The organism is Streptomyces sp. DSM 41931 (assembly GCF_050271085.1).
GTDB lineage: Bacteria > Actinomycetota > Actinomycetes > Streptomycetales > Streptomycetaceae > Streptomyces > Streptomyces albogriseolus.
Genome location: NZ_CP189902.1, coordinates 6,307,363 through 6,533,363 on the forward strand (window position 1 = coordinate 6,307,363; position 226,001 = coordinate 6,533,363).

The 226,001-nt window shown below is 72.2% G+C and carries 202 protein-coding genes, 3 tRNA genes, 7 pseudogenes and 2 riboswitches (2 of these 214 only partly in view); of the genes and pseudogenes, 124 read left to right on the plus strand and 88 right to left on the minus strand.

Annotation, left to right across the window (positions count from 1 at the left end; translation table 11 throughout):
• From shc to ACP7TJ_RS28855, 8 genes are all read left to right on the plus strand, one after another.
• A protein-coding gene (shc, locus tag ACP7TJ_RS28820) for a squalene--hopene cyclase (protein WP_266550768.1) crosses the window boundary here: on the plus strand, positions 1-846 show its 3' portion. The gene continues 1,194 nt to the left of window position 1, outside the view; the window shows 846 of its 2,040 coding nt (coding positions 1,195-2,040); the start codon falls outside the window, past its left edge; the stop codon is at positions 844-846.
• Entirely contained in the window at positions 846-1,487 is a 642-nt protein-coding gene (locus ACP7TJ_RS28825; protein WP_093769045.1) for a 1-hydroxy-2-methyl-2-butenyl 4-diphosphate reductase, read from the plus strand. Before shc ends, ACP7TJ_RS28825 begins: the two co-directional genes overlap by 1 nt.
• A gap of 5 nt (positions 1,488-1,492) precedes the next feature.
• Complete coding sequence (gene hpnH, locus ACP7TJ_RS28830) at positions 1,493-2,515, plus strand: adenosyl-hopene transferase HpnH (RefSeq protein ID WP_167740871.1); 1,023 nt, start codon at positions 1,493-1,495, stop codon at positions 2,513-2,515.
• 5 nt (positions 2,516-2,520) lie between these two features.
• Entirely contained in the window at positions 2,521-3,675 is a 1,155-nt protein-coding gene (gene ispG, locus ACP7TJ_RS28835; protein ID WP_266550770.1) for a flavodoxin-dependent (E)-4-hydroxy-3-methylbut-2-enyl-diphosphate synthase, read from the plus strand.
• A gap of 28 nt (positions 3,676-3,703) precedes the next feature.
• Positions 3,704-5,617: a 1-deoxy-D-xylulose-5-phosphate synthase gene (dxs, locus tag ACP7TJ_RS28840; protein WP_167744437.1), complete on the plus strand. Its 1,914-nt coding sequence runs from the start codon at positions 3,704-3,706 to the stop codon at positions 5,615-5,617.
• Entirely contained in the window at positions 5,614-7,029 is a 1,416-nt protein-coding gene (locus ACP7TJ_RS28845; RefSeq protein ID WP_367448234.1) for an aspartate aminotransferase family protein, read from the plus strand. Before dxs ends, ACP7TJ_RS28845 begins: the two co-directional genes overlap by 4 nt.
• Positions 7,030-7,107: 78 nt before the next feature.
• Positions 7,108-7,731, plus strand: a complete 624-nt coding sequence (locus ACP7TJ_RS28850; protein WP_093767301.1) for a helix-turn-helix domain-containing protein — start codon at positions 7,108-7,110, stop codon at positions 7,729-7,731.
• Positions 7,728-7,856 (plus strand): DUF6126 family protein, encoded by a 129-nt coding sequence (locus tag ACP7TJ_RS28855; RefSeq protein WP_093767302.1) that lies wholly within the window; start codon positions 7,728-7,730, stop codon positions 7,854-7,856. Before ACP7TJ_RS28850 ends, ACP7TJ_RS28855 begins: the two co-directional genes overlap by 4 nt.
• A 33-nt stretch (positions 7,857-7,889) precedes the next feature.
• On the opposite strand, the gene ACP7TJ_RS28860 is transcribed toward ACP7TJ_RS28855, so the two are convergent.
• Positions 7,890-8,687 (minus strand): tyrosine-protein phosphatase, encoded by a 798-nt coding sequence (locus tag ACP7TJ_RS28860; protein WP_093767303.1) that lies wholly within the window; start codon positions 8,685-8,687, stop codon positions 7,890-7,892.
• 543 nt (positions 8,688-9,230) lie between these two features.
• Positions 9,231-9,395, plus strand: a riboswitch (cyclic di-AMP (ydaO/yuaA leader).
• 4 nt (positions 9,396-9,399) lie between these two features.
• On the opposite strand from ACP7TJ_RS28860, the gene ACP7TJ_RS28865 reads away from it, so the two are divergent.
• The 4 genes from ACP7TJ_RS28865 to ACP7TJ_RS28880 all read left to right on the plus strand — a co-directional run bounded on the left by ACP7TJ_RS28865 (position 9,400) and on the right by ACP7TJ_RS28880 (position 13,765).
• The gene (locus ACP7TJ_RS28865; protein WP_427766462.1) at positions 9,400-10,314 is read left to right on the plus strand and encodes a M23 family metallopeptidase; all 915 of its coding nucleotides are present in this window, start codon (positions 9,400-9,402) and stop codon (positions 10,312-10,314) included.
• A 227-nt stretch (positions 10,315-10,541) separates the two neighbouring features.
• Positions 10,542-11,327 carry an SGNH/GDSL hydrolase family protein gene (locus tag ACP7TJ_RS28870; protein ID WP_093767305.1) on the plus strand — a complete coding sequence of 262 codons (786 nt, stop codon included), beginning with the start codon at positions 10,542-10,544 and terminating at the stop codon, positions 11,325-11,327.
• Between the two features lie 90 nt (positions 11,328-11,417).
• Positions 11,418-12,608 carry an MBL fold metallo-hydrolase gene (locus tag ACP7TJ_RS28875; protein ID WP_427766466.1) on the plus strand — a complete coding sequence of 397 codons (1,191 nt, stop codon included), beginning with the start codon at positions 11,418-11,420 and terminating at the stop codon, positions 12,606-12,608.
• A 77-nt stretch (positions 12,609-12,685) separates the two neighbouring features.
• Positions 12,686-13,765: a DUF4241 domain-containing protein gene (locus tag ACP7TJ_RS28880; RefSeq protein ID WP_387790024.1), complete on the plus strand. Its 1,080-nt coding sequence runs from the start codon at positions 12,686-12,688 to the stop codon at positions 13,763-13,765.
• A gap of 34 nt (positions 13,766-13,799) precedes the next feature.
• Here the strand turns inward: ACP7TJ_RS28880 and ACP7TJ_RS28885 are convergent.
• Positions 13,800-14,087, minus strand: a pseudogene (locus ACP7TJ_RS28885) (MFS transporter); the annotation flags it as partial.
• Positions 14,088-14,714: 627 nt separating this feature from the next.
• On the opposite strand from ACP7TJ_RS28885, the gene ACP7TJ_RS28890 reads away from it, so the two are divergent.
• The 11 genes from ACP7TJ_RS28890 (at position 14,715) to ACP7TJ_RS28940 (ending at position 23,822) form a co-directional block, all read left to right on the plus strand.
• Positions 14,715-16,712, plus strand: coding sequence for an ATP-binding protein (locus ACP7TJ_RS28890; RefSeq protein WP_427766469.1), 1,998 nt, complete (start codon positions 14,715-14,717; stop codon positions 16,710-16,712).
• 56 nt (positions 16,713-16,768) lie between these two features.
• Complete coding sequence (locus ACP7TJ_RS28895; protein ID WP_093767309.1) at positions 16,769-17,203, plus strand: roadblock/LC7 domain-containing protein; 435 nt, start codon at positions 16,769-16,771, stop codon at positions 17,201-17,203.
• A gap of 2 nt (positions 17,204-17,205) precedes the next feature.
• Complete coding sequence (locus tag ACP7TJ_RS28900; RefSeq protein WP_093767310.1) at positions 17,206-17,577, plus strand: DUF742 domain-containing protein; 372 nt, start codon at positions 17,206-17,208, stop codon at positions 17,575-17,577.
• On the plus strand, positions 17,555-18,184 hold the full coding sequence (locus tag ACP7TJ_RS28905) for a GTP-binding protein (RefSeq protein WP_167744448.1): 630 nt from the start codon (positions 17,555-17,557) through the stop codon (positions 18,182-18,184). The genes ACP7TJ_RS28900 and ACP7TJ_RS28905 overlap by 23 nt, the downstream gene beginning before the upstream one ends.
• Positions 18,185-18,243: 59 nt before the next feature.
• The gene (locus ACP7TJ_RS28910; protein ID WP_093767312.1) at positions 18,244-18,819 is read left to right on the plus strand and encodes a GAF domain-containing protein; all 576 of its coding nucleotides are present in this window, start codon (positions 18,244-18,246) and stop codon (positions 18,817-18,819) included.
• Between the two features lie 183 nt (positions 18,820-19,002).
• Entirely contained in the window at positions 19,003-20,034 is a 1,032-nt protein-coding gene (gene tdh, locus ACP7TJ_RS28915) for an L-threonine 3-dehydrogenase (RefSeq protein WP_093767313.1), read from the plus strand.
• Positions 20,035-20,061: 27 nt separating this feature from the next.
• Complete coding sequence (locus ACP7TJ_RS28920; protein ID WP_266550790.1) at positions 20,062-21,261, plus strand: glycine C-acetyltransferase; 1,200 nt, start codon at positions 20,062-20,064, stop codon at positions 21,259-21,261.
• A 36-nt stretch (positions 21,262-21,297) separates the two neighbouring features.
• Positions 21,298-22,203: a LysR family transcriptional regulator gene (locus ACP7TJ_RS28925; protein WP_367494410.1), complete on the plus strand. Its 906-nt coding sequence runs from the start codon at positions 21,298-21,300 to the stop codon at positions 22,201-22,203.
• Between the two features lie 43 nt (positions 22,204-22,246).
• Positions 22,247-22,825: a helix-turn-helix domain-containing protein gene (locus ACP7TJ_RS28930; RefSeq protein WP_189909693.1), complete on the plus strand. Its 579-nt coding sequence runs from the start codon at positions 22,247-22,249 to the stop codon at positions 22,823-22,825.
• A 35-nt stretch (positions 22,826-22,860) separates the two neighbouring features.
• Positions 22,861-23,355, plus strand: coding sequence for a GNAT family N-acetyltransferase (locus tag ACP7TJ_RS28935; RefSeq protein WP_367472696.1), 495 nt, complete (start codon positions 22,861-22,863; stop codon positions 23,353-23,355).
• A gap of 107 nt (positions 23,356-23,462) precedes the next feature.
• Positions 23,463-23,822, plus strand: a complete 360-nt coding sequence (locus tag ACP7TJ_RS28940) for an MmcQ/YjbR family DNA-binding protein (protein WP_320587761.1) — start codon at positions 23,463-23,465, stop codon at positions 23,820-23,822.
• A gap of 131 nt (positions 23,823-23,953) precedes the next feature.
• Here ACP7TJ_RS28940 and ACP7TJ_RS28945 read toward each other — a convergent pair whose 3' ends face one another.
• Positions 23,954-24,871: a transketolase family protein gene (locus tag ACP7TJ_RS28945; RefSeq protein WP_093767317.1), complete on the minus strand. Its 918-nt coding sequence runs from the start codon at positions 24,869-24,871 to the stop codon at positions 23,954-23,956.
• 48 nt (positions 24,872-24,919) lie between these two features.
• Positions 24,920-25,645, minus strand: a complete 726-nt coding sequence (locus ACP7TJ_RS28950) for a hypothetical protein (protein WP_093767318.1) — start codon at positions 25,643-25,645, stop codon at positions 24,920-24,922.
• 149 nt (positions 25,646-25,794) lie between these two features.
• Between ACP7TJ_RS28950 and ACP7TJ_RS28955 the strand changes: the two genes are divergently transcribed.
• Positions 25,795-25,868 (plus strand) — tRNA-Pro (locus ACP7TJ_RS28955).
• An 86-nt stretch (positions 25,869-25,954) separates the two neighbouring features.
• Here the strand turns inward: ACP7TJ_RS28955 and ACP7TJ_RS28960 are convergent.
• Complete coding sequence (locus ACP7TJ_RS28960; protein ID WP_427766478.1) at positions 25,955-26,560, minus strand: dihydrofolate reductase family protein; 606 nt, start codon at positions 26,558-26,560, stop codon at positions 25,955-25,957.
• Between the two features lie 199 nt (positions 26,561-26,759).
• Here ACP7TJ_RS28960 and ACP7TJ_RS28965 point away from each other — a divergent pair, with 199 nt between their 5' ends.
• Genes ACP7TJ_RS28965 through ACP7TJ_RS28980 form a run of 4 tightly spaced genes read left to right on the plus strand, consistent with a single transcriptional unit; the run spans position 26,760 to position 31,015 of the window.
• Positions 26,760-28,052 (plus strand): ABC transporter substrate-binding protein, encoded by a 1,293-nt coding sequence (locus ACP7TJ_RS28965; RefSeq protein WP_313896851.1) that lies wholly within the window; start codon positions 26,760-26,762, stop codon positions 28,050-28,052.
• Positions 28,049-28,978 (plus strand): carbohydrate ABC transporter permease, encoded by a 930-nt coding sequence (locus tag ACP7TJ_RS28970; RefSeq protein WP_427766480.1) that lies wholly within the window; start codon positions 28,049-28,051, stop codon positions 28,976-28,978. The genes ACP7TJ_RS28965 and ACP7TJ_RS28970 overlap by 4 nt, the downstream gene beginning before the upstream one ends.
• Positions 28,978-29,811 (plus strand): carbohydrate ABC transporter permease, encoded by an 834-nt coding sequence (locus tag ACP7TJ_RS28975; protein ID WP_093767322.1) that lies wholly within the window; start codon positions 28,978-28,980, stop codon positions 29,809-29,811. Before ACP7TJ_RS28970 ends, ACP7TJ_RS28975 begins: the two co-directional genes overlap by 1 nt.
• Before the next feature lie 25 nt (positions 29,812-29,836).
• Positions 29,837-31,015: an ABC transporter ATP-binding protein gene (locus ACP7TJ_RS28980; RefSeq protein ID WP_189909513.1), complete on the plus strand. Its 1,179-nt coding sequence runs from the start codon at positions 29,837-29,839 to the stop codon at positions 31,013-31,015.
• Between the two features lie 53 nt (positions 31,016-31,068).
• On the opposite strand, the gene ACP7TJ_RS28985 is transcribed toward ACP7TJ_RS28980, so the two are convergent.
• The 5 genes and pseudogenes from ACP7TJ_RS28985 to ACP7TJ_RS29005 form a co-directional block, all read right to left on the minus strand.
• Positions 31,069-31,596, minus strand: coding sequence for an NUDIX hydrolase family protein (locus tag ACP7TJ_RS28985; RefSeq protein ID WP_006130344.1), 528 nt, complete (start codon positions 31,594-31,596; stop codon positions 31,069-31,071).
• Between the two features lie 31 nt (positions 31,597-31,627).
• Entirely contained in the window at positions 31,628-32,440 is an 813-nt protein-coding gene (locus ACP7TJ_RS28990) for an SAM-dependent methyltransferase (RefSeq protein WP_167744453.1), read from the minus strand.
• Between the two features lie 138 nt (positions 32,441-32,578).
• A pseudogene (locus tag ACP7TJ_RS28995) lies at positions 32,579-33,240 on the minus strand (endonuclease).
• Between the two features lie 2 nt (positions 33,241-33,242).
• Positions 33,243-33,575 (minus strand): DUF3140 domain-containing protein, encoded by a 333-nt coding sequence (locus ACP7TJ_RS29000; protein WP_167744454.1) that lies wholly within the window; start codon positions 33,573-33,575, stop codon positions 33,243-33,245.
• A 48-nt stretch (positions 33,576-33,623) separates the two neighbouring features.
• The gene (locus ACP7TJ_RS29005) at positions 33,624-34,106 is read right to left on the minus strand and encodes a Dps family protein (protein ID WP_093767325.1); all 483 of its coding nucleotides are present in this window, start codon (positions 34,104-34,106) and stop codon (positions 33,624-33,626) included.
• Between the two features lie 274 nt (positions 34,107-34,380).
• Between ACP7TJ_RS29005 and ACP7TJ_RS29010 the strand changes: the two genes are divergently transcribed.
• Both ACP7TJ_RS29010 and ACP7TJ_RS29015 read left to right on the plus strand, forming a co-directional pair.
• Positions 34,381-35,568 carry a thiolase family protein gene (locus ACP7TJ_RS29010; protein ID WP_093767326.1) on the plus strand — a complete coding sequence of 396 codons (1,188 nt, stop codon included), beginning with the start codon at positions 34,381-34,383 and terminating at the stop codon, positions 35,566-35,568.
• A gap of 78 nt (positions 35,569-35,646) precedes the next feature.
• The gene (locus ACP7TJ_RS29015; protein WP_167744455.1) at positions 35,647-36,420 is read left to right on the plus strand and encodes a sulfite exporter TauE/SafE family protein; all 774 of its coding nucleotides are present in this window, start codon (positions 35,647-35,649) and stop codon (positions 36,418-36,420) included.
• A 10-nt stretch (positions 36,421-36,430) separates the two neighbouring features.
• Here ACP7TJ_RS29015 and ACP7TJ_RS29020 read toward each other — a convergent pair whose 3' ends face one another.
• Positions 36,431-37,843: a diacylglycerol/lipid kinase family protein gene (locus tag ACP7TJ_RS29020; protein ID WP_189909509.1), complete on the minus strand. Its 1,413-nt coding sequence runs from the start codon at positions 37,841-37,843 to the stop codon at positions 36,431-36,433.
• 119 nt (positions 37,844-37,962) lie between these two features.
• Here ACP7TJ_RS29020 and ACP7TJ_RS29025 point away from each other — a divergent pair, with 119 nt between their 5' ends.
• The gene (locus ACP7TJ_RS29025; RefSeq protein WP_266550805.1) at positions 37,963-38,727 is read left to right on the plus strand and encodes a cobalt-precorrin-6A reductase; all 765 of its coding nucleotides are present in this window, start codon (positions 37,963-37,965) and stop codon (positions 38,725-38,727) included.
• Here the strand turns inward: ACP7TJ_RS29025 and cobF are convergent.
• Positions 38,724-39,500, minus strand: a complete 777-nt coding sequence (cobF, locus tag ACP7TJ_RS29030) for a precorrin-6A synthase (deacetylating) (protein WP_266402835.1) — start codon at positions 39,498-39,500, stop codon at positions 38,724-38,726. The genes ACP7TJ_RS29025 and cobF overlap by 4 nt on opposite strands.
• 56 nt (positions 39,501-39,556) lie before the next feature.
• Positions 39,557-40,081: a DUF309 domain-containing protein gene (locus tag ACP7TJ_RS29035; protein WP_175447574.1), complete on the minus strand. Its 525-nt coding sequence runs from the start codon at positions 40,079-40,081 to the stop codon at positions 39,557-39,559.
• Between the two features lie 99 nt (positions 40,082-40,180).
• Here ACP7TJ_RS29035 and ACP7TJ_RS29040 point away from each other — a divergent pair.
• Positions 40,181-40,254: transfer RNA gene (locus ACP7TJ_RS29040), tRNA-Pro, on the plus strand.
• A gap of 166 nt (positions 40,255-40,420) precedes the next feature.
• Here ACP7TJ_RS29040 and ACP7TJ_RS29045 read toward each other — a convergent pair.
• The 7 genes from ACP7TJ_RS29045 to iolC form a co-directional block, all read right to left on the minus strand.
• Complete coding sequence (locus tag ACP7TJ_RS29045) at positions 40,421-41,023, minus strand: SUKH-4 family immunity protein (protein ID WP_367548345.1); 603 nt, start codon at positions 41,021-41,023, stop codon at positions 40,421-40,423.
• A 289-nt stretch (positions 41,024-41,312) separates the two neighbouring features.
• A complete protein-coding gene (locus ACP7TJ_RS29050; protein ID WP_427766490.1) occupies positions 41,313-42,251 on the minus strand; it encodes an endonuclease/exonuclease/phosphatase family protein in 939 nt (312 codons plus the stop codon).
• Between the two features lie 100 nt (positions 42,252-42,351).
• On the minus strand, positions 42,352-43,137 hold the full coding sequence (locus ACP7TJ_RS29055; RefSeq protein WP_189909505.1) for a GntR family transcriptional regulator: 786 nt from the start codon (positions 43,135-43,137) through the stop codon (positions 42,352-42,354).
• Positions 43,138-43,185: 48 nt separating this feature from the next.
• Positions 43,186-45,057, minus strand: a complete 1,872-nt coding sequence (gene iolD / locus ACP7TJ_RS29060) for a 3D-(3,5/4)-trihydroxycyclohexane-1,2-dione acylhydrolase (decyclizing) (protein ID WP_427766493.1) — start codon at positions 45,055-45,057, stop codon at positions 43,186-43,188.
• Positions 45,054-45,947 carry a 5-deoxy-glucuronate isomerase gene (gene iolB, locus ACP7TJ_RS29065; protein WP_401626614.1) on the minus strand — a complete coding sequence of 298 codons (894 nt, stop codon included), beginning with the start codon at positions 45,945-45,947 and terminating at the stop codon, positions 45,054-45,056. The genes iolD and iolB overlap by 4 nt, the downstream gene beginning before the upstream one ends.
• Before the next feature lie 49 nt (positions 45,948-45,996).
• Positions 45,997-46,872, minus strand: coding sequence for a Cgl0159 family (beta/alpha)8-fold protein (locus ACP7TJ_RS29070; RefSeq protein WP_387621308.1), 876 nt, complete (start codon positions 46,870-46,872; stop codon positions 45,997-45,999).
• Positions 46,873-46,886: 14 nt separating this feature from the next.
• Positions 46,887-47,879 carry a 5-dehydro-2-deoxygluconokinase gene (iolC, locus tag ACP7TJ_RS29075; protein ID WP_093767338.1) on the minus strand — a complete coding sequence of 331 codons (993 nt, stop codon included), beginning with the start codon at positions 47,877-47,879 and terminating at the stop codon, positions 46,887-46,889.
• Between the two features lie 323 nt (positions 47,880-48,202).
• Here iolC and ACP7TJ_RS29080 point away from each other — a divergent pair, with 323 nt between their 5' ends.
• From ACP7TJ_RS29080 to ACP7TJ_RS29100, 5 genes are read left to right on the plus strand one after another with little or no spacing between them, the layout of a single operon-like run.
• Positions 48,203-49,222 carry a sugar ABC transporter substrate-binding protein gene (locus ACP7TJ_RS29080; RefSeq protein ID WP_093767339.1) on the plus strand — a complete coding sequence of 340 codons (1,020 nt, stop codon included), beginning with the start codon at positions 48,203-48,205 and terminating at the stop codon, positions 49,220-49,222.
• On the plus strand, positions 49,222-50,301 hold the full coding sequence (locus ACP7TJ_RS29085; protein ID WP_093767340.1) for an ABC transporter permease: 1,080 nt from the start codon (positions 49,222-49,224) through the stop codon (positions 50,299-50,301). Before ACP7TJ_RS29080 ends, ACP7TJ_RS29085 begins: the two co-directional genes overlap by 1 nt.
• A 5-nt stretch (positions 50,302-50,306) precedes the next feature.
• The gene (locus ACP7TJ_RS29090) at positions 50,307-51,218 is read left to right on the plus strand and encodes an ATP-binding cassette domain-containing protein (RefSeq protein WP_093767341.1); all 912 of its coding nucleotides are present in this window, start codon (positions 50,307-50,309) and stop codon (positions 51,216-51,218) included.
• Between the two features lies 1 nt (position 51,219).
• The gene (locus tag ACP7TJ_RS29095; protein ID WP_427766500.1) at positions 51,220-52,122 is read left to right on the plus strand and encodes a sugar phosphate isomerase/epimerase family protein; all 903 of its coding nucleotides are present in this window, start codon (positions 51,220-51,222) and stop codon (positions 52,120-52,122) included.
• A 31-nt stretch (positions 52,123-52,153) separates the two neighbouring features.
• Positions 52,154-53,173 (plus strand): Gfo/Idh/MocA family protein, encoded by a 1,020-nt coding sequence (locus ACP7TJ_RS29100; protein ID WP_427766503.1) that lies wholly within the window; start codon positions 52,154-52,156, stop codon positions 53,171-53,173.
• 18 nt (positions 53,174-53,191) lie between these two features.
• On the opposite strand, the gene ACP7TJ_RS29105 is transcribed toward ACP7TJ_RS29100, so the two are convergent.
• The 4 genes from ACP7TJ_RS29105 to ACP7TJ_RS29120 form a co-directional block, all read right to left on the minus strand.
• Complete coding sequence (locus ACP7TJ_RS29105) at positions 53,192-54,208, minus strand: Gfo/Idh/MocA family protein (RefSeq protein WP_427766506.1); 1,017 nt, start codon at positions 54,206-54,208, stop codon at positions 53,192-53,194.
• Entirely contained in the window at positions 54,205-55,209 is a 1,005-nt protein-coding gene (locus ACP7TJ_RS29110) for a Gfo/Idh/MocA family protein (RefSeq protein ID WP_320587785.1), read from the minus strand. The genes ACP7TJ_RS29105 and ACP7TJ_RS29110 overlap by 4 nt, the downstream gene beginning before the upstream one ends.
• Positions 55,210-55,289: 80 nt before the next feature.
• Positions 55,290-56,066 carry an SDR family oxidoreductase gene (locus tag ACP7TJ_RS29115; RefSeq protein ID WP_093767346.1) on the minus strand — a complete coding sequence of 259 codons (777 nt, stop codon included), beginning with the start codon at positions 56,064-56,066 and terminating at the stop codon, positions 55,290-55,292.
• A gap of 33 nt (positions 56,067-56,099) precedes the next feature.
• Complete coding sequence (locus ACP7TJ_RS29120) at positions 56,100-57,275, minus strand: phytanoyl-CoA dioxygenase family protein (protein WP_093767347.1); 1,176 nt, start codon at positions 57,273-57,275, stop codon at positions 56,100-56,102.
• Positions 57,276-57,384: 109 nt separating this feature from the next.
• On the opposite strand from ACP7TJ_RS29120, the gene ACP7TJ_RS29125 reads away from it, so the two are divergent.
• Together ACP7TJ_RS29125 and ACP7TJ_RS29130 are read left to right on the plus strand one after the other, a co-directional pair.
• The gene (locus ACP7TJ_RS29125) at positions 57,385-58,419 is read left to right on the plus strand and encodes a LacI family DNA-binding transcriptional regulator (RefSeq protein ID WP_427766511.1); all 1,035 of its coding nucleotides are present in this window, start codon (positions 57,385-57,387) and stop codon (positions 58,417-58,419) included.
• Positions 58,420-58,512: 93 nt separating this feature from the next.
• Positions 58,513-59,091 (plus strand): TMEM175 family protein, encoded by a 579-nt coding sequence (locus ACP7TJ_RS29130; RefSeq protein WP_093767349.1) that lies wholly within the window; start codon positions 58,513-58,515, stop codon positions 59,089-59,091.
• A 12-nt stretch (positions 59,092-59,103) separates the two neighbouring features.
• Here ACP7TJ_RS29130 and ACP7TJ_RS29135 read toward each other — a convergent pair whose 3' ends face one another.
• A complete protein-coding gene (locus ACP7TJ_RS29135; protein WP_390920334.1) occupies positions 59,104-60,267 on the minus strand; it encodes a Gfo/Idh/MocA family protein in 1,164 nt (387 codons plus the stop codon).
• A gap of 181 nt (positions 60,268-60,448) precedes the next feature.
• On the opposite strand from ACP7TJ_RS29135, the gene ACP7TJ_RS29140 reads away from it, so the two are divergent.
• From ACP7TJ_RS29140 to ACP7TJ_RS29150, 3 genes are all read left to right on the plus strand, one after another.
• Positions 60,449-60,522: transfer RNA gene (locus ACP7TJ_RS29140), tRNA-Pro, on the plus strand.
• 92 nt (positions 60,523-60,614) lie between these two features.
• Positions 60,615-61,094: a PPOX class F420-dependent oxidoreductase gene (locus ACP7TJ_RS29145; protein ID WP_189909499.1), complete on the plus strand. Its 480-nt coding sequence runs from the start codon at positions 60,615-60,617 to the stop codon at positions 61,092-61,094.
• 46 nt (positions 61,095-61,140) lie between these two features.
• Complete coding sequence (locus tag ACP7TJ_RS29150; protein ID WP_427766516.1) at positions 61,141-61,809, plus strand: MSMEG_1061 family FMN-dependent PPOX-type flavoprotein; 669 nt, start codon at positions 61,141-61,143, stop codon at positions 61,807-61,809.
• Positions 61,810-61,827: 18 nt separating this feature from the next.
• On the opposite strand, the gene ACP7TJ_RS29155 is transcribed toward ACP7TJ_RS29150, so the two are convergent.
• Positions 61,828-64,434 carry a CHAT domain-containing protein gene (locus tag ACP7TJ_RS29155; protein WP_255303908.1) on the minus strand — a complete coding sequence of 869 codons (2,607 nt, stop codon included), beginning with the start codon at positions 64,432-64,434 and terminating at the stop codon, positions 61,828-61,830.
• A 127-nt stretch (positions 64,435-64,561) separates the two neighbouring features.
• Between ACP7TJ_RS29155 and ACP7TJ_RS29160 the strand changes: the two genes are divergently transcribed.
• The 3 genes from ACP7TJ_RS29160 to ACP7TJ_RS29170 are packed head-to-tail and all read left to right on the plus strand — an operon-like array spanning position 64,562 to position 67,106.
• The gene (locus ACP7TJ_RS29160; protein ID WP_427766520.1) at positions 64,562-65,995 is read left to right on the plus strand and encodes a S8/S53 family peptidase; all 1,434 of its coding nucleotides are present in this window, start codon (positions 64,562-64,564) and stop codon (positions 65,993-65,995) included.
• 59 nt (positions 65,996-66,054) lie between these two features.
• Complete coding sequence (locus ACP7TJ_RS29165) at positions 66,055-66,630, plus strand: RNA polymerase sigma factor (RefSeq protein WP_093767354.1); 576 nt, start codon at positions 66,055-66,057, stop codon at positions 66,628-66,630.
• Positions 66,627-67,106, plus strand: coding sequence for a hypothetical protein (locus ACP7TJ_RS29170; protein WP_266403063.1), 480 nt, complete (start codon positions 66,627-66,629; stop codon positions 67,104-67,106). The genes ACP7TJ_RS29165 and ACP7TJ_RS29170 overlap by 4 nt, the downstream gene beginning before the upstream one ends.
• An 85-nt stretch (positions 67,107-67,191) precedes the next feature.
• Here ACP7TJ_RS29170 and ACP7TJ_RS29175 read toward each other — a convergent pair whose 3' ends face one another.
• Together ACP7TJ_RS29175 and ACP7TJ_RS29180 are read right to left on the minus strand one after the other, a co-directional pair.
• The gene (locus ACP7TJ_RS29175) at positions 67,192-67,983 is read right to left on the minus strand and encodes an N-formylglutamate amidohydrolase (RefSeq protein WP_427766523.1); all 792 of its coding nucleotides are present in this window, start codon (positions 67,981-67,983) and stop codon (positions 67,192-67,194) included.
• Between the two features lie 143 nt (positions 67,984-68,126).
• Entirely contained in the window at positions 68,127-70,346 is a 2,220-nt protein-coding gene (locus ACP7TJ_RS29180; protein ID WP_167744473.1) for an NADP-dependent isocitrate dehydrogenase, read from the minus strand.
• Between the two features lie 252 nt (positions 70,347-70,598).
• Between ACP7TJ_RS29180 and ACP7TJ_RS29185 the strand changes: the two genes are divergently transcribed.
• Together ACP7TJ_RS29185 and ACP7TJ_RS29190 are read left to right on the plus strand one after the other, a co-directional pair.
• Complete coding sequence (locus ACP7TJ_RS29185) at positions 70,599-70,805, plus strand: hypothetical protein (RefSeq protein ID WP_367448306.1); 207 nt, start codon at positions 70,599-70,601, stop codon at positions 70,803-70,805.
• Positions 70,806-70,808: 3 nt separating this feature from the next.
• Complete coding sequence (locus ACP7TJ_RS29190; RefSeq protein WP_376724340.1) at positions 70,809-74,429, plus strand: SpoIIE family protein phosphatase; 3,621 nt, start codon at positions 70,809-70,811, stop codon at positions 74,427-74,429.
• 74 nt (positions 74,430-74,503) lie between these two features.
• On the opposite strand, the gene ACP7TJ_RS29195 is transcribed toward ACP7TJ_RS29190, so the two are convergent.
• From ACP7TJ_RS29195 to ACP7TJ_RS29205, 3 genes are all read right to left on the minus strand, one after another.
• Entirely contained in the window at positions 74,504-75,601 is a 1,098-nt protein-coding gene (locus ACP7TJ_RS29195) for a mechanosensitive ion channel family protein (protein WP_093767359.1), read from the minus strand.
• A 251-nt stretch (positions 75,602-75,852) separates the two neighbouring features.
• The gene (locus ACP7TJ_RS29200) at positions 75,853-76,617 is read right to left on the minus strand and encodes a crotonase/enoyl-CoA hydratase family protein (RefSeq protein ID WP_093767360.1); all 765 of its coding nucleotides are present in this window, start codon (positions 76,615-76,617) and stop codon (positions 75,853-75,855) included.
• A 71-nt stretch (positions 76,618-76,688) separates the two neighbouring features.
• A complete protein-coding gene (locus tag ACP7TJ_RS29205; RefSeq protein ID WP_189909492.1) occupies positions 76,689-77,618 on the minus strand; it encodes a lysylphosphatidylglycerol synthase transmembrane domain-containing protein in 930 nt (309 codons plus the stop codon).
• A gap of 141 nt (positions 77,619-77,759) precedes the next feature.
• Here ACP7TJ_RS29205 and ACP7TJ_RS29210 point away from each other — a divergent pair, with 141 nt between their 5' ends.
• Positions 77,760-79,649 carry an ABC transporter ATP-binding protein gene (locus ACP7TJ_RS29210; RefSeq protein WP_427766530.1) on the plus strand — a complete coding sequence of 630 codons (1,890 nt, stop codon included), beginning with the start codon at positions 77,760-77,762 and terminating at the stop codon, positions 79,647-79,649.
• A gap of 77 nt (positions 79,650-79,726) precedes the next feature.
• Here the strand turns inward: ACP7TJ_RS29210 and ACP7TJ_RS29215 are convergent, their stop codons facing one another.
• The 5 genes from ACP7TJ_RS29215 to ACP7TJ_RS29235 all read right to left on the minus strand — a co-directional run bounded on the left by ACP7TJ_RS29215 (position 79,727) and on the right by ACP7TJ_RS29235 (position 85,773).
• Positions 79,727-80,980 (minus strand): DUF4157 domain-containing protein, encoded by a 1,254-nt coding sequence (locus ACP7TJ_RS29215; RefSeq protein WP_387621342.1) that lies wholly within the window; start codon positions 80,978-80,980, stop codon positions 79,727-79,729.
• A 372-nt stretch (positions 80,981-81,352) separates the two neighbouring features.
• A complete protein-coding gene (gene secD, locus ACP7TJ_RS29220; protein ID WP_427766535.1) occupies positions 81,353-83,653 on the minus strand; it encodes a protein translocase subunit SecD in 2,301 nt (766 codons plus the stop codon).
• Positions 83,654-83,717: 64 nt separating this feature from the next.
• Positions 83,718-84,128: a hypothetical protein gene (locus ACP7TJ_RS29225; protein WP_427766538.1), complete on the minus strand. Its 411-nt coding sequence runs from the start codon at positions 84,126-84,128 to the stop codon at positions 83,718-83,720.
• Complete coding sequence (locus tag ACP7TJ_RS29230) at positions 84,125-84,808, minus strand: response regulator (RefSeq protein ID WP_093767364.1); 684 nt, start codon at positions 84,806-84,808, stop codon at positions 84,125-84,127. The genes ACP7TJ_RS29225 and ACP7TJ_RS29230 overlap by 4 nt, the downstream gene beginning before the upstream one ends.
• Positions 84,805-85,773, minus strand: a complete 969-nt coding sequence (locus tag ACP7TJ_RS29235) for a HAMP domain-containing sensor histidine kinase (RefSeq protein WP_093767443.1) — start codon at positions 85,771-85,773, stop codon at positions 84,805-84,807. The genes ACP7TJ_RS29230 and ACP7TJ_RS29235 overlap by 4 nt, the downstream gene beginning before the upstream one ends.
• Positions 85,774-86,071: 298 nt before the next feature.
• On the opposite strand from ACP7TJ_RS29235, the gene ACP7TJ_RS29240 reads away from it, so the two are divergent.
• The 6 genes from ACP7TJ_RS29240 (at position 86,072) to ACP7TJ_RS29265 (ending at position 90,555) form a co-directional block, all read left to right on the plus strand.
• Complete coding sequence (locus ACP7TJ_RS29240) at positions 86,072-86,395, plus strand: TraR/DksA C4-type zinc finger protein (protein ID WP_093767444.1); 324 nt, start codon at positions 86,072-86,074, stop codon at positions 86,393-86,395.
• A 49-nt stretch (positions 86,396-86,444) separates the two neighbouring features.
• Complete coding sequence (locus ACP7TJ_RS29245; protein WP_093767365.1) at positions 86,445-86,813, plus strand: TraR/DksA family transcriptional regulator; 369 nt, start codon at positions 86,445-86,447, stop codon at positions 86,811-86,813.
• Complete coding sequence (locus tag ACP7TJ_RS29250) at positions 86,810-87,613, plus strand: rod shape-determining protein (RefSeq protein ID WP_427766542.1); 804 nt, start codon at positions 86,810-86,812, stop codon at positions 87,611-87,613. Before ACP7TJ_RS29245 ends, ACP7TJ_RS29250 begins: the two co-directional genes overlap by 4 nt.
• A gap of 40 nt (positions 87,614-87,653) precedes the next feature.
• Positions 87,654-88,277 carry an Rv1733c family protein gene (locus tag ACP7TJ_RS29255; protein WP_427766545.1) on the plus strand — a complete coding sequence of 208 codons (624 nt, stop codon included), beginning with the start codon at positions 87,654-87,656 and terminating at the stop codon, positions 88,275-88,277.
• A 239-nt stretch (positions 88,278-88,516) separates the two neighbouring features.
• Complete coding sequence (locus ACP7TJ_RS29260; RefSeq protein WP_427766548.1) at positions 88,517-89,524, plus strand: glycoside hydrolase family 11 protein; 1,008 nt, start codon at positions 88,517-88,519, stop codon at positions 89,522-89,524.
• A gap of 26 nt (positions 89,525-89,550) precedes the next feature.
• Positions 89,551-90,555: a polysaccharide deacetylase family protein gene (locus ACP7TJ_RS29265; protein ID WP_367494425.1), complete on the plus strand. Its 1,005-nt coding sequence runs from the start codon at positions 89,551-89,553 to the stop codon at positions 90,553-90,555.
• A 48-nt stretch (positions 90,556-90,603) separates the two neighbouring features.
• Here the strand turns inward: ACP7TJ_RS29265 and ACP7TJ_RS29270 are convergent, their stop codons facing one another.
• Together ACP7TJ_RS29270 and ACP7TJ_RS29275 are read right to left on the minus strand one after the other, a co-directional pair.
• Positions 90,604-91,248: a dienelactone hydrolase family protein gene (locus ACP7TJ_RS29270; RefSeq protein ID WP_266403088.1), complete on the minus strand. Its 645-nt coding sequence runs from the start codon at positions 91,246-91,248 to the stop codon at positions 90,604-90,606.
• Positions 91,249-91,366: 118 nt separating this feature from the next.
• Positions 91,367-92,386: a LacI family DNA-binding transcriptional regulator gene (locus tag ACP7TJ_RS29275; protein WP_167744484.1), complete on the minus strand. Its 1,020-nt coding sequence runs from the start codon at positions 92,384-92,386 to the stop codon at positions 91,367-91,369.
• Between the two features lie 138 nt (positions 92,387-92,524).
• Here ACP7TJ_RS29275 and ACP7TJ_RS29280 point away from each other — a divergent pair, with 138 nt between their 5' ends.
• The 4 genes from ACP7TJ_RS29280 to ACP7TJ_RS29295 are packed head-to-tail and all read left to right on the plus strand — an operon-like array spanning position 92,525 to position 97,977.
• Positions 92,525-93,829 carry an ABC transporter substrate-binding protein gene (locus tag ACP7TJ_RS29280; protein WP_167744485.1) on the plus strand — a complete coding sequence of 435 codons (1,305 nt, stop codon included), beginning with the start codon at positions 92,525-92,527 and terminating at the stop codon, positions 93,827-93,829.
• A 10-nt stretch (positions 93,830-93,839) separates the two neighbouring features.
• A complete protein-coding gene (locus ACP7TJ_RS29285) occupies positions 93,840-94,799 on the plus strand; it encodes a carbohydrate ABC transporter permease (RefSeq protein ID WP_167744486.1) in 960 nt (319 codons plus the stop codon).
• Positions 94,796-95,614 carry a carbohydrate ABC transporter permease gene (locus tag ACP7TJ_RS29290; RefSeq protein WP_093767373.1) on the plus strand — a complete coding sequence of 273 codons (819 nt, stop codon included), beginning with the start codon at positions 94,796-94,798 and terminating at the stop codon, positions 95,612-95,614. Before ACP7TJ_RS29285 ends, ACP7TJ_RS29290 begins: the two co-directional genes overlap by 4 nt.
• The gene (locus ACP7TJ_RS29295; protein ID WP_427766555.1) at positions 95,611-97,977 is read left to right on the plus strand and encodes a glycoside hydrolase family 3 N-terminal domain-containing protein; all 2,367 of its coding nucleotides are present in this window, start codon (positions 95,611-95,613) and stop codon (positions 97,975-97,977) included. The genes ACP7TJ_RS29290 and ACP7TJ_RS29295 overlap by 4 nt, the downstream gene beginning before the upstream one ends.
• 93 nt (positions 97,978-98,070) lie before the next feature.
• Here the strand turns inward: ACP7TJ_RS29295 and ACP7TJ_RS29300 are convergent, their stop codons facing one another.
• Complete coding sequence (locus ACP7TJ_RS29300) at positions 98,071-101,034, minus strand: carbohydrate binding domain-containing protein (RefSeq protein ID WP_427766558.1); 2,964 nt, start codon at positions 101,032-101,034, stop codon at positions 98,071-98,073.
• A gap of 272 nt (positions 101,035-101,306) precedes the next feature.
• Between ACP7TJ_RS29300 and ACP7TJ_RS29305 the strand changes: the two genes are divergently transcribed.
• Entirely contained in the window at positions 101,307-101,549 is a 243-nt protein-coding gene (locus tag ACP7TJ_RS29305) for a hypothetical protein (protein WP_093767446.1), read from the plus strand.
• Positions 101,550-101,556: 7 nt separating this feature from the next.
• Here ACP7TJ_RS29305 and ACP7TJ_RS29310 read toward each other — a convergent pair whose 3' ends face one another.
• The 3 genes from ACP7TJ_RS29310 to ACP7TJ_RS29320 all read right to left on the minus strand — a co-directional run bounded on the left by ACP7TJ_RS29310 (position 101,557) and on the right by ACP7TJ_RS29320 (position 103,461).
• Positions 101,557-101,739 carry a DUF397 domain-containing protein gene (locus tag ACP7TJ_RS29310; protein ID WP_427766561.1) on the minus strand — a complete coding sequence of 61 codons (183 nt, stop codon included), beginning with the start codon at positions 101,737-101,739 and terminating at the stop codon, positions 101,557-101,559.
• Positions 101,736-102,593, minus strand: a complete 858-nt coding sequence (locus ACP7TJ_RS29315; RefSeq protein ID WP_427766564.1) for a helix-turn-helix domain-containing protein — start codon at positions 102,591-102,593, stop codon at positions 101,736-101,738. Before ACP7TJ_RS29315 ends, ACP7TJ_RS29310 begins: the two co-directional genes overlap by 4 nt.
• Before the next feature lie 130 nt (positions 102,594-102,723).
• On the minus strand, positions 102,724-103,461 hold the full coding sequence (locus ACP7TJ_RS29320; protein WP_167744492.1) for a nitroreductase family protein: 738 nt from the start codon (positions 103,459-103,461) through the stop codon (positions 102,724-102,726).
• 134 nt (positions 103,462-103,595) lie between these two features.
• Here ACP7TJ_RS29320 and ACP7TJ_RS29325 point away from each other — a divergent pair, with 134 nt between their 5' ends.
• Positions 103,596-103,832, plus strand: a complete 237-nt coding sequence (locus ACP7TJ_RS29325) for a hypothetical protein (RefSeq protein ID WP_093767379.1) — start codon at positions 103,596-103,598, stop codon at positions 103,830-103,832.
• Positions 103,833-103,835: 3 nt separating this feature from the next.
• Here ACP7TJ_RS29325 and ACP7TJ_RS29330 read toward each other — a convergent pair whose 3' ends face one another.
• On the minus strand, positions 103,836-104,663 hold the full coding sequence (locus ACP7TJ_RS29330; protein WP_427766568.1) for an SDR family NAD(P)-dependent oxidoreductase: 828 nt from the start codon (positions 104,661-104,663) through the stop codon (positions 103,836-103,838).
• Positions 104,664-104,821: 158 nt separating this feature from the next.
• On the opposite strand from ACP7TJ_RS29330, the gene ACP7TJ_RS29335 reads away from it, so the two are divergent.
• From ACP7TJ_RS29335 to ACP7TJ_RS29345, 3 genes are all read left to right on the plus strand, one after another.
• Positions 104,822-105,169, plus strand: coding sequence for a deoxyxylulose-5-phosphate synthase (locus tag ACP7TJ_RS29335; protein ID WP_427766571.1), 348 nt, complete (start codon positions 104,822-104,824; stop codon positions 105,167-105,169).
• Positions 105,170-105,225: 56 nt separating this feature from the next.
• Positions 105,226-106,137 carry an oxygenase MpaB family protein gene (locus ACP7TJ_RS29340; protein ID WP_427766574.1) on the plus strand — a complete coding sequence of 304 codons (912 nt, stop codon included), beginning with the start codon at positions 105,226-105,228 and terminating at the stop codon, positions 106,135-106,137.
• 197 nt (positions 106,138-106,334) lie between these two features.
• On the plus strand, positions 106,335-107,573 hold the full coding sequence (locus ACP7TJ_RS29345; protein ID WP_093767382.1) for an oxygenase MpaB family protein: 1,239 nt from the start codon (positions 106,335-106,337) through the stop codon (positions 107,571-107,573).
• Between the two features lie 70 nt (positions 107,574-107,643).
• On the opposite strand, the gene ACP7TJ_RS29350 is transcribed toward ACP7TJ_RS29345, so the two are convergent.
• The 4 genes from ACP7TJ_RS29350 to ACP7TJ_RS29365 form a co-directional block, all read right to left on the minus strand.
• Positions 107,644-108,840 carry a TetR/AcrR family transcriptional regulator gene (locus tag ACP7TJ_RS29350; RefSeq protein ID WP_266403116.1) on the minus strand — a complete coding sequence of 399 codons (1,197 nt, stop codon included), beginning with the start codon at positions 108,838-108,840 and terminating at the stop codon, positions 107,644-107,646.
• 86 nt (positions 108,841-108,926) lie between these two features.
• A complete protein-coding gene (locus tag ACP7TJ_RS29355) occupies positions 108,927-110,018 on the minus strand; it encodes an NAD(P)-dependent alcohol dehydrogenase (RefSeq protein ID WP_427766578.1) in 1,092 nt (363 codons plus the stop codon).
• Positions 110,015-110,533: a DUF4334 domain-containing protein gene (locus tag ACP7TJ_RS29360; protein ID WP_427766581.1), complete on the minus strand. Its 519-nt coding sequence runs from the start codon at positions 110,531-110,533 to the stop codon at positions 110,015-110,017. The genes ACP7TJ_RS29355 and ACP7TJ_RS29360 overlap by 4 nt, the downstream gene beginning before the upstream one ends.
• A gap of 56 nt (positions 110,534-110,589) precedes the next feature.
• Positions 110,590-111,300: a TetR/AcrR family transcriptional regulator gene (locus ACP7TJ_RS29365; RefSeq protein WP_167744499.1), complete on the minus strand. Its 711-nt coding sequence runs from the start codon at positions 111,298-111,300 to the stop codon at positions 110,590-110,592.
• 259 nt (positions 111,301-111,559) lie between these two features.
• Between ACP7TJ_RS29365 and ACP7TJ_RS29370 the strand changes: the two genes are divergently transcribed.
• From ACP7TJ_RS29370 to ACP7TJ_RS29395, 6 genes are all read left to right on the plus strand, one after another.
• Positions 111,560-112,714, plus strand: a complete 1,155-nt coding sequence (locus ACP7TJ_RS29370) for a CaiB/BaiF CoA transferase family protein (RefSeq protein WP_427766584.1) — start codon at positions 111,560-111,562, stop codon at positions 112,712-112,714.
• Positions 112,714-113,739, plus strand: a complete 1,026-nt coding sequence (locus ACP7TJ_RS29375; RefSeq protein ID WP_427766586.1) for an LLM class F420-dependent oxidoreductase — start codon at positions 112,714-112,716, stop codon at positions 113,737-113,739. Before ACP7TJ_RS29370 ends, ACP7TJ_RS29375 begins: the two co-directional genes overlap by 1 nt.
• Positions 113,736-114,899, plus strand: a complete 1,164-nt coding sequence (locus ACP7TJ_RS29380; RefSeq protein ID WP_266403126.1) for an acyl-CoA dehydrogenase family protein — start codon at positions 113,736-113,738, stop codon at positions 114,897-114,899. Before ACP7TJ_RS29375 ends, ACP7TJ_RS29380 begins: the two co-directional genes overlap by 4 nt.
• A 53-nt stretch (positions 114,900-114,952) precedes the next feature.
• Complete coding sequence (locus tag ACP7TJ_RS29385) at positions 114,953-116,167, plus strand: acetyl-CoA C-acetyltransferase (protein ID WP_427766589.1); 1,215 nt, start codon at positions 114,953-114,955, stop codon at positions 116,165-116,167.
• A gap of 51 nt (positions 116,168-116,218) precedes the next feature.
• The gene (locus tag ACP7TJ_RS29390; RefSeq protein ID WP_427766592.1) at positions 116,219-118,417 is read left to right on the plus strand and encodes a 3-hydroxyacyl-CoA dehydrogenase NAD-binding domain-containing protein; all 2,199 of its coding nucleotides are present in this window, start codon (positions 116,219-116,221) and stop codon (positions 118,415-118,417) included.
• Positions 118,418-118,526: 109 nt separating this feature from the next.
• Positions 118,527-120,359 (plus strand): AMP-dependent synthetase/ligase, encoded by a 1,833-nt coding sequence (locus ACP7TJ_RS29395; RefSeq protein WP_427766595.1) that lies wholly within the window; start codon positions 118,527-118,529, stop codon positions 120,357-120,359.
• Positions 120,360-120,414: 55 nt separating this feature from the next.
• Here the strand turns inward: ACP7TJ_RS29395 and ACP7TJ_RS29400 are convergent, their stop codons facing one another.
• Positions 120,415-121,554 carry an acyl-CoA dehydrogenase family protein gene (locus ACP7TJ_RS29400; RefSeq protein ID WP_093767393.1) on the minus strand — a complete coding sequence of 380 codons (1,140 nt, stop codon included), beginning with the start codon at positions 121,552-121,554 and terminating at the stop codon, positions 120,415-120,417.
• A gap of 125 nt (positions 121,555-121,679) precedes the next feature.
• On the opposite strand from ACP7TJ_RS29400, the gene ACP7TJ_RS29405 reads away from it, so the two are divergent.
• Positions 121,680-122,306 (plus strand): TetR/AcrR family transcriptional regulator, encoded by a 627-nt coding sequence (locus ACP7TJ_RS29405; RefSeq protein WP_167744505.1) that lies wholly within the window; start codon positions 121,680-121,682, stop codon positions 122,304-122,306.
• Positions 122,307-122,343: 37 nt separating this feature from the next.
• On the opposite strand, the gene ACP7TJ_RS29410 is transcribed toward ACP7TJ_RS29405, so the two are convergent.
• Positions 122,344-123,855, minus strand: coding sequence for an aldehyde dehydrogenase family protein (locus ACP7TJ_RS29410; RefSeq protein ID WP_401626573.1), 1,512 nt, complete (start codon positions 123,853-123,855; stop codon positions 122,344-122,346).
• 356 nt (positions 123,856-124,211) lie between these two features.
• Positions 124,212-125,081, minus strand: a pseudogene (locus tag ACP7TJ_RS29415) (oxygenase MpaB family protein); the annotation flags it as partial.
• A 271-nt stretch (positions 125,082-125,352) separates the two neighbouring features.
• On the opposite strand from ACP7TJ_RS29415, the gene ACP7TJ_RS29420 reads away from it, so the two are divergent.
• Both ACP7TJ_RS29420 and ACP7TJ_RS29425 read left to right on the plus strand, forming a co-directional pair.
• Entirely contained in the window at positions 125,353-126,783 is a 1,431-nt protein-coding gene (locus ACP7TJ_RS29420) for a DEAD/DEAH box helicase (protein WP_167744507.1), read from the plus strand.
• A gap of 90 nt (positions 126,784-126,873) precedes the next feature.
• Positions 126,874-127,113: a DUF5302 domain-containing protein gene (locus tag ACP7TJ_RS29425; RefSeq protein ID WP_093767397.1), complete on the plus strand. Its 240-nt coding sequence runs from the start codon at positions 126,874-126,876 to the stop codon at positions 127,111-127,113.
• Between the two features lie 63 nt (positions 127,114-127,176).
• Here the strand turns inward: ACP7TJ_RS29425 and ACP7TJ_RS29430 are convergent, their stop codons facing one another.
• A complete protein-coding gene (locus tag ACP7TJ_RS29430) occupies positions 127,177-128,157 on the minus strand; it encodes a DUF2804 domain-containing protein (protein WP_367461824.1) in 981 nt (326 codons plus the stop codon).
• Between the two features lie 117 nt (positions 128,158-128,274).
• The gene (locus ACP7TJ_RS29435; protein WP_093767399.1) at positions 128,275-128,766 is read right to left on the minus strand and encodes a carboxymuconolactone decarboxylase family protein; all 492 of its coding nucleotides are present in this window, start codon (positions 128,764-128,766) and stop codon (positions 128,275-128,277) included.
• 173 nt (positions 128,767-128,939) lie between these two features.
• Between ACP7TJ_RS29435 and ACP7TJ_RS29440 the strand changes: the two genes are divergently transcribed.
• Entirely contained in the window at positions 128,940-129,866 is a 927-nt protein-coding gene (locus tag ACP7TJ_RS29440; RefSeq protein WP_266403148.1) for an RNA polymerase sigma-70 factor, read from the plus strand.
• A gap of 56 nt (positions 129,867-129,922) precedes the next feature.
• Here ACP7TJ_RS29440 and ACP7TJ_RS29445 read toward each other — a convergent pair whose 3' ends face one another.
• The 4 genes from ACP7TJ_RS29445 to ACP7TJ_RS29460 form a co-directional block, all read right to left on the minus strand.
• Positions 129,923-130,492 carry a DUF6328 family protein gene (locus ACP7TJ_RS29445; RefSeq protein ID WP_093767401.1) on the minus strand — a complete coding sequence of 190 codons (570 nt, stop codon included), beginning with the start codon at positions 130,490-130,492 and terminating at the stop codon, positions 129,923-129,925.
• Positions 130,493-130,583: 91 nt separating this feature from the next.
• The gene (locus ACP7TJ_RS29450; RefSeq protein WP_427766599.1) at positions 130,584-130,853 is read right to left on the minus strand and encodes a nitroreductase family protein; all 270 of its coding nucleotides are present in this window, start codon (positions 130,851-130,853) and stop codon (positions 130,584-130,586) included.
• A 19-nt stretch (positions 130,854-130,872) separates the two neighbouring features.
• A complete protein-coding gene (gene metX, locus ACP7TJ_RS29455; RefSeq protein WP_266404489.1) occupies positions 130,873-132,069 on the minus strand; it encodes a homoserine O-acetyltransferase MetX in 1,197 nt (398 codons plus the stop codon).
• On the minus strand, positions 132,066-133,430 hold the full coding sequence (locus tag ACP7TJ_RS29460) for a bifunctional o-acetylhomoserine/o-acetylserine sulfhydrylase (protein WP_266403154.1): 1,365 nt from the start codon (positions 133,428-133,430) through the stop codon (positions 132,066-132,068). Before ACP7TJ_RS29460 ends, metX begins: the two co-directional genes overlap by 4 nt.
• Positions 133,431-133,787: 357 nt before the next feature.
• Between ACP7TJ_RS29460 and ACP7TJ_RS29465 the strand changes: the two genes are divergently transcribed.
• From ACP7TJ_RS29465 to ACP7TJ_RS29480, 4 genes and pseudogenes are all read left to right on the plus strand, one after another.
• Positions 133,788-133,868, plus strand: a complete 81-nt coding sequence (locus tag ACP7TJ_RS29465) for a putative leader peptide (protein WP_353961707.1) — start codon at positions 133,788-133,790, stop codon at positions 133,866-133,868.
• 147 nt (positions 133,869-134,015) lie between these two features.
• Positions 134,016-134,117, plus strand: a pseudogene (locus ACP7TJ_RS29470) (NADPH-dependent FMN reductase); the annotation flags it as partial.
• 347 nt (positions 134,118-134,464) lie between these two features.
• A complete protein-coding gene (locus ACP7TJ_RS29475) occupies positions 134,465-135,511 on the plus strand; it encodes a DUF6215 domain-containing protein (RefSeq protein WP_427766601.1) in 1,047 nt (348 codons plus the stop codon).
• 69 nt (positions 135,512-135,580) lie between these two features.
• Entirely contained in the window at positions 135,581-136,327 is a 747-nt protein-coding gene (locus tag ACP7TJ_RS29480; RefSeq protein WP_313896858.1) for an SDR family oxidoreductase, read from the plus strand.
• 29 nt (positions 136,328-136,356) lie between these two features.
• On the opposite strand, the gene ACP7TJ_RS29485 is transcribed toward ACP7TJ_RS29480, so the two are convergent.
• The 8 genes from ACP7TJ_RS29485 to ACP7TJ_RS29520 all read right to left on the minus strand — a co-directional run bounded on the left by ACP7TJ_RS29485 (position 136,357) and on the right by ACP7TJ_RS29520 (position 144,076).
• Complete coding sequence (locus tag ACP7TJ_RS29485; RefSeq protein ID WP_167744513.1) at positions 136,357-137,040, minus strand: TetR/AcrR family transcriptional regulator; 684 nt, start codon at positions 137,038-137,040, stop codon at positions 136,357-136,359.
• Positions 137,041-137,197: 157 nt separating this feature from the next.
• On the minus strand, positions 137,198-138,811 hold the full coding sequence (locus ACP7TJ_RS29490; RefSeq protein WP_427766606.1) for a bifunctional 3-(3-hydroxy-phenyl)propionate/3-hydroxycinnamic acid hydroxylase: 1,614 nt from the start codon (positions 138,809-138,811) through the stop codon (positions 137,198-137,200).
• A complete protein-coding gene (locus tag ACP7TJ_RS29495; RefSeq protein ID WP_367453367.1) occupies positions 138,808-139,581 on the minus strand; it encodes an HpcH/HpaI aldolase family protein in 774 nt (257 codons plus the stop codon). Before ACP7TJ_RS29495 ends, ACP7TJ_RS29490 begins: the two co-directional genes overlap by 4 nt.
• A complete protein-coding gene (locus tag ACP7TJ_RS29500) occupies positions 139,578-140,048 on the minus strand; it encodes a nuclear transport factor 2 family protein (protein ID WP_266403185.1) in 471 nt (156 codons plus the stop codon). The genes ACP7TJ_RS29495 and ACP7TJ_RS29500 overlap by 4 nt, the downstream gene beginning before the upstream one ends.
• 2 nt (positions 140,049-140,050) lie before the next feature.
• Positions 140,051-140,845 carry a 2-keto-4-pentenoate hydratase gene (locus ACP7TJ_RS29505; protein ID WP_228914982.1) on the minus strand — a complete coding sequence of 265 codons (795 nt, stop codon included), beginning with the start codon at positions 140,843-140,845 and terminating at the stop codon, positions 140,051-140,053.
• Positions 140,846-140,858: 13 nt separating this feature from the next.
• On the minus strand, positions 140,859-141,734 hold the full coding sequence (locus ACP7TJ_RS29510; protein ID WP_427766611.1) for an alpha/beta fold hydrolase: 876 nt from the start codon (positions 141,732-141,734) through the stop codon (positions 140,859-140,861).
• A 5-nt stretch (positions 141,735-141,739) separates the two neighbouring features.
• Positions 141,740-142,675 (minus strand): 3-carboxyethylcatechol 2,3-dioxygenase, encoded by a 936-nt coding sequence (locus ACP7TJ_RS29515; protein WP_367494447.1) that lies wholly within the window; start codon positions 142,673-142,675, stop codon positions 141,740-141,742.
• 36 nt (positions 142,676-142,711) lie between these two features.
• Positions 142,712-144,076, minus strand: a complete 1,365-nt coding sequence (locus ACP7TJ_RS29520; RefSeq protein ID WP_367453364.1) for an MFS transporter — start codon at positions 144,074-144,076, stop codon at positions 142,712-142,714.
• Between the two features lie 322 nt (positions 144,077-144,398).
• On the opposite strand from ACP7TJ_RS29520, the gene ACP7TJ_RS29525 reads away from it, so the two are divergent.
• The 3 genes from ACP7TJ_RS29525 (at position 144,399) to ACP7TJ_RS29535 (ending at position 146,900) form a co-directional block, all read left to right on the plus strand.
• Positions 144,399-145,526 (plus strand): ABC transporter permease, encoded by a 1,128-nt coding sequence (locus ACP7TJ_RS29525; protein WP_401541305.1) that lies wholly within the window; start codon positions 144,399-144,401, stop codon positions 145,524-145,526.
• Positions 145,523-146,239 (plus strand): ABC transporter ATP-binding protein, encoded by a 717-nt coding sequence (locus tag ACP7TJ_RS29530; RefSeq protein ID WP_427766616.1) that lies wholly within the window; start codon positions 145,523-145,525, stop codon positions 146,237-146,239. The genes ACP7TJ_RS29525 and ACP7TJ_RS29530 overlap by 4 nt, the downstream gene beginning before the upstream one ends.
• Positions 146,240-146,300: 61 nt before the next feature.
• The gene (locus ACP7TJ_RS29535) at positions 146,301-146,900 is read left to right on the plus strand and encodes a TetR/AcrR family transcriptional regulator (RefSeq protein ID WP_320587847.1); all 600 of its coding nucleotides are present in this window, start codon (positions 146,301-146,303) and stop codon (positions 146,898-146,900) included.
• 43 nt (positions 146,901-146,943) lie between these two features.
• On the opposite strand, the gene ACP7TJ_RS29540 is transcribed toward ACP7TJ_RS29535, so the two are convergent.
• Positions 146,944-148,416, minus strand: a complete 1,473-nt coding sequence (locus tag ACP7TJ_RS29540; RefSeq protein ID WP_167744524.1) for a non-reducing end alpha-L-arabinofuranosidase family hydrolase — start codon at positions 148,414-148,416, stop codon at positions 146,944-146,946.
• 471 nt (positions 148,417-148,887) lie between these two features.
• Here ACP7TJ_RS29540 and ACP7TJ_RS29545 point away from each other — a divergent pair, with 471 nt between their 5' ends.
• Positions 148,888-150,336, plus strand: a complete 1,449-nt coding sequence (locus tag ACP7TJ_RS29545; RefSeq protein WP_093767410.1) for an endo-1,4-beta-xylanase — start codon at positions 148,888-148,890, stop codon at positions 150,334-150,336.
• Positions 150,337-150,391: 55 nt separating this feature from the next.
• On the opposite strand, the gene ACP7TJ_RS29550 is transcribed toward ACP7TJ_RS29545, so the two are convergent.
• Genes ACP7TJ_RS29550 through ACP7TJ_RS29560 form a run of 3 tightly spaced genes read right to left on the minus strand, consistent with a single transcriptional unit; the run spans position 150,392 to position 153,311 of the window.
• Entirely contained in the window at positions 150,392-151,177 is a 786-nt protein-coding gene (locus tag ACP7TJ_RS29550) for an ABC transporter ATP-binding protein (RefSeq protein ID WP_093767411.1), read from the minus strand.
• The gene (locus ACP7TJ_RS29555; RefSeq protein WP_370166999.1) at positions 151,174-152,268 is read right to left on the minus strand and encodes a FecCD family ABC transporter permease; all 1,095 of its coding nucleotides are present in this window, start codon (positions 152,266-152,268) and stop codon (positions 151,174-151,176) included. The genes ACP7TJ_RS29550 and ACP7TJ_RS29555 overlap by 4 nt, the downstream gene beginning before the upstream one ends.
• Before the next feature lie 17 nt (positions 152,269-152,285).
• On the minus strand, positions 152,286-153,311 hold the full coding sequence (locus ACP7TJ_RS29560) for an ABC transporter substrate-binding protein (protein WP_427766621.1): 1,026 nt from the start codon (positions 153,309-153,311) through the stop codon (positions 152,286-152,288).
• Between the two features lie 28 nt (positions 153,312-153,339).
• A riboswitch (cobalamin riboswitch) is annotated at positions 153,340-153,528 on the minus strand.
• A 147-nt stretch (positions 153,529-153,675) separates the two neighbouring features.
• Between ACP7TJ_RS29560 and ACP7TJ_RS29565 the strand changes: the two genes are divergently transcribed.
• The 7 genes from ACP7TJ_RS29565 (at position 153,676) to ACP7TJ_RS29595 (ending at position 161,147) form a co-directional block, all read left to right on the plus strand.
• The gene (locus ACP7TJ_RS29565) at positions 153,676-154,656 is read left to right on the plus strand and encodes a ferric reductase-like transmembrane domain-containing protein (protein ID WP_367534796.1); all 981 of its coding nucleotides are present in this window, start codon (positions 153,676-153,678) and stop codon (positions 154,654-154,656) included.
• A 161-nt stretch (positions 154,657-154,817) separates the two neighbouring features.
• Positions 154,818-156,410, plus strand: coding sequence for a DUF1254 domain-containing protein (locus ACP7TJ_RS29570; RefSeq protein ID WP_427766624.1), 1,593 nt, complete (start codon positions 154,818-154,820; stop codon positions 156,408-156,410).
• Positions 156,411-156,415: 5 nt separating this feature from the next.
• Positions 156,416-157,348: an HAD family hydrolase gene (locus ACP7TJ_RS29575; protein WP_427766627.1), complete on the plus strand. Its 933-nt coding sequence runs from the start codon at positions 156,416-156,418 to the stop codon at positions 157,346-157,348.
• Positions 157,332-158,765, plus strand: a complete 1,434-nt coding sequence (locus ACP7TJ_RS29580; protein ID WP_427766630.1) for a DUF1254 domain-containing protein — start codon at positions 157,332-157,334, stop codon at positions 158,763-158,765. The genes ACP7TJ_RS29575 and ACP7TJ_RS29580 overlap by 17 nt, the downstream gene beginning before the upstream one ends.
• Before the next feature lie 11 nt (positions 158,766-158,776).
• Positions 158,777-159,454 carry a GAP family protein gene (locus ACP7TJ_RS29585; RefSeq protein WP_266550923.1) on the plus strand — a complete coding sequence of 226 codons (678 nt, stop codon included), beginning with the start codon at positions 158,777-158,779 and terminating at the stop codon, positions 159,452-159,454.
• 11 nt (positions 159,455-159,465) lie between these two features.
• Positions 159,466-160,317, plus strand: coding sequence for a SulP family inorganic anion transporter (locus ACP7TJ_RS29590; protein ID WP_427766634.1), 852 nt, complete (start codon positions 159,466-159,468; stop codon positions 160,315-160,317).
• On the plus strand, positions 160,227-161,147 hold the full coding sequence (locus ACP7TJ_RS29595) for a SulP family inorganic anion transporter (RefSeq protein ID WP_427766636.1): 921 nt from the start codon (positions 160,227-160,229) through the stop codon (positions 161,145-161,147). The genes ACP7TJ_RS29590 and ACP7TJ_RS29595 overlap by 91 nt, the downstream gene beginning before the upstream one ends.
• 22 nt (positions 161,148-161,169) lie before the next feature.
• On the opposite strand, the gene ACP7TJ_RS29600 is transcribed toward ACP7TJ_RS29595, so the two are convergent.
• The 6 genes from ACP7TJ_RS29600 to ACP7TJ_RS29625 form a co-directional block, all read right to left on the minus strand.
• On the minus strand, positions 161,170-162,384 hold the full coding sequence (locus tag ACP7TJ_RS29600; protein WP_401626541.1) for a globin domain-containing protein: 1,215 nt from the start codon (positions 162,382-162,384) through the stop codon (positions 161,170-161,172).
• A 245-nt stretch (positions 162,385-162,629) separates the two neighbouring features.
• Complete coding sequence (locus ACP7TJ_RS29605) at positions 162,630-163,265, minus strand: vitamin K epoxide reductase family protein (protein WP_427766639.1); 636 nt, start codon at positions 163,263-163,265, stop codon at positions 162,630-162,632.
• Positions 163,262-164,050 (minus strand): respiratory nitrate reductase subunit gamma, encoded by a 789-nt coding sequence (gene narI / locus ACP7TJ_RS29610; RefSeq protein ID WP_403448591.1) that lies wholly within the window; start codon positions 164,048-164,050, stop codon positions 163,262-163,264. The genes ACP7TJ_RS29605 and narI (ACP7TJ_RS29610) overlap by 4 nt, the downstream gene beginning before the upstream one ends.
• On the minus strand, positions 164,047-164,868 hold the full coding sequence (gene narJ, locus ACP7TJ_RS29615; protein WP_427766642.1) for a nitrate reductase molybdenum cofactor assembly chaperone: 822 nt from the start codon (positions 164,866-164,868) through the stop codon (positions 164,047-164,049). Before narJ (ACP7TJ_RS29615) ends, narI (ACP7TJ_RS29610) begins: the two co-directional genes overlap by 4 nt.
• A complete protein-coding gene (narH, locus tag ACP7TJ_RS29620) occupies positions 164,865-166,391 on the minus strand; it encodes a nitrate reductase subunit beta (RefSeq protein ID WP_427766644.1) in 1,527 nt (508 codons plus the stop codon). Before narH (ACP7TJ_RS29620) ends, narJ (ACP7TJ_RS29615) begins: the two co-directional genes overlap by 4 nt.
• A gap of 1 nt (position 166,392) precedes the next feature.
• On the minus strand, positions 166,393-170,094 hold the full coding sequence (locus ACP7TJ_RS29625) for a nitrate reductase subunit alpha (RefSeq protein ID WP_427766647.1): 3,702 nt from the start codon (positions 170,092-170,094) through the stop codon (positions 166,393-166,395).
• A 678-nt stretch (positions 170,095-170,772) separates the two neighbouring features.
• Between ACP7TJ_RS29625 and ACP7TJ_RS29630 the strand changes: the two genes are divergently transcribed.
• Genes ACP7TJ_RS29630 through ACP7TJ_RS29645 form a run of 4 tightly spaced genes read left to right on the plus strand, consistent with a single transcriptional unit; the run spans position 170,773 to position 176,181 of the window.
• Complete coding sequence (locus ACP7TJ_RS29630) at positions 170,773-172,038, plus strand: TIGR04053 family radical SAM/SPASM domain-containing protein (RefSeq protein ID WP_266403236.1); 1,266 nt, start codon at positions 170,773-170,775, stop codon at positions 172,036-172,038.
• A complete protein-coding gene (locus tag ACP7TJ_RS29635) occupies positions 172,035-174,680 on the plus strand; it encodes a multicopper oxidase domain-containing protein (RefSeq protein ID WP_427766649.1) in 2,646 nt (881 codons plus the stop codon). Before ACP7TJ_RS29630 ends, ACP7TJ_RS29635 begins: the two co-directional genes overlap by 4 nt.
• Entirely contained in the window at positions 174,680-175,126 is a 447-nt protein-coding gene (locus ACP7TJ_RS29640) for a hypothetical protein (protein WP_093767422.1), read from the plus strand. The genes ACP7TJ_RS29635 and ACP7TJ_RS29640 overlap by 1 nt, the downstream gene beginning before the upstream one ends.
• Before the next feature lie 32 nt (positions 175,127-175,158).
• Positions 175,159-176,181 carry an Acg family FMN-binding oxidoreductase gene (locus ACP7TJ_RS29645; protein ID WP_425948541.1) on the plus strand — a complete coding sequence of 341 codons (1,023 nt, stop codon included), beginning with the start codon at positions 175,159-175,161 and terminating at the stop codon, positions 176,179-176,181.
• On the opposite strand, the gene ACP7TJ_RS29650 is transcribed toward ACP7TJ_RS29645, so the two are convergent.
• Entirely contained in the window at positions 176,156-176,578 is a 423-nt protein-coding gene (locus ACP7TJ_RS29650; protein WP_093767424.1) for a pyridoxamine 5'-phosphate oxidase family protein, read from the minus strand. The genes ACP7TJ_RS29645 and ACP7TJ_RS29650 overlap by 26 nt on opposite strands.
• A gap of 323 nt (positions 176,579-176,901) precedes the next feature.
• Between ACP7TJ_RS29650 and ACP7TJ_RS29655 the strand changes: the two genes are divergently transcribed.
• From ACP7TJ_RS29655 to ACP7TJ_RS29735, 17 genes and pseudogenes are all read left to right on the plus strand, one after another.
• Positions 176,902-178,170 carry an MFS transporter gene (locus ACP7TJ_RS29655; protein WP_427767519.1) on the plus strand — a complete coding sequence of 423 codons (1,269 nt, stop codon included), beginning with the start codon at positions 176,902-176,904 and terminating at the stop codon, positions 178,168-178,170.
• A 60-nt stretch (positions 178,171-178,230) separates the two neighbouring features.
• Positions 178,231-178,710 carry a hemerythrin domain-containing protein gene (locus ACP7TJ_RS29660; protein WP_093767425.1) on the plus strand — a complete coding sequence of 160 codons (480 nt, stop codon included), beginning with the start codon at positions 178,231-178,233 and terminating at the stop codon, positions 178,708-178,710.
• Between the two features lie 189 nt (positions 178,711-178,899).
• On the plus strand, positions 178,900-182,586 hold the full coding sequence (locus tag ACP7TJ_RS29665; protein WP_093767450.1) for a nitrate reductase subunit alpha: 3,687 nt from the start codon (positions 178,900-178,902) through the stop codon (positions 182,584-182,586).
• A 1-nt stretch (position 182,587) separates the two neighbouring features.
• Positions 182,588-184,318 (plus strand): nitrate reductase subunit beta, encoded by a 1,731-nt coding sequence (gene narH, locus ACP7TJ_RS29670; protein ID WP_266403249.1) that lies wholly within the window; start codon positions 182,588-182,590, stop codon positions 184,316-184,318.
• The gene (narJ, locus tag ACP7TJ_RS29675; protein WP_228914938.1) at positions 184,315-184,986 is read left to right on the plus strand and encodes a nitrate reductase molybdenum cofactor assembly chaperone; all 672 of its coding nucleotides are present in this window, start codon (positions 184,315-184,317) and stop codon (positions 184,984-184,986) included. Before narH (ACP7TJ_RS29670) ends, narJ (ACP7TJ_RS29675) begins: the two co-directional genes overlap by 4 nt.
• Positions 184,983-185,753, plus strand: coding sequence for a respiratory nitrate reductase subunit gamma (gene narI / locus ACP7TJ_RS29680; RefSeq protein ID WP_189911759.1), 771 nt, complete (start codon positions 184,983-184,985; stop codon positions 185,751-185,753). The genes narJ (ACP7TJ_RS29675) and narI (ACP7TJ_RS29680) overlap by 4 nt, the downstream gene beginning before the upstream one ends.
• 226 nt (positions 185,754-185,979) lie before the next feature.
• On the plus strand, positions 185,980-187,509 hold the full coding sequence (locus ACP7TJ_RS29685) for an APC family permease (protein WP_427766657.1): 1,530 nt from the start codon (positions 185,980-185,982) through the stop codon (positions 187,507-187,509).
• A gap of 45 nt (positions 187,510-187,554) precedes the next feature.
• Positions 187,555-188,784 (plus strand): arginine deiminase, encoded by a 1,230-nt coding sequence (locus ACP7TJ_RS29690; RefSeq protein ID WP_367561045.1) that lies wholly within the window; start codon positions 187,555-187,557, stop codon positions 188,782-188,784.
• A 22-nt stretch (positions 188,785-188,806) separates the two neighbouring features.
• Positions 188,807-189,808 (plus strand): ornithine carbamoyltransferase, encoded by a 1,002-nt coding sequence (gene argF, locus ACP7TJ_RS29695; RefSeq protein WP_427766660.1) that lies wholly within the window; start codon positions 188,807-188,809, stop codon positions 189,806-189,808.
• Between the two features lie 3 nt (positions 189,809-189,811).
• Positions 189,812-190,735: a carbamate kinase gene (locus ACP7TJ_RS29700; protein WP_387621439.1), complete on the plus strand. Its 924-nt coding sequence runs from the start codon at positions 189,812-189,814 to the stop codon at positions 190,733-190,735.
• A 125-nt stretch (positions 190,736-190,860) separates the two neighbouring features.
• Entirely contained in the window at positions 190,861-191,781 is a 921-nt protein-coding gene (locus ACP7TJ_RS29705; RefSeq protein WP_387621442.1) for a universal stress protein, read from the plus strand.
• 260 nt (positions 191,782-192,041) lie between these two features.
• Positions 192,042-192,671, plus strand: a complete 630-nt coding sequence (locus tag ACP7TJ_RS29710; RefSeq protein ID WP_427766664.1) for a hypothetical protein — start codon at positions 192,042-192,044, stop codon at positions 192,669-192,671.
• A 124-nt stretch (positions 192,672-192,795) separates the two neighbouring features.
• Complete coding sequence (gene adhP, locus ACP7TJ_RS29715; RefSeq protein WP_427766667.1) at positions 192,796-193,818, plus strand: alcohol dehydrogenase AdhP; 1,023 nt, start codon at positions 192,796-192,798, stop codon at positions 193,816-193,818.
• A gap of 5 nt (positions 193,819-193,823) precedes the next feature.
• Positions 193,824-193,982: pseudogene (locus ACP7TJ_RS29720) on the plus strand (universal stress protein); the annotation flags it as partial.
• 138 nt (positions 193,983-194,120) lie between these two features.
• Positions 194,121-194,849, plus strand: coding sequence for a CBS domain-containing protein (locus tag ACP7TJ_RS29725; protein WP_404715294.1), 729 nt, complete (start codon positions 194,121-194,123; stop codon positions 194,847-194,849).
• A 17-nt stretch (positions 194,850-194,866) separates the two neighbouring features.
• Positions 194,867-195,373 (plus strand): flavodoxin domain-containing protein, encoded by a 507-nt coding sequence (locus ACP7TJ_RS29730; RefSeq protein ID WP_167743947.1) that lies wholly within the window; start codon positions 194,867-194,869, stop codon positions 195,371-195,373.
• A 192-nt stretch (positions 195,374-195,565) separates the two neighbouring features.
• Positions 195,566-196,033 carry a TetR/AcrR family transcriptional regulator gene (locus ACP7TJ_RS29735; protein ID WP_404715295.1) on the plus strand — a complete coding sequence of 156 codons (468 nt, stop codon included), beginning with the start codon at positions 195,566-195,568 and terminating at the stop codon, positions 196,031-196,033.
• Positions 196,034-196,275: 242 nt separating this feature from the next.
• Here the strand turns inward: ACP7TJ_RS29735 and ACP7TJ_RS29740 are convergent, their stop codons facing one another.
• Positions 196,276-196,941, minus strand: coding sequence for a CBS domain-containing protein (locus ACP7TJ_RS29740; RefSeq protein WP_404715425.1), 666 nt, complete (start codon positions 196,939-196,941; stop codon positions 196,276-196,278).
• Positions 196,942-197,234: 293 nt separating this feature from the next.
• On the opposite strand from ACP7TJ_RS29740, the gene ACP7TJ_RS29745 reads away from it, so the two are divergent.
• The gene (locus ACP7TJ_RS29745; RefSeq protein WP_427766671.1) at positions 197,235-198,038 is read left to right on the plus strand and encodes a hypothetical protein; all 804 of its coding nucleotides are present in this window, start codon (positions 197,235-197,237) and stop codon (positions 198,036-198,038) included.
• On the opposite strand, the gene ACP7TJ_RS29750 is transcribed toward ACP7TJ_RS29745, so the two are convergent.
• From ACP7TJ_RS29750 to ACP7TJ_RS29780, 7 genes and pseudogenes are all read right to left on the minus strand, one after another.
• Entirely contained in the window at positions 197,927-198,322 is a 396-nt protein-coding gene (locus tag ACP7TJ_RS29750; protein WP_367463609.1) for a hypothetical protein, read from the minus strand. The two genes, ACP7TJ_RS29745 and ACP7TJ_RS29750, sit on opposite strands and share 112 nt — an antisense overlap.
• A 32-nt stretch (positions 198,323-198,354) precedes the next feature.
• Positions 198,355-198,795, minus strand: a complete 441-nt coding sequence (locus tag ACP7TJ_RS29755) for a hypothetical protein (protein ID WP_367463608.1) — start codon at positions 198,793-198,795, stop codon at positions 198,355-198,357.
• A 44-nt stretch (positions 198,796-198,839) separates the two neighbouring features.
• Entirely contained in the window at positions 198,840-199,916 is a 1,077-nt protein-coding gene (locus ACP7TJ_RS29760) for a hypothetical protein (RefSeq protein ID WP_401405824.1), read from the minus strand.
• Positions 199,913-201,928 (minus strand): hypothetical protein, encoded by a 2,016-nt coding sequence (locus tag ACP7TJ_RS29765; RefSeq protein WP_404715298.1) that lies wholly within the window; start codon positions 201,926-201,928, stop codon positions 199,913-199,915. Before ACP7TJ_RS29765 ends, ACP7TJ_RS29760 begins: the two co-directional genes overlap by 4 nt.
• Positions 201,925-202,683, minus strand: a complete 759-nt coding sequence (locus ACP7TJ_RS29770; protein ID WP_367463605.1) for a toll/interleukin-1 receptor domain-containing protein — start codon at positions 202,681-202,683, stop codon at positions 201,925-201,927. Before ACP7TJ_RS29770 ends, ACP7TJ_RS29765 begins: the two co-directional genes overlap by 4 nt.
• A gap of 13 nt (positions 202,684-202,696) precedes the next feature.
• Positions 202,697-203,989 carry a helix-turn-helix domain-containing protein gene (locus tag ACP7TJ_RS29775; protein WP_367463604.1) on the minus strand — a complete coding sequence of 431 codons (1,293 nt, stop codon included), beginning with the start codon at positions 203,987-203,989 and terminating at the stop codon, positions 202,697-202,699.
• Between the two features lie 170 nt (positions 203,990-204,159).
• A pseudogene (locus ACP7TJ_RS29780) lies at positions 204,160-204,366 on the minus strand (IS5/IS1182 family transposase); the annotation flags it as partial.
• A 317-nt stretch (positions 204,367-204,683) separates the two neighbouring features.
• Between ACP7TJ_RS29780 and ACP7TJ_RS29785 the strand changes: the two are divergent.
• Together ACP7TJ_RS29785 and ACP7TJ_RS29790 are read left to right on the plus strand one after the other, a co-directional pair.
• Positions 204,684-205,046 (plus strand): hypothetical protein, encoded by a 363-nt coding sequence (locus ACP7TJ_RS29785; RefSeq protein WP_367463603.1) that lies wholly within the window; start codon positions 204,684-204,686, stop codon positions 205,044-205,046.
• Positions 205,043-205,702, plus strand: a pseudogene (locus ACP7TJ_RS29790) (nucleotidyl transferase AbiEii/AbiGii toxin family protein). The gene ACP7TJ_RS29785 and the pseudogene ACP7TJ_RS29790 overlap by 4 nt, the downstream one beginning before the upstream one ends.
• A gap of 6 nt (positions 205,703-205,708) precedes the next feature.
• Here the strand turns inward: ACP7TJ_RS29790 and ACP7TJ_RS29795 are convergent.
• Positions 205,709-206,086 (minus strand): hypothetical protein, encoded by a 378-nt coding sequence (locus ACP7TJ_RS29795; protein WP_367463602.1) that lies wholly within the window; start codon positions 206,084-206,086, stop codon positions 205,709-205,711.
• A 135-nt stretch (positions 206,087-206,221) separates the two neighbouring features.
• A complete protein-coding gene (locus ACP7TJ_RS29800) occupies positions 206,222-206,425 on the minus strand; it encodes a hypothetical protein (protein ID WP_367463601.1) in 204 nt (67 codons plus the stop codon).
• A gap of 549 nt (positions 206,426-206,974) precedes the next feature.
• Here ACP7TJ_RS29800 and panD point away from each other — a divergent pair.
• Both panD and ACP7TJ_RS29810 read left to right on the plus strand, forming a co-directional pair.
• Positions 206,975-207,397: an aspartate 1-decarboxylase gene (gene panD / locus ACP7TJ_RS29805; protein WP_093765680.1), complete on the plus strand. Its 423-nt coding sequence runs from the start codon at positions 206,975-206,977 to the stop codon at positions 207,395-207,397.
• A gap of 42 nt (positions 207,398-207,439) precedes the next feature.
• Positions 207,440-207,784, plus strand: coding sequence for a GNAT family N-acetyltransferase (locus ACP7TJ_RS29810; protein WP_266550954.1), 345 nt, complete (start codon positions 207,440-207,442; stop codon positions 207,782-207,784).
• Between the two features lie 726 nt (positions 207,785-208,510).
• On the opposite strand, the gene gndA is transcribed toward ACP7TJ_RS29810, so the two are convergent.
• Entirely contained in the window at positions 208,511-209,950 is a 1,440-nt protein-coding gene (gene gndA / locus ACP7TJ_RS29815) for an NADP-dependent phosphogluconate dehydrogenase (RefSeq protein WP_189911770.1), read from the minus strand.
• A gap of 430 nt (positions 209,951-210,380) precedes the next feature.
• On the opposite strand from gndA, the gene ACP7TJ_RS29820 reads away from it, so the two are divergent.
• On the plus strand, positions 210,381-211,643 hold the full coding sequence (locus ACP7TJ_RS29820; protein WP_427766686.1) for a transglycosylase family protein: 1,263 nt from the start codon (positions 210,381-210,383) through the stop codon (positions 211,641-211,643).
• Here the strand turns inward: ACP7TJ_RS29820 and ACP7TJ_RS29825 are convergent.
• Positions 211,633-212,760: a DMT family transporter gene (locus tag ACP7TJ_RS29825; protein ID WP_380881381.1), complete on the minus strand. Its 1,128-nt coding sequence runs from the start codon at positions 212,758-212,760 to the stop codon at positions 211,633-211,635. The two genes, ACP7TJ_RS29820 and ACP7TJ_RS29825, sit on opposite strands and share 11 nt — an antisense overlap.
• A 210-nt stretch (positions 212,761-212,970) precedes the next feature.
• Here ACP7TJ_RS29825 and ACP7TJ_RS29830 point away from each other — a divergent pair, with 210 nt between their 5' ends.
• The 8 genes from ACP7TJ_RS29830 to ACP7TJ_RS29865 all read left to right on the plus strand — a co-directional run bounded on the left by ACP7TJ_RS29830 (position 212,971) and on the right by ACP7TJ_RS29865 (position 223,412).
• Positions 212,971-213,756, plus strand: a complete 786-nt coding sequence (locus tag ACP7TJ_RS29830; protein ID WP_370166338.1) for a (2Fe-2S)-binding protein — start codon at positions 212,971-212,973, stop codon at positions 213,754-213,756.
• 36 nt (positions 213,757-213,792) lie between these two features.
• On the plus strand, positions 213,793-214,944 hold the full coding sequence (glgA, locus tag ACP7TJ_RS29835) for a glycogen synthase (RefSeq protein WP_367534609.1): 1,152 nt from the start codon (positions 213,793-213,795) through the stop codon (positions 214,942-214,944).
• A 50-nt stretch (positions 214,945-214,994) separates the two neighbouring features.
• A complete protein-coding gene (gene glgC / locus ACP7TJ_RS29840; RefSeq protein WP_427766691.1) occupies positions 214,995-216,215 on the plus strand; it encodes a glucose-1-phosphate adenylyltransferase in 1,221 nt (406 codons plus the stop codon).
• Positions 216,216-216,403: 188 nt separating this feature from the next.
• A complete protein-coding gene (locus tag ACP7TJ_RS29845) occupies positions 216,404-219,022 on the plus strand; it encodes a PA14 domain-containing protein (RefSeq protein WP_427767523.1) in 2,619 nt (872 codons plus the stop codon).
• Positions 219,023-219,273: 251 nt separating this feature from the next.
• On the plus strand, positions 219,274-220,701 hold the full coding sequence (locus tag ACP7TJ_RS29850) for a wax ester/triacylglycerol synthase family O-acyltransferase (RefSeq protein WP_167743941.1): 1,428 nt from the start codon (positions 219,274-219,276) through the stop codon (positions 220,699-220,701).
• Positions 220,702-220,804: 103 nt separating this feature from the next.
• Entirely contained in the window at positions 220,805-222,298 is a 1,494-nt protein-coding gene (locus ACP7TJ_RS29855; RefSeq protein ID WP_376724379.1) for an SDR family NAD(P)-dependent oxidoreductase, read from the plus strand.
• 417 nt (positions 222,299-222,715) lie between these two features.
• Positions 222,716-222,889 carry a hypothetical protein gene (locus ACP7TJ_RS29860; protein WP_107308660.1) on the plus strand — a complete coding sequence of 58 codons (174 nt, stop codon included), beginning with the start codon at positions 222,716-222,718 and terminating at the stop codon, positions 222,887-222,889.
• Positions 222,890-222,932: 43 nt separating this feature from the next.
• Positions 222,933-223,412, plus strand: coding sequence for a GNAT family N-acetyltransferase (locus ACP7TJ_RS29865; RefSeq protein WP_093765689.1), 480 nt, complete (start codon positions 222,933-222,935; stop codon positions 223,410-223,412).
• 12 nt (positions 223,413-223,424) lie between these two features.
• Here ACP7TJ_RS29865 and ACP7TJ_RS29870 read toward each other — a convergent pair whose 3' ends face one another.
• Positions 223,425-223,820 (minus strand): VOC family protein, encoded by a 396-nt coding sequence (locus tag ACP7TJ_RS29870; protein ID WP_093765690.1) that lies wholly within the window; start codon positions 223,818-223,820, stop codon positions 223,425-223,427.
• Between the two features lie 360 nt (positions 223,821-224,180).
• Here ACP7TJ_RS29870 and ACP7TJ_RS29875 point away from each other — a divergent pair, with 360 nt between their 5' ends.
• A protein-coding gene (locus ACP7TJ_RS29875) for an alpha-mannosidase (protein WP_427766697.1) crosses the window boundary here: on the plus strand, positions 224,181-226,001 show its 5' portion. The gene runs 1,194 nt beyond the window's last position; 1,821 of the gene's 3,015 nt are visible here — the first part of the coding sequence; its start codon is at positions 224,181-224,183; the stop codon falls past the right edge of the window.

Consider the following 226,001-nt stretch of genomic DNA (forward strand, 5'->3'; position numbering starts at 1 on the left):
AACTACCCCGACATCGACGACACCGCCGAGGTGGTTCTCGCCCTGCGCCGGGTCAGACACCACGACCCGGAGCGGCTGGACAACGCCATCGGGCGCGGCGTGCGCTGGAACCTCGGCATGCAGTCGAGGAACGGCGCCTGGGGCGCCTTCGACGTCGACAACACCAGCCCGTTCCCCAACCGGCTGCCGTTCTGCGACTTCGGCGAGGTCATCGATCCGCCGTCCGCCGACGTCACCGCGCACGTCGTGGAGATGCTCGCCGTCGAGGGGCTCGCCCAGGACCCGCGCACCCGGCGCGGGGTGGAGTGGCTGCTCGCCGAACAGGAGCCGGACGGCTCCTGGTTCGGCCGCTGGGGCGTCAACTACATCTACGGCACCGGGTCCGTGGTCCCCGCCCTGACCGCGGCCGGCATCCCCACGACCCACCCGGCGATCCGGCGGGCCGTGGCCTGGCTGGAGAAGGTGCAGAACGAGGACGGCGGCTGGGGCGAGGACCTGCGCTCCTACCGCTACGCCAAGGAGTGGAGCGGCCGGGGCGCCTCCACCGCCTCGCAGACCGCCTGGGCGCTGATGGCACTGCTCGCGGCGGGGGAGCGGGACTCCGCCGCCGTCGAACGCGGCGTCGCCTGGCTGGCGGACACCCAGCGGGAGGACGGCTCCTGGGACGAGCCGTACTTCACCGGCACCGGCTTCCCCTGGGACTTCTCCATCAACTACCACCTCTACCGGCAGGTGTTCCCGCTCACCGCGCTCGGCCGGTACGTCCACGGAGAGCCGTTCGCCGCGAAACCGGCCGAGGCGACGGCCGGCTCAGGGCAGGCGCTCGCCGAGGCGAAAGGCAGCTGATGAGCGGCCGGCCCGCCCCCGCCCCGCTGCTGATCGCCTGCGCGCTCGGCATCGAACAGTTCGCGCTGCGCAGGCGGGAGCGCGCCACCCCGGGCGGGCCGGTCACCGTGCTGCGCACCGGCATGGGACCGGCGGCGGCCGAGCGGTCCGTCACCCGGGTGCTCGCCGACCCGGCGCTGCACGGTGCCGCCGTCCTCGCCACCGGTTTCTGCGCGGGCCTCGCCCCCGGTATGCACCCCGGCGACCTGGTCGTCGCCGAGGAGACCCGGGACCCGCGCGGCAGCGTGCCGTGCGTCGGCACCGAACTGCTGGTGAAGGAGCTGGTGCGCGCGGTGCCCGGACGCACTGTGCACACCGGCCCGCTCACCGGCTCCGACCATGTGGTCCGCGGCCACGAACGCTCCGACCTGCTCGCGACCGGCGCGATCGCGGTGGACATGGAGTCGGCGGCCACGCTCCTGAGCGCCGTCCGGGTGGCCGAGCGCCCGGTTGCGGCCGTCCGGGTGGTCGTGGACGCTCCTGAACACGAACTCGTCCGCATCGGCACGGTCCGCGGTGGAATATCGGCTTTCCGTGTCCTTCGTTCCGTACTCCCGGCTTTCTATGAATGGCACCGTTCCTTGCTGCTCCCCAGGAGGTGAGCCAGATGGCCATGCCGCTGCGTCAGTCCATCAAGGTCGCTACATACTTGGCCGAACAGAAGCTCCGCAGGCGGGACAAGTTCCCGCTCATCGTCGAACTGGAACCGCTCTTCGCCTGCAACCTCAAGTGCGAGGGATGCGGCAAGATCCAGCACCCGGCCGGTGTGCTCAAGCAGCGCATGCCCGTCGCGCAGGCGGTCGGCGCCGTCCTGGAGTCCGGGGCGCCGATGGTGTCGATCGCCGGCGGCGAGCCCCTGATGCACCCGCAGATCGACGAGATCGCGCGTCAGCTGGTGGCCCGCCGCAAGTACGTCTTCCTGTGCACCAACGCCATGCTGCTGCGCAAGAAGATGGACAAGTTCACTCCGTCGCCCTACTTCGCGTTCGCGGTGCACATCGACGGGCTGCGGGAGCGGCACGACGAGTCCGTCGCCAAGGAGGGCGTGTTCGACGAGGCCGTGGCGGCCATCAAGGAGGCCAAGCGGCGCGGCTTCCGGGTCACCACCAACTCGACGTTCTTCAACACCGACACCCCGCAGACCGTCGTCGAGGTGCTCAACTACCTCAACGACGACCTCAAGGTCGACGAGATGATGATCTCGCCCGCCTACGCCTACGAGAAGGCGCCCGACCAGGAGCACTTCCTGGGCGTGGAGCAGACCCGGGAGCTGTTCAAGAAGGCCTTCGCGGGCGGCAACCGGCGCCGCTGGCGGCTGAACCACTCGCCGCTGTTCCTCGACTTCCTCGAGGGCAAGGTGGACTTCCCCTGCACCGCCTGGGCGATCCCCAACTACTCCCTGTTCGGCTGGCAGCGCCCCTGCTACCTGATGAGCGACGGGTACGTGCCGACCTACCGGGAGCTCATCGAGGACACCGACTGGGACCAGTACGGCCGCGGCAAGGACCCGCGCTGCGCCAACTGCATGGCCCACTGCGGCTACGAGCCCACCGCCGTCCTCGCCACCATGGGCTCCCTGAAGGAGTCCCTGCGCGCCATGCGCGAGACCGTCTCGTCGAACAGGGAGTGACACAGATGACCGCAGTCTCCCTGGGCCTCCCCGAGGTTCCGGCCACGCTCGCGGTGCGCCGGAAGAGCCGGCAGATCCAGGTCGGATCCGTGGCGGTGGGCGGGAACGCCCCGGTGTCGGTGCAGTCGATGACGACCACGCGGACGTCGGACATCGGGGCGACGCTGCAGCAGATCGCGGAGCTGACCGCGTCGGGCTGCCAGATCGTGCGGGTGGCCTGCCCGACTCAGGACGACGCGGACGCGCTGGCGGTGATCGCGCGGAAGTCGCAGATCCCGGTGATCGCCGACATCCACTTCCAGCCCAAGTACGTGTTCGCCGCGATCGAGGCGGGCTGCGCGGCGGTGCGGGTGAACCCGGGCAACATCAAGAAGTTCGACGACCAGGTCAAGGAGATCGCCAAGGCGGCGAAGGACCACGGCACCCCGATCCGTATCGGGGTGAACGCGGGCTCGTTGGACCGGCGGCTGCTGCAGAAGTACGGCAAGGCGACTCCGGAGGCGCTGGTGGAGTCGGCGCTGTGGGAGGCGTCGCTGTTCGAGGAGCACGACTTCCGCGACATCAAGATCTCGGTGAAGCACAACGACCCGGTCGTCATGGTCGAGGCCTACCGTCAGCTCGCCGAGCAGTGCGACTACCCGCTCCACCTCGGCGTCACCGAGGCGGGTCCCGCCTTCCAGGGCACGATCAAGTCCGCGGTCGCCTTCGGCGCGCTGCTCTCCCAGGGCATCGGGGACACCATCCGCGTGTCCCTCTCGGCGCCGCCGGTGGAGGAGATCAAGGTCGGCATCCAGATCCTGGAGTCGCTGAACCTGCGTCAGCGGGGTCTGGAGATCGTGTCGTGTCCGTCGTGCGGGCGTGCGCAGGTGGATGTGTACAAGCTGGCGGAGGAGGTCACCGCGGGGCTGACGGGTATGGAGGTGCCGCTGCGGGTCGCGGTGATGGGCTGTGTGGTGAACGGTCCGGGCGAGGCGCGTGAGGCCGATCTGGGTGTTGCCTCCGGCAACGGCAAGGGGCAGATCTTCGTGAAGGGCGAGGTCATCAAGACGGTGCCGGAGTCGAAGATCGTCGAGACCCTGATCGAGGAGGCGATGAAGATCGCCGCACAGATGGAGAAGGACGGTACCGCGTCGGGGGAGCCGGCCGTCACCGTGAGCTGAGCAGCACGGAACCGAAGGGGGCCCGAGCGTGACGATTCTGGAGAGCATCCGGCAACCACGTGACCTGAAGGCGCTGACCGAGGCGGAACTCGGCGAACTGTCCGACGAGATCAGAGAGTTCCTGGTGCACGCGGTCGCCAGGACCGGGGGCCACCTCGGCCCCAACCTCGGGGTGGTGGAACTGACCATCGCCCTGCACCGGGTCTTCGAGTCGCCGGTCGACCGCATCCTGTGGGACACCGGCCACCAGAGCTATGTGCACAAGCTGCTGACCGGCCGTCAGGACTTCTCCAAGCTGCGCGGCAAGGGCGGCCTCTCCGGCTACCCCTCCCGGGAGGAGTCCGAGCACGACGTCATCGAGAACAGCCACGCCTCCACCGCACTCGGCTGGGCCGACGGGCTCGCCAAGGCCCGCCGGGTGCGCGGCGAGAAGGGACACGTGATCGCCGTCGTCGGCGACGGCGCGCTCACCGGCGGCATGGCCTGGGAGGCGCTGAACAACATCGCCGCCGCCAAGGACCGTCCGCTCATCGTCGTCGTCAACGACAACGAACGCTCCTACGCCCCCACCATCGGCGGCCTCGCCAACCACCTCGCCGCCCTGCGCACCACCGACGGCTACGAACGCGTCCTGGCCTGGGGCAAGGACGTCCTCCAGCGCACCCCCGTGGTCGGCCCGCCCGTCTACGAGGCGCTGCACGGCGCGAAGAAGGGCTTCAAGGACGCCTTCGCCCCCCAGGGCCTCTTCGAGGACCTGGGTCTGAAGTACGTCGGCCCGATCGACGGCCACGACATCCGCGCCGTGGAGTCCGCGCTGCGCCGCGCCAAGCGCTTCCACGGCCCCGTCCTCGTGCACTGCATCACCGAGAAGGGCCGCGGCTACGAACCCGCCGTCGCGCATGAGGAGGACCGCTTCCACACCGTCGGCGTGATGGACCCGCTCACCTGCGCTCCCCTCGCCCCCTCCGGCGGGCCGTCCTGGACCTCCGTCTTCGGCGAGGAGATCGTCAGGATCGGCGAGGAACGCGAGGACGTGGTGGCCGTCACTGCCGCCATGCTCCACCCGGTCGGCCTCGGCCCCTTCGCCGAGCGCTTCCCGGACCGGGTGTGGGACGTCGGCATCGCCGAGCAGCACGCCGCCGTGTCCGCCGCGGGCCTCGCCACCGGCGGACTGCACCCGGTCGTCGCCGTCTACGCCACCTTCCTCAACCGCGCCTTCGACCAGCTCCTGATGGACGTGGCCCTGCATCGCTGCGGCGTCACCTTCGTGCTGGACCGGGCCGGCGTCACCGGCACGGACGGCCCCTCCCACAACGGCATGTGGGACATGTCGGTGCTCCAGGCCGTCCCCGGCCTGCGCATCGCCGCGCCCCGCGACGCCGACCAGCTGCGCGCCCAGCTCCGCGAGGCCGTCGCGGTGGACGACGCGCCCACCCTGCTGCGCTTCCCGAAGGAGTCCGTCGGCCCGGCGATCCCGGCGGCGGACCGGATCGGCGGCATGGACGTGCTGCACCGCGCGGACGACCCCGAGGTGCTGCTGGTGGCCGTCGGGGTGATGGCGTCCGTCTGCCTCCAGGCCGCGGACCTGCTTCAGGCGCGCGGGATCGGCTGCACCGTCGTCGACCCCCGCTGGGTCAAGCCCGTCGACCCCGCTCTCCCGCCGCTGGCCGCACGGCACCGGCTGGTGGCCGTCGTGGAGGACAACAGCCGCGCCGCCGGGGTCGGTTCGGCGGTGGCGCTGGCGCTGGGCGACGCCGAGGTCGACGTGCCGGTACGGCGGTTCGGCATCCCAGAGCAGTTCCTCGCGCACGCCAAGCGCGGCGAGGTCCTCGCCGACATCGGTCTCACGCCCGTCGACGTCGCCGGGCGGATCAGTGCGAGCCTCGCCGCCGGGGAGCAACTCGCGAAACAGTCACCGGACGCACAGGAGCACCAGGCATGACCACCGCGGAGTCCGCGTCGGAGTCGTCACAGGCCGGGAAGTTCGACCTCGCCGCGCTGCTGGCCGAGCGCGGGGCCGAGCGCTACGAGCTGCACAACCGGTACCTCAACCCGCAGCTCCCGCGCATGCTGCACACCATCGGCTTCGACAAGGTCTACGAGCGCGCCGAGGGCGCCCACTTCTGGGACGCCGAAGGCCACGACCACCTGGACATGCTCGCCGGGTTCGGGGTGATGGGCCTCGGCCGCCACCACCCCGTGGTCCGCAAGGCGCTGCACGACGTCCTGGACCTGTCCCTGGCCGACCTCACCCGCTTCGACTGCCAGCCGCTGCCGGGCCTGCTCGCCGAGCGGCTCCTCGCCCACAGCCCGCATCTGGACCGGGTGTTCTTCGGCAACAGCGGCACGGAGGCCGTGGAGGGCGCCCTGAAGTTCGCCCGCTACGCCACCGGCCGGCCCAGGGTGCTGTACTGCGAGCACGCCTTCCATGGGCTGACCACCGGCGCCCTGTCGGTCAACGGCGAGTCCGGCTTCCGGGACGGGTTCGCCCCGCTGCTGCCCGACACGGCCGTGCCGCTCGGGGACCTCGACGCGCTGGAGCGTGAGCTGCGCAAGGGCGACGTGGCCGCGCTGATCGTGGAGCCGATCCAGGGCAAGGGCGTGCACGAGGCCCCGCCCGGCTATCTGCGGGCCGCGCAGGACCTGCTGCACCGGCACAAGGCGCTGCTGATCGCCGACGAGGTCCAGACCGGGCTCGGCCGCACCGGCGACTTCTACGCCTACCAGCACGAGGAGGGCGTGCAGCCGGACCTGGTGTGCGTGGCCAAGGCGCTGTCCGGCGGGTATGTGCCGGTGGGTGCCACGCTCGGCAAGGACTGGATCTTCAGGAAGGTCTTCTCGTCGATGGACCGGGTGCTGGTGCACTCCGCCAGCTTCGGCTCCAACGCGCAGGCCATGGCGGCGGGCCTCGCGGTGCTGTCGGTCATGGAGGACGAGCAGATCGTGGCGCACGTGCGCGCCGTCGGGGACCTGCTGCGCACCCGGCTGGCAGCCCTGACCGACCGCTACGAGCTGCTCGCCGACGTCCGCGGCCGGGGCCTGATGATCGGCATCGAGTTCGGCCGGCCCCGCTCGCTGAAGCTGCGCTCGCGCTGGGCCATGCTCCAGGCGGCCCGCAAGGGGCTGTTCGCGCAGATGGTGGTGGTCCCGCTGCTTCAGCGGCACCGTATTCTCACGCAGGTCTCCGGGGACCATCTGGAGGTGATCAAGCTGATCCCCCCGCTGATCATCGACGAGGGGGACGTGAACCGGTTCGTGGACGCCTTCACCGCGGTGATGGACGACGCCCACGAGGGCGGACTCATCTGGGACTTCGGCAGGACCCTGGTGAAGCAGGCGGTCGCCAACCGCTGACCGTGCGAAACCCCGACGGGCTTTGCCTCTGGGGCAAGAGAATTGCCCCAGGGGCAAGGTCTGGTGCTCAATGGGGGCATGAGCTCCTCCGAGACCGCGCCGCGGGACGAGCCTGCCGAGGCGCTTCCCGCGGTCGCTCCGCAGCTGCGGGCCCTGCGCCGGCGGGCCTCCCTGACGCTGGAGGCCGCCGCACGGCAGGCGGGCCTGTCGCCCGCCCACCTCTCCCGGCTGGAGACCGGACAGCGCCAGCCCTCGCTGCCAATGCTGCTCTCCCTCGCCCGGATCTACGGTACGACCGTCTCCGAGCTGCTCGGGGAGTCGGCCGCCGACCGGGACGCCGTGGTGCGCGCCGCCGACATGGACCCCACGGTGGCCGGCGGCTGGACGTACTGGCAGGCCGGAGCCGCCGGACGCGGCATGCAGGCGCTGCGGGTCCATGTGCCGCACGGCTCCCAGGGCGACATCGTGCGCGTCCACCCCGGAGAGGAGTGGCTGTACGTGCTCAAAGGGCGGCTGCGGCTGCGCCTCGGGGACGCCCTGCACCGGCTGGGCCCGGGCGACAGCGCGCACTTCGACTCGCTGACCCCGCACCGCATCGCAGCGCAGGACCCCGACGGGGTCGAGCTGCTGTTCGTCCACACCCTGTTGCAGAGTCCCACGGCCGCCCTGTGCCTGGGCCCGACCCCTGGAGAGACCCCATGAGCGGCAAGGACATGGAGGAGAAGTTCCCGCGGGCCCTGTGGGTCCGGCTGTTCGTCTACGTCGTGGTCGGGCACCTCTTCGCCGCCTTCATCTACTTCCTCTTCGAGATCGCGCCGAAGAAGTGACGGCCGCGGCGGCGGCGGACGCGGACGCGGACGTCAGTCGAGCAGACGCTCGCGCAGCCGCTCCCGGTGGGCCGGCGTGAGCCCGAGCCCCTGCTCCAGGTAGGTGTCCACGCCGCCCCACGTCTCCTCGACCGTCTCGAAGGCGGCCGCCAGATACTCCTCGCGCGCGTCGAAGAGCGGGCTGAGCAGCTCCATGACCTCGGGGGAGTAGGCGTCGGGGGAGCTGCCGCTGCGGCGCACCTTGTAGCGGCGGTGCTTGGCGTTGGACTTCAGGTAGTCCTCGACGATCGCGTCGCGCTCCACGCCCACGGCGAGCAGGGTCACCGCCACCGAGAGGCCCGCGCGGTCCTTGCCGGCCGCGCAGTGCATCAGCGCGGGCACGTTGTCCTCGGCGAGCGCGCGCAGCACCCGGGAGTGCTCGGCGGTGCGCTCCTTGACGATCATGCGGTACGAGGTGATCATCCGGTCGGCGCCCTGGCCGTCGGCGAGGATCGCGCGCAGCTGGTCCAGGTCGCCGTCGCGCACCATCTTCCAGAACTCCGCGCCGTCGGCCGGGTCGCTCAGCGGCAGGTTGACGTTGCGCACGCCCGGCAGCTCGACGTCCGGCCCCTCCAGCCTCTGGTCGGCCGCGTTGCGGAAGTCGAACACGGTGTGCAGGCCGAGCGAGGCCAGGAAGGCGGCGTCCTCGGCGGTGGCGTGGGCGAGGTGGCCGCTGCGGAACAGCACCCCCTGCCGCACCCGCCGGCCGTCCACCGTGGGCAGCCCGCCCACGTCGCGGAAGTTGCGCACCCCGGTCAGCTGGGGCTCGGTCGACGGGATCTCCTGCGTCACGGACGGCTCCTCCCACTCCGCGCCGTCGCCGCGGCTCGTCGACGGGCACCACTCGACGATACGACATGCCTGCCTGGGGCAATGAGTTGTCCACAGGGCGGTTCGACGGGGCTCGGCCACCGCGAGTGATGTTGGATTATGTGTGATCGCGTTGAATCGCGCGAGGCGCCCGTCTGGCGATCGTGGGCGAGATCGGGATGTCGCGAATGCACCGACCGCTCCGCCGGACTTCGGGTGATTAAAGCGTTCTGTCCGTTTAGGGCGCTTGGGGATAACGTGCCCTGTTAGAGCGGTGTTTGAGGAAGGGTCGCGTGAGCATCGTCATATCGGTGACCGTGTGCTGTCGCCATGTTCACGTAATTCCCCTCCGCGGCAAGGGAATTCACCGACGAGTCGCTGACGGGATCGACGCACGGTGACGTCATTTCCCCCTTTCGATCACGGAAAAAGAGGGTTCGCGGAAACCCGCGCTTGTTTCGCCGCGTCGAGGTCGCTTACGTTCCCAACCGATCCGGACGGACGCCTAATCCTGCCGCCGCCCGGAGCCCGCACACACTGACCCGACGTACGGCAGGAGCGGGGGACCCACAGGTACAACTGCCTGTTCCGGACCCCGGACACAGGCTTGGGGTTAAGCCGCGCAGCAACGCGGCCGGACATCTCCAGTCCGCACCCGACAGCTCACCTCGTAGGCGCCGGAGAGGAATTCGTCATGCCCGCGAAGGGTAAGCACCGCCGTACCAAGGCTCAGCGTCTCACCCGCTCCATCGCCGTCGCCGGAACCGGTGGCGCCGCTCTCGCCCTGCCGTTCCTCGGCGCCACCGGCGCGCACGCCGCCACGCCGCAGTCGGCCCCCGCGACGTCGGTCCAGTCGCTTTCCGTCACCGGCCAGCAGGCCAAGGCCGACAAGGGCGACGACACCCGCACCTACACCGTGAAGGCCGGCGACTACCTCGCCAAGATCGCCGAGGCCGAGCACGTCGACGGTGGCTGGAAGCAGCTCTACGCGGACAACCGCGAGGCCGTCGGTGACGACCCGTCGCTCATCCACCCGGGTCTGAAGCTCTCCGTCGACGGCAAGGCCGCCGCCAAGAGCGCGCCGAAGCAGTCCGCTTCGCCGCAGGCCGCCAAGCCCGCCGCGCCCAAGGCCGAGAAGCCCGTGCAGCAGGCGGCCGAGGAGTCCTCCTCCGACGAGGCGTCCGCCCAGACCGCCCCGTCCTCCGGCTTCACCTCCCCGGTGCCCGGCGGCGGCCTCGGCACCGCCTACAAGGTGGCCGGCAGCATGTGGTCCAGCGGCTACCACACCGGTGTCGACTTCAGCGTCCCGACCGGCACCTCCCTGAAGGCCGTCGGCGCCGGCACCGTCGTCTCCGCCGGCTGGGGCGGCGCGTACGGCAACCAGGTCGTCATCCAGCTGAACGACGGCCACTACGCCCAGTACGCCCACCTGTCCTCGCTGTCCGTCTCGGCGGGCCAGACGGTGAGCGCCGGCCAGCAGGTCGGTCTCTCCGGTGCGACCGGCAACGTGACCGGCCCGCACCTCCACTTCGAGATCCGCACCGGCCCGGACTACGGCTCGGACGTGGACCCGGTCTCGTACCTCCGCTCCAAGGGTGTCTCCATCTGACCCCTCGCGGCACCCTTCCTGACACGCGCGCCGAAGGCCGGACCCCGATCCACGGGGCCCGGCCTCCGGTGTGTCCGGGCCCGGGGCCGTACCTATTCCGGGCTTGGCCAAACCTTGACGTGGCTTATCTCACCGTGCGTCAACCCTCGCCTACGGTCGCGTAGGTCACATCCGAAGGTGAATCATGTCCGGCTGTGGCAGACGATTCGAAGAGTGACAAGGCAACAGTGATCGGGTCGTACGTGGCGGTGGGGGACAGCTTCACCGAGGGCGTCGGCGACCCCGGCCCCGACGGGGCGTTCGTCGGCTGGGCCGACCGGCTCGCCGTTCTGCTCGCGGACCGCAGACCCGAGGGCGACTTCCGGTACGTCAATCTCGCGGTGCGCGGCAAGCTGCTGGACCAGATCGTGGCCGACCAGGTCCCCCGGGCCGTCGAACTCGCCCCCGACCTGGTCTCCTTCTGCGCGGGCGGCAACGACATCCTGCGCCCGGGCACCGACCCGGACGAGGTGGCCGAGCGCTTCGAGAAGGCGATCGCCCAGCTCGCCGCGGCCGCGGGCACGGTCCTGGTGACCACCGGGTTCGACACCCGTGGCGTCCCGCTGCTCAAGCATCTGCGCGGCAAGATCGCCACGTACAACGGGCACGTCAGGGCCGTCGCGGACCGGTACGGCTGCCCGGTGCTGGACCTGTGGTCGCTGCGCAGCGTGCAGGACCGCAGGGCGTGGGACACCGACCGGCTGCACCTCTCGCCCGAGGGCCACACCCGCGTCGCGCTGCGCGCGGGCCTCGCCCTCGGCCTGAGGGTGCCCGCCGACCCGGAGCAGCCGTGGCCCCCGCTCCCGCCGCGCGGCACCCTGGACATCCGCCGGGACGACGTCCAATGGGCCCGCGAGTACCTGGTCCCGTGGATCGGCCGCCGCCTCCGCGGCGAGTCCTCGGGCGACCACGTGACGGCGAAGGGGACGCTGTCCCCGGAGGACATCCGCTCGCGGATCGCGGCGGTCGCCTGAGTCCGCGCCGGGGGCGGTTTCCACAACCGCCCCCGGCGCCGGAGCCGCCGCACATAATGGAATCCTCGATCGATTCCCACTGGAGGTACCGTGGCCGCTTCTTCCGCCCCCGGGGCGGGGCTGAGTGCCCTGCGGCCGCCGGCCTTCGGCGCGGAGCCGACCGGTGAGCGCATGGCGCGCATCCGCAGGTCCCCGCACTTCGCGAACGGCGTGTTCCAGAACCCGGGCGGGCCGGCCCGGCTGCGCCCCTCCGGGTCGGGACGGGACATCGCCAGGCAGTTCCTGGACAAGGACGCCCGCTCCCGCCGCGCCCCCAAGGGCGCGATCCCGGTCCACCCCACCACCCTCGCCGACCTGACCCGCCCGCCCGCGACCGGTCTGCGCCTGACGTGGATGGGCCACTCCAGCGTGCTCGCGGAGATCGACGGGCACCGGGTGCTGTTCGACCCCGTGTGGGGTGAGCGCTGCTCGCCGTTCCCCTTCGCCGGACCGAAGCGGCTGCACCCCGTGCCGCTGCCGCTGGCCGCGCTCGGCCCGGTGGACGTCGTGGTGATCTCCCACGACCACTACGACCACCTGGACATGCCGACGATCAAGGAACTGGCCGGCACGGACACCGTGTTCGCCGTGCCCCTCGGCGTGGGCGCCCATCTGGAGCGCTGGGGCGTCTCCGCGGACCGGCTGCGCGAGCTGGACTGGCAGGAGGCGACGCGGGTCGGCGGCCTCACCCTGACCGCGACCCCGGCCCGCCACTTCTGCGGGCGTGGCCTGCGCAACACCCAGCACACCCTGTGGGCCTCCTGGGCGGTCGCCGGCGAGCGGTACCGGATCTACCACAGCGGCGACACCGGCTACTTCGAGGGCTTCCGCGACATCGGCGCCGCCCACGGCCCGTTCGACGCGACGATGATCCAGGTCGGCGCCTACTCGGAGTTCTGGCCGGACATCCACATGACGCCCGAGGAAGGCGTGCGCTCCCATCTCGACCTCCAGGGCGGCGACCCGGGCGGTGTGCTGCTGCCCATCCACTGGGGCACCTTCAACCTCGCCCCGCACGCGTGGGCGGAGCCGGGGGAGTGGATGAAGGACGCGGCCGAGGAGGCGCGGCAGGCCGTCGCCTTCCCGCGGCCGGGCGCCCCCTTCGAGCCGGGCGGGGAGCTGCCCACCGAGCCCTGGTGGCGCCCGCTCACCCGGCCCGTCCCGCGCGTGTGGAACACCGGCGGCCCGTCGCGGAGCGAGGAGACCCACAGCGGCGACCTCGACCTCGCGGGCGACCGCTGACCCGTCGCCCGGGGACGAGCCCGGGGAGACGGAACAGGCCCTGATTGTCAGACCCCGGTGCCAGACTGCCGACCGTGATGATCGACAGTCTTGATGTGTCGTACGGCGACATGTGGGGTTCCCATGAGGGGCCGGACCACCCGGACCCGATACCGAGCGCGCTCGCGGCCCGCAGACATGCGGCCGGGATGCCGTACGCGGTGCTGCTGTCCTCGCGGGAGCGCCCGCTGGCCATGGCCGAGCGATGGCCGCGCGGAATGTGGCGCGTGTACCTGTTCGACGACGCGGCCCGGCGCGCGCGGATGATCGACTTCAAGCCGATCGGCACAGGGATGCTGCTGGCCCACCGGAACACCCGACTGACCGAGGGTGACGCAGAGCCCACGGCCGTCGAGAAGATCTCCTGCCCCGCACCGGAGTTCGGCGACTGGCAGGTGTTCGCCCCCGTCCTCGCCCAGCAGGGCCACGAGCCCGCCACGACCGTGGTCCTGAACGACGTGTCGGTGGACGAAGGGGCGGGGCCGCTGCGCGCCACCGACATCGAGCACCTGTTCAGACCCGGCGCGCGCGACACCCCGGACGGGCCGGCCGTCCTCGAGCTCGGCGACGCCGGTCTGCTGCGCATCACGTCGGGGCGGCTGGCGGTCTCGGACCCCGGCTGGGTCAGCGACCCGCGGACCGTCGCCGTGCCACCGGGCGAGTATCCGGTCACGCTGTCGCTCCTGCGCAGGACGCCCTGGCTCACGGTCGCCGCGGCCAAGGTGACGCTCCTGGACACCCCGCCCCACGCGTGGGAGATGGCCCTCCGCCCGGACGAGGACCCGGAGCTGCTCGGCGAGGGCCAGTTCTATGGGGTCGGCGTCGACACCGGCACCGTGGCCTTCATGGACGCGACCCGGACGGTGGACGAAGAAGGGCTGGACGAGGAGGTGTTCCTCCCCCTCTCCTTCGCCGACCGCCCCAGCGTCGAACTGCCCGGCACGCAGACCGGGCCGAACCTCATCGCCTTCAGCGCCGGCTGGGGCGACGGGTCCTACCCCGTCTGGATCGGCCGCACCGAGGACGGGCAGGCCGGCTGCGTCGTGGTCGACTTCCGGCTCTTTCCGTCCGACGAGGAGAAGCACCTCCCCGGCGGAACCGGACCCGCGCCCGCGTAGAAACCGCCCCGCCGCTCCTCTGTCACACCCGTGCTCAAGGCGTAGCCGTGACCGACTTCGCTCCGGTCCCGGCCGCCGCTGCCTCCGCGGCCAGCCGGCGCCGTCGCGTCGCCGGGCCGAACACCGCCAGGACCAGCGCGCCCAGCGTCCAGGTGCCGGCGATGACCATGAACACCGCCTGGTAGCCGACGCCGTTGTAGACGCCGGCGATCATCAGCGGGCCCACCGCGTTCGACAGCCGGCCCAGGCCGTAGGCGACGCTCGTGCCCAGCGAGCGGCCCTCCGTGCCGTACAGCTCGGGGGCGTAGGCGTACACGTCGGCGCCCCACTGCTCGCGCACCACCGGCGCCGTGATGGCGAAGGTGTTGATGTCCGCGAACTCGAAGAAGTAGGCGAACGCCACCGCGAGGATGGTCCGCTTTGCGTGCCGCTCCCCGCCGGCGCCTCGCGTCTGACGGGATCGCCGACCCCCCTCCGTTACTACGGAGCGTGATGTTCTGGCCGGAAGGGGAGGTCGTTCTTCAGGCCCTTCCAGGGCGGAAGGTGCCTGCGTGGGCGCACCCCGTCCGGCTCGCGCCCTCTTCGCACCCTCGCGCCCCGAACGCTCATGCGACCGCTTCTGACCGGCGTTGATCGCCTCGCGGTCACTTCTGTCGCATGCGGCCGGACGGTTATCGGTCTGTCGTACGACGTCTCATACCAGAGCGCGATGCTGTCCGCACGAGTTTGTCAACTGCCCACCGCACATGATGCGGTGACGACTACGGTGAGTGTCGGTCGTCCGGCGTGACGGCTCGCGACGGCTCATGTCGCAGGACGCCTCGCGCCGAGGGCCGCGTCGTAGGGATCGGGATCAGGGAGCGGGGACCGGTACGTGCAGCCACAAGGCGGACGAGGGAGCCGACGGGGCGAGGAGCCCCGACACCCGGGGACGGTCGGCGCCACGGTCGTGGCCCGTACCCCCCGGAGCGGCGCCGCCCCGACAGCCCCCGGCCCCGGCGCCCGCCGCGACGGCACCGCCTCCCGGCCGGAGCGGCGCGAGGGCGGACGGCACGGACGTCCGCCCGCCCGGACCGCGCCCCGCCTGCCCGAGTCGCCCCTACGGTCCCAGCTGCTCCGGCTCGCCGTGCTGCCGCCCGTCGCGGTGGCCCTGAGCGCCTGCGCCGCCGTGCTGTTCACCGTCCGCTCCAGCGGGACGCGGCCCACCGGTGCGCTGTGGACGGTGCTCGGCGGCGCCACCGTCGTGGCCCTCGCCGGCATCGTCATCGCCGCCGTGGCCGCCGAGCGCGCGGCCCGCTCCGTGCGCGACCGCGTGGACGTCCTGCGCCGTGGCACGGCACGGCGCGAGGCCGACCTGCACGCCCTCGTCGAGGCGCTGCGCAACGGCGAGCCGCCGCCCCCGTGCGGCCGGCGCACCGAACACGGCGGCGAAGGCGACGAGTTCGACCAGCTCTCCGCCGACCTCGCCCGCGCCCACGACGGCGCGGTCACCGCCGTGGTGCAGGCGGCGCGGCTCTCCAGCCAGGCGGGCAGCGAACAGAAGCTCGAGGTGTTCGTCAACCTCGCCCGGCGGCTGCAGTCCCTCGTCCACCGCGAGATCTCCATCCTCGACGAGCTGGAGAACGAGATGGAGGACCCCGACCTGCTCAAGGGGCTCTTCCACGTCGACCACCTCGCCACCCGCATCCGCCGCCACGCGGAGAACCTCGCCGTGCTCGGCGGGGCCGTCTCGCGCCGGCAGTGGAGCAACCCGGTGCCCATGACCGAGGTGCTGCGCTCGGCGGTCGCCGAGGTCGAGCAGTACTCGCGGGTCAAGCTCGTGCCGCCGGTCGACGGCACCCTGCGCGGGCACGCGGTCGCGGACGTCATCCACCTGCTCGCCGAACTCGTCGAGAACGCCACGGTGTTCTCCGCCCCGCACACCCAGGTCCTCCTCCGGGCGAACCTGGTCACCTCCGGACTGGCCGTCGAGGTCGAGGACCGCGGCCTCGGGATGCCCGTCGGCGAGCAGGACCGGATGAACGCGCTGCTCGCCGACCCCGACCAGGTGCAGGTCGCCAGCCTGCTGGCCGACGGCCGGATCGGCCTGTTCGTGGTCTCCCAGCTCGCCCGGCGGCACGGCATCCACGTCCGGCTCCAGACCAACATCTACGGCGGTGTGCAGGCCGTGCTGGTGGTGCCGCAGTCCCTGCTCGGCGGGGAACCGGCCGCGGTGACCGGGGCGCCGGGGACGGCCGCGGTGCTGCCCGTGGCGGGCACCGGCGCGGGGCCGACGGGGCGTCACACGCCGGCCCTCTCCGGCCCCGTGGACACGCGGGCGGACGCGCCGGCGCACGCCCCGACGAACACGGCCACGGACGCCTCCGCCGCGGGGAACACGGCCGCCGGGAGCACCGCCCCCGCGCACACCCCCGCCGACGGCACCCCCGCGTCCCCTCTGATCCCCGCCGCCCACCCCGCCCGGATCCCGGCCGCGTCCCCCGGCAACGGCGCCGTGCCCCCGCCGCTGCCCCTGCGCGGCACCCGTACCGCCCGTCCGACCCCCGCCGAGGCCGTACCCGGCGTCCACCACACAGGGCGCACCGGGCACGCCGCACACGGCGGACCCACCGCGCACGACGGGCAGGACGGGACCGCCGCGGCCGAGGACCCCCGGCCCACCCCGCTCGTCCCCCGCACCACCCCGGTGCGCGGCACCATGGGCAAGCCCGGACTGCCCCGCCGCCGCGCCCAGGAGCACATCGCGCCGCAGCTGCGCGACGGACCCGCGCCCCGGCAGGACAGCGAGCACGTCGCCGGCCACGACCCTCAGCTGATGGCCGCCTTCCAGCGGGGCATCAGCCTCGCGGAGTCCCAGCCGGAGTCCCCCGCGCCCGCGCGGCCGGCCGTGCCCGCACCCCGTACCGACCACACCGCCCGGCACGACGGGAGCGCGTCCGCCGGATGACCACCCCCACCCCCAGCGCTCCCGCAGACCTTCGTACCCCAAGGAGTCGATCCACCATGGCGAGCGACGCCCCGACCGCCCAGGTATCCGACCTCGACTGGCTGATGAGCGGCCTCGTGCAACGTGTGCCGCACACCCGGAGCGCCGTCCTGCTGTCCTGCGACGGACTGGTGAAGTCCGTCCACGGCCTCGACCCGGACGCCGCCGACCACATGGCCGCCCTCGCCTCCGGCCTGTACTCCCTCGGCCGCAGCGCCGGCATCCGCTTCGGCGACGGCGGCGACGTCCGGCAGGTCGTCGTCGAGCTCGACTCGACGCTGCTGTTCGTCACCACCGCCGGATCGGGCACCTGCCTCGCCGTGACGGCCGGCCGGGAGGCCGACGCGGCGGTGCTCGGTTACGAGATGGCGATGCTGGTCAAGTCCGTCCGGCCGTATCTGATGACCGCTCCCCGGCAGCAGGGCGTCGAGCCCCCGGCGATGAGGCCTTGAGCGTGCAGGCGGCCGGTGACGGACCGTGGCTCGACGACGCGGCCGGCCGGCTGGTGCGCCCCTTCACGGTCAGCAACGGCCGGACCCGGCCGACCGTCGCCCTCGACCTGATGTCGCAGGTGCGGGCCACCGGCGCCACCCCGCTCGGCTACCTCGGCCCCGAGCATGCGCAGGCCCTCGACCTGTGCCGCGCCCCCGTCCCGGTCGCCGAGGTCGCCGCCCATCTCGGGCTGCCGGTGGCCGTCACCAAGGTGCTGCTCGCGGACCTCGTCGACTGCGGGGCGCTGACCGACAAACCCCCCGCGTTCCACCACAACCCCACGGACCGGGCCCTTCTGGAGGCAGTGCTCGATGGACTACGACGACAGCTCTGACCGGGCCGACGGCGCCGGGCACGGCGACGACCTGTTCCCGACCGCCCTCAAGATCCTGGTGGCGGGCGGGTTCGGGGTCGGCAAGACCACCTTCGTCGGCGCCGTCAGCGAGATCGCGCCGCTCAGCACGGAGGAACTGCTGACCACCGTCAGCGCCGCCACCGACAGACTCGACGGCATCGAGAACAAGGTCGAGACCACCGTGGCCATGGACTTCGGCCGCATCACCCTCGACCGCGAACACGTGCTCTACCTGTTCGGCACACCCGGCCAGGAACGCTTCTGGTTCATGTGGGACGAGCTGTGCGAGGGCGCGCTCGGCGCGGTCATCCTCGCCGACACCCGGCGTCTGGAGGAGTGCTTCGCCGCGGTCGACTTCTTCGAGCAGCGCGGCCTCGGATTCATCGTGGCCGTCAACGAGTTCGACGGCGCGTACCGCTACGACCCCGAGGAGGTGCGGGCCGCCCTCGACCTCCCCGGCCACGTGCCCGTCGTCCACTGCGACGCCCGGATCTCCAGCTCCGGCGTGCAGACCCTGCTCACCCTCGTCCGCCACCTCCTCGCGCACACCCCCGCCACGCCCACGGGGTATGGCGCCCCCATGTGATCCCCGCACACCCCACGGAGCCCGTCCATGAACTTCGCCCACGCCCCGGGAGCTCGCCCATGAGCTACGACCCGCCCCGCCCGGCCGGTCGGCTGCTGCTCACCCCGGAGGACCGGCAGGCGCCGGAGCGCACCCGCAGGCTGCGCGGGCTGGGACTCGGGGAGCACCCCGATCCCGAGCTGGACGCCTTCGCCCGCGGCCTCGCCGAGCTCACCGCGGCGCCGTACGCCGTGGTCAACTTCCCCGGCGAGCACGGGCAGTTCTTCGCGGGTCTGCACACCCCGAGCGTCGCCCCCGTCCTCCGCGGCGACGGCACCGGCGCCCTGCTGGGCCGGGTGCTGCCCCGCGACCACGGCTTCTGCCCGCACGTGATCGCCCGCGGCAGGGCGCTGGTGCTGGAGGACGTGACCGACTACCCGCGCTTCGCGTGCAACGCGGTGGTGGACGAGTTCGGCGTGCGCTCCTACATGGGCGCGCCGCTCACCGACGGCACCGGCATGGTGCTCGGCACCGTCGCGGTCAGCGACGTACGGCCGCGCGGCTGGGGGCAGCCCGGCCTCGCCGCCATCAAGGCACAGGCCGCGGAGCTCGCCGCGCGGCTGGAGCGCAGGGAGAGGGACGGGCTGCCGCTGTGAGGAGAGGCGCGCGCCCGCGCCCGGACGGGTGACGCGTGAAGCAAAGCTGTGGCCGCGCTTAAGAAATCCTCGATGGACCGGTGAGGGTGTTGTACGGCAGATTGCAGTCGATTCCACTCCTCTTCCCGGACCGGGCCGCCTCGGCATGCCCGCACCCGGGACTCACCCTCAGGAGCCGTAGCGTTGAAGGCGCTGGTCAAGGAGAAGGCGGAGCCCGGGCTGTGGCTCATGGACGTCCCGGAGCCCGCCGTCGGACCCGGCGATGTGCTGATCAAGGTGGAGCGCACCGGTATCTGCGGCACCGACCTGCACATCCGTAACTGGGACGGCTGGGCGCAGCAGACCATCGACACCCCGCTGGTTCTCGGGCACGAGTTCGTCGGCGAGGTCGTGGAGACCGGCCGGGACGTCCCCGACGACATCAAGCCCGGTGACCGGGTCAGCGGCGAGGGCCACCTGGTGTGCGGCAAGTGCCGCAACTGCCTGGCCGGCCGCCGCCACCTGTGCCGTGCCACGATCGGCCTCGGCGTGGGACGCGACGGCGCGTTCGCCGAGTACGTCGTGCTCCCCGCGACGAACGTCTGGGTGCACCGCGTTCCCGTCGACCTGGACGTCGCCGCGATCTTCGACCCGTTCGGCAACGCCGTGCACACCGCGCTGTCCTTCCCGCTCGTCGGCGAGGACGTCCTGATCACCGGCGCCGGACCGATCGGCCTGATGGCCGCGGCGGTGGCCCGGCACGCCGGCGCGCGCAACGTCGTCATCACCGACGTCAGCGAGGAGCGCCTGGAGCTCGCCCGCAAGATCGGCGCGACCCTGGCGCTGAACGTGTCCGAGTCGACCATCGCCGACGGGCAGCACACCCTCGGACTGCGCGAGGGCTTCGACATCGGCCTGGAGATGTCCGGCCGCCCCGAGGCGATGCGCGACATGATCGCCAACATGACGCACGGCGGCCGCATCGCCATGCTGGGACTGCCCGCCGAGGAGTTCCCGGTCGACTGGGCCCGCGTCGTCACCTCGATGATCACCATCAAGGGCATCTACGGCCGCGAGATGTTCGAGACCTGGTACGCCATGTCGGTGCTGCTGGAGGGCGGTCTCGACCTCGCCCCGGTGATCACCGGCCGCTACTCCTACCGCGACTTCGAGGCCGCCTTCGAGGACGCCGCCGGCGGCAAGGGCGGCAAGGTCATCCTCGACTGGACCGCGTAAGTCATCTGCCTTCCAAGGAGCTTTGCGATGTTCGACTCCGTGCGCGACGACCTGCGCGCCACCCTCGACGAGATCCGCGCCGCCGGCCTGCACAAGCCCGAGCGCGTCATCGGCACCCCGCAGTCCGCCACCGTGAACGTCACCGCCGGCGGCCGCCCCGGTGAGGTCCTCAACTTCTGCGCCAACAACTACCTGGGCCTCGCCGACCACCCCGAGGTGATCGCCGCCGCCCACGAGGCGCTGGACCGCTGGGGCTACGGCATGGCGTCCGTCCGCTTCATCTGCGGCACCCAGGAGGTGCACAAGGAGCTGGAGGCGCGGCTGTCGGCGTTCCTCGGCCAGGAGGACACGATCCTCTACTCCTCCTGCTTCGACGCCAACGGCGGCGTGTTCGAGACGCTGCTCGGCCCGGAGGACGCGGTCATCTCCGACGCGCTGAACCACGCGTCGATCATCGACGGCATCCGGCTGTCCAAGGCCCGCCGCTTCCGCTACGCCAACCGCGACATGGCCGACCTGGAGCGCCAGCTGAAGGAGGCCGCCGAGGGCGGCGCCCGCCGCACGCTGATCGTCACCGACGGCGTCTTCTCCATGGACGGCTACGTCGCCCCGCTGGACGAGATCTGCGACCTCGCCGACCGGCACGGCGCCATGGTCATGGTCGACGACTCGCACGCCGTCGGCTTCGTCGGCCCCGGCGGCCGCGGCACCCCCGAACTGCACGGGGTGATGGACCGCGTCGACATCATCACCGGCACGCTCGGCAAGGCCCTCGGCGGCGCCTCCGGCGGCTACGTCGCCGCCCGCGCCGAGATCGTCGCGCTGCTGCGCCAGCGCTCCCGTCCGTACCTGTTCTCCAACACGCTCGCCCCGGTCATCGCCGCCGCCTCGCTGAAGGTCCTCGACCTGCTGGAGTCGGCCGACGACCTGCGTGTGCGCCTGGCCGGGAACACGGCCCTGTTCCGCCGCCGGATGACCGAGGAGGGCTTCGACATCCTCCCCGGCGACCATGCCATCGCCCCCGTGATGATCGGTGACGCGGCCCGCGCGGGCCGCATGGCGGAGCTGCTGCTGGAGCGCGGCGTCTACGTGATCGGGTTCTCCTACCCGGTGGTGCCGCAGGACCAGGCCCGCATCCGCGTGCAGCTCTCGGCGGCGCACTCCACGGACGACGTGAACCGCGCCGTCGACGCCTTCGTCGCGGCCCGTGCGGAGCTCGACGCCTGACCGTCGCGCACCGCTGCATTTGAGACAATCGATCCCATGATCGAAGCGCGGCGGCTCCACATCCTCCGTGCGGTGGCGGACCATCGCACGGTCACCGCGGCGGCCGCCGCGCTCTACCTCACCCCCTCGGCCGTCTCCCAGCAGCTCACCGCGCTGGAGCAGGAGACCGGCCACCGCCTGGTCGAGCGCGGCGCCAAGGGCGTACGGCTGACCCCGGCCGGGGAGATCCTTCTCAGCCACACCCACGCGGTCCTCGCCCAGCTCGAGCGGGCCGAGGCCGAGCTGGCCGCGTACGGGGCGGGGGAGGCCGGCACCGTCACGGTGGCCGCCTTCGCCACCGGCATCGCGCAGGTCGTGGCGCCGGCCGTGGCCCGGCTCGCCGCCTCGGCGCCCGGCATCCGCATCCGGGTGCAGGACGCCGAGGGCGACGCGAGCCTCCCGATGGTCCTGGACCGGCAGGTCGACGTCGCCGTGGCCGTCGAGTACCGCGGGGCGCCGCCCGCCGACGACCCGCGCCTCACCCATGTCCCGCTCTACGCCGAGCCGTTCGACGCGGTCGTCCCCGTCACCCACCGGCTGGCCGACGGCCCCGAGGTGCCGCTCGCGGAGCTGGCGAAGGACCCCTGGATCGGCCCGTACCCCGGCAACCCCTGCCATGACGTGGTGGTGCTGGCCTGTGAGAACGCCGGGTTCCAGCCACGTCTCGAGCACTCCTCGGACGACTTCCGCGCGGTCGTCGCCCTCGCCTCCGCCGACGTGGGTGTCGCCCTCGTGCCCCGGTCGGCCCTGCGGGGAATGGACCTCGCGGGCGTGGTGGTGCGCCCCGTGGACGGGGTGGCGCCCACACGGCGGGTGTTCGCCGCCGTGCGCCGGGGCGCGGAGGGGCATCCGCTGATCCGCCCGGTGCTGGACGCGCTCGGCGCGGCGGCCGAGGACGCCTGAGCACCCCTTCCGTGCCGCTCATATCCGGGATATCGTCCCGCATATGAAACAGCAGGAGGCGGCCCCCGATCCCGTCGACGTGCGCCTCGGCGCGCGGCTGGCCGAACTGCGGGCCGAACACGGCTGGTCCCTGGGGGAGCTGGCGGAGCGCAGCGGTGTCAGCCGGTCCACGCTGTCCCGGGCCGAGCGGGCCGAGACCAGCCCCACCGCCTCCCTGCTGAACCGCCTCTGCGCCGTCTACGGCCGCACCATGTCCCAGCTGCTCAGCGAGATCGAGGCGGAACCGGCGCCGGTCGTGCGCGCCGCCGACCAGCCGGTGTGGCAGGACAGGGCCTCCGGCTTCGTCCGCCGCTCCGTGTCCCCGCCGCACGCGGGACTGCGCGGCGAACTCGTCGAGGGCCGCCTCACCGCCGGCGCGGACATCCCCTACGACCGGCCGCCCGTCCCCGGTCTGGAGCAGCACATCTGGGTGCTCGACGGCGCCCTCGCCGTCACCGTCGGCGACACCGAGCACCGCCTCGACGAGGGCGACTGCCTCCGGCTGCGCGTCTGGGGCCCCACCCGCTTCCGCTGCCCCGGCCCCGACGACGTCCGCTACGTGCTGGCGGTGGTGCGCCCGTGAACGTCGAACGCCCCTCCGCCGCCCGGCTGGTGGAGATGACCGGCGCGCTGGCCGACCTGCTGACCGACACCGTGGACGGCGGCGCGTCCGTCGGCTTCCTCGCCCCGCTCGACCGCGCCGCCGCCGTCGCCTGGTGGACGGAGCGGTGCGCGGCCGTCGCCGCCGGCCGCCTCACGGTATGGACGGCGTACGAGGAACCCGGCCGGGTGCTGGGCACCGTGAGCCTCGCCCTGCCCGCCGACAAGCCGAACAGCGCGCACCGCGCCGAGCTGGTGAAGCTGATGGTGCGCCGCACGGCCCGCGGGAAGGGCCTCGGCCGCCGGCTGCTGGCGGTCGCGGAGGAGGCGGCGGCCGCGGACGGCATCACCCTGCTGCACCTGGACACCGAGACCGGCAGCCCCGCCGAGCACCTGTACCGCACGTCCGGCTGGACCGAGGTGGGCGCGATCCCCGACTACGCGGCGAACCCGGGCGGGGTGCTGCGGCCCACGACGATCTATTACAAGCGCCTGGCGGCAACGCGCCTTTAGGGGCGCGAGGAACTGCGCGAACGGGGGCCCGGGGGCGGAGCCCCCGAAAACGGGAGAGCAGGACACCGAACGTCCGATTGTCGGTGCCGGAGGCTACCGTGCCTGCCATGCCGGATGCCGAAGACGTACGACGGATCGCCCTGTCCCTGCCGGACACGACGGAGAAGACCGCCTGGAGCATGCCCACGTTCCGGGTCGCGGGGAAGATGTTCGCCACCCTGCCGGAGGACGAGACGTCGATCGCCGTGCGCTGCCCCAAGGAGGAGCGGGACGAACTGGCCCTCGCCGAGCCGGAGAAATTCTGGATCGCGGACCACGAGGCGCAGTTCGCGTGGGTGCGGGTCCGGCTCGCGGCGCTGGAGGACGAGGACGAACTGCGGGACATCCTCGCCGACTCCTGGCGTCAGGCCGCCCCGCCCCGGCTCCTCGAGGCGTACCCCCGGCTGGGGCTGCCGCCGGCGGGCTGACGGTGTCGGGGCCGTACGGCCCCCTCCCGTTGTCAGTGCCCCGTGGCATGATCCCGATCACGCGTGGCCGCCGGGTCCGGAGGGGGGTCCCGGCGGCCGCACCGCGCGTACCCGGTTCCACGGTGTGAGGCTCAGACGCCGGCGGGCACGGCCCCGGCGGTGAACCGGGTGATCCGCTCGCGCAGCGACCGCGCGTCCAGGCCGTGTGCCGCGAGATGCTCGTCGAACTGCCCGTAGCGGCGCAGTTCCGCCTTGCCCACGCCCAGCCCCAGCACCCGGTGCGGCACGTCGGCCAGCGCGTCGTTCGCCGCGGCCGTCGACGTCCCCGCCAGATACGGCTCCACCAGCACGACGTCCGTCCCCGCCGTCGCGGTGGCCCGGCGCAGCGCGTCCGCGTCGAAGGGGCGGACGGTGGTGGCGTACAGGACGGTGACGTCCAGGCCCTCCGTCGCCGCGAGCACGGCGTCCAGCATCGGCCCCACCGCGACCACCACCCCGGCGCGCCCCTCCCGCACCGTGAGGAACCGCTGCCCGTCCACGGGCCGCCCGGCCGCGTTGGACTGCAGGGACAGCCGCACGTACACCTTGTCGTCGCCGGCGGCCACCGCGTGCCGCAGCAGCGTCTCGGCCTCGTCCGGATGACCCGGCACATGCACCGTCCACCCGTCCAGGGTGTCGAGCAGCGCCACGTCGCCCGGCGCCATGTGGGTGTAGCCGCCGGCGGGCCAGTCGAAGGACGCGGCGGCGCTCACCAGCACCGCGCCCACGTCCTGGTGCCCCAGGTCCAGCTTGACCTGCTCGAACGGCCGCTCGACGAGGAAGCTGGCGAAGGTGTGCACCACGGGCCGCAGTCCGGCCAGCGCCATCCCGGACGCCGCGCCCACCAGCAGCTGCTCCCGGATGCCGACGTTGACCACCCGGTCCGGGTGGCGGCGCAGCGCCTCGCCGAAGCGGTCCGCGCCGACCTCCGCGAGGACCACGGCGACCCGCGGGTCCTCGTCCAGCAGCCGGGTGACGACGGGGGCGAATCGATCACGCATGCTGTCCACGGGGATCGTCCTTTCCTTGAGTGAGGTGACGGGAGGGGGAGGGGGCGCTCACGCGTTCTTGGGCTCGACCCGGGCCACGACCACGTGCGGCCTGCCCGGGTGCGGGGCGGTGAACGCGGCGTACAGCGCCTCGTGGTCACGGCCGTCGACCGTGCGGGCGGACCACCCGGCCGCCTCGAACCGCGCGGCGATCCCGCCCGGACGGGCGTACGACGCCGAGGAGTTGTCGACGACGACCGTGTGCAGCCGGTCCAGGCCCGCGGGGCCGGCGAAGGCGATCGCCTCGTGGTTGCTGCCCTCGTCCAGTTCGGCGTCCCCGATCAGTGTCCACACCGCCGGGTCGTGCAGCCCCTGGGCGCGCAGCCCGAGGGCCGTGCCCACCGCGATCGGCAGCCCGTGCCCCAGCGACCCGCTGCCGATCTCCGCGCCCGGCACCAGGGTCCGGTCCGGGTGGTGGCCGAGCGGGGAGTCGTAGGAGCCGAAGCCGGGCAGCCAGTCCACCGGCAGGAACCCCTTGGCGGCGAGGACGGCGTAGTACGCCATCGGCCCGTGCCCCTTCGACAGCAGGAACCGGTCCCGTCCGGGATCGTCGGCGCTCTCCGGCCCGACCCGGAGCACCCGGTCGTACAGGACCCACAGCACGTCCAGCGTGGACGTCGCGGCGGGTCCGTGCTTCTCGTCCCCGGTCATCAGCCCCATCAGGCCCGGGAGATCGGCGTATCCGTACGTCTGTGTGCTCTGTGCGCTCTGTGCGCGCTGCTCGGTGATCGTCATGTCATCGATCGTGCAACCTCAACCAAACTTGAGGTCAAGCGTCATCCGGAGGTGTCGTGCGCGGGAAACGGATGCGCGATCACCATCCCGAGTGCGGTATGGTTTCCGTGCGCGTTCGGCCGGGGGGAATCCCCAGGTCAGGCGGGCAACGGGACGTGGCGCAGCTTGGTAGCGCACTTGACTGGGGGTCAAGGGGTCGCAGGTTCAAATCCTGTCGTCCCGACGTGACGCACGTCGTGATCAGGGCCGGTTCCGGAGGCCATCCGGAACCGGCCCTGACGCATGTCCGTCCCGGCGGACGGGACGATGTCAGGCGGGGGCGCCGAGGGGCGGGTGCTCCAGCACGCGGGGCGTGTACTCGACCAGCTGGATACGGCCGTCGAAGGTACGGCTCCCGGTCATCTCGAGGGCCACGTCCGGATAGCCGTCGTAGATGCGTTCCGCGCCCGTGGCCCCGGTGATCACGGGGAACATCACGACCCGGAAGCGGTCGACGAGACCGGCCCGCAGCAGGGACCGGGACAGGCTGACGCTGCCGATCGTGCTCAGGAGCCCCGATCCGCCCGCCTTCATGGCGCGGACCGTCTCCACGGCGTCGTCGCGGACGAGCGTGCAGTTCGCCCACTTCGGCGGCTCCTCGAGCGAGGAGGAGAACACCACCTTGGGCGCCCGTGTGAGCTCGTCGACGGACTCCTGCTCCTCGGGCCTGAACTCGTTCTGGCCGGCCGGGACGTCGCCCGCGGCGAAGCCCGACATCAGACGGTAGGTGTTCGCTCCCATGAGGTAGGTGACCTCGGGCTGCTCGCCGAGCCAGGCGAGGTACTCCGGGCCTTCCAGGCCCCAGAACCCGGGCCATCCCTCCGCTGACGCATAACCGTCGAGGGAGGTGATGAAATCGACGAGAAGCTCCGACATGGCGTTGCCCTTTCCTGAGGTGTCACGAGTGCGGACCGGGTGGAGGCCGGGAACTCATCGGTCCGGGGAGAGATGAGATCCGGGAGAGATAAGAATCGTCCGCATATGTCCTTGATGTCGCTTTCATGGCTATCTAACGTTCCGGCGGGAGACACCGTCGCGGGTTCCGACGCCCGTGCCGCCGTCCCGGAAGCGAGGTGTGGAGCGATTGCACGCGAGGTGCGGACGTCACAGGAGGTCGCGGCGCGCGCGGGCGCTGCTCGCCCTGACCGTGCTCGCCTCGACGCTCGCCGCCTGCGGCGGTGACGACGACGGCTCCCGCCCCACCCTCAACTGGTACAACTTCCCCGACGACTCCGGCGCCCTCCAGGAGGCCGCCGACCGGTGCAGCCGGGAGTCCGGGGGGCGTTACCGGATCGAGTACAACAAGCTGCCCCGCGCGGCCGACGGCCAGCGGCAGCAGATGGTGCGCCGGCTCGCCGCCGAGGACGACTCCCTCGACATCCTGGGCCTGGACGTCACCTGGGCCGCCGAGTTCGCCGAGGCCCGCTGGATCAAGGAGTGGACCGGCGAGAACAAACGCCGGGCCACCGAGGGCACCCTCGACGTGCCACTCCAGACGGCGACCTGGAAGGGCAAGCTCTACGCCGTCCCGTACAACACCAACATCCAGCTGCTCTGGTACCGCAGGGACCTCGTGCCGAAGCCGCCCACGACCTGGGCGGAGATGCTGGACATGTCCCGCGACCTGGCCCGGCGGGGCAAACCGCACTACGTCGAGATCCAGGGCGCCCAGTACGAGGGCCTCACAGTCTGGTTCAACTCCCTGGTCAACAGCGCCGGCGGCTCCATTCTCAACCCGAGCGCCACCGAGCCGTCCCTCGGCCCGCCCGCCGTGCGGGCCGCCTCGATCATGCGGGACCTCGCCCGCTCCCCGGCCGCCGACCCCTCCCTGCCCAACCAGATGGAGGACCAGAACCGGCTCGCGATGGAGTCGGGGGTCGCCGCCTTCGAGATCAACTACCCGTTCGTCTATCCGTCGATGAGGAGCAACAACCCCACGCTCTTCAAGGACTTCCGCTGGGCGGTCTACCCCCGCGTGGACGCCGACCGTCCCTCCCGCCCCACCATCGGCGGCATCGACCTCGCCGTCAGCGCCTACTCCCGCCACCCCGACCTGGCCTTCGACGCGGCCCTGTGCCTGCGCGACCGGGAGAACCAGCTGGGCGCGGCGCTCAAGGGCGGACTGCCGCCCACCCTGCGCTCCCTGTACGACGAGCCGGAGTTCATGAAGGAGTACCCCTTCTCCAAGGAGGTCCTGGCCTCCCTGGAGTCGGCGAGCGTACGGCCGCTCACCCCCGCCTACCAGAACGTGTCGATCGCCGTCTCGCACACCCTGTCCCCGCCCTCCGGCATCCGGCCGGACAGCGACGTCTCCACCATCAGGGAACAGATCGACAAGGCCCTGCGATCCGAGGGTGTGATTCCGTGAGCACCATGGCAGAGCCGGCGAAGGACGAAGCGCGGGACACGAAGGCGCTGTCGGCCGGCGCCCGGCAGGAACGGCGGCTCGGCTGGCTGCTGTGCGCGCCGGCCGTGATCGTCATGCTCGCCGTGACCGCCTACCCCATCTGCTACGCGGTCTACCTGTCTCTCCAGCGCTACGACCTGCGCTTCCCCGACCGCGCCGAGTTCACCGGCCTCAGCAACTACGGGGCGGTGCTGACCTCCCCGTTCTGGTGGGACGCCTTCTGGGTGACGCTGTTCCTGACCGTGGTGTCCGTGGCGATCGAACTGGTCCTCGGCATGGGCCTCGCCCTGGTCATGCACCGCACGCTCTTCGCGCGCGGCACGGTCCGCACCGCCGTCCTCATCCCGTACGGCATCGTCACCGTCGTCGCCGCCTTCTCCTGGCAGTACGCCTGGACCCCCGAACTCGGCTATCTCGCCGGGCTGCTGCCCAGCGGGGAGGCCCCGCTCACCGAGCAGTGGCCCGCGCTGTGGCTGATCATCCTGGCCGAGGTGTGGAAGACCACCCCCTTCATGGCGCTGTTGCTGCTCGCCGGCCTCGCCCTGGTCCCCGAGGAGACGCTGAGAGCCGCGATGGTCGACGGAGCCACCCCCTGGCAGCGGTTCACCAAGGTGATGCTGCCGCTGATGAAACCGGCGATCCTGGTCGCCCTGCTCTTCCGCACCCTGGACGCCTTCCGGATCTTCGACAACATCTACGTCCTGACCGCCGGCGCCCACGGCACCGGATCGCTGTCCATCCTCGGCTACGACAACCTGTTCACCGCGCTGAACCTGGGCATCGGATCGGCGATCTCGGTCCTGATCTTCCTCTGCGTCGGGATCATCGCCTTCACCTTCGTCAAGCTGTTCGGCGCCGCCGCACCGGGCGCGGAGGTGAAGCGCTGATGGCCGCCGTCGGCAGGTCGCACGCGACGCGATGGGCCGTCGTCAACGTCGTGGTGGTGCTGTACGCCCTCTTCCCGGTGTGGTGGATCGTCGCCCTGTCGTTCAAGGACCCCAGCACCCTCACCGACGGCAGCTACATCCCCACCGACTGGACCTGGGAGAACTACAAGGGCATCTTCCGCACCTCCGAGTTCACCCGGGCCCTGATCAACTCCATCGGCATCGCGCTCATCGCCACGGTGATCGCCGTCCTCCTCGGCACCATGGCCGCCTACGCGGTCGCCCGGCTGCGGTTCCCCGGCAAGCAGGTGCTCATCGGGATGTCGCTGCTCATCGCCATGTTCCCGCCGATCTCCCTGGTGTCCCCGCTGTTCAACATCGAGCGGAGCATCGGCATCTTCGACACCTGGCCGGGGCTGATCATCCCGTACATGACCTTCTCGCTGCCGCTGGCGATCTACACGCTGTCGGCGTTCTTCCGGGAGATCCCCTGGGACCTGGAGAAGGCCGCCAAGGTGGACGGGGCGACGCCCGCGCAGGCGTTCCGGATGGTCATCGTGCCGCTCGCCGCGCCGGGCGTGTTCACCACCGCCATCCTCGTGTTCATCTTCTGCTGGAACGACTTCCTCTTCGCGATCTCGCTGACCTCCACCGAGTCCGCGCGCACGGTGCCCGCCGCGATCGCGTTCTTCACCGGCAGCTCGCAGTTCCAGCAGCCCACCGGATCGATCGCCGCGGCCGCCGTGGTGATCACCGTCCCGATCATCATCTTCGTCCTGCTCTTCCAGCGGCGGATCGTCGCGGGCCTGACCTCCGGCGCGGTCAAGGGATGAGCCCGAAGGCAAGGAGGCAGCACCCATGGCCGAGATCGTCCTCGAGGGAGTCACCAAGCGCTATCCCGACGGATCCCTCGCCGTGCGGGACGTGGACCTCGACATCGCCGACGGCGAGTTCGTGATCCTGGTCGGCCCGTCCGGGTGCGGCAAGTCGACCACCCTCAACATGATCGCGGGCCTGGAGGACATCACCGAGGGCACCCTGCGCATCGGCGGGCAGGTCGTCAACGACCTCGCGCCCAAGGAGCGGGACGTGGCCATGGTGTTCCAGAGCTACGCCCTCTACCCGCACATGAGCGTGCGGGAGAACATGGGCTTCCCGCTGCGGCTGGCCAAGGTCGACAAGGCCACCGTCGACCGCAAGGTGGAGGAGGCCGCCCGGGTGCTCGACCTCGTCGAGTTCCTGGACCGCAAGCCGGCCAACCTCTCCGGCGGTCAGCGCCAGCGGGTCGCGATGGGCCGGGCCATCGTCCGCGACCCCAAGGCGTTCCTCATGGACGAACCCCTGTCCAACCTGGACGCCAAGCTGCGCGTGCAGATGCGCACCCAGATCTCCCGCATCCAGCGCCGCCTGGGCACCACCACCGTGTACGTCACCCACGACCAGACCGAGGCCATGACCCTCGGCGACCGGGTCGTGGTGATGCGCCAGGGCGTGGTCCAGCAGGTCGGCACCCCCGCCGAGCTCTACGACATGCCGCGCAACCTGTTCGTCGCCGGCTTCATCGGCTCCCCGGCGATGAACTTCGTCCAGGCGTCCCTGACCCCGGACACCCTGCGCACCCCGCTCGGCGACCTGCCGCTGGACGACCGCATGCGCCGCGAGCTGGAGCGGCGGGACGCGCCCCGCGAGGTCATCGTGGGGCTGCGGCCCGAGGCGTTCGAGGACGCGAGCCTGGCCCGCGACACCGGCGGCCCGGCCGTCACCGTCACGGTGGACGTGCTGGAGTCGCTGGGCTCCGACGCCTACGTCCACTTCACCGCCGAGGGCGGCCCGGTGAGCACCGCCGAACTGGAGGAACTGGCCTCGGACTCGGGCCTGGCCGACACCGGCGCGGGCGGAGACCAGCAGATCGTGGCCCGGCTGGACGCGGCGACCCGCGCCCGTGAGGGGCAGCCGATCGAGCTGCGGGTCGACCTCGGCAAGGCGCACGTCTTCGACCCGTCGAACGGCACCAACCTCACCCACCCGGGGAGCTGACACCGAGCCGTCCGGACCGCGTTCTCACGCAGCGGTCCGGACGGCGTCCCGCGTCAGATCACGCAGCCCGCGTGCGCAAGCGCCTGCTTCAGCAGCACCCCGTGCCCGCCCGGCATCTCGCTCTGCACCGCCCGCGACACGGCCTCCTGCGGGGTGAACCACACCAGGTCCAACGCGTCCTGACGGGGCCGGCAGTCACCGGTCACCGGCACGATGTACGCCAGCGACACCGCATGCTGCCGGGGGTCGTGGAACGGGGTGATGCCCTGGGTGGGGAAGTACTCCGCGACCGTGAACGGCTGCAACGACGCCGGGACCCGGGGCAGGGCCACCGGGCCGAGGTCCTTCTCCAGATGACGCAGCAGCGCGTCGCGCACCCGCTCGTGGTGCAGCACCCGGCCGGAGACCAGGGTCCGGCTGACCGTCCCGTCGGGCCCGATGCGCAGCAGCAGACCGACACTGGTGACCTCACCACTGTCGTCCACACGCACGGGGACGGCCTCGACGTACAGGATCGGCATCTGGGCGCGTGCCTGCTCCAGGTCGTCGGAGGACAGCCAGCCCGGCGTGGTCTCGGTCATGTCAGACATTGCTTGATCATACTTTCGGGGGTCAGGGCTTGACGGCCACCGCGCCGTACTGCGGCACCACCTCGGTGGCGCCGGGTGCGGCATGCCACTGGGCGCAGGAGACCAGACCGGGCTCGACCAGCTCCAGTCCGTCGAAGAACGCGGTGATGTCCGCCGCGCTGCGGGCGGTGATCGGGGGAGTGGCGTTCGCGTTCCAGAACTCCATCGCCGGAACCTGGAGTTCCCCGCCCACCTCGGGGTCGAACGTGGGGTGGGTGAGCGCCAGGAAGCTGCCCGAGGGCACCTCCGCCATGATCCGGCGCACGATCTCCCGGGCCTTCTCCGTGTCCAGCACGAAGTTGAGGATGCCGAGCAGCATCACCGCGACCGGCCGGGAGAAGTCCAGCGTCGCGGACGCCCGCTCCACGATGGCGCCCGGGTCGTGCACATCGGCGTCGATGTAGTCGGTGGCGCCCTCGGGCGTGCCGGTCAGCAGGGTCCGGGCGTGGACGAGGACGATCGGGTCGTTGTCGACGTAGACGATCCGCGCGTCCGGCGCGATGCGCTGCGCGATCTCGTGGGTGTTGTCCGCCGTCGGCAGTCCCGTGCCGATGTCGAGGAACTGCCGCACCCCGCGCTCGCGGGTCAGATACGTCACCGCGCGGCCCAGGAAGTCCCGGTCCGCGCGGGCGATGTCCCGGATGACCGGGATGATCGACGCGACCTGGTCCCCGACCTGCTGGTCGACCTCGTAGTTGTCCTTGCCGCCGATCCAGTAGTTCCACACGCGCGCGTTGTGCGCCACACCGGTGTTCAGCCTCGCCGAGCCGCTCGTCGGGGTGTGGCTCTCACTCACGGTCTCTCCCTCTCCCTCGCCCGCGTCCTGCCCGCACGGGCCGACCCGGCCATTGTGCATCGCGGTGATCACCTTGTCCCGGGAACGGACCGGGTCGCCCCGTGAACAGGGGCGACCCGAAAGGAAGCTGAGCGAGGGTCAGCGGGACTCCGCTCTGCGCAGGGTGTCCTCGGCGACCTCCTTGTCGAGCGCCGCGCGCACCAGCGCGAGGACAGCACGGCCGGTTCCGTCCGGCCCGCGAGGCCGAGCAGCCGGTCCGGGTCCTCCGGCAGTCCGAGCCGCCGCGCGCCCTGGAGCGCCTTGGCGTCCACCAGCGGGGCCGCCTCGGGCCACACCGCCTGTACCTCACGCAGGAAGATGGCCGCGCCGGACGGACCCATGCCGGGGAACTCCTGGAGCAGACGGCGCAGTCGGTCCACGTCGCCGTCCGCCTCCGCGCGCAGCCGGCGCAGGTCGCCGCCCCAGCGGTCCAGCAACAGCTCGGCCGCCTGGCCGAGCTGGGTCGCGGTGCGCTCGTCGTAGCGCCGGTAGCCGCCCCGGCCGAGGGCGTCGACCCGCTCCTGCCAGTTCGAGTCGGCCATCCTGCGGGGGTCGCGCAGCCCCGCCTCGTGGAGGGCACGCGCGGTGGCCACGGCGACCGGGCCGCGGATGCGCGCGCTGAGCAGGTGGGCCAGCACCAGCAGCCGGTACAGCGGCTGCGGCGTGTTCCGCAGGGCGATGCCCGCCTCCTGCGCGTACGTCTCGCCGTGCGCGTCGACGAGGACGCGCACCACGGCCCGTTCGTCGACGCGGCCGGCCACGGTCACGCCTTGAGCGGGTCGTGGCCCAGGGTCATCAGACGGTGGCGGCGGGCGGTGTCCCCGGCCACCGGCTCGTTCTCCGGGTCCGTCTCCTCGGAGACGGCGTCCACGACCTCCTCCATGACGCGCAGGTCGGCCTCGGTGAGGTCGGTGCGGCGCTTCTGGAGGATGGCCAGGACGTGCTGTCCCGTCTCGCTGCCCGCCCGGTCCGGCAGCGGCTCCGTCGTCTCGCCGGAGTCACCGACCCGCAGCCAGGCGGCCAGCTCCGCCGACGTCATGTTCACCGCGCGGTGGAAGTCCTCCCACAGCGCGTCCATCTCGAGGGCGTCGGTCATCGTGTGCCCCTTCGTCCGTGTGCGTCGTGCGTCGTGCGTCCAGGGTCCTCAGGACTCCCGGGGGTGGTTCTCCGCCTCGAACATCCAGCGCTGCTTCTCCAGGTCGGCGGTGATGGAGATCAGCAGGTCCTGCGTGACCAGGTCGGCCTTCTCGGTGGCGTCGATGCGCTCGCGCAGCCGCGTGATCGCCGCGCCGAGGGCGTCGGTCATCACCTCGACGGCCTGCGCGTCGCGCAGCCAGCCCTCCGCGGGCGCCGGCAGGGAGAAGACCTTGGCGATCGTCTCCGGGCGGCCGTCCGGCGGCACGCCGATGGCCGCGGCGCGCTCCGCCACCGTGTCCGCGTGCGTGCGCGCGGCCGAGACCACCTCGTCCAGTTGCAGGTGGACCGAGCGGAACCGCGGCCCCACGACGTTCCAGTGCGCCTGCTTGCCGATCAGGGACAGTCCGAGCAGGTCGATCAGGGTCTCCTGGAGGGCCTCGCTGGAGATCCGGCGGGCCTCGTCCGGAAGCGTGCTCCTCACGACGGTCATGAAGTGGTGTTCCTCCCAGTCGATGCGCTCGTGGCGCGAGGGCGGGGCCCGCGGGCGATGCCGGCGCGGGCCGCGCTCCGCGACCACTCCGTGAAGGCGCGGGTGCCCCCGGCCCTTCGGGACAAACCCGGCCGGCGGTAGGGCGGGACCGGCCGTGACCTCCAGGATCTTCCCCGGGAGGGGTGGGGCGGTCTATAGTCCGAAACTAGCGGTGCTAATTAAGTGAGCCGCCGATCGGCAGCCCGGCCGTCGGCTTCCGGATCAGGAGTTTGCGTTGCGTCCCGTCCACTTCGCGGCCGCCCGCCGCACCCCCATCGGCAAACTGCGCGGAGCCCTCTCCGGCGTACGGCCCGACGACCTGGCCGCCGCGGTGATCCGCGGCCTGGTCGCCGATGTGCCCGCGCTGGACCCGGCCCGCGTCGACGACGTCTACTGGGGCGCCGCCAACCAGGCCGGCGAGGACAACCGCAATGTCGCCCGGATGGCCGCCCTGCTCGCCGGCCTCCCCGAGTCCGTCCCCGGCGCCACCGTCAACCGCCTCTGCGCCTCGGGCCTGGAGGCCGTCACCACCGCCGCCCGCACCATCGCGGCCGGCGAGGCCGACATCGTGATCGCCGGCGGCTCCGAGTCCATGAGCCGCGCCCCCTTCGTGCTGCCCCGCCCCGACGAGGCCCTCCCGCACCGCATCGAGACGTACGACACGCGGCTCGGCTGGCGGCTCGTCAACCCGGCGATGAAGGAGCTGCACGGCCTGCTGGCGATGGGCGAGACGGCGGAGGAGGTCGCCGGACGGTACGGCATCTCGCGCGAGCGTCAGGACGAGTTCGCCCTGCGCAGTCACCGGCGCGCCGCCGAGGCCCGCAAGAGCGGCCACTTCGACGACGAACTGCTGCCCGTGACCCGCCCGGACGGCGTGGTCGTCGACGCCGACGAGTGCGTCCGCGAGGACACCTCCCTGGAGAAGCTCGGCCGGCTCAAGCCGGTGTTCCGCGCGGGCGGCTCGGTCACCGCGGGCAACGCCTCCCCGATGAACGACGGCGCCGCCGGGCTCATCCTGGTCAGCGAGGAGGCCCTGAACGACCTGGGCCTGGAGTCGCTCGGCCGCTACGTCGCCGGCGGCTCGGCGGGCGTCCACCCGGACGTCATGGGCATCGGCCCCGTCCCGGCCACCCGCAAGGTGCTCGCCCGCGCCGGCTGGGACGTCGGCGACGTCCAGGAGGCCGAGTTCAACGAGGCGTTCGCCGCCCAGGCCCTGGCTTGCGTGGACCAGCTGGGCATCGACCCGGAGCGGGTGAACGCCGACGGCGGCGCCATCGCCCTCGGCCACCCGTTGGGCTGCTCCGGCGCCCGCATCCTCACCACCCTGCTGCACCGGATGCGCCGCACCGGCGCCGAAAGGGGCCTCGCCACCATGTGCGTGGGCGTGGGTCAGGGCAGCGCGGTGCTGGTCGAACGCCACTGACCGGCGGCCGCCCCGGCGGCCATCGGACGGGACGCGCCTTACCGGCGGCCGATGCCCGCACGTAGCATCGGTCGCCGCATGAACACCATGACCCTCTGGGACCTCACCGGCTGGGAATTCGCCGCGCTGGCCTTCGCGGCCCTGCTCGTCGGGTTCTCCAAGACCGCCGTCAGCGGCGCGAACACGGTGAGTCTCGCCGTGTTCGCCGCCGTCCTGCCCGCCCGCGCGTCCACGGGCGTCCTGCTGCCCATCCTGATCGCCGGGGACGTCCTCGCCGTGCTGACCTACCGGCGGCACGCCCACTGGCCCACCCTGTGGCGGCTGTTCCCCGCCGTCGCGGCGGGCGTGGCCGTCGGCACGGTCTTCCTCATGTGGGCGGACGACGGGATCGTACGGACCTCGATCGGGGCCATCCTGCTGCTCATGGCCGGGGTGACGGTGTGGCGCCGGCGCCGCGCCGACGCCGAGGAGGAGCCCGACGGGGTGGTCACCCGGGCCGGCCGCATCAAGGCCCGCTCCTACGGCGTCCTCGGCGGCTTCACCACCATGGTCGCCAACGCGGGCGGCCCGGTGATGTCGCTGTACCTGCTCTCCGCGGGCTTCCGGAAGCTGGGCTTCCTGGGCACGTCGGCGTTCTTCTTCCTCATCGTCAACACGTCCAAGCTGCCCTTCAGCGCGGGCCTCGGCCTGATCGACGCGGACTCCCTGCTGCTGGACGCGGCCCTGGTGCTGTTCGTGGTGCCGGGCGCGTTCCTCGGCAAGTGGGCGGTGACACGGATCGACCAACGGCTCTTCGAGCACCTGGTCATCGCGGCGACGGTGGCGGGGGGACTGCAGCTGCTGCTGCGCTGACCGTGCGGGCTCAGGGGCCGGGCGGGCCGCCCGGGGGTGTCGTCTCCCGGTGGTCGTCGAGCCGCCGCGGCTTGCGGTGGGGCAGGTGGAGGTGGCTGGGGGCCGCCGTGCGGCCCACCGTCGCGGCGAGTTTGCGGAGACGGCGCCAGTCCAGGCGGGGCGGGCCGGGGGCGACGCCGGGGCGTTTGCGCGGGACGCGGACGCGCAGGACGCCCGGTGCGATGCGGCAGCGGACCGGCGCGGGCAGCACCATCGCCTCGCCGTCGACGCCCGCCTCGATCTCGTCCCGGTCCGCCTCGATGACCACCTCCGGCGCGGTCAGCACCGTCAGCCCCGCCGGGTCCGGGTTCAGCAGCAGCGCGGCCGCGCTGAACGCGCCCTCCACCCTCACCCCGAGGACGCCCAGCGTCCCCGAGTCCAGCCGCTCGCGCCGCCCGAGCCCGAACGGGTCACCGGTGCGGTACGGGTTGTTGCTGACCAGCATCGCCTGCGGCGCGGTCAGCGTGGTGTCGCCGACGCGGGCGACCAGCCGGGGCCCCTGCTGCCCGGTGAGCAGGTCCGGCAGCATCTCCAGACTCGTGCCGATCTTGTCGTCGCGGTACGCGGGACTCTGCACGATCGCCGCGTACGCGCCGAACGACGCGTTGTTCACGAACGGCTGCTCCCCGGCGAAGCCCAGATCGACCCGGAGCTCCACCCCGTCCGTCAGCGCGTCCAGGCACGCCGCCGGATTCCCCCGGTCCAGGCCGAGGTCCAGCGCGAAGTGGTTGCGGGTGCCCGCGCTGATCACCAGGAACGGGACGTCGTGCTCGGCGGCCACGGCCGCGACCAGCGCCTGGGTGCCGTCGCCGCCCGCCGCGCCCAGCAGGTCCGCGCCGTCGGCGACGGCACGCCGGGCCAGCTCGGTCACGTCGTGCTGCTGTCCCGGCTCCAGCAGCACCACCCGCGCGCCCAGCCGCTCCGCCTTCTCCCGCAGCCGGAACCGGCCCACCTTGCCGCCGCCCGACCGCGGATTCATGATCAGCACCGGCTTCCGGGGCGGCGGCAGCCGCCGCTCCCGCATCGGGGCGTGCCCGCCCGTCCCGCGCAGCGCGTACCTGCCGGTCCACACCGCCAGGCCCCACAGCCCCAGCGACACCAGCAGCGCCCAGAACAGCGTCACCGCGAACAGCGCCAGCAGCCCCGCCGGCACGCACACGGCGACCAGCGCGGCGCCCCACCGCAGCGGCCCGCGCAAGGTCAGCGTCCACCACACGGCCGCCGCGCTGAGCCCCAGCCCGGCCACCCCCAGCACCAGGAGCAGCAGTCCGCGCAGCCCGCCGTAGACGAGGGGGGTCGCCACGGCGAGCGCCGCCGCGAGCAAGGCCCCCCGCGCCGCCCACCGCTGGGCGTGGTAGCCCCGCCTGCTCCAGTCCACGGCCATGACTCCTTAGGTCGCCCGGCGTCATCGTAGGGCGAACGGCACAGGTGTGCGGGCCGATGGTGATCAGCGGCGGACGGGCCGCCGCCGGACGCCATGCCCGCTCGCCGTACCCTCGGCGCATGTCCCCGCATGTGCTGATCCTCGGCGGCACCACCGAGGCGCGCCGGCTCGCCGCCGCGCTGGCCGCCCGCCCCGGGACCCGGGTGACGACCTCGCTCGCCGGACGGGTCACCCGGCCGGGCGCGCTCGAGGGCGAGGTGCGCGTCGGCGGCTTCGGCGGCCCGGACGGACTCGCGGCCTGGATCCGTGGCGAGAGGGTGCACGCCGTCGTCGACGCGACCCATCCCTTCGCCGCGACGATCACCGCGAACGCGGCCACCGCCACCGCCGGCGCACGGGTGCCCCTGCTGGTGCTGCGCCGCCCCGGCTGGCGGCCCGGCCCCGGTGACCACTGGCACCCGGTCCCCTCCCTGGAGGCGGCCGCCGCCCTGCTGCCCGGCCTCGGGCGCCGGGTGTTCCTGACCACCGGGCGTCTCGGCCTCGCGGCCTTCGCCGGGCTCACCGGGCTGAGCTTCGTCGTACGGTCGGTCGAGCCCCCCGAGCCGCCGCTGCCCCCGCACACCGACGTGCTGCTGGCGCGCGGGCCGTTCACCGTGGCCGACGAGACGGCCCTGCTGCGCGAGCACCGCGTCGACGTGCTGGTGACGAAGGACAGCGGCGGCGCGGCGACCTCCGCGAAACTCACCGCCGCCCGCGACCTCGGCCTCCCCGTCGTGGTCGTCCGCCGGCCGTCCCTGCCGGAGGGGATCAGCCCGCTCCCGGACGTGGCCGCGGTCCTGGACCGGCTGGATGAGGTCCTCGCCCGACCCGCCGGGCGGGCCTAACGCTCGCCGGGGGAGCGGCGCAGCAGATAGGTGTCCATGATCCAGCCCTTGCGCTCCCGCGCCTCGGCGCGCAGGCGCTCGATGCGCGGGGCGGCCTCGGCGACCGGACCGGAGACCAGGATCTCGTCCGGGGTGCCGATGTAGGCGCCCCAGTAGATGTCGACGTCCTCGTCGGCGAAGGCGCGGAAACGCTGATGCGCGTCCAGCATCACCACCACGTCGTCCACGCCCTCCGGGAATCCCTCCTCCGCGAGCCGTCGTCCCGTGGTGATCTGCACCGGGCGCGCGACACGGTTGAGCCCCGTCCGGTGCCGGGCCACCAGCGCGGACACACTGCTGACGCCCGGCACGACGTCGTACACGAAGGAGACGGTCCCGCGCTCCAGGACTTCCTCCAGGATGCCGAGCGTGCTGTCGTACAGCGACGGGTCGCCCCACACGAGAAACGCGCCGGTCCCGTCCTCGCCCAGCTCCTCCGTGATCATCCGCTCGTAGACGTCGGCACGGGCGCTGCGCCAGTCGCCGACGGCGGGGGAGTAGGCCGAGCCGCCCGCCGAGCGGTCCCGCTCGGGGTCACGCGCCTCGACGACGCGGTACGTCCGGTCCGACAGATGCGTCTCCAGCATGTCCCGGCGCAGCCGCGTCAGGTCCGCCTTCGCCTCGCCCTTGTCGAGCAGGAAGAACACGTCCGTGTCCCGCATGGCCCTGACCGCCTGCAGGGTGAGCTGGTCGGGGTCACCCGCGCCGATACCGATCACATGAAGAGTCCGCACACCCCGAGTCTGCCGCACGGTACTCGCCGCGTTGACACCGCACCCGGCCCCTGCGCTCAGGAGCCGCCCCGCAGCCGGGGCGCCCGCGTTCCCGCGTCCACCGGGACACCCCGCTCCACCTCCGTCGCCAGCTCCCGGGCCCAGGCGATCACACCGGGAAGATCGATCCCGTGCGGGCGAAGACCCGCCCCGGCTGCCCACTCCTCCGCCGCGCCGGCCCCGCGCCGCAGGAGCCGCGCCCCTCCGGTGGCGTTCCCCCGCGCGGCATGGGTGAGCCCCACGGCGAGCTGTGCCAGCCCTCGCCACAGCTCCCGTTCCTTCTCCGGCCCCGACTTCCAGGCGTCTTCGAACACTTCGTGCGCGTGGAACGGCTTGCCCTCGTCGAGCAGCCGCTGCGCCTCCGCCACGCTCTCCTCCGGCCGCCGCACGACCCCCTCGGGCTGCCGGGGCACCCCTTCCGCGCCGTACGGCAGGGGCCGCCCGAGCCCGTCACGGGGCCGTGCGTTGCGCGCCCGCCCCTCGTCGTCCCGATCCCGCGCGGCGGCTGTCCGGCCGGCGGACGTGCTGTCCATGCTGCCCATACGCCGATTGTCCCAAGTCCGGGCCCGCTTCGACGCGGCCCGGGGGGTGGGGTAAAGTACTGTCCGCGCGATCACGCGGTTCACCGCATGTGACCGCACCGGGACGTGGCGCAGCTTGGTAGCGCACTTGACTGGGGGTCAAGGGGTCGCAGGTTCAAATCCTGTCGTCCCGACGGTGCAGTGCGGGCTCGGAGCCCGGATCAGGGCCTTGTCCACATCACGTGGGACAGGGCCCTCGGTCGTTTCCGGAACTCCGTCCCGCCGGGCGGCGTGCTGAACGGACAGGGGCCCTGCCCGGATCCTCTCCGGGCAGGGCCCCTTCTCACTCAGCGGCGCCCGTCAGATGGCGTCGAGTTCCACCTCCTCGTAGACCCGGTCCCACCAGGTGTCCATCTCGAACGCCGGCGGGTCGAGCTCACGAAGCCGGTCCCTGATCTCCAGTCCGAAGGCGATCCGTGCCGCCTCCGACGGATCCATCGCGTCCTCGTCGTCCTCGTCCTCGTCCTCCTCGGACTCGAGATCGTCGAAGTCGTCGACGTGCTCGCACCGGTAGTCCCAGGCGGCGAGGGCGTCGAGGAACGCGATCAGTGACGAGTTCACGAACCGGGGCTTCGGCAGCGACGGGTCCAGCAGCAGCACCCTCCCGTCGCTGTCGAGCACGTACTCGGGGACGTGGTATCCGGGATTCAGCTGGGCGTCGTGCTGGCCCAGCCTCCAGTACCGGTGACCGGACGGATCGGAGACGACGGTGAAGGGAGCACCGTGCGTACTCGGGTAGAACATGGCGGCCTCCCGCGGCAGCCCGTACCGCTGGGCCGTGCCGAGTGCTTCGCGCACGGCCTCCGGCCAACTGTCCGAGCCGGAGAGCGCATCGGCGTCCAGTTCCAGGATGCCGTCCTCCTCCCACGACGATGCCGTCAGCCACCGAGGTGTGTACCCCACGAGAAGTCCCTTTCGTGACGCTCCGTCGCTCACAGCTTTCCTCGCCGGATCTGCGTCAGCATGCGCTTGAGCTCGTTGAGACCTTGTCGCCCCCGAAGGTACTCCTGAGCCAGTTGTCGCATCCGTTGTAGTCGCAGGGGGCGAGTCCGGTGTGCTCGACGGTCTGGCCGGCCGGGGCTGACGGTGCCGAGCCGTTGCGGCCGTACCGGTACGACTCGGTTGACGGACCGTCACCGGTCTTGTCGAGGACGAGGACATCGAGATCCTCGAGCGGGCCCGTTCGACGGGGTCAGCGCAGAGTGACGCGGGCCGCCACCGGCAGATGGTCGCTGCCGGTGGCGGGCAGGGCGCGGACGTGGTCGACGCGCGCCGAGCGGGCCATGACCTGGTCGATGCGGGCCACCGGCAGGGCGGCGGGATAGCTGAAGGCGAAGCCCCGTCGTGCCACGTCCATCCGTGAGGTCAGCGGGGCCAGCCCGCGGTCGTCGGCCGTGCCGTTGAGGTCTCCCATCAGGACCACCTGTTCCAGCCGCTCGGCGGCCACGGCGCGGCCCAGCAGGCCGGCGCTCTCGTCGCGCCGGGCGGACGCAAGGCCGCGCGTGCCGACCCGGACCGAGGGCAGGTGGGCGACGTACGCGGCGATCTCGCCGTACGGGGTGTGGACCACGGTCCGCAGCCCTCGGCTCCACGGCTCCGTGATGTCGGCGGGCTTGATGTCCAGCGGGCGGACCCCGGTGAGCGGATGCTTCGACCACAGCCCGACGGTGCCCCGGACCGCGTGGTACGGGTAGTCGGCGGCGAGCGTCCTCCGGTAGACCGACAGGGCCGGATCCACCAGCTCCTGCAGCGCGATGAGGTCGGGCCCGGCGCCGGCCAGGTCCCGGGCCGTGCCCGCCGGGTCGGTGTTCTCGTCGCTGACGTTGTGCTGCACCACCAGCAGGCCGTGCGGGCCGGACGCGGCCCCGGGCAGCAGCAGCCCGCCGAACAGGTGCGTCCAGGCCGCCATGGGCAGCAGCAGGGCCAGCAGCGCGACGGCCGAACGGCGCAGCAGGGCCAGCCCGAACAGCGGGACGGCCACCAGTGCGAGCCACGGCAGAAACGTCTCCAGCAGACTGCCCAGCCGCCCCGGCGAGTTGGGCACCACCCCGTGGAACGTCAGCAGCCCGGCCGTCAGCACCGCGCACACCACGAGCACCCGCCCCCGCTCCCACTCCCCGTAGCGCTCCACACGTCTCCCTGTTCACTCGTCCCGTCGATCAGGACGAAGGACGAGGCGGAACAGGTTCCGTCCGCCGCCCGCGGTGGCCGTGATCAAGGACCGCCTCGCCTCAGGACCTGACCAGCAGCTGGAAGTCGAAGGAGTACCGGGACGCGCGGTAGATATGGCTGCCGTACTCCACCGCACGGCCCGTGTCGTCGTACGCGGTGCGCTGCATGGTGAGCAGGGCCGCGCCCTCCTTCTCGTCCAGGCGGGACGCCTCCTCGGCGGTCGCCGAGCGGGCGCCGACCGTCTGGCGGGCGCTGTGCAGGGTGATGCCGGCCGCGCGCATCATCCGGTACAGGCCGGTCGCCTCCAGGCGGTCGCCGTCCAGGTCGAGCAGGCCCGCCGGGAGGTAGTTGCCCAGCAGGGCGACCGGCAGGCCGTGGGTGCGGCGCAGCCGCTCCAGGACGATCACCTCGGCGCCCTCGGGCAGCCCCAGGGCGGCGGCCACACCGGGCGGCGCCGGGACGGTCTCGTTGCGGACCACCTCCGTGGTCGGGGCCTGCCCGGCCGCCTCCAGATCGTCGTAGAGGCTGGTCAGCTCCAGGGAGCGGCGCACCTGGCTGTGCACCACCTGCGTGCCCACCCCGCGCCGCCGGACCAGCAGCCCCTTGTCCACCAGGGACTGGATGGCCTGGCGGACGGTCGGCCGGGACAGGCCGAGGCGCACCGAGAGGTCCACCTCGTTGCCCAGCAGGTCGCCGGGCGCGAGCACCCCGCTGGAGATCGCCGCCTCCAGCTGCTGGGCGAGCTGGTAGTACAGCGGCACCGGACTGCCCCGGTCCAGGGCGAAGTCCAGGGAGTGCGTCGCCGGTCCGGCCGCGGCGCGTGCGGGGTCACCGGTCTTCGCCATGGACGTGCCTTCCTGTCGGGGCTTCCGGTCGGAGCGTGGGGGACGGGTTCACAGGTGGCGGCGGCGCCCCGCGACCTGGGCCTCGTACCGTTCGCGGGCCCGGACGGCGGCCTCGCGGGTGGCGACCTCCGCCACCGGCACGTCCCACCACGCCTCGGCCGGGGGAGCGGTCGGCGCCGGGTCGGTCTCGACGTACACACAGGTCGGACGGTCGGAGGCGCGGGCCTCGGCGAGGGCGGTGCGCAGCTCCCGCACCGTCTTGGCGCGCAGCACGTCCATGCCGAGGCTGGCCGCGTTCGCCGCGAGGTCCACCGGCAGCGGGGCGCCGGTGAAGGAGCCGTCGGCGGCGCGGTGGCGGTAGGCGGTGCCGTAGCGCTCGCCGCCGGTCTCCTCCGACAGGCCGCCGATGGAGGCGTAGCCGTGGTTCTGGACGAGGACCACGTTGACGGGCAGGCCCTCCTGCACGGCGGTGACGATCTCCGTGGGCATCATCAGATATGTGCCGTCGCCGACCAGGGCCCAGACGGGCGTGCCGGGCGCGGCCTGCTGGACGCCGAGCGAGGCCGGGATCTCGTAGCCCATGCAGGAGTAGCCGTACTCCAGGTGGTACTGGCGGGGGCTGCGTGCGCGCCACAGCTTGTGCAGGTCGCCGGGGAGCGAACCGGCCGCGTTGATCACCACGTCGTCGTCGCCGACCACCGCGTCCAGCGCGCCCAGCACCTGTGTCTGGGTCGGCACGGCGGTGTCGTCGTCGGCGCGCAGGGCCGCTTCGACGACCTCGTCCCAGCGCTCCTTGCCGGTCCGGTACTCCGCCTCGTAGGCCGCGTCCACGCGGTACCCGGCGAGTCCGTCGGCGAGCCGCTCCAGGCCGGTGCGCGCGTCGCACACCAGGGGGCGGGCGGCGAGCTTGTGGGCGTCGAAGCCGGTGATGTTCAGGTTCACGAACGTCACGTCCGGGTTCCGGAACAGGGTGCCGGAGGCGGTGGTGAAGTCGGTGTAGCGGGTGCCGACGCCGATCACCACGTCGGCGTCGCGGGCCAGCGCGTCGCTCACCGCCGTACCGGTGTGGCCGATGCCGCCCAGGTCGGCGGGGTGGTCGTGGCTGAGCGAGCCCTTGCCGGCCTGGGTGGAGGCGACCGGGATGCCGGTGGCGTCCACCAGCGCGCGCAGCGCGTCCTCGGCCTCGCTGTGGTGCACCCCGCCGCCCGCGACGATCAGCGGCCGGCGCGCCGCCCGTACGGCTGCCACGGCCGTGTCCAGCTCCACCGGGTCGGGGGCGGGCCTGCGCACGGTCCAGACCCGTTCGGCGAGGAACTCCTCCGGCCAGTCGTACGCCTCCGCCTGCACGTCCTGCGGCAGCGCCAGGGTGACCGCGCCGGTCTCGGCCGGGTCGGCGAGCACCCGCATCGCGTTCAGCGCGGACGCGATCAGCGCTTCGGGGCGGGTGATCCGGTCGAAGTACCGGGACACCGGGCGGAGCGTGTCGTTGACCGACACGTCGGCCTCGACGGGGTGCTCCAGCTGCTGGAGCAGCGGGTCGGCGGCGCGGGAGGCGAAGTAGTCGCCGGGCAGCAGCAGCACCGGCAGCCGGTTGATCGTGGCGAGCGCGGCGCCGGTGACCAGGTTGGTCGCGCCAGGACCGATGGACGTGGTCACCGCTTGCGCGGAGAGGCGGTTGAGCTGGCGGGCGTACCCGACGGCCGCGTGCACCATCGCCTGCTCGTTGCGGCCCTGGTGGTACGGCATGGCGTCCCGGTACTCCACCAGGGCCTGGCCGAGCCCGGCGACGTTGCCGTGGCCGAAGATGCCCCAGGTGCCCGCGATCAGCCGGCGGCGCACGCCGTCCCGCTCGGTGTACTGCGCGGACAGGAACCGCACCAGGGCCTGGGCGGTGGTCAGTCGGCGGGTGGTGGCGCTCATGCGGACCTCTCCGGTGCGGTGTAGAGGGGGAGTCGGGGGTCGACGGGCTGCTCGGGCCAGGTGTCGCGGATCCAGGCGTGGTCGGGGTGGTCGCAGATCAGCCAGGCGCGCTCGGCCTCGGGTCCCGCCATGACGTTCAGGTAGTACATGTGGTGGCCGGGCACCGCCATGGACGGCCCGTGCCAGCCGTCAGGGATGAGGACGACGTCGCCGTCGCGCACCTCGGCCAGCACGTCCGTGTCGCGGCCCGGGCCGGACGGGGAGACCCGCTGGTAGCCGAGGCCCGGTGTCCCGTCGTGGGCGGCGAACTCGAAGTAGTAGATCTCCTCCAGCACCGACTCCTCGCCCGGCCGGTGCTCGTCGTGCTTGTGCGGCGGGAACGACGACCAGTTGCCGCCCGGGGTGAGCACCTCGACCGCGATCAGCTTGTCGCACTCCAGGACGCCCGCCGCGCCGAAGTTGTTGACCTGGCGGGAGCAGTTCCCGGTGCCGCGCAGCTCCACCGGCACGTCCGACGCGGGTCCGTACCGCGCGGGCAGCCGCCGCGTGCAGCGGGCGCCGGTCAGCGCGAACCGCCCGCCCTCCGCCGACGCCACGGTGACCCGGGCGTCGCGCGGCACATAGGCGAAGTCGGTGACCCCGTGGAACACGCTCGTCCGGCCGGTGAGCGCGAACTCCTCATGGCCGAAGTCGTCGTCCGAGGCGACCGTGCACGCGCCGGCCAGCGGCAGCACGATCCACTCGCTGTCCCCGGTGTCGAAGGTGTGCGAGCCGCCCGGCTCCAGCCGCAGCACGCGCAGCGAGGAGTACCCCCAGCCGGCGCTCCGCGGGCTCACGTCCACGGCGTAGGGGCCGGCGGCGGCCTTGCCCGCGGGAAGGTGATGGGTCATGGGTGCCTCCGTCTGCGTACGTCGTCGTACGGGCTGTCGTAGGGGCGTCTCACAGCAGGCCGACGGCCGTGTCCACCGCCGTCTCCACACTGCCCTCGGCCGGGTAGAGCAGGGAGCGGCCGACGACCATGCCCTGCACGGTGGGCAGCCGCAGCGCCTTGCCCCAGCGCTCGTAGGCCGCCTCCTGGTCGCCGACCTCGCCGCCGAGCAGCACCACCGGCAGCGTCGAGGTGCGCAGCACCTCCGCCATGTCGTCGACGTTCTCGGTGACCGGCAGCTTCAGCCAGGTGTAGGCGGAGGTGCCGCCGAGCCCGGAGGCGATGGCGATGGAGCGGGTCACGGCCTCGGCGGACAGGTCGTTGCGCACCCGTCCGTCCACCCGGCGGGAGAGGAACGGCTCCACGAACACCGGCAGCCGGCGCGCCGCCATCGCGTCCACGGCGCGGGCGGAGGACTCCAGCGTGGTCAGCGAGCCGGGGTCGTCGTAGTCGATGCGGACCAGCAGCTTGCCCGCGTCGAAGCCGAGCCGCTCGATGTCCTCGGCTCGGTGGCCGGTGAAGCGGTCGTCCATCTCGAAGGACGCCCCGGCCAGGCCGCCGCGGTTCATCGACCCCATGACGACCTTGTTCTCCAGCGCCCCCAGCAGGAGCAGGTCCTCCAGGATGTCGGCGGTGGCCAGCACCCCGTCCACGCCCGGCCGGGACAGCGCGACGCACAGGCGTTCCAGCAGGTCGGCGCGGTCCGCCATGGCCAGACGGCGGTCGCCTATGCCGAGCGCGCCCCGCGCGGGGTGGTCGGCGGCCACGATCATCAGCCGGCCGCTGTCGCCGATCAGCGGACGGCGGGCCCGGCGGGCGGCCGCCTCGGCGACGGCCTCGGGATGCCGGGCGCGGACCGTGGTGAGCTCGGGGATGCTGAGGTTCAAGGGAAGGGCTCCGTTCAGGACTGGTTCGGCCGGCCCGCCGCGTCCGGCTCCGCGGCCCGCGCGAGGAGGTCGGCGACCTCCGGCCCGGTCGGCATGGCGGACGAGCAGGCGAGGCGCGAGGCGACGAGGGCGCCGGCCGCGTTGGCGTGGCGCATGGTCCGCTCCAGGTCCCAGCCGGAGAGCAGACCGTGGCAGAGCGAGCCGCCGAAGGCGTCGCCGGCGCCCAGGCCGTTGACCACCTCGACCGGCACCGGGGGCACCTCGGCCCGGGTGCCGTCCCGGTGCACGGCCAGCACACCCCGGGGACCCTGCTTGACCACGGCCAGCTCCACGCCGGCCGCCAGCAGAGCCTCGGCGCAACGCTCGGGCTCGCGCACCCCGGTGGCGACCTCGCACTCGTCGAGGTTGCCGACCGCGACCGTGGCGTGGCGCAGCGCCTCGCGGTAGTACGGGCGCGCCTGGTCCGGGTCCCGCCAGAACATGGGACGCCAGTCCAGGTCGAAGACGGTGGTGCCGGCCTTGTCCCGGGCCTCAAGGGCGTGGAGGGTGGCGGTGCGGCTGGGCTCCTCGCTCAGGCCGGTGCCGGTGATCCAGAAGACGCCGGCCGCACGGATCGCCGGCAGGTCCAGCTCATGCGGGTGGATCTCCAGGTCGGGGGCCTTGGGGCGGCGGTAGAAGTAGAGGGGGAAGTCGTCCGGCGGGAAGATCTCGCAGAAGGTGACGGGGGTCGGGTAGGCGGCCACCGGGGTCACCCAGCGGTCGTCCACGCCGAAGTCCTTCAGCGCCTCGTGCAGATAGGCGCCGAAGGGGTCGTCCCCGGTGCGGGTGATCACCGCGGTGGAGCGGCCGAGCCGCGCCGCGGCGACCGCGACATTGGCGGCCGAGCCGCCCAGGAACTTCCCGAACGTCTCCACCTGCGACAACGGCACCCCGGTCTGCAGGGGATAAAGATCGACCCCGATGCGACCCATGGTGACGAGGTCGAAATACTGTGGTGTGTCGGCCATTGAGCGACGCTCCTCGAGGTGCTGGGGATGCGGGTCCCGGGACGCCCTGCCACGGTGGGACGTGCTTCCGGGGACCTGCCGCCTCCCAGGTGTAGGTCTCGAGGGGCGGCGGTGTCAATAGTTTGTACTTACATTCGGACGAGCGCGTGAAATGATGTCTTAACAAAGTATTGACAGCAGGCGGTTTTCGGGGATTGGATCGCGTCCCAGCACAACCGCCGTGTGTGATGGCACACACCCCGGACTCCCGAGGTTCCGGGCACCGGACTCTCGGACTCCTCGCCCCCTTTTTCCCCCGTGAAGCACAGTGAGGTGCAGGACTGATGGACCGCTCTTCCCACCCCCGCTCCCGCAGAGTCGCCCCCTTCGTCGCGGCCGCGGCGGCAGCCGCCCTGGCCCTCGCCGGCTGCTCCAGCGGTTCCGGCGGCAAGAAGTCCGAGGAAGGCGGAGCGGACGCCTCGGCCGGCAAGGCCTCGACGCCGCAGATGACGGTCGCCCTGGTCACCCACCAGGCGCCCGGCGACACCTTCTGGGACATCGTGCGCAAGGGCGCGCAGACCGCCGCCGACAAGGACAACGTCAAGCTGATCTACTCGGCCGACCCGAACGCGGGCAACCAGGCCAGCCTGGTGCAGAACGCCATCGACCAGAAGGTCGACGGCATCGCGGTCACCCTCGCCAAGCCGGACGCGCTCAAGGGCGTCATAGCCAAGGCCACCGCGGCCGGCATCCCGGTCGTCGGCCTGAACTCCGGACTGAGCGACTGGAAGGACCTCGGGCTGCTGGAGTTCTTCGGGCAGGACGAGACCGTCGCGGGCGAGGCGTTCGGCAAGAAGCTCAACGAGGTGGGCGCGAAGAACGCGGTCTGCGTCGTCCAGGAGCAGGGCAACATCGGCCTGACCCAGCGCTGCGCCGGCCTGGAGAAGACCTTCGAGGGCAAGACGCAGGTCCTCAACGTCAACGGCACCGACATGCCGTCGGTGAAGTCCACCATCACCGCCAAGCTGAAGCAGGACTCCTCCATCGACTACGTCGTCACCCTCGGCGCGCCCTTCGCGCCGACCGCGGTGCAGTCCGTCGAGGAGGCCGGCAGCAAGGCCAAGGTCGCCACGTTCGACCTGAACAAGGAGCTGACCGGCGCCATCAAGGACGGCGACATCCAGTTCGCGGTGGACCAGCAGCCCTACCTCCAGGGCTACCTCGCGATCGACGGCCTGTGGCTCTACAAGAACAACGGCAACTACAGCGGCGGCGGCGAGCAGCCCGTCCTGACCGGTCCGGCCTTCGTCGACAAGTCCAACGTCGACGCCGTCTCCGAGTTCGCCGCGAAGGGCACCCGGTGATGAGCATGGCCCAACAGGCGGAGCCGGCGGCGACCACGCCGCCGGCCCCCGGCCCCGAGAAGCAGAAGGACGGCCGCACCGCGCGGCGCCCGCTGGCACTGCGCCTGCTCGCCCGGCCCGAGGTCGGCGTGTTCCTCGGCGCCGTCGCCGTCCTGGTGTTCTTCCTGTTCGCCGCCCCGCCGGTGCGCGACGGCGGCTCGATGGCGAACATCCTGTACCAGTCGTCCACCATCGGGATCATGGCGCTGCCCGTGGCGCTGCTGATGATCGGCGGCGAGTTCGACCTCTCGGCCGGCGTCGCCGTCGTCACCTCGGCGCTCACCGCGAGCATGCTCAGCTACCAGCTCACCCTGAACGTGTGGGTGGGCGTGGTCGTCGCCCTCCTGGTGTCCCTCGCGGTCGGCTTCTTCAACGGCTGGATGCTGGTGAGGACCGGACTGCCCAGCTTCCTGGTCACCCTCGGCACCTTCCTGATCCTCCAGGGCGTCAACCTCGCGGTGACCAAACTCGTCACCGGTAACGTCGCCACCGACAGCATCAGCGACATGGACGGCTTCGACCAGGCCAAGGCGCTCTTCGCCTCCAGCTTCGAGGTCGGCGGCGTCCAGGTGAAGATCACGGTGATCTGGTGGCTCGTCTTCGCCGCCCTCGCCACGTGGGTCCTGCTGCGCACCAAGTACGGCAACTGGATCTTCGCGGTCGGCGGCAACAAGGAGAGCGCCCGCGCGGTCGGCGTCCCCGTCACCTTCACCAAGATCTCCCTGTTCATGCTGGTCGGTTTCGGCGCCTGGTTCGTCGGCATGCACAACCTGTTCTCCTTCAACACCGTGCAGTCCGGCGAGGGCGTGGGCCAGGAGCTCATCTACATCGCCGCGGCGGTCATCGGCGGCTGTCTGCTGACCGGCGGCTACGGCTCGGCGATCGGACCGGTCTTCGGCGCCTTCATGTTCGGCATGGTGCAGCAGGGCATCGTCTACGCCGGCTGGAACCCCGACTGGTTCAAGGCCTTCCTCGGCGTGATGCTGCTCGGCGCCGTCCTCATCAATCTGTGGGTCCAGCGCACGGCGACCCGGAGGTGACCGCAATGACCGACAAGACGACCGGCACCGACGGTGCCGTCCGCACGGACACCCCGGCCGGCGAGGACCGCCCCCTGGTCGAGCTCCGCGCCGCCGGCAAGTCCTACGGCAACATCCGCGCCCTGCACGGCGTGGACCTGACCGTCCACCCCTCCAAGGTGACCTGCGTCCTCGGCGACAACGGCGCAGGCAAGTCCACCCTCATCAAGATCATCTCGGGGCTGCACCAGCACACCGAGGGCGAGTTCCTCGTCGACGGCGAACCGGTGCGCTTCTCCACCCCGCGCGAGGCGCTCGACAAGGGCATCGCCACCGTCTACCAGGACCTCGCGGTCGTCCCGCTGATGCCGGTGTGGCGGAACTTCTTCCTCGGCTCCGAGATGACCAAGGGCCCCTGGCCGCTGCGCCGCCTCGACATCGACCGCATGAAGCGGACCGCCGACGAGGAACTGCGCAACATGGGCATCGTCCTGGACGACCTGGAGCAGCCCATCGGCACGCTCTCCGGCGGCCAGCGCCAGTGCGTCGCGATCGCCCGCGCCGTCTACTTCGGCGCCCGCGTCCTCATCCTCGACGAGCCCACCGCCGCCCTCGGCGTCAAGCAGTCCGGGGTCGTCCTGAAGTACATCGCCATGGCCCGCGACCGCGGTCTCGGCGTCATCTTCATCACCCACAACCCGCACCACGCCTACATGGTCGGCGACCACTTCAACGTGCTGCGCCTGGGCACCCTGGAGCTCAGCGCCGACCGCAGCGAGGTCAGCCTCGAGGAGCTGACCAACCACATGGCGGGCGGCGCGGAACTGGCCGCGCTCAAGCACGAGCTGGCGCAGGTCCGCGGCGTCGACACGGAGGAGCTCCCCGAAGACGGCGCCCTCCGCGCACCCACGGCCGCGACCCCGGAAGGGAAGTCCTGACATGGCAGTCGCCCTCGACCGCATCCGGGTCGGATCCGCCCCCGACTCCTGGGGCGTCTGGTTCCCCGACGACCCGCAGCAGGTGCCCTGGCAGCGCTTCCTCGACGAGGTCGCCGAGGCCGGCTACTCCTGGATCGAACTCGGCCCCTACGGCTACCTGCCCACCGACCCGGCCCGCCTCACCGACGAGGTGCGCAGCCGCGGACTCCAGGTGTCCGCCGGCACCATCTTCTGCGGGCTGCACCGCGGCCCGTCCGAGTGGGACGCCACCTGGGAGCAGGTCAGCCGCGTCGCCGCGCTCACCCAGGCGATGGGCGCCGCGCACCTGGTCGTCATCCCGTCGTTCTGGCGGGACGACAAGACCGCCGAGATCCTGGAGCCCCCGGAGCTCACCACCGAGCAGTGGGGCCACCTCACCCGGGGCATGGAACGCCTCGGCCGCGAGGTGAAGGAGACCTACGGGCTGGACATCGTCGTCCACCCGCACGCCGACACCCACATCGACACCGAGGAGCACGTCGAGCGCTTCCTCGACTCCACCGACGCGCGCATGGTCAACCTCTGCCTCGACACCGGTCACTACGCCTACTGCGGCGGCGACAGCGTCAAGCTGATCGAGACCTACGGCGAGCGCATCGGCTACCTGCACCTCAAGCAGGTGGACCCCGAGATCCTCGCCGACGTCGTCAAGAACCAGATCCCCTTCGGGCCCGCCGTCCAGCGCGGCGTGATGTGCGAACCGCCGGCCGGTGTTCCGGAGCTGGGCCCGGTGCTGACGGCCGCGCAGAAGCTGGGCGTGGACCTGTTCGCGATCGTCGAGCAGGACATGTACCCCTGCGAGCCGGACAAGCCGCTGCCCATCGCGGTGCGCACCCGCAAGTTCCTCCGTTCCTGCGGCGCCTGACCACCATCACCCGGACCGGGAGGCGACACACATGAACCGGCGCGAGCCCCTCGGCATCGCCGTCATCGGCACCGGCCGCATGGGCGCCGACCACGTGCGGCGGATCGACCGGGTGATCAGCGGGGCGCGGGTCGCCGCGGTCGTCGACCTCGACGGCCGACGGGCCGAGGCCGTCGCGGCCGGCGTCGACGGCTGCACCGCCCACACCGACGCGGCCGGGGCCCTGAAGTCGGCGGACGTCGACGCCGTGCTCATCGCCTCCTCGGGGCCCGCCCACGAGGAGGCGCTGCTCACCGCGTTCGCGCACGACCTGCCCGTCCTGTGCGAGAAGCCGCTCACCCCCGACGCGGCCTCCGCGCTGCGCGTCATGGAGGCCGAACAGGCCCTCGGCCACCGCCGGGTGCAGGTCGGCTTCATGCGCCGCTACGACACCGAGTACGTCCGCCTCAAGGCGCTGCTCGGAACCGGGCAGCTGGGCCGGCCGCTGATGCTGCACAACCGCCACCGCAACGTGGCCAGCCCGCCCTTCTTCACCAGCTCCATGCTGATCAGCGACTCCGTCGCCCACGAGGTCGACGTCACCCGCTGGCTGCTGGGCCACGAGATCACCGCCGTGACGGTGCTCCGCCCGGCCCCGTCCTCCGGCGCCCCGGAAGGACTGCGCGACCCGCAGTTCGTCGTCCTGGAGACCGACGGCGGGGCGCTCTCCGACGTCGAGATCTTCGTCAACTGCGGGTTCGGCTACCAGGTGCAGGCCGAGGCGGTCTGCGAACACGGCACCGCCCGCATCGGCGACGGCCACCAGCTGGTCACCAACATGGCCGGACGCTGGGGCGGCACCATCGCCCAGGACTGGACCGAACGCTTCGCCCAGGCCTACGACGACGAGGTCCAGGCCTGGGTCGACGCCACCCGCCGCGGCGAGGTCACCGGCCCGAGCACCTGGGACGGCTACGCCGCCGCGGCCGTCTGCGAGGCCGGCGTCCGGGCACTGGAACAGGGCGGCCGCATCGAGGTCGACCTCGTGCGGAAGCCCCCGCTGTACGCCTGAACCCAGCGGCGAGGTGAATCAGAGGGCGGTGCGAGGCCGCGGGGGCAGCCCCGCGGCCGCGTAGCACGCGTCGATCACCCGCATCGTCTCCAGCGCGTCGTCCGGGCCGAGAGGAAGAGACGTGCCCCCGCGCACCCGCTCGGCGAACGCCTCCAGCTGGTAGTGGTACGACGAGCGGGTGCCCAGGTGTTCCGTGCGCTCGCCGTCGGCGGTGCGCACCACGACCCGGTCGTCCAGCTGCGGCAGCACGAAGTTCGGCGCCGTCGCCTCGCCCCGGCTGCCGACGATCCGCAGGCTCATCTCCAGCCGGCCGTACGCCATGTGGCAGCGGGCCGTGCCCGTGGCGCCGCCCGGGAACGCGAGGTCGGCGTCCAGCCACTCGTCCACGCCCGGCGCGCCCGCCCGCTCACCCGCCCGCGCCGCGACCGGGCGGGGTGCGCCGCCCGCCCACGGGGCGAGCATCCGCAGCGCGTGCAGGCCGTAGCAGCCGAGGTCCATCAGGGCGCCGCCGGCCAGCGGCAGCGACCAGCGGGGGTCGCCGTCCTCCGGGGCCGGGATCGCCACCAGAGCCTCCGCGTGCCGCAGTTCGCCGAGTTCACCGGAGGCCAGCAGTTCGTGCAGCCGCCGGGTGACCGGGTGGAAGAGATAGTGGAACGCCTCCATGAAGACCGTGCCGGACGTCGTCGCCGCCTCCCGCACCTCCCGGGCCTCCGCGGCGTTGCTCGCCGACGGCTTCTCCGTCAGCACATGCTTGCCCGCCGCCAGCGCGGCCAGGTTCCACGGGCCGTGCAGCCCGTTGGCGAGCGGGTTGTAGACCACCTCGACCTCGGGGTCGGCGAGCAGCTCGGCGTACGAGCCGTGGGTCCGCTCCACACCGTGCGCGGCGGCGAAGTCCTCGGCGCGGGACCGGTCACGGGCGGCCACCGCGACCAGACGGTGCCCGCAGGACCGGGCCGGGGCGATGAGGGCGCGCTCGGTGATCCGCGCGGCCCCCAGGATTCCGATGCGCAGCGGCTGCGGAGCGGACTCGCTCATGCCTGCCGTACCTCCTCGAGGGTGACGGGACGGTGCTCGTGCAGCGACAGTGTGCACGCCTCGGCGATCCAGCCGGCCTCCAGGGCGTCCTCGATCGTGCACGGCGACGGGCGGGCACCCGCCACCACCTCGGTGAAGGCGAGGAGTTCGGCACGGTAGGCGTCGGTGAAGCGGTCCATGAAGAAGTCGTGCGGCACACCCGCGGGGAATGTGACGCCGGGTTCGACCGAGCGCAGCGGCAGCTTGTCCTCCAGGCCCACCGCGATGGAGTCGGTGAAGCCGTGGATCTCCATGCGTACGTCGTAACCCCGGGCGTTGTGGCGGCTGTTGGAGACCACCGCGAGGGTGCCGTCGTCCAGGGTGAGGATCGCTCCCGTGGTGTCGGCGTCGCCCGCCTCCTTGATGAAGTCGGCGCCCCGGTTGCCGCCGACCGCGTACACCTCGGTCACCTCCCGGCCGGTCACCCAGCGGATGATGTCGAAGTCGTGCACCGAACAGTCCCGGAAGATGCCCCCGGACGCGGCGATGTACGCGGCGGGCGGCGGCGCCGGGTCCAGCGTCGTCGACCGCACGGTGTGCAGCGTGCCCAGCTCGCCCGACCGGACGGCGGCGCGGGCGGCGACGAAGCCGGCGTCGAAGCGCCGGTTGTAGCCGATCTGCACGGGCACGTCACGGCCCGCGACGGCCTTCAGCACCTCGACGCCCTCGGCCATGGTGCGGGCCACGGGCTTCTCGCAGAACACGGGCACGCCCGCCTCCACGCACGCCGTGATCAGCCCCGGGTGGGCGTCGGTCGCGGCGGCGACGACCACGCCGTCCACACCGGCCGCGAGCACCGCCTCGGGGGAGTCCGCGACCTGCGCGCCGAAGCGCTCGGCGGCGGCCTTCGCCGCGTCCCCGAACGGGTCGGAGACGACGAGGGACTCGACGGCGTCGAGCCCGGACAGGGTCTCGGCGTGGAAGGCGCCGATGCGGCCGAGGCCGAGGATTCCGATGCGCATGAGGCGGTGCTCCTTGGGTGCGGGCGGTGCCGGTGGTGCCGGTGGTGCGGTCGGTCGGTGCGGGCGGGGACGGGGGAGGGTCAGTCGAGGCCGCCGAGGACGTTCTGGTCCCAGTCGATGACGGACCCGGTGACCACCCCGGACCGGTCGGAGAGCAGCAGGACCACGAAGTCGGCGATCTCGTCCGGCTGGCCGAGCTTGCCCATCGGTAGCCGCGCGGCGGCCTGCTCCCGCCAGTCGTCGCCGGCGCCGTGGAAGGCGCGCTGCGTGGCGTCCTCGCCCTCGGTGGCGGTCCAGCCGATGTTCAGGCCGTTGATCCGGATGCGGTCCCACCGGTGGGCGTGCGCCGCGTTGCGGGTCAGGCCCATGAGACCCGCCTTGGCGGCGACGTACGGGGCGAGGAACGGCTGTCCGCCGTGCGCCGACGACGTGATGACGTTGACGATCGTGCCGGGCTCGGCGCGCCGCACCATGTCCGCCACCGCCGCCTGCATGGCGAAGAACGGCGCCTTCAGATTGATCGCGATGTGCTGGTCGAACAGCTCGGGCGTGGTGTCCAGGAGCGTGCCGCGCGAGGTCAGTCCCGCGGAGTTCACCAGGCAGTCGATCCGCCCGTACGCCCGCACGACCTGGGCGACGGAGTCCTTGGCCTGGCCGGGGTCGGCCAGGTCGGCCCGTACGAACATGGCTTTGCCGCCCTGCCCGGCCAGTTCGGCGACCAGCGCCTCACCCGGCTCAGGGCGGCGGCCGCCGACCGCCACGACCGCGCCCTCGCGCACCGCGGCCCGTGCGACGGCGGCGCCCACACCCTGGCTGCCGCCGTTGACGAGGACGACCTTGTCGTCGAGAAGTCCCATGACGTCCTTCCGGATCCTTGTCGGGCTTTCGGTTCAGCTCGCGCGCCGGGCGGCGCCGGCCCGCAGCGCGTCGCGCAGGGCTCGCGGGGTCCATCCCTCGCGCAGCGCGCGGCGCACCACGTCGGCCTGGGAGGGCGGGGCGAGACCGTCGACCGGCGGGTCGTTGTCCAGGTTGGTGGGGAACGGATAGCCCTCCGCGCTCGCCGCGATCACGTTCTCCAGCCACTGCTCGGAGGCGCCCTCGGCCTTGCGGGCCAGCAGCACCGGGTAGACGGCGCCCACCACCGCCTCGCGGTCCACGGTCTCCATGGCCCGCCCGAACGCGGACGACACCTGGAGCAGGTTGGCCGCGCGCCGGATGTCCGCCGAACGGTTGGCCCCGGCGGCGTGGAACAGCGCCGGGTTGAAGAACACCGCGTCGCCCTTGCCCAGCGGCAGCTGGACGTGGTGCTCCTCGAAGTACGCCCGGAACTCCGGCAGTCGCCAGGCGAGGTAGCCCGCCTCGAACTTCTGCGAGTGCGGCAGATACATGGTCGGTCCGGACTCCACGGGCATGTCGCAGTGCGCCACGGCGCCCTGGAGGGTGAGCACGGGGGAGAGGCGGTGCACGTGCGCCGGGTAGCCGGCGGCCGTCTCGTCCGACAGGAAGCCCAGGTGGTAGTCGCGGTGCACGGTCTGCGCCGCGCCGCCCGGGTTGACCACGTTGACCTGGGAGGTCACCTGGTAGCCGGGGCCCAGCCAGGCCGTGGACACCAGGGCGACCATGTCGTTCGCGTAGTAGTCGGCGAACGCCTCCGGGTCGTGCAGCGCGGCCTTCTCCAGCGCGTTCCACACCCGGTCGTTGGCGCCCGGCGCGGCGAAGTGGTCGCCGGCGGTGGCGCCCGCGGCGCGCTGCTGGGCGATCAGGGCGTCGAACACCGCCGTGGTCCGGTCCACCACCGAGGGGTCGGAGAAGGCTCCGCGGATCACCACGATCCCCGGGCCGTCGGTGAGGGCGCGGACCAGCTCGGCCTGCGCGGTGCGGCGGTCCGCGAGCGCGAGCCGCTCGGCGTCGTAGAGCAGCACGTTCCGCTCGACGGCGGAGGCCAGCGGGTGGGCGGAGGCGTCGGTCGACTGCTCGACCAGGGCGCGGAAGGCGTCCAGGTCGCAGTCCCGCTCCGACAGCCAGGCGGCCGGCGCGGGGGTCTGCACGGAAGGCGATGCGGACATGGAGTCGTCCCTTCGGGTCACGGAGCGACGCGGGTGATGTCATTCTTGTCAGAACAAACCCCTCGCACCACCATCAGGAACCCATCAAAAACCCCTCAGGAGCAGGCGCATGGGGCACCCCTTCCCGATCCGCGAAATCGCACGTCAGGCCGGACTGAGCGAGGCCACCGTGGACCGGGTCCTCAACGGCCGCGGCGGGGTGCGGGAGAGCACCGCACGCGAGGTGCACCGGGCCATCGCCGACCTGGACCGGCAGCGCACCCAGGTCCGCCTGGTCGGCCGGACGTTCATGGTGGACATCGTCATGCAGTCCCCGGAGCGCTTCTCCACGGCCGTCCGCGCCGCCCTGGAGGCCGAACTGCCCTCCCTGCACCCGGCGGTGGTGCGCTCCCGCTTCCACTTCCGGGAGACCGGCCCGGCGGACGAACTGGTCGCCGTCCTCGACCGGATCGCCCGCCGCGGCTCGCAGGGCGTGCTCCTCAAGGCCCCCGACGTCCCGGAGATCACCGCCGCCGTCGGCCGGCTCGCCGCGGCCGGCATCCCGGTCGTGACCCTGGTGACGGACCTGCCGGTCAGCGCCCGGATCGGCCACGTCGGCAGCGACAACCGCGCGGCCGGCGCCACCGCCGCCTACCTCATGGGCCAGTGGCTCGGCGACCGTCCCGGCAACGTCCTCACCAGCCTCTCCAGCGGCTTCTTCCGCAACGAGGAGGAGCGCGAGATGGGCTTCCGCAGCACCATGCGCGCCCGCCACCCCGGGCGCACCCTCGTCGAGATCGCCGAGGGCCAGGGCCTGGACGCCACTCAGTACGACCTGGTCCGCGCCGCCCTGGAACGCGACCCGGAGATCCGCGCGGTCTACTCGATCGGCGGCGGCAACATCGCCACCCTGCGCGCCTTCGAGGACGCCGGACGCGAGTGCGCCGTGTTCATCGCCCACGACCTCGACCACGACAACACCCGGCTGCTGCGCGAGCACCGGCTGTCCGCCGTCCTCCACCACGACCTGCGCCACGACCTGCGCGAGGCCTGCCACACGGTGATGCGCGCGCACGGCGCGCTGCCGCCCGCCGGGCCCACCCTGCCGTCCGCGATCCAGGTGGTCACGCCCTACAACATGCCCGCCCCCGCCGTGGCCGGGTGAACCGCCTGGCGTGGAGCGCCCTGAACCGGGGCTGCCGTGCCTACCGTCGTGCGCATGAGGAAACCGACCACGGAAGGCGGGCCCGACCGGCTGGTGGCGCTGTCCGACGGCGTCTTCGCCATCGCCATCACCCTGCTGGTCCTCGACATCCAGGTACCGCAGGGGCTGGATTCCGAGGAGTTCCACGAAGCGCTCGGCGACGTGCTGCCCAACCTGGGCGCCTACGCGATCAGCCTCGCCGTGCTGGCCGGCTTCTGGCGCGACCACCGGGCGATCTTCCACCGGGTGCGGCTGGTGGACGCCGACGTGATCCGGCTGACCGTCCTCGGCCTGGGCCTCGCCGCGCTGCTGCCGTTCCCCACCGCCCTCGTGTCCGAGTACGGCGACGAGCGCACCGCCGTCGTCATCTACGCGGCGGCCGTGGCCTCCCTCGGCGCCGTCCACCTCGCCCTCGCCGTCGTCGTCGCCCGCCGGCCCTGGCTGCACGGCGACGCCGAACCCCTGCGGAACGAGTTCCTCTACGCCGTCGACCTCGCGGCCACGGTCGCGGTGTTCGTGGTGAGCATTCCCCTGGCCCTGCTGGTGGGGCCGGCCGCCACGTGGTCGTGGCTGGCACTGGTGCCGGTCAAGGTGTGGCTGGGGCGGAAGGAGCACGCGGCGGAGGCCGGGTGAGAGCACGGCGCGTCACGCGGGCGCGTCCACCGTCACCCACGCCCGGTCCCGCGCCGACCGCACCATCGCGTCCAGCACCGTCGCGCCGCGCACCGCGTCCGCGAGGGTGGCGCCGTACGGGACGCCCTCGGCGACCGACCGCAGGAAGCGGTACGCCTCGATCACCTTCAGGTCGTCGTAGCCCATGGCGTTGGCCGCGCCCGGCTGGAACGCGCCGAACTCGCCGTCGCCCGGCCCGACGTACACCGTGCTCACCGGCTGGTCCTGGTAGCCGGTGCCCCGGCTGACGCCCAGTTCGTTCATCCGGCGGAAGTCCCAGAACACCGCCCCCTGGGTGCCGTGCACCTCGAAGCCGTAGTTGTTCTGCTCGCCCACGGAGACCCGGCAGGCCTCCAGCACGCCTCGCGCGCCGGACGCGAACCGCAGCAGACAGCTCACGTAGTCCTCGTTCTCCACCGCGCCCAGTTCGCCGCCCGTGGCGCGGGAGTGGCCGGCCGTGGCGCCGGCCGGGCGGGTCCGTTCGGGCAGGAAGATGGCCGTGTCGGCGGTCAGCGAGGCGATGTCGCCCAGCAGGAAGCGGGCCAGGTCGGCGCCGTGCGAGGCCAGGTCGCCCAGCACGCCGCTGCCGCCGCGCTCCCGCTCGTAGCGCCAGGTCAGCGCGGACTCGGGATGGGCCGCGTAGTCGCTGAACAGCCGGACGCGGGCGTGCGTGACCCTGCCGATCCCGCCGGAGGCGATCAGCTCGCGGGCGGCCTCCACCGCGGGCGCGTTGCGGTAGTTGAAGCCGACGGCGCCCTGGACACCGGCCGTGGCGACCGCGTCCGCGACCGCCCGGGCGTCCTCCGCGGTCAGCCCGACCGGCTTCTCGATCCAGATGTGCTTGCCGGCCTCGGCCATGGCCACGCCGATCTCGCGGTGCAGGAAGTTCGGCGCGGTGATGCTGACCGCGCGCACCCGGGGATCGGCGGCCACGTCACGCCAGTCGCGGGTCGTCGAGGCGAACCCGAACTGCGCGGCGGCCTCCTCCGCCCGCCCCGGCACCTCCTCGGCGACGGTGACCAGCTCCGGGCGCAGCGGCAGCCCGGGGAAGTGGTGCGCCACCCGCGCGTAGGCCTGGGTGTGCACCCGCCCCATCCAGCCGAATCCGACGACGGCGACGCCCAGCGCATCCACCATGACTGCCTCTCTCCGGCCGGGTCCTGTCCTGCCCGCCCACCTTCGGGCCCGGTGCGGTGTCCTGTCAACCATTTGACAGGACAATTGCCAGGCTTCCCCGCCCGCGGACCCGGCTCACCCGCCTCTCCGCATGCGGTAGGGTTGACCTGCGAGATCACGCGGTTCGCCGCGGGAGCCGCATCGGGACGTGGCGCAGCTTGGTAGCGCACTTGACTGGGGGTCAAGGGGTCGCAGGTTCAAATCCTGTCGTCCCGACGATGCGAGAACAGGGGGCCCGCCGACCACCGGCGGGCCCCCTGACGCATCCGCGGGGAATCGAGCGGCGGGTGACGGGTGTTGCGCGGGACATGACCACACGACCGGGACCACGCCCCCTCCCCGACGAAGCCCTCTCGCACCTGCTCGCGGCCCAGCGGTTCGGCACGCTCGCCACCGTCAAGCGCAGCGGCCACCCCCACCTGAGCACGATGGCGTACGCCTGGGACGCCGACGCCCGCGTGCTGCGGTTCTCCACGACGGCCGACCGGGTCAAGGTCGCCCACCTGCGCCGCGACCCGCACGCGGCGCTGCACGTCCAGGGCAGTGACGTCTGGTCGTTCGCGGTCGCCGAGGGGGAGGCCGAGCTGTCGGACGTCACGACGGTCCCCGGCGACGCGGTCGGCCGGGAGCTGCTCGGCATCGCGTCCCGCTTCGCCCGCCCCGACGACGAAGCGGCGTTCCTGCGACAGCTCGTCGACGAACGGCGGTTGGTCGTCCGGCTGAAGGTGACCCGGCTGTACGGGACGGCGCTCGACGTCGGCGGTCCGGACGAGTCCGGGGCCGAGTGACGCACAGCCCTGCGCGGGACGGAGGTCGTCTTCTAGGGTCGTCCGCATGACGACCGACACCGGGACCACCCCCGGCCTGCTCTTCGACGACCTGCGGGCGGACGCCCTCACCAGCACGGAACAGCTGCGCGAGCTGTACCCGGAGCCGAACGGGAACGCGCGCCGCAAGGAGATCGACCACCTCACCGACGAGACCCGGGCGTTGATCGGCTGCGCCTCGCTGGTGTTCGTCGGCAGCGCGGACGCCGAGGGCCGGGCGGACGTGACTCCGCGCGGCGGCCCGCCCGGGTTCGTCGCGGTGCTGGACGACCGGACACTGGCGATCCCCGACGCGACGGGCAACAAGCGGCTCGACACGCTGCGGAACGTGGTGGAGACCGGGCGGGTCGGCCTGCTGTTCGTCATCCCCGGCCGCACGACCACGCTCCGCGTCAACGGCCGCGCCGTCGTCTCGGCCCGCCCGGAACTGCTCGGCCGGCTCACCCCGGTGGGTAAGCCGCCGGTCTCGGCGATCGTGGTGCGGGTCGAACAGGCCTACCCGCACTGCCCCAAGTCACTGTTGCGCGGCAACGCCTGGAAGCCGGAGAACTGGGTGCCCGCCGACGCCCAGCCGAGCAGCGCCCAGGTGACGCTGGCCCAGCTGAACCTGCCGGGCCTGACGGTCGAGCAGATCGTAGAGGCGGAGCGGGAGTCGCTGCGCTCGCGCTACGAGTGAGCGCGAGCGGGGCCGTCCTCACGCCGCCCCGAACGCGGTGAAGGACCAGCCCGTGGCCCGGTGCAGCGGATCGGCGGGGAGAGCCGCCCGGGCGTCCCGGAGCGCCTCCGGAAGAGGGAGGCCCGCGGCCAGGCCCTCGTGCAGGGCGAGCATCAGGGGGACCACCGCCGCGTCGTTGACCGGGGCGCTGCACGCCACCACTCCCGCTGTGCCCAGCGGCAGCAACGCCGTGACCAGGCCGAGGAGTTCGTCCGCGCCGACCGTGGCGAAGCGGGCCGTGTCGCAGCAGGACAGGATGATGCGGTACGGGCTGCGGCCGAGCCGCTCGAAGTCGTGCACGATCAGCGGGCCGTCGGCCATCCGCAGGGAGGAGAACATCGGGCCGTCCGTGCGGAACGTGCCGTGCGCCGCGATGTGCGCCAGCCCGGCCCCGTCCAGCTCCGCGAGCACCCGCGGCACCGACGCGTCCCCGTGCTCCAGCACCGTCGCGCCGCCGTGGCGTGCGGCCAGCCGGGTCACCTCCGCGCCCCCCGTGGCCAGACCCGGCCCGCGCACCAGCACCTTGCGTCCGCCCCGCGGCGGCCGCGTCTCCCGCGCGCGCAGCCAGCTGCTCGCCGACGGCGACACACTGACGACGCGTTCCCGCAGCGACGGCAGCAGCGCCCACGGCACCCGGTGCAGCCGCCCCGGCGGCACGATCACCACCGGCCCTTCGCCCAGGTGAGCCGCGGCGGGCCCCAGCAGCAGCTCCTCCAGACGGCGGCCCGCCGCCTCCACCACCGGCAGCCGCGCCTGCGCCCCCGGATGGGCCAGCCGCCGCAGCCCGGCCTGCACATGCTCGGCCTCCGTCTCGGCCGCCGCCAGCCACCCCGCCTCGAACCGGCGCACCCGGCCCTGCCCGCACAGCAGCACCTGCACCCGCCCGTCGACCACCGCCAGCTCCACCAGCCGTACGCGGTCGCCCAGTCGCTCCAGCAGGCGGTCCACGTCGAAGCGGGCGTCGTCGCCGTGCGCCTCGCCCCGCATGTGCAGGGTGCGGGAGCGGATCGCCCGTTCCAGGCGGCGCTGCTCACGCTCCAGGGCCGGCATCGGCCTGCCCTCCATCCGGGTCTCCTCGGCGCGGGCGGCGATCTCCCGGTAGGCGGTCATGTGGCTCAGCAGCTCCGGGTCGGCGGGCGGCCGGGTCGGCGGCGCGGACAGCACCGTGGCCCGCCAGCGCTCGCTCCACACCAGCAGCCGCCGCGGCCCGCCCGACCGCAGGGCGGCCCGCTGCGCCAGCGCCGCCAGTTCCGCGCCCTGCGCGGTGGCCCGCGCCCGCAGCTCGGACGCGCCCAGCGTCATCCGGTGGTCGTCCAGCACGTCGAGCCCGCGCCGGCAGGCCTCCAGCACGCCCCGCGTGGAACCGGCCGCCCGCGCGCGCAGCGCCTGCGCCGCCCAGCCCGTCATCCGCGCGAGCGGCGGCCCGTTGTGCCGGCTGCGCGCGGCCACCGCCAGATACGGCTCGGCGTCCGCCGTCCGGCCCAGGTCCAGCGCGATCCGCCCGGCCAGCAGGTACGCCTCCGGGGCGGCCGGCGCGCCGAGCTCCACCAGTCGCTCCGCCACCGCCGCGGCGTCCGCGACCAGCCGTCCCGAGCCCTTCCCCGCCGCGTGCCGGGCCCCGATCAGCACCAGCCGGGCGTGCGCCTCCCACCAGGTGCGCCGCTGGCCCGCGAACAGCCGCACGGCGAGTCCGGCCCGCGCCATGGCCGTCGCCGGGTCGTCGGCCTGCCGGGCGGCCCGCGCGGCCGCCAGCAGCAGCTCCGCCTTGCGCGTCGACTGCCCGCCGATGGAGTCCAGTTCGGCGATCGCCGTGTCCGTCTCGGCCAGCGCCTCCGCCGCCAGACCGGCGGCCATCAGCACCTCGCAGCGCCGGATGCTCAGCATGAACGTCGGCGTGCCCAGCTTGGCGTACCGCTCCTCCGCCTCGTCCAGCAGCCGCAGCGCCGCCGGGACGTCACCGGAGCGGAACGCGGCAAGACCGCGGCTCTCCACCGCGTCCGCCTTGTCGTGCTCCTGGTCCGTGACCGCCCACAGATCCTCCGCCGACGCGAAGTCCGCCTCCGCCCGCTCCACCGCGCCCAGCGCCAGATGCACCGTCGCCCGCAGCGTCAGCGCCCGCGCCGTCCAGATCACGTCCCCGGCCTGCCGCAGCACCGGAACGGCCCGCCGTACGTCCTCCAGGGCCTCCTTGTGATGGCCCAGCACCCACCACGCGTACGCCCGCCGGAACAGCACCCGGGCACGGGTGTGGCCGGCGCCGCGCCGCACGCCCCGGCCCAGGGCGTCCAGCCCCTGCCGCGTGCGCCCCGAATGCACCAACGCCACCCCGAGCGTGGCGAGGACGTCCGCCTCCCGGTCCGCCGAGCCCGCCCGCGCCGCCCAGTTCCGCGCCCGCCGCAGATGACGCAGGGCGAGCCGCATGTCCCCGAAGTCCCGCTGCCAGATGCCGATCACCTGGTGGGCGACGGAGGCGTGCAGGGGGGTGGGGCGGCGGCGCAGTACGGCCTCGGCCTTCGTCAGCGCCTCGTTCGGGGCGGCGAACACCAGCGGAAGGAGGTCCTGCACCGCGTTGCTTCCCGCTGTCACCTCCACGATGGTAGTGGTCCGCAACCACACCTCACAGGGACGGCGCTGTATCAGTGGACCGCCCCGGGACTCTTCTTCACGACAGCTCCGCGGCTCAGGCCCCCGTCGCCCCAGTGGAGGACACGCCATGCCACCTCAGCGCTTCCGTGAGCAGTTCGGGCAGATCCAGCGCTCCCTGCCCGACGTCCCGCTGGCCATGGGGCCCGACGACGCCGGGGAGTTCCTCTACGAGAAGGGTGTCGTCCTCGCCCGAGAGGGGGAGGAGGCGCAGGTCGTCGAGGACACCGTGCGCGGGCACTTCCGGACCTTCGCCGCCGGCGTCCCGGACCGTGTCCGCCGCCTCGGTCCCGCGGGCAGCCGCTCCGGCGTCGTCCGCATCCAGGTGTCCGACCCCGGCGAGGGCGACGCCGCGGGCGACCCGGCCGTCGCAGGCGCGTTGCGCGCGCTCGCCGCGGTGGAGGGCCGTGCCGGGCGGCGCGTGGTCAGCCGCAACCACGTGGTGCACATCGCCGTCAACGCCTGCCCCGGCGACGAGCCGGTGCCCGTTGCGCGGGACGCCCGGCCCAACCCGGCCGTCTCCGAGACCGACGGCGAACCCGGCGAGGACGCCGCGCGGGTCCTGGTCGTCGACACCGGTCTGATGCACGACTACCGCTCCTACCCGCCGCTCGCCCGCACCCAGGGGGACGCCCAGGTCGCCGAGTGCGACGACGACGGGATCCTCCGGCAGTACTGCGGACACGGCACGTTCATCGCCGGACTGGTCGCCGCCGTCGCCCCGCACACCGGCATCACCGTCAGCGGCACCCTCAACGACGCGGGGGCGGTGCTGGAGCACGAGTTCGGCGAGAAACTCTTCGACGCCGTCGACGCGGGCGGCTGGCCCGACGTCCTCAGTCTCTCCGCCGGCACGACGAACGGCCGCACCGACGGCCTCCTCGGCGTCGACGCCTTCATGCGCGAACTGCGCCGGCAGCGCACCCTGCTGGTCGCCGCCGCGGGCAACAACGGCAGTGCCACGCCCTTCTGGCCCGCCGCCTACGCCGACCTGCCCGGCTACGAGGACGCCGTGCTGTCGGTCGGCGCGCTGCGCGCGGACGGCGCGTCCGGCGCCTGCTTCAGCAACCACGGCGGCTGGGTGAAGGCGTACGCCCCCGGCGAGCGGCTGACCAGCGCCCTCACCGGGTTCCGGACGCCCGTGCCGTACGTGTACCAGCACTCCACCTACGACACCTGCCGCTACGGCTTCAGCTACGCCTGCACCTGCCACCACCCGCGTCACACCGGGCTGTTGAGCGAGGACGGAGGGTCCGCCAAGCCGGACCAGGTGATGTTCGAAGGGCTCGCCCAGTGGAGCGGCACCTCGTTCGCCGCCCCCGTCGCGGTCGGCATGATCGCCTCGCACATGGCGGCGCACGGTGAGCGCGACCCGCGCGCGGCCCGGCGGCAACTGCTCGACTCCGCCGACGCGTTCGTGGAGGTGCGCGGGGCGCACAAGCCCGCGCTGCTGCCGCCCACCTGGCGCCCCGTGCGCGTCCCGGCGCCCACCGCGCGGCCATGACGATCGGAACCATCCCCTCCGCGGCGTACCATGACGTGCCGTACACGAGGGGTGGCACCGTGGAGCGTTCGGAAGTCGGCGCATTGGTCCGGTCCGCTGTCGACGGCGACGCGGCGGCCTGGAAGGCGATCGTGGAGGGCCTGGGCCCGCTGGTCTGGTCCGTGGTGCGCGCGCACCGGCTGTCCGACGCCGACGCCCACGAGGTGTATCAGACCGTCTGGTTCCGCTTCACCCAGCACCTGGACCGCATCCGGGAGCCGGAGAAGGCGGGTTCCTGGCTGGCCAGCACCGCGCGCCACGAGTGCCTGAAGGTGCACCGCCAGGCGCGGCGGCTGGTCCTGACGGACGACCCGCAGCTGCTCGACACGGTCAGCGAGGACGGCGCGCCCGAACAGGCGCTGCTGGAGACGGAGGAGGCCGCCGCGCAGGGGGAGCGGGTGCGGAGACTGTGGCAGGAGTTCGAGGAACTGGGCGAGCGGTGCAGGCAGTTGCTGCGCGTGCTGATCGTTTCTCCACCGCCCAGTTATCAGGAGGTGTCCGCCGCGCTCGACATCGCGGTGGGCAGTATCGGGCCGATGCGCCAGCGCTGTCTGCGCCGGCTGCGGGCCCGGCTGGAGGGACGGGGGACGGCATGAGCGACGACATCAGCGACGGCACGGGTTTCGACGAGGGCCCCGGCGCCGACGAGGAACTGCTGGAGGAGGAGCTGCGACAGGCCGCGTCCCTCCTGGACCCGGTGCCCCCGGCGCTGCTCCAGAGCGCCGTCGACGCGTTCGCGCTGCGTGACCTGGAGGCGCGGGTCGCCGAGCTGACCTTCGACTCGCTCGTCGACGCGATCCCCGTGCGGGGCGCGGCGGCCGCCCCGCGCATGCTGACGTTCAGCGCGGGCGAGGTGACGCTGGACGTCGAGGTGACGGAGGAGGGCCTGATCGGCCAGGTCCTCCCCCCGGCCCCCGCCCGCGTCGAGATCCTCACGGGCCCCCGCCCGGCCGCCACGGCCACGACCGACGACATGGGCCGCTTCACGGCGGCGGTGACCCCGTCGGGCCCCTTCGCCCTGCGGCTGCACACACCCGACGAGGTGGTCATGACGGAGTGGCTCCGCACCTGACGGACTCGCCCGTCCGAGGCGGCCGGCGCGCGTCGCGGTGGGCCCGAAGGCGGGACGCCTCACCGGGAAGCGGCCCGTGGTGGCCTCACACCCCCTCGATCAGCTCCGCCAGCGCCGACGCCAGGCGGGTCACGCCCTCGTGGGCCGGGCCGCCCGGCTCGGTCATGTACGTGTCCCGGCGGATCTCCACCATCAGGGCCGTCACCTCCGCCCGCCTGCCGTAGTACGTCAGCGGTACGTACGTGCCGGCGAACGGGCTGTCCAGGCCCGTCTCCCCGCACGGGGCGAACGCCTCGCGGGCGGTGGTGAGCAGGGCGGGCGGGGTGTGGAAGGGGTCGGTGCCGAGGCACACCGCGGGGCGCGGGCCGTCCGCGTGGAGCTCGTAGGGCAGCGGGGCGGCCGGGTAGGAGTGCACGTCGACGATCACGCACCGGCCCGTCGCCGCGAGCCGGTCCGTCACCGCCTCCGTCATCGCCCGCGCGTACGGGTGGAAGTACCGCTCGATCAGCGGGCCCGCGTCGAAGCCGTCGGGGCGCAGCACGTCCCTGTGCGTGGTCCGCGTGTAGACCGCGCCCATCCCGACGGCCAGCATCTCCTCCCGCTCGTCCGGGAACCGCTCCGGGTCCACGACCAGCCGCGACAGCCGGTTCACGAACCGCCACGGCGTGACCCCGGCCGCCCGGGCCGCCTCCTCGGCGATCGCCGCGGTGTGCGCGTCGGTGATGTGGTCCAGCTCGCGCTCCAGCGCGGCGTCGTCCAGGACGATCGCGGACCGTACGTCCTGCGGTATCTCCCGTGCCGAGTGCGGCACATGGAGGATCACGGGGGAGGCGGGGTCGCCGGGGAGGAGGTCGAACGAGGGCGGCACGATAGCCATGCGCTGCTCCGAAGGTGCTGTCGGTGAAGTACGACGATCAAGGTGCCACACGCCACTGACAACGGTCCCTCGCCGGTCCCCGGATACGCCTCCGCCCCGGCCGGGCAGGTCGCCGGCCGGGGCGGAGCGCAGGGGCGTCCGGGTCAGCTCAGGGACGCCAGCAGCTCGTTCCACGTGGTGGACGGGCGCATGACCTCGGAGGCCTTCGCCGGGTCGGGCTGGTAGTAGCCGCCGATGTCGGCCGGCTTGCCCTGGACGGAGTTCAGCTCCTCGACGATCTTCGCCTCGTTGGCCGCGAGGGCCTCCGCGAGCGGCGCGAACGCCTTCGCCAGGTCCGCGTCCTCGGTCTGCGCGGCCAGCTCCTGCGCCCAGTACAGGGACAGGTAGAAGTGGCTGCCGCGGTTGTCGATGCCGCCGAGGCGACGGGTCGGGGACTTGTCCTCGTTGAGGAAGGTCGCCGTGGCGCGGTCGAGGGTGTCGGCGAGGACCTGGGCGCGGCCGTTGCCGGTGGTGGTCGCGTAGTGCTCCAGCGACGGCACCAGCGCGAAGAACTCACCGAGGGAGTCCCAGCGCAGGTAGTTCTCCTTGACCAGCTGCTGCACGTGCTTCGGCGCCGAGCCGCCCGCGCCCGTCTCGAAGAGGCCGCCGCCCGCCATCAGCGGAACGACCGACAGCATCTTGGCGCTGGTGCCCAGCTCCAGGATCGGGAACAGGTCGGTCAGGTAGTCGCGCAGCACGTTGCCGGTGACCGAGATGGTGTTCTCGCCGCGGCGGATGCGCTCCACCGACAGCTTCGTCGCCTCGACCGGGTTGAGGATCCGGATGTCCAGGCCCTCGGTGTCGTGCTCCGGCAGGTACTGCTCGACCTTGGCGATCAGGTTGGCGTCGTGCGCGCGGGTCTCGTCCAGCCAGAAGACGGCCGGGTCGCCGGTGGCGCGGGCGCGGGTGACGGCCAGCTTCACCCAGTCGCGGATCGGCGCGTCCTTGGTCTGGCAGGCGCGGAAGATGTCACCGGCGGACACGGCCTGCTCGATGACGGCGTCGCCGTTCTGGTCGACCAGGCGGACGGTGCCGGTGACCGGGATCTCGAAGGTCTTGTCGTGGCTGCCGTACTCCTCGGCCTTCTGCGCCATCAGACCGACGTTCGGGACCGAGCCCATGGTGGACGGGTCGTAGGCGCCGTTGGCGCGGCAGTCGTCGATCACGGCCTGGTAGACGCCGGCGTAGGAGGAGTCCGGGAGCACCGCGAGGGTGTCGGCCTCCTGGCCGTCGGGGCCCCACATGTGGCCGGAGGTGCGGATCATGGCCGGCATGGAGGCGTCCACGATGACGTCCGAGGGGACGTGCAGGTTGGTGATGCCCTTGTCGGAGTCGACCATCGCCAGGTCCGGGCCCTCGGCGAGCTCGGCGTCGAAGGACGCCTTGATCTCGGCGCCCTCGGGCAGGCTCTCCAGGCCCTTGTAGATGCCGCCCAGACCGTCGTTCGGGGTGAGGCCGGCGGCGGCGAGCTTGTCGCCGTACCGCGCGAACGTCTTCGGGAAGAAGCTGCGCACGACATGGCCGAAGATGATCGGGTCGGAGACCTTCATCATCGTGGCCTTGAGGTGCACGGAGAACAGCACGCCCTCCTGCTTGGCGCGGGCGACCTGCGCGGCGAGGAACTCGCGCAGCGCGGCGACGCGCATCACGGAGGCGTCGACGACCTCGCCCTTGAGGACGGGCACCGACTCGCGCAGCACGGTGGTGGAGCCGTCGTCGCCCTTGAGTTCGATGCGCAGCGCGCCGTCCTCGGCGATCACGACGGACTTCTCGGTGGAGCGGAAGTCGTCCTGGCCCATCGTGGCGACGTTGGTCCTGGACTCGGGGGTCCAGGCGCCCATGCGGTGCGGGTGGGCCTTGGCGTAGTTCTTCACCGAGGCGGGGGCGCGACGGTCGGAGTTGCCCTCGCGCAGGACCGGGTTCACGGCCGAGCCCTTGACCTTGTCGTAGCGGGCCTGGATCTCCCGCTCCTCGTCGGTCTTCGGGTCGTCCGGGTAGTCCGGCAGCGCGTAGCCCTTGCCCTGCAGCTCGGCGATCGCGGCCTTGAGCTGCGGGATCGACGCCGAGACGTTCGGCAGCTTGACGATGTTCGCCGCGGGCGTCTTCGCCAGATCACCGAGCTCGGCGAGGGCGTCCGGGATGCGCTGGTCCTCGGTGAGGTACTCCGGGAACACGGCGATGATGCGCCCGGCGAGCGAGATGTCCCGCGTCTCCACGGCGACACCCGCCTGCGAGGCGTACGCCTGGACCACCGGCAGGAAGGAATACGTCGCCAGGGCCGGGGCCTCGTCAGTGTGCGTATAGATGATGGTCGAGTCAGTCACCGGGTGCTCCGCTCCACGTCTGCAACATTGCTCGACATCAAGATATCTTGTGACGGCCCGCGGTTCGACAGGGGGCACGGGCCGCATGTGCTCGGGCGCCCGGTCCGGTTCAGCGAGGTCGCGGGCGTCCCGGTGCCGTGTTGAACTGAGCGGAGTGCGCGTCACCGCGGTGTCGGTCGAGGCTGCGGTGTGACATGACCAGCGTGTAGGCGTGCGTCACGGCGTGTGACATCGAGGATGTGGAGGCGGCTCATGGCGGAGTCGCGGGGCGACGAGCAGCTCGGTCTGCGCCTGGCGGCGGTAGCGGTGCTGGGGTTCGTGCTGACCATTCCGCCGTTCTTGGCGCGGTTCGATCGAGTGGGCCAGGTGTTCGGCGTCCCCGTTCTCGCGGCCTACCTGTTTCTCGTGTGGGCGATCATTATCGCCCTGATCGCCCTGATCGGCGGCAGATCGAGGTAGGCAGTGCTCCAGACCTGGTTCATCGTCGCCGTCTCGGCCGCGTACCTCGGCCTGCTCTTCGCCGTGGCCCACTACGGTGACCGGCGGGCGGACTCGGGCCGGAGCATCATCAACAATGCCACGGTCTACGCGCTGTCCTTCGGCGTGTACGCCACCTCGTGGACGTACTACGGCAGCGTGGGATGGGCCGCCAGGGCCGGAGTCGGCTTCCTGCCGATCTACCTGGGGCCGACGATCATGCTCGCGCTGGGCTGGCTGGTGCTGCGCAGGATCATCCGGATCAGCCGCCGGCACCGGGTCACCTCCCTGGCCGACTTCGTCTCCGCCCGCTACGGCAAGAGCACCGCGCTGGGCGCTCTGGTGACGATCATCGCTGTGGTGGGGGTCATTCCCTACATCTCACTGCAGCTCAAGGCGGTGTCCCTCACCTTCGCGACCCTGCGGCGCGACCCCGGGATCACCTCCGCCGCGGAACTGAGCCACATCCCGGTGCTGGAGGACACCGGGCTGTACGCGGCGCTGGTGCTGGCCGCGTTCACCATCCTCTTCGGCACCCGTCATCTGGACGCCACCGAACGCCACGAGGGCATGGTCGCCGCCATCGCCTTCGAGTCCGTGGTCAAACTCGCGGCGTTCCTCTCCGTCGGGATCTTCGTGGTCTTCTGGATGTTCAGGGGGTTCGGCGACCTGTTCTCCCGGGCCGCGGACGCCGGCCACACCACGCTGTTCACACTGCACGGGCAGGCCGGCTACGGGTCCTGGGTCTGGCTCATGGTGCTGTCCATGCTGGCGATCGTGCTGCTGCCCCGCCAGTGGCAGATCGGCGTGGTCGAGAACGTCGACGAGAGGCACCTCAAACGGGTGCTGTGGATGTTCCCGCTCTATCTGCTCGTGATCAGTGCCTTCGTCCTTCCGATCGCGGCCGGCGGGCTTCTGCGGTTCGGGCCGGGGGCCGACGCCGACACCTATGTGCTGACCCTGCCGATGGCCGGAGGCCAGGAGGCACTCGCGCTGTTCGTCTTCATCGGCGGCCTGAGCGCGGCCACCAGCATGGTCATCGTGGAGACGATCGCGCTCAGCACCATGGTGTCGAACTCACTTGTGATGCCGCTGCTGCTGCGCGGCAGGTCCCGGCTGGCGCGCCGGGACAACCTCGCCGGGCTGGTGCTGGGCATTCGCCGGGCCGCCATCGTGCTGATCCTGCTGCTCGGATACGGGTACCTCCGGGTCGCGGGCGGGGAGACGGCACTGGTGTCGATCGGCCTGGTGTCGTTCGCGGCGGTGGCACAGTTCGCGCCCGCCATCCTGGGCGGCCTGTTCTGGAAGGGCGGAACCCGCCGGGGCGTGCTGGTCGGCCTGGTGGCGGGGTTCGTCGTGTGGGCGTACACCCTGGTACTGCCGACCTTCGCCGATGCCGGGCTGCTGTCCGCTTCGTTCTTGCAGGAGGGCCCGTTCGGCGTCGGGCTGCTCCGGCCGGAGCGGCTGTTCGGCATGCCGGCGATGGACCCGGTCAGCCACGCGATGTTCTGGAGTGCGCTGGTGAACGTCGGCGGGTACGTCGTCGTCTCGCTCGCGGACCCACCGCGCGCCGCGGAGCGGGCACAGGCGGTGCAGTTCGTCGGCGTCGTCGAGGAACCCTTCGGGGAGCGACGCCGGCAGGTCCGTGCCACGGTCGGCGAGCTGCAGGCCCTGCTGGAGCGCTTCCTGGGACCGGAGGGCGCCCAGCGCGTGTTGCGCTCCTCCCCCGGAAGGAGACCCGACTCGCCGGCAGCCGAGGCGCCGCCGGAGCTGGTCCACCACGCGGAGGCCCAGCTCGCCGGTTCGGTGGGCGCCGCGTCCGCGCGGCTCGCGGTCGCCGCGGTCGCCGGAGAGGAGGAGATCGGCACCGAAGAAGTGATGCGGATGATCGGCGAGGCGTCGCAGAGGGTCGAGCTGGTCCGGTGGCGGCTGAAGCTGCTCTACGACGCGACCGGCGGCATCGGCACCACGTTGGACGTGACCCGTACCGCCGAAGAGCTGGCGCAGGTCGCGGTTCCGCGCTTCGCCGACTACGTCGCCGTCGACCTGGCCGAGTCCGTGCTGCGCGAGGAGGAACTGGGGCCGGACGGCACCGGCACCGGCATCAAACGGATGCAGCGCGCGGCCGTCAGCGGCATCCGCGACGACGCTCCCCTGTTCGCCGTCGGCGACCGGCTGACGTTCTCGCCGTCCTCCCCCCAGGCCCGCGCCGTCGAGAGCGGCGTGGCGGTCCTGGTGCCTCGTCTGCGTGAGTCCACGCAGTGGCGGGAAGTGGACCTGGACCCCGCGCGGGGCTCCCGCGTCATCGACTTCGGGATCCATTCGCTCATCACGGCGCCGCTGTCCGCCCGCGGCGTGCTGCTGGGCATGGTCCACTTCTGGCGTTCCGAGAAGCCCGAGCCCTTCGATCAGGACGATCTCTCCCTCGCGGCCGAACTGGCCACCCGGGCCTCCGTCTCCGTCGACAACGCGCGCCGCTACACCCGCGAGCACGGCTTGGCCGTCGCGCTGCAGCGCAGACTGCTGCCCCGCGGGCTGCCCGAACAGAACGCCGTCGAGGTCGCTTCCCGCTACCTCCCCGCCCAGGCGGTCGGCGGCGACTGGTTCGACGTCATCCCGCTGCCGGGCGCCAGGGTGGCGCTGGTCATGGGCGACATCGTCGGACACGGACTGCACGCCGCGGCCACCATGGGGCAGCTGCGTACCGCCGTGCACAACTTCTCCACACCACTGGACCTGCCGCCGGACGAACTCCTCAGCCATTTAGACGAGTTGGTCACCCTGATCGACCAGGACGCGATCACGGCCGGCGACGAGACCACCGTCACCGGCGCCACCTGCCTGTACGTGGTCTACGACTCCGTGTCCGGCACCTGTGTCATCGCCAGCGCCGGTCACCCGCCGCCCGCGCTCGTCCATCCCGACGGGAGGGTCGAGTTCCTGGACGTGGCGCCCTGCCTTCCCCTGGGCATCGGCGGGCTGCCGTTCGAGGCCACCGAATTGAGTCTGGCCGAGGGCAGCAGGCTCGTCCTGTTCACGGACGGCCTCGTCGAGCGCCGCGCCCTGGACATCGACGTCGGTCTCCGGCTGCTCCGCGAAACCCTGGCGCGCGCGGACCCGTCGCCCGAGGGGACCTGCGACGCCGTGCTCGACGCCCTGCTCCCCGAGTCCCGGAGCGACGACATCGCCCTGCTCGTCGCCCGTACGCGGGTGCTGGGGCCGGGACAGGTCGCCGAGTGGGACGTGGAGCGCGACCCCGCCGCCGTCCGCCGTGTACGCGCTGCCGTCTCCGGCCGGCTCATGGAGTGGGATCTGGAGGATCTCGTCTTCCCCACGGAGCTGATCTGCAGCGAACTCATCACCAACGCCGTGCGCCACGCCACAGGGCCGATCAAGGCGCGGTTGATCCGCGACGGTGCGCTCACCTTCGAGGTCTCCGACCACAGCAGCACCTCGCCGCATCTGCGCTACGCGGCGAGCACGGACGAGGGCGGACGGGGTCTCTTCCTCGTGGCCCAGTTCGCCGAGCGCTGGGGGACCCGCTACACCAAGGAGGGCAAGGTCATCTGGGCGGAGCAGACGACACCGGGGACCGCCGGAGGCTGACCGGCCCCGCCCGCGGGAAAGGCCGGTGATGAGCCCGTCGTCGAGGCGGCCCGCTCAGGGCCGCGCGCCCCGCCTCAGATCGGCCGGGTCGTCGTCATGTCGTCCGGCGCGGACTCCGCGCCTCGCTGCTGGGGGATCAGCACCGTCCCCTGCTGAAGCGCGACCGTCCGCGCGGGCGACGGAATGCGGATGCCCTCCTCGCGGTAGCGCCGGTGCAGCCGCTTGATGAACTCGTGCTTGATCCGGTACTGGTCGCTGAACTCCGCCACGCCCAGGATCACGGTGAACCCGATGCGCGAGTCGCCGAAGGTGTGGAACCGCACCGCCGGCTCGTGCTCCGGCACCGCCCCGGTGATCTCGGTCATGACATCCGCGACGACCTCCTTCGTCACCCGCTCCACGTGCTCCAGGTCGCTGTCGTACGACACGCCGACCTGGACCAGGATCGTCAGCTGCTGTTCGGGCCGCATGAAGTTGGTCATGTTCGTCTTGGCGAGCTGGCCGTTCGGGATGACCACCAGGTTGTTGGACAGCTCGCGGACGGTCGTCTGGCGCCAGTTGATGTCCTCGACGTAGCCCTCCTCGCCGCTGCTCAGACGGATGTAGTCGCCCGGCTGCACGGTCTTGGAGGCGAGGATGTGGATGCCCGCGAAGAGGTTCGCGAGCGTGTCCTGGAGCGCCAGCGCCACGGCCAGACCGCCCACGCCGAGTGCGGTGAGCAGCGGGGCGATGGAGATGCCCAGCGTCTGCAGCCCGACGAGGAAGCCGATCGCCAGGACCAGTATGCGGGTGATGTTCACGAAGATCGTCGCCGACCCGGCCACGCCGGACCGGGACTGGGTGACGGAGCGCACCAGGTCCGCCACCACCCGGGCGGTGGCCACGGTCGCGACGAAGATCACCAGCAGGGTCAGCACTTGGTTGGTCGTGTGCTGCACGCCCCGGGTCAGCGGCAGCGCCGCCGCCGCGGAGGCCGCCCCGCCCGAGACGGCCGCCCACGGGACGACCGTGCGCAACGCCTCCACCATGATGTCGTCGCCGCGCCAGGCGGTGCGTTCGGCGTGCCGCGCCAGCCAGCGCAGCAGCATCCGGAGCAGGAACGCCGCCAGCAGGCCCGCGGCGAGGGCGATTCCGGCGTGCACCAGGTCGTCCACGGTGAGGGAGCGGGTCACCGCGCACCTCCCGCGCAGCCCTGGGCCGACGGCCGCCTCTCCTGGGCCGAGAGCCGTATGTGAAGTCGTGTCACGTGAAGTCACCTGCTCGAGGTATACGGGATCCACCGGTGCCGCACCCGCGTTGACCTGCGGGGGCACCGCCGCTCATCCTGCCGTATTCCGAAGGGGAGTTCGTACCACGCGGGTACCGCGAGCGGTGCCGCCCGCCGTGACACGCGCCGGCCTGTGCGCGATTCCGCCGCCGTCTCTCACAGCCCGTCGAACGATCCGTGCCGGCCCGCCCCCGACGCGAACCGGGCTGCACCCTCCAGGCTCTCCGCCAACACGGCGGCTCCCTGCCGGAGTTCGGCCGCCAGCGCCTCCTCCTCGTCGAGCCCCTCCTGCTCCAGCACCGACGCGCGGTCGGAGCGCAGGCACGCCTGCGGGAACCGGGCGAGCGAGGCGGCCAGTTCCTCCGCCTCCGTGCGGGCCCGCCCCACCGGCACCACCCGGTTGGCCAGCCCCATCGCGTACGCCTCGGCGGCCGGCACCGGACGCCCGGTGAGGATCATGTCCATGGCCCTGCTCGTACCGATCAGCCGGGGCAGCCGTACCGTGCCGCCGTCGATCAGCGGCACGCCCCAGCGGCGGCAGAGCACGCCGAACACGGCGTCCTCCTCGGCCACCCGCAGGTCGCACCAGAGCGCCAGCTCCAGCCCGCCCGCCACGGCGTGCCCGGACACCGCCGCGATCACCGGCTTGGACAGCCGCAGCCGGGTCGGGCCCATCGGCCCGTCGCCGTCCTCCGCCACCCGGTTGGCGCGCTCCGTGCCCAGCGCCTTCAGGTCGGCACCCGCGCAGAACGTGCCGCCCTCGCCCCACAGCACCGCCGCCCGCGCCTCCTCGTCCGCCTCGAACGCACGGAAGGCGTCGGCGAGTTCGACGGCCGTCGGCCCGTCCACCGCGTTGCGCGCCTCGGGGCGGGAGAGCACCACCGTGGTGACGGCTCCCCGGCGTTCGATCCGTACCGGCATGACAAGGCCCCTTCCGTCGAATGGGACCCGGACCCTACCCGTCCCACGCCTCACCTCTCCCGTGCCGCGCGTCAGATCACCTTCATCCGCACCAGCGCCGCCAGCGTCAGCGCGCCCGGCAGCAGCGGCAGCCACACCGTGAGGAGCCGGAACACCACCACCACCGCGGTGGCCACCGCGGCCGCCCCGCCGGCCGCCACCAGCGCCACGACCAGCGCCGCCTCCACCGAGCCGATCCCGCCCGGGGTGGGCACCAGCGCCACCGCCACCGTCGCCGCGAGGTACGCCACCGCCAGGTGCGCGGAGGGAACCGCCAGCCCGAACGCCCGTGCCACCAGCACCAGTGCGCCCGCCTGGAGCGCCGGGAAGGCCAGCGCGCCGCCCCACAGGGCAAGCGCCCGCGCGGGCCGGGCGTGCACCGACCGCGCCTCGCCCAGTGCCGTCCGCAGGAACCCGGCCACCACCGTCCGCACCCGCCGCAGGGCCGCGAGTCCGCCCACCACCAGCACCAGCACCGCGCCCGCCGCGAGGAACGGCCCGGCCGGCGCCTCGTCCGGCAGCAGCGACCCGAACGGCAGCGCGTCGGGGAACGCCACCAGCAGCGCGGCCAGCAGCCCCACCCGCCCGATGCTCTCCGCCAGCAGATACAGGGCCAGCGCGGCCGAGGACCGGGCCGGGCTCAGCCCGCACACCGTCATGAACCGCAGATTGACCGCGCTCGCCCCCAGCCCCGTGGGCAGCAGATGGTTCGCCGCGCCCGCCGCGAACTGCGCGGCCACCAGACGCCGTCCGGGCAGCCGTTCGAGCACGGCGCCCTGCCGGGTGCACGCGGCGGCCGGCCAGGTCAGACACGTCAGTACGGCCGCGGCCAGCAGCCACGGCCACCGGGCGGTCGTCACCAGACCCAGCCCCTCCGCCAGCACCTCCCGCTGCCGTACGGCGACCACGGCCACGAGCAGCAGCGGCAGCACGCACAGCACCCGGCGGATCGTCACCGTCATGTCCACGAAGGATGAACGACGCGCGCGAACGGAGGGTTGCGGCAAGCAGGACACAGGGAGACGGCCCTCGTCCGCGGACCGGGGCGGCGGGACGCGAGCGTCCTTGACCTCAATCATGGTCGAGGTCCTAACGTCGCCGTCATGAGCATGGAGACCACCGCGTGGGCACAACTGCGCAGCGTCATGACCGCCGAGGACGAGCGCCGGCCCGTCACCCGGGACACCCTGCGCCGTATCGGCGCCTTCGCCCGCCCGCACCGCCGCAAGCTGATCCTGTTCCTGCTGCTCGGCACGGCGACCGCGGCGCTCGCCGTGGCCACCCCCGTGCTCGCCGGGGAGGTGGTGAACACCATCGTGTCCGGCGGCGACCCGGACACAGTGGTGCGTCTGGCGCTGCTCATCGCGCTCATCGCGGTGGCGGAGGCGGTCCTCGGCGTCCTGGGCCGCCGGCTGTCGGCGGCGCTCGGCGAGGATCTCATCCTGGGGCTGCGGACGACGGTCTTCGACCACGTGCAGCGCATGCCGGTCGCGTTCTTCACACGCACCCGTACGGGAGCGCTCGTCTCCCGTCTCAACAACGACGTCATCGGAGCCCAACGGGCGTTCAGCACCACCCTGTCCACCGTCGTCGCCAACATCGTCACGCTGGTGCTGACCCTTGGCGTGATGCTCACCCTGTCCTGGCAGATCACCCTGCTGGCGCTGGTCCTGCTGCCCGTGTTCGTCATCCCCGCCCGGCGCATGGGGCGCCGGATGGCCGGCCTCCAGCGTGAGGCCGCCACCCTCAACGCGGCCATGGGCACCCGGATGACGGAGCGGTTCTCGGCGCCCGGGGCGACCCTGGTGAAGCTGTTCGGGCGGCCCGAGGAGGAGTCCGAGGAGTTCGCGGTACGGGCGCGGCGGGTGCGGGACATCGGCGTGCGGACGGCCACCGCCCAGACGGTGTTCATCACCGCCCTCACCCTGGTCTCCGCCCTCGCCCTCGCGCTGGTCTACGGCCTCGGCGGCCGGCTGGCCCTGTCCGGCGCCCTCGACGCGGGCGCGGTGGTCGCGCTCGCCCTGCTGCTCACCCGCCTCTACGCGCCGCTCACCTCGCTGGCCGGCGCGCGGGTGGAGGTGATGAGCGCGCTGGTGAGCTTCGAGCGGGTCTTCGAGGTGCTGGACCTCGACCCGCTGATCCGGGAGAAGCCGGACGCCCGCGAGGTGCCCGAGGGGCCGGTCGCCGTGGAGTTCGACGACGTACGCTTCGGCTACCCGTCCGCCGACAAGGTCTCCCTCGCCTCCCTGGAGGAGGTCGCCGCCCTCGACACGCGCGGCGGGGAGGAGGTGCTGCACGGCATCTCCTTCCGCGCCGAACCCGGGCGGACCGTCGCCCTCGTCGGCTCCTCCGGCGCCGGCAAGTCGACCGTCGCCGCCCTGCTGCCGCGGCTGTACGACGTCGACGCGGGGGCGGTCCGGGTGGGCGGGGTCGACGTACGGGACCTGAGCGCGGCGTCGCTGCGGGCCACGGTCGGGATGGTGACGCAGGACGGTCACCTCTTCCACGACACGGTCCGCGCCAACCTGCTGCTGGCGCGGCCGGACGCGGGCGAGGAGGAACTGTGGGACGCGTTGCGCCGGGCGCGACTGGACACGCTGGTGCGGGCGCTGCCCGACGGGCTGGACACGGTGGTGGGGGAGCGGGGGTACCGGCTGTCGGGCGGGGAGCGGCAGCGGATGACGATCGCGCGGCTGCTGCTGGCCCGGCAGCGGGTCGTCGTCCTCGACGAGGCGACGGCTCACCTGGACAACACGTCCGAGGCGGCGGTGCAGGAGGCGCTGGGGGAGGCGCTGGAGGGCAGGACGGCGCTGGTGATCGCGCATCGCCTGTCCACCGTGCGGGCCGCCGACCTGATCCTCGTGGTCGAGGCGGGGCGCGTGGTCGAACGCGGGACGCACGAGGAGCTGTTGACCGCGGGCGGGCGGTACGCCGAGCTGTATCGGACGCAGTTCCAGGAGGAGGACGAAGCGCTCGCGCCGAGCAGCCTGTGACGGGTACGCCCCGCCCGCTCCGGCAGGACGGAACGGGCCGCCGGCGAGGCCGGCGGCCCGTCACGGAGCTTGCGAGGTCAGCGGATCTCCGGCGGGAATCCCTGGGGAGCCGCGACCGGGGTGATGGCATGGGTGGTTCTGTCCATCTGCACGTAGCTCGCCGTGTAGTCGACCCCGGCGGGCACGAGGTACTCGAGGTCGGCGGGGTTGGCCGACATCTGCCCGTAGGTGCGGACGGTGAAGGAGACCCCGTACCAGACCGGTGAACTGGCGTTCATTTGCGCGTGGTTCGCGCACGCCCACAGCATCCTCTTCAACGGCTCCTCGAACTGGCGGTTGAAGTTCTGGTTCGTGCTGTCGGTCATGGGCGTCAGGTTCTCCGACACGCCGTGGCCGCCCAGGTTGTCGTTCCAGAGGTGCCCCTTGATCCAGCCGCTGCCGTCCCTCGCGTTCAGCTCGTTGACGAGCGTGCACTCGGCGGCACCCGGGCGTGAACCCCCGTACGAGTTCGCGGGCGCCAGGACGCTCGGTCCGAGGGTCACCGCGACGCTGGTTCCGCCCATCCGCTTGAGGGGGCCGTTGTTCGCCGCCGGGCCGAAGACGGCGGGGACCCATACGGGTGGGTGCCGGTCCCAGGCCGGCAGCGGCAGGCTTCCCGTGGCCCCCCGCGTCGACACGCGCTGGAGCGGCACGTCCGTGCCCCTGCCCGCCCCGCTCCGGTGGTCCTCCACCGGAGCCTGGGACCTCGCGGGTCCGCTCATCGCGCGGGCGGCACTGGCCTCGGCCTCCCGCTCGAAGCGGTCGTCGGGGTCGGAGACCCTGAGACCGTCGCCGTGGTCGGTGCCGGCGACCGGGCCGCGGCGCTGCTGGATGACGTGGGTGAGTTCGTGGGCGAGGGTGTGCCGGTCACCGCCGCCCTGGCCGATCACGACGTGGTTGCCGCTGGTGTAGGCGCGGGCGCCCACCTCGGCCGCTGACGCCCGGGCGGCCGTGTCGTCATGGATGCGGACGTCGGAGAAGTCCGCGCCCAGCCGGTTCTCCATGTCGGTGCGCGTGGTGTCGTCCAGGGGCCGCCCGGGCGCGCGCAGCACGTCGTGGACGGCGGAACGCTGCACCGGGGCCGCCGCTTCGTGCTGCTGGTGCCCGCAGCCCGCGGTGTGCTGGTGCTGTTCCTGCGCCCAGGGGTGTCCGGCCCGGCGGAGCATCTGGACCACGGCGGCGTTGCCGGCGGCGGTCCGCAGGTCCCGCGGACCGGGCCGCGGTGCGGGCGACGGCGCGCGGACCGCGGCCCTGCCGGTTCCGGTGTGCCGGGTGTTCTCCTGATCACGCAAGGGGGCGTCTCCTCCGGTGTGTTTCCTCGACCCCTCGTGCATACGCCGTGGCGGGCCGCCGACGCCAGGTACGGAGGGGCAGCATCGGCCGCCCGGACGGACAACGCGGACGCCGGACCGGGTGGTACGGGAACCTCCCCCGCACCTGCCCCGCCAGGCAACCGCCGCCGCCGGCCCGCCCGTCGAACGCACCGCGCAGCCTCGCCGCCTCACCCGACAACCGCCGTACGCCTTGGCCGCCACCGGCCCGGGCCGTGCTCACCCGCGGCCGCCCGAACCGCACGCTCACCCGCGACCCGGACAGGACGCGCCCGGCTCCCGGAGAGGAAGCGCCGCCGTCGGCCCGGAAGCCGACGGCGGCGCTTCACGGCGTCACGAGCGCCGGCCGCTCGTCACCGGCCGCTCCTCCCGTCCGCCCGAGCCGGACGCCGGCCGGCGGGACGGGACAGGGCCGCGACGGCGGCCGCCCGCCCTCGCGTCCAGCTCGATCGCGAGGGGAGACGCGGTGAGAACCGAGGAGTACGTGCCGACGACCATGCCGATGAGCAGAGCCAGCGCGAAGTCCGTCAGGGAGTCCCCGCCGAGCAGGGCCAGTGCGGCCAGGATGAAGATCACGCCGATACCCGTGTTCACCGTCCGCGGGACCGTCTGAAGGATCGCCTGGTTGGTGACCTGCGCCAGCGGCGCCTTCGCGTCCTTGCGCCACAACTCGCGGATGCGGTCGAAGACCACCACCGAGTCGTTCACCGAGTAGCCGATCACCGTGAGCAGGGCCGCCAGGAACACGCCGTCGACCGGCTTGCCCAGCCAGGCGAAGATGCCGGTGAGGATCACCACGTCGTGAGCGAGCGCGGCCACCGCGCCCGTGCCGAACATCCACCGGAACCGCACGGCGAGATACAGCAGCTGGGCCACGAGGGCGAGGCCGAGCGCGATCAGCGCGTTGCGCCGCAGCTCGTCGCCGAGGCTCGGGCCGATCAGTTCGTCCCGGACCTTCTCCGCCCCGCCGCCGACCTCGGCGACGGTCTCGGCGACCTTGACCGCCTCCTCGTTGGTCAGCTCCTCGGTCCGCACCGTCAGGCCGTGGTCGCCGGAGGACTGCACGACGGCCTGCGGGAAACCGGCGTCGGCGAGGGCGGCGCGGGCCCGGTCCGGGTCGACGGTCTGCTCGGTCGAGTACTCGATCAGTCGGCCGCCGGTGAACTCCACGCCGAAGTTCAGCCCGCGCACCACGATGCCCGCGGCGGCGACGGCCAGCACCACGGCCGACACCGCCAGCCAGCGGCGGGGGCGGCGCATCAGCTGCGGGTCGCGGCGGGTGAGGTAGGCGCGGACCCGGCCCACGGAGGCCAGACCGGTGACCGCGGGACGCCGGTGCACCCAGCGGCGCGCCACCGCGAACTCGGCGAGCACCCGGGTGATCACCAGGGCGCTGATCATGGACGCCAGCACACCGATGCCCAGGGTGACGCCGAAGCCCTTCACGGGGCCGGACGCCAGCACGAACAGCAGCGCCGCCGCGATCAGCGTGGTCACGTTGGAGTCCGCGATCGCGCTGAACGCGCCCTTGAAACCGGCCGTCAGGGCGGAACGGCCGCTGGGCCGGTTGCGTTTGGCGTACTCCTCCCGGGCGCGTTCGAAGACCAGCACGTTCGCGTCCACGGCCATGCCGATGGCCAGCACGAAACCGGCGAGGCCGGGCAGCGTCAGGGTCGCGCCGAGGGCCGCGAGCCCCGCGTAGGAGATCAGGCCGTAGCAGAGGAGCGCCACGATGGCGAGGAGACCCATGAGCCGGTAGACGACGATGACGAACAGCGCCGTGAGGGAGGTGCCGACGACGGCGGCCCAGGCGCTGGCGCGGATGGCCTCGGCGCCGAGCGTCGGGCCCACGGTCCGCTGCTCCACCGTCTCCACCGGCACCGGCAGCGCGCCGCCGTGCACGAGCAGCGCGAGCTCCTTCGCCTCGTCGCTGGTGAACGAGCCGGTGATCTGGGTGGACCCGCCGGTGATGCCCGCACCGCACGCCACCGACGGGTCGACCTGCGGCGACGAGATGATCTTGCCGTCGAGGACGATGGCCACGCGGCGCTGCGGGTCGCCCGCCGGGTGGCAGGCGGCCTCACCGGTCAGCCGGGCCCAGCCCTTGCCGTCCTCGAAGTCGACGGTGACGTGCCAGCCGGCCCCGCTCTGCGGGTCGAAGCGGGACTCGGCGCTCTTGACGTCCTGGCCGCTGAGCGCGGCCTTGCCGAGGTGCAGCCGCTCGCCCGACTCGTCGGGCAGCACCCGCTCGCCCTGCGGCAGCTTGGCGGCGTCCCCCGTGCCCGGTGCCTTGACCGGGTGGACGGAGAGCTGCGCGGTGCGGCCGAGCACATCGGCGGCCTTCCGCGGGTCCTGCACGCCCGGCAGCTCGACGATGATCCGTTGGTCGCCGGAGCGGACGATGCTCGGTTCGGCCACGCCGAGGGCGTCGACCCGCCCACGCAGCACCTCCAGGGTGCGGTCGGTGGCCTCGGCGTCGGCCTCGAGGGTCTCGGTGGAACGGGTCTCCAGCACGATCTGCGTGCCGCCCCGCAGATCCAGTCCGAGACGGACCGGGACGGTGACGGCGACGAACACGGACACGGCGATGACGGCGAGCGCGAACAACGCCCTGATGCGGGCGGGACGTTTCACAGATGCCTCCAGCAAGGCACACGTGCCCGTCGGCGGACACGCGGAAGGTGGGAAAGAGGACGGCTCAGGTGCTGGAGGCGGCGGGCGGCGCCCGCCCCAGATCCGCCGGGACGTGCGCGGCGGCGGGCGGCGCGTGACCGGCCGCGGGCGCGGGACGCGCGGGCCGGGGCGGGACCCGCGGCGTGTACGCGGGCGTGAACAGCAGCGGACCGGCGGCCGCGTCCCGCTCGCCGGTGTCCCGCTCCGGCCGGGCGAGCACCGTACGGGCGGCGACGTACGCCTCGTCGCTGCGCGGCTGCGTCCCGGAGGAGTACGTCGTCGTGCCCGGGGACGCCGGGAAGTAGGCGGGGGCGGCCGGGCCCGCCGCGACGGCCGACGCGGGAGCCGCGCCGGAGGTGAAACCGAGGGTCAGCAGGACGGCCGCGGCGGCTCGGAGCGGAAGTCGGGCGGCACGGCCCGGGACGTGGCCGGTCAAGGCTCCACGAGCCCCGCACGGATGGCGTACCGGGTCAGCTCCAGGCGGTCCCGCAGCCCCAGTTTGTGCAGCAGGTTCTCCCGGTGCCGCTGCACCGTCTTGACGCTGATGAACAGCAGCTCCGCGATCTCCTTCGACGAGTGCCCCTCGGCGACCAGCTTCAGCACCTCCTCCTCGCGCGGGGTGAGCAGCTGCTCCGGCGCCTCCTCGCCGTGCCGCACCCGGTCCAGATAGTTGCGGATCAGCGCGGTCACCGCACCCGGATACAGGAACGGCTCGTCCCGCATCGCCGCCCGGCAGGCGGCGACCAGGTCACGGTCGGCGACGGACTTCAGCACATAGCCGCCCGCCCCTGCCTTCAGCGCCTGGAACAGGTACTGCTCGTTGTCGTGCATCGTCAGCATCAGGATGCGCAGCCCCGGCTTCAGCGCGGTCAGCTCCCGCGCCGCCTGGAGACCGGTCAGCCGCGGCATGGCGATGTCCAGCACCGCGAGGTCCACGTCGTGGGTGCGGGCCATGGCGATCGCCTCGGCCCCGTCGCCGGCCTCCGCGACCACCTCCAGGTCCGGCTCCCGGTCGAGGATGAGCCGGACGCCCCGCCGCACCAGCGCGTGGTCGTCGGCGAGAAGGATGCGGATCCTGTCCGCGGGGCGGTCGGCGTGGATGTCCTGGTCGTTCATGACTGCTTCCTGACGGCGGGCACGGTCAGCCGGATGCGGGTACCGGTTCCTGCGGCGGAGACCTGGTCCGGACTCCAGATGTCCAGGGTGGCCCCGATGAGCAGGGCCCGTTCACGCATTCCGCGAAGTCCCGCACCCTCACGCGCGGCCCCGATGCCGCGCCCGTCGTCCGCCACCTCCAGCACGACACCCCGGTCGGTGCCGCGCAGCGTCAGCTCCACCCGCCGCGCCTCGGCGTGCCGGGCGGCGTTGGTCAGGCCCTCCTGCGCCACCCGGTAGATCACCAGTTCCGTCTCGTGGTCGAGGGAGGGCAGGTCCGGGTCGAAGCGGCGCACCACGTGCAGCCCGGTGTGGGTGGAGAACTCCGTGGCCAGCGATGTCACCGCGCTCACCAGACCCAGGTCGTCCAGCACCCCGGGGCGCAGCCGGCGCACCAGCCGCCGTACCTCGTCCAGGCTGCCCCGGGTGATCTCCTGCGCCTGGTGCAGCTCCGCGCGCAGCGGCTCCTCCGCCTCGTCGGCCACCCGCTTCAGCGCCAGCAGCACGGCCGTCATGCTCTGCCCCACCTCGTCGTGCAACTCCTGGGCGATACGGCGCCGCTCACCCTCCTGGGCGAGGATCGCGCGGGCGCTGCTCGAGGCGCGTTCCCCCTCGAGACGCTCCAGCATCGCGTTGAAGGCGCTCACCAGCTCGGCCACCTCGCCGCCGCCACGCACGGGCAGCCGCTGGCCGGGGCGCAGCAGGTCCACGGTGGTCATCAGCCGGGTCACCCGGTCCAGCGGGGCCAGACCGATGCGCAGCAGCGCCGCGTTCGCGACGAGCATCACGGCGAGACCGCCGACGAGGATCACCGCCTCCGTCAGCAGCACCGGCACGGACACGGTCACCGGAGCCCACAGCAGCAGCGCCGTGGCGCTGCCGAGCACCACGGCGTTCAGACCGAAGATCCGCCAGTACAGGGACACGGAGGTCACGCCTTCCTCTTTCTCGTCTGCCTCTACTGTCGGTCACCGCGGCCCCCGATGCGGCAGCGACCCCCTGGTCCCGGCGGACACCGGCCAGCCTGCCCCGCCCGCCCCGGCCCGGTCGATGGGCCCCGCGCCCCATTTCCCGCCGACCGGCGGACCCATGCCGCTCGGGGTGGGTCCTCGGACCCGGCACAGATGGGTTCCGCGCCCAATGGGAAAGCAGAAGGGCGCGGGTCAGGGTGGAAGCGTCATCCCGTACGTCTCCCACACCCCCCACGTCTCCCAGGAGGAACACGTGTCGCTCGACCTGCCCCGCACCGACCCCCGTGCCGCGAACCTCGCCGCGGACGAGGTCCGCCGGCGTCTGGAGCACGCCCGGACGACCAGGCTCGCGCAGCTCAAGGCGCTGGACGAAACGGGGGCCAGCCCCGGCGACCACCTGATGTCGAACCAGAAGGACGCCATCAAGCGGGTCCTGCGGGAGATCGACGAGGCCTTCGCCCGCGTCGAGGACGGCACCTACGGCACCTGCCTGGGCTGCTCGAAGCCGGTACCGCCGGAGCGGCTGGAGATCCTGCCGCACACCCGGTACTGCGTCGGCTGCCAGCGCGCGGCCTAGGGACCGGCCGCCTTTCCGTCCGTCCGCCCCGCTCTGCCCGAGAGGTGCAGTGGTGACCCATCAGACCATCGGCGAGCACGACGAGGTCCTCAGCGCCGAGGACCTCGCCGCGCTCCGCGAGAACCTGCACGAACAGCTCCTGTTCCGCCGGGAGCAGCTGCGGCAGTTCGCCACGGCGAGCCGCGCCGACGACCGCCGCGTGCGCGAGGACGCCGCGCAGGTCGAGGTCGGCGTCAAGCTCGCCGCGTCGGCCCGCATGGTGCTCGCCGACGTCGAGGAGGCGCTGGCCCGGATGGACTCCGGGACCTACGGCGTCTGTCACCTCTGCCGCCGCCCGGTGGAGCGCCACCGCCTGCTGATCGTCCCCCAGGCCCGCTACTGCGGGCGCTGCCAGCAGGTGCGGGAGGCCGGCCGGTGACCGTGGTCCGCCGGCCCCGGACGGCTCCCGTACGGCACCGGCACTGGCCGCTGTGCAGACGCTGCTCAGGTCTCGCCCTCGACCTGGGCAGCGCCCGCACCCGCGCGTTCATCGCCGGGCGGGGCATGGTCCTGGACGTGCCCACGGTGACGTTCCCCGGCTGGGCCGCCGTCCACCCCATCCAGCGCGGCACCATCGTCGACACCCCCGGCACCGCCCGCATGCTGGAACGGCTGCTCGGCCACCGCATGCCGAGGACCGGCCGCCCGCTGGTCGTCGTCACCTCCCCGGTGCTCGACGGGCCGGCGTTCCGCGCCGCGGCCCGCACGGCCGTGGAGGTGCTCCGCCCGCGCGCCGTACTGACGGTCCCCGGCGCGCGGGCGGTCGCGCTGGCCGCCGGCGCCGATCATGTCCGGCCGCTGCTGGTGGCGGACATCGGCGCGCACCTCACCGAGGTGGTGCTGCTCGCCGACGGCGCGGTCACCGACGCCCGGCGCACCGCCCTGGGCACCGCCGACCTGTCCGACGGCACACCGCCGGAGCTGATCACCGACGCGGTGGTCGGCATGGTGACGGCGATGCTGCGGCAGGACCGCACCTCCCTCACCCGCGCCGCGCTGCGCCGCGGCGTGCTGCTGGCCGGCGGGGGAGCGCTGCGCCCCGACATCACCGGCGGGCTTCCGGACGGCCTGAACTGCGCGGTGCAGCCCGTGCCCTCCCCGCACACCGCCGCCGTCCGCGGCGCCGCGGGACTGCTGGCCGCCGCGCACCACCACCCGTCCGCCGACGGCGTCCTCTGACCGACCGCTGCCTGCGACCGCTACCGGAAGGAGCCGTGACGTGGCGGGCACCGTACCTCCGGCGCAACCGCCCCCCGGTCCGCCGCCGCGCCCCTTGTTCTGGCGCTGGCGGCCCAACCCGCTGCGCCGCCGCACCGACACGGTGCGGGCCTGGCTGGGGCTCACGGTGCTGCTCGCCGTCCTCGCCGTGGCCCCCGTGGCCGCCGCACTGGTGGGCGACGCCGCGCACCGGCACTACCGGGACGTCGCGCGTCACCAGCAGCACACCCGTCACCTCACCGACGCGATTCTCGTCCACGACGCGCCCGGGCACCCGGAGCCCGGCTCGGACGAGGAGAAGAAGACCCGCTACCCGGTCGAGGTCCGGGTCGTCACCCGCGAGGGACGGACCCGCACCACCCGCGCGGAGGTTCACCCGGGGCTGACCGCCGACAGCACCGTCCGCATCTGGATCGACACCGCCGGCGAGGCGACCGACGCGCCGCTGACCGGCAAGGAGGTGCGCAGCCGCGCCGCGGGCTGGGCACTGCTCGCCGCGATCGGCGTCGCTCTCGCGGGCGCCGCCGTGCACGCCGTCAGCGGTCTCGTGCTGCACCGCCGCAACCTCGCCCGCTGGGACGCCGCGTGGGCGGAGACGGCCCCGCGGTGGACGACGCCGACGTGACGCGAAAGTTTCGCACGGGCTTGATCGATCTTCGATGCGAGCTCCAGAGGTCGCTAAGTCGCTGCGCTGCTTCAGTGACTCAACTGGGTTTTTGAACTGGGCACATGATGCCAGGTCACGCCCTTCAGTCCCTCGAACTTTTCGAAACTACCACCGAAACTGTTGACGGTTGACGCGCTCAGACCAACACTGTCACGGCATCGACCTCCCCCATCGAGCCGTAGCAGGAGGCGTCACCCATGCATGTGTCCGCACCGCCCGGCGGCCGCAGACGCGGCCGACTGATCATGAGCGTGAAGAGCGCCTGGACGATCGCTCTCGCCGCGCTCACCGCGCTGCTCCTCACCGGAACCGCGACCGCCGCCCCCGTCATCACCACCAACCAGACCGGCACCAACAACGGCTGGTGGTACTCCTTCTGGACCGACTCCCAGGGCACGGTCTCCATGGACCTGGGCTCCGGCGGCAGTTACAGCACCCGGTGGAGCAACACGGGCAACTTCGTGGCCGGCAAGGGCTGGAGCACCGGCGGCCGCAAGACCGTCAGCTACTCCGGCAGCTTCAACCCGTCCGGCAACGCCTACCTGACGCTGTACGGCTGGACCACCGGCCCGCTGATCGAGTACTACATCGTCGACAACTGGGGCACCTACCGGCCCACCGGCGAGTACAAGGGCACCGTCACCAGCGACGGCGGCACCTACGACATCTACAAGACCACCCGGTACAACGCCCCCTCCATCGAAGGCACCCGCACCTTCGACCAGTACTGGAGCGTCCGGCAGCAGAAGCGCACCGGCGGCACCATCACCAGCGGCAACCACTTCGACGCCTGGGCGAGCAAGGGCATGAACCTGGGCAACCACAACTACATGATCATGGCGACCGAGGGCTACCAGAGCAGCGGCAGCTCCAACATCACCGTGAGCGAGGGCTCCGGTGGTGGCGGAGGCGGCGGTGGCGGTGGCGGCGGCGGAGGCGGAGGCTGCACCGCGACCCTGTCGGCCGGCCAGCAGTGGGGCGACCGCTACAACCTCAACGTCTCGGTGAGCGGCTCCGACAACTGGACCGTGACCATGCGGGTCCCGTCCCCCGCCAAGGTGTCCGCCACCTGGAACGTGACCGCTTCCTACCCCGACAGCCAGACCCTCGTCGCGCGGCCCAACGGCAACGGCAACACCTGGGGCGCGACGATCCAGACCAACGGCAACTGGACATGGCCGTCGGTGTCCTGCAGCGCCGGCTGACCTTCGTACGAGGAGGACCCCCACACATGAGCACCGCAAAGCGACAGCCCGTCACCCGGTACCTGGTCCCGGGTGTGGCTGCCGCCGCACTGACCGTGGCAGCCACCGTGACCGCGGGCGCCGGCGCCGCACCCGCCCAGGCGGCCGCCTGCAACGGGTACGTCGCGCTCACCTTCGACGACGGCCCGTCGGCCGGCAGCACCATGAACCTGCTCAACGCGCTGAAGCAGAACGGCCTGCGGGCCACCATGTTCAACACGGGCCAGAACGCCGCCGCCAACCCCTCCCTGGTCAAGGCCCAGGTGGACGCGGGGATGTGGGTCGCCAACCACAGCTACACCCACCCGCACATGACCCAGCTGAGCCAGGCCCAGATGGAGTCGGAGATCTCCCGCACCCAGCAGGCGATCGCGAACGCCGGGGGCGGCACACCCAAGCTGTTCCGCCCGCCGTACGGCGAGACCAACTCCACCCTGCGCGCGGCGGAGGCCAAGTACGGTCTGACCGAGGTCATCTGGGACGTCGACTCGCAGGACTGGAACAACGCGAGCACCGACGCCATCGTGCAGGCCGCCTCCCGGCTGAACGGCGGGCAGGTCATGCTGATGCACGACTGGCCGGCGAACACCATCGCCGCCATCCCGCGGATCGCGCAGACCCTCGCCTCCCGAGGGCTGTGCTCCGGCATGATCTCCCCGCAGACCGGACGCGCGGTGGCCCCCGACGGCTCCGGCGGCGGGGGAGGAGACGGCGGTGGCGGCACCGGCTCCTGCACCGCCACGCTGTCCGCGGGCAGCAGCTGGGGCGACCGCTACAACCTCAACGTCGCGGTGAACGGCTCCAACAACTGGACCGTGACGATGAACGTGCCGTCCCCGGCGAAGGTGCTGAGCACCTGGAACGTCAGCGCCTCCTACCCCAACAGCCAGACGCTCGTCGCCAAGCCCAACGGCAGCGGGAACACCTGGGGGGTGACGATCCAGACCAACGGCAACTGGAACTGGCCGACGGTCTCCTGCAGCACGAGCTGAGCACACCGGGCGAGCCGCGGCACGTGTCGTCGCCGCGGCTCGCCGCCCTCATCCCAGATGCTCGCCGAACCATCCGGCGGCCAGCTCCGCCACCCGCTCCAGCGCGCCCGGCTCGCCGAACAGATGCGTGGCGCCGGGCACCACGTCCAGCCGGTGCGGCGCGGACAGCCGTCGCGCGGCCCGGCGGTTCAGGTCCAGCACCTCCGGATCCGCACCGCCCACCACGAGCAGCACCGGGCACGCCACCAGGCTCAGCGCGTCGCCCGCCAGGTCGGGCCGTCCGCCCCGCGAGACGACCGTCGACACCCGCCGGGGCCGCTCCGTCGCCGCGACCAGCGCCGCCGCCGCTCCCGTACTGGCCCCGAACAGCCCCACCGGCAGGTCCGCCGCGTCCGGCCGGTCCTCCAGCCAGTCCACGGCGTGCGCCAGCCGGCCCGCCAGCAGACCGATGTCGAAACGGTGCCGGCCCGTCGCCGCGTCCTCGTCCTCCTCGGCCGCGGTCAGCAGGTCCAGCAGCAGTGTGCCGAACCCCGCCCTCCGCAGCACCCCGGCGACGGCCCGGTTACGCGGGCTGAGCCGCGAACTGCCGCTGCCGTGCGCGAACAGCACCACACCGCGCGCCCCCGCGGGGATCTCCAGATCACCGCGCAGGGCCGCGGCTCCCGACGGAACCGTCACCGACGCGCTCACCATGCCCGGCCACCTCCTCCGGCCGCTCCGGTCCGGTGCACCGGGTACCCGTGCGGGGCGGGTCGAGACGGGGCCAGGCTGCTTCGGCCTCCCGCGGGCCGCGCACGCCCGGTGGGCCGCGTCAGGCCTCCAGTCGTGCCGTGCTCTGCCGGACCACCAGGTGGGTCGCCAGTTCGATGCGCTGGGCGGCCGCGCCGGGGTCGTCCGGGCGCAGGAGCATGCGGGACGCCTCCTCGGCCATGTGCCGCAGCGGCTGGCGGACCGTGGTGAGCGGCGGGCTGGACCACTGGGCGAGCGGCACGTCGTCGTAGCCGACCACCGACAGGTCCTCCGGCACCCGCAGCCCCTTGACGCGGGCCGCCTCCAGCACGCCCAGCGCCTGCAGATCGCTGCCCGCGAAGACCGCCGTGGGCCGGTCGGGGCCCTCCAGCAGCTCCATGGCCTGCTCGAAGCCGCCCTGGACGTGGAAGTCGCCGAAGCGGGTCAGCCGTGGGTCCACCTCCAGCCCCGCCATCGCCATGGCCGAGCGGTAGCCGTCGAGGCGCGCCAGCGAGCACAGCATGTCGCCGGGGCCGGTGATGATGGCGATGCGCCGGTGGCCGCGCTCGGTGAGGTGCCGGGTGGCGGCGAGACCTCCGGCCCAGTTGGCCGAGCCGACCGAGGGCACGTCCGGGTCGGGGTCGCCCGCCGGATCGATGACGACGAACGGGATGGCCGCCGCCCGCAGCTGGCGCTTGATGTCCTGCGGCAGGCTGGAGAAGACCAGCACCACTCCGAGCGGCCGGCGCTGCAGCACGCCCGGCAGCCAGTCCGGGCCGGGGGTGTGCCGGGTGCCGCTCTCGGTGAGCACCACCGTCGCGCGGTTCTCCTTCGCGACGTTCTCCACGCCCCGGATCAGCTCCATCGCCCACACGCTCTCCAGCTCGTGGAACACGATCTCGATGAGCGGGTAGCGGGCGGCGGGCTGCACGCGCCGGCGATAGCCGTGCAGGTCCAGCAGCTTCTCCACCTTGGCGCGCGTGGCGCGTGAGACATCCGAACGGCCGTTGAGCACCTTCGAAACTGTCGGCATCGAAACCCCGGCCTCTTTCGCTACCGCAGCCAGGGTGACACGCCCGTTCGCCTCGTCGTCTTCACGCATACCCGCAGGATAGAGCACCGCGTGTCGATAACGTTTCGGGCGAGTTGCGACCCGACCGTTGACCCCAACTCCCGTCTGACCTACTGTCCCTCGGCATGGACTTTCGGCGATGAAGCCGAAACTTTCGAAAGGCGAACGATGAAGACACGTGCGCGCTTGCCCAGACTGATCGCCACCGGTGCGACGCTCGCCCTGGCCCTGAGCCTGTCCGCCTGCGGTGACGGCAACGGCGGGGCGTCGGCGGACGACGGCAAGATTCATATCCTTGTCTACGGGGACGCCACCAACAAGATCGAGAAGCAGATCGTCGACAAGTTCAACGAGACGTCCGACGTCAAGGCGGTCCTCGACACCATCCCCGGTGCCGACTACCAGAAGAAGCTTCAGACGATCATCAGCACCCCGCAGGCCCCGGACGTCTTCTTCAACTGGGGCGGCGGCAGCATCAAGCCCTTCGTCAAGGCCGACCTGCTGCTCCCGCTGGACGACTTCATCAAGAAGAACCCGGAGCTGGAGAGCAAGTTCCTCCCGTCCGTCTTCAACAACGCCGTCGTCGACGGCAAGCCGTACGGCATCCCCATGCGCGGCACGCAGCCCGTCCTGCTGTTCCACAACAAGAACGTCCTCAAGAAGGCGGGCGTCCAGCCGCCGAAGACCTGGGACGAGCTGCTCAACGCCGTGGAGGCGCTGAAGGACGAGGGCGTCACCCCGATCGCGCTCGGCGGCGGCGACGTCTGGCCCACCCAGATGTGGTTCCAGTACCTCTTCGACCGCATAGCCGGTCCGGAGCTCTTCGCCAAGGCCCTCGACGGCGACAAGAGCGCCTGGGAGGCCCCGGAGAGCAAGAAGGCCCTGAAGATGATCAGGGAGCTCGTCGACGCGGGCGCCTTCGGGAAGAACTACGACTCCGTGAAGTACACCAACGGCGGCTCGGTCGCGCTGGTCGCCCAGGGCAAGGCCGGCTTCGAGCTGATGGGCTCCTGGTACTACTCCCAGCAGCTCACCGACCACCCGGACTTCGCGGAGAAGGGTCTCGGCTACTCCGCCTTCCCGACCGTCCAGGGCGGCAAGGGCGACCCGAAGAACGTCGCAGGCAACACCAACAACTACTACTCGGTGCTGAAGAAGACCAAGCACCCCGAGGCCGTCGCCAAGTTCCTCGAGCTCATGTACTCCGACGAGTTCGTCAAGGCGCAGCTCGACGTCGGCAACCTCACCACCACGACCAACACCGACGAGTTCATCGAGACGTCCGCGACGCCCGAGTACTCCCGCTTCCAGTACGACCTGGTGGCCAACGCGCCGTCGTTCCAGCTCTCCTGGGACCAGGCGTACCCGCAGTCGGCGGCCTCGGACATGCACAAGGCCATCCAGCAGTTCTTCAACGGACAGCTCGACGCGGACGGCTTCATCAAGGCCATGCAGGCCCTCCCGACCGAGTGACGAACGGCTCATGACCACAAAGATCACGAGCGCTCCGCCCGCCGCCGGGCTCCGCAAGGAGTCCCGGCGGCGGCCGGCCGCCTCCCCCTCCGTGTCCACGGTGGGCCGCCCGGGCTTCGCCTGGGCGCTGCCCGCCGCCGTGTTCTTCACGCTCTTCGCCATCGTCCCGCTCGTGATGGTCGCGGTGCTGTCCTTCATGAGCTGGAACGGGCTCGGCTCGCCCCAGTGGGTCGGCACCGACAACTGGTCACGCCTGTGGGACGACCCGGTGATGCTGAAGAGCGTCTGGCTCACCCTGCTGCTGACCGCGCTCGGCGTGGTCCTCCAGACCCCGCTGAGCATCCTGCTCGGCGTCTGGGCGGCCGGCTACGAGCGCAACCGCGCGGTGCTGTCCGTCATCTACTTCATCCCGCTGCTGCTGTCCGCCACCGCCGTCTCCGTGCTGTGGCGCGCGCTGCTCGACCCGAACTTCGGCATCCCCGCCGACGCCACCTGGCTGTTCGGCGACGGCAACCTGTTCGGCGAACAGGCCACCGCCATCGGCGTACTGGCGTTCGTGAGCACCTGGCAGTTCACCCCGTTCCACACGCTGATCTACCAGGGCGCCGCCCGCTCCATCCCGCAGGTGCTCTACCAGGCCGCGGAGATCGACGGCGCGGGCCGCTACCGGCAGTTCTTCCACATCACGCTGCCGCAGCTCCGCAACTCCATGATCACGTCGATGATCCTGATGATCGTCGGTGGCCTCACCACCTTCGAGACCGTCCTCATCCTCACCCAGGGCGGCCCCGGCACCGACACGACCATCAGCGCCTACTACATGTACGACAAGGCCTTCAAGGGCTTCGACTTCGGCGTCGGCTCCGCCATCGCCCTCGCCCTGGTCGTCGCCGCCACCATCATCTCCCTGGTCGTGGTGAAGGTCTCCGGCTACGACAAGATGCGCAGCTCCATGGAAGGTGTGTCATGAGGCGCCGCCCCAACTACCTGGCCGGCGCCGGCTCGATCGTCTGGCTGGTCCTGGTCGGCCTGCCGCTGTACGTGATGCTCGCGGCGACCCTGCGCACCCGCCAGGACTACGCCCAGAACGGCCCGGTGTCCTTCCCGGACACCTTCACCCTGGACAACTTCACCGGCGCCTTCGACTCGGGGTTCGGCCGCTACTTCTTCAACACGCTGGTCGTCACCGCCTGCGTCATCGGCATCGTGCTGCTGCTGGTACCGCCGCTCGCCTACGCCATCGTGCGCAGCCGGGGCAGGACCACGTCGGCGATCTTCCGGCTGTTCCTGCTCGGGCTGGCGATCCCGGCCCAGGCCGTGATCGTGCCGATGTTCTACCTGATCAGCGAGGCCGGGCTGTACGACAACCTGCTCGGCGTCATTCTGCCCACGGCCGCCTTCTGCCTGCCGATGTCCGCGCTCATCCTCAGCGGCGCCATGCGCGACATCTCCCCGGAGCTGTACGAGGCCATGGCCATGGACGGCGCCACCCCGCGCCGGCAGTTCTTCCAGCTCGTGCTGCCGCTGTCCCGGGGCGGACTGTCCACCATCGTGGTCTTCTCCGCGCTCCAGGCATGGAACGGCTTCCTGTTCCCGCTCGTGCTGACCCAGTCCGACTCCACCAAGGTCGTCACCCTGGGCCTGTACGACTTCCAGACCGAACACGGCATCGACATCCCCGGGCTGCTGGGAGCCGTGGTGCTGTCCATGGTGCCCATCCTGCTCGTCTACCTGTTCGCCCGTCGCGCCCTGGTCCAGGGGCTGATGGGTGTCGGAGGAAAGTGACCGCGAACGTGGCCGTAGAGACCACCCCCGAAATCCCCCTCTGGAACGATCCCTCCCACCCCGTCTCCGCCCGGGTCGACGCGCTGATCGGCGCCATGACCCTCCAGGAGAAGATCGCCCAGCTGTACGGCGTGTGGGTCGGCGCCTCCGCCAACGGCGGCGAGGTCGCCCCGCACCAGCACGACATGGAGGAGGCCGTCGACCTCGACGCGCTCCTGCCGTCCGGCCTGGGCCAGCTCACCCGCCCCTTCGGCACCGCCCCCGTCGACCCGGCGCTCGGCGCGCTCTCCCTGCTGCGCACCCAGACCCGCATCACCTCCGCGAACCGCTTCGGCATCCCCGCCGTCGCGCACGAGGAGTGCCTGGCCGGCTTCGCCGCCTGGGGCGCCACCGCCTATCCCGTGCCGCTGTCCTGGGGCGCCACCTTCGACCCGGACGTGATCCGCCGGATGGCCGCCGCCATCGGCCGCGACATGCGCGCCGTCGGCGTCCACCAGGGCCTCGCGCCCGTCCTCGACGTCGTCCGCGACGCCCGCTGGGGCCGCGTCGAGGAGACCATCGGCGAGGACCCGTACCTCGTCGGCACCATCGGCACCGCCTACGTCCAGGGCCTGGAGTCCGCCGGGATCGTCGCCACCCTCAAGCACTTCGTGGGCTACTCGGCCTCCCGCGCGGGACGCAACCTCGCCCCCTCCTCCGTGGGACCGCGCGAACGCGCCGACGTGCTGCTGCCGCCGTTCGAGATGGCGATCCGCGAGGGCGGCGCCCGCTCCGTCATGCACGCCTACACCGACATCGACGGCGTCCCCGCCGCGGCCGACGAGACCCTGCTCACCGGGCTGCTCCGCGACACCTGGGGCTTCGACGGCACGGTCGTCGCCGACTACTTCGGCATCGCCTTCCTCAAGACGCTGCACGGCGTCGCGGGCGACTTCGCCGACGCGGCCGGCGCCGCTCTCGAGGCGGGCGTCGACATCGAGCTCCCCACGGTCAAGACCTTCGGCGCCCCGCTCGCCGAGGCCGTCGCCGAGGGCCGGGTGCCGGAAGCCCTGATCGACCGCGCCCTGCGCCGCGTCCTCGCCCAGAAGGCGGAGCTCGGCCTGCTGGACCCCGACTGGAGCCCGGTGCCGCCGGCGTTCGACGGCGCCGACCTGGACGACCCGGAGGCCCTGCGCGGCAAGATCGACCTCGACGGGCCCGAGAACCGCGAACTGGCCCGGGAGATCGCCGAGAAGGCGGTCGTCCTGCTCAGCAACGACGGCACCCTGCCGCTCGGCCGTCCCCGCCGGATCGCGCTCGTCGGCCCCAACGCCACCGAGCCGTCGGCCGTCCTCGGCTGCTACTCCTTCCCGCAGCACGTGGGCGTGAAGTACCCGGACATCCCCGTGGGCATCGAACTGCCCGACCTGCGCGCAAGCCTGACGGCCGAGTTCCCGGACGCCGAGATCACCGTCGTCCGCGGCACCGGCGTCGACGACGGCGACCTCTCCGGCATCGCGGAGGCCGTGGACACGGCGCGTGACGCCGACATCGTCGTCGTGGCGCTCGGTGACCGCGCCGGCCTGTTCGGACGCGGCACCAGCGGCGAGGGATGCGACGCGGAGTCCCTCGCCCTGCCCGGCGCGCAGCAGCAACTCCTCGACGCGCTGCTCGACTCGGGCACGCCCGTGGTGACCGTCCTCCTCGCGGGCCGCCCCTACGCGCTCGGCCGGGCGGTGGAGGACTCCGCGGCGATCGTGCAGTCCTTCTTCCCGGGCGTCGCCGGCACGCGCGCCATCGCCGGCGTGCTCAGCGGCCGGACGAACCCGTCCGGACGCCTCCCGGTCAGCGTCCCGCGCACCCCCGGCTCCCAGCCGACCACGTACCTGGGCGCCCCGCTCGCCCAGGCCAGCGAGGTGTCCAACATCGACCCGACGCCGGCGTTCGGCTTCGGACACGGCCTGACGTACACGACGTTCGCGTGGAGCGACCTGACGGTGGACGCCGAAGAGGCGCCGACGGACGGCGAGTTCACGGCGTCCCTCACCGTGCGCAACACGGGGGAGCGGAGCGGCACCGAGGTCGTCCAGCTCTACCTCCACGACCCGGTCGCCTCCGTGGTCCAGCCGGTGCGGCGCCTGGTCGGCTACACCCGTCTGGACCTGGAGCCGGGCGAGGAGCGCAGGGTACGGGTCACGGTCCCGGCGGACGTGGCGTCCTTCACCGGCCGTGACGGCCACCGCATCGTCGAACCGGGCGACCTGGAACTCCGCCTGGCGGCGTCCAGCACGGACACCCGCCTGACGGCCACCGTCACCCTGACGGGGCCGGTGCGGGTGGTGGACCACACGCGGCGCTTCCACGCGGAGTTCTCGGTGGAGTGACCGCACGGTGCGGGGGGAGAAGGCGGTGCGGGTCCCGGAGCCGGGGCCCGCACCGCCGTCGTTCTGCTTCCTCCCGTTCCTCCCGTCACACCGCTACTTCAGATAGGGGCCGTCCACCCCGATCTTCCCGGGCCCGTCGAGGACGTAGACGCGCAGGTTGCCCTTGCCGGGGGCGGCGACGGTGAGGGTGCCGTCGGTGACGGTGCGGGTGTCGCCGGTGACCGCGTCGCGGTAGGCGCCGTTGGGGATGCCGGTGAAGGTGGCGCCGCCCGAGACGGTGACCAGGGCGAAGCTGTCGGTGCCGCCCGAGGTGTAGCGGCGCTTGAAGGCCATGTCGCCGCTGATGCCGGCCGTGGAGTACTGGCCCGACTGGAGGGCGGGCACGGCACGGCGGATCTGGTTGAGGCGCTGTACGTGCTTGACCAGCGGCTGCTGAAGCGTGGTGGCGACGGCGCCGGAGGCGGACTCGACCTGCGAGAAGCCGGACGCCTTCACCTCACCGGCGAGATGAGCGCCGTAGTACGCCCTGCCGGTCGTGGCCAGCGGGCAGCTCGGGCCGCAGTCGATCTTCTTGCCCTTCTGGAACTCGATCTCCGAGCCGTAGTAGAGCGTCGGGATGCCGCGGAAGGTCCACATCAGGGACATGTTCTCGGCCCAGGCGTCGGTGCCGCCGGTGTAGCGTTCGCTGCTCTTGTTGGGGCCGTAGTCGTGGCTGTCGACGTAGACCACGTTGTACGTGGCGTCGTGGTAACTGTCGTCGGAGTCCTTGCCGTTGTGGAAGGCGTTGCTCGCGTCCCCGAAGTTCATGTGCATCCGCATGTCGATGACGTTCATGCCGGAGAAGCGGCTGTGGTCGGGGGCGTGGTAGGTGTTGCCGTCGAGGAAGGCGTTGGTGGAGGTCGGCTGGTTGCCCGTGCCCTGCTGTTGCTCGTAGTCGTACATCTCCAGGGCCGCCTTCTCGTCGTCGGCGCTGTACTCCTTGCGCTCCTTCCACGTGTAGAACTGCGCGGAGTGGTTGACCGAGCCGCGGTTCCACTTGTCGTTGACGAAGGCGGCGACCTCGCCGAAGACGAAGAAGTTCTTCGCGGCCTCGGCGCCGTGCCGCTGGGTGACGCGTTCCTGGATGGCGGGCAGGAAACGGCGGTTCCAGGTGGTGCGCGGGATGTGCACGGCCGTGTCGACGCGGAAGCCGTCGACGCCCATGTCGATGTACTTGTTGTAGGCGCCGATCAGATAGTTCTGCACCTGCGCGTTCTCCGTGTTGAAGTCCGCGAGGTCCTCGTGCAGCCAGCAGGAACGCGAGTCCTCGCCCTCCCAGTTGCCGATCCAGCACTGGTGGTAGAGAGCCTTGGGGAACATGCCGGAGGTGGGGCTCGGCCACTGGCAGTTGTAGAGGGTGTAACCCTCGGGGCTTCTGCCGCCCGTGGGCACGCCCCAGTTGACGCAGGTGTTGCCGGAGGGCTCGGCGGTGGACCAGAGGTCGCCGTTGTAGTACGACTTGCCGCTCTTGGGCTCCACGGTGAGTCCGTCGTACTCGAACCCGGGCTGCTTCTCGTCGTAGTACCAGCTCCACTGCGCGTCGCGCACCCCGTGGACGGTCGGGGTGAACAGCCCCTTGGCGCCCCAGCGGGAGGAGTGGTTGTAGACGACGTCCTGGTAGATCTTCATGCCCTTGGCGTGGGCGGCGTCGATGAGGTCCTGGTAGGAGGCGCCGGCGGACTCCAGACGCGGGTCGACCTTGTAGAAGTCCCAGCCGTGGTAACCGTGGTAGTCGTAGTCGGAGCGGTTCAGGACCACCGGGGTGATCCAGACGGCGGAGAAGCCGAGCGCCTTGATGTAGTCGAGCTTCTCGACCAGTCCTTTGAAGTCGCCCCGGAACATGGGGTCGTCGTTGGCCGCGTTGCCGGACTTCTCGTGCTGGCTGCCGCCGCGGTTATTGGCGGGGTCGCCGTCATGGAAGCGGGCGGTGAGCACGAAGTAGATGGGGTCCTTGCGCGGGTCGGTGCCAAGGGGTCTACCCGCGGCGGGCGTTGACGGCTTGGTACCGGTGGTGGCGGTGGCGGAGGCCGAGGCGGGGGAGGCGTTGCCGGCGGCGTCGACGGCGCGGACGGTGTAGGTGTAGGCGGTGTTCTCCTCGAGACCGGTGTCCGAGAAGACGGTGGAGCCGACGTCGGAGACGACGTCCCCCTTGGTCCCGCCCGTACGGGTGACCTGGTACGCCGTGACGCCGGTGTCGTCGTCGGCGGGCTCCCAGGTGAGGACGACGGAGACGCCGTCGGCGCGTGCGGTCACGCCGGTGGGGGCGGTGGGCGCCTGGGTGTCGGGCGCCTGCCCGGCACAGGGGTCGTCCGCGTCGCGGGTGACCTCGCTGTCGGCGACGGTGGAGACACCGGCGGGGATGGTGTAGTCGCCGCCGCCGTTGTTGTCCCAGACACCGTTGCCGTTGTTGAAGGCGGCGGTGAGGGAGGTGGCGGCGCCGAGGTCGAGGTCCTGCTTCCACCACCCGGTGCAGACGGGCCGCATACCGATCCCCGGCACGGTGGTCCAGGCGCCGCCCGCGGGCCGGTAGTGGATGTTGGCGGTGGTCCAGCCGAGGGTGCGGGTCGAGTAGTAGACGGTGGCGCTGTTGCCTTCCCCGTCGGGGGCCGCGCAGGGGTCGGAGTGGGCGACGACGCCGTCCTTGACGGTGATGTCGCCCGTGCCGAGGGCGTAGTCGCGGCCGGAGTTGTTGTCCCAGGTGCCGGAGCCGTCGGTGAAGGTGGCCCGTAGGCCCTCGGCGGTGCCGAGGTCGACGGTCCTCTTCACCCAGCCGGTGCAGGCGGCCTCCATCTCGACCCCGGGCACGGTGGTCCACGGGCCGCCGTCGGGCGCGTAGTGGAGGTGATAGCGGTCCCAGTTCTTGGTCGTCGTGGAGTAGAAGACGGTCGCGGTGGCGCCGGCCGCGTCGGAGGTCGCGGTGGCGGTGGTGGAGGGGACGGTGAGCAGCCCGAGCAGGGTGACGGCGGCTGCGCCGGCGGCCAGCGGCCGCCCGAGGAGCCGCGTGCGGGTGCGTCTCATGCGTGTCTCCAGAGGGAGCGCGGGTGTGGGGAGTGGAGAGGGCGGAACGTGCAAGTCCGAACGGAAAATTGCTGAAAGCCCTTGCTTCAGCGGCAAGTTACCGTCGGGATACCGGAGTGTGAAGGGGGTGCGCTTCAACTTTCCGGCGTGCGGGAGCCAGGCTCCGGCCTGTATCAAGTGGGTGCTCGCAACAACTTGCAGGCACTTTGCAGCGCCTTGCAGGGCCGGAAAGCGGGGAGCGAACCGGTGGCGCGTCCGGGCATGCTGGTGTGATGACTCAGCGCGATGTGCGGGCCGACGTGGGGGAGTTGCTCTACGAACTCTGTGTCGACCTGGGATTCTGTCTGCCGCCGGACGACATGCGGCGGTTGCAGGAGGCGCCGCCCACCGACGCGGACGGCTTCACCGACGCCGTGTTCGAGGCGGAGGGCATGGACCCTGCCGAGCACGACGGACTACGGGAGCAGGTGCGGGCAGCGGTCGACCGGCACATGCGCGGGTGGGGCGGCGCCTGACTGCTGACTACTCGGCGGCGAGGGCCACGAAGGCCGCCCACGGGTCGCGGCCGACCCGCAGCACGGGGCCGGCCTCGACGGCCTTGGAGTCCCGCACGTACACGGTGTCCTCACGGACGGCCACCTCGACGCAGTCGCCACCGCTCGTTCCGCTGTAGCTGCTCTTGACCCACTCAAGGTCGATGCTCATAGCTCCCCTACCATGCGCTGGATGAGGCACGAGGACTCCTCGGTGTTGAGGGCCTGCGTTCGCAGCGTTCCATACCGAAGCCAGAACTCGCTCACCTCATGTCGGTCGGACCTCACACTCACGATGTCCTGGGCTTCAACATAGACGTGCTGTTTGCGGTCGGTCGACTCCAACAACACCATGGGACCGTTGAGCCCGCTGTGGGCACCTCGGGTCGTGGGCATGATCTGCAGCTCCACGTTGCGCATGGCCGAACACTCCAGCAGGCGTGCCAACTGCCGCCGCATCACGGTGGCGTTGCCGATCAGGCGTCGGATCGCGGACTCCTCCACGATGAACACGAAGACGATCGGCGGGTTCTTGCGGGTCAGCAGCGACTGCCGGGCCACACGCGCCGCGACCCGTTGCTCGACCGTCTCCCCGTCCAGAGGAGGGAAGTGCGCTTCAAGAAGCGACTGGGCGTACGCCTCCGTCTGCAACAACCCCGGCACCAGCATCGGGTCGTACGAGAAGCGGCTCACCGCCTCCGCCTCCAGGAGGGCGAAGTCCTGGAAGAACAGGGGGAGTTTCGCCCGGTCCACGTCCGGCTGGAGCACCCGCAGCGCCCCGCCCGCGTCCAGGACGCGTTCCGCCGCCTCCGTGAAGACGGCCTTCGCCGGGCGGCGGCCCTGCTCGACGGAGGCGACCTGCTCCATGGAGTAGCCGATGGCGTCCGCGAGGGCCTGCTGGGTGAGCCCCGCGCGTTCGCGGAAGAGCCGGACCAGCTTGCCGTAGGCGCTCCACGCCGCCGGACGCTCCTTGTCAGGCCCGCGCCGGCCGGCCGTACCGCACTCCCGCTGGGTCGTCCTGCCCATCGCGCCCCCTGCTCCACCGCACCGTGATCCGTCGTGGAGCACAACGAGCGAGCCGCCGTTCCGGCCACGCGGGCGGAGCCGTACGGCGGCCGTACAGCACGCGTACGTCCGCCGTACCGCGTCGTGCGTCCTACCAGCGGTCCCGGTGGACGACCTCCGCGACCGGCCGGCGCCGGACCGGCCCGAAGTTGCCCAGGGGCCACCCCACCGGGATCGCCGCGAACGTGTTCATGTCCTCGGGGATGCCGAGCGCCGCCTTCCACTCCGTCTCGAGGAACAGGTGCCAGATGGTGATGTTGGCCGCCAGGCCCAGTCCGCGCGCGGCGAGCAGCAGGTTCTGAACGCCCGGGTAGACGCAGGAGCCCTCCGCGAGGGCGGAGAACCGCTCCTGGATGCGGCCCATCCGCTCCGTCGCCTCCGCGCCCAGCGCCTCCGCGTAGATCCGCAGGCCCTCCTCCTCGATCCTCGGCGCGGGGAACTGGTAGCAGGGGATGATCAGCGCAGGCGTGTCGGCGAAGTGGTCGCGCTGGTACTCGATCGCGGCGACCATGCGCCCGTACGCGGCCTCGTCCATGCCCTCGGGGGCGTACTTGCCGGTCGTGGCCAGGTACGCGTCCACGCACCGCTTCCACAGCGGCGCCAGCTCGGCCATGACCGTCCGGTCGGTGACGACGACGTACTGGTAGCGCTGCATGTTGCCGCCGCTGGGGCCCCACACGGCGGCCTGTATCAGCTGGTCGAGCAGCTCCTCCGGCACCGGGTCGGGGCGCAGTCGGCGCATCGCCCGCATCGTGGACATGGTCGCGAAGAGGGACGGCTCGGCGGCGTCGTCGGCCACGGCCCCGGTGAGAGGCGTTTCAGTTGTCATGATCGGGAGTGTAGGGACTGTGAACTTCCTGTGTGACGGCTCTGCTTGAACGCGGGACCGTCGGTCCCGCATTTCCCGCGCATGACGTCGCGCCCGGCGCGGTACTCGGCCCGTACTGCGGAAGGGAGCGGATCATGGCGGTCTGTGAAGTGTGCGGGAACGACTACGCCCTCTCCTTCGAGGTGCACATGGTCGACGGTTCCGCCCATACGTTCGACAGCATCGAGTGCGCCGCCCACAAACTGGCGCCCATCTGCGACAACTGCGGGTGCAAGGTGCTCGGCCACGGCCATCAGGTCGGCGGCCAGTTCTTCTGCTGCGCCCACTGCGCCCGCGCGCAGGGACACGCCGAGCTGGCGGACAGCGCCTGACCGTCACTCTCCGTGAGAGTAGCGGGGAGCCATACGGCTGCCCGACCCGGCGCGCAGGCCCAGCTCCGCCTTCGCCAGCCGGGCCACGGCCTCCGCGTCCGTCAGACCGGGCACGCACACCACCTCACCGGCCTCCAGGCCAGCGAGGGACGCGGTCACCACGTCCGACGCGGGCATGCCGCCCTCGTCGTGGACGCGCCGCTCGCCGCGCACCGGGGCGTCCCCGTCGCCGAGGTGGAACTCGGTCGCCGTGAGCCCGGGGCACACGACCTGCACCCGCAGCGGAGTGCCGGCCAGCTCGGCGGCCAGCGTACGGGTGAACGTCACCGCGTACCCCTTGGACCCGGCGTAGACGGCCCGCCGGGGGAGCGGGTCCGGCGGCAGGTCGCCGGCGAAGGCCAGCAGCGACGCCACGTTGATCACGGCGCCCCGGCCGCGCGCCAGCATGCCGGGCACGGCGGCCCGGGTCAGCGCCGTGAGCGCCACGACGTTCACGTTCAGCACCCTGGTGAGCAGGTCGGCGTCCACCTCGGCGAACGGGCCGTAACCGTTGATCCCCGCGTTGTTGACCACCAGGTCGATGTCGTCCCCGGCCGCCCGCTCCACGACACGCGACAGGTCCTCCGGGCTGCCCAGATCCGCCACCAGCGTCTCGACGCCGGCCGCGCCCTCCTTGAGGGCCTCCTTCGCGAGGACGTCCAGCCGCTCGGCCCGCCGGGCGACCAGCACAAGCCCCCAGCCGCGCGCCGCCAGCCGGGTCGCGTACTCCCACCCGATACCGGACGAGGACCCCGTGACGACGGCCGTGCCGGGTGTGTCGTGCCAGCTCATGGGCGTGATCCCTCCGTCGCCGGGTGATGCGCGGCCGGACCGCCGTCCGACCTGCGCCGGGTGTCCCTGCGGGGCGCGAGCGAAACGCGGCGGCAGCCGTCCCGCCGGCGTCGAAAAGGCCTGGAGGCGGCGTCACGTCTCCCTCTACCCTCCTCCCCATGCCTCCCGCCAAGACCTCCTTCGTCTGCCTGCCGTGCCGGGCCTCCTACAAGCAGCCGCTTCCGGCGCGGACGCGGGACGGCGAGGTCGACCGGCGGGTCTGCCCGCACTGTGCCGGGACGCTGATCCACGTCGGCGCCGCCTTCGCCGCGCCGCCGCGCCGGGACACCGAGGGGTGGCGGGTGCTGTCCGTGCTGCTGCACGCCGGCGTCCGTTTCCACAAGAGCTGCTGCGGCGGGCCCGGGTACCGTCCGCGCACGCTGCGGGAGGTGCGCGAGCGGATGGCGTACGCCAGGCGCACGGGGGAGCCGATCGCGAGGGCGTTGGTCCGTCCCGAGCTGCCCTGACGACCCCGGCCGGACGCGCCCGGACCGCTACGGCAGGGGCGTGGGAGGCTGGAGGTATGGACACGGGACGGGCGGCGCAGTCCGCCGGCGAGGAGATACCGGCGCCGGTACCGGGCGGCGACCGCACGCTCAGCACCGAGCGCGCCGAACCCCTCCCGTTCACCCCCGGCACCCTCATCTGGGACATGACCGGCGACATCCGTGTCCTGCTGTACCTCCCCGCCGCCCTCGTCCTCCAGGTCGCGCACCCGGCCGTCGGGGCCGGCGTCGACGAGCACTCCGTCTTCCGCACCGACCCCTGGGGCCGCGCCCGCCGCTCGCTGGACTCGCTGCAGCTGTGGATCTACGGCGGTGACCGCGCCGTCGAGGAGGGGCGCCGGCTGCGCCGGCTGCACCGGGAGATCAAGGGCACCGACACCCGGGGGCGCCCGTACCACGCGCTGAGCCCCGCCCCCTACGCCTGGGTGCACGCCACCGGTTTCCCCGTCTTCCTGCGGGCCGCCGAGTATCTGTTCCGCCCGTTCGACGAGGCGGGGGAGCGGCGGCTGCACGCGGAGGCACGCCGGCTGGGGCGCATCCTCGGCATCCGGGAGCGCGACATGCCGGGATCCGTCGAGGAGTTCTGGACCTACTTCGACGCGGTCGTCCACGACGAGCTCGAACGGACCGTCGTCGTCGAGGAGTTGCTCGACCCGCGCCGGTCCGTGCCGCCGCCGGACGGGGCGGGGGCGGCACTGCGGCTGCTCTGGCCCGTACTGCGGCCCGCCCTGCTGCGGCTACAAGTCTTCGTCACCAAGGGGCTGTTGCCGCCCGTCGCCCGCGAGCGGCTGGACATTCCCTGGACGCCGCGGGACGAGCGGCGGCTGCGGCTGTTCGGCCGCGTCGTCCGCACCGTCGTGCCGCGCCTGCCGGAACGGCTCCGCTACCTGCCCGTCGCCTACGCCGCACGCCGCGCCGCCCGCGCCTGACGCCGCGGTCCCCGGCCCTCGGTCACCGACCTCGGTCGGCCACCTCCGTCATGCCCATTGCCCACCGCCGCGACCCTCGCTATGTTAATCGAAAATCACATCCGTGCGACGAGGTTCCACACGCATCTGTCGCGCAACTGGCAAGTCTGCGAAGGCATCCCGAACTGTCCCTCCCCCTCAGGGAAGCAGGTAAGTCAATGGAGAACCTCAGCAGGAGAAGGGCGCTGACCCTCGGTGTCGCCCTGGGCCTCGCCGGCGCCGCGGCGCCCGTGCCCGCCTGGGCGTCGGCCGGCCCGGCCGCCGGAACCGCCGGGACCGGAGCCCTCACCGAAGCCGGAGCCGGGGCCGCCGCAGGGCCCGGCCCCGAGTGGATCTGGGACGACGCGGCGGACCCGCTGATGGCCCGGATGATCGAGGGCGGCCACGTCCCGGCGATCAACCGGGCCTGGGAGTCCTGGGTGAACAACAACGACCCGATCCCCGGCGGCCTCCCCTCCGACTTCACCGCCTACCTGACGCAGGTCAACCGGCTGCCCTCCTGGGCGGACCAGACCAAGCTGGCCCGCGCCGCGGACTTCAACCGGCGCCGCGACACGTACCTGTTCATGCTGTACGGCCTCGGCAGCGGCATCATGAGCACCGTCATCCCCCGCGAGGCCAAAAGCGTCTACTGGTCGGCGGGCGGCGCCGACATGCAGGACCGCGCGGCCAAGACGTTCACCTTCGGCTACGACCTCTCCGAGCTCGGCGCGTTCAAGCCGACCGGGCAGTTCGTCGTCACCGCGAACAAGACCCGCGTGGTGCACGCCGCCGTGCGGCATCTGCTGCCGCAGTCGCCGCACTGGAAGGCCGTCGCCGACGAGTCCATTCCGATCAGCGCCGCCGACATCCTCGTCACCTTCCACAGCCTCGGCACCTACGTGCACCAGAAGCTGCTCGAGTGGAGGATCCCGTACCCGGCCGCCGACCAGGAGGCCTTCCTGCACATGTGGCAGGTCGCCGTCCATCTGCTCGGCGTGCCCTACGAGCACATCCCGAAGACCTGGGCGGAGGCCCTCGCGCAGTCGCGGCAGGTCCTCACCCCGGTCCTCAGCCCGTCGACCGAGGGCATCAGGCTCGCGGAGGACCTGCTCGGCCTGACCGCGCAGGTCGACCTCGGCGTCACCCGCGGCTTCCTCAACGAGTTCGTGCGCTACGTCCTCAGCGACCAGGTCGGCGACTGGCTCGGCCTGCGCCGCGACTACGCGGCCGCCGCCCTGGTCCGTACGGCCTGGCCGGCGTTCATCCTCTTCCGCGAGGGGCTGTCGCCCGTGATGCCCAGCACCTTCTACATGTTCGACCAGTTCATCCGGGCGCTGGCCATGCTGTTCCTCAACAAGGGCTCCTCCGGCACCACCACGCCCATCACCATCCCCACCGGCAACCGGCCGGGCTGAGCGTGCGGAGCCGCGCACGCGTGCGCCCGCCCCGCGGCCACCGGGCCCAGGGGCGGGACACCGGGCGCGGTCACACGCCCAGCGCGCCCAGGACCAGCGCGGTCACCGTCTCGCGGTGCTCCGGGGTGTCCCGCCAGCGCAGGGCCCGCCCCGCCTCGACCACCACCCCGAACCCCGCGTGCACCAGCACCCGGGTCTGCCGCGGGCCCAGCTCCGGACGGGCCTGCCGCAGCTGCTGCTCCCACACGGCGATGTGCTCCCGCTGCGCCAGCACCACCGGCCGCCGCAAGGCGTCGGGCAGCCCGCCGAGTTCGGCCTCGGCCACGCTGTTCAGCTCGGTGTGCTCGAAGCTGTACGCCACGTACGTCGAGGCCAGCGCGACGACCGCCGCACGCGGCCCGGCCACCCCCTGGAGGTTCCGCTCCACCCCCTGGGACAGCAGCGCCGCCGCCTGGAGGCAGGCCGCCGCCAGGATGTCGATCTTCCCGGGGTAGTGGCGGTACAGCGCGGACGGGGTCAGGCCCACCGCCTGCGCGATCTGCCCGTTGGTGACGCTGGCGAAGCCGTTGCGCGCGAACAGCGGCACGGACGCGGCGAGGATCTCCGCGCGCCGGGTGCGCGGGACGGGCCGGGCGGGCAGCTCCACCGGGTGCGCCTCGGGCGGCACCGCCGCGGGGTCGCTCGCCGCCACCCCGAGCGCGGCAGCCACCAGCAGTTCCTCCGCGCGGCGTTGGGCGATGGAGGTGTGGTGCATCGTGATCGATCCGATCGCGCCGAGCGCCGCCACCGCCCGCAGCCGTTCGTCCGGCAGCGGATGCTCGCGCCGCACCGCCTCCTCGACCCGCTCGACCAGACGCCCGAACTTTACCCGCAGCCGCCGGCGGTCCTCGCGGTTGAGGTAGCGCGCCTCCCAGCGGTACACACCCCCCGACGCGCGGTGCGCCACGGTGATCCGGGTGAGCGCCGTCAGCACGTCCGTGAGGCTCGCCCCCGGCGGCACCTCGTCGAGCGCCTCGACCAGCCCGTCCACCATGACGTCCGCGCACTCCGCGAACAGGGCGTACTTGTTGGGGAAGTGCCGGTACAGCGCCGCCGCCGAGATGCCGACCTGCGCGGCGACCTCCTCCATGGAGGCCGTGTGGTAGCCGCGCTCGCTGAACACCCGCCCGGCCGCCTCGACGATCAGCTGTCTGCGGTTACGGGGCCGCGTGGCCGGAACCGGCTCGGCGGGCGCGGCCGAGCGGGCGGACGAGGAGGCGGGAGCCATGGCGTTCAGTCAATCACACGGGGTGAGGCGGCCGGGTGCCCTCCGTTTCCGGTACGGTCCGGCGGCCGGACGCCCCTCCGGCCCCCTCAGTCGAACAGCAGCACCGGCTTCACCACCCCGCCCTCCTCCATCGCCCTCACCGCCGACCCGATCTCCTCGAACGGGAACGTCGTGACCAGCGTCTCCAGCGGGAACAGGCCACGACGCCACAGGCCCACCAGGTCCGGCAGGAAGCGGCCGGGATGCGAGTCGCCCTCGATCACCCCGTGCACCCGCACCCCCTTGGCCAGCAGCGGCATCACGTCGAACGTCACCTCGCCGCCCAGACCGAGCAGCGCCAGCTCGCCGCGCGGGCGCAGCACGGCGACGGCCTGGCGGGCCACCTCCGGGCGGCCCGTCGTCTCCACGACATGGTGCGCCCCGCCGCCCGTGAGGTCCCGCAGCGCCGCCACCAGACCGTCCCCCGGAGGCAGGGCCGCCTTCGCGCCCAGCTCGACGGCCAGGGCGCGGCGCGCGGGGACGGGGTCGACCGCCACCACCGGGTCGCAGCCCACCGCCACCGCCGCCATCACCGCGCTCAGCCCGACCCCGCCCGCCCCCGTCACGACCAGGGACGCTCCGGGTTCGGGCCGCAGCCGGTTGAGTACCGTGCCCGCGCCCGTCTGCCCGCTGCACCCGAGCGGCGCCGCGACCTCGTCGGGCAGGTCCGCCGGCACCGGGACCAGGCCCCGCTCCCGCACCACGGCGTGCGTGGCGAAGCTGGACTGGCCGAAGAAGCCGCCGTGCACGGGTGTGCCGTCGCGGGAGAGGGGAGTGGTGCCGTCGGCGCGCCCGCCGGAGAAGTTCAGGGTCCGCGCGTGGAGACAGTACGCGGGATGGCCCGCCGCGCACTGCTCGCACGCGCCGCAGCTCGCGAAGGTGAGGCAGACCCGGTCGCTCGGCGCCACACCCCTCACCTCCGCGCCGACCGCCTCGACCCGCCCCGCGTCCTCGTGACCGAAGACCATCGGGGTGAGCCGGCCGGGCCAGGTGTCCCGCATGCCCAGGTCGGTGTGGCAGATGCCGGCCGCGGTCATCCGCACCAGCACCTCGTCCGGACGTGGCTCGCCGAGGTCGAGGTCCCCCACGGTGAACGGGGCGCCCGGCGTCTCGGCGACCGCCGCGCGGATCCGTCTCACGCGCCCTCTCCGGCGCCGGGCCGGGACCGGACGCCGCTCCCGGACTCGGGAGCACGCTCCAGGTAGAAGTAGTAGTACGGACCCTCGGGCGGCACGTCCTTGCCGTTCATGATGCCCAGCAGCGTGCTGTCGTCCACCCACTTGAAGTGGTCGAACACCGGCCGCCCGTCGTACACCATCGTGGCCGTCGACTCCCCGCGGAACTCCACCGTCCACAGGCTCGCCTCGCCCTGCCCCAGCTCGGTGTCGGAGTACAGCTCGCCCGCCTCGTTCCGGCACATCAGCGGCTTGGCGTCGCGCAGGGAGTGGAACGTCTTGCCGTACCAGCCCGCCTTCTCCAGCACGCCGTTGAGCGGGTGTCTGGTGTCGAACTCGCCGCCCTTCCACGCCCCGAGGATCTCCTCGGGGCGGGCCGTCGGCAGCACGGCCCAGATCGCGTCGAGTTCGCCGGGGTCGACCCGGCCGTCCCGCTCCTGGAGCTCGCGGAACAGGGCTCGCGCCTCGTGCACGTCCATCACAGGTGTCCTCTCGTCGGTCGGTGCGGGCCGGCGCGGTCAGGACCCGGAGTGCCTCAGCCCGACGACCCGCGGGACGCCGCGCCCCGCCCCGGCGGGGTCCGCCGCGGGAACGGCAGGACGACGTCGCCGGCGACCGCGGCCGGGTGGCCCACGGTGCCCAGGCTCAGCAGCACATGCCGTTCCGCGACCTCCTCGGCGGTGAGCGGGCCGTCCTCGCGGAACCAGTTGGCGACGCCCTGGCACATCACGAGCACCGAGCGCACCGCGTCGGCCGGGATGGGGGTGGTGAACACACCCTGGGCGCGGCCCTCCTCGACCGTGTCCAGCAGCATGTGCTCCAGATAGTCGCGCAGGGCGACGTACCGGGCCCGGTTCTGCGGTTCCAGGCTGCGTATCTCCGTGTCCAGAAACGCCAGTTGGCGGCGGTGGGCCATGTACAGGACGATCGACTCGACCATGCCGCAGAAGCGGGCCAGCGGATCGTCCCCGGCCTCCCGGGCGGCCGCCCGGCAGCGGTCCAGGACGTCCTTGATGGACGTCTCCAGGAGCGTCGCCAGCAGCGCCTGCTTGTTCTCGTAGTGGTAGTACAGCGCGGGCACGGTGACCCCCACCCGGCCGGCTATGTCCCGGACCGATGTGCCGTGGTACCCGTGCTCGTTGAAGGCCCGCATGGCGTGCATCAGGATCGGGTGCAGGTCGAGCGGGCCGTAGGAGCGCCAGTGTCCCGCCGACGGGGTGGTCTCCTGGCTGGGCGCGGTGTTCAACGGCTCTCCTCCGGGGCTGCGGCGGTCGGCGTCATCGTACGGCGGTGCGGTCCGGCTCACCTCCCTGTTCGCACTTAGCGATCGTTCAGGAGAGCGTGGCCCACGACGGCCGACCCGGAGTCACTTTCCCCGTCATCTCCCGGAAAAACAAGTCCCGCACGGGGAGTTGACCGTCTCGCGTTCCGCTCCTACGTTGAGCGAACGCTCAGTAAGTCCCCGGTCGCGACGGCGGGTCCGTCGCGCACCGAGAGAGGAACCCATGAGCCCCACTTCCACCCACCCTCCCGGCCGCACCGTCGCGGGCCCGCTGGACGGTGTGCGCGTGGTCGAACTGGCCGGCATCGGACCGGGACCGTTCGCCGCGATGCTGCTCGCCGACCTGGGCGCCGACGTGGTGCGGGTGGACCGCCCGGGCCGTGCCCCGCTCGGCGGCGACCCCGCCCGCGACCTCACCAACCGCAACAAACGGTCCGTCGTCGTCGACCTCAAGGCGTCCGAAGGACCCACGACCGTCAGGGCGTTGGCGGCGCGCGCCGACATCCTGCTCGAGGGGTACCGGCCCGGCGTCGCGGAGCGGCTCGGCGTCGGACCGGAGGACTGCATGGCCGCCAACCCCGCGCTGGTGTACGGGCGGATGACCGGCTGGGGGCAGGACGGCCCGCTCGCCGCCCTGGCCGGGCACGACATCGGCTACATCGCCACCACCGGCGCCCTGTCCATGATCGGGACCTCGGACGGGCCGCCCGTCCTCCCCGCCAACCTGCTCGGCGACTACGCGGGCGGCTCCCTCTACCTCACGACCGGCGTCCTCGCCGCGCTGCTCACCGCCCGCGCCACCGGCCACGGCCAGGTGGTGGACGCCGCCATCGTGGACGGCACCGCCCACCTGACCAGCCTGTTCTGGGGCATGCTCGCCGAGGGCACCTGGCGGGACGCGCGCGGCCGCAACCTGCTCGACGGCGGCTGCCCCTACTACGCCGTCTACGAGACCTCCGACGGCGGCTGGATGGCGGTCGGCGCCCTGGAACCGCACTTCTACGCCGTGTTCGTCTCCCTGCTCGGCCTGGACGCGGACGAGCTGCCGGACCGCGCCGATCCCCGCAACTGGCCTGCCCTACGGGCCGAGTTCACCACCCGCTTCAGGTCCGCCCCCCGCGCCCGCTGGACGGCCGTCTTCGAAGGCACCGACGCCTGCGTCGCACCCGTGCTCTCCCTGCACGAGGCGGCCGGGCACAAGCATCTCACCGCGCGGGGCACGTACACCGAGGCGCACGGCGTCACCCAGCCCGCGCCCGCGCCCCGCTTCTCCGGCACGCCCGGCACCCTCCGGCGCCCGCCGGCCGTCCCCGGCGCCCACACCTGCGACGTGGCCCGCGACTGGGGCGTGCCCGACCTGCTGAAGGACCACTGCTGATGGAACTGTCCTCACCCCTGGCCTACGCGGAGGACCCACGCACCGCCGCCGACCGGGCCGCCGCCCTGGAGCGCGCCGGGCTCGACGCCGTGTGGGTCGCCGAGGCCTACGGCTTCGACTCCCCGACGGTCATGGGCTACCTCGCCGCGAGGACCGAGCGGATGCGCATCGGATCCGCCGTCCTCAACGTCTACTCCCGCACCCCCGCCCTCATCGCCCAGACCGCCGCGGGACTCGACGCGATCAGCGGCGGACGCGCCATCCTCGGCGTCGGCGCCTCAGGACCGCAGGTCGTCGAGGGCTGGCACGGCCGCGTCTACGACCGCCCGCTGGGCCGCGCCCGCGAGGTGATCCACCTGTCCCGGCGGATCTGGCGGCGCCAGGTGATCGAACACCACGGCATCACCGACCTGCCCGTCCCGCCCGAGAAGGGCGGCACCCTCGGCAAACCCCTCAAGCTGCTCAACCACCCCGTCCGCGACTCCATCCCCGTCTATCTCGCCGCCCTCGGCCCGGCCAGCGTCCGCACGGCCGCCGAGATCGCCGACGGCTGGCTGCCGTTCCTCTACGCCCCCGAACACGCGGCGAAGATCTGGGGCCCGTCCCTCGCCGAGGGCACCGCACAACGCGACCCCGCGCTCGGCCCGCTCCAGGTCGTCGCGGGCGGCCTGCTCGCCATCGGCGACGACGCCGCGGCCGTACGCGACCTGATGCGGCCCACCGTCGCCCTCTACGTCGGCGGCATGGGCGCCCCCGGCCGCAACTTCTACTTCGACCTCGTCTGCTCCTACGGCTACGAGGCCGCCGCGACCGCCGTCCAGGAGCACTACCTCGCCGGACGCAAGAAGGACGCGGAGGCCGCCGTACCGGCCGAGCTGCTGGAGCAGTTGTGCCTGGCCGGCCCCGAGGGCTACGTCCGCGACCGCGTGGAGGTGTTCCGCGAGGCGGGCGTGACCATGCTCAACGTCACCCCCGTCGGCCCCGACCCCGCCCGACTGATCGAGCATGTGAGGAGCTGGCTGTGACCACCCCGGAACGCACTCCGGACCGTCCCCTGTACGGCCCCGGACACGAGGCCTTCCGCGAGACGGTGCGGACCTTCCTGACGAAGGAGGTGCTCCCGCACCACGAACGCTGGGAGAAGGACGGCGTGGTGGACCGCGAGGTGTGGCGCAAGGCCGGCCGCCAGGGCCTGCTCGGCATGGCCGTCGACGAGGAGTACGGCGGCGGCGGGACCGACGACTTCCGCTACAGCGCCGTCCTCATCGAGGAGTTCGCCCGCGCCGGCGCCTCCGGTCTGGCGCTGAGCCTGCACAACGACATCGTCGGCCCCTACCTCACCCATCTCGCGAACGACGAGCAGAAGCGCCGCTGGCTGCCCGGCTTCACCTCCGGCGACCTGGTCACCGCCATCGCCATGACCGAACCCGGCGCCGGCTCCGACCTCCAGGGCATCCGCACCACCGCCGCCGACCAGGGCGACCACTACCTGCTCAACGGCGCCAAGACGTTCATCTCCAACGGCGTCCTCGCCGACCTCGTCGTCGTGGTCGCCCGCACCACCCCCGAGGGCGGCAGCGGCGGACAGAGCCTGCTCGTCGTCGAGCGCGGCATGGACGGCTTCGAACGCGGCCGCAACCTCGACAAGATCGGCCAGAAGGCGCAGGACACCGCCGAACTGTTCTTCACCGACGTACGCGTCCCCAAGGAGAACCTGCTGGGGGAGGAGCACCAGGCCTTCGCCCACCTCATGGGCAACCTCGCCCAGGAGCGGCTGGCCATCGCCGTCGGCGCCGCCGCCGCGGCCGAGGAGATCCTCGACGTCACCACCCGCTACGTGAAGGAACGCGAGGCGTTCGGCAAGCCGCTCGCGAGGCTCCAGCACATCCGTTTCGAGATCGCCGAGATGGCCACCGAGAACGCGGTCACCCGCGCCTTCCTGGACCGCTGCGTCGCCGACCACAGCGACGGCCGGCTCGACGCGGTGCACGCCTCGATGGCCAAGTGGTGGGCCACCGAACTCAACAAGCGCGTCGTCGACCGCTGCCTCCAACTCCACGGCGGCTACGGCTACATGAGCGAGTACAAGGTCGCCCGGGCGTTCCTCGACAGCCGCGTCCAGACCCTCTACGGCGGCACCACCGAAATCATGAAGGAGATCATCGGCCGCTCCCTGCTGCGCTGAGCACCGGCCCGCTCCCCACCCCCTGAGTGAACCGACCTGGAAGGGCAACCGAGGTGAGCACCGAAGCGTATGTGTACGACGCGATTCGCACCCCGCGCGGACGCGGCAAGGCGAACGGCGCCCTGCACGGCACCAAACCCGTCGACCTGGTCGTCGGGCTGATCCACGAGATCCGCGCCCGTTTCCCCGGCCTCGACCCGGCCGCCGTCGACGACATCGTCCTCGGCGTGGTCAGTCCGCTGGGCGACCAGGGCGCGGACATCGCCCGCACCGCCGCCGTCCTCGCCGGACTCCCCGACACGGTGGCCGGCGTCCAGGAGAACCGCTTCTGCGCCTCCGGTCTGGAAGCCGTCAACATGGCCGCGATGAAGGTCCGTTCGGGCTGGGAGGACCTGGTCCTCGCGGGCGGCGTGGAGTCCATGTCCCGGGTCCCGATGGGCAGCGACGGCGGCGCCTGGTCGGCGGACCCGCGCACCAACCACGACACCGGTTTCGTCCCCCAGGGCGTCGGCGCCGACCTCATCGCCACCCTGGAGGGCTTCTCCCGCCACGACGTGGACTCCTACGCGGCGCTCTCCCAGGAGCGGGCGGCCACGGCGTGGAAGGAGGGCCGCTTCGACCGGTCCGTGGTTCCCGTGCGGGACCGCAGCGGCCTCGTCGTCCTCGACCACGACGAGCACCTGCGCCCCGGCACCACCGCCGACTCCCTCGGCAAGCTCAAGCCGTCGTTCGCGGACATCGGCGAACTGGGCGGCTTCGACGCCGTCGCGCTGCAGAAGTACCACTGGGTGGAGAAGGTCGACCACGTCCATCACGCCGGGAACTCCTCCGGCATCGTCGACGGCGCCGCGCTGGTCGCGGTCGGTACGCGGGAGGCCGGTGAGCGGTACGGCCTCACCCCGCGCGCCCGGATCGTCTCCGCCGCCGTGTCCGGCTCCGACCCCACGATCATGCTGACGGGGCCGGCGCCGGCCTCCCGCAAGGCGCTCGCCAAGGCCGGGCTGACCGTCGACGACCTCGACCTGGTCGAGATCAACGAGGCGTTCGCGGCGGTCGTGCTGCGCTTCGTGAAGGACCTGGGCCTGTCGCTGGACAAGGTCAACGTCAACGGCGGCGCCATCGCGCTCGGCCACCCGCTCGGCGCGACCGGCGCGATGATCCTCGGCACCCTCGTCGACGAACTGGAGCGCCAGGACAAGCGCTACGGGCTGGCGACCCTGTGCGTGGGCGGCGGCATGGGCATCGCCACGGTCGTCGAACGCGTCTGAACCCTCTCCCCGGACCACATGGACCACCCGGATCACCAGGAGCGCATCCGTATGAGCACCGAGTCCACCACCATCCGCTGGGAGCAGGACGACACGGGTGTCGTCACCCTCGTCCTCGACGATCCCGGCCAGTCCGTGAACACCATGAACGCGGCGTTCATCGACTCGCTGGACGCCGTCACCGCGCGGCTGGCCGAGCAGCGCGACCGTGTGCGGGGCGTGATCGTCGCCTCCGCCAAGAAGAGCTTCTTCGCCGGCGGCGACCTGCACGACCTGATCTCCGTCACGCCCGGGACGGCCGGCGCCTCCTACGAGGCCGGTATGCGCGTCAAGCGGGCGCTGCGCGTCATGGAGACCCTGGGCAGGCCGGTCGTCGCCGCGATCAACGGCGCGGCCCTGGGCGGCGGTTACGAGATCGCCCTGGCCTGCCACCACCGCATCGCCCTGGACGCTCCCGGCACCAAGGTCGGCTGCCCGGAGGTCACCCTGGGCCTGCTCCCCGGAGGCGGTGGCGTCACCCGCACGGTCCGCATGTTCGGGGTGACGGAGGCCCTGCGGAAGGTGCTCCTGGAGGGCACCCAGTACGGTCCCGCCCGCGCCCTGGAGAACGGCCTGGTCGACGAACTCGTCTCCGATCCGGGCGAACTCCTGACCCGGGCACAGGCGTTCATCGACGCCCACCCCGAGTCCGCGCAGCTCTGGGACGCCCCCGGCCACCGCATCCCCGGCGGCACCCCGGCGACCCCCAAGCTCGCCGCCCAGCTCCCGGCCCTGCCTGCCCTGCTGCGGAAGAAGACCGGCGGCGCCCCGTACCCCGCCCCGCGCAACATCCTCGCGGCGGCCGTGGAGACCGCCCAGGTCGACGTGGACACAGCGTTCGAGATCGAGGCGCGGTACCTGACCGAGCTGGTCACCGGGCAGATCACCAAGAACATGATCCAGGGGTTCTTCTTCGACCTCCAGGCGGTCAACTCCGGCGCCAGGCGCCCGAAGGACGTCCCGGCCCGCAAGGTCACCAAGGTGGCGGTGCTCGGGGCGGGCATGATGGGCGCCGGCATCGCCTACTCCTGTGCCGCCGCCGGCATCGACGTCGTGCTCAAGGACGTCTCCGCCGACGCGGCCGTCCGCGGCAAGGGCTACTCCGAGAAGCTGTGCGCCAAGGCCGTCGCCCGCGGCCGTACGACACAGGAGAAGGCCGACGCGCTGCTCGCCCGCATCACCCCGACCGCGGACACCGGTGACCTGGCCGGCTGCGACGCGGTGGTCGAGGCCGTCTTCGAGGACACGGCCCTCAAGCACCGGGTGTTCCAGGAGATCCAGCACGTGGTCGCCCCGGACGCCCTGCTGTGCTCCAACACCTCCACCCTCCCCATCACCGTCCTGGCCAAGGGCGTCGAGCGGCCCCGCGACTTCATCGGCCTGCACTTCTTCTCGCCCGTCGACAAGATGCCGCTGGTCGAGATCGTCAAGGGCGAGAAGACCGGGGAGGAGGCGCTGGCCCGGGCGTTCGACCTGGTCCGGCAGATCCGCAAGACGCCCGTCGTGGTCAACGACTCCCGCGGCTTCTTCACCTCCCGCGTCATCGGCCGCTTCATCGACGAGGGCGTCGCCATGGTCGGCGAGGGGATCGAACCGGCCTCCGTCGAGCAGGCCGCCGCCCAGGCCGGCTACCCCGCCAAGGTCCTCGCCCTCATGGACGAACTCACCCTCACCCTCCCGCGCAGGATCCGTGAGGAGAACCGCCGCGCGGTCGAGGCGGACGGCGGCACCTGGCAGCCGCACCCCGCGGACGCGGTCGTCGACCGCATGATCGACGAGTTCGGCCGCCCCGGACGGTCCGGCGGCGCCGGCTTCTACGACTACGACGAGCAGGGCAGGCGCGCCGGTCTCTGGCCCGGACTGCGCGCGCACTTCACCGACCCCGCCGAGCAGCCCGCCGGCCTCACCGAGCTGAAGGAGCGGATGCTCTTCGTCGAGGCGCTGGACGCGGTGCGCTGCCTGGAGGAAGGCGTCCTGGAGTCGGTGGCCGACGCCAATGTCGGCTCGCTGCTCGGCATCGGCTTCCCGCCGTGGACCGGCGGCGTCCTGCAGTACGTCAACGGCTACGACGGCGGCGCCGGGGGAGGGGTCGGACTGCCCGGCTTCGTCGCCCGCGCCCGCGAGCTCGCCGCCCGGTACGGCGACCGCTTCACCCCGCCCGAGCTGCTGCTGAGCAAGGCCGAACGCGGCGAGACCTTCACCGACGCCTGAGCGCGGTCCGCCACCCTCACCGACACCGGGTACGCCCGCAGGGGCTCCCCCCCCACGCCCCGGTCTCCCCGGACGTTCTCTCCCCGACCCGCAACGCAAGGAGGCCCCGATGACGTCACCACCTCCCACCGCAGGCGATCCGCCCGACGACCCCGCCGCCCGCACCCTGCCCCAGCTCCTGGCCCGCAACGCGCACGCCCACCCCGGACTGCCGGGCCTGTCCTGGCAGTCGGAGGACCCGGACACCGACTGGACCACGCTCAGCTGGGGCGAGATCCACGAGCACACCCGCACCCTCGCCGCCGGCTACCGGGCCCTCGGCGTCGGCCGCGGGGACCATGTGCTGCTGATGATGGCCAACCGGCCCGAGCACTGGCTGTCGGACCTGGCGCTGGTCCGCCTCGGCGCGGTCCCGGTGAGCGTCTACGGCACCGCCGCCCCCGAGCAGATCACCCACATCGCCCGCAACTGCCGCGCGCGCCTCGCCGTCGTCGGCGGAGCCGGGCAACTCCCGGTGTGGGAACCGCTGCTGGCCGACGCCGGCACCCCGCTGGAACGGCTGGTGGTGGCCGACGCGGGAGCGGAGGCGACGCATGTGCCGTACGCGTCGCTGCTCCGCGAGCCGGCGCCGGAGGAGTTCGGCAAGGAACTCGACACCGCCCGGCCCGAGGACCCGCTGACCGTCGTCTACACCTCCGGCACCACCGGCGAGCCCAAGGGCGTCGTCCTCACCCACCGGGTGGTGCTCTCCAACGCGCTCGCGCTGGACGCCGTGGTGGAACTCCCGCCGCACGTCGAGCACATCTGCTACCTGCCGTTCGCGCACATCGCCGAACGGATGCTGGGCATCTACCTGCCGTGTCACCGCGCCTCGCACGTCTACCTGTGCGCCGACCCGACGAAGGTCGGCGAGGTGGTGCGCAAGGTGCGTCCCGCGCAGTTCTTCGGCGTGCCGAGGATCTGGGAGAAGCTGTCCGCCGCCGTGCGGGCCGTGCTCTCGCTGATGCCGGACGACCAACGGGCCGTCATCGACGAGGCGTTCGCGGTGGCCCGGGAGCACGTCGGCCACCGCGAGCGCGGCGAGACCCCGCCGCCCGAGCTGGAGGAGCGGTACACCCGCGTCCGCAAGGAGGTGCTGCTGCCCATGCTGGCGGCCGGCGGCCTGGACCGGGTGACCTGGTCGGCGAGCGCGTCCGCGCCGATGCCGGTCGACGTGGTGCACTTCTGGGCCGGGTTCGGCATCGTCATCATGGACGCCTGGGGGCTGACGGAGACCACCGGGGTCGCCACCAGCAACAGCCCGAAGCTCGGCTTCCGGCTCGGCTCGGTGGGTCGCCCCGTGGAGTCGGTGGAGATCCGCACCGCCGAGGACGGCGAGATCATGGTGCGAGGCACGTCGGTGTTCGACGGCTACCTCCAGCCGGACGGCTCCGTGCAATCCGCGCTGGACGCCGACGGCTGGCTCGCCACCGGCGACATCGGCCGGATCGACGAGGACGGCTATCTCTGGCTCACCGACCGCAAGAAGGAGATGATCATCACCTCGACCGGCAAGAACGTCTCGCCGGCGCTGGTGGAGAACGCCCTGAAGGAACACCCGCTGGTCGGGCAGGCGATGGTGCACGGCGACAACCGCTCCTACCTGGTCGCCCTGCTGGTCCTCGACCCGGAGTCCGCCCCCGCCTGGGCGGCGAAGCACGGAATCGACACGGACGGGGGCCTGGCCGGGCTGGTCCGGCACCCCGAGGTCCGGGCCGAGGTGGACCGCGCGGTCGCCGCCGCCAACACGCGCCTCAACCGCACCGAGCAGGTCAAGCGGTACGAGCTGCTCGCCGAGGAGTGGGGCCCGGCCACCGGTGAGCTGACACCGTCGCTGAAGATGCGGCGCCGCGTCATCCGCGACAAGTACGCCGACGCCCTGACCGCCCTCTACGGCGACTGAGCCGCACACCACGACGGACGCCCGCCCCCGTGCCCCGGAGGCGGGCGTCCGCGGCTCAGAGCCCGTACGTCTTGCCGATGACGTCCCGCTGGATCTCGCTCGTCCCGCCGTACACCGTGGAGACGACCGCGGCCCGCAGATGCCGCTCCATGTCGAACTCCGTGGTGTAGCCGTAGCCGCCCATCATCTGCATGCCCTCCAGCGTGACCCGCTTGGCGAGTTCGGTGGCCTTCAGCTTGGCCATCGACGCCTCGCGCGGGAACAGCTTCTCCGGGTACGCGTCGCAGTCCAGGGCCACCTCGCGCACCAGCAGCCGGGTGCACTCGATCTCGGTGGCGAGATCCGCGACCCGGTGCCGCAGCGCCTGGAACGAGCCGACGGGCCGCCCGAACTGCTCCCGCTCGCGGACGTAGGCGACCGCGTCGTCGAAGGCGCGGCGGGCCAGACCCAGCATGTTCGCCGCCAGGAACAGCCGCTCGTGGTTGAGGCCGGCCATCAACTGCCTCCACCCGCCGTCCACGTCACCCACCACGGAGTCCGCGGGCAGCCGTACGTCCGTCAGGTGGACGTCGTTGACCTCCCGGCCGCGCATCGTCTCGATGCCCCGGATCTCCACGCCGGGGGTGCCGGCGGGCAGATGGAACATGGTCAGCCCGCCGTGCTTGTCCTGGCCGGTGCGGGCCACCAGCAGGATGCTCTCGGCGCAGTGCGCGTTGGAGATCCACGTCTTCTGGCCGTCGATCACCCAGGTGCCGTCCCGCTCCTGCCGGGCCCGGCAGCGCAGCGCCCCCACGTCCGACCCCGCCCCGGGCTCGGACATCGCGACGGCCAGCACGTCCCCGCGCGCCACGCCGGACAGCACCTCCCGCCGCTGCCGCTCGGAGCCGAACCGCTCGTACGCCTTCGCCGTGATCACCGTCGTGACGAAGCCGCCGCACGGCACCATCCCGTACGACGTCTCCTCCAGGAACAGACAGGCGTCGGCCGTCCCGCCGCCGGAGCCGCCGTACTCCTCGGGCAGGCACACCCCCAGCCAGCCCAGGTCGGCGAGCCGGCGGTACAGCTCCGGACTGTGCGCCTCGCGGCCCCCGTCCGTCAGCGCGTCGCGCTGTTCACGGGTGCCGCACTCGCGCTTGGCGAAGTCGCGTACGGCCGCCGCGAACGCGGTCTGTTCCTCGGTGAGTCGACTGCCCATCAGGTCCTCCGGTATCCGGCGCCGGTCGGCGGCTCGGTCGGGTGGGGCGCATTCTGAGATACAAAGTTATGGTAGTTGTATCAGCGTCTCTCGGGGAGTCGTTCGCCGGTATCGTGAGGAGCACCATGAGAACTGACACGAACGACTCGTGGCTCGCCCGGGCCCTCGCCCGACCGGAGCCCGAGGACGACACGGCGCGGCGCATCCTCGACGCGGCACTGGAGCAGTTCACCCTCCTCGGCGTGCGCCGCTCCTCCGTGGACGACGTCGCCAAGCGGGCCGGCGTCTCCCGGGTGACCGTCTACCGGCGCTTCCAGACGAAGGACCGCCTGGTCGAGGAGACCCTGCTGCGGGAGCTGAGCCGCTTCTTCGCCCGGCTGGACGCCGCGGTGGCCGGCCTGCCGTCCATGAAGGAGCGCGTCGTCGAGGGCTTCGTGGTCGCCCTGCGCCACACCCGCGCCCATCCGCTGTTCGGCGGCATGCTGCGGCTCGAACCCGAGGTGGTGCTGCCCTACCTGACCGTGCAGGGCGGCTCCTCGCTGTCCGCCACCGTCGAGTACCTCACGGGTCATCTGCGCCGGGCGCAGCAGGTCGAGGGGAGGCCCGACGAGGACCCGCGTCCGGTCGCGGAGCTGATGGTGCGGGTCGCCGTGTCCTTCCTGCTCAACCCGTCCAGCTGCATCGAGATGGAGGACGCGGAGCAGGCCCGGGCCTTCGCCCGCCGCTACCTGGCCCCGCTGCTGGACGCCTGACCGCCCCGGGTGCGACGGTCCGGCGTCCCCGTGGCGTTCAGCGCCGCCGGTGCAGGGCACGCGCCAGCCGTACCGCGCGCTCGCGGGTGGCCGCCGGGACCGCGAAGGAGGTCAGCGCGACCGCCGGGGCGAACCGCTGCACCGTCACCGACTGCACGGAGGTGAACGCCCGCAGCCCCTCCTCGCCGTGGATCCGCCCGAAGCCGGAGTCCTTCGACCCGCCGAACGGCAGCGCGGGCACCGCCGCGAAGCCCAGCACCGAGTTCACCGACACCGCGCCCGCGCGCAGCCGCGCCGCGATCGCCGCACCCGTGCGCCCGCTCCCGCAGAACACCGCCGCGCCGAGGGCGTAGCGGGAGGCGTTGGCGCGTTCCACGGCCTCGTCCACGCCCGCCACCGCGTTGACCGTCACCACCGGTCCGAACGTCTCCTCCGTCATCGCCGGCGCGTCCTCCGGCACACCGGTCAGCACCACCGGGGCGACGTACGGCGCGCGCACCGCGTCGGGCCCGCCCAGCAGCGCCCGCCCGCCCGCCGCGACGGCGCCGCTCACATGCCGCTCGACCACGGCGACCTGGCCGGGCAGCGTCATCGGCCCGTACGCGGCGTCCGCGCCGGCGCCCGTGCGCAGCGCCGCGGCCTTCTCCACCACCCGCGCGCACAGCTCCTCGTGCACCTCGCGCATCGCGTAGACGCGCTCCACGCCCGCACACGTCTGCCCCGCGTTGCTCAGCGCGCCCCACACGATCGCGTCGGCGGCCGCGTCCAGGTCGGCGTCGGCGGTGACGATCACCGCGTCCTTGCCGCCGCACTCGGCGAGGAAGGGCGTCAGCGTCTCGGCGCAGACCGCCATCACCTTCCGCGCGGTCCCCGGCGACCCCGTGAACGCCACCTTGTCCACCCCGGAGCGGGCCAGCGCGTCCCCGGTCGCCGCCGCCCCCGTGACCGTGGCGAGCAGCCCCGCGTGCTCGGGCGCGGCGGAGTCGAACAGCTCCGCCAGCAGCACCCCCGTGCCCGGCGTCAGCTCCGACGGCTTGAACACCACCGCGTTCCCCGCCGCGAGGGCGTACCCGATGGAGCCCATCGGCGTGTAAAGGGGGTAGTTCCAGGGGCCGATCACACCGACCACGCCCAGCGGGCGGTGCACCAGCGAGGCCCGCTGGTGCACCGTGAACAGCCCCGTCCGCACTCTCCTGCGGCCCAGCACCCGGGGGGCGTTGCGCGCCGCCCACGCCAGGTGCTCCAGCGTGAGCACGACCTCCAGCGCGGCGTCACCGGCCGGCTTCCCGGTCTCCCGCGCGATGGTGCGGGCCACCGTGTCCAGGTCGTCGGCGAGCGCCTTCTTCCAGCGCAGCAGCAGCTCCCTGCGGCGGGACGCGGGCAGCGCCGCCCACCCCGCCTGCGTGGTGCGGGCGCGCGCGACGGCACGGGCGACGTCCTCCGGGCCGTGCGCCGGGTACTCGGCGAGGCGCTCGCCGGTCGCGGGGGAGTACGTGGTGAAAGTGGAGGCGGTGGCGCGCGGGGCGGCGGCCGGGGCGGTCTCGGTCATGGGGTCTCCTCACGGTGGGCTCGGACGACGGACGACCGCGGGTGCCCGGCAGCCCCCTTGGGGGGCCTCCCGTCGGACGCCTGATGCTCCGGGGCCTCGACGCCTGGCGGCCGGAGGCCCCTCGGCGGGTCCTCGCCCGATGGCTCTTGGTCCGGCGGTCCGGCGTCCGGCGGCCTCTCACCCGAGGGCTCGGCGTTCGGCGGCTCCTGGCCCGGCGGTTCGACGCCCGAAGGCTTCTCGCCCGGCGGTTCGGTGTGCGGCGGCTGGAGTCCCGGTGGGTCCTCGCCTGGCGGTTCGGCGTCCGGCGGCTGAAGGTCCGACGGGTCCTCGCCCCGCGGTTCGGCGTCCGGCGGCCTCTCGCCCGGCAGTGGCTGCACCGGGCGGGACTGGGCCCAGTGCGGGCCCAGGTCGTCCAGGGTCCAGCCGAAGGGATAGGTGCGGGGCTTCGGCCCGCGTGGGAACCGCTCGGGCCGGGCGGGCAGCAGCCGGATGCACGCGGCGCGCAGACGCAGCGCCCGGTGCACGACGGCCCGCAGCCAGGCCGGCTGCGGCTGGAATCCGAGCGCCGTCAGCAGCGGTTCGTCGAGCACGGCCAGCGACGCCCGTACGGCGATCCGGCGCAGCGGGGCCGGGTACCAGGCGGCCATGACGCGTAACGTGGCCGCGGCGACCCGGCGGTTGGCGGGGTCGTAGGCGAACATCTCCCGCTCGTAGGCGTCGTGCAGCCGCTCGAACTCGGCGTACGTACCGGGCACTTCGGAGATGCCCATCATCTCGCCCATCCGCCGGCCCACCAGCGCCAGGCTCTCGGTCTCCTGCGCGCACAGCGGCCGCCACCCGAACCGGTCGATCCACCGTTTCGGCCCGACCACCGTGGTGGCCAGCACGTACAGGAAATCCTCGTTGGGGATCCGGTACCGGCCGTGGATGCGGTTCAGGTGGCGGGCGGCGGCCCGGCCCTGCTCCGAGTCCAGCCCGTCGCGCACCATCTCGTACGCGATCAGCACCGTGTCGTCGTAGCGCTTCTGCCCGGCACGCTCGAACTCCTGGGTGCGGTCGAGCAGTCGGGAGATGCGAGGGACGCCGTAGTCGCGCAGGAAGGCCACGGACGTGCCGTGCAGATAGTCGCGGGGGAACTCGTACTGCGTGATCCACCGGTAGATCTGTTCAAAGTCCCGCTGCGGATCCATCTGCCGCATCCGGGTGAGCCGGCGGCAACGCCCCATCGCTGATCCCTCCTGTCGGCAACGCGGCCACCGGCTCGCCGAGCGAGGGACCGGAGGCGACGGAGTCGTGGAACACGGCCCTGGTGCAACGGTGATACTGAAACTATTGACTTGTAACATCGGCCGTCAAGAGACGCGACGGCCCGAGTCGTCCCGCACCCCGCCCGCCGCCGCGCTCCGGTCGCACCTCCGCCCGTGTTACCGTGGCGCTTTTGCGTGGTCGTCGCGGCGGGCCGTTCCCAGGACCACGTCTCCCTGCGGAAGGCTCCCCATGACCCACTCCGACGACTCCGGCGCCGTCCACGGCGCTCCCGCCCGGCCCGACGCCACGCCGTCCGTCCAGGCGCCGGACGGCTCCTTCGCCGCCCTGGGACTGCCGGAGGCCGTGCTGCGCACCCTGGACCGCCTCGGCGTGCGCGACCCCTTTCCCATCCAGGCGGCCACGCTGCCCGACGCCCTGCGCGGACGCCACGTCTTGGGGCGCGGGCGCACCGGCTCCGGCAAGACGCTCGCCTTCGGCCTGCCCCTGCTGGCCCGCACGGCGGGACGGCGCGCCGAGCCCAAGCAGCCCCTCGCGCTGGTCCTGGTGCCCACCAGGGAGCTGGCCCAGCAGGTCACCCAGGCGCTCGAGCCGTACGCCGAGGCGCTGCGGCTGCGGATGGCCACGGTCGTCGGCGGCCTGTCGATCAGCCGCCAGATCGCCGCGCTGCGCCAGGGGGCCGAGGTGGTCGTCGCCACCCCCGGACGCCTGCACGACCTCGTCGAACGCGACGCCTGCCGGCTGGGACGGGTGCGGATCACCGTCCTGGACGAGGCCGACCAGATGTGCGACCTGGGCTTCCTGCCGCAGGTCTCCGGGCTGCTCGCCCTGGTGCGCCCCGAGGGCCAGCGCATGCTGTTCTCGGCCACCCTGGACGGCGACGTGGGCCGGCTGGTCCGCGACCACCTGCACGACCCCGTCGTCCACTCGGTCGACCCGGCCGGCGCCGCGGTCGCCGGCATGGAGCACCACCTCCTGGTCGTCCACGGCCCCGACCGCTACGCCGTCACCACGGAGATCGCCGCCCGCGACGGCCGCGTGCTGCTGTTCCTCGAGACGAAGCACGCCGTCGACCGGCTCACCCGGCATCTGCGGGCGAGCGGCGTGCGCGCCGGGGCCCTGCACAGCGGCAAGTCCCAGCCGCAGCGCACCAAAACGCTGGCCCAGTTCAAGGAGGGCGGGATCACCGTGCTCGTGGCGACCGACGTCGCCGCCCGCGGCCTCCACGTCGACGACCTCGACCTCGTCGTCAACGTCGATCCGCCCGCCGACCCCAGGGACTACGTGCACCGGGCGGGCCGCACCGCCCGCGCCGGCGCGTCGGGCCGCGTGGTCACGCTGGTGGCGTCCGGCGGGCGCCGCGAGACGCTCCGCATGCTGGCCGAGGCCGGCATCAAGGCCACCGTCACCACCGTGCGCTCCGGCGAGGCCGAACTGACCCGCATCACCGGCGCCAAGGCCCCTTCCGGCGTCCCCCTCGACGGCGGACCCGCCGCGCCGCGTCCCAAGAACACCAACGCGCCCTTCCGCGGCCTCGGCACCAGCAAGGGCGCCCCGCGCGGCGGCGGTTCCGGCGGTTCCGGAGGCAGGAGCCGCAAGGCCGGCGAGGCACGCAAGCTCGCCGAGGCGCGCAGGGCCGCCCAGGTGCGCCGCGGCGGGTGAGCGACACCCCGTCCGGATATTCGCTGCCCGCACGGGGCCCGGCGTGACAAGCTGTGCTCGCCCGTCCGTCACCGAACCCAGGAGGTCACCATGACCGCAGAACCCCCCGCCACGGAAGGTTCGGAGCCGGCCGACGCCGCGACGCCCCCGGTCACCCCGGACGCCGACGGCACCTACGACCTCAAGCGCAAGTTCCGCGAGGCGCTGGAGCGCAAGCGCGGCGCGCAGGCCGAGGCGGCCGAGGCCGCAGGCAATCCGAACGCGTCCAAGGTGCGTGCCACGCACGGACCGGCGACGCACCAGCGGTCGTTCCGCCGCAAGAGCGGCTGAGCCGGTCCGCCCCGCCCCGCCCGTGACGCGCCGCGCTTCACGGGCGGGGCGGGCGCCCCGCTCTCACCACCGGTTGCGGGCCTCCTCCGCCCAGCCGGTGAGCCCGTCGAGATCCACCCAGGAGCCGTCGTCGGCGCGGGCGCGCCCCGTGAAGCTGCCGAAGCACTGGTGCGTGTCGTTGGACACCACCAACAGGCGCGTCCTGGCGGTCCGTACGTGGAAGGGGCGGAACTCCGCCTCCACCCGGGGCCCGGTGATCCGCCACGGCCGCAGCCAGTCCGTGCGGTCGTACTCCCAGACGAGATCGTCGCTGATCTTGTGCAGCCGGCCGTCGAGGAACAGGGCGTTCTCCGTCGAGCCGGTGCCGTCGGTCCACCGCCCTCCGAGCTGAAGCGCACGCCCGGGCGCGCAGCCCGCCGCCCAGTTCCAGGACACGGAGTACGGCCACTTGCCGCGTCCGTGGTCGAGGACGGCGAAGGAGTCGGCGGCGTCGAGGACGATGTCCCGCGAGCCGAGTCGAAGGCGGCCCCGGACGGGGCGGCCCAGGTCCTTCACCGTGTACTGGAACCGGCGCTCGCTCCACGGCACGACCACGCCCAGCGACTCGTGCCCCGGCACCAGCGGCGCCTCGGCCTCCAGCCGGACCCCGGGAGCGGTGGCCGTGACGGTGGTGCCCTCCGCGTGCTGGACGAACGTGACCGTCACCCCGCCGCCCCGCGCGGACGCCGTCCCCGTCCCGCTGCGGTCCGGCATGCGCACGCCCCGCCCCAGCGGCGTCACCGCGTCCTCGGCCAGTTCACGGCCCGTGGCCCGGTCCAGCACGTACACGCCGTGCGTGCCCGCGTAGTCGAGGGAGGAGGCGACCAGGCCGACGATGTGGGACGGGGTGACGATGCCCCAGTACTCCCAGCGCTTCACGCGCCCCCACCCGCGCAGGTTCGCCCGGTGCAGCGGCCGCCGGGTCCAGCCGACCGCCGCCGGGTCGAGCCGCCCGTCGGGGAGGCACAGGTCGACGGGGGAGGTGATCTCACGTTCGGCGGTCATCGCGGCTGCGGCCCCTTCACCAAGGCGGTTGCCTGTCGGCTCTCCGGCCCGAACGGTACCGGTCGGTGACGCGGACTCGGCCGCGGGGAGGCGGGCCGGTGGGCCCGCCTGTGCACCTCACCCCTGCGCGACCACCGCCGCGAACATCCCCGCCTCGTACGAGCCGCCCTTCTGGTGGGTGATGACCGCCAGCCGGTTGGCCGCGTTGATCATCCCGACCAGGCAGACCAGTGCGGCCGTCTGGTCGTCGTCGTAGTGCTTGCGCACCAGCGCCCACGTCTCGTCCGACACACCCTGGTGGGCGTCGGCGAGGCGGGTGCCCTCCTCGGCGAGCGCGAGGGCCGCCCGCTCGGCCTCGGTGAACACGGTGGTCTCGCGCCAGACGGCGACCAGGTGCAGCCGGACCGCGCTCTCCCCGGCCGCGGCGGCCTCCTTGACGTGCATGTCGACGCAGTGGCCGCAGCCGTTGATCTGGCTGGCCCGCAGCGACACCAGCTCCTGCACGGACCGCGGCAGCGGCGAGTCGTGGAGCACCAGGGCCGCGCCGGCGAACCGCTTGGCGAAACGGGCAGCGATCTCGTTCTCGAACAGGTGGAAACGGGCGTCCATCGTGTGGTCCTCACTCGTGGTCGTGTTCGGGACACCCACCAGATGCCGGGCGGCCGTACCGTGTGACCGGCGGCCGGCGTGAGGTGGACCACACGCCGCCGTTGTCACAGAACCCGGCCGGCCGGCGTCCTGTGCGTATGACTGTGATCGGGAGCCGGGACCGGGGAGCGGACGTGACCAGCGGCAGCGGTGGGTGCGGGGAGGACAGCGGCGGCCGGGGGACCGGAGCCGCCACCGAGGACTTCCTCGCGCACCGGAACCTGCTGTTCACCGTCGCCTACGAGATGCTCGGCTCGGCGGCCGACGCCGAGGACGTCCTCCAGGAGACCTGGCTGCGCTGGGCCGGCGTCGACCTCGCGGAGGTGCGGGACCGGCGCGCGTACCTGGTGCGCATCACCACGCGCCAGGCCCTGACCCGGCTGCGCGCGCTGGGCCGCCGCAAGGAGTCCTACGTCGGCTCCTGGCTGCCCGAGCCGCTGCTCACCTCGCCCGACGTCGCCGAGGACGTCGAACTGGCCGACAGCGTCTCGATGGCGATGATGCTGGTCATGGAGACCCTCGCGCCGACCGAGCGCGCGGTGTTCGTGCTGCGCGAGGTGTTCGACGTCGGCTACGACGAGATCGCGGAGGCCGTCGGCAAGTCCCCGTCGGCGGTGCGGCAGATCGCGCACCGGGCCCGCGCCCATGTGGCCTCCAGGCGCCCGCGCGGGGACGGTTCGCCGCAGCGCACGCGCGATGCCCTGGACGCGTTCCGGCGGGCCGTGGAGACCGGCGATCTTCAGGGCCTGCTGGACGTGCTGGCGCCGGACGTCGTCCTGCTCGGCGACGGCGGCGGGATCAAGCAGGCGGTGCTGCGGCCGGTCGTCGGCGCGGACAAGGTGGCCCGGCTGCTGCGGGGCGGGCTGCGGAAGGTCCCCGCCGAGGTGACGCTGCGGCCGGCCCTCGTCAACGGCGGTCCCGCGCTGGTGGTGCACCTGGACGGCGAACTCGACAGCGTGCTCGCGGTGCGCGTCGACGACGGGCTGGTCACCGGCCTGTACGCCGTGCGCAACCCGGAGAAGCTGTCGCACATGGCCCGGGAGACCGTGCTGCGCCGCTGAGGACGACCGCCCTCAGCGGCGCAGCACGGTCTCCCGGCGCCGGACCGTGTCCGAGGTCAGGCCTCCTCGCGCTGAGCCCGGCGGGCGGCGCGGCGGCGCAGCCGCAGGGGCAGCACGTACCAGCACAGTCCGAACCACAGCATGACCCCGGCCACCAGCACCTCGGCCAGCACGCCCGGCACCACGAACCGCAGGATCAGCAGCAGCGTGCAGCCGATGGTGAGCGCGAGCAGCACCATCCCGCACACCATCAGGCGTCCGGCCGCCTTCACCACCTCGTCCTTCATCCGCTGCCCGGACAGGAAGCGGTGGATGGACACCGGCGCGATCAGCGATCCGGTGGCGGCGGCGCCGAACACCACGGTCATCACGTAGATGACCTTGTCCGGCGTCTCCAGCTCACGGAACAGCGGGGTGAACGCGACGCTCAACAGGAATCCGAAGAGGATCTGGACACCTGTCTGGGTGACACGTGTCTCCTGAAGCAGCTCGTTCCAGCGGCGGTTGATGCGCTCGCGCGCCGGCTCAGGCGGCTCGGCGCCGGGCCGTCCGGCATGCTCGTCGTGGCGCGCGCAGCAGGCGCTCTCCTTCTCCGTCGGGCCGGCCGGCCGCTCCGTCATCGTCATGGTGTCCTCCCCAGTTCCAGGCGGACCGTTTGCCCCGATCAGCGGAGGTCATGCCGGGTCAGGGACGAACGAGGGCCGGCACACAGGCCGGTCAGGGGCGGCCGGTGCGTGGCGGCCGCCGGCGGGGCTGCGGCTCGGGATTCTCGACGCGCTCCTCCGCCACCACCGCCACCAGCAGCGAACCGGTCTGCGCCCACTCCTGGTTGAAGGGGATGAGTGCGTCGAGGATGCGCAGGTACGTGGTGTCGCCGCGCCGGCCGACCAGGAACCGCCACGGCTGGGCGTTGTAGGCGGAGGGCGCCCAGCGGTCGGCGAGCAGCGGACGGACGGCCGCGGCGGTGGTCGCGGTGGGGGGTGACATCGGGGGAAGTCCTCACTCGTCAGGGGTGTGGGCGGTGACGTACCGGCGTCCGCGCCGGGACCGGGGGAGCGGCGGGCAGGAGTTCGCGCACCAGCGCGGCGACCTGCTCCACCTCGATCAGGAAGCCGTCGTGGCCGTACGGCGACTCGACGACGCGCGGCGCGTCCGCCGAGGGGATGCCGGCCGCCAGCTCCGCCTGCTGGGCCGGCGGGTAGAGCCGGTCGGAGTCCACGCCGGCCACCAGCGTGGGGGCGGTCACCCGGCCGAGGGCGGCCCGCACCCCGCCCCGACCGCGGCCGACGTCGTGGCTGTTCATCGCCTCCGACAGCACGACGTAGCTGCCCGCGTCGAAACGGCGCACCAGCTTGTCCGCGTGATGGTCCAGGTAGGAGGCGACCTGGTAGCGGCCGCCGCGCCAGGGGTCCTCCGGCTCCTGGGGCATGCGCCCGAAGCGGCTCTGCAGTTCCGGCTCGCTGCGGTAGGTGATGTGGGCGATGCGCCGGGCCAGGCCGAGTCCGGCGTGCGGGCCGCGCTCGGCGTCGTGGTAGTGGCCGCCGTGCCAGTGCGGATCGGAGCGGATGGCGTGCACCTGCGTCCCGGCCCACGCGATCTGCTCCGCGCTCGCGGCCGCCGTGGTCGCCAGCAGCAGGAGCGCGCCGGTCCGCTCCGGGTACGACACGGCCCACTCCACGGCCCGCATCCCGCCCATCGAACCGCCGACGACCAGCGCCCAGCGGTCGACGCCCAGCGCGTCGGCGAGGGCGGCCTCGGCTGCGACCTGGTCCCGCTGGGTCAGGAACGGGAAGTCGCCGCCCCAGCGCCGCCCGGACGGGCCGCGGGAGGACGGGCCGGTGCTGCCCTGGCAGCCGCCGAGCACGTTCGGCGCCACCACGAACCAGCGGTCCGTGTCGAGCGCCCGCCCCGGTCCGACGAGTCCGTCCCACCACCCGGGCGTGGGATGCCCCGGCCCGGCCTCACCGGCGACATGGCTGTCGCCGGTGAGGGCGTGCAGCACCAGCACCGCGTTGGACCGGTCCGGCGCGAGCCGTCCCCACGTCTCGAACGCCAGCCGCACGCCCGGCAGTTCACCGCCCGCCTCCAGCACCAGCGGCCCAGGGTGCGCGGTCCACTGCCGCCGCCCGGGCGGGTCCCCCTCCCGCCAGGCCCCGGAGACCGGCGGGAGGGGGACCGGGGACGGCGTCGGAACGGTGTTCAGGACGCGCCCTTCGCCGCACGGAACCCGGCCTCCAGGTCGGCCTTGAGGTCGTCGAGGTTCTCGATGCCGACGGACAGCCGCACCAGCCCGGGGGACGTGCCGGTGGCCGCGAGCTGCCGCTGGTCGAGCTGGCTGTGGGTGGTGGACGCCGGGTGGATGATCAGGCTGCGGACGTCACCGATGTTGGCGAGGTGGCTGAACAGCCGTACGGCGTCCACGAACCGCTTGCCGGCCTCGACACCGTCCCGCAGCTCGAACGAGACGATGGCGCCCGCGCCGCGCGGCAGATACGTCCGCCCTGCCTCGTACCAGGGGCTGGACGGCAGGCCCGCGTAGTGCACGGCGGCGACCTCGTTGCGCTGCTCCAGCCACTCGGCGAGCGCCTGCGCGTTCGCGGAGTGCCGCTCGATGCGCAGGCTGAGCGTCTCCACCCCCTGCAGCAGCAGGAACGCCGAGTGCGGGGAGAGCGCGGGACCCAGGTCGCGCAGCAACTGCACCCGCAGCTTCACCGCGAACGCACCCGGGCCGAGCGCCGGCCAGTAGCGCAGGCCGTGGTAGCTCGGGTCGGGCTCGCTGAAGTCGGGGAACCGGTCGGCGTGCGCCCCGAAGTCGAAGGTCCCGCCGTCGACGACCACACCCGCGATGGCCGTGCCGTGACCGCCCAGGAACTTGGTCGCGGAGTGCACCACGACGTCCGCGCCGTGCTCCAGCGGCCGCAGCAGATACGGCGTCGGCACCGTGTTGTCCACGATCAGCGGCACCCCCGCCGCGTGCGCGACGTCCGCCACCGCCCGCACGTCGAGGACGTTGCCGCGCGGATTGCCCAGCGACTCCGCGAACAGCGCCTTGGTGCCGGGGCGGATCGCGGCCCGCCACGCCTCCGGGTCGTCGGGGTCGTCCACGAAGGACACCTCGATGCCGAACTTCGGCAGCGTGTGCCGGAACAGGTTGTACGTGCCGCCGTACAGCGAGGTGCTGGACACGATGTGGTCGCCGGCGCTCGCCACGGTCAGCAGCGCCAGCGTCTCCGCGGCCTGCCCCGAGGACAGCGCCACGGCCGCGACACCGCCCTCCAGCGCGGCGATCCGCTGCTCGAAGACGTCCTGGGTCGGGTTGTGGATGCGGGTGTAGATGTTGCCGGGCTCGGCCAGGGCGAACAGGTCGGCGGCGTGCTGGGTGTCGCGGAACACGAACGACGTCGTCTGGTAGATCGGCGTCGCCCGGGCCCCGGTCGTCGGGTCGGGCTCCGCGCCCGCGTGGACCTGCTTCGTCTCGAAGGACCAGGCGGGCGCGGTGTCCGCGGCGGACTCCTCGTCGGGGGTGTGACCTGCGGTGACGGAGTCGATGGGCTGGCTGCTCATGAGGATGCTCCCTGGGGAGGAAAGGAGGGGAAGAGGTCATGCCTGAGGACGCCACGGCGCCACGGACCACGACCCCGGAAAGGAGGGGGCGGCGGTCAGCGCGGTGCGGTGCGGAGAGAAGAAGAGAGAAGGCCGGTCGACGGCCGGCGCGCGGCGTCAGCTCGCGGCGGGACAGCCCGTGGTGGTGACACGCACGTAATCGACGTGGCGGCGGGTCACGAGCACGGTCATGCCGTCAGGTAACCACACGCCGGCGGCGCCGCGCCAGATCGACGGGCGCCGTCTCACTCGCCGGGACGGCGCCCCGGGCGTGGACCAGCGCGACCCGTGTCACCGACCGCTGCTTCGATCGACGGCATGAAGCGGCAGGACCTCACGCGGCGACGCCACGTCGATCTCGCGCGTGTCTCCAGCTCCTGCTGTCGCTGTCACCTCTGAGCGCACCCGAGGGAAACCTTCGCACCCTCGGCGTTCTTCCCGTCACGGCTTCCGTTCGTTCCGCCAGTGCTTTCCGCCGGCGATGCGCCGCCGTCGCCTGACGTCCACTCACCGCGTCCCTTCGACGCCCGGTCCAAGCAACGGACGCCGCCTGTCCGGCCGTTGCACGCCGACTTCCACCATCCGGCGATCGTCGAGACCACTGCCCTCTTCCGGCAGGCCGACGGCGTCGTCATCGGCACCCCCGTCAAGCGGGACAGGCGTGTGCCGGCGAACACCGCCGCGATGGCGCCCGCGATCGTCAGCACGCCGATGACGAGGTCCTGGACCTCCAAGATGCCGAACATCGTCCGCGTGCGGATGCGGTTGAGTCCGCCGGCGGCCACGAGGAAGCCGACGATCCGTGTCACGCACCCGATGCTGCACACGACATGCTAGTGACGGACCGTCAGCGGCGCGTGGCGGACCGTGATCCCGGGTCGGACCCCCGGATGACGGGACCCGGCGGCGGGCCCCTTCCATCACAGTTGAGTAGCGGCCCGGAATTATGGCTTCCGTCACAGCCGTCCCGATCTTGCCCCTGATGTGATCACCGGATGCTCGGTTACCTCGTCCGTCTCCTCCCCTTCTGGATCCGCGAGCCGCTGCTCATCCTCGTCGGGACGGTGTTCGGCGTACGCATCCTCTACATGGCTCTCGTTGACGGCGAGGGATGGGTGCCGGCGGTCATCGGCGCGGTGTTCCTGCTGGGGGCGGCGCTGCGTGTGCGCGTGGTCGTGCGTGCCCTGCGCACCCGCCGCCGCCCGGCTCCCTCCGCGGGCGACGCGGGCGACGCGGGCGACGCGAACGAAGCCGGTGTCGCGAAGGACGCGGAGGCTGCCGCGCCCGCAGCCCCGCGGCCGGCGGCCCCGGTGGTGCGGCGCCCCGCCGAGAAGGAGCCCAACGCCTGGGGTCAAGCGGCCCTGGCCGTGGGCCTGTGCGCGGTGATCGGGGCGGCCTTCTGGTTCCAGGACCGTCTCCCGGGCTCCGGCGACGACACCGCATCCCGCGCCGCCACGTGCCGGCACGACGAGGACGAGAAGCTGCCGAGCGCCTACCGGGCCACCCCCGAGGCCGTGACCGGCGAGGACCTGTGCCGGGCGCTCAACCTGCCCGGGCTGCCCGAGCTCCTCGGCACGCCCACGGAGACCGCGACCTACGCCTCCGGCACCGACAACACCGCCCCCCTGACGGACAGGAAGGTCGCCCAGCCCGAGGCGAGGGTCGAGTTCGACACATACACGGTGGAGCTGTCGGCCACGTACAACAAGCTGACGGTCGACCAGTACCGGGACCTGACCGCGTACGGGGACGAGATGTACGTCAAGGAGCTCACGGTCCTGGGGCGGCCCGCGCTGTTCACCTCGGACCACATGATGAAGATCCAGATCGACCTGGGAAGCGGCGGCGGCTCCGGCGGCCCCGTGGAGCAGGGGCCCCTGGCCCGGACGCTGACCGTGGCCTTCGACGCCGAGGACCGCGGCGGCTCGTACGACTTCACCGTGTGGAGCGAGTCCGGAGCCCTCCCGGACGACGACGCCCTCCTCGGCATCGCGGAGGCGGTCCTGCCGAGGATCACGCAGGGGGCGCGGGACCGGGGCTGACGTTGACGTGCGCGGCCGAGCGGACCTACATTCTTCTGGAATGCTGATTCTAGAAGAATCGTTCGCCCCGTGCATCGCACCCCCGTCACCCAGGAGCAGCGCACCATGACCGAAGCCCGGCCCACGGCCCTCGTCATCGCCGGCAGCAGCGGTATCGGCGCCGCGTCGGCGCGCGAACTGGCGGCGCGCGGCCACAGGGTGGCGGTGCTGGCGCGCGGTGAAGGGGCGGTCGCGCTGGCCCAGGAGCTCGGCGGCCTCGCCGTCCGTGGCGACTACACCGAGGCCGGTGTCATCGAGGAGGCCGTCGACCAGGTGGTCTCCGCCTGGGGCCGTCTCGACGTCCTGGTCAACAGCGCGGGCCACGGTCCCAAGGGGAAGCTCGAGGAACTGACCGACGAGGACTGGGCCACCGGCTTCGACCTGTACTTCTACAACGTGGTGCGCGCCTGCCGCGCGGCGCTCGCCCCGATGCGCGCGCAGGGCGGCGGCAGCATCGTCAACATCTCCTCGGCCAGCCCCGCCGAGCCCTCGCCCCGCTTCCCCACGTCCATGGTCGCCCGGGCCGCCATGACCACCTGGACCAAGCTGTGGGCGGACGAGGTCGCCGCGGACGGCATCCGGATCAACAACGTGCTCCCCGGGTACACCGTCGCCGACCCGGAGTCCGTGCCCGCCGCATGGACCTCGGCGATCCCGCTCGGCCGGGCCGCCGCCTGCGAAGAGGTCGCGCGGACCGTCGCCTTCATGGCGTGCGACGCCACCTACACCACCGGACAGAACCTGCGCGTGGACGGCGGACTCACCCGCGCCGTGTGACCGCGCACGGCGCGGGGACCGCGACCGGCCTACTGACCCTTCCCGGCCGCCCGGCGGGCATAGTCGTCCACCAGGCCTTCCAGGGCCCGGGCGGCCATGTCCGCGTACTCCGCGAAGTCCAGCTCCAGGTGCACGTCGGAGTTCGCGTGGACATAGAAGCCGTCGGTCAACGCCAGGCTCAGCACCGTGAGTTTGGTGGGCAGGTCCGGGAAACGCTCGACGACGTCGGCCGGGACGGACTCGGTGATGCGCTCGACGTCCACCTTGAACATCTCCACCCGCATCCGCAGATACGCCGCACGGACCTCGTTGTCCTCGCCCAGACCGCCCAGCTGCCTGCTCAGCGCCCACACCGCCGCGGCCTTGAGCAGGGCCTCCTCCTTCGTGTACTGCTCCGGGTCGGCCCCGGACAGGCCGGCGATGCCGCGGTGCAGCTTGCGGCGCAGCCCCTCCGGGCCGGAGTGGAGCTCCGTCCACGCCTTGTGGCAGTGCTCCAGCAGGGCGACGAAGAGCTGTTCCTTGCTCTTGAAGTGCCAGTAGACCGAGCCGATGGGCAGGCCGGACGACGCGCTGACCGCCGCCATGGTCGTGCCCTGGTAGCCGTGCTCCAGCGCCAGGTCCAGCGCCGCCAGCAGGATCTGTTCCCGGCTCCTGTCCGAGCGCGCCTGCCGCGTGCCCTTCGTGCCCTCGCCCTGCCGTGTGCTCCGCGTCATGCCGCCACCCTGTCGCCGTCCGTCATCCGTACCCGTGCCACCCGCAACGGTCATTCTAGAACCGCGCTACCAGCCACTGACCGGAGCGGGACCGAAGTGGGGCGTGCCGTACGGCCACTTCGGTCCCGCTGGGATCTCCGGCGTCCTCCGTCCCGCGTCACACGGCGCAGGCGGCCTCCAGGACGCGGGCCACGACCTCGTCGAGCTCCTGCGTCAGGCACTCGGCGGCGATCACATGGTCGGGACGCAGGATCACCGCGCCCACCGGCCTTGCGTCGAACCACGCCTGCAGGCTCGGCTCGCCCCCCAGATCGCCGACGACGGTGACGCCGGCCGCGGCCCGCTCACGGGCCCACGGCAGCTGTGCCGTCGGCACCACCTGCACCAGGCGGGCGCCGAGCCGGTCCAGCGCCGCGCGCCGCTCGGCGGAGAGGAACGCCGTCGGGTCGTTGTTCCAGGCGAGGATCCGCCAGCCCTGACCGGTCGCGTCGTCGAGCAGCATCTCGGCGCCGTCGGCGTCGGTGGCCCTGGGCTGCGGGAAGATCGTGCCCGCCAGCCGGGGCACGTCGCGGGCGGGCAGCGACTTGGACACCGGCAGCGGGGTGTGCACCACCACACCCCGGTCGAACCTCGGCTGGGGCTTGAACGCCTGCCGCTTCTGCGCTTCCCGTTCCTCGGGGGTGCGGGCGGCGGCGATCCGGTCACGCTCGGCGGCCTTCTCGGGGTCGTGGTCGGTCATCTCCTTCGCCATCCGGAGGGAGACGGCCACCATCTGCGTGACATGGCCGAGCCGTTCGGTCTCGTACGTGTCCAGCAGACCGTCGGCCGACAGTCCCTTGACGACGGCGGCGAGCTTCCAGCCGAGGTTGAAGGCGTCGCGGATCCCCGAGTTCCAGCCCTGCCCACCGACCACCGGCATGACGTGGGCGGCGTCACCGGCGAGGAAGATCCGCCCGTGCCGGAACCGGCCCGCGATCCGGGCGTGGTGGCGGTACACGCGGCGGCGGATGATGTCCAGTTTCGACGGGTCCGGCACGTGGGACGCGAGCAGGCCGAAGACGAACGCGTCGTCCTCGACGTCGGCCTCGCCCTCGTCCTCGAAGAGGGTGAACTCCCAGCGGCGGATGCCGTGCGGCAACGCGATGGAGGCGTAACTGCGGGCGGGGTCCCCGCCGAACACGGCGTGCGGCGTGCCGATCGGGTCGTTGGCGACGTCGATCACGATGCCGTCGGTCGGCCGGGTCTCGCCCTCGAACGAGATGCCCAGCCGCTTGCGGGTGGGGGAGGACCCGCCCTCGGCGGCGACGACGTACCGCGCGCGCACGGTCTCACCGTTGGCCAGGGCGGCCACCACGCCGTCCGCCTCCTCGGTCAGGTCCACCACCTCGGCGCCGAACCGCACGGCGGCGGAGGGGAAGCGGTCGAGGCCGGCGAGCAGCACGCGGTCCACCAGCGGCTGCACGAATCCGTTGCGGCGCGGCCAGCCGAACTCGCGCGTCGTCGGGTTCACTTCGGACAGGATCGCCCCGTCACCGTTGATCATGTAGATCTTCTGGTCGGGGATGGTGTGCGGAAGCACCTCGTCGACCAGCCCGGCGGTCTGCATCGCGCGCAGTGCCTCGTCGTCGATGCCCACGGCCCGCGGGTAGTCGATGAGTTCGTGCTCCCGTTCGACGACGAGGACGTCGACGCCCTGCTGTCCCAGCAGGTTGGCCAGGGTCAGACCGACCGGACCCGCCCCGACGACGAGGACGTCGCAGGCCTTGTTCATGTGGTGCTCCGTGCGGATCGGGCCGGGCCCAGCCCGGCGATGGTGTCGCCGAACACGCGGTTCAGCAGGACGAGATCGATGCCGAGGCCGACGTAGTCGACGAGGCCGTCGGCGAACAGGCCGGCCGCGTACTCGGGGCGGCCGGAGTAGATGCCGAGGGTGACGCCGTGCGCGCGTGTGACCTCCCGGATGTGGGAGATCGCCTCGCGCACCGGGCCCTCGTCCCAGTCGCCGCGTCCGGGCAGGCCGTAGGAGACGGCGAGGTCGGCCGGGCCGATGTACACCGAGTCCAGGCCCGGGGTCGCGACGATCTCCTCGGCGTGCTCGACGCCGGCCCGCGTCTCGATCTGGGCCACGGCGGACACCGCCCGGTTGCCGGCCTCGGTGTACGAGTCCCCCGGGTACAGCGCGGGCCGGGACGGGCCCAGACTGCGGTTCCCGGTGGGCGGGTACTTGGTGGCGGCGACCAGGGCCTCGGTCTGGGACCGGGACTCGACGGTGGGCGCGACGATCCCGCGGGCCCCGCTGTCGAGGAGCCGCAGGACCGGCGCGGGGTCCGGCGAGCCCACCCGGGCGTACGCGTAGGCGTTGTCCCGGGGGATCGAGCGCAGGATTCCGCAGGCGGCCTCCAGCCCCAGCTCCCCGTGCTGAAGGTCGAGGATCACGCCGTCGTAACCGGCGGCCACCGCCCACTCCGGCATCGAGAACGACGGGACCGTCTGGTGGTACAGCACCGGGTTCCGGCCGCCACCGAGAGCTTCCCGCTTCACCGCGCCGGCCCTTCTTGTCCGGCCACGCGCGCGGCGTGGGCCGCGGCGGCCCGGCCGCCGAAGACCGGCACGATCTCCCGGCGGGCGAACAGCCACCGGCCGTCCACCTTGCGGTAGCGCTCGCGGAACTCACCGACCGACGCGGGCGCAGTCTGCGGCTCGTTGGTGTCGCGGAAGGTCAGGTACTGCACGGTGCCCTCGATCTCGTCCCCGTCCGCGGCCCGCACCAGGCGGATCCCGCCGATGTGGTGACGGCCGACGACGTCCGTCTGCCGGGCCCGCCTGGCTCCCCACGCCTTCATGGCCTCGCGGTCCATGTCGCCCATCGGGCCGGCCGAGACGCCGTCCTCGGTGTAAAGCTCCCAGGTCGTGTCCGCCCGGTTGTGGTCGAGTCGGTAGAGCATCTCCGCGATGAGCTGCTCGATCTCGACGCGGGTGGCCGCGTCGACGGGACGGTAGTCACTCATGTTCAGCCTTTCGATTCCGCGGTCGCGACCACGCGGCCCAGCCCGGTGACGGTGGCGACGCACTCGACATCGGCGGGCCACGGCTCGATGTAGCCGATGGAGCCCGACAGCAGCACTTCTCCGGCGCGCAGCGGCTCGCCCGTGCGGATCGCGGTCTCCGCCAGCCAGACGACCGCGTTGACCGGGTCCCCCAGCACGTTGCTGCCGACACCCCGGGTGATCTCCTCGCCGCCCCCGGTGATGACCATCTCCACCTGGGTCAGGTCGGTCTCGCCGTAGGGGTGCCGCTCCTCGCCGAGGACGACCCCGCTGCAGCCCGCGTTGTCGGCGATGGTGTCGACGATCTGCCCGACGGAGCCGGCGTAGCGGAAGTCCACGACCTCGAACGCGGGCGTCACGTAGTCGATCGCGGCCTCCACACCTGCACGGGAGGGATCCATGACGTCGCTCTTCAGCACGAACGCGACCTCCGCCTCGATCAGCAGGCGGTTGTACGCGGACAGCGGCAGGCGCACGCCCGAGGCGTGCACCATGTCGTCGTGGATGATCCCGTAGTCCGGCTCGTCGATGCCGACGCGCCGTTGCACGAGGGGGTTGGTCAGGCCGACCTTGCGACCCACCCGCTGCACGCCCAGCTCGCGTTCGCGGAGGGCGGCGAACTCGGCGGAGATCGCGTAGGCGGAGTCGAGGTCGCGCTCGGGCAGCCGAGGGCTCACGTACGGCACGGTGTACACGCCGCGCTTGGCCTCGAACAGCTCGCGTGCGATCTCTCCGATGGTTTCCCGGGTGACGCTCACTCCGGTCCTTTCCTCAGGCATGCTTCTGGAGGAAGGCGACGGCCGCGGCGTTGAACTCGGCGGCCCCCTCCCACTGCGGCCAGTGCGCGGCGCCGCGGACCAGCAGGTACTCACCGTCCGGGATGAGCCCGCACAGACGCGCGCCCTCGGCCTCGTCGCCGGTCGGCTCGTTGTCGGTCCACACCATCAGGGCGGGGACCGGGACGGCCGCGAAGTCGTCGTCGGTCACGCGGTTGCGCCACCGCCGCTCCGGCTCCCGCAGGGCGGACACGTTCGCCATGCTGAACCCGTCCCGGGCGTAGATCGCGCGGCGCACCCGGACCAGCTCGTCGGTGACGTTCCGCGGGTCGTGGATCACCACCTGGAGGCGCTTCTTCACGTTCTCGAAGGTCGGCTCGCTCACCGCCTTGGCGCTCACCGACTGCGTCCGGTCCAGCTGCGGTTCGCCGATCACCCGGCCGCCCGGCGCGGAAAGGATCACCGTGCGCAGGCGCTCGGGGTGCTTCGGCGCGAACTTCAGCGCGAGCCAGCCGCCGAGCGACTCGCCGGCGAGATGCACGCGGTCGAGGTCCAGCGCGTCGAGCAGGGCGAGCAGGTGGTCCTCGTAGTCGCGGATCTCGAGCGGGTGGTCGGCCAGGGAGGTGTACCCGTGGCCCGGGTAGTCGTAGCCGACCACCCGGAAACCGGCCTCGGCGAACGCGCGGACGTTCTGCGTCCACGCCTCGATGTGACCGCTGGTGCCGCTGGCCAGGACGACCGTCTGCGCGTCCGGGACCGCCCCGGCGATGTCGAGGACCCGGGTGCGGTAGCCCCCCGCGTCCACGTACCGCAGCGTGTGCTCCAGGTCCGCGATCTCCTCCCACAGGGTCGCCAGGTGTGCCCTCGTCATCCCGCTCATGCCGTCACCGCCGTCTGCACGGCGAAGCCCGCGCCCCACTTCTCGACCGCCCAGTAGCGGTCGACGGCGAAGCGGTAGGGCCCGGCGGCCGACAGCGCCGCGTAGGCCGCGATCCAGCTGCGCATCTCGTGCGCGGCCGAGCCGCCCTCCGCGACGAACCAGCCGTTCTCCCACCCGTCGGCCGCGGTGAGGTCGCCGGATCGGAAGGTGTCGAGGACGAGCTTGTCCCACTCCTCGTTCAGCGGGTCGCTCGGAGCCTTGCCGTCCGCGATCGCCTGGATTCCCCTGACGATCATCTGCTCGCGCTCGTGCCGCTCCTCGGGGGAGGGCGCGTAGGCGATCAAACGTTCCTGCAGAGTGCCGGGGGCGCCGTCCCAGCGAGGGATCGGAGGGTTGTGGGAGATGCCGCCCGAGGCCAGGAACAGCACCTTCTTGTCCAGCGCGAGGGCGGCCCGGCCGAACGCCTCGCCCATCAGGCGCACCCGGCGCATGGGGGAGAGAGGCAGGCCGATCGCGTTCACGAACACCGGCACGATCGGCTGCGTGAAGTTCTTGCCGAACACGAAGTCGAGCGGCTGGACGATGCCGTGGTCGACCGTCATCCGCTCGCTGCGGCCGATGTCGATGCCCTCTGCCAGTACGGCGGCGTGCAGGTTCCGGGCGGCGTCGGCATCGACGGGGAGCGGTCCCGCGGTGGTGCCGTAGTCACCGACGCCCTCGGCGACCGCACCGATCGCCCATGGGGTGATCAGCGAGTACAGCTGGCCGTTGAAGTGGTCGGGACCGAAGACCACGACCAGGTCGGGGGCGTACCCGGAGACGAACTCCTTGACCTCGTCGATGGCGGTGTTGATCTCGGTGAACGTCTCCCCGCCCGGGTCGACGTTGCCGAAGGAGGGTGCGTGGGAGAGCGCTGCGACGGCCAGCGGCATGGAGCTGGTTCCTTTCTGGGAGGGTGCGGACGGCCGCTAGGCGGACGTACCGGAGAGCGCGGGCTCGGGGTGGTGGGGCTCGGCCGTGTCGGAGCGGCGCTGGGCCAGGTGGAGGGCGATGATGCTGACGCCGGCGACCAGCATCGGCAGCGAGAAGACGGTGAAGGCCGCGCCCATGCCCCAGCCGGCGTCGAAGGCCGCGCCGCCGATGACCGGGGCGGCGATGCCGCCGAACCGGCCGACGCCGATGACCACACCGAAGCCGGTCGAACGGGCCAGTGTCGGGTACAGCGTCGGAACGATCGCGTAGAAGGCCGCGGTGCCCGAGCAGACGAAGAAGGAGGCCGCGAACAGGGTCCACCAGGCGGTGGGCATCTGGGAGCCGACGATGCCGAACAGCGACAGGGTGACGGTGGCCAGGAGCAGGAAGACCGGGGCGAGGACGCGGACGTTGATCCTGCCGCCCAGGTAACCGAAGAGCACGTTGCCGAGGATGCCGCCGATGCTGAAGGCGGTGACGAGCTGCGGGGCCAGCGCGGGGTTGTCGTTGGCCGACGCCACGCTGCTGGGCGCCCAGTTCGTCATGAAGTAGAAGCTGAGCATGTAGGCGATGTAGCCGACGATCATCAGCAGTGTGTAGGCGCCGGTCCGGCCGGTGAAGACGGTGCGCAGCGACCCCTTCGCCCTGGCCCCCGCGGACTCCGGCTCGGGGAGCGCCGCGAGCGCGGGCCGGCGCATCTTCGCGAGCAGCGCGTTGAGCCGCTCCAGCGCGTCGGGGCGGCGGCCCTCGGACAGCCAGGCGAGCGACTCGGGCAGCAGTGCGTACGTGGCGACCGCGGCGACCGCGCTGAGGACGAAGCCGATCCACCAGCCGAACTGCCAGCCCCGGGTGTCGAGCATCGGGCCGACGATCATCGAGCCGAGCAGTCCGCCGATGTTGATGGCGGCGGCGTAGACGGCCATGACCAGGGCGTACACGCGCTTGCCCGTGTACTCGGCGAGGATGACGCCGACCACGGCCACCAGACAGCCGACCCCGACGCCGGTGACGATGCGGCTCAGGACCAGGGGCCAGGTACCGGTCTCCGGCGTGGCGAACGGGCCGATGAACATGCCCGCCGCGATCGTCGTGGTGGCGATGACGCCCATCTTGCGCCGGCCGATGCGGTCGGCGAGCGGCGCGACGATGATCGAGCCCACGAGCATGCCGATCAGCGCACCGGACATGACCAGTCCGAGCTCCGCCTTCGAGACGCCGAAGCCCCTCTCGATGTACGGCGCGGCGAACGACGTGAGGGAGACGTCGTAACCGTCGAGCACGACCAGGGTGATCGCGATGACGATGGCGCGTTTCTGCAGCCCGCTCATCTTCTCCTGCGGGATGTGGTCGGTGACCCTCATGCAAGTTCCCCTGTTCCGGGACAGAGCGGACGTGTGCCGTGGCAGTGGCCCGCAAAGGAGGAGGCGGAACGCTGACCAGCGGCGTTCCATCGACGAAAACTAGAAGTTACGTTCTAGAATCGTCATTACAGTGACGAGCGGCCGGGGGTGGTGTCAAGGGGTGGCGGGCGATCGGTCGAAAGGGCCGAGTCGGTGTGCGGAAACGTGCCGACACGCGTGTCGGCAACATCCGGTAAGATGCCGACGCTCGTGTCGTCAAGTGCGAGTAAAGGGCGTGCGTGCCCGGCGCCGCGCCCCCTCACCCCCGTCGCCCGGAGTTCCCGTGTTCCTTGCCCTACGCGATCTGCGCTTCGCCCGCGGCCGCTTCGTCCTGATGGGCGCCGTGGTCGCCCTCATCGCCGTCCTCGGCGTCCTCCTCTCGGGGCTCGCCTCCGGACTGGCGGACGCCGGTATCTCCGGCCTGCGCGCGCTGCCCGTGACCCACATGGCCTTCGACGAGAAGGCGACCAGTGAGCAGTTCTCCCGCTCCGCCGTCGAGCAGGAGGACTGGGAGGCCTGGTCCGCGGCCCCCGGCGTGGAGCGGGCCGAGCCGTTCGGCAACACCCTGGTCAACGCCCAGGTGACCCAGGGCGAGGAGAAGGGCGAGCAGGTCAACCTCGCCGTGTTCGGCATGGCTTCCGACTCGCCGCTGGCCCCGAGCCCGGACGACGGGAGGGGGCTGGAGGACGGCGGGGGCGGCATCGTGATCACCCAGGAGATCGCCGACCTCGGCGTGCGCGTCGGGGACGAGCTGACCGCCGACAAGAGCGAGGTCCGGCTGAAGGTCGTCGGCCTCGTCGACGACACCGTCTCCTACGGCCACATCGGCGTCGCCTACGCCGACCTCGACACCTGGCGGCACCTCCACTACGGCCTGCCCGGCGAGCTGCCCGAGGCCGCGCTCCGCCAGGCCACGGCCGTCGCCCTGACCGTGGAGGACGGCGCCGACGTCACCGCCGTCGAGAAGGCCACCGGCACCCGCGCCGACGACAAGGAGACCACCTACGGCGCGTCTCCCGGTTACACGGCCGAGTCGAGCACCATGGCGTTGATCAAGGGCTTCCTGTACGCCATCTCCGCCCTCGTCGTCGGCGCCTTCTTCACCGTCTGGACCGTGCAGCGCAAGCCGGAGATCGCCCTCCTCAAGGCGCTCGGCGCCCCCACCCGCTACATCCTGCGCGACGCGCTCGCCCAGGTCGTCGCCGTCCTCGTCGTCGCCACCGCCGCCGGCACCGCCGTGGGCCTCGCCCTGGGCAGCGCGATGATCGGCAAGGCGCCGTTCTCCCTGTCCGCCCCCGCCATCGCCACGTCCGCCGGCCTGCTCATCGGCCTGGGGACCGTGGGCGCCGCCGTCGCCGTCCGCCGCATCACCGCCGTCGACCCCCTGACCGCCCTGGGAGCCACCCGATGACCACGCCCTCTACCGACCACCGGGCCACCCCGGACGCGCCCGGCTCCGACGGACTGCGCCTGCACGAGCTCAGCCTGACCCTCGGTGACGGCGACACCGCCGTCACCGCCCTCGACCACGTCGAACTGACCGTCGCCCCGGGCGAGTTCGTCGCCGTCGTCGGCCCCTCGGGATCCGGCAAGTCCAGCCTGCTCGCCGTCGCCGGCGGGCTCCAGCGGCCCACCTCGGGCACCGTCCGCGTCGCCGGCGCCGAGCTGACCGCCCTGTCGGACAAGGAACGCACGGCGGCCCGCCGGCGCCACATCGGTTTCGTCTTCCAGCAGTCGAACCTGCTCGCGTCCCTGACCGTCCGGGAACAGCTCCTGCTGCCCCTGCACATCGACGGACGGCTGGACGCCGCGGCCCGGACCCGGGCCGACGCACTCATCGAGGCGGTCGGCCTCGCGCACCGCGCCGGCTCCCGCCCGCACCAGCTGTCCGGAGGCGAACGCCAGCGCGCCGGTCTGGCCCGCGCGCTGATGACCTCACCCGCCGTTCTGCTGGTGGACGAGCCCACCTCGGCGCTGGACCGCGAGCGTTCCGCGGAAGCGGTACGGCTGATCGCCGAGCAGACCCACCGGCACGGCACCGCCACCGTCATGGTCACCCACGACACGGCGATAATGGACGCCGCCGACCGGGTGCACGAGATGGTCGACGGCCGGCTGTCCTGAACCGGGCGGCGGCCGGCGCCGTGCCGCCCGGCCCCGTCCGTCTGCCAGGAGTCCCGCCCGCATGCCGAAGATCAACGCCGCCACCGTCGCCGAACACCGTGCGCATCAGCGTGAGGCGCTGATCGGCGCGGCGATCGACATCCTGGTGAACGAGGGCGCCGCCGCCGTCACCCCGGCGTCGGTCGGCGCCCGCGCGGGCCTGGCGCGCTCCAGCGTGTACCAGTACTTCGACTCCTCGGCGGCCCTGCTGGCCACCGTCACCGAGGAGGCCTTCCGGCGGTCCAACGAGGCACTCGCCCGCGCCATGGCCACCGCCAAGGGCCCGGTGGAGCGGGTCGAGGCGTTCTTCCGGGAGAGCCTGCGCCTGGGCGCCGAAGGCGCCCACCGGCCGGCCGCCGCGCTCATGAACGCCGGTCTGCCGCCTGCCTGCCAGGAGCGTCTGGTCGAGCTCCACCTGGAGCAGGTCGAGCCGTTCCGCGCGGCCGTCCGGGAGCTCGGCGTCCCCGAGCCCGCCCTCACCGCGGACCTGATCGCCGGGATGCTTCACACGGCCCTGGCCGCGGTGGACGGCGGCGCCCCGCTCGACACGGTCACCGGGCGCACGCTGGACCTGGTGCGCCGCTGCCTCGGTCCGCACAGCGGTGCGGCGGGTCCGGCATGACACCGGAACCCGCCGCACCGGCTCCCCCTCGGAACAGGGCTTCTCAGCGCTGCAGGGTCAGCAGGCCCGGGCGGTAGGGCAGCAGGCCGTAGTCACCTCCTGAGTTGGGGCTGCGGCCCTGGTACAGCAGCTGCAGGTTGCAGGGGTCGACGGTCATCGTCTGGTCGGCGCTGGTCCGCAGCAGCTCGCCGTGACTGATGTCGTTCGTCCAGGTGGCGCCGCTGTTGGCCTTGCCGGCGAAGGGGTTGCTCTCGGTCGCGGCCTGGGGCGTCCAGGTGCCGCCCAGGCTGGTCGCGGTGAACGAGCGGAAGTACCGGCCCTGCGAACCGATCGCTTCGACGATCATGAGGTAGCGGTTCTGGCCCTGCAGCTTGTACACCTGCGGGGCTTCGAACAGGTTGTTCGTCGTGTCGCTCATGACCACGGTCGAGGTCGAGCCGAAGCTGCCGGGGAAGTTCCCGATCGGCATGCTCGCCCGGTAGATCTTGCCGTTGTCGCCGGCGAAGAACAGGTACATGTTCGTGCCGTCACCGATGAGGGTCTGGTCGATGGGTCCCGTTCCGGAGCCGGAGATGCTCCCGGAGAACAGCACCTGCTCGGACGACCAGCCGTTGGGGTTGGTGGGGTCGGTCGACGTCCGGTAGGAGAAGGCGGTGCCTCCCCACTGGTAGGCCAGCACCCAGATGTTCTTCGGCGCGAAGTAGAAGAGGCTGGGCGCGACCGTCGAGTTGTTCATCGCGTTCTGGCTGGCGGAGGCCATCTCCGACCAGGCCCCGAACAGACCGAAGTTCATCGAACCCCAGCGCGTCCCGGTGTCGTGCGTGGTCGCGTAGACGAGCTGCTTGCCGTTGTAGGGGGCGACGGTGAAGTCCTTGAGCGACACCCATCCCTGCCGGGGCTGCGCCAGGGCGCCGGTGGAGCTCCAGCGGTAGCTCGACGGCAGGTCGCAGGAGCCCGGGTTCCCCGGGTCCGAGCCGACCTTGACGAGCTGCCACTGCTGGTTGGTCCCGCCCCAGTCGTCGTACTGGACGACGTTGGCGTTGTCGGCGGTGGAGGCGCCCTGCACCTCGAGGGCCTTGCCGCTGTGGCGGGAGATGAGGCGTACGTGGCCGTCCGGGCTGTCGGCCAGCCGCCACTGCTGGTTGGCGGCGTTCAGGTCGGACCACTGGACGATCGAACCGCCGTTCGCGGTGGACCAGTTGTAGACGTCCAGCACCTTGCCGGAGTGGACGGACTTGATGCGGTAGTAGCCGTTCCCGGAGTCGACGAACCGCCACTGCTGCTGGGCCTGGTCGTTCCTCGACCACTGGGTGATCCGGGCGCCGTCGCTCGTGGCCAGGTTGTACACGTCCAGCGCCTTGCCGCTGTTGCGGTTGACCAGCACGTACGAGGCGTTGGTGTCCACGGTCGCGGCCTCGGCGGGCTGGGCGCCGAGGAAGGTGGCGAGCAGCAGCAGGGGAGCGAGGACACCGAGTAAACGTCTGGAACGGACCGGAAGGGTGTGGCGAAGCCACATGGGAAGGCCTCCTTCGACGTGGGGGGAGATGACGCCGGTGCACGGCGGAGCGACGACCGCGCAGGGGCGGAAAGGGGTCCGAATGTTTCGAAGTGATTCCGGCTCTGTGACGCCACAAGGTAGAAAGCGGAGGGTGTCCGGTCAAGGCCTGTCGCCGATCTGGCCGCAAACAACCGCTAGTTCGAGGCCTGAACGGGCGCCCATCCCTGGCTGCGAAACTTTCGAAAGAGGAACGGAAACTATTTCTGCCGAGAGGGTTGACGGGTACTCAGCAACCCCCAATCATCTGTCTGGCACCCCGACCGCAGTTCGAAATGTCGAACTGGCTGTCCTGTGCAGACATGCCGCACCACAGAGCCGCTCACAGCCAGCTGCACGACGGATCCAGGCACCTCAGGCAGTCCTTCCGGGTTCCCCCGGACCCGCGCTGTCGGTCGGGTGATCCGTCATACCTACCTTGGAGGCACAGCAATGGGCTCCTATGCCCTCCCCAGAGCCGCCCTCCGGCGGAAGTTCCGCGTCCTGCTCCCCACGCTCCTCGTCGGCGCCCTCGGTGCGGCCGGCGCACTGGCCGCGCCGGCGCCGGCCGCCCAGGCCGCCGAGTCGACCCTCGGCGCCGCGGCGGCGCAGAGCGGCCGCTACTTCGGCGTCGCCATCGCGGCGAACCGCCTGAGCGACTCGACGTACGCGTCGATCGCGAACCGCGAGTTCAACTCGGTGACGGCCGAGAACGAGATGAAGATCGACGCGACCGAGCCGCAGCGGGGCCAGTTCAACTTCACCAACGCCGACCGCATCTACAACTGGGCGGTGCAGAACGGCAAGGAGGTGCGCGGCCACACCCTGGCCTGGCACTCCCAGCAGCCCGGCTGGATGCAGAGCCTCAGCGGCAGCGCCCTGCGCCAGGCGATGATCGACCACATCAACGGCGTGATGGCCCACTACAAGGGCAAGATCGCGCAGTGGGACGTGGTGAACGAGGCGTTCGCCGACGGCAGTTCGGGCGCCCGGCGCGACTCCAACCTGGAGCGCACCGGCAGCGACTGGATCGAGGTCGCCTTCCGCACCGCGCGCGCCGCCGACCCGTCGGCCAAGCTCTGCTACAACGACTACAACGTCGAGAACTGGACCTGGGCGAAGACCCAGGCCATGTACCGCATGGTGAAGGACTTCAAGCAGCGCGGCGTGCCGATCGACTGCGTCGGCTTCCAGTCGCACTTCAACAGCGGCAGCCCGTACAACAGCAACTTCCGCACCACCCTGCAGGAGTTCGCCGCGCTCGGCGTCGACGTGGCCATCACCGAGCTCGACATCCAGGGCGCCTCGCCGACCACCTACGCGGCCGTGGTCAACGACTGCCTGGCCGTCTCCCGCTGCCTCGGCGTCACCGTCTGGGGCGTGCGTGACATGGACTCGTGGCGTTCGGGGGACACCCCGCTGCTGTTCAACAACGACGGCAGCAAGAAGGCGGCGTACACCGCCGTGCTGAACGCCCTCAACGCCGGCCAGGGCGGCGGCGACCCGGACCCGGAGCCCGGTGACGGCACCGCGATCAAGGGCGTCGGCTCGGGCCGCTGCCTGGACGTGCCCAACGCCAGCACCACCGACGGCACGCAGGTCCAGCTGTACGACTGCAACGGCCGCACCAACCAGCAGTGGGAGCTCACCTCCTCCGGTGAGCTGCGGGTCTACGGCAACAAGTGCCTGGACGCCGCCGGCACCGCCAACGGCGCCAAGGTGCAGATCTACAGCTGCTGGGGTGGCGACAACCAGAAGTGGCGTTTCAACTCCGACGGCACCATCGTCGGCGTCCAGTCGGGCCGCTGCCTCGACGCGGTCGGCGCCGGCACCGCCAACGGGACGCAGATCCAGCTGTACGCCTGCGGCGGCGGGAGCAACCAGCGCTGGTCCCGCGCCTGATCCACCATCCCGACGAACGTGAGGGTCACCGCCCGTACCGGGCGGTGACCCTCCTTCACCCGCGTGGCTCCTCGGGGAGGAACGTCACCTGCGGGGCGCCCGTGCGCGGATGGGTGGTGACTTCCGCCGCAACCCCGTACACCTCGGCCAGCAACCCAGGGGTGAGGATCTCGGCGGGCGGGCCGCAGGCGGTCACCTCACCGTCGTGCAGGACGTAGAGCCGGTCGCAGTAGTAGGCGGCCAGGTTGAGGTCGTGCAGGGCGAGCAGCACGGTGGCGGGCAGGCGGCGCAGAGTGCCGAGCACGGACAGCTGGTGGCGGATGTCGAGGTGGTTGGTGGGTTCGTCGAGGACGAGGAGGGTGGGCTGCTGGGCGAGGGCGCGTGCGATGAGGACGCGCCGGCGTTCGCCCCCGGAGAGCCGGTCGAAGGGACGGTCGGCCAGGTGGACGGCGTCGACGGCGAGGAGTGCGGAGTCGATGAGTTCGGCGTCCTCGGGGGTGTCGCCGGCGAGGAGTCGTTTGTGCGGGGTGCGGCCCATGGCGACGACCTCGCGGACGGCGAGGTCGAAGTCGGCTGCCGATTCCTGCACCACCGCCGCCACGGTGCGGGCCAGTTGCCGCACCGGCAGTGCCCAGGCGTCCTCGCCGTCGACCCGGACCCGGCCGGCGTCGGGGCGCAGGACGCGGTAGACGGTGCGCAGAAGGCTGGACTTCCCGCTGCCGTTGGGGCCGACGAGTCCGATGGTCTCACCCGGGCGGGCGGTCAGGGAGACGTCGCGCACCAGGTGGCGTGCTCCGGCGGTGAGCGTGACACCGTCGACGCTCAGTTCGGTCGCGGTCATGCCCCTCCTCGGTCGGTGCCGCGCCGGGCGTCCCTGCGCATCAGCCACAGGAAGAACGGCCCGCCGCACAGGGCCGTGAGGACGCCGACGGGTATTTCCATCGGCGCGGCGATCGTCCGTGCGGCGATGTCGGCCCAGATCAGGAAGACCGCTCCGCCGAGTGCCGCCGTCGGCAGGACCCGGCGGTGGTCGCCACCGACGAACAGACGCACGATGTGCGGCATCATCAGGCCGACGAAGCCGATCGGCCCGGCCGCCGCGACCAGCACGCCCGTGACGAGGGAGAGCAGGACGAACAGCCGGGCGCGGAACCGGGCCACGTCCAGCCCCATCGTGGTCGCCGCCTCCTCGCCGGCCAGCAGCAGGTTCAGGCTGCGTGCCTGCGCCATGAGGACGCCGAGACCGAACACCAGGGCCGTGCTCGGCAGCCACAGCGTGCCCCAGCTGACGCCGCCGAGACCGCCGAGGGTCCAGGCGAGGACAGCGCGCGCCTCGTTGCCGCGGCCGGTGGTGAGCAGCAGCAGATCGAGGACCGCGGTGAGCACCGCCGCGACCGCCACCCCGGACAGCACCAGCCGCGACGAGGTGATGCGTCCGCCGGTGCGGGCGGTGGCGTACACGAGCAGAAGCGCGCCCAGGGCGCCCAGGAAGGCGGCCACCGACAGGGAGACCGGCCCGAAGAGGCTGACACCGAACACGATCACGGAGACCGCGCCGAGGGACGCCCCGGAGGAGACGCCCAGCAGGTAGGGCTCGGCGAGCGGGTTGCGCACCAGGGCCTGCAGGGCGGTGCCGATGACCGCGAGGCCGGCCCCGGTGACCGCGCCGAGCAGCACCCGAGGCGCCCGCACGTCCACCACGATGGTCTCCCGGGCCCGTGACCAGTCCGGCTCCCGCCAGCCGGCGCCCGCAGCATGCGTCACGATGCCCCACACCTGGCCGGGCGGCACGTGCACGGAGCCGATGGCGAGGCCCGCCGTGGCGGAGAGGACGAGCAACGCGGTGAGGAGCAGCAGCATGACGGCCGACAGCGTGCCTCGTGTTCCCGGCCCGGTGGCCTTGCGCCGTGGAACCGTCCGCCCGGTGGGCATGCCGGTGGCGGCCCGGTTCACCGGAAGCTCTCGGGGTGCAGCCCGCGGGCCAGGTCCTCGACCGCGTAGGCCGAGCGGATGCCGACCAGGGTGGCGGTCAAGGGCAGGACGACGAACCGCTTGTTCCTGACGGCGGGTACGTCGGCGAGGGCGGGCTGGGAGAGCAGGAACTCCTTCTTCTCCTTCACGCTCCCGGCGCCGGCGTAGTCGTAGATGGCGATGACTTCCGGCTTGCGCTCGACCACCTGCTCCCAGGAGACGTCGCCGAAGACGTCGTCGAGGTCGGCGAAGACGTTCTCGCCGCCGGCCAGCCGGATCAGCTCGGTGCCCAGGCTCTTGCCGCCCGCGGTGAAGGCGCTCTTGTCGCCGCTGTCGTAGACGAAGACGGACACCTCGGGCTCGCCCTCGACCTCGGCGGCGGCCTTGCCGACGCGGCCCTCGAGGTCCGCGACCAGCTCGTCGGCCCGGTCCGGGACACCGAAGACCGTGCCGATGGTGCGGATCTCCTCGTAGGTGTCCTTCATCGTCACCCGCTTCTCGCCGCAGTACTCACGGTTGAGGTAGGTGTCGATGCCGGCGTCGGCGAACGCCTTGCGGGAGCGGCCCTCGTTCTCGGCGAAGGCGCTGCCGTAGCCGCCGTAGACGAAGTCGGGTTCGGCGTCCAGGATCTTCTCGAACGACGGTTCCCTCTCCGCCAGTTCCGGGATCGCCTCGTAGTCCTTCCTCAGCTCGGGCAGGACGGCCGAGTCGGGGAAGGCGGTGCCGACCAGGCGGTCCTTCAGGCCGAGGGCGAGCAGGAGTTCCGCCGGGTGCTGGTGGATGGTGACCACCCTCGACGGCGGCTTGTCGTACGTCGTCCTCATGCCGCAGTTGTCGATGGTGACCGGGAAGCCCGAGGGCGCGGCAGTGGCGGCCTCCGCGTCCCCGCCGGCCCTGTCGGACGCACCGCACCCGGTGGTCAGCAGCACGGACGACAGAGTCACGGCAGCGGCCGTGGCACGAAGGAACCCGCACGTGCGGGCAGGGGTGAGCAATGGGAACACGTGAAGCCTCCTGGAGTCCGCGCTCCTTCGGACGGGCCCGCGACGGACCAGTGTCCTGACTCCCGGATCGACGTTTCCCACCGCCTTCCCGCGCGATGCGCAGTGGCATGTCGGAGGGGCGCTCCCCGGTCACAGTGGCGGGACCGTGCCGGATTCGCACCGGCTTCCTGTCTCCCGTCGCGGCGATGACCGGACGATCCTACGTTCCCCCAAACCGACGGCGAAACGGCGTGCGGAGCCGAGCACTTCTCATCGCTGCTCTGGCCGGATAACGGCTCCACCGATCACGCTCTCATCAGCCAGACTTGTTGCCTCACGCCACGTGAGCACCGCCGCTGCGGTGGCCCGTGCCCGGGAGGCCCTGATGACGTCGGACGTGAGGCCGGACGAGGACGGGGCGGTGACCCCGTCAGGAAGGCAGCGGCCTCCGGGTGACCGTGTCGCGCTGCGCGGCGATCTGCGGGCCGCCCTGCCCGACGCCGGCGCGGCGGTGACGGTCACCGTGCTCGTGTTCGCCCTCCTGTGGGCGCGCATGGAATCGGGAGCCTCCGACACCGTCGCGGTGATGCCGTTCATGGACGATCCCGGCACCTACTGGATGTACCTGCTCAGCCAGGCGTTCGGCTGGTCCGCCCTGCTGTGGGCCTGGGGCACGGTCATGCTCGGGCTGCTGCTGTCGGGACCCCGCCCCGCCCGGCTGCCGGTGTCGAGGCAGGTACTGGAGCGCTGGCACCGCACCACCAGCCTGACGACCATGGCGCTGATGTTCGCGCACGCGCTGATGTTCGCGGCCGAACTCGTACGCTACGAGACGAAGGTGGACTGGGCGGAGCGGGTGTGGGCGGCCTTCGCGGACACCTTCGTGCCGGGCTGGTACGACTCCGGGACCGGCCGCGTCGCCATCCCGATCGGCCAGGGCGCCCTGTACCTGGCGGTCCCGCTCGGTTTGCTGTTCTACGTCCGGCATCGCATCGGGGCGAACACCTGGCGCCGCCTGCACCGCTTCGTGATCGTCGTGTACGTGCTGAGCGTCTGGCACACGCTGCTGTACGGGACCAACGTCTGGTACGGGGAGTGGCCGCGCACCGTGCTGTGGCTGCTGCAGCTCCCGGTCGCCCTGCTGTTGCTGCTCCGTCTGCTGCGGCCCGCCCGGCGAGCCGAACGGCTGGGCCCGCCAGGCGGGGGCGCGGCCCGGCCGGGCTGGTGGGTGCGGGCGGCGGGACGGGTCGCCGTCGCAGCCGTCGTCGTGGGGCTGGTCGCTGTCGCGGTGTCCGGCCGTGACGGCGGGCGGGACCGCCCGACCCATCCGCCCGCGACGGCTCCCCACGCCCAGGAGACGGACTGACGGCGGGTGCGGCGTCCCGCAATGCTGTGTGCGTCGAGCGGATCCCTACCACGCACCGTTCCCGCGTGAGGACCCTCCGATGGCCTAGGCGCGGTGGTGGTCAGCGGTGGATGAGGCACATGGTCGGCAGGGCGGCATCTCCCCGAGAACGGAGCGATCCCTTGCAGCGCACCGCACAGATCTCACCCCGGGTCATGGAGTCGGTCTCGACGCCCGAGCGGGTCGAGACGCATGTGGGGACCCTGGAGTTCCCGCTGGGCGTGCCCACCGAGGAGACCGCGAACCGCCTCTACGACCATGTGGACCATGTGCGCGCGGTCAGCGCGTTCCTCGACGCCTATTCCGGCGTCAGCCTGTGGGCGGCCCGCCGGGGATTCCTGGAGGCAGGAGTCCAGGACCACGACGTCCTGCTCTTCTCGGAGTTCATGGATCCCAAGACACTCGTGCTCACCGGGAACGCCGACACCGTCTACTTCCTCACCTTCCTCGACCTGACCGAGGGCCCCGTGGTGGTGGAAGTGCCGCCCCTGGCCCTCTGTTTTCTCAACGACATGTGGTTCCGCTGGGTCGCTGACCCCGGCATGGCCGGTCCGGACCGGGGCGCGGGCGGCAGGTACCTCTTCGTGCCACCCGGTCACGAGGGCCCTCTTCCCGAGGGCGGGTTCTTCACGCTGCGGACCCGCACCACGCGGCTCATCCTGGGCGGCCGGGCGTTCCTGGAGGGCGACGACCCGAAGCCGGCGGTCGAGCGCATCAAGGAGGGCCTGCGCATCCACCGTTACATCCCCGGGTACTACGGAACCGGCATCGGGGAGATCGTCACCGGCGGCACGGCCCCGCCGCTGCCATGGACCGCCGAGACCTGGACCGCCGCGCTGCGCAGGCCCGACCCGCCGCGCTTCGTCGAAGGCTCCGGACTGCCCATGAACACCGTTCCGCCCGGGGACGCGACGTACTTCGACCTCGCGAGCGAACTCGTGCACGACCAGCCGGCCGAGGCGCTCGACCCCGAGATCGCCGGAGCGCTGGCCGCGGTCGGCATCGTCAAGGGCAGACCCTTCGAGCCGGACGCGCGGATGCGGGAGATCCTCACCGAGGCTGCCGCCGTCGGCAACGCCACGGCCCGCACCCTCGCCTGCCGTCCGCGTCCGGCCGAGGGGGCGCACTACTACGGCGCCTCCTCCCAATGGCTCAACGGCCTGCTCGTGTCCGGCCACGAGTTCCTGGCCCCGCCCGCGGACATCACCGACAGGGGCGTCGAGCTCCGCCCGAACGACGGCGCCCGGAAGCTCAACCTGCGGTCCTGGTGGTGGTACCTGGGCGTGGGCATCAGCCCGGCGTTCACGGCGCCACTGCCCGGCGTCGGCTCGCAGTACGTGTTCTCCATGGCGGATCAGGAGGGCCGGGCCCTCGACGGCGGCAGGTACTACCGACTGGTACTCCCACCGGACATCCCTGCCGCGAAGTTCTGGTCGGTCACCGTCTACGACAACCAGACGCGGTCGATGCTCGACACCCCGCAACGGTTCCCACGGGCCGGCAGCCAGGCCTATCCCACCCCGGCAGCGGTTTCCGGCGCGGACGGCACGACCACGGTGCACTTCGGACCCGACCGGCCCGACGGCGTGCCGGAGGGCAACTGGATCCGGACCACACCGGGCCGGGGATGGTTCGCGGTCCTGCGGCTCTACAGCCCGCTGCGTCCCTTCTTCGACAAGACCTGGCGTCCGGGCGAGATCGAGGCGGTGGACTGACCTCGATGGGCAGGACCCCGCTGGAGAGCTGGAACGACGGTGCCGCGAAGCAGGCGATCGTCGGCTTCGTGACGTCCGCCGCGACGGAAGGCTCGCCCGGCTTCGTCGCGCCGAGGGACCGGGTCGCCGTGTTCGACAACGACGGAACCCTGTGGACCGAGAAGCCCGCGCCGGTGCAGACGGCGTTCGTCCTCGGGAAACTGGCCGAGCGGCTGGAGGCGGACCCGTCACTGGCCCGCGAGCGGCCCTACCGGGCGCTCGCCGACCGGGACGAGTCGTACTTCCGCGCGCTGAACGACCAGGACCCCGACGCGGTGGCGTCGATGGCGGAGGCCGTCGGAGCGGCCTGGGAAGGCACCACCTTCGGGGAGTTCGAGGCCGAGGCCGCCCGTTACCTGGCGTCCTGGCGCCACGAGCGCTTCGGCGTGCCGTACTCCGGTCTCGTCTACCAGCCGATGCTGGAGCTGTTCGACTACCTCAGGGCGTACGGCTGGCGGCTGTTCGTCTGCTCGGGCGGCGGGCGCGACTTCATGCGGGTGATCTGCGAGGACACCTGGGGCCTGCCCAGGGAGAACGTGATCGGCTCGGCGCCGGAGTTCGCCTACCGGGACGGAGTGCTGGTCCGCCGGGCGGCCCTGCACGGGCCGGTCGCGCTCGGGCCGGGAAAGCCGGAGTACGTCCTCGCCCGCACCGGCCGGCTGCCGGGCTTCGCGGCCGGCAACGACGACGTGGACGTCGAGCTGCTGCGGTCCGCGCGGTTCGCCCTGCTCGTCGTCCACGACGACGACGTCCGGGAGTACGCCTACACCGACTGCGCGGAGCGGGCACGTGCGACGGCCGAGCGGTCCGGGTGGACGACGGTCAGCGTGAAGAACGACTGGAACGTGGTTTTCACAGAACGATTCGCTCAGGAGAAGCCAAGTGCCTCACATCAGTGACGCCCCCAGTCCGGGCACCTCACCCGAGACCCTCGCCTCGATCGTCTGCCCGGACCGGCTGGAGACGGTCTTCGGAACGCTGGACTTCTTCGACGGCCTGCCCCTGCCCGAGGCGGTCACCCGCAGCTACGACACGCTGGATCTGCTGCGCGGGATCGAGGCGTTCCTCAACTGCGTGCCCGGGGCCTCCATGGTGGCGCTGCGACGCGGACTGCGGAGCATCGGCGTCGACTCCCGCACCATCGGCTACACGGCCCCGCGCTGCACCTCGGCGCCGGTGCTGCTCACGGGCAACACGGAGACCACCTACGGGATGACCTTCCTGGCGCTCGACGAGGACGGCCCCACCGTGGTCGAGGCGCCGGGGAACTCGCTGTGCGTCGTCGACGACCTGTGGCAGCGCTACGTCACCGACATGGGCATCGCCGGGCCGGACCAGGGGAAAGGAGGCGCGTACCTCTTCCTGCCCCCGGGGTACGAGGGTGACGTCCCCGACGGCTACTTCGTCGTGCGGCCCAGGACGTACGCCTCCTGGGTGGTGCTGCGTGCCCTGGGGGGCACGGAGAGCCTGCTCACGTCGCGGATCTACCCCCTCTCCGCCGCGGCGGACCCGCCCGAGCAGCGCTTCGTCAACTGGGCGGAGTCCGACTTCAACACGGTCCACGCGAACGACTTCTCCTTCTTCGAGGAGATCGACACCATCGTCCAGGCCGAACCGCCCGAGTCGCTCGACCCCGAGCGGGCCGGTCAGCTCGCCGCGCTCGGCATCGTGCGCGGCAAGCCCTTCCGGCCGGACGACCGTATGCGCTCGATCCTCGACACCGCCGCCAGGATCGCCTCGGGCATCGCACGGACGCTGGCCTTCAAGCCACGTGACCCGGGCTTCTCCTACTACCCCGACCGGTCATGGAAGACCCCGTTCCCCACCCGCAGTTACGAGTTCCTGTCGGAGGAGGGCGCCCGCCTGCTGGATTCCCGTTCGGTGTTCCACTACTTCGCGACCGTCTCCTCTCCGGCGATGGTGGCGGCGCCCGTCGGCACCGGATCGCAGTACGCCTACACGGCGGAGGACTCCACGGGCGCGTGGCTCGACGGCGGACGGACGTACACGCTCACGCTGCCGCGCGGCGTGCCGGCGAAGAACTTCTGGGCCGTGACCGTGTACGACCCGCAGACCCGCTCCCTGCTGCGCACCGGCACCCCGTACCCGAGCGTCAACAGCCTGTCGGACGACGTTCGGCCCGAGGCCGGCGGCGACACGGTCATCCACTTCGGCCCGACCGCTCCGGAGGGCAAGGAGGCGAACTGGATCCAGACCGTACCCGGCAAGGGATTCTTCGTGGTGCTGCGACTCTACGGTCCGCTCGACAGCTGGTTCGACAAGAGCTGGCGGCCGGGCGAGATCGAACCGGCGTGAGGTAGGCGGCCGTGGGCGAGGCGATCGGTCAGATTCTGTCCTACGGCGTCGCCGTGGCGCTGAGCGCGTTCCCGATCATCGGTGTGGTGCTGATGCTCGCCACCCCCAGGGCGCGCACCAACGGACCGGCGCTGCTCCTGGGCTGGTCCCTGGGCCTGGCCCTGGTCGGCACGATCGTGCTGCTGGTCTCCGGGGGCGTCGGCCCGAGCGACCAGGGGCAGCCGGCCGACTGGGTCAGCGCGCTCGACCTGACGCTCGGCGTGCTGCTGCTGTGGGTGGCGGTGAAGGAGTGGCGCGGCCGGCCGCGCGACGGCAAGGAGGTGCCGTTGCCGAAGTGGATGCGGACGGTCGACTCGTTCACCCCGGTCAAGGCGCTGGCACTGGGGACGGCGATGTCCGCCCTCAACCCGAAGAACCTGCTGCTCTCGATCGCCGCGGCGTCGGCGATCGCGCGCACGGACACCTCCGCCGGCGCACAGGCCGTGGCACTGGCCGTCTATGTGGTGCTCGGGGCGCTAGGGCCCGGAACGCCGGTCGTGCTCTACTTCGCCCTCAGGGAGCGCTCGAAGCACATCCTCGACGACCTCAGACTCTGGATGGAGCAGCACAACACGGCGATCATGGCGGTGATCTGTCTGCTCTTCGCCGCGAAGCTGGTGGGCAACGCCATCAGTGATCTCTCCTCCTGATGAGGGCGCGCATGCCCGGCCTGTTCCCCTCCCTGCGGGGATACCGGTGGCAGTGGCTGGGGCGGGACGCGCTGGCCGGCGCGACCGTGTGGGCGGTCCTCGTGCCCGAGGCGCTCGCCTATGCCACGATCGCCGGCGTCTCGCCCGTGGTCGGCCTCTACGCGGCGCCCGCCGCGCTGATCCTCTACGCCGTCTTCGGCAGCTCCAGGCATCTGGTGGTCGGGCCGATGGCGGCCACGGCGGCGCTCTCGGCGGCGATCGTCGGTGACGCCGCGGACGGTTCCGGCGCCCACTTCGCCGCGCTGACGGCGGCCCTCGCCGTCACGGTGGGCCTCGCGGCGCTCCTCGCCGGACTGCTGCGCCTCGGCTTCCTCGCGAGTTTCATCTCCGAGCCGGTGCTGAAGGGCTTCATCGTGGGCCTGGCACTGACGATCGTCGCGGGCCAGTTGCCGAAGCTCTTCGGTGTCGAGGGCGGGCCGGGGGACTTCTTCGAGAAGATCTGGGCCCTGGCCGGCGACCTCGGCGCGACCAGCGGCCTCACCGTCCTGGTCGGTGCCGGCAGCCTGCTGCTGATCCTCGTGCTGCGGCGGACCGCCCCGGTCGTGCCCGGCTCGCTGATCGCCGTGGCGCTGGGGATCGCGGTGGCGGCGGCCTTCGATCTGGAGAGCCACGGTGTCGCCGTCGTCGGGGACATCGACACCGGGCTGCCCTCGTTCGGCTTCCCCGACGTCTCGCTCGACAATTCGGCGGTCTCGCCGCCGGAAGCGTCGGCGTGCTGCTCGTCGCCTTCGCCGAGGGACTCGGGGCGGCGAAGAACTACGCCGTCCGCGGCCACTACGAGGTCGACGCCGACCGGGAACTGATCGGGCTCGGCGCCGCGGGCCTCGGCGCCGGCCTGTCCAGCGGCATGGTCGTCAACGGCAGCCTCTCGAAGACCGCCGTCAACTGGTCGGCGGGCGCGCGGACCCAGCTGTCCGGCGTCTTCGTCGCCCCCCTGACCGTGATCACGCTCCTCTTCCTCACCGGCCTCTTCGAGAAACTTCCCGAGGCGGTGCTCGCGGCAGTGGTGATCGCGGCGGTGGTCGAACTGGTCGACCTCGCCTCGCTGGCCGCCCTGCACCGCGTCTTCACCCGCAGGCTCGGCCAGGACTACGGCGTCGCCGCGCGCCCCGACTTCCTCGCCGCCGTCGCCGCGCTGCTCGGGGTGCTGGTCCTCGACACGCTGCCCGGCCTGTTCATCGGCATCGGCGCCTCGCTGCTGCTGCTCCTCTACCGCTCCTCGCGCCCGGTCGTCAGCGAACTGGGGCAGCTGCCGGGGAACGGGCACTTCACCGCGCTCGACCGGCACAGGGACACCCGCAGAATCCCGGGAGTGGTCGTGCTGCGCGTCGAGGGGGGCATCTACTTCGCCAACGCCGAGCGGATCCGGTCCACGGTGGGGAAGGCCGCCGGCCGGGACGGAGCCACGGCGGTCGTGATCGACGCGGAGACCGTCCCCTTCATCGACGTCAGCGCCGTACGCATGCTCGACCAGCTGGCCGGAGAGCTGAAGGCCCGCGGAGTCCGGCTGCTGCTGGCCCGCGACGTGGGTCAGGTGCGGGACGTGCTGAGCACCGCGGACGCCGGGGCGGAGCTGCGGCACGTCCATCCCACCGTGCGGGAGGCGGTCGAGGCCGCCAGGACCGACACGTGACCCCGCCCCGGCACGGCGGTGTTCAGTCCGCCGGGCCGGGCAGCCACAGGTCGGGGCCGAACACCTCGTAGCGGATGTGCCGTGCCGGAACCCCGGCACGCAGCAGCTGTCCGCGAACGTCGCGCATGAAGGGCAGCGGGCCGCACAGGAACACCGAGGCGTCCTGGGGCAGTTCGATGCCGTCGAGGTTCATGAGACCCTCGCGGGCGTCGACTTCCTCCGGGCCGGGCCGTTCGTACCAGAAGACCGCCCGGGCGCCCGGCAGTTGCCCGACGAGTTCCCGCGTCTCGCCGCGCAGGGCGTGGTCGGCGGCTGAGCGGTCGGCGTGCAGGACCAGCACAGGGCGGGGTGAGCCGAGGGCGGCGAGACGGGCCAGGATGCTGGTCATGGGGGTACCGCCGATGCCCGCGGAGACCAGGACGACCGGAGTGGTGGCGTCGGCCGGGTCATCGAGGAAGACGTCCCCGAAGGGAGCGGACAGGGTCAGTTCGTCGCCCTCGCGGATCCGCTCGTGCAGCAGCCGGGAGACCTCGCCGTCCGGCGCGCCGTCCGTGCCGGCGACCCGCTTGACGGTGATCCGCCGCAGTTCCCCGCCCGGGTCCGAGGACAGGCTGTACTGGCGGAGCTGGTGGATGCCGTCAGGCATCAGGGCGCGCACGCTCACGTACTGGCCGGCGCGCGCTTCCGGCGCCGGCCGGCCGTCGGCGGGACGGAGCACGAAGGACACCACGTCAGGCGTCTCGGTGCGGCGCTCCACCACGCTCCACTGCCGCCAGACCCGGCCGGGTTCGACGCCCGCGTCCTGGTACAGCCGGGCTTCACGGCTGATCAGCGCACCGGCCATCAGCCAGTACACCTCGTCCCAGGCGGCCGCCACCTCCGGGGTGACGGCGTCGCCGAGGACCTCGGCGATCGCGCCGAACAGATACTTGTGCACGATCGTGTACTGGTCGTCGGTGACGCCCACGGCGGCGTGCTTGTGCGCGATCCGGTCCAGCAGGGTGTCCGGGCGGGTGTCCGGATCGTCGAGCAGCGCGGTCGCGAATCCGGCGATCGAACCGGCCAGCGCGCGGCGCTGGGCCCCGCTGGCCTGGTTGCCGCGGTTGAACATCCCGTCGAGCAGCTCCGGCCGGTCGCGGAACATCGCGCCGTAGAAGCGTGTGGTGATCTCGTCGAGCGCTCCGGCCACGGCGGGCAGGGTGGCACGGACCACGGCGGCGGATTCTGCGGACAGCATGGAGCCTCCCGGGCAGGGGGTGAGAGGGGGACGGGCCGCCGCATCGCATCAGCGGCATCTTCTGTGTAGCAGGCGCCGGGCCGCGTTTCTGCCCTGATGCGCTGCGCTGGACGAGGCGGGGCCGAACGGCCCTCCTATTCGGGCCCGTCGGCCCCGGAACCCGGTCCCGTCACGGGGCCGCTCGGCACAGGGACGCTCTCCTGTCGGCCCTGTGCGACGCGGCACTGCCGCGTCTTCGTCGGCGGTTACAGAAGGCTGCTCCAGTACGGCAGGAACCGGGTGAGGACGAGCAGCACGATGATCCCGTACCAGGCGCCGAGCAGCATCCAGTGCGTGTCCCGTACGACCTCCAGGACGCCACGGGGCACGCGGACGACGCCCTGTTCCATGCAGTGCAGGGTCACGTACCAGAACAGGGCGATGGTGACGATCCAGACCACGGCGCAGTAGGGGCAGAGCTTGTTGAGTTCGTAGAGCGACTGTCCGATCAGCCAGTGCGCGAACACCACTCCCGCCAGCGCCCCGGCGTCCAGCGTGAGCCACAGCCGGCGGTGCAGGCGCGCCCCCGAGAGCACGGCGACGCCCAGGGCGGTCACGGCGGCGAAGGCGCCCAGGCCGAGCAGCATGTTGGGGAAGCCGAACAGGCTGCCCTGAGGGCTGGACATGACGCTGCCGCAGCTCACCACGGGGCTGATGTCGCACGGCGGTTGGCGGTCCGGGTCGCGCAGGAGCAGCCAGTCCTCCACGGTGAGCTGGAAGGAGGCGAGCCAGCCGGCGGTCCCGGCGAGGACCATCACCCACCCCGTTCGGCGGCTCGCGCCCACCGCCTGCGGGCGCCGGACGCTCGTGGTGCCCGGCGCGAGCACGGGTCCGTGACTCATGCGGCTCGCCGGGAGCCGGAGCCGGTGGCCGGGCGGGTCCGGCCCGAGGCTGTCGGGGCCGCGGCCGGTGCGGTGCGCCGCCGGTAGACCAGGTACGGCCGGGCCAGGTATCCGATCGGGGCGCTCCACACATGCACCAGCCGGGTGAACGGCCAGGCCGCGAAGAGCAGGAAGGCGCTCAGGGCGTGCAGCTGGAACAGCAGCGGGGCCCCGGCGATCGCCTCGGGCTCCGGCTGGAGGACGAACAGGCCGCGGAACCAGACGGAGACGGTGGAGCGGTAGTCGTATCCGGCGCCGAACACGTTGTGGGCGGCGGTCGCGGTGATGCCGAGCAGGACGGTGGCGGACAGCAGCGGGAAGAGGAGCTTGTCGCTGCGGTCGGTGCCGAGCCTGATCCGGCGGGTCAGCAGCCGTCGGGCGCACAGCATGCCGAGTCCCGCGACCATGGCGACGCCCGCCACCGAGCCCGCCCACACGGCTGTGGTGTGGTACGCGTGCTCGGTGATGCCGACGGCCTCCGTCCAGGAGCCGGGAACGGCGAGCCCCACGATGTGCCCGGCGATGACCATGAAGGCGCCGAGGTGGAACAGCGGGCTGCCCCAGCGCAGCCAGCGGTGTTCGAGGAGCTGGGTGGTGCGCGTGGTCCAGCCGAACTGGTCCTGCCGGTAGCGCCAGACGTGCCCGACGGCGAACACGGCGAGGCAGATGTAGGGGACGGCGACCCACAGAAGCAGATCGGCGCCGCTCGCCGCAGCGGCGGCCAGGGGGGAGAACGCGGCGTTCATCGGTCGCCTTCCGTCAGGCTGGTCGGGGCGTGCGGGACATGGGTCGGCGGGGCGGGCATCGGCGGCACGAAGGTGCCGGGAGGAGCGAACTCCCCCTCCCCGTAGGTCCCGTACGGGTCGAGGCCGACCTCCTCGTTGGGCGGGCCCTCCGCGACGAGCCGGGCCACCGCCGCGCGGTCGGCCTCCGTGGGGGGCGGCAGCAGGGTGAGCAGCGCGGCCAGCACGTGCCGGTACGGCGAGTCCGAGTCCGTCAGCGCCCGGTGGATCAGCTCCACACCGCGCCGGTGCTGGCGCAGGGGCGCCTCCCCGCCGCCGGGACCGGCCAGCGCGGCGAACTCCAGGACGACCGGCAGATGGTCGGGCAGTTCTCCGCCCTCGGTGTTCCAGCCGGCGGCCCGGTAGCGCCGGCCGAGGGTGAGAAGAGCCATGCCCCGGCGGCGGGTGTCGCCGTGCAGGTAGTAGGTGAGGTAGAGGCTGCTCTTGCGGCGCAGGTCGAACATCTCGACGTAGTGCCGCTCCAGCGCCTCGGGATCCTGCGCGGCGAACCAGTCGGTGAACCGGGCCAGGTGCTCCGCCCCGGGCGTGGCCGGCAGGGTCTCCACGACGGCGGCCAACTCCGCCCGCGCCGAGATCAGTTCGGAGTCGGGGTATTGCAGGAGCAGCGACACGAGCCGTAGGACCAGCGCTCGGCCCGCCGTCTCCTCGGGGGTGAGCCGGGCGGGGCGGCGTACGGCGGCCCGGACCCTGGTGCGGACGAGGGCGGGAATCGACGGGGGTCCCCCCAGGCGTTCGGCTCTGGGGGAGGGCAGCGGGTTCACGCTCGGCCTCCGGGAGTGGTGTCGCGGCGCAGGGTGGGGATGCCCAGCATGATCGTGCGGGGTTCGGGGTCACCGGACGTCTCGACCGGGCAGCGGTTCTCCGTCGCGGTGAGCGCGGCGGCGTCCTCCTTGTGGGCGGCGGGGACGACGTAGCGGTCCTCGTACTTGGCGACGGCGAGGAGCCGGTGCATGTCCTCCGCCTCGCGCACGGTGAGCCCGACGGCCTTGAGCACGGACTCGTCGCCGTCCTCGCCGAGGGTGCGCTCGCGCATGTACGAGCGCAGCGCGGTGAGCTTCATCAGCACCCCGGCGACCACCTCGGCGTCGCCGGCGGTGAACAGTTCCGCCAGGTACTCCAGCGGGATGCGCAACCGGGTGACGGCGGCGAAGACGTGGTCGGGGTCGTCCTGGTCGCCGCCCGCCGCGTCGACGGCGTCCAGGACGGGCGAGAGCGGAGGGACGTACCAGACCATCGGTAGGGTGCGGTACTCCGGGTGCAGGGGCAGCGCGACCTTGTACCGCATGACCAGGTCGTACACGGGGGAGCGGCGGGCTGCGTCCAGCCAGTCCTCCGGGATGCCCGACTCCCGGGCCGCCGCCCGCACGTCCGGGTCGTTCGGGTCGAGGAAGACGCCACGCTGGGCGTCGAGGAGGTCCTTCTCGTCGGCGGTGGCGGCGGCCTCGCCGACGCGGTCGGCGTCGTAGAGGAGCAGACCGAGGTAGCGCAGCCGTCCGACGCAGGTCTCGGAACAGACGGTGGGCTGACCGGCCTCGATGCGCGGGAAGCAGAAGGTGCACTTCTCGGCCTTGCCGGTGGCGTGGTTGACGTACACCTTCTTGTACGGGCAGGCCGTGACGCACATGCGCCAGCCGCGGCACTTGTCCTGGTCGACGAGGACGATGCCGTCCTCGACCCGCTTGTACATCGCGCCCGAGGGACAGGCCGACACACAGGCGGGGTTGAGGCAGTGCTCGCACAGGCGGGGCAGGTGGAAGAGGAAGGTCTGCTCGAACTCGAACTTGACCTTCTGGGCCCACTCACCGCTGAGGTTCGGGTCGGCGCCGGCGTTCTCGGGTGCGCCGCCGAGGCCGTCCTCCCAGTTGGCGCCCCAGGTGATGGCGGTGGGCTCGCCGGTGAGGACGGAGCGGGGGCGGGCGACGGGGATGTCCTTCTGGGCCGGGGCGCTGACCAGGTTGTCGTAGTCGTAGGTGACCGGCTCGTAGTAGTCCTCGATGGACGGCAGGTCGGGGTTGGAGAAGAGGGAGAGGAGTCGCTTGATCCGGCCGCCGGAGCGCAGGACGAGCCGGCCGCGCCGGTCGAGCATCCAGCCGCCCTTCCAGTGCTCCTGGTCCTCGTAGCGGCGCGGGTAACCGACACCGGGCTTGGTCTCGACGTTGTTGAACCAGGCGTACTCGACGCCGGTGCGGTTGGTCCACGTCTGCTTGCAGGTGACCGAGCAGGTGTGGCAGCCGATGCACTTGTCGAGGTTCATCACCATCGCCACTTGGGCCATCACACGCATGTCAGTACTCCACTTGCTGGCTGCGGCGGCGGATGACGGTGACCTCGTCGCGCTGGTTGCCGGTAGGGCCGTAGTAGTTGAAGGCGTAGGTGAACTGGGCGTAGCCGCCCGCGAGATGGGTCGGCTTGAGGAGCAGCCGGGTGAGGGAGTTGTGGATGCCGCCGCGCTTGCCGGTGACCTCGGTCCTGGGCACGTTCACGTTGCGGTCCTGGGCGTGGTACATGTACACGGTCCCCTCGGGCATGCGGTGGGTAACCACGGCCCGGGCGGCGACGACGCCGTTGCGGTTGTACGCCTCGATCCACTCGTTGTCCTTCACGCCGATCTTCTCGGCGTCCTCCGAGGACATCCAGATCGTGGGTCCGCCGCGGGACAGGTCGAGCATGTATTTGTTGTCCTGGTAGTTCGAGTGGATGGACCACTTCGAGTGCGGGGTCAGATAGCGGACCGTCACCTCCGCCCGGCCGTCCTCCCGCAGCTGCTCGTCCCCGTAGTGCCTGGGCGTGTTCAACGGAGGTCGGTAGACCGGCAGTTGCTCGCCCAGCTCGGTGATCCAGTCATGCTGGACGAAGAAGTGCTGGCGGCCGGTGAGGGTGTGCCAGGGCTTCTTGTGCTCGGTGTTGATGACGAACGGGGAGTAGCGGCGGCCACCCGTCTCCGAGCCCGACCACTCGTAGGACGTCATCACGGAGCGGGGCTGGGTGCGGGTGTCGGCGAAGGTGATCCGCTCGGCCTCCCGCTCGGAGGCGAGCCCGACGAGCCCCTCGCTGCCGGTCTGCCGCTCCATCGCCCGGAAGCCCTCGGTGGCCAGGCGTCCGTTGGTGGTGCCGGACAGGGCGAGGATCGCCTCGCACATGTCGGAGGCGGTGGCGAGCGAGGGCCGTCCGGCGGCGACCCCGTCCCGGACGGTGCCGTTGCGGTGCCGCAGCTCCTCGATCTCCTGGTCGGGGTGGACGGTGATGCCCTTGGTGGTGGTGCCCAGGGTGTCCAGCAGCGGGCCGACGGCGCGCATCTTCTGCGCGATCGCGGCGTAGTCCCGTTCGACGACGACCAGCTTGGGCATGGTCCGGCCCGGGACCGGCTCGCACTCGCCGGTCTTCCAGTCCCGCACCACCCCGCCCGGCTGGGCGAGTTCGTCGGGGGTGTCGTGCAGCAGCGGAACCGTCAGGACGTCGGTACGGGTGCCCAGGTGCTCGGCCGCCAGCTCGCTGAACCGGTCGGCCATGGTCAGGAACGTGTCGTAGTCGGTGCGGGCCTGCCAGGGCGGGGCGATGGCCGGGGTGAAGGCGTGCACGAAGGGATGCATGTCCGTGGAGGACAGGTCGTCCTTCTCGTACCAGGTCGCGGCCGGCAGGACGACGTCGGAGAGGAGGCTGGTGGAGGTCATCCGGAAGTCCATGGTGACCAGCAGGTCGAGCTTGCCCTCGGGCGCCTCGTCCCGCCACACCACGTCCTTCGGCCGGAGCTCGGCCGGGGTCTCCTCGGAGCGGACTGCCGCGTCGGTGCCCAGCAGATGACGCAGGAAGTACTCGTTGCCCTTGCCCGACGAACCCAGCAGGTTCGCCCGCCACACGGTCAGCACGCGCGGGAAATTGGCCGGGGCGTCGGGGTCTTCGGCGGCGAACCGCAGCCGCCCGGACTTCAGCTCGTCCACGATGTGCTCGGCGACCGGACGCCCGGCGGCGGCCGCTTCGTCGGTCAGGTCCAGGGGATTGCGGTTGAAGCCGGGGTGACCGGGAGTCCAGCCCAGCCGCACGGCCTGCGCCAGGCAGTCCGCGAACGCCTTGCCCTTGAACCGGCCGTCGCCGAGCGGGGAGGCCAGCTCGTCGGGCCCGAACGCCTCGTAGCGCCACTGGTCGGAGTTCAGATACCAGTACGAGGTGCCCGCCATGTGCCGGGTGGGCCGCTGCCAGTCGAAGGCGAAGGACAGATGCTGCTGCCCGGTGACCGGGCGGACCTTCTCCTGCCCGACGTAGTGCGCCCAGCCCCCGCCGTTGACGCCCTGGCAGCCGGTCATGGTCGTCAGCGCCAGGAAGGCCCGGTAGATGGTGTCCGAGTGGAACCAGTGGTTGGTGCCGGCGCCCAGCGCGATCATCGAACGGCCCTGGGTGCGCTCGGCGTTGCGGGCGAACTCCCGGGCGATCCGGGCCGCCTGCCCGGCCGGCACGGAGGTGATCGTCTCCTGCCAGGCAGGGGTGTACGGCTCGGAGGCGTCCTCGTACGACGACGGCCAGCTTCCCGGGAGGCCCGGGCGGTGCACGCCGTACTGGGCCAGCATCAGGTCGAAGACGGTGGTGACGAGCCGTCCGCCGATCCGGCGGACCGGGACGCCCCGGACCATGAACGAACCGCCCTCGGTGGTTCCCTCGTCGAAGCGGGGCAGCGCGACCTCGGCCGTGTCCTCCGCACGCTCCAGAAGGCTCAACTCGGGCACCGTGTCACCCAGCTCGAGGTTCCAGCGGCCTCGCCCGGCCTCCCCCCACCGGAAGCCGAGCGAGCCGCCGGGGACCACGGGCTCGCCCGTGGCCCGGTCCAGGAGGACGGTCTTGGACTCCGCGTTCTCCTCGCCGTCCAGGCCGAGGTCGGCGGCGGTCAGGAACCCGTCGGGAACGAGTCCCCGGTCGTGCTCGCGCAGGGTCACCAGGAACGGCGCGTCGGTGAACGTGCGCAGATAGTCCTGGAAGTAGGGGACTTCGCGGTCGACGAGGAACTCGCGCAGGATCACGTGCCCCATGGCCATCGCCAGCGCCCCGTCGGTGCCGGGATGCGGGGCGAGCCACTCGTCGGCGTGCTTGACGTTGTCGGCGTAGTCCGGGCTGACCGCGACGACCTTGGTGCCGTTGTAACGGGTCTCGGTCAGGAAGTGCGCGTCCGGCGTACGGGTCACGGGGATGTTGGAGCCCCACATGATCAGATAGCCGGCGTTCCACCAGTCGGCCGCCTCCGGCACGTCCGTCTGGTCGCCGAAGACCTGCGGCGAGGCGATCGGCAGGTCGGCGTACCAGTCGTAGAACGACAGCAGGGTGCCGCCGATCAGCGAGTGGAACCGCGCGCCGGCCGCGAAGGACGCCATCGACATCGCCGGGATGGGCGAGAAACCCGCGACCCGGTCCGGTCCGTACTCCTTGACCGTGTGCACCTGGGCGGCGGCGATCAGCTCGCTCACCTCGTCCCAGTCGGCGCGCACCAGACCGCCCTTGCCGCGAGCCCGCTTGTACGCCCGCGCCTTCGCCGGGTCGGACGTGATCTCGGCCCACGCGGCCACCGGGTCGCCCAGCCGCTTGCGGGCCTCCCGCCACAGCTTCAGCAGCGCGCCGCGCACATACGGGTAGCGGACCCGGCTGGGGGAGTAGGTGTACCAGGAGAACGACGCCCCGCGGGGGCAGCCGCGCGGCTCGTACTCGGGGCAGTCCGTGCCGATCGACGGGTAGTCGGTGGCCTGGTGCTCCCAGGTGATGATGCCGTCCTTGACGTACACCATCCACGAGCACGAGCCCGTGCAGTTCACCCCGTGCGTGGAGCGCACCACCTTGTCGTGCGACCACCGGTCGCGGTAGAAGCCCTCCCACGAGGGATCGCCCGTGCCGAACACGGCGCGCCCGTCGGCGGACACCTCGCGGCGGGTGAGCAGCCTGCGGGCGGCCAGCGGCCAGCTTTCACCGGCGCGCAGCGGCTCACGCCGTGCGTTCTGATCGTTCTCCATGGCCGAGAACGCTAGGCGGCGCACCCCGCGTCCCGCCTGGGCCGGCGGTCCCTGCCGGACGGCCTTCCGGCCCGGTCCCGCAGGTCGCATGAGGGCCCAAGGTCCCGGTGGCGGGTTCCGGCACAGGGCAACCCGGGAGCCTTCGCCGTGGAGTGCCTCGAACGCGGCCCCGAAGCCTGGCGGCTGCGGCTCAGTCACCGCCGACCCGGGCCTCGACGCCGCACCGACCGGCCTGGGAGCCCGTCCTGGCGACCACCGCGGACGCCCTGACACCCCGCTTGCCGCACCGCCCTCGACCTGCGGCGGTGCGCGCGGACGGGACCGGAAACTCCGTCTCCTCCGGGTGCCAGGCCGCCACAGGGGACCCCACCCGCGCCGTCGCCTCTCCGACGGTCCGTCCGGCCCTCCGCGCCTGCCGCGCAGAGGGACCAACGGCCCTGTTCGACAAGACCATCGGCGGCCGCGCGGACCGCCGCCGCCGGTGGATGCTGACGGCGACCGATCCGGAGGTAACGCCGTGCACGACCACATCGACCGCCCTCGATGCCGATTCCACCGCTGTCCCTCGCGGTGGGCGCCGCGCACGGTCCGGCCCGGTCACCGTCCGGCCGCCCGCCTCGTCTGCCCTGACTCCAGGGCGGCCGGACACAGCCCCCGGGCGCTGGGAAGGACCGCGCGATGAACGCCACCGCCCAGCAGCCCGTCCGACGGCAGCGGCACGACGCGGGGGAGCGGCCCTTCATCGTGATCTGGGAGTCCACCCGGGCCTGCCCGCTGGCCTGCCTGCACTGCCGCGCCGAGGCCGTGCCCGACCGCGACCCGCGCGAGCTGGACACCGCTGCCGCGAAGGACCTGCTGGACCAGGTGGCCTCCTTCGGCCGGCCCGCGCCGCTGTTCGTGATCACCGGCGGCGACCCGTTCCAGCGCCCCGACCTGACCGAACTCATCGTGCACGGACGGGAGATCGGCGTCCGTGTCGCGGTGTCACCCTCCGGCACGCCGACGCTCACCCCCGAGCGGCTGCGGGAGCTGCACGCGGCCGGCGCGGTCGGCCTCTCACTGAGCCTGGACGGCTCCACCGCCGACCTCCACGACACCTTCCGCGGTGTGCCCGGGGTGTTCCGCTGGACCCTTGACGCCTGGGACACCGCACGCGCCCTCGGCATGAAAGTACAGATCAACACCACGGTCGCCCGGCACAACCTGCACGACCTCCCCGACATCGTCCGTCTGGTCGCCGAGCACGGCGCGATGCTGTGGAGCGCCTTCTTCCTGGTGCCCACCGGCCGTGGCCGCACCCTCGGCGCACTCACCCCGGCGGAGACGGAGGACGTGCTCAACTTCGTCCACGACGTCGGCCTGACCGTGCCCGCCAAGACCACCGAGGCCCACCACTTCCGCCGCGTCGCCCTGCAGCGACGGGTCCTCGCCGCCACCGGCGACGACCATGTGGCGGTGCTCGGACTCGGGCCGCTGTACCGGGAGTTGCGCGAGCGGGCCGCCGAGCTGGGCCTGGACGCCGCAGCGCGCCGGACGCGACGCCCGCCCCTGGACGTCAACGCGGGCCGCGGCTTCGTCTTCATCTCCCACACCGGCACCGTGCACCCCAGCGGCTTCCTGCCGCTCGGCGCCGGAAGCGTCCGCGAGACACCGCTCCCGGAGATCTACCGCACCTCCGAGCTGTTCACCGGACTGCGGGACGCCGACCGGCTGGGCGGGCGGTGCGGAGCGTGCGAGTTCCGCCGTGTCTGCGGCGGCTCGCGATCGCGCGCCTACGGCGTCACCGGTGACCCGTACGCCGAGGAACCGTGGTGCGGATACGTCCCCGGATCCTTCCCCCACCAAGCGGAGCTGGCCGCGCTGCTGCCCGATGCCGCCGACAGCAGGAACACCCCGCACGAGGACGGCGACGCGGGTCCGGACCAGCACCGAGGAGCGGCATGACCACCATCGCCGGCGGGCCCACCGGGACAGGCGACGCGAGCGGGCCGGCCAGGTACCCCAGCAGGTTCGGAGCGTCCGGAGTGAAGTCCCGGCATCTGCGCGCCCACGTCCTGGTCGTGGCGTGGCTGGCCCTGGCCCTGCTCGCGGCCGCGGCGCAGGAGACCGTGCCGGTGGCCCGCTGGACGTCCGTGCACCTGTTCCTGCTCGGTGCCGTCACCACCGCCGTCCTGGTGTGGAGCGAGCATTTCGCCGTCGCACTGCTGCACGCGAAGATCCCCGACGAGCGCTGGAGCACCGCCCGGCTCGCGACGGCCAACCTCGCCGTGGCCGGGCTGATCACCGGTGTGTGGACCGCCACTCCCGTGCTGACCGCCGTCTCCGCCGCGTTGCTGGTGGCCGCGGCCGGCGCGCACCTGATGATGCTGGTCCGCCTGGGGCGGGGCGCGCTCGGCGGACGGCTCAAGCCGATCGTCTCCTACTACCGGGCGGCCACCGCTGCCCTGATCGCCGGCGCCGTCCTGGGCTGGATGCTGTCGGGCGGCGGGGCCGGCGGGCCCGACCGGTACGCGGGACTGCGCCTGGCGCACATCCACGTCACGTTGCTCGGCTGGATCGGTCTGCCCGTCCTGGGCACGCTGTTCATGCTGTGGCCGACCGTGCTGGGCGTACGGATGAGGGACCGCACCGCCAAGGTGTCCCGATGGGTGCTGTGGCTCACCGGCAGCGGACTCCTGGTCGCGGCCGCCGCTCTGGTCCTCGGCTGGCGCCGGCCCGCCGCGGCGGGCCTCGCCCTCTACGTGGCGGGCGCGGCCCTCGCCGTCCACCTGCTCGTCCGTACCGTACGCGGCAGCCGTCCCGTCTCCGCGGCAGCGGCCTGGATGCTCGCCACGGGCACCTGCTGGCTGCTGATCGCCGCGGCGGCCGACCTGGCATGGCTCGCCGCCCGGCCGCTCGCGGAAGCACAGGCCGAGATCGACGCGCTGCTGCCGGTGCTGCTCATCGGCTTCGTCGCCCAGGTCCTCATCGGCGCCCTCACCTATCTGCTCCCGGTCGTCCTCAGCAGCGGCCCCGAAGACCGGGCCGCCGTACGGGCGCTGCTCGAACGGGGCTGGCTGCCGCGGCTGGCGACCCTCAACACCGGTGCGGCGCTCGTCGCGCTCCCGCTGCCCGGCCCCGCCGCCACGACCGGCACACTGCTGGCCGCGCTGGCCGGGGCCGCGTTCCTCACCCTCGCGGTGCCGGCACTCGTCCGCGGTGGCCGTAAGGCGTCCCAGGAAGCGGGGACCGCCGGTGCGTCCGGGCGCCCCGCGCTGTGGGGCACGGCCGCGGGCGTCGTCCTGACCGTGCTGGCCGTGCTCGTGGCCAACAGCGGGGGCGACACCGGCGACCCGGCCGTCGCCTCCGCGGCGGGAAGCGGGGCCGCGGCCGCGCACCGCACGGTCGAGGTGACCCTCGCCGACCTGCGCATCCGTCCGGGCCGGATCGAGGTCACCGAGGGAACGGCGCTGCGGCTGAAGGTCACCAACGCCGACGCCCGGCGTCACGACCTCAAAGTCGAGTCCGGCCCGTCCACTCCGATGCTCGGCACGGGCGACAGCCACACCCTCGACCTGGGAACCATCACCGGGGACCGCGAGGCGTGGTGCACCCTGCCCGGACACCGGGCCGCCGGGATGACCATGGACATCGTCGTGAAGGGCACCGCGAAGGACGCCACGGCCGGACACGCGGACGGTCACGGCGGGCACTCGGCCGCCGCCACCCCGGACGGGCTGGATCTCACCGCCGACTTCTCCGACACCTGGCATTCACGCGACGCCGGCCTCGCCCCCGCGCCGGGCGGCACGGTCCACAGGACCGAACTGCACGCCGCCCACACGACGGTGGAGGTCGCCCCGGGCGTGAAACAGCAGATGTGGACCTTCGGCGGCAGCGCACCCGGCCCCACCCTGCGCGGCAAGGTGGGCGACGTCTTCGAGATCACCCTGGTCAACGACGACACCGGCATGGGCCACGGCATCGATTTCCACGCCGGCGCCCTCGCCCCCGACAAGCCCATGCGCACCCTCGACCCGGGGGAGCGGCTGGTCTACCGGTTCCGCGCCGAGAAGGCCGGAGCATGGCTGTACCACTGCAGCACCGCGCCGATGCTCCAGCACATGGGAAACGGCATGTACGGCGCCGTGATCATCGACCCGCCGGGCCTGGCGAAGGCCGACCACGAGTACGTGCTGGTCTCCTCCGAGCTGTACCTCGGCACACCCGGCAGCACGGCCCAGGTGACGAAGATGCGTCAGAACACCCCGGACGCCTGGGTGTTCAACGGCATCGCGGCCCAGTACGCGAAGGAGCCGCTCACGGTGAAGGCGGGCGAGCGGGCCCGGTTCTGGGTGATCGCGGCCGGGCCGAGCGACGGCGTCGCCTTCCACGTCGTCGGCACCGTCTTCGACACCGTGTACAAGGAAGGCGCCTACACGCTGAAGCCCGGCGACGCGGGCGGCGCACAGGTGCTGGACCTGGCCCCGGCGCAGGGCGGCTTCGCCGAGACGACGTTCCCCGAAGCCGGCCACTACCCGTTCGTCGACCACGACATGCGTCACGCCGAGGCCGGCGCGCACGGAACGGTGGAGGTGAGCAGGTGATGGACACCGTCGGCTGGTGGTCCCTGGTGCGTTTCGCGCACGTGGCCGGCGCCGCCCTGTGGGTCGGCGGCCAGCTGGCCCTCACCCTGGTGATCCTGCCGCTGGCCCGCCGTCTGCTCGGCCCGGAGGCCAAGGACCGCTTCACCGCCGCGGCGGGCCGCCGGTTCGGGATGCTCACCGGGGCGGTGTTCCTGCCCGTGCAACTGGCCACCGGCTGGGCGATGGCCTGGCACCGGGGAGTCACCTGGGCCTCGCTCGCCGAACCCGGCTACGGCCGCACCCTGGCCGCCAAACTCGCCCTGTTCGCGGTGGTGATGCTCGCCGCGGCCGGACACGGCATCGCGCACGCGAAGGGCCGCGCCGAGCTTGCCAGGTCCCTGGCGGTCGTCTCCCTTGTCGGCTCACTCGGCGTCGTCCTGCTCGCCACCGCCCTGCCCGCCACATGAGCCGCGGCCACGAAGAAGAAGAAGGAGGCAGCATGCGCACCCGAGACGCACTTGACGCAGCCACCGTGGAATCGCTCCTGGCGGCCGCCGTGGCAGCACCGTCGATCCACAACACACAGCCCTGGCGCTTCGGTCTCGACGTCCACCACCAGGTGCTGGAGGTCCGTTCCGCGCCGCAGCGCACACTCCCGCTGACCGATCCCCTGCACCGCGCCCAGTACCTGTCCGTGGGCGCCGCGGTCTTCAACCTCCGCCTCGCCGCCCTCCACCTCGGCCGGCGACCGGAGGTGAGGCTGCTGCCGGACCCGTACGAGCCCGGCCTGCTGGCCACCGTACGACTCACCGGTTCCGTGGACGCGGAGGACCAGCCGGCGGACCCCGGTCTCTACGAAGCCATCGCGCGGCGGCACACGAGCCGGATGCCGTTCACCGGCCGCCCGGTGCCCGAGCCGATCGTGGCGGAGATGACGGCGGCGGCCCACGCCGCCGGCGCCCGCCTGCACGTACCGGACATCGCCGGAACACGGCGGCTGCTGCGCCCCACTGCCGCCGCCGAGGCACGCAACCACACCCACCGGGACCGCACCGCCGAAACCCTCACCTGGATCACCGCGCCAGGAAGGGACTCCTCCTACGGCATCCCCGTCACGGCCCTCGGTCCGCCGGACGCGGCCGGGCGGATGCCGATGCGGGACTTCACCGGCCCCCTCCGCGCCGTCCGCCGGCCGGCCCTGTGGTTCGAACGCCATGTCCAGCTCGGTCTGCTGTGGACGGCACACGACCGGCGGGAGGACTGGCTGAGGGCGGGCCAGGCCCTGCAGTACGTCCTCCTCACCGCAACCGCCCACGGTCTGCGCACCTCACTCCTGCACCAGGCCATGGAATGGCCCGACCTGCGGGCCGCGACCGCCCTCCCGCGACACAAGCGGTGCCACCCGCACGTGCTGATCCGCTTCGGCTACGGCCCGGACGGGGCCGTCACACCGCGAGCGCCGGGGCTCTCCGCTGCTGCCGGAGCCGGGCCGCACATCACAACGGACCGGGTGTCCCCCTGAGTTCGCGTCCGGTGACCATCTCCGATGCGATCCGGACGAACACCGTCTCCCGCTGGGGCATCCACGACGTGGGCCCGGTCTCCCGGAGCCGGTCGTGCTCGGCCGGATCGGTCACGACGGTGGCCCGTCCGGTGACGACGACGCTCCAGCCGGACCGGGTCGCGGCGTCGAACTCGTCCGCTTCGAAGGCGACCACGACGCCGTCGATGGCGCGGACGAGGTCGGAGTCCGGTGAGGTGCGCAGCAGCACGGAGGAGTCCGTGTCGAGGGAGAAGTTGATGGGCAGGACCGCGGGCAGCGCGTGCCGGGTGTAGACCACGCGGCCGACCGGCACCTTGGCGAGCAGGCGCAGGCAGTCCTGCCGGTCGATTGCGCGAAAGGCGTCGTTCTGGGACATCAGCCCATCGTCCCCGCCGTCGCCCTGCGGAGGTAGGGCCGACCGGCCCTACCGCAGGGGCGTGCGGCCGACCGGTCGCAGCCCATGCTTCGTCGGAGCCGTGCGGGCAACACGGTACAGGGGGCCGTGCGGCGGGACGTCCGGGTCCGGCCCCGGGGGCCGTCGGTCCGCCGGCAGGGACGGATGGCCCATGCCGCCGTGGATCCCTGGTGCGGAGAGTGGTTCCGGGACGCCGTTCCGCAGGCAAAGGGCCTGCGGGCGTGTGCGATCCCGGTGGTGCAGTCACCCCGAAGAGGAAAAGGACGGACAACATGGTCCAGCCGATGAGGTCGAAGAGCGGCAGCTCACCGTCAGACGGGGCGGTGTCCGGCCGGGCATGGCTGATGCTGGCACTGGCCACCGTTGGTTTCGCCGTGAACTTCTGGGCGTGGGCGCTGCTCAGCCCCCTCGGCCCCCGGTTCAAGGACGGGCTCGACCTGTCCTCGTTCGAGCAGTCGCTGCTGGTGGCGGTGCCGGTCGTGGTCGGCTCCCTGGGCCGGATCCCGGTCGGCGCGCTGACCGACCGGTTCGGCGGCCGGGTGATGTTCCCGATCGTGTCGGCGGCCACCGTCGTGCCGGTGCTCTACCTCGGCCTGGCCGGACACTCCTCCCTCGGCGCCCTGCTGATCGGCGGGTTCTTCCTCGGCATCGGCGGTACCGCGTTCGCCGTCGGCGTGCCGCTCGTCAACGCCTGGTTCCCGCCCCAGCGGCGGGGACTCGCCATCGGCGTCTTCGGCGCCGGCATGGGCGGCACCGCCATCAGCGCCCTGACCACCGTGAAGCTGGTCGACGCCTACAGCATGTCCACCGCGTTCCTGATCACCGCCGCGGTCCTCGCCGTGTACGCGGTGGCCGCCGCAACTCTGCTGCGCGACGCGCCCGGCCGCACCGTGCCGACCGAGCCGCTGGCCCGCCGGCTGGCCGCCACCACCAAGCTCCCCATCACCTGGCAGGCGTCCGCGCTCTACGCGGTGGCGTTCGGCGGTTACGTGGCGTTCTCCGTCTACCTGCCCACCTACCTCAAGACCGGCTACGGCCTCACCCAGGCCGACGCGGCGAACCGGATGGCCGGGTTCGTCCTCCTCGCGGTGGCGATGCGCCCGATGGGCGGCTGGCTGTCCGACCGGCTGGGCCCGGTCCGGGTGCTGGCCGGCTCGCTGGCCGTGGTCGTGGCCGGAGCGGTCGTGCAGTCCTTCACTCCGGCCCTGGCGCCGGTGGGCACCCTCGCCTTCCTGGCCATGGCCGCCGCGCTCGGCGCGGGCAGCGGGGCGACCTTCACCCTGGTGTCGCTGCGGACCCCGGCCGAGCAGGTGGGCTCGGTCACGGGTGTGGTCGGCGCAGCGGGCGGCCTGGGCGGCTTCCTGCCGCCGCTGGTGATGGGCTCGCTGTACGGCGCGTACGGCACGTACGCGGCCGGACTGGTCCTGCTGGCGATCGTGGCGGCCGCTGCGCTCGCCTACACCCTCACCGGTGTGCGCGCCTCGGCCGAGGCCGGCGGGCGCGAGCCGCGCGCCGGCCGCCGGCCCCGCACCAGCGCCGGCACCGCCGCCTAGGCGGACCGGACGAAGAGGAGCGAAGGACGCCGAGAACAACGAGAAGCAGGGAGAAGACCGGTGTGTGAGTACTGCGGATGTCAGTCGCTGGCGTCGATCGAGGAGCTGACCCGCGAGCACGACGAGGTCGTCCGCCTGATCAGCCATCTTCGCCTCGCCCAGCGGGCCGGGGACGTGGCCGGGATGGCGCAGCACGCCCGCGGGATCGCGGCCGTGCTCGGTCCTCACACACAGGTGGAGGAGCACGGTCTGTTCCCCGCGATGGCCGGAGACTTCCCGGACCAGATCGCCGCCCTGGAGGCCGAGCACCGCCGCATCGAGGCGGTGCTGGCCGAGGCCGCCGACGGAGTGACGCCCGCCGACCCGACGTGGCCGGACCGGCTCGTGGAGGCGATGGCCATGCTGCGCGATCACATCCTCAAGGAACAGGACGGCGTCTTCCCGGCGGCGCTCGCGCATCTCAGCACCGAGGAGTGGGAAGCGGTCGAGGCCGTGCGCGCCGAGGCGGGCAGCAGCCTGGCCCGGCCGGCCGCACCCTGACGCCATCCTGGGGGCAACCCACGTGAGCCCTGTGTCGTCGTGTTTCGGGAGTGGCTGTTGACCTTCCGGGGGACAGCGGTCGTAGAGTCGTCATCGGCCGTAACCGATCACGATTCGAACGGGCGAGGGCGCCCGGAGCGGAGTGTCACGGTGAGCGCGGAGACCAGCCCGGAGCAGACGCGGACGGGCATGGACAGCGATCTGGCGGAGGCGCTGGTGCGCTCACGCCGGTTCTTCAGCCGACGGGCGGAGGTCTCCGACGACCTGCGCACCCTGCACCGCAAGGGCGGCAGACAGGCGGACGAGTTCTACCGGGACCGCTGGTCGCACGACAAGGTGGTGCGCTCGACCCACGGCGTGAACTGCACCGGCTCCTGCTCCTGGAAGGTGTACGTCAAGGACGGCATCATCACCTGGGAGGCACAGCAGACCGACTACCCCTCGGTCGGCCCGGACCGCCCCGAGTACGAGCCCCGGGGCTGCCCGCGCGGGGCGGCCTTCTCCTGGTACACGTACTCGCCGACCCGGGTGCGCTACCCGTATGTGCGGGGCGTGCTGCTGCAGATGTACCGCGAGGCCAAGGCCCGCCTCGGCGACCCGGTGGCGGCCTGGGCGGACATCGTCTCCGACCCCGCGAAGGCGCGCCGCTACAAGCGGGCGCGCGGCAAGGGCGGTCTGGTACGGGCGAGCTGGGACGAGGCGGTCGAGATGATCGCCGCCGCGCATGTGCACACGATCAAGGAGTACGGGCCGGACCGGCTGGCCGGGTTCTCCCCCATCCCGGCGATGTCGATGGTCTCGCACGCCGCCGGGGCGCGCTTCTACTCCCTGCTCGGCGGAGCGATGCTGTCGTTCTACGACTGGTACGCGGACCTGCCGGTCGCCTCCCCGCAGGTCTTCGGCGACCAGACCGACGTACCGGAGTCCGGAGACTGGTGGGACGCCGGGTATCTGATCATGTGGGGCTCGAACCTGCCGGTGACCCGGACCCCGGACGCGCACTGGATGGCGGAGGCCCGCTACCGCGGCCAGAAGGTCGTCGCCGTGTCGCCCGACTACGCCGACAACGTGAAGTTCGCCGACGAGTGGCTCGCCGCGCAGCCCGGCACCGACGGGGCCCTCGCCATGGCCATGGGCCACGTGATCCTCAAGGAGTTCTTCGTCGACCGGGTCACGCCGTACTTCACCGACTACGTCAAGAAGTACACCGACCTGCCGTTCCTGGTGGCCCTCGACGAGAGGGACGACACGCCGGGCACCTACCGTGCGGGCAAGTTCCTCACCGCCGCCGACCTGGGCGGCGAGCACGCGACGGCCGAGAACGCGGAGTTCCGCACCGTGCTGCTGGACGCGGCCACCGGGCAGCCGGTGGTGCCGAACGGCACGCTCGGCGACCGCTACGGCGAGGGCGGCGCCGGGAAGTGGAACCTGGATCTCGGCGCCGTCGACCCTCTTCTGTCCGCCGAAGGCGCCGACGAGGCACCGGCCGTCGTCGAACTGCCCCGTTTCGACGTCCCCGACGGCAGTGCCGGGCAGCTGCGGCGCGGGGTTCCCGTGCGTCGCGTCGGCGGGCGGCTGGTGACCACGGTGTACGACCTGCTGCTGGCCCAGTACGGGGTGGGCCGCGCGGGGCTGCCGGGGGAGTGGCCGGCGTCGTACGAGGACGCGGACGCGCCGTACACCCCTGCCTGGCAGGCGGCGATCACCGGGGTCGCCGCGGAGAAGGCGACCAGGATCGCGCGGGAGTTCGCGGCCAACGCGGAGGAGTCCGGCGGACGTTCGATGATCATCATGGGGGCGGGGACGAACCACTGGTTCCACTCCGACACCATCTACCGTGCCTTCCTGACCCTGACCACCCTGACCGGCTGCCAGGGCGTCAACGGCGGCGGCTGGGCCCACTACGTCGGCCAGGAGAAGGTCCGCCCGATCACCGGCTACTCGGCGATCGCCACGGCCTCCGACTGGAACCGGCCCGCCCGGCAGATGATCCAGACCGCCTATTGGTACCTGCACAGCGACCAGTTCCGCTACGACCCGTTCTCCGCGGACACCCTCGCGGCGGCCGGCGCGGGCGGCCCGTTCGCGGGGAAGTCCACCGCGGACGTCATCGCGCAGTCCGCGCGGATGGGCTGGATGCCGTCCTACCCGACCTTCGACCGCAACCCGCTGGATCTCGCCGACGAGGCCGATGCCACGGGCCGTCCGGTCGCCGAGCACATCGTCGGCGAACTGAAGGCCGGACGGCTGCGGTTCGCGGGTGAGGACCCGGACGCGCCGGAGAACTTCCCCCGGGTGCTGACCATCTGGCGTGCCAACCTGCTGGGCTCGTCGGCCAAGGGCAACGAGTACTTCCTCAAACACCTGCTCGGCACCGACCACTCGGTCCGGGCGGCCGAGGCGCCGCCGGACGCCCGTCCCCGGGACGTCGTGTGGCGGGAGGAGGCCCCCGAGGGCAAGCTCGACCTGCTGCTCACCCTGGACTTCCGGATGACCAGCACGACCGTCTTCTCCGACGTCGTCCTGCCCGCCGCGACCTGGTACGAGAAGCACGACCTGTCCAGCACGGACATGCACCCCTTCGTGCACGCCTTCAACCCGGCGATCGCCCCACCGTGGCAGACCCGCACCGACTGGGACGCCTTCCACACCATCGCGAAGGAGTTCAGCCGTCAGGCCGCCGATCACCTGGGCGTCCGCAAGGACGTGGTCGCCGCCGCGCTGCAGCACGACACCCCCGACGAGATGGCCACCCCGCACGGCCGTGTACGCGACTGGAAGGCGGGGGAGTGCGAGCCGGTCCCCGGACGCACCATGCCGAAGCTCGTGACGGTGGAACGCGACTACGCGGCCGTCGCCGACAAGATGGGCGCCCTCGGCCCGCTGCTGGACAGCCTGGGCGCGACCACCAAGGGCGTCACCTTCAAGGTCGACCGCGAACTGGAGTACCTGCGGCACAAGAACGGCACCGTGCGCGGCGGCGCGGCCGACGGACGGCCCTCCATTGCCCGCGACGTGCACGCCTGTGAGGCGATCCTCGCCCTGTCCGGTACCACCAACGGACATCTGGCCACCCAGGGCTTCCACACCCTCGAAGCCCGCACCGGCACCCGGCTGGCGGACCTGGCAGCCGAGCACGAGGGCAAGCAGATCACCTTCGCCGACACCCAGGCCGCCCCGGTGCCCGTCATCACCTCACCGGAGTGGTCCGGTTCGGAGACCGGTGGCCGCCGCTACTCCCCGTTCACCGTCAACGTCGAGCGGCTCAAGCCCTGGCACACCCTCACCGGCCGCCAGCACTTCTATCTCGACCACGACTGGATGACCGCCCTCGGTGAGCAACTGCCCGTCTACCGGCCGCCATTGAACATGCACGCCCTGTTCGACGAGCCACAGGTCGGGGACACGGGCGAACTGGGCGTGACCGTGCGGTACCTGACCCCGCACAACAAGTGGTCCATCCACTCCGAGTACCAGGACAACCTCTTCATGCTGTCCCTGTCCCGGGGCGGCCCGTCCATCTGGATGAGCACGCAGGACGCGGCGAAGATCGGCGTGCGGGACAACGACTGGATCGAGGCCGTCAACCGCAACGGCGTCGTCGCCGCCCGCGCGGTCGTCTCGCACCGCATGCCCGAGGGCACCGTCTACATGCACCACGCCCAGGACCGCCTCATCGACGTCCCCCGCACCGAGACCACCGGTAGGCGCGGCGGCATCCACAACTCCCTCACCCGCCTGCTGATCAAACCCAGCCACCTCATCGGCGGCTACGCCCAGCTCTCCTACGCCTTCAACTACCTCGGCCCGACCGGAAACCAGCGCGACGAGGTCACGGTCATCCGCCGCCGCGCCGACCAAGAGGTGGAGTACTGACATGCCCCGTGGCGAAGCCACCATCGGACGCGTCATGGCCCAGATGGCGATGGTGATGAACCTCGACAAGTGCATCGGCTGCCACACCTGCTCGGTCACCTGCAAACAGGCGTGGACCAACCGCACCGGCGTCGAGTACGTGTGGTTCAACAACGTCGAGACCCGCCCCGGACAGGGCTACCCCCGCCGCTACGAGGACCAGGACACCTGGAAGGGCGGCTGGGAACTCAACAAGAAGGGCCGCCTCACGCTGAAGGCGGGCGGCCGGTTCAAGAAGCTGATCACCATCTTCTCCAACCCCGTCCTGCCGTCGCTCGACGACTACTACGAGCCCTGGACGTACGACTACGAGACCCTCACCAACGCCCCGCTGCAGGAACACACTCCGGTCGCCCGCCCCAAGTCCCTGATCACCGGCAAGGACATGAAGATCTCCTGGTCGGCGAACTGGGACGACGACCTGGGCGGATCGGCCGCGACCAGCGAGAAGGACGTCCTGCTGAACGAGGTCTCCGAGAAGATCAAGTTCGAGTTCGAGCAGACCTTCATGTTCTACCTGCCGCGCATCTGCGAGCACTGCCTCAACCCGTCCTGCGCGGCCTCCTGCCCCTCCGGCGCGATCTACAAGCGGGAGGAGGACGGCATCGTCCTGGTCGACCAGGACCGCTGCCGGGGCTGGCGGATGTGCGTGACCGGATGCCCGTACAAGAAGGTGTACTTCAACCACCGCACCGGCAAGGCCGAGAAGTGCACCTTCTGCTTCCCGCGCGTCGAGGTCGGACTGCCCACCGTCTGCTCCGAGACCTGCGTCGGCCGGCTGCGCTACATCGGCCTCGTCCTCTACGACGCCGACAGGGTGCTGGAAGCCGCCTCCACCCCCGACGACACCGGTCTCTACGAGGCCCAGCGGCAGGTCTTCCTCGACCCGCACGACCCCGAGGTGATCGCCGCGGCGGAGCGTGCGGACATCCCGCGGGACTGGATCGAGGCCGCCCAGCGCTCCCCGATCCACGCGCTGATCAACACGTACAAGGTGGCGCTGCCGCTGCACCCGGAGTACCGCACCCTGCCCATGGTCTGGTACATCCCGCCGCTCTCCCCGGTCGTCGACGCCGTCCGCGACACCGGCCACGACGCCGAGGACCACCGCACCCTCTTCGCCGCCGTCGACGCCCTGCGCATCCCCGTCGACTACCTCGCCCAGCTCTTCACCGCCGGCGACCCGGCACCCGTGGACGCGGTGCTGCGCCGCCTCGCCGCCATGCGCGCCTACATGCGCGACATCAACCTCGGCCGCGAGCCGGACGCCGCCATCCCCGCGTCCGTCGGCATGGGAGAGGAGCAGATGTACGACATGTACCGGCTGCTCGCCCTCGCCAAGTACGACGAGCGGTACGTCATCCCGCCCGCGCACGCCGAACAGGCCCACAGTCTGGAAGAGCTGGCCACCGAGTGCAGCCTCGACTACGAGGGCGGCCCCGGCATGGGCGGCTCCGGCCCCTTCGGCGAAACCTCCGGCGGGGCCGCTCCGATCGCCGTGGAGAACTTCCACGCCCTGCGCGACCGGCAGACCTCCGACACCCCGGCCGCGCCCACCGACAAGGCCACCCGCGTCAACCTCCTCAACTGGGACGGCAAGGGCTCGCCACCCGGCCTGTTCCCGGAGCCACCTCCCGGCTCAGGCGACGGCGGCGACGCGGACAGCGGCGGGGAGGTCGAACCGAAGCCATGAAACGGACGTTCTCACGCACCGCTCGAACCGCTCGCACCGAGCCCTGGCACTCTCCCGCCTGGCAGGCCCAGTCGCTGCTGCTCGCCTACCCCGACGAGCAGTTCGAGCAGCGTCTGGCGCTGGCCGCCCGGGTCGCCGGCACGCTGCCGGAACCGGTCGCCCGTCCCCTGCTCCGCTTCACCGCGCACGCCGAGCGGACCGCCCTCACCGATCTGGCGGCCGCCTACGTGGCCACCTTCGACCACCGCAAACGCTGCTGCCTCTACCTGACCTACTACGCCCACGGCGACACCAGAAAGCGCGGCATCGGCCTGCTGCGGCTCAAGCAGGCCTACGCCGCGGCCGGCTGGCGTCTGGCCGACGACGAACTGCCCGACCACCTGGCCGTCGTCCTCGAGTTCGCCGCCACCGACCCGGCCGCGGGAATCGGTCTGCTGTCCGAACACCGGGCCGGACTGGAGCTGCTGCGTCTGGCCCTGAACGACGACGGCTCGCCCTGGGGCCACCTCCTGGACTCCGTCTCCGCCACCCTGCCGGCCCTCGCCGGCGACGAACGCGAAGCCGTCCTCCGGCTCGCCGCCGAAGGCCCGCCCGAGGAGCAGGTCGGCCTCGACCCGTACGCGGCCCCCGTGTTCCTGCCCGACCCCGTCGTAGGAGGCCCCCGATGACCGCGTCCGCGCAGCCCCTCACCCTGGCGGCGGAGGCAGGCGCCGGCGGCACCCTGCTGTGGGTCGTCCTGCCCTACGTCTCCCTCGCGATCTTCGTCCTCGGTCACATCTGGCGCTACCGCTACGACAAGTTCGGCTGGACCACCCGCTCCTCGCAGCTGTACGAACGGCGCCTGCTGCGCATCGGCAGCCCGCTGTTCCACTTCGGCATCCTCGTCGTGCTCCTCGGCCACATCGGCGGCCTGGTCATCCCCAAGAGCTGGACCGAAGCGGCCGGGATCAGTGAACACACGTACCACGTCGGCGCGGTCGTCCTCGGCACGATCGCGGGCGTCGCCACCGTCGGCGGACTGGCCATCCTGGTCTACCGCCGGCGGACCGTGGGCCCGGTCTTCTCCGCCACCACCCGCAACGACAAGGCCATGTACGTCTCCCTGACGGTGACCATCGGGCTGGGCCTGGCCGCGACCGTGGCCGCGAACGTCGTCGGCGGAGGGTACGACTACCGCGAGACCATCTCCCCCTGGTTCCGGTCCATCTTCTACTTCCAGCCCGACCCGGCCCTGATGTCCGGCGCCCCCGTACTGTTCCAGCTGCACGCCCTCAGTGCCCTGCTGCTGTTCGCGGCCTGGCCGTTCACCCGGCTCGTCCACATGCTCACCGCGCCGCTGGGCTACCTGACCCGCCCCTACATCGTCTACCGCAGCCGTGACGTCCGGCTCGGCGCCCGGGCCCCGCACCGTGGCTGGGAACGCACGGGTTCATGACCGCCGGTCCCGCTGCCCGGTGCGGCGGGCGAGTCCTCAACGCCTCCCTACAGGAGCAGGCGTTCACGAGTGGCGCCGCGGTCTCGTGGGCCGGTCGGAAGCGATCACAGGGACCATCGGTCTTCCTCGGTGGACCGGTAGCCACTGATCGGCGCGCTCCCGCCGCAGCAGGATCGGTCATGGATCGAATCGCCTGCTGAGAACGGCCGACACGAGGAGCGCCGCCATGCCCTCGACCTCAAGAGAATCCGAGTCCCCGGGTGGGACAGGCACGGACCGCCCTTCCGGTGGGACATCCTCGTTGGGCCTGCCGGCAGCCACCGCCCTGGTGATCGGCAGCATCATCGGAACCGGGGTCTTCGCGCTTCCGTCCGCACTCGCGCCGTACGGGCCGATCTCCCTCGTGGCGTTCGCGGCGGTCACGCTCGGCGCCCTGGCGCTGGCGATGACGTTCGGAGCGCTGTCCAAGCGCACCTCGTCCAGCGGGGGACCTTACGTCTACGCCCGGGAAGCGTTCGGGGAATTCGCCGGGTTCCTCAACGCCTGGTCGTACTGGATCACCGCCTGGGCCGGCAACGCGGCGATCGTGGTGGCATGGGTCGGGTACGTCGAAGTGTTCGTCAACACCGACCACCGGGTGGGCGGTTCGGTGTTGATCGCCCTGGTGGGGCTGTGGATCCCCGCAGCCGTCAACCTCACCGGCGTGCGGAACACGGGCGCCTTCCAGGTGATCACGACCGTGGTGAAGTTCGTACCGCTGATCTTCATGGCCACCATCGGGCTGCTGTTCGTCGACCCTGACAACTTCGGTCCCTTCAATGCCGGCGGGCACTCGACGCTGGGGGCGATATCGGCGGCCGCGGCCATCGCGCTCTTCAGCTACCTCGGGCTGGAGGCCGCCTCGGTGGTCGCCGGGCGGGTACGGGACCCCGGGCGCAACGTGTCCCGCGCCACCGTCTACGGAACGTTGGCCTGCGCGGTCATCTACATCCTGGGCACGCTCGCCGTCTTCGGTACCGTCTCGCACGGCGCGCTGGGCTCGTCCACCGCACCCTTCACCGACGCCGCCAACAACATCTTCGGCGGAACATGGGCGGGTAACACCGTGGCCGTGGCGGCCATCGTCTCCGGCATCGGCGCACTCAACGGCTGGACGATGCTCTGCGCGGAGATGCCGTACGCGGCCGCCCGCGATGGACTCTTCCCCGGTGCCTTCGCCCGGACGCGGGGCGTCGGCGGCGTACCGGTCTTCGGCATCGTGGTCTCCACCGTGCTCGCCTCCTTGATCACGGTGTTCAGCTACACACGCTTCGAGGACGTCTTCACCAAGATCGTCCTGCTGAGTGTGCTCACCGCGGTGATTCCCTATCTGTTCTCCGCCGCGGCACAGCTGTACTGGGTCCTGGTCCGCGGCCGGGACGGAGTCACGCTCGGCCGGCTGATCCGGGACGTCACCGTCGCCGTACTCGCCATGGCCTTCTCCTACTGGTCGATCCAGGGCAGCGGCTACCAGACGGTCTACTACGGCCTGTTCGTGTTGTTGCTCGGCCTGCCGGTGTACGTCTGGCTCAAGCGCACCGGCCAAGAGGGCGGGGCGCTCGACGAAGCCGCGCCTGCGGCGTCCGACGTCTCGCCCGGCTCGGCCGCGGCAGTCCCTCCTGGCCCACGAGCACCGGAGACCAGGTCCGCTCGTCTGCCCGGTCGCCGGACGACGGTCGTTCGCTTCCGCGGAAGCGCCCGGCGCGACCAGCACTGACCACTCGCCACTCGCCACCCCCTTCCCTCCCTGGAGCTTGCGACCATGACCGTCTTCCACGTCGACTCCGAGGTCGGCCGACTTCGCCAGGTCATCCTCCACCGGCCTGGACTCGAACTCTCCCGCTTGACCCCTCGCAACGTCGACGCCCTGCTGTTCGACGACATCCTGTGGGCCAAGCGTGCCCGCGAAGAGCACGACGCCTTCGCCCAGGCCCTGCGGGACCAGGGTGTACGCGTCCACTACTTCGCCGATCTGCTCGCCGAGGTCCTCGACATGGCCGAGGCCCGCACCTGGCTCCTGGACCGGATCATCACGCCGGGCGTCGTCGGCCCCGCCCTCGCGGAGCCGATACGGCACCTGTGTGCCGACCTCGACGGTGAGACACTCGCCGGCTACCTGATCGGCGGCCTGCTGAAGGACGACCTGCCGCTGACCACTCCGAACAGCCTCTTCTGGAGCGCGCTCGGTGAGGAGGACTTCGCTCTCACCCCGCTGCCCAACCATCTGTTCCCACGCGACAACTCGTGCTGGATCTACGACCGGCTCTCCGTCAACCCCATGGCGAAACGCGCTCGGCGCCGGGAAAGCCTGCACGCCGAGGCCGTCTACCGCTTCCACCCGCTGTTCGCCGAGTCCGACACCGGCCCGATCCTGGACGGCTCCCCGGCGTCCGGCGGTCAGGGCACCCTGGAGGGCGGTGACGTCCACATCCTCGGCAACGGCACGGTCATGGTCGGCATGGGCGAACGCACCACTCCCCAAGCCGTCGAGACCCTCGCCACCCGCCTCTTCGCCGAGGGCACGGCCGAGCGCCTGCTGGCGGTCCAACTCCCCGCCACACGGGCGTACATGCACCTGGACACCGTCCTGACCATGGTCGACAGGGACGCCTTCGCCGTCTATCCGGGCCTGGCCGACTCCCTGCGCTCCTGGTCCTTGGTGCCCAGTACGGATCGTGACTGCGGCTTCGACGTCAACGCCGAGTCCGATCTCGCCACCGCCCTGGCCGATGCCCTCGACCTGGACAAGGTCCGCATGCTGTCCGCACCCCAGGACGTACGCGCGGCCGAACGCGAACAGTGGGACGACGGCAGCAACTTCCTCGCCGTGGCCCCCGGCGTCGTCGTCGGCTACGAGCGCAACGTGACCACCAACACCTACCTGCGCAAGCAGGGCATCGAAGTGATCACCATCGCCGGTGCCGAACTCGGCCGCGGCCGGGGCGGTCCCCGCTGCATGAGCTGCCCCATCGAACGCGACCCGGTCGTCTGACCGCCGACCACGAGGAACCGCCGTGAGCATCGACCTGCGGGGCCGCTCCTACCTGAGCGAGCTCGACTTCACCGCACCGGAGATCAGGCACCTCCTGGATCTCGCCGCCGACCTCAAGAAGGCCCGGCTCCTGGGCACCGAGCGGCCGCGCCTGACCGGCCGGCACCTGGCCCTGATCTTCGAGAAGACCTCGACACGTACCCGCTGCGCCTTCGAGGCCGCCGCGGCCGACCAGGGAGCCGCCACCACCTACCTCGGCCCCGGGAACACCCACCTCGGCGTCAAGGAATCCGTCGCCGACACCGCCCGCGTCCTCGGCCGCATGTTCCACGGCATCGAGTACCGCGGCTCGGGCCAGTCCGTCGTCACCGTCCTCGCCGAACACTCCGGTGTGCCGGTCTTCAACGGGCTGACCGACACCAGCCACCCCACCCAAAGCCTCTGTGACGTCTTCACGATGATCGAACAGAGCCCGAAGCCTCTCGCGGAGATCAGCTACTGCTACCTCGGTGACGCCCGCAACAACATGGGCAACTCCCTCCTGTCCATGGGCGCACTGCTCGGTATGGACGTGAGGATCGCCGCCCCCAGAGCGCTGTGGCCCGCATCCGGTCTCGTCACCGCGTGCCGGTCCCTCGCCGCCGGCAGCGGTGCCCGCATCACCCTGACCGAGGACGTGGAAGAGGCCGTCCACCGCGCCGACTTCCTCCACACCGACGTGTGGGTGTCCATGGGCGAACCGGCAGAGACCTGGCGGGAGCGCGTCGAACTGCTACTGCCCTACCGCGTCGACGCCAGGACGATGGCGGCCACCGGCACGCCGGACACCCGGTTCATGCACTGCCTGCCGTCACTCCACGACCGGAGCACCCGCCTGGGCAGGCAACTCTTCGACACCTACGGACTGGACGGCCTCGAAGTCACCGACGACGTCTTCTCCTCGCCCGCCTCCCTTGTTTTCGACCAGGCCGAGAACCGGCTGCACACCATCAAGGCCGTACTCGTCGCCACCCTGGAGGACTGAACCATGCGCATCGTCGTCGCGCTCGGCGGCAACGCCCTGCTGTACCGGGGCGAACGCCCCGACGCCGCCGTGCAGCAGGCCAACATCGACAGGGCCGTCACCGCCCTCGCCGCACTCGCCCGTGACAACGAACTCGTCATCACGCACGGCAACGGCCCCCAGATCGGCCTGCTGGCCGTCGAGAGCGCCGCTGATCCCGCCCTGTCCACTCCCTACCCGCTGGACGTCCTTGGCGCTCAGACACAGGGCATGATCGGGTCTCTGCTCGCCCGGGCCCTGCGAGGCGCCCTCCCCGGACGGCAGGTCGCCGCGCTCGTCACCCACACCGTGGTCCGTGCGGGTGACCCGGCCTTCGAGCGACCCACCAAGTTCGTCGGCCAGGTCTACCCCCGGGAGGTGGCGCACGTCCTCGCCCGCAAGCGCGGCTGGCACATCGCCAAGGACACCTCGGGATGGCGCCGCGTCGTCCCGTCCCCGGCGCCCGAGACCATCGTGGAGTCGGACACCGTCCACGCCCTGCTGAGCGGCGGAACGCTGGTCGTCTGCGCCGGCGGCGGAGGCGTCCCCGTGACGGCCGATCACGACACGGGGGAGCTGACCGGGGTCGAAGCCGTCGTCGACAAGGACTTCACCGCCGCTCTCCTGGCCGAGGAACTCAAGGCGGACCTCCTGCTCATCCTCACCGACGTCCCGAACGTGTACACCGACTTCGGCACGCCTCGCCAGCAGCCCGTGCTCGACGTGACCCCCGCGCAACTTCGGGACAGCACCTTCCCCGAGGGTTCGATGAAGCCCAAGACAGAGGCCGCTGCCCGGTTCGTGGAACGGACCGGTGGCCTGGCCGCGATCGGAGCGCTCGACGCCGCGTACGCCATCGCCCACGGAACGTCGGGGACGCTCGTACGACCCGAACTCCCCATCGGATGACAGGCGGCGGGCGGCGAACCGGCGAGCCGGATTCCGGGACGGTCGGCTCCTGGCCAGGGTCCGGTGGCCCCTGCTGTCACCGTCTGACGGGATCGAGACTCGAAGCAGCCTGAAGGAGGACTTCCATGACCCACACCATCACCGTCGGACTGGACGGCTCGCCGGCGAGTCTGGCTGCCGCGGACTGGGCGGCGCACGAGGCACAGCTCCGGGACCTGCCTCTGAGGCTGGTGACCGCGTGGGAGTGGCAAGCCCCCGCCTTCGCACCGGGGACCGGAGCCGGTGTGCCGGTGCCGCCGAGCGACCTCCGGCGGGCATCGGCACAACACCTGCTGGCCCAGGCACGCGCCCGCGTCGGCGAAGCCCGCCCCGGTCTGCGGATCGACACGGACGAGATCCCCGGTCTGCCCGTCCCGGCTCTGCTGAAGGCCGCCGAGGAGGCAGAGCTGCTGGTACTGGGATCCCGGGGACTGAGCAGGGCGGCGGGATACCTGCTCGGATCCGTCTCCCATGCCGTCCTGGCCTCGTGCGAGCGGCCCGTCGTCCTCGTCCGTGCTGCCGAGCACGGCGAGGAGGAGGCGCCGCCGGAGACCTCGGCACACGAGGACTCCGCCGTCTCCGGCCACGGTGACGTCGTCCTGGGCCTGGACCTGGACAAGCCCCATGACGCGGTGATCGACTTCGCGTTCGACACGGCTTCACGGCGCGCCGCACGCCTGCGGATCGTTCACGGCTGGACGCTGCCGCCCTACTACTACGGCGGCACGCTCATGCCCGACCTGAACGACGGCATGGTCGAGCAGGTACGGAGCGAACTGTCCGACGTCCTGCGACCGTGGCGGGACAGGTACCCCGCTGTGGAGGTTCACGCGCAGGCCACGATCGGTGGTGCCGGGCGCCACCTGGTCGACGCCTCCTACGACGCCGCCCTGGTGGTGGTGGGCAGGCGCAACCGTCGGGCGGCGATCGGCGCTCATATCGGTCCGGTGACCCAGGCGTTGCTGCATCATGCCGCTGCTCCGGTGGCGGTGATCTCGCACGACTGACCGAGAAGGACTGCCCAGGACAGCGAGCACGACGAGGCAGCCTTCCCCCTGTCCGACCCTCGGCCCGCCTGTACGCGATGGGTGAGACACCGCCGCGTACAGGCGGCCGTTCTGTCTCCGGCGGTGGCCGAAGGTCCCTGTGGATCGGGGCTGTTGAGTCCCTGGGGTGCGGACCTACGGCGTCGGGTGCGGGGTGGTGGAGGGCGGGAGAGTGGGTGGTGTCAAGAACCAGCCGGATCCTCTCCGAAGGAGTCACTGTCATGTCCGTGCACCAGCCCACACATCGTGGTTCACGTTTCCATCTGCCGTCGTTCCGCGGGAACCGCGCCGTTCCCGCGCCGGGGGAGGCGGTGTCGGCGGAGGCCGGCGCGTTCACCGCACGGGCCGGCGTCCTCGCCTCGGTGCGGGTCCTGATGGGGTTCGTCTTCCTGTGGGCGTTCCTCGACAAGACGTTCGGCTTCGGTTACGCCACCGCCTCGGGGAAGGGCTGGATCGACGGTGGTTCGCCCACCGAGGGCTTCCTCGGGCACGTCGCGGTCGGTCCGATGGAGTCGACGTTCCATGCCTGGGCCGGGGACGCCTGGGCGGACTGGCTGTTCATGCTCGGCCTGCTCGGGGTCGGACTGGCGTTGACCGCCGGAGTGGCGCTGCGCCTGGCGGCGCTGGCGGGGACGGTGATGATGGCGCTGATGTGGGTGGCGGAGTGGCCGCCGGCGAAGCACCTGTCGGACGGGTCGGCGAGCATGTCGACGAACCCGTTCGTCGACTACCACCTGATCTACGCGGTGGTCCTGATCGCGCTGGCCGCGGTCTCGGCCGGTGACGCGCTGGGTCTGGGCCGGCTGTGGGCCCGGCTCCCGATCGTCCGTGACCACCGGTGGCTGCGCTGAACGCGGCCGGTGGGGCGGTTCCTCCGAAGGACCCGTCCCACCGACCTGCCACGCCACCGCCCCCGTCGACGTCGTCGCGCTCGACTGACGCGGCCGGCCAAGAGACACCGAAGGAGAAGGCATCATGAAGGCAGCGGTCGTCCGGGAGTTCGGCAAGCCCCTGGTCATCGAGGAGCGCCCCGACCCGGAACCCGGCCCCGGTCAGGTCCGTGTCCGTGTCGAGGCGTCCGGTCTGTGCCACACCGACATCCACGCCGCGCACGGCGACTGGCCCGTCAAGCCCACCCTGCCGTTCGTGCCCGGCCATGAGGGCGTCGGCCTCGTCGAGAAGCTCGGCGACGGCGTGACGCACCTCGCCGTGGGGCAGCGCGTCGCGGTGCCCTGGCTCGGCAAGGCGTGCGGACGGTGCGAGCACTGCCGGTCCGGCTGGGAGACCCTCTGCGAGAGCCAGATCAACACCGGGTACGGCTGCGACGGCGGGTACGCCGAGAAGATGCTCGCCTGGGCCGACTTCGCCCAGCCGGTGCCCGAGGGCGTCAGTGCCCTCGACGCCGCCCCCCTGACCTGCGCGGGTGTCACCACCTACAAGGCGCTCAAGGTCGCGGACGTCCGGCCAGCCCAGCTCGTCGCCGTCTCGGGCGTGGGCGGACTGGGCCACCTGGCGGTGCAGTACGCGAAGATCGCCGGGGCGCGGGTCGCCGCGATCGACGTCACCGACGACAAGCTCGCACTCGCCCGGGAACTGGGCGCGGACATCCTCGTCGACGCCCGCACCCAGGACGTCGGCGCCGAGCTGAAGCGGCACGGCGGCGCACACGCGGCCCTCGCCCTCGCCGTGAACCCGGCCGCCTTCACAGCCGTCAACTCCGGGCTGCGGCGTGGCGGGAAGCTGGTGATGGTGGCCCTGCCGGCACACGGCACCCTCCCGGTCCCGATCTTCGACACCGTCCTGAACGGCACATCGGTGATCGGCTCCATCGTCGGGACCCGCCAGGACCTCGCCGAGGTCTTCCAGCTCCACGCCGAGGGCCGCACACGGGTCATCCTGGAGACCCGCCCGCTCACCGCCGTCAACGACTGCATCGACGAGGTCCTGCGCGGTCAGGTCAAGGCCCGCATCGTGTTCGACCTCGGCGCCGAAGGCTGAGAACGATGTCCCTGCCCGTGGTCGTCGGCGTCGACGGTTCCGAGCCGAGCCTGCGGGCCGTCGACCGGGCGGCCGACGAAGCCGCCCGGCACGGAGTACCCCCGCGGATCGTCCACGCCTACCGCTGGGATCGCTATGAGGGTGCCTCACTCGCCCGCGAGATTGCCGCAGCTCGCCGAGGCCGATTTCAATCCGGTCCCCGCCACACCGGGCGGGGTCACCGTTCTCGACGCGCGGATACGCCTGCTGCCCGTCGGCCGCAGGACCCCTGTCTGCGCCGACTGCGCTGAGGAGGAACAGACATGAGGCACCAGAAGGTCGGCTCCGTGATGACCACCGAGGTGATCCGCGCCGAGTACGGCACCCCCTTCAAAGCCGTCGCCGGGCTGCTCTCGGAGCACCGCGTCAGCGGACTGCCCGTGGTGGACGACGACCAGCACGTCATCGGCGTCGTCTCCGAGACGGACCTGATGCTCCACCAGGCCGCGACACCGCTCGCCTACGAGCTGCCCCCGCGGTTCCGTCTCGCGCGGCTGACACCCCGCGCCCGCCGGCAGGCGGCCAAGGCCCGGGCGCGCACGGCCGGACGCCTGATGACCGCTCCCGCCGTCAGCGTGCACGCCGAGGACACCGTCGTGGAGGCAGCCCGCACCATGGTCGAGCACCGGGTGAACCGGCTCCCGGTACTCGACGAGGACGACCGCCTGGTCGGCATCGTCACCCGGCACGACCTGCTGCAGACCTTCCTGCGACCCGATGCGGAGATCCGCGAGGAAGTGATCCGCGAGGTGCTGGAGCGCGGACTGTGGCTGGTCAGCGGCAGCGTCGACGTCACCGTCACGGAGGGAGTCGTCACGCTGGAAGGCCAGCTGGAGCGGAAGAGCGAGACCGAGTCAGCGGTGGCCATGACCCGTAGGACCGACGGAGTCGTCGACGTCGTGGACAGGCTCACCCACCGCTTCGACGACTCCGAGTTCCGGGACACACGCGTGCCGGGCGGTGTCGCGGACGACTGGCTGCGGCGCCTGTGAGGGGAGGCGGACCCCTCATGGAGCAGAAGGTGCTGGTCGCCTACGGGTCGGCCAACGGGTCGACGGAGGAGATGGCCGAGGCCGTGGCGGAGGTGCTGCGGACGGCGGAGATCACGGCCGAGGTGCTGCCCGCCCGGTCGGTGACGGACCTGGACCGCTATGGGGCTGTGGTGGTCGGCGGTGCCCTGTACGCCGGGCGCTGGCACAAGGACGCCAGGCGCTTCGTACGGCGGCACCGCGGAGCTCTGGCGCACCGGCCGGTGTGGTTCTTCAGCTCCGGACCACTCGACCCGACGGCCTCGCAGCGGGACATTCCGCCCGTGCCGGGCGTCAGGAGGGCCATGGCCGGGCTCGACGCCCGCGGGCATGCCACCTTCGGCGGTTGCCTCACCGAAGGCGCGCAAGGCCGCGTCGCCCGCATGATCCTTCGCAATGGCAAGGGCGGTGACTTCCGCGACTTCGCCGCCGTCGAGCACTGGGCGGCGGGCCTGGCGAAGGAGCTCGGTGCCATGGCGCACGGGTGAACAACCCTCGCGGTACGGGCCGTCGTGCCCCCGACGTCCGGCATCCCGGCGTCGGGGGCACGGTCATGACCACGAGCCGACGGAAAGAATGCTCGGGCGCGCCCGGCCACCTGGCCGGTGAACCGGTCGGCCGTCAGCCACACACACGGGCTGCGGGGAGTGGGGGCGGACCAGGTCATCGCAGATCCCGGCGTGGCGAAGTCCACGCTCTGCACACACTTCCGCACCAAGGACGATCTCATCGCTGCCTCCCTTCGGCGTACGGACGAGTTGTGGATGGGGCGGTTGCAGGAGGCGGCCGAAGCCGCAGGGGCCGGCCCAGCTCAGCAGCTGGTGGGTGTGTTCGACGCGCTGCCGGCTTCCTTCGACCGCCACGGCTTCTTCGGCTGCCCCTTCACCAGCGCCGCGGTCGAAGCCGAGCTGGAGTCCAAGGCCCACGCGGCCGCCGTTGAGCACACCCGGCGCCGCCAGGAGTGGCTGACGGGCCTCGCGGGAGCCGCGGAGCCGGCTGTTCCGGCCGCACATCTCGGGCTACTCATCGACGGCGCGCCGGCCTCCGGGCGCCTGCTGCAGGACCGCGTGGTCGTCGACGCCGCCAAGACGGCCGCCCGGGCCGCCATCCTCGCCCGAACCGCACAAAACCCCACGACCGCCACGTGAGGGGCCCGCGCGGCGGATGCCTCGACGCCCGACGGGTCACCGTCGTTCCGGGCGCGTTGCGCCGTGTGGCACACGCCGGGAGACGGGGTTGGGTCGGTGAGGCCGACGGTCACGTGATCGGCGACTACGGCGAGGACCTCTCAGGCGCGGACGTCGAGCCCACCGCCGACGAAGGAACACCGACCCTGCGGGCCGGGCGCGGCTTCTGGTTGCGTCGCTCGTCGTGCTCCGTGCCCGGCGTGTCAGTCGGCCTGACGCACCACGTCGCCGTCCGGCGGGTCGAACTCGACGTCGACCACCCCCTCGACCGCGCGGACCAGACGGGCGGCCACGGGCACCAACGAGGTGTCCCGCGGACGGCCGCTGAGCGTCACCCTGCCGCCGGAGACGCGGACCTGGACAGGCTGCGGGGAGCCGGCGAAGAGGGGGGAGACGATCTCCTGGCGAATCTCGGCGGCGACTTCCTCGTCGGACCGCAGGAAGACCTTCAGGAGATCGGAGCGACTGACCACGCCTTCGAGAAGCCCCTCGGCGGTGGTGACGGGCAGTCGCTTGACCCGCCGCTGTGCCATGACCCGGGCGGCTTCCGCCAGTGTGGCGTCGGCGTGGACGGTGACGGCCGGTGCACTCATCAGTTCGCCCGCGGTCAGTGCGCCCGCTTTGGCCAGGTCGGGCAGCCGCCTCAACTGCGTGAAGCGGTCAGGGTCGCTGTCGCGGAATTCTTCTTTGGGTAGCAGATCTGCCTCCGACACGACACCGACGACACGTCCTTCGCCCTCCAGCACGGGCAAGGCACTGATCTTCCATTGCTGCATGAGCTCGACCATCTCCTTGAACGAGGCGCCGCGGCCCACGGCCACGACGGTGTGCGTCATGACATCGCTCACGAGATGCGGACCATGTGACATGAGGTTCCTCCTCGATGCGCCGGGTGTGCCGACAACGGTCTCCGCACAACCTTCGTAGAGTTCGCGGGCCATGCTCATCAGCCGGTCCCGGTGGCCGACGGCCAGAGCCGTGGCCGCGTCGTCGGCCCCCGTCCTGTCCCCTTCGCCTCGTGTGGCTCGTTGTCCGGTGATGCGTGACCCCGCACGGCTCGAGGCCACCGAGGGCTGCCTGCGGTGTGGTCCAGGCTCTGCTCAGGTGCCTGCTTCCAGCTTGTACGACACGCGGCTGCCGCGGCACGGGTCACCCGGGTCCCGTGGCAGGGTCGTTCGGCCCCCGGAGCGTGGCCCGTGACCATGAGCACAGGGCTCTGCGCGACCGCTGTCGTGCGGTTGCGGCGGCCCGCGCAGCCGGCGCATTCGTCCAGCTCGTCGCCCCGCGGGGAGCGAGGGACGCCTTCCGCGCCTCGGTCCGCTCGGCCAGGGTCTGCAACCTGTCGGTCGAGGGCGTCCACACGTACTACGTGGGGTCGGGTGCCGCGGCGGTCCTGGTTCACAACTGTGGCTACAAGGACGAGGCGGTCAGGGGGCAGCAGCGCGCCCAGGAACTGGCCGGTCGGCTCCACCTCTTCAAGGAGTCCATGGTGACCGTCGCGGTCATCGGGGTCCGGAAGAGGGGCACCAAGGACATCGTCGAGAAGGTGGGCATGAGCTCCGGCCAGATGGGCGACCTTCTGAAGGGCAACCCTGCCTACGAGCACGCCGAGGAATCGGTGTTCAGGTGGCTCGAGGAGAACCCGGACTACGAGGTGCTGTACGGCGGCACGTCGAAGAACGTGTGCTCCGACATCTGCGCACCACTTGTCGAGCAGAGCAAAGTGAAGCTCGACGGCGAGGTGTTCGGCGTAGCGCCCGACAAGACCGACTTACGGACGTTCTGGCGCTTGAGGCGCCAGGAGACACCGGCGCCACCTCCAGTGGCGCCGGCGAACACGCAAGCGGGACGCGCTCAGCTCGCGTCGGTCAGACTCCTCAGGTGCACGGCCGTGCGGTCCTCGGCGAGGGTGGCCCACAGGCCGGGGCCCGCCGGCAACGCGCCGCCCGTAACAGGCAGGGAGTAGACGATCCGCCCGCGCAGGGAGAGTGTGCCCGGGTCCACGAGCCAGTGACGGGGCTCGGCGGTGTGCCCGTCGGTGCTGACGACGGCGCCGTCCTCGTAGGGGTAGGCGCCCTCGTAGTCCCAGCGCGCCGTGTCCTCACCCGGCGCGGGTGGCACGACATCCCTGGCGTTGAGGCGTCCGGTCTCCTGCGCGCCGGCGGACTCGTGCAGATACAGCGCCCACTGGCCGGGATCCGTGCACAGGTCAGCATCGGGCCGGACAGTTTCCGGCTTGGTGACCTGCACCGCGACAGGGGGCCTGCTGCCCTGACCTGCGACTATTCCCGGCGCGGGGACGGATCCGGCGGGAAGGCCAGGCCGGTGACGTTGCCGGCCTGGACGATCGGGCCGTGCTGGGTGCCGCCGGAGACGGTGTTGTGCACCGTTGCTGGGAGGCCCGCTGCGGCCGCCAGTCGGTGCAGCGACGCCCCGAGAGCACTCAGTTCCTCGCCGGTGAGCGCTCCGGCTTCCACCAGCCCGCAGAGACGAGTCTGCCACTCGGCCGCGATGCCGGACGCGGCGCGCCCGTCCGCCGCGGTGCCCGTGAGGAGCAGCCGCGCACGCGCGTCGTCCAGGCCGGTGATCGCGACAGTGTCCGCGCCCGCACGTGCCAAGAACCGGCCCATCAGTGCGCGGGCTTGAGTCCAGGAATCGGTGACCATGAGGGAGACCAGGGTGGTGGCCCCCGATGCCGCCATCGCGGCCAGTTCTGCGTCCATCGCGTCCTCCTGGATGCGCAGGGATGAAATCTTCCGGTCGCCGGTCAGGCCGTGTCGGTCGGCGGCCTGGGGTCGGACGCCGGTTCCGCTCCGGTCTCGGGAGCGGAAGGTCTCGGCGGATCGAATCGGCGTAGGAGGTCCTCCGCTGTCTCGTGGCGGTTGTGCTGCTCGACGAGCTGCGAGAACTGTCGGGCCAGCATCGCCCGCCGGTCGTCGTCCTCCGTGAAGCCCATAGCTTCGAAGAACCCCGACAGGTGGTCTGCAGCCGAGGGCTCACGGGTTGGGAGATCGGCAGACTCCGTGCCGATGTCCGGCGTCCAGGGTCCTCCTCGCCGGTTCGGCAGCATCTCGAGCAGGCGCTCGGGGATGTCGGTGTCGTTGGCGGCGGAGGTCAGCTGCGCCAGCAAGGGGAGGTCGGCCACGGTCTTGGCCACGTGCTCGTCGTTCCTGGTGAGCCACCACACGACGGCGCTGCCGGTGTCCTTGAGGGCGTCCTCGCCCAGATACCGGCGTTTGTTCTGCTCATACTTGCGCTGGTGCTCCCAGACCGCCTCGTCCTTGCGCACGCCGGCGAGCCGATCCAGACGCTCCTGGTCCTCGTCGGGCAACGTGAGGTTGATGTCCTCTGCCATCGCCCGGAGGTGGCCCGTGGAATCCGGGCACATGCGGCTGAGGGCGCCACCGAGTTCGTGCTGAAGGAGCGAGGCGTGGCCGGGTTCCCGCTTCTCGGCAATCGCGCGGGCCCGGCCGAGGACCGCGTCGACGGCGAGGCCGGCCGGGTTGACGACCGTGCCGCGCCCCGGACCGTCGGCCAAGCACCACCGTACGGTCGCTGAGAAGACGAAGTGGTAGTCGTCCCAGAGGCTCGGGAGCGCGACTCGGTTGACGCGGTACTCGGTTCGCTCCACCGGGGCAGCCGTGAGTTGCTCCTCGAAGCTGACCGGCACCGGGCCGCGGCGCTGCGAGGCCACCCGGAAGGTCACCGCGGGCAGCACGAGAAGAAGCGCGGCCAGCGCCGGCCAGGTCCAGCCGGGCCATCGCTGTACCAGGGCGACGATGGTCAGCAGCAGGCCGCACATAACAGTGAGGAACACGGTGGTCGTCTTGCGTGCGGTCGTCACGATCGCCCCTTTCTGGCCGATGCCGACGGGGCGGCAGGACCGAGGTTCTGTGCCACGCCGATTTTGTGGAGCAACAGGTCGGTCGTCTCGGTGGAGTGGGCGCCGGCGCCCGGAGAAGTGAACTCCGCCTGGCGTGCGGACGCGTACAACGCGGCGAACGCCGCGCCCCGGTCCTCCCCGCATCGGTCGGCGGCAGCGACCAGCAGGGCGAGGAGGACCTCCCCCCGGTCACCGGCGCCCTCGGCCGCCCAGTGCAGCCAGCTCTGTATCTCTGCCCGTGGTGCCACGCGTCGGCCTTCCGGCCGCGACACCGCGTGGATCAGCACGGCACGCCAGCACCTGATCAGCGAGCGTCGTACCCCGTCCTCGTCGACCAGGGCGCGAGTGGTGACGGAGCGGTCCGTGAGCGGCTCCGGATCGCTGACGCGCAGAAAGATGGCCAGGTCGGTCGGTGCGAGGTCGCCGCGCGCCAGCCGGTCGAGCAGCCTTCGGCGTAGCCGTCGGCTGCCGGCCACCAGGTGGCACAGGGCCTGCAGCGCATGGGCCGTGCCGCGCTCACGCCGGGCGAGATGGTGCAGCCGGATAAGGGCGTGATCCGGATGGTCCAGCGCGAGGACGTCGGCGCAGACCTGGACCAGCACCTGGGCGAACTCACCGGTCAGCTGGCGGTACGCGCACCACTGGTAGATCCGCTCGCGGAAGTCCCTGCCATGGGCGGGGTCCGCGAGACCGCAGGTGAGCGCCTGGACCGTGGCCTCCGACCGGGCTCTGCCCGCTCCCTGTGCGCTCCACCGCTCGGCGAGCGAGGCGAGCGCGTCGGGCCGCCCGGTTCGCAGGTACTCACCCGCCAGCCGGGCCACCAGGCCGTCGCGGACGTCCGGCACGAGATGCGGGTCGCTCGACTCGACGACCCGCGCGGCCCACGCGCCGAGGTGCGGCCGCAGGTCGGGCATGTGGTCCCAGAAGTGGGCGCGGACGGCGGAGTCGTAGTCCAGCTCGGTGAACCGCACGCGACCGTCCGGCCCGGGGCGGGCCGAGATCTCCGACAGCCGCTGGGCGAGGTCCTTGCGCTCGAGGAGCGGAGTCTCCTCCTCGGGGGACCCGACCGTGCTCAGCAGAAGTGCGGCCGCCCGGTGGACGACGTCGGCGTGCGCGCCGTGGAGCATGGACACGGCGACCATCAGGGCGCGTTGGGAGGCATCGGGCAAACCGGCGACGCGGTCGGCGACTTCGGCGCGGCGCCCGGCGCGCGCACGTTTCGCGGCCGCGCACCACTCGGGGAATCCCTCGCCGGGCCCGGCCGTTTCGCGGGCACGGCGTATGCGGTCGGCGAAGTCGGCGATCTCCCGCATGGGTTTGCGTTCGCTCAGGAAATCGTCGACAGTGATGTCGTTCCGGAGGAACTGCTCGCACGGCACGCCGTGGGCGCGCAGGTGTCGTCTGAGAACCTCCATGGGGAAAGCTGGCGGTCCGATCTCGACACGGAAGTGCTGCAGGTCGGGATCGAGCGCCCCTTCGTGCGGCATGACGACGACGAGATGGGCCCGCCGCTCGCGCACCGTCTGGCGCAGGGCGGGAAGGCCGCCCCGGGCCGCATGCCACAGACCGGCCTCCGCGGTGGACAGGTCGAGCAGCAGCCGGTCGCCCGGGTCGACGAAAGCCGGGTCGTACAGCGGCAGCTCGTCCCGCTCGGCGGGCAGGAGCTCGCGGAAGGCACCTCCGGGACGGTGGTGTTCGCGCAACAGTACGCGAGCCGTGGCCGAGCGACCGCTGCCGGGAGCACCGTCGAGGATGACGGTGCCCGTCTCCTCGAGCGTGTCGCGTGCCCTGCCCATGTTGACCGGAGCGACTAACACCCTTCGGATCCAGCGCAGTTGATCATGGGGAAACTGTCGGAAGACCGGCTTTCGGGGTTCGTCGGCAGCGGAGCCGAGGTTGACGTAGATGTGGCCGTCGCCCGTGTGCGTGACGCCCCGCGTGCTCTCGACCCGGGTGGTGTGTTCTGTGCTCACCGTCGGTCGTCCTGGGGCCGCTCCGGCTCCCCGAACCGCTGGTGCACGTCCCCGTGGTGGTCGCCCTCGGTGTACGTCGTCCCGGTACCCGAGATGTAGCGGTCGCCCGACACATGGCGTGAGTTGTTGTAGATGCTGCCTCTGCCCGTGTGGACCGTGCCGTGGGAGTTCTTCACGATCGTGCCGCCGACGTCACCGCTGAAGTCGCCCGCTTGGACGGACGTTCCACTCACGTCCCCGATCGAGTTGTGCACGCTGGTCGACGTCGGCGACGGCTCGCCGGGCTCGATCAGGTCCCGCAGCTCGGGCACCAGCTCGGCGACCAGATCGCCGATACGCCGGACGCCGGCCTCGGTGTCGTGGGTGCTGTCGAACGGTACGGACTGCAGATCGGCGAGCCGCGCCAGCTCGGGGGGCATGGCCGTTTTGTTCAGCCGGTCGGTCTTGCGGCCGTCCAGCACGGGAACGACGACGAGCCCGTACTCGAACGCGGCCTCGATCTCCTTGCGCACCCAGTCTTCGGGATCCTGCAACCGACTGCGGAAGTTCGCCCAGTCCGGCCCTATGACGGCCAGCAGCACGCAGCTGTGGCGTAACGCGGTCAGGAGAACCTCGGGGTAAGCCGCCCCTGGGGTGATGGACCTGGACGCGCGGAAGACGCGGTCCTGGCCGAAGCGACGTGACAGCTCCTGGTCTAGGAGGGCCGCGGTCCGCTCGCCGTCGCCGGTGCGGTAGTTGATGAACACGTGGGGCATGCCAGTGACTCCTTCAGATGGTGGAGGGGCGCGACAACGTGCCGAGTCGCGGTCCCAGCCGGCGTACGGAGGAATGGTTCGCGTGGCGCGCCAGGGCGCGGGCGAGCCGTCTCAGGTCGGTCGTGACCGTGGCGGAACCCACGGCCTCCACTCCGTCGAGCAGGGGCGCCGCCAGGTCGCAGGCGTGGTCGATCTCGCCGGCCGAAGCGTAGGCGAGGGCGCGGCGGACGCCGTACCTGACCTGGGTGCGAACCGCGTCCTCGCCGACCAGGGCGAGTTGTCGGTCCAGTTCCTCGCTCGCCTCCCGCGGCTGTCCGAGATCGACCAGGCACCAGCCGGTGACCATGCCGACCGGATCGGGAAGGTGCATGGTGCCGATCACCGGCTCGTCGGTCCCTTCGTCCTGGAGAGAAAGAAGCGCATGCGCGCGGTCCAGCGCGTCCAGACAAGCCCGGTGGTCACCCACCAGGGCGTGGCCCTGGGCTTCGCGCTGTGCAGCGAGCCCGCGTATCCGCGGGGGCAGGGCCCTGCTCTGCGCGCGACGGGCCAGAGCGACTGTCTGCTCGGCGTCGTCCCGGTACAGCGTGATCAGGGCCCGGCGGACCAGCGCGTAACCCGCCAGTGCCCGGTCGCCGCCGGCGGCCGCCAGATCGACCGCGCGCTGCGTCCACCACAGAGCCGCCCGCTCGTCCCCGGTCTCCTGCACCAGCCAGCCGACGTATTCGGCGTACCGGGACCCGAGGGCCAGCAGGTGGCGACGGGTGCCGCTGTCACAGTGGGCGGACAGTTCCCGCAGGGTGTGGGTCTGTGCGATCAGAACGGGCAGGAGTAGACCGGGCGCCACCGTCTGGCCGAGTCTGCGGTAGTGGGTGAACAGCGAGCGGGAGGCTTCCACCATGTCCGCGCCCGCGGCTGGCGAGGCCGGGCCCGCGCCGTCGGACCGCCACGCCATCAGCGAAGCGGCACCGGCGCCTATGGCATCCCGTCGACTTAACGGCTGGAAGGTGTTCGGGCCGTCCGGCGACAACTGCATGATCCAGTCCTCCTCGTGGACAAAGCCCGGCGCCGGATCGACGGGCGGGTCGGTGGTCTCTGGTGCGAGCAGGGACAGCAGGGCCCCGCCGGCCCCGAGGGCGGCGTCACACAGGCGGGCGAGATCACGGCTGGGGGCCTTCAGGCCCCGCTCCACCTTGCTCAACTGCGCCTTGCTGTAGTGCACGGAGCCGGACAGAGCGGTGAGGCTGAGCCCTGCTTCCAGACGCCGCTTCCTCAACTCCTCGCCGAACCCGGTGGACGGCTGTGGCACGGAAACCTCCAACCCCTCCCGCCATCGGCCGAGTCGGCGCTGCACGTAGCGTGCGGCAGTCTGGCCGGGGCGGACAAGACGATCGATGCTGTTTCCCGTTTCCTTCTCCGACATGGGGACGCGACATGCGCGGCAGGGAGGACCGGAGAAACGGACTATCTGGAAGTCGTGCCGAAAAGGGAGGCGATCGAGCGCTCGACCACCCACCGGATGACGTCCAGGCCACTGCCGGGGTCCTCGCCACGCTCGACGATCACCGGTGTGATGCCGAGGGCCCGCACAAGACGGCGGTACTTGTCATGGTCGCAGCCGCGGTCCGCGAGCAGGGCATCAGGCCGTCGGCGCGGGCGACCGACCGGTCCCGCCACCCGCGGGATGCCCTGACCGTCGCCCGCCGGGTGCCCTCTCGTCCGCTGCGCCGGCGCCATGGGCCTCCTCGGGACCGTCGTCATTCCCGACGCCGAGACGGAAGCCGCAGCCGACTCCATCGCGGCGGTCCGTGTCACGATCACCCGCGCCCGCGAGCGGGGCTGGTCCTAGGTCGGCAGGGCAGCTGGTTGCTACGCCACCCGGGGTTATACGGGTAGGCCATGATGAGCGTCCGAGGAAGGGGCGGGCGGCGCCCGACCCGTACATACGGCAGGGGAGCTCCGTATCCGCCATGCCGCCGCCTCCCAGCAGCGATACTGGATGCATGGACTCGACGATCACCGCCCCCCGCGCCGAGGTACTGCGGGACCGCTATCGCATCCGACTGCCCGAGCGCTTGCAGGAGCTGGCCGGCCCCGTCGAGGGCAACGTGGACCTGCCGCTCCATATCGCCTGGTCCGGGCGGACGAGCTACAGCCTGGACCGTCCGAAGTCCCGCATGACGCTCTACCGGACCGTCCTCGCCGAAGGACTGCGCGAGGACCTGGTGGTCCTCCTGCATTACCGGCTGCTCGCTGAGCAGTGGCCCGTGCTGCGGCGCCTGATCAGTCCCTGCATTCGCGAGGTCTGGGAGGACGCCTTCCCCGAGCTGCTCGGCACCGCTCCGGCCGGCACGACCGCCGCGTGAAGCTCACTCCGCTCCACGAGCGTCTCCTCGCCGACATCCTCGATCTCGGCTCCCCCTACCCTCTGGTCCCCACCGGCGGATAAGCCGTGCAGGCCCACGGCCTGGTCGAACGCTTCAGCCGCGACCTCGACGTCGCCACCGAGAACCCCGCTCCGATGCAGGAGATCGTCGCCTCACTCACAGCAGGTCTCAGCGCGCGCGGATGGCGGACCATGCACGTCCAGACCGATCCGCTCAGCGGCCGGTTTCTCGTCACCGATCCGGACACCGGCGAGGAGTGCGAGGTCGACGCCCTCAAGGAGGCGTTCTGGGCTCCGCCCGCCCAGACCCCCTACGGCCCAGTGCTCTCCCTCGACGACGTGATCGGCACCAAGGTCCGTGCCCTTGCCGACCGCGGCACCGTCCGCGACCTCATCGCCGTCCAGGCCGCCTCCCGCGACCGCTCCACCGCCGACCTCGAATCCCTGGGCCGCCGTCGCGCCCACGACGAGTTCAGCCTCGAAGACCTCCGGGACCGGCTCATCGGCGCGGACTGGTACGAGGATGAGGACTATGCCGCGTACGGGCTCACCTCCCGGCAGATCGAAGAACTCAAGGCGTGGGCGCTGGAGTGGGCGGAGGATCTGGGTGCGCGGATCCATGACGAGAACGCCTGAAAGGCGTCACGCGTCCGTCCGCTCCACCGCCGTTGCAAAGAGAGGCTGCGGTGCAGTCAGCAGGTTCGGCGACGCAACGAGGTCGAGCGGCACCATCAACCGGCTCGCCCTTGCAGGCGAGGGGATGACGAGGGACGGCTCGCCCGGCCGCCAGACCTCCGCGAAGTACTGGGGACGATAGCGGTACTTCACCTTCTCGCCCTTGTCCCTGCTGGTGAGGGCCCAGCCCGCGCGTAACGCCGTGTCGGCGGGGACGATCGTCACTGAGTGGTCGGGGAAGCGGCTGCGCAGCATGTGCTCGGTGAGTGTGAACGCGAAGCCGATGCCGAGCTCGCCGGACTGCAGCGACTTGTAGTGGTCCGCGATGCGGTGGCCTTCGTCCATGAGACCGAGGAAGGAGTTGCTACCGCCGGCCAGGGCCTGGGTGTACTTGAGCGCGCCCCAGTGCTCCGCCAGTCCCCGGCCCGCACCACGCCAGGGCGGTGGCCCGGGCGAGGGCGTGGAGGACGTCCCAGAGGGTCACTTCGGACTGTGGGGCAGCTCCGTCTGCGGGATCGGGACGAGGTCGGGCTTCCGGCGGAGCGGCTCGTCCTCGTTCTCCTTCCGCTTCTTGTCGTCCGCCGCGATGGCGGCTTCCACCTTCCCGACGAGCGCCAAGTCGGGGTGGGCGGAGACCTTCGACGGCTGGGTCAGGTCCTGGAGCACTTCCTCGGTCGGCTTCAACAGCTCTCCTCACGACGTGCACGGGCGATCCGCCATTGGCTGGACCGTAGGGAAGGGAGGAGCGGCGCACGCAAGTGCGCAAGGGTGCGTGACCTGGGATTCGGCCCGGGCTGGCCGGTGTCGGCGCCTTGGCCCCGCCTCGCTCGCGGGTTCCACGCTGCCGAGGAGCCTCGGGCGGCAGGCAGCGAGCCGGCTTCCGGGGCGGTCGACCGGCTGGTGGCCAAAGGGGCCGTGTTCCATGAACCAGAGTGCTGTCGGTGCCCGACAGGCCAGCGGTGCGTGGACGCACGTCGTCCGTATGTACAGAGCAGTATCCCGATTGCCTGATGGTTCATCAGGCAAGTCAGGATCCAGTCAGCATGAGTCGCCGGGCCTTCCCGAGGGACTTCCTGTACGGGCGTCGGTCACGGCGCGAAAGCCCAGGCAGGAAGCCCTCTCCCCTGACCGGAGCGATGTTCCTCACAACATCGAACGGGGGTGTCGGTGTAAAGTCGAGAGCGCCTTTGACCTGCACAAAGCAGGCAGGGAGCCGACTTCCAGGAGTCCAACGTGCTGCGCACCATGTTCAAGTCCAAGATCCATCGTGCCACCGTCACCCAGGCCGACCTGCACTACGTGGGATCCGTGACGATCGACGCGGACCTGCTCGACGCCGCCGATCTGCTGCCCGGCGAGCTCGTGCACATCGTCGACATCACCAACGGCGCCCGGCTCGAGACGTACGTCATCGAGGGGGAGCGCGGGTCCGGTGTGGTCGGCATCAACGGGGCCGCCGCCCACCTCGTGCACCCGGGCGATCTCGTGATCGTCATCAGCTACGCCCAGGTGACCGACGCCGAGGCGCGGGCACTCGAACCACGCGTCGTCCATGTGGACGCCGGCAACCGTATCGTCGCCCTCGGCGCCGATCCGTCCGAGCCGGTCCCCGGGTCGGACCAGGAGCGCAGCCCGCAGGCCGTGGCCACGGCCTGACCGGCGTCGGGGCGGCAACCGAGGAACAGGGGAGTGACGGGCATGGACGGTGTCGAGATCCGCGACGACCGGGATGCGGGACGGCTCGAGGCGGTCGCGGGCGGTGAGGTCCTCGGGCGGATCGAGTACTTCGTCCTCGACGACCCCGCGCACGCGCTCGTCCCCATGCACACCGTCGTCGAGCCGGCCCACGAGGGCAAGGGCATCGCCGGCTCCCTCGCCCGCGAGCTCTACGCCCTCGCCGCCCGCGAGGGCACCGTCGTCGCGCCGCTGTGTCCGTACGTCGTCCGGTGGGCCGCGCGGCATCCGGAGGAGGCTCCTTCTGCTGATCCGGACGTGCTGCGCGCGGCCAAGCGGTGGCTCGCGGAGCATCCCGAGCGGTTCTGATCGGGGTGCGCCGGGCGGGCCCGGACGGGAGGTCGTCCCTTCCGTGCGCCGCCCGGCCGTCACCCCGTCACGCGGCCGGGTGACTGGGGGCGGGAGCGCCGGGTAGGCGGGGGAGTAGTCCAGAGCCCACGTCGACCGACCGGCCGGAGGACACGCATCATGACGAACCCGTACCCGGATCCCGTCCCGCCGGGTCCCACGCCCGGGCCCGCTCCGGGGCCGGATCCCGCACAGCCGCCGCCCCCCGAACCGGGGCCTGCCCCTGAGCCGCCGCCGGGGCCCGAGCCCGTGCCGCAGCCGCCTGGGCCACAGCCCCCTGGGCCGGGGCCCAACCCGCCGCAGCCGGGGCCGCCCGAGCCGTCGCCGTCGCCGATTCCTCCGGGGCCGGAGCCGGTGCCCAATCCGGAGCCGGGGCCTCCGCTCAGCTGAGGTTCCACGGGTGCGGGGCGGTGGGGGCTGGTCGCGCAGTTCCCCGCGCCCCTTTGGGTGTGGCAGCCCGGGTCCCTGATGGGGAGCCCGGGCTGCCGCTTGCCTGGGAGTTGCGCGGGTGCGGGCCGGTGGGGGCTGGTCGCGCCGTTCCTCGCGCCCCTTTGGGTGTGGCAGCCCCGGTCCTTGATGGGGAGCCCGGGCTGCGGCTTGCCTGGGAGTTGCGCGGGTGCGGGCCGGTGGGGGTTCGTCGCGCAGTTCCCCGCGCCCCTTTGGGTGTGGCGGCCCGGCGCGCGCCGTCTACGCCGGGGCCTCCGACCTGTCCCCGCCCCACAGCGTGTGGAACGAGCCGTCCCGGTCGACGCGGCGGTACGTGTGCGCGCCGAAGTAGTCCCGCTGGCCCTGGGTCAGCGCCGCCGGGAGCCGTTCCGCGCGCAGGGCGTCGTAGTAGGCGAGCGCCGCCGCGAAGCCGGGGGTCGGGACGCCCTGGCGGGTCGCCGCGATCAGGACCTCGCGCCAGTCGTCCTGGGCCTCCGCGATCTCCCGCGCGAACGTCTCGTCCGACAGCAGGCTCGGCAGGTCCCCCCGCGTGTCGTACGCGGCCCGGATGCGGTCCAGGAACGCCGCGCGGATGATGCATCCGCCGCGCCAGATCGCGGACACCGCGCCGAGGTCGATGTCCCAGCCGTACTCCTGGCTGCCCGCGGCGATCTCGTGGAAGCCCTGGGTGTACGACACGATCTTCGACGCGTACAGCGCCTGCTCCACCCGGTCGGCGAACGCCGACGCCTCCGCCTCGCTCATCGGCGTCGGCTTCGGGCCCGCCAGTCCCTGCGAGGCCTCCCGCAGCGCCGCGTGACCCGACAGGGAGCGGGCGAACACCGCCTCCGCGATGCCCGACACCGGCACGCCGAGGTCCAGGGCGATCTGCACGGTCCAGCGGCCCGTGCCCTTCTGCTCCGCCTGGTCCACCACCACGTCGACGAACGGCTTGCCCGTCGCCGCGTCCACGTGCGACAGCACCTCGGCGGTGATCTCGATCAGGTACGAGTCCAGCCGGCCCGTGTTCCAGGTGCGGAAGATGTCCGCGATCTGCGCGGGGGAGTACCCGGCGACGTCGCGCAGCAGCTGGTACGCCTCACCGATCAGCTGCATGTCCGCGTACTCGATGCCGTTGTGCACCATCTTGACGAAGTGGCCGGCGCCGTCCGGGCCCACATGCGTGACGCACGGCGAGCCGTCCTTCGCCTTCGCGGAGATCTTCTCCAGCATCGGGCCCAGCGAGTCGTACGACTCCTGCGGGCCGCCCGGCATGATGCTCGGGCCGAGCAGCGCGCCCTCCTCGCCGCCGGACACGCCCATGCCGACGAAGTGGATGCCCTGCTCACGCAGCGTCCGCTCCCGGCGGCGGGTGTCCGCGAAGTGCGCGTTGCCACCGTCGATGATCATGTCGCCGGGCTCCAGCAGCGGGGCGAACTCCTCGATGACCGCGTCCGTCGGCTCCCCGGCCTTCACCATCACGACCAGCCGCCGCGGCCGTTCCAGCGCCGCCACGAACTCCTTGGCCGTCTCGGCCGCCACGAAGCTCCCCTCGTGCCCGAACTCCTCCACCAGCGCGTGCGTCCGGGCCGCGGTCCGGTTGTGCACCGCGACCGTGTAGCCGTTGCGGGCGAAATTGCGGGCGAGGTTGCGGCCCATGACCGCGAGCCCGGTGACGCCGATCTGCGCTGAACTGCTCATACAGGTGCTCCTGGTGACCTCGGTATCGGTGCCGCCGGGTGCCGGTGCTGCCGGGTGGACGCCCGCCGGTCCTGACATCGACCATCCTTGCGTGCCGCACTCGCGTGCGCATGCGCGGGTCCCCGGGACCCGCGCAGGCACATACGCGCGAAGGTGCCCTCCGTACTCAGCGTTCCGGCCGGTCACCTGCGGCCCGCCCGTCCCGGTGCGGCCGGCCGCCCCCTCCGCGCTCCGGTCCGGCGCACGCCCTCGCACGCTCCCGCGCCCGGCGCCAGGCGCCCGCGCACGCCCACGCCCGGCAGCAGACAGGGGCGCAACGGGCGTATCTTCCACGCCATTTGGCGCATCCGTGCGGCTGATAGCCGCCTTGTCACGGCCTGTTCGCAGCGCTTACTTTTGCCCCTCCTGACGCATTGTCGAGGGGGATTCCATGGCCGTGCGCGGCCGGCACCGCCGGTATCAGCCGAACAGAATCAACCGGGCCTCACTCACCGTCACCGTCGGCGGGGCGGGCATGGCCCTCCCGCTCATGGGCGCCGGACCGGCGCAGGCCGCCGACGTGGCGACCTGGGAGAAGGTCGCCGCCTGCGAGTCCACCGGAAACTGGGACATCAACACCGGCAACGGCTACTACGGCGGACTGCAGTTCAGCCAGTCCACCTGGGAGGCGTTCGGCGGCACCCGGTACGCGCCCCGAGCGGATCTGGCCACCCAGGACCAGCAGATCGCGGTCGCCGAGAAGGTCCTCGACGGACAGGGCCCCGGCGCCTGGCCGACCTGTTCGGTACGCGCAGGACTGACCCGCGACGGCGCCGGTCCGGACATCCGCCCCGCCGGAGACAGGACCCAACGCGACGACCGCCGCACCACCGTCGAGGACGTACGGCCCCACACCACCCCTCAGGCCCGCGCCGGCCGCGCCGAGATGTACACCGTGGTCCGCGGCGACACCCTCTCCGGCATCGCCGAGCAGGAACGTGTCCGCGGCGGCTGGCAGGGGCTCTACGAGGCCAACAGGTCCACCATCGGCGCCGACCCCGACCTCATCCTGCCGGGCCAGCGCCTCAAGCTCACCGCCGGAACCGCCGGAACCGCCGGTACGGCCAAGTCGCCCGCCAAGCCGTCCGCCCCGTCGCCGGAACCGTCGGGCAAGAAGGCCGCCGCTCCCAAGAGCGAGAACAAGGAGACGGAAAAGAAGGCCGAGAGAAAGACCGAGAAGAAGGCCGAGAAGCGGACCCAGGAGCGGGCGGACCGCTCCAGTTCGTCCTCCTCGGCCTCCTCCTCCGGCGCCCAGCGCGTCGCACCGGTCAGCGCCGCCCTCGGCACCCCGTACCACAAGGCCGGATCGTCCTGGTCCAAGGGCTACCACACCGGCGTGGACTTCCCCGTCCCCACCGGCACGCCCGTGAAGTCGGTCGGCGCCGGCACCGTGGTGGCCGCGGGCTGGGAGGGGTCGTTCGGCTACCAGGTCGTGGTGCGGCACACCGACGGCCGGTACAGCCAGTACGCCCATCTGTCGGCGATCTCCGTCAGGAACGGCCAGTCCGTCGGCGCGGGCCAGCGCATCGGGCGGTCCGGTTCCACGGGCAACAGTTCGGGCCCGCATCTGCACTTCGAGGTGCGGACGGGGCCCGGATTCGGGTCGGACGTCGACCCGGTCGCCTACCTGCGCGCCGGCGGCGTCACGATCTGATGCGGGCGAGGTGCCGGTCGGCCGCCGGCAGCGGCACGTACGGGCCGCCGTAGAAGGGCGCGTACGGCATGACCGGCACCGCCACCGGGTCCACCGCGTCCGGCCCGGCGGCCGCCGCGGGCACGGCGGCCGGCGACGTGACGACCTCCGGCAGCGTGACGTCCTCCGGCACCGTCAGCTCCGCCAGCAGCAGCTCGGCGGCGGCGTCCTCCGCCTTCCGCCCGGCCGCGACGGGTGCGGGCACGGACGCCGCCGCCTCCACCCGGACAGCCTTGGCGGCGCCCTCCCGCGCCAGCCGCTCCGTCGTCAGCAGGATCAGGCCGCCCGCCGCCACCACGCCGCAGCTCAGCGCCAGCGCCGTGCCCGTCGTGCCGTAACGGAAGGTCTCTCCGAACATCGTGATGCCGACCGCGGCCGCCACCACCGGGTTCACCACCGTGAGCGTCGCCAGCGGGGCCGCGAGGCCCGCGCCCCGGTAGGAGGCCTGGGACAGCAGCATGCCCGCCGTCGCCAGCACGCCGATCACCGCGAGGGACGGCAGGTCGCCCGCCGACACCCCGCCCGTCCAGTCCACCGCGACCGTCTTGGTGAAGACCGAGGACATGCCGAACGCGACACCGGACGCCGTCGCCAGGAGGATGCTGCGCACCGCCGGGTGCCGGTGCACGGCGCGCGCCGCGACCATCAGCGACACGACCGCCGCCGCCGTGCCCACGGCCGCCGCGACCCGCTGCGGGCCGTCCAGCGACTGCGCGCCCGAGGTGCCGACCAGCGCCAGCAGACCCGCGAGACCCACCGTCGCCATCAAGGCGCCCCGCCAGGCGGTCGCCCCCGCCTTGCGGCCGACGAACAGCGCGGCCATCGGCAGCGCGAACACGATCGTCAGGGCGCCCAGCGGCTGGACCAGGCTCAGCGGGCCGTAGGCCAGCGCCACCACGTGCAGGAGCGCGCCCAGACCGTTCAGCGCGACCGCCGCCCACCAGGCCGACCGGCGCAGCGGGGCGTACTGCCGCGCGCCCGACGAGGACAGCGCCACCTGCTCCTGCACGATCGCGCCCCCGGCGTACGCCACGGCGGACACGAACGAGAGGAGCACGGACAACGCGAGGGCGCTCATCGGCTGCTCCTCTGCGTGAGGCGAGGGCGGTCTGCCCGGCGCGGCGAACGGTCGGCTTCCATGTCCAACACGATGCCGTGTCAGGGTGTTCCCCGTCGTCGTCCCTGAGCACCCTCTGCGTCCTACTGCCGATGGAGTACGGGGACGCCCCTGTCATCCCCTGGGTGGGCGCCGCGAGGCCGAGGCCCCTGACAACCACCCCTGAGAGACTTGGTACTCCTGTACGTCGTGGACCTCGACCCGCGCCTCACCGCCCTCCGTGACCTCGGTGGCTTCTTCGCCCTGCGCGCGGGGGAGGACGCCGACCGTCACCTACCCACGCTCGCCCAGGCATACGGCCCCCGCCGCCAGGATGTTCAGCATGTGCCCCCGAGCGCCTCCCCCCGGACAGACCTCCGGACCGACGACCCCCTGACCGTCCGCGTGCGCCGGGTGGCCGCCGCCCTGCGCACCCGGGAGCCCCGCGTCGCCGCCTCCGTGGCGCATCAGGGTCTGGCCGCGCGCCTGTGGTCCGTGGCCCTCGGCTGCGCCGCGCTGTACGGGGCCGTCCCCGACCTGTCCCCGGGCGCGCTCCGCTGGGACCCGGAGGGGAGCGCCCCCGACGACCTGTGGCTCGCCGAGGTACGGCCCCTGCCCGGCGACGCGGCCTCCCTCGCCGGCATCGTCCTGCACGGCCACCTCGAACCCCTCTCCGCCGCCCTGCGCGCCCGTCACCGCGTCGCGCCCGCCCTCCTGCGCGGCAACGCCGCCTCCGCCCTCGTGGCGGCCGCCCGCGAGATCACCCGTCACGCCCACCCCGACGCCGCCGCCCGCGCCGTCCGGCTGTCCCGCGACCTCCTCGCCCACCCCGCCCTCGCCGGCGCCGGCACCCTCACCGCCACCGTCTTCCGCCGCCGCAGCTGTTGCCTGTACTACCGCGTCCCCGGCGGAGGCGTCTGCGGCGACTGCTGCTTCGTACGGCCGCCCCGCTCTTCCCCGCGCGCCCCGTCTGCGTGACCATGGGAGGGACGGCCGCGCAGACAGGGGGTTCAGGTGCGAGTGGGACTGCTGACCCGGGAGTACCCCCCGGACGTGTACGGCGGCGCGGGGGTCCATGTGGAGTTCCTGGCCCGGGAGCTGCGGTCCCTGGTGGACCTGGAGGTGCACTGCTGGGGCGAGGGCCGCGCCGACGGCGTGCTGCGCCACCGCTCCTGGTCCGCGCTCGACGGCGCCAACGACGTCCTGCGCACCTTCTCCGTGGACCTCGCCATGGCCGCCGCCCTCCAGGGCCGCGAACTGGTCCACTCCCACACCTGGTACGCCAACCTCGGCGGGCACCTCGCCAAGCTGCTGTACGGGATCCCTCACGTGGTGACCGCCCACTCCCTGGAGCCCTTGCGCCCCTGGAAGGCCGAGCAGCTCGGCGGCGGCTACGCCCTGTCGAGCTGGGCGGAGCGCACCGCCTACGAGGCCGCCGACGCGGTGATCGCCGTGTCCGGAGCCATGCGCGACGACATCCTGGACTGCTACCCGGCCCTCGACCCGGCCAGGGTGCACGTCGTCCACAACGGCATCGACACGTCCCTCTACCGCCCCGACCCCGGCACCGACGCCCTGGACCGCATCGGCCTCGACCGCTCCCGGCCGTACGTGCTGTTCGTCGGCCGGATCACCCGGCAGAAGGGCGTGCCCCATCTGCTGCGGGCGGTGCGGGGCGTCGACCCGGCCGCGCAGGTGGTGCTGTGCGCGGGCGCCCCGGACACCCCGGAGATCGACCGGGAGTTCCGCGAGCTGTACGAGGAGCTGAGCCGGGTCCGCGAGGGCGTGCACTGGATCCCGCAGATGCTGCCCCGGCCCGAGGTGATCCAACTGCTGACGCACGCGACCGTGTTCGCCTGCCCCTCGGTGTACGAACCGCTCGGCATCGTCAACCTGGAGGCGATGGCGTGCGGCACCGCCGTGGTCGCCTCCCGGGTCGGGGGCATCCCGGAGGTCGTGGACCACGGCAGGACCGGGCTGCTGGTGGACGTGGACGACGACTTCGAGGCGGGACTCACCCGGGCGCTGGACTCGGTGCTCGGCGACCCGGACACGGCGCGGACCATGGGCGAGGCGGGACGGGAGCGCGCGGTGACGGAGTTCGGCTGGGACGCGGTGGCACGCCGCACGGCCGGGTTGTACGAAGAGATCCTCCGGCAGGACTGAAGCGGCCCGTCCGGGGCAGTCATGGGAAAACTCGGCGTGAGGAGACGGGCATGCGTCGTGGAGGTCCTTCGGTGCTGGGAATCGTGCTCGCGGGCGGCGAGGGCAAGCGCCTGATGCCCCTCACGGCGGACCGCGCCAAACCGGCGGTCACCTTCGGCGGCACGTACAGACTCGTCGACTTCGTGCTGTCCAACCTGGTGAACGGCGACATCCTGCGGATCTGCGTGCTCACGCAGTACAAGTCGCACTCGCTGGACCGGCACATCACCACCACCTGGCGGATGTCCAGCCTGCTCGGCAACTACGTCACCCCGGTCCCCGCGCAGCAGCGCCTCGGCCCGCGCTGGTACCTGGGCAGCGCCGACGCCATCCTCCAGTCGCTGAACCTGATCTACGACGAGCGCCCGGAGTACGTGGCGGTGTTCGGAGCCGACCATGTGTACCGCATGGACCCGCGCCAGATGCTCGGCCAGCACATCGAGAGCGGCGCCGGCGTCACCGTGGCCGGGATCCGGGTGCCGCGCGCGGAGTCGCCCTCGTTCGGCGTGATCGCCCCGGGCTCCGACGGACTCACCGTGGAACGCTTCCTGGAGAAGCCGGCCGACCCGCCCGGCCTGGCCGACGACCCCGACTGCGTGTTCGCCTCCATGGGCAACTACATCTTCACCACCAAGGCGCTCGTCGAGGCGCTCCAGCGGGACGCCGAGGACGAGAACTCGGTGCACGACATGGGCGGTTCGATCCTGCCGCAGCTCACCGAGCGGGGTGAGGCCCACCTGTACGACTTCAGCACCAACCACGTGCCGGGGGAGACCAGCCGCGACCAGGGCTACTGGAGGGACGTCGGCACGCTCGACGCGTACTACGACGCCCACATGGACCTGATCGCCGAGCGCCCCGCGTTCAACCTCTACAACCGCCAGTGGCCCGTCTACACCCACTCCGGGCAGCTCTCGCCGGCCCGGTTCAACGCGGGAGGCATCGCGAGCGAGTCCATCGTCAGCGCCGGCTGCCTGATCCGGGGACAGGTGACACGGTCCGTGCTGTCGCCGGGCGTGGTCGTCGACCCGGGCGCGGTGGTGCAGGGGTCGGTCCTGCACGACAACGTGCACATCGGGCGGGGCGCGGTGGTGCGCGGGGCGGTGCTGGACAAGAACGTCCAGGTGCCGCCGGGCGCGACGATCGGCGTCAACCCGGAGCGCGACGCGGAGCTGTACACGGTCTCCAAGGGCGGCGTGATCGCCCTGGGGAAGGGGCAGTTGGTGCCGTAGCGCCTATCAGGGAGGCCCCGGTCGTACGGGACGACCGGGGTCTTTGTCATGTCCCTGGACTGATGGCGGAATCCGTGTTGTTATGCCAAGTGCTGTTCTTTGACAACGTTGTACGGGACTGACAACGCACAGAACAGAACATGCACCTGCACAGCGAGAGCCGTCACTTCCTCACCGACGGAGGATCCGTGCGCATCAGACGACTCAGGAACCGCTTCGCCCTCCTCCTGGCCACCGCGCTGGGCGTCACCGGCCTCACCGCGACCGGGCCCGCTTCGGCCGCCGCGGAGGACGACCCCGTGGAGATCCACGGGCTGAAGGGCGAGTACTGGACCCACTCCGCCCCCGGCGCCTTCGACTTCCACGAACTCAAGGCCGTCGCCTTCGACCCGCACCTCGACTTCGACAACCTGGAGCCGCGCCTGAGCCTCACCACCGGCCGGGCGGACGACGTCAGCGTCCGCTGGACCGGCAAGATCGTGCCGGAGACCACCGGCGCCCACACCTTCTCGGTCAGCTCGGACAACGGCTTCCGCCTGTGGGTCGACGGCGCCCTCGTCATCGACCACTGGACCGACGACTGGGACAACGAGCAGACCTCCGAGCCGGTCCAGCTCACCGCGGGACGCGCCCACGACATCAAGGTCGAGTACTTCGAGCACTACGGCGGCTCCAACTTCCACCTGCGCTGGACCCCGCCCGGCGGCGCCAAGGAAGCGGTGCCCCGGTCGGCGTTCCGCCTCCCGGACGGCTTCGACTACGACGGCGCCCTCGGCGCCACCGTCCTCGCGTCCGGACGCACCCTCAAGCTCGACTTCCCGGAGCCGCTCGCCACACCGCCCGCCGGCTTCACCGACCACCTCAACGCGGTGATCGGCGGCGCCCCCTGGCCGCTCACCTCGGCGGCACCCGACCCGGCCGACCCGAGGGCGCTGCTCGTCACCCTCGCCGAACCCGTCGTCGGCAACAAGACCGGCACCGCCCGCGGCAGCGCCGACGTCCGGTACGACGGCCAGGGCGGTCTGAAGGCCGCCGACGGCGACCCCGTGGACGCCTTCCTCACCAGCGGACCCAACCGCTCCACCCACGAACTGCGCACCCGCTGGGCCGACGAGGTGGGCCCCGGCAACGCCCATCCCGAGTACCCGCGCCCCCAGCTCACCCGCCCCGCCTGGCAGAACCTCAACGGCCGCTGGCAGTTCGCCGCCGCCGAGGAGGGCGAGCGCCCGCCCGTGGGCCGCACGCTGGAGGAACGCATCCTGGTGCCGTACCCGGTGGAGTCCCAGCTCTCCGGGATCCAGCGGCACGAGGACCGCATGTGGTACCGCCGCACCTTCACCGTCCCGCGTGACTGGCACATCGGCTCCGGCAAGCGGCTGCGCCTCAACTTCCAGGCGGTCGACTGGCGCGCCGAGGTCTACGTCAACGGCACCAAGGTCACCGCGCACGAGGGCGGCTACGACAAGTTCTCCGTCGACGTCACCGACGCGCTCGAGCGGAGCGGCCCCCAGGAGCTGATCGTCGGCGTCTACGACCCGACCGACGCCGCCGACGGCGAGAACCCGCCCATGGGCAAGCAGCGCCTCGACCCGAGCGGCATCTGGTACACGCCCAGCTCCGGCATCTGGCAGACGGTCTGGATGGAGCCCGTCGCCCGCGATCACGTGGACTCCCTCAAGCTGATCCCCGACGTGGCCGGCGAACGGCTCACCGTCGAGGCGAAGGGCGTCCGCGCGGGACTGCCGGTCACGGCCACCGCGTACGACGGACGGCGCAAGGTCGCCACGGCCACCGGCCGCACCGGACAGCCGCTCACCCTGAAGATCAACAATCCGCGCCTGTGGTCGCCCGACGACCCCTTCCTGTACGACCTGAGGGTCAGCGTCGGCGCCGACCGCGTGAACAGCTACTTCGGCATGCGCTCCATCGCCGTCGAGAAGATCGACGGTGTGCCGCGCACGGTCCTCAACGGGAAACCGGTCTTCCTGATGGCCACCCTCGACCAGGGATTCTGGCCCGACGGCCTGCACACCGCGCCCACCGACGAGGCCCTCGCCCACGACCTGAAGGCGCACAAGCAGCTCGGCTTCAACTCGGTGCGCAAGCACATCAAGGTCGAACCCGACCGCTGGTTCCACTGGGCCGACCGCCTCGGACTGCTGGTGTGGCAGGACATGCCCTCCATGCGGGACGCCCGCACCCCCGACGCCGAGGCCCGCGCCCGCTACGAGCGCGAGATGAAGGAGATGATCGACGAGCACATCAGCAGCCCGTCGATCGTCATGTGGGTCACCTTCAACGAGGGCTGGGGCCAGTACGACGTCGGCCGGATCGCCGCGCAGGCCAAGTCCTGGGACCCCAGCCGGCTGGTCAACAACCAGTCCGGACTCAACCTGGGCGCCGACGGCGGCACCGGCGACATCATGGACGAGCACGGCTACCCGAGCCCCGCCCTGCCGCCCCGGCCCGACGGTGAACGCGCCCTGGTCAGCGGCGAGTACGGCGGTCTCGGCCTCGCGGTGCCCGGCCACGCCTGGCCCGTGCAGCAGTCGTACGTCGACGTCGACCCGGCGACCTACACCGACGACTACCTCACCAAGCTCGACGAGGTACGGGCGCTGGTGTGCCGGGGCGGCAACGGCGCCGTCTACACCCAGATCTCCGACGTGGAGGGTGAGCTCAACGGTCTGCTCACCTACGACCGGCGGGTGATGAAGCCCGACGTGGAGCGGGTGCGGGCCGCGCAGCAGGACCTGATCCGGGACGCCTCCCGGGCCCGGCCCGCGGGCTGCCCCGCCACGGAGTGACGGACCGCTGAGCGGGGCCTCCGCCCGTCCGGGTGGCGTGCGTCCGGGTGGCGTGCGCCACCCCGCCGGACGGCCGGGACACCCCGCGGGCCCCGCACATCACGACGTCTCCGCCCCTTCTGCCGTAGCAGCAGAGGGGGTGGAGACGTCCTATGCTGTTAACTATGGGTAGCCAGATCGTACTTGACCGTAATCGGCCGGGAGCGATTGACTGCTGATCCGTTTCCGTCGTCGATGCGAGGCCCCCGCCCATGACCGCAGACCCGCTCGCTCCCCTCGACCTGGCCTTCTGGAACCTCGAGTCCGCCGGTCACCCCATGCACCTCGCGGCGCTCGGCGTCTTCACGGCCGGCTCGCCCTCCGCGGCCGCCCACGCCGCGGACCTGCTCGCCGCGCGGTCGGCCGCCGTGCCCGGGCTGCGCATGCGCATCCGCGACACCTGGCAGCCACTCGGACTGCGGCGCCCGCTCTCGGCGCTGCGCCGCCCCTGGCCCGCCCCCGGCGAACCGCTCACGGCCGCGCTGGGCCGCCCGCTCACCTCCGTCGTACGCCGCTCGCTCGCCTTCGGCGGCGCCGCCCGCGAGCCCGACCCCGGCTTCGACCCGCTGAACCACGTCCGGCTGCACCCGCCCGTCGCCGACTTCCACACCGCCGCGGGCGACCTGATGGGACGCCCCCTGGAGCGCGTCCGTCCGCCCTGGGAGGCGCACGTGCTGCCGGAGGAGGGCGGCGCCCGCTTCGCCGTCCTGTTCAAGTTCCACCACGCCCTCGCCGACGGACTGCGCGCCCTCACCCTCGCCGCCGCGCTGATGGATCCCATGGACCTGCCCACCCCCCGGCCCAGGCCCGCCGAGCCGCCCCGCGGGGTCGTGCCGGACGTCCGCGAGGTGCCCGGCATGGTGCGCGACGCCCTCGCCGAGGCCGGCCGGGCCCTGGACATCGGCGCCGCCGTCGCCCGGTCCACCCTCGACATGCGCTCCTCGCCCGCCCTCACCTGCGCGCCCAGCGGCACCCGCCGCACCGCCGGCGTGGTCGTCGACCTCGACGACGTGCACCTCATCCGCAAGAGCGCCGGCGGCACCGTCAACGACGTCCTCATCGCGGTCGTCGCCGGCGCGCTGCGCCGCTGGCTCGACGAGCGCGGCGACGGCAGCGACGGCGTCGCCCCGCGCGCCCTCGTCCCCGTCTCCCGGCGCCGCCCCCGCACCGCCCACCCACAGGGCAACCGGCTCTCCGGGTACCTGATGCGGCTCCCGGTCGACGAGAAGGACCCGGTCACCCGGCTGACCAGGGTCCGCACCGCCATGGACCGCAACAAGGAGGCGGGCCCGCACCGCGGCGCGGGCGCGGTGGCGCTGCTCGCCGAGCACGTGCCGCCGCTCGGCCACCGGCTCGGCGGGCCGCTGCTCGGGCAGGCGGCCCGGCTCTGGTTCGACGTCCTGGTCACCAGCGTGCCGCTGCCCGGCTTCGGCCTGCGCCTCGGCGGCGACCCGCTCGGCGCCGTGTTCCCGCTCGCGCCGCTCGCCCCCGGCCACTCCCTCGCGGTCGCGGTCTCCACCTACCGGGGACGCGTCCACTACGGGCTGGTGGCCGACGGCGCGGCCGTCGAGGACCTCGACCTGCTCGCCCGCGCGGTGACCGAGGAGGTGACGGCACTCACCGTGGCCTGCGATCACTGAGCGCAGCGGTTTGGTGCTGCGGCCCGGCGCTCCGTAAAATCCCCCGTTCGACAGCGGACGCGAACGGAGCGCCGCGAGAACCGAAGCGGGAACGGCAGCGGCGATGACGGTGACACAGGACGGACCCGGGACCACGGACGAGGTGGCGCACGGGCCCGGCATCGACCCGGAGCGGCTGGCCGTCTGCCTGAGCGTGCTCGAGGAACTCGACAAGCTGGACGTGGACCACCCGGACGCGATCGCGGTCCGCCGGGCCACCTCGCACATCTACCGCACGGTCAAGCAGCGCCGCCGCCAGGAGCGCCGGGCCGCCAAGACCGCGCACGACAAGGCGGTCACCGAGGCCACCGCCACCGGCTCCGCCCAGCGCATCGACGACGAGACCGAGGGCATCCTGCCCTCCTCCCGCGTCGAGCAGGGCCGCATCGCGGGGATACTCCAGCGCCCCCGCTCCTGCTACGTGTGCAAGACCCGGTACACCGAGGTCGACTACTTCTACCACCAGCTCTGCCCGAAGTGCGCCGACGAGAACCGGTCCCGCCGCGAGGCCCGCGCCGACCTCGGCGGCAAGCGGGCGCTGCTCACCGGCGGCCGCGCCAAGATCGGCATGTACATCGCGCTGCGGCTGCTGCGCGACGGCGCCCACACCACCATCACCACGCGTTTCCCGAAGGACGCCATCCGCCGTTTCAAGGCGATGGACGACTCCGCTGACTGGATCCACCGCCTGGAGGTCGTCGGCATCGACCTGCGCGACCCCGGCCAGGTGGTCGCGCTCGCCGACCAGGTCACGGAGCAGGGCCCGCTGGACATCCTGATCAACAACGCCACCCAGACGGTGCGCCGGCTGCCCTCCGCCTACGCCGCGCTCGTCGAGGGCGAGAGCGCCCCGCTGCCGGCCGGCGAGCTGCCCGCCCACCACGTCATCGGCGCGTTCAACTCCGGTGCGGTGGACGGTCTGACCGCGCTGCCCGCCGGGACGAGCAACCTGGACGCGCAGGCGGTGGCCGACCTCGCCCTGGTCGCGGGCAACGCCAGCGTGGAGCGGCACCGGGACGGCACCGCCATCGACGCGGGCGGCCTGCTGCCCGACGTCGTCGACTCCAACACCTGGGTGCAGACCATCGAGCAGATCTCCCCGGTGGAGCTGCTGGAGACCCAGCTCTGCAACTACACGGCGCCGTTCATCCTGATCAGCAAGGTGCGCCCGGCGATGGCCGAGGCGGCCCGCCGCGCGTCGTCGAACCGCGCCTACGTGGTCAACGTGTCCGCGATGGAGGGCGTGTTCGCCCGCGGCTACAAGGGCGCCGGACACCCCAACACCAACGCGGCCAAGGCGGCCATGAACATGGTGACGCGGACCAGCGCGCAGGAGATGTTCGAGTCCGACCGGATCCTGATGACCTCGGTCGACACCGGCTGGATCACCGACGAGCGTCCGCACTTCGACAAGCTGCGCCTCGCCGAGGAGGGCTTCCACGCCCCGCTCGACCTGGTCGACGGCGCGGCCCGCGTCTACGACCCGATCGTGCGCGGCGAGGCGGGCGAGGACCTGTACGGCGTCTTCCTGAAGGACTACGCGCCCGGCCGCTGGTGACACCCGAGGACGGCCGGGGGTGCGCGAACCACGCCCCGGCCGTCCGGACTTGTCCGGTACATCGGGACGCGCGTACTCCGATCGAGTGAGCTACGGTGCGCATTCTGTCACGACATGCCCGTATATAGCGCCTGATGATGGGCGATCCGTCATGTGATTGTTACAGCCAGTTTGCAGCCCCATCGAGCAGGGGGCCGCTCATTTGGTTAATCTGAGGCGGACGGACAGCAACAAGGGTCCTACCCGCACCCACGATCCGTCATGGGACTGCCGGTCCACCACGGCCTGCTCTCCCCTCGAACGACCGGCGCCACCGCGTCCGAACGGCATGGGACACAGACCCGCTCGGGCGTCGGACGCCGGCCACGGGGCCGACGCGGAACGTTCCGAGGGTGACCGACACATAAGGAGTGCGCGGTGACACCGGAGCAGACGAAACTCGAACAGCGCCCCGACGAACGCACGGAGCGTTCCGGCCGGCGGCCGGGGGAGCTGGGATTCCTCGACGTGTGGGCCCGCTCGGCCCCCATCCGCCTCGCCGGGTACGAGGAGGACCTCGCGGAGCCGCACATCCTCCCCAGCGTCGACTGACACACGTCACCCCGCACCACCCGGGCGTGCCAGACTTGCGTCCATGCTGATCAGGGAAGCGCGCCCCGACGACTGGCCGCGCATCTGGCCGTTCTGGCACCGCATCGTCGCGGCGGGCGAGACCTACACCTGGGACCCGGGCACCTCCGAGGAGGATGCCCGGGCCCTGTGGATGAGCCCCGCGAAGCGGGTGTACGTCGTCGAGGACGACGGGACCGTCGTCGCCTCCGCCTATCTCACCCCCAACTACGGCGGCCCCGCCGCGGACATCGCCAACGCGGGCTTCATGGTCGACCCCGACCGGGCGGGCCGGGGGACCGGACGGCTGCTGGCCGAGCACGTGCTGGCCGCGGCGCGCGACGCCGGGTACCGGGGCATGGTGTTCAACGCCGTCGTCGAGACCAACCCCGCCGTGAAGCTGTGGAGTTCGCTGGGCTTCACCGTGCTGGGCACGGTCCCGGACGCCTTCGACCACCCCCGGCACGGCCGGGTCGGGCTGCACATCATGTACCGGCCGCTCTGACCGGCCGCGGGCTCAGGTGCGGACGTACGGCCGGGTCATGATCTCCATGTTGTGGCCGTCCGGGTCCTCGAAGTAGGCGCCCCTGCCGCCGAACAGCGTGTTCACGCGGCCCGGTTCGGTGTGCCGCGGGTCGGCGTAGTACGTCACCCCGGCCTCCTCCAGGCGCGCGATCATCGCGTCGAACCGCTCCTCGGGCACCAGGAACGCGTAGTGCTGGGACTGCACGGGCTCGTCGCGCAGCTCGTAGTAGTCCAGGGTCACGCCGTTGCCCAGGTCGACCGGCAGGAACGGACCGAACGGCGCCCCCACCTCCAGACCCAGGATCCCGGCGAGGAACTCGGCGGAGCGTCTGCGGTCACGGGCGTAGACGACGGTGTGGTTCAACTCTATGTGCGGCGCTGCGGACATGGTGGTCTCCCGTCTCCGGTGTCGGTGTGCCGTTCCCCGCCGGCGGAAGCACGGCGGGCGGATGGAACGACCGACGACGGAGGCGCTCGCGCCCGCCCCGGACTCACTCCGGGGCCGGGAGCGCCTTTTCTGAAAGGCCCAAGGCCGACCCGGCAGTCACCCGCCCGACTTTAGTTCGCGGGCGCGGGGCGGGGCAACGGGGTACGGCGCGAGGCCGGCTCCTCGGCCTTCGCCTTCCGGGAGGCGCCCGCCGGCGCGTTACGGTTCGAGGGAACCGCGGGAGGGGAGTTGTACCGGGGGTCCCGCCTCGCGGGCGGGACCCCGTACGGCAGCGAACCGGCCACAATCATGGAGCGCCGCATGCATGACGACCGCACCCTGGTCGAAGCCCGTCTGAGGCGGGTCCTCGACGAGCGCATCCGACCCGCCGTGTACCCGGAGTCCGTGCCCTTGGAGGTGGCGGTGTGGCACGCGCCGGGGGAACCGGTCCCGGTCGCCGAGGGACTGGCCGCCGACGTCGAGCCGATCACCGTCGGCTCCCGCTGGGGCGCGCCCTGGGGCACCAGCTGGTTCCGGGTGACCGGCACCGTCCCCGAGGCGTGGGCCGGCCGCACCGTCGAGGCGATCCTCGACCTCGGCTTCGACGAGAACATGCCCGGCTTCCAGTGCGAAGGGCTGGTCTACCGTCCGGACGGCACCCCCGTGAAGGGCCTCAACCCGCGCAACCAGTGGGTGCGGATCGGCGCTCCCGTCCAGGGCGGGGAGGAGGTGCGCCTGCACGTCGAGGCCGCCTCCAACCCCGTCGTCATGGACTACCGCCCCTTCACACCGACCCCGCTCGGCGACCTGGAGACCGCGGGCAGAGACCCCCAGTACACCCTGGCCCGCATGGATCTCGCCGTCCTCGACGAGACCGTGTGGCACCTGGTGACCGACCTCGAGGTGCTCGGCGAGCTGATGGCCGAACTGCCCGTCGACTCCCCCCGCCGCTGGGAGATCCTCCGCGCCGTCGAGCGCGCCCTGGACGCCGTCGACCTCCAGGACGTGGGCGGCACGGCCGAGCGCGCCCGTTCACGCCTCACCGACGTGCTGGCCGTGCCCGCCGTGCCGTCCGCGCACCGCATCAGCGCCGTCGGGCACGCGCACATCGACTCCGCCTGGCTGTGGCCGCTGCGCGAGACCGTGCGCAAGGTCGCCCGCACCGCCGCCAACATGACCGCACTCCTCGACGACGAGCCCGACTTCGTCTTCGCCATGTCGCAGGCCCAGCAGTGGGCGTGGGTGAAGGAGCACCGCCCCGAGGTGTGGGCGCGGGTGAAGAAGGCCGTGGCGGAAGGACGCTTCGTGCCGGCCGGCGGCATGTGGGTGGAGTCCGACACCAACATGCCCGGCTCCGAGGCCATGGCCCGGCAGTTCGTGCACGGCAAGCGGTTCTTCCTCGACGAGTTCGGCGTCGAGAACGACGAGGCCTGGCTGCCGGACACCTTCGGTTTCGCCGCCGGACTGCCCCAGATCATCAAGGCCGCCGGCTCCAGGTACCTGCTCACGCAGAAGATCTCCTGGTCCCGCACCAACAGCTTCCCGCACCACACCTTCCGCTGGGAGGGCATCGACGGCACCCGGATCTTCACCCACTTCCCGCCCGTCGACACCTACAACTGCTCCATGCGCGGCGCAGAGATCGCCCACGCCGTGCGCAACTTCAAGGACAAGGGCGCCGCCCGGCACTCCCTCGCGCCCACCGGCTGGGGCGACGGTGGCGGCGGCACCACCCGCGAGATGGTCGCCAAGGCCGCCCGGCTGCGCGACCTCGAGGGCTCGGCCACGGTCACCTGGGAGACCCCGTCCGCCTTCTTCGCCAAGGCCGAGGCGGAGAACCCCGAACCGCCCGTCTGGGTCGGCGAGTTGTACCTCGAACTCCACCGCGCCACGCTCACCAGCCAGGCCGGCACCAAACAGGGCAACCGGCGCAGCGAACATCTGCTCCGGGAGGCCGAGCTGTGGGCGGCCACGGCCGCCGTGCGCACCGGCTTCCCCTACCCGTACGCCGACCTGGACCGGATCTGGAAGACGGTGCTGCTGCACCAGTTCCACGACATCCTGCCCGGCTCCTCCATCGCCTGGGTGCACCGCGAGGCCCGCGCCACCTACGCCCGGGTCGCCGACGAGCTGGGCGGCATC

What these genes read in the sequence shown, in the direction of transcription:
- ACP7TJ_RS28825 (WP_093769045.1), top strand. Translation starts at nt 846, where the DNA reads ATGAGCGGCCGGCCCGCCCCCGCCCCGCTGCTGATCGCCTGCGCGCTC.
- hpnH (WP_167740871.1), top strand. Translation starts at nt 1,493, where the DNA reads ATGGCCATGCCGCTGCGTCAGTCCATCAAGGTCGCTACATACTTGGCC.
- ispG (WP_266550770.1), top strand. Translation starts at nt 2,521, where the DNA reads ATGACCGCAGTCTCCCTGGGCCTCCCCGAGGTTCCGGCCACGCTCGCG.
- ACP7TJ_RS28845 (WP_367448234.1), top strand. Translation starts at nt 5,614, where the DNA reads ATGACCACCGCGGAGTCCGCGTCGGAGTCGTCACAGGCCGGGAAGTTC.
- ACP7TJ_RS28850 (WP_093767301.1), top strand. Translation starts at nt 7,108, where the DNA reads ATGAGCTCCTCCGAGACCGCGCCGCGGGACGAGCCTGCCGAGGCGCTT.
- ACP7TJ_RS28855 (WP_093767302.1), top strand. Translation starts at nt 7,728, where the DNA reads ATGAGCGGCAAGGACATGGAGGAGAAGTTCCCGCGGGCCCTGTGGGTC.
- ACP7TJ_RS28865 (WP_427766462.1), top strand. Translation starts at nt 9,400, where the DNA reads ATGCCCGCGAAGGGTAAGCACCGCCGTACCAAGGCTCAGCGTCTCACC.
- ACP7TJ_RS28880 (WP_387790024.1), top strand. Translation starts at nt 12,686, where the DNA reads ATGATCGACAGTCTTGATGTGTCGTACGGCGACATGTGGGGTTCCCAT.
- ACP7TJ_RS28895 (WP_093767309.1), top strand. Translation starts at nt 16,769, where the DNA reads ATGGCGAGCGACGCCCCGACCGCCCAGGTATCCGACCTCGACTGGCTG.
- ACP7TJ_RS28905 (WP_167744448.1), top strand. Translation starts at nt 17,555, where the DNA reads ATGGACTACGACGACAGCTCTGACCGGGCCGACGGCGCCGGGCACGGC.
- ACP7TJ_RS28910 (WP_093767312.1), top strand. Translation starts at nt 18,244, where the DNA reads ATGAGCTACGACCCGCCCCGCCCGGCCGGTCGGCTGCTGCTCACCCCG.
- ACP7TJ_RS28920 (WP_266550790.1), top strand. Translation starts at nt 20,062, where the DNA reads ATGTTCGACTCCGTGCGCGACGACCTGCGCGCCACCCTCGACGAGATC.
- ACP7TJ_RS28925 (WP_367494410.1), top strand. Translation starts at nt 21,298, where the DNA reads ATGATCGAAGCGCGGCGGCTCCACATCCTCCGTGCGGTGGCGGACCAT.
- ACP7TJ_RS28930 (WP_189909693.1), top strand. Translation starts at nt 22,247, where the DNA reads ATGAAACAGCAGGAGGCGGCCCCCGATCCCGTCGACGTGCGCCTCGGC.
- ACP7TJ_RS28935 (WP_367472696.1), top strand. Translation starts at nt 22,861, where the DNA reads ATGACCGGCGCGCTGGCCGACCTGCTGACCGACACCGTGGACGGCGGC.
- ACP7TJ_RS28940 (WP_320587761.1), top strand. Translation starts at nt 23,463, where the DNA reads ATGCCGGATGCCGAAGACGTACGACGGATCGCCCTGTCCCTGCCGGAC.
- ACP7TJ_RS28950 (WP_093767318.1), bottom strand. Translation starts at nt 25,645, where the DNA reads ATGACGATCACCGAGCAGCGCGCACAGAGCGCACAGAGCACACAGACG.
- ACP7TJ_RS28960 (WP_427766478.1), bottom strand. Translation starts at nt 26,560, where the DNA reads ATGTCGGAGCTTCTCGTCGATTTCATCACCTCCCTCGACGGTTATGCG.
- ACP7TJ_RS28975 (WP_093767322.1), top strand. Translation starts at nt 28,978, where the DNA reads ATGGCCGCCGTCGGCAGGTCGCACGCGACGCGATGGGCCGTCGTCAAC.
- ACP7TJ_RS28980 (WP_189909513.1), top strand. Translation starts at nt 29,837, where the DNA reads ATGGCCGAGATCGTCCTCGAGGGAGTCACCAAGCGCTATCCCGACGGA.
- ACP7TJ_RS28985 (WP_006130344.1), bottom strand. Translation starts at nt 31,596, where the DNA reads ATGACCGAGACCACGCCGGGCTGGCTGTCCTCCGACGACCTGGAGCAG.
- ACP7TJ_RS29000 (WP_167744454.1), bottom strand. Translation starts at nt 33,575, where the DNA reads ATGACCGACGCCCTCGAGATGGACGCGCTGTGGGAGGACTTCCACCGC.
- ACP7TJ_RS29005 (WP_093767325.1), bottom strand. Translation starts at nt 34,106, where the DNA reads ATGACCGTCGTGAGGAGCACGCTTCCGGACGAGGCCCGCCGGATCTCC.
- ACP7TJ_RS29015 (WP_167744455.1), top strand. Translation starts at nt 35,647, where the DNA reads ATGAACACCATGACCCTCTGGGACCTCACCGGCTGGGAATTCGCCGCG.
- ACP7TJ_RS29020 (WP_189909509.1), bottom strand. Translation starts at nt 37,843, where the DNA reads ATGGCCGTGGACTGGAGCAGGCGGGGCTACCACGCCCAGCGGTGGGCG.
- ACP7TJ_RS29025 (WP_266550805.1), top strand. Translation starts at nt 37,963, where the DNA reads ATGTCCCCGCATGTGCTGATCCTCGGCGGCACCACCGAGGCGCGCCGG.
- ACP7TJ_RS29035 (WP_175447574.1), bottom strand. Translation starts at nt 40,081, where the DNA reads ATGGGCAGCATGGACAGCACGTCCGCCGGCCGGACAGCCGCCGCGCGG.
- ACP7TJ_RS29055 (WP_189909505.1), bottom strand. Translation starts at nt 43,137, where the DNA reads ATGGCGAAGACCGGTGACCCCGCACGCGCCGCGGCCGGACCGGCGACG.
- iolD (WP_427766493.1), bottom strand. Translation starts at nt 45,057, where the DNA reads ATGAGCGCCACCACCCGCCGACTGACCACCGCCCAGGCCCTGGTGCGG.
- iolB (WP_401626614.1), bottom strand. Translation starts at nt 45,947, where the DNA reads ATGACCCATCACCTTCCCGCGGGCAAGGCCGCCGCCGGCCCCTACGCC.
- iolC (WP_093767338.1), bottom strand. Translation starts at nt 47,879, where the DNA reads ATGGCCGACACACCACAGTATTTCGACCTCGTCACCATGGGTCGCATC.
- ACP7TJ_RS29080 (WP_093767339.1), top strand. Translation starts at nt 48,203, where the DNA reads ATGGACCGCTCTTCCCACCCCCGCTCCCGCAGAGTCGCCCCCTTCGTC.
- ACP7TJ_RS29085 (WP_093767340.1), top strand. Translation starts at nt 49,222, where the DNA reads ATGAGCATGGCCCAACAGGCGGAGCCGGCGGCGACCACGCCGCCGGCC.
- ACP7TJ_RS29090 (WP_093767341.1), top strand. Translation starts at nt 50,307, where the DNA reads ATGACCGACAAGACGACCGGCACCGACGGTGCCGTCCGCACGGACACC.
- ACP7TJ_RS29095 (WP_427766500.1), top strand. Translation starts at nt 51,220, where the DNA reads ATGGCAGTCGCCCTCGACCGCATCCGGGTCGGATCCGCCCCCGACTCC.
- ACP7TJ_RS29100 (WP_427766503.1), top strand. Translation starts at nt 52,154, where the DNA reads ATGAACCGGCGCGAGCCCCTCGGCATCGCCGTCATCGGCACCGGCCGC.
- ACP7TJ_RS29105 (WP_427766506.1), bottom strand. Translation starts at nt 54,208, where the DNA reads ATGAGCGAGTCCGCTCCGCAGCCGCTGCGCATCGGAATCCTGGGGGCC.
- ACP7TJ_RS29110 (WP_320587785.1), bottom strand. Translation starts at nt 55,209, where the DNA reads ATGCGCATCGGAATCCTCGGCCTCGGCCGCATCGGCGCCTTCCACGCC.
- ACP7TJ_RS29115 (WP_093767346.1), bottom strand. Translation starts at nt 56,066, where the DNA reads ATGGGACTTCTCGACGACAAGGTCGTCCTCGTCAACGGCGGCAGCCAG.
- ACP7TJ_RS29120 (WP_093767347.1), bottom strand. Translation starts at nt 57,275, where the DNA reads ATGTCCGCATCGCCTTCCGTGCAGACCCCCGCGCCGGCCGCCTGGCTG.
- ACP7TJ_RS29125 (WP_427766511.1), top strand. Translation starts at nt 57,385, where the DNA reads ATGGGGCACCCCTTCCCGATCCGCGAAATCGCACGTCAGGCCGGACTG.
- ACP7TJ_RS29135 (WP_390920334.1), bottom strand. Translation starts at nt 60,267, where the DNA reads ATGGTGGATGCGCTGGGCGTCGCCGTCGTCGGATTCGGCTGGATGGGG.
- ACP7TJ_RS29145 (WP_189909499.1), top strand. Translation starts at nt 60,615, where the DNA reads ATGACCACACGACCGGGACCACGCCCCCTCCCCGACGAAGCCCTCTCG.
- ACP7TJ_RS29150 (WP_427766516.1), top strand. Translation starts at nt 61,141, where the DNA reads ATGACGACCGACACCGGGACCACCCCCGGCCTGCTCTTCGACGACCTG.
- ACP7TJ_RS29160 (WP_427766520.1), top strand. Translation starts at nt 64,562, where the DNA reads ATGCCACCTCAGCGCTTCCGTGAGCAGTTCGGGCAGATCCAGCGCTCC.
- ACP7TJ_RS29170 (WP_266403063.1), top strand. Translation starts at nt 66,627, where the DNA reads ATGAGCGACGACATCAGCGACGGCACGGGTTTCGACGAGGGCCCCGGC.
- ACP7TJ_RS29175 (WP_427766523.1), bottom strand. Translation starts at nt 67,983, where the DNA reads ATGGCTATCGTGCCGCCCTCGTTCGACCTCCTCCCCGGCGACCCCGCC.
- ACP7TJ_RS29185 (WP_367448306.1), top strand. Translation starts at nt 70,599, where the DNA reads ATGGCGGAGTCGCGGGGCGACGAGCAGCTCGGTCTGCGCCTGGCGGCG.
- ACP7TJ_RS29200 (WP_093767360.1), bottom strand. Translation starts at nt 76,617, where the DNA reads ATGCCGGTACGGATCGAACGCCGGGGAGCCGTCACCACGGTGGTGCTC.
- ACP7TJ_RS29205 (WP_189909492.1), bottom strand. Translation starts at nt 77,618, where the DNA reads ATGACGGTGACGATCCGCCGGGTGCTGTGCGTGCTGCCGCTGCTGCTC.
- ACP7TJ_RS29210 (WP_427766530.1), top strand. Translation starts at nt 77,760, where the DNA reads ATGAGCATGGAGACCACCGCGTGGGCACAACTGCGCAGCGTCATGACC.
- ACP7TJ_RS29230 (WP_093767364.1), bottom strand. Translation starts at nt 84,808, where the DNA reads ATGAACGACCAGGACATCCACGCCGACCGCCCCGCGGACAGGATCCGC.
- ACP7TJ_RS29260 (WP_427766548.1), top strand. Translation starts at nt 88,517, where the DNA reads ATGCATGTGTCCGCACCGCCCGGCGGCCGCAGACGCGGCCGACTGATC.
- ACP7TJ_RS29265 (WP_367494425.1), top strand. Translation starts at nt 89,551, where the DNA reads ATGAGCACCGCAAAGCGACAGCCCGTCACCCGGTACCTGGTCCCGGGT.
- ACP7TJ_RS29270 (WP_266403088.1), bottom strand. Translation starts at nt 91,248, where the DNA reads ATGGTGAGCGCGTCGGTGACGGTTCCGTCGGGAGCCGCGGCCCTGCGC.
- ACP7TJ_RS29275 (WP_167744484.1), bottom strand. Translation starts at nt 92,386, where the DNA reads ATGCGTGAAGACGACGAGGCGAACGGGCGTGTCACCCTGGCTGCGGTA.
- ACP7TJ_RS29280 (WP_167744485.1), top strand. Translation starts at nt 92,525, where the DNA reads ATGAAGACACGTGCGCGCTTGCCCAGACTGATCGCCACCGGTGCGACG.
- ACP7TJ_RS29285 (WP_167744486.1), top strand. Translation starts at nt 93,840, where the DNA reads ATGACCACAAAGATCACGAGCGCTCCGCCCGCCGCCGGGCTCCGCAAG.
- ACP7TJ_RS29290 (WP_093767373.1), top strand. Translation starts at nt 94,796, where the DNA reads ATGAGGCGCCGCCCCAACTACCTGGCCGGCGCCGGCTCGATCGTCTGG.
- ACP7TJ_RS29300 (WP_427766558.1), bottom strand. Translation starts at nt 101,034, where the DNA reads ATGAGACGCACCCGCACGCGGCTCCTCGGGCGGCCGCTGGCCGCCGGC.
- ACP7TJ_RS29305 (WP_093767446.1), top strand. Translation starts at nt 101,307, where the DNA reads ATGACTCAGCGCGATGTGCGGGCCGACGTGGGGGAGTTGCTCTACGAA.
- ACP7TJ_RS29310 (WP_427766561.1), bottom strand. Translation starts at nt 101,739, where the DNA reads ATGAGCATCGACCTTGAGTGGGTCAAGAGCAGCTACAGCGGAACGAGC.
- ACP7TJ_RS29315 (WP_427766564.1), bottom strand. Translation starts at nt 102,593, where the DNA reads ATGGGCAGGACGACCCAGCGGGAGTGCGGTACGGCCGGCCGGCGCGGG.
- ACP7TJ_RS29320 (WP_167744492.1), bottom strand. Translation starts at nt 103,461, where the DNA reads ATGACAACTGAAACGCCTCTCACCGGGGCCGTGGCCGACGACGCCGCC.
- ACP7TJ_RS29325 (WP_093767379.1), top strand. Translation starts at nt 103,596, where the DNA reads ATGGCGGTCTGTGAAGTGTGCGGGAACGACTACGCCCTCTCCTTCGAG.
- ACP7TJ_RS29330 (WP_427766568.1), bottom strand. Translation starts at nt 104,663, where the DNA reads ATGAGCTGGCACGACACACCCGGCACGGCCGTCGTCACGGGGTCCTCG.
- ACP7TJ_RS29335 (WP_427766571.1), top strand. Translation starts at nt 104,822, where the DNA reads ATGCCTCCCGCCAAGACCTCCTTCGTCTGCCTGCCGTGCCGGGCCTCC.
- ACP7TJ_RS29340 (WP_427766574.1), top strand. Translation starts at nt 105,226, where the DNA reads ATGGACACGGGACGGGCGGCGCAGTCCGCCGGCGAGGAGATACCGGCG.
- ACP7TJ_RS29345 (WP_093767382.1), top strand. Translation starts at nt 106,335, where the DNA reads ATGGAGAACCTCAGCAGGAGAAGGGCGCTGACCCTCGGTGTCGCCCTG.
- ACP7TJ_RS29350 (WP_266403116.1), bottom strand. Translation starts at nt 108,840, where the DNA reads ATGGCTCCCGCCTCCTCGTCCGCCCGCTCGGCCGCGCCCGCCGAGCCG.
- ACP7TJ_RS29360 (WP_427766581.1), bottom strand. Translation starts at nt 110,533, where the DNA reads ATGGACGTGCACGAGGCGCGAGCCCTGTTCCGCGAGCTCCAGGAGCGG.
- ACP7TJ_RS29370 (WP_427766584.1), top strand. Translation starts at nt 111,560, where the DNA reads ATGAGCCCCACTTCCACCCACCCTCCCGGCCGCACCGTCGCGGGCCCG.
- ACP7TJ_RS29375 (WP_427766586.1), top strand. Translation starts at nt 112,714, where the DNA reads ATGGAACTGTCCTCACCCCTGGCCTACGCGGAGGACCCACGCACCGCC.
- ACP7TJ_RS29390 (WP_427766592.1), top strand. Translation starts at nt 116,219, where the DNA reads ATGAGCACCGAGTCCACCACCATCCGCTGGGAGCAGGACGACACGGGT.
- ACP7TJ_RS29395 (WP_427766595.1), top strand. Translation starts at nt 118,527, where the DNA reads ATGACGTCACCACCTCCCACCGCAGGCGATCCGCCCGACGACCCCGCC.
- ACP7TJ_RS29400 (WP_093767393.1), bottom strand. Translation starts at nt 121,554, where the DNA reads ATGGGCAGTCGACTCACCGAGGAACAGACCGCGTTCGCGGCGGCCGTA.
- ACP7TJ_RS29405 (WP_167744505.1), top strand. Translation starts at nt 121,680, where the DNA reads ATGAGAACTGACACGAACGACTCGTGGCTCGCCCGGGCCCTCGCCCGA.
- ACP7TJ_RS29410 (WP_401626573.1), bottom strand. Translation starts at nt 123,855, where the DNA reads ATGACCGAGACCGCCCCGGCCGCCGCCCCGCGCGCCACCGCCTCCACT.
- ACP7TJ_RS29420 (WP_167744507.1), top strand. Translation starts at nt 125,353, where the DNA reads ATGACCCACTCCGACGACTCCGGCGCCGTCCACGGCGCTCCCGCCCGG.
- ACP7TJ_RS29425 (WP_093767397.1), top strand. Translation starts at nt 126,874, where the DNA reads ATGACCGCAGAACCCCCCGCCACGGAAGGTTCGGAGCCGGCCGACGCC.
- ACP7TJ_RS29430 (WP_367461824.1), bottom strand. Translation starts at nt 128,157, where the DNA reads ATGACCGCCGAACGTGAGATCACCTCCCCCGTCGACCTGTGCCTCCCC.
- ACP7TJ_RS29435 (WP_093767399.1), bottom strand. Translation starts at nt 128,766, where the DNA reads ATGGACGCCCGTTTCCACCTGTTCGAGAACGAGATCGCTGCCCGTTTC.
- ACP7TJ_RS29445 (WP_093767401.1), bottom strand. Translation starts at nt 130,492, where the DNA reads ATGACGATGACGGAGCGGCCGGCCGGCCCGACGGAGAAGGAGAGCGCC.
- ACP7TJ_RS29450 (WP_427766599.1), bottom strand. Translation starts at nt 130,853, where the DNA reads ATGTCACCCCCCACCGCGACCACCGCCGCGGCCGTCCGTCCGCTGCTC.
- ACP7TJ_RS29460 (WP_266403154.1), bottom strand. Translation starts at nt 133,430, where the DNA reads ATGAGCAGCCAGCCCATCGACTCCGTCACCGCAGGTCACACCCCCGAC.
- ACP7TJ_RS29465 (WP_353961707.1), top strand. Translation starts at nt 133,788, where the DNA reads ATGAAGCGGCAGGACCTCACGCGGCGACGCCACGTCGATCTCGCGCGT.
- ACP7TJ_RS29475 (WP_427766601.1), top strand. Translation starts at nt 134,465, where the DNA reads ATGCTCGGTTACCTCGTCCGTCTCCTCCCCTTCTGGATCCGCGAGCCG.
- ACP7TJ_RS29485 (WP_167744513.1), bottom strand. Translation starts at nt 137,040, where the DNA reads ATGACGCGGAGCACACGGCAGGGCGAGGGCACGAAGGGCACGCGGCAG.
- ACP7TJ_RS29490 (WP_427766606.1), bottom strand. Translation starts at nt 138,811, where the DNA reads ATGAACAAGGCCTGCGACGTCCTCGTCGTCGGGGCGGGTCCGGTCGGT.
- ACP7TJ_RS29500 (WP_266403185.1), bottom strand. Translation starts at nt 140,048, where the DNA reads ATGAGTGACTACCGTCCCGTCGACGCGGCCACCCGCGTCGAGATCGAG.
- ACP7TJ_RS29510 (WP_427766611.1), bottom strand. Translation starts at nt 141,734, where the DNA reads ATGACGAGGGCACACCTGGCGACCCTGTGGGAGGAGATCGCGGACCTG.
- ACP7TJ_RS29515 (WP_367494447.1), bottom strand. Translation starts at nt 142,675, where the DNA reads ATGCCGCTGGCCGTCGCAGCGCTCTCCCACGCACCCTCCTTCGGCAAC.
- ACP7TJ_RS29520 (WP_367453364.1), bottom strand. Translation starts at nt 144,076, where the DNA reads ATGAGGGTCACCGACCACATCCCGCAGGAGAAGATGAGCGGGCTGCAG.
- ACP7TJ_RS29530 (WP_427766616.1), top strand. Translation starts at nt 145,523, where the DNA reads ATGACCACGCCCTCTACCGACCACCGGGCCACCCCGGACGCGCCCGGC.
- ACP7TJ_RS29535 (WP_320587847.1), top strand. Translation starts at nt 146,301, where the DNA reads ATGCCGAAGATCAACGCCGCCACCGTCGCCGAACACCGTGCGCATCAG.
- ACP7TJ_RS29540 (WP_167744524.1), bottom strand. Translation starts at nt 148,416, where the DNA reads ATGTGGCTTCGCCACACCCTTCCGGTCCGTTCCAGACGTTTACTCGGT.
- ACP7TJ_RS29545 (WP_093767410.1), top strand. Translation starts at nt 148,888, where the DNA reads ATGGGCTCCTATGCCCTCCCCAGAGCCGCCCTCCGGCGGAAGTTCCGC.
- ACP7TJ_RS29550 (WP_093767411.1), bottom strand. Translation starts at nt 151,177, where the DNA reads ATGACCGCGACCGAACTGAGCGTCGACGGTGTCACGCTCACCGCCGGA.
- ACP7TJ_RS29555 (WP_370166999.1), bottom strand. Translation starts at nt 152,268, where the DNA reads ATGCCCACCGGGCGGACGGTTCCACGGCGCAAGGCCACCGGGCCGGGA.
- ACP7TJ_RS29565 (WP_367534796.1), top strand. Translation starts at nt 153,676, where the DNA reads ATGACGTCGGACGTGAGGCCGGACGAGGACGGGGCGGTGACCCCGTCA.
- ACP7TJ_RS29575 (WP_427766627.1), top strand. Translation starts at nt 156,416, where the DNA reads ATGGGCAGGACCCCGCTGGAGAGCTGGAACGACGGTGCCGCGAAGCAG.
- ACP7TJ_RS29590 (WP_427766634.1), top strand. Translation starts at nt 159,466, where the DNA reads ATGCCCGGCCTGTTCCCCTCCCTGCGGGGATACCGGTGGCAGTGGCTG.
- ACP7TJ_RS29600 (WP_401626541.1), bottom strand. Translation starts at nt 162,384, where the DNA reads ATGCTGTCCGCAGAATCCGCCGCCGTGGTCCGTGCCACCCTGCCCGCC.
- ACP7TJ_RS29605 (WP_427766639.1), bottom strand. Translation starts at nt 163,265, where the DNA reads ATGAGTCACGGACCCGTGCTCGCGCCGGGCACCACGAGCGTCCGGCGC.
- narI (WP_403448591.1), bottom strand. Translation starts at nt 164,050, where the DNA reads ATGAACGCCGCGTTCTCCCCCCTGGCCGCCGCTGCGGCGAGCGGCGCC.
- narH (WP_427766644.1), bottom strand. Translation starts at nt 166,391, where the DNA reads ATGCGTGTGATGGCCCAAGTGGCGATGGTGATGAACCTCGACAAGTGC.
- ACP7TJ_RS29625 (WP_427766647.1), bottom strand. Translation starts at nt 170,094, where the DNA reads ATGGAGAACGATCAGAACGCACGGCGTGAGCCGCTGCGCGCCGGTGAA.
- ACP7TJ_RS29630 (WP_266403236.1), top strand. Translation starts at nt 170,773, where the DNA reads ATGAACGCCACCGCCCAGCAGCCCGTCCGACGGCAGCGGCACGACGCG.
- ACP7TJ_RS29635 (WP_427766649.1), top strand. Translation starts at nt 172,035, where the DNA reads ATGACCACCATCGCCGGCGGGCCCACCGGGACAGGCGACGCGAGCGGG.
- ACP7TJ_RS29640 (WP_093767422.1), top strand. Translation starts at nt 174,680, where the DNA reads ATGGACACCGTCGGCTGGTGGTCCCTGGTGCGTTTCGCGCACGTGGCC.
- ACP7TJ_RS29645 (WP_425948541.1), top strand. Translation starts at nt 175,159, where the DNA reads ATGCGCACCCGAGACGCACTTGACGCAGCCACCGTGGAATCGCTCCTG.
- ACP7TJ_RS29650 (WP_093767424.1), bottom strand. Translation starts at nt 176,578, where the DNA reads ATGTCCCAGAACGACGCCTTTCGCGCAATCGACCGGCAGGACTGCCTG.
- ACP7TJ_RS29655 (WP_427767519.1), top strand. Translation starts at nt 176,902, where the DNA reads ATGAGGTCGAAGAGCGGCAGCTCACCGTCAGACGGGGCGGTGTCCGGC.
- ACP7TJ_RS29665 (WP_093767450.1), top strand. Translation starts at nt 178,900, where the DNA reads ATGGACAGCGATCTGGCGGAGGCGCTGGTGCGCTCACGCCGGTTCTTC.
- narH (WP_266403249.1), top strand. Translation starts at nt 182,588, where the DNA reads ATGCCCCGTGGCGAAGCCACCATCGGACGCGTCATGGCCCAGATGGCG.
- narJ (WP_228914938.1), top strand. Translation starts at nt 184,315, where the DNA reads ATGAAACGGACGTTCTCACGCACCGCTCGAACCGCTCGCACCGAGCCC.
- narI (WP_189911759.1), top strand. Translation starts at nt 184,983, where the DNA reads ATGACCGCGTCCGCGCAGCCCCTCACCCTGGCGGCGGAGGCAGGCGCC.
- ACP7TJ_RS29685 (WP_427766657.1), top strand. Translation starts at nt 185,980, where the DNA reads ATGCCCTCGACCTCAAGAGAATCCGAGTCCCCGGGTGGGACAGGCACG.
- ACP7TJ_RS29690 (WP_367561045.1), top strand. Translation starts at nt 187,555, where the DNA reads ATGACCGTCTTCCACGTCGACTCCGAGGTCGGCCGACTTCGCCAGGTC.
- ACP7TJ_RS29700 (WP_387621439.1), top strand. Translation starts at nt 189,812, where the DNA reads ATGCGCATCGTCGTCGCGCTCGGCGGCAACGCCCTGCTGTACCGGGGC.
- ACP7TJ_RS29705 (WP_387621442.1), top strand. Translation starts at nt 190,861, where the DNA reads ATGACCCACACCATCACCGTCGGACTGGACGGCTCGCCGGCGAGTCTG.
- ACP7TJ_RS29710 (WP_427766664.1), top strand. Translation starts at nt 192,042, where the DNA reads ATGTCCGTGCACCAGCCCACACATCGTGGTTCACGTTTCCATCTGCCG.
- adhP (WP_427766667.1), top strand. Translation starts at nt 192,796, where the DNA reads ATGAAGGCAGCGGTCGTCCGGGAGTTCGGCAAGCCCCTGGTCATCGAG.
- ACP7TJ_RS29725 (WP_404715294.1), top strand. Translation starts at nt 194,121, where the DNA reads ATGAGGCACCAGAAGGTCGGCTCCGTGATGACCACCGAGGTGATCCGC.
- ACP7TJ_RS29730 (WP_167743947.1), top strand. Translation starts at nt 194,867, where the DNA reads ATGGAGCAGAAGGTGCTGGTCGCCTACGGGTCGGCCAACGGGTCGACG.
- ACP7TJ_RS29740 (WP_404715425.1), bottom strand. Translation starts at nt 196,941, where the DNA reads ATGTCACATGGTCCGCATCTCGTGAGCGATGTCATGACGCACACCGTC.
- ACP7TJ_RS29755 (WP_367463608.1), bottom strand. Translation starts at nt 198,795, where the DNA reads ATGGACGCAGAACTGGCCGCGATGGCGGCATCGGGGGCCACCACCCTG.
- ACP7TJ_RS29770 (WP_367463605.1), bottom strand. Translation starts at nt 202,683, where the DNA reads ATGCCCCACGTGTTCATCAACTACCGCACCGGCGACGGCGAGCGGACC.
- ACP7TJ_RS29785 (WP_367463603.1), top strand. Translation starts at nt 204,684, where the DNA reads ATGGACTCGACGATCACCGCCCCCCGCGCCGAGGTACTGCGGGACCGC.
- ACP7TJ_RS29795 (WP_367463602.1), bottom strand. Translation starts at nt 206,086, where the DNA reads ATGGACGAAGGCCACCGCATCGCGGACCACTACAAGTCGCTGCAGTCC.
- ACP7TJ_RS29810 (WP_266550954.1), top strand. Translation starts at nt 207,440, where the DNA reads ATGGACGGTGTCGAGATCCGCGACGACCGGGATGCGGGACGGCTCGAG.
- gndA (WP_189911770.1), bottom strand. Translation starts at nt 209,950, where the DNA reads ATGAGCAGTTCAGCGCAGATCGGCGTCACCGGGCTCGCGGTCATGGGC.
- ACP7TJ_RS29820 (WP_427766686.1), top strand. Translation starts at nt 210,381, where the DNA reads ATGGCCGTGCGCGGCCGGCACCGCCGGTATCAGCCGAACAGAATCAAC.
- ACP7TJ_RS29825 (WP_380881381.1), bottom strand. Translation starts at nt 212,760, where the DNA reads ATGAGCGCCCTCGCGTTGTCCGTGCTCCTCTCGTTCGTGTCCGCCGTG.
- glgC (WP_427766691.1), top strand. Translation starts at nt 214,995, where the DNA reads ATGCGTCGTGGAGGTCCTTCGGTGCTGGGAATCGTGCTCGCGGGCGGC.
- ACP7TJ_RS29850 (WP_167743941.1), top strand. Translation starts at nt 219,274, where the DNA reads ATGACCGCAGACCCGCTCGCTCCCCTCGACCTGGCCTTCTGGAACCTC.
- ACP7TJ_RS29855 (WP_376724379.1), top strand. Translation starts at nt 220,805, where the DNA reads ATGACGGTGACACAGGACGGACCCGGGACCACGGACGAGGTGGCGCAC.
- ACP7TJ_RS29865 (WP_093765689.1), top strand. Translation starts at nt 222,933, where the DNA reads ATGCTGATCAGGGAAGCGCGCCCCGACGACTGGCCGCGCATCTGGCCG.
- ACP7TJ_RS29870 (WP_093765690.1), bottom strand. Translation starts at nt 223,820, where the DNA reads ATGTCCGCAGCGCCGCACATAGAGTTGAACCACACCGTCGTCTACGCC.